Source organism: Paenibacillus thalictri (assembly GCF_004307995.1).
Classification (GTDB): Bacteria; Bacillota; Bacilli; order Paenibacillales; family NBRC-103111; genus Paenibacillus_AF; species Paenibacillus_AF thalictri.
Genome location: NZ_SIRE01000002.1, coordinates 173015 through 403700, shown reverse-complemented (window position 1 = coordinate 403700; position 230686 = coordinate 173015). Strand labels below are relative to the sequence as shown.

197 protein-coding genes and 1 pseudogene (2 of these 198 cut by a window edge) are annotated in these 230686 nt (G+C 52.3%); 159 read left to right on the top strand and 39 right to left on the bottom strand.

From position 1 onward, the window contains the following. On the bottom strand, positions 1–918 hold the 5' portion of the coding sequence (locus EYB31_RS02020) for an aminotransferase class I/II-fold pyridoxal phosphate-dependent enzyme (RefSeq protein ID WP_131011578.1). The gene continues 387 nt to the left of window position 1, outside the view; 918 of the gene's 1305 nt are visible here — the first part of the coding sequence; its start codon is at positions 916–918; the stop codon falls past the left edge of the window. 251 nt (positions 919–1169) lie between these two features. Between EYB31_RS02020 and kduI the strand changes: the two genes are divergently transcribed. Beyond that, positions 1170–2003, top strand: coding sequence for a 5-dehydro-4-deoxy-D-glucuronate isomerase (gene kduI, locus EYB31_RS02015; RefSeq protein WP_170318201.1), 834 nt, complete (start codon positions 1170–1172; stop codon positions 2001–2003). Positions 2004–2107: 104 nt separating this feature from the next. Here the strand turns inward: kduI and EYB31_RS02010 are convergent, their stop codons facing one another. Then, entirely contained in the window at positions 2108–2737 is a 630-nt protein-coding gene (locus EYB31_RS02010) for a pyridoxamine 5'-phosphate oxidase family protein (protein WP_131011577.1), read from the bottom strand. A 103-nt stretch (positions 2738–2840) separates the two neighbouring features. On the opposite strand from EYB31_RS02010, the gene pdxR reads away from it, so the two are divergent. Continuing rightward, positions 2841–4337, top strand: a complete 1497-nt coding sequence (gene pdxR, locus EYB31_RS02005) for a MocR-like pyridoxine biosynthesis transcription factor PdxR (RefSeq protein WP_131011576.1) — start codon at positions 2841–2843, stop codon at positions 4335–4337. A 125-nt stretch (positions 4338–4462) separates the two neighbouring features. Then, entirely contained in the window at positions 4463–5878 is a 1416-nt protein-coding gene (locus EYB31_RS02000) for an NAD-dependent malic enzyme (RefSeq protein WP_131011575.1), read from the top strand. Between the two features lie 182 nt (positions 5879–6060). Here the strand turns inward: EYB31_RS02000 and asd are convergent, their stop codons facing one another. Then, complete coding sequence (gene asd, locus EYB31_RS01995; protein WP_131011574.1) at positions 6061–6849, bottom strand: archaetidylserine decarboxylase; 789 nt, start codon at positions 6847–6849, stop codon at positions 6061–6063. Positions 6850–7078: 229 nt separating this feature from the next. Between asd and EYB31_RS01990 the strand changes: the two genes are divergently transcribed. From EYB31_RS01990 to tenA, 5 genes are all read left to right on the top strand, one after another. Beyond that, the gene (locus EYB31_RS01990; protein WP_131011573.1) at positions 7079–8035 is read left to right on the top strand and encodes an acetylxylan esterase; all 957 of its coding nucleotides are present in this window, start codon (positions 7079–7081) and stop codon (positions 8033–8035) included. 771 nt (positions 8036–8806) lie between these two features. Next, on the top strand, positions 8807–9388 hold the full coding sequence (locus tag EYB31_RS01985) for an ECF transporter S component (RefSeq protein WP_131011572.1): 582 nt from the start codon (positions 8807–8809) through the stop codon (positions 9386–9388). Between the two features lie 2 nt (positions 9389–9390). Continuing rightward, positions 9391–11022, top strand: a complete 1632-nt coding sequence (locus EYB31_RS01980) for an ABC transporter ATP-binding protein (RefSeq protein WP_420819407.1) — start codon at positions 9391–9393, stop codon at positions 11020–11022. Then, on the top strand, positions 11003–11776 hold the full coding sequence (locus EYB31_RS01975) for an energy-coupling factor transporter transmembrane component T family protein (protein ID WP_131011570.1): 774 nt from the start codon (positions 11003–11005) through the stop codon (positions 11774–11776). The genes EYB31_RS01980 and EYB31_RS01975 overlap by 20 nt, the downstream gene beginning before the upstream one ends. A gap of 35 nt (positions 11777–11811) precedes the next feature. Then, positions 11812–12474, top strand: coding sequence for a thiaminase II (gene tenA, locus EYB31_RS01970; protein ID WP_131011569.1), 663 nt, complete (start codon positions 11812–11814; stop codon positions 12472–12474). Positions 12475–12829: 355 nt separating this feature from the next. Here the strand turns inward: tenA and modB are convergent, their stop codons facing one another. Next, on the bottom strand, positions 12830–13498 hold the full coding sequence (modB, locus tag EYB31_RS01965) for a molybdate ABC transporter permease subunit (RefSeq protein WP_131011568.1): 669 nt from the start codon (positions 13496–13498) through the stop codon (positions 12830–12832). Further along, positions 13495–14334 (bottom strand): molybdate ABC transporter substrate-binding protein, encoded by an 840-nt coding sequence (gene modA, locus EYB31_RS01960; RefSeq protein WP_131011567.1) that lies wholly within the window; start codon positions 14332–14334, stop codon positions 13495–13497. Before modA ends, modB begins: the two co-directional genes overlap by 4 nt. Before the next feature lie 235 nt (positions 14335–14569). On the opposite strand from modA, the gene EYB31_RS01955 reads away from it, so the two are divergent. The 4 genes from EYB31_RS01955 to EYB31_RS01940 all read left to right on the top strand — a co-directional run bounded on the left by EYB31_RS01955 (position 14570) and on the right by EYB31_RS01940 (position 18369). Then, positions 14570–15706, top strand: coding sequence for a substrate-binding domain-containing protein (locus EYB31_RS01955; protein ID WP_131011566.1), 1137 nt, complete (start codon positions 14570–14572; stop codon positions 15704–15706). A 300-nt stretch (positions 15707–16006) separates the two neighbouring features. Further along, positions 16007–16132, top strand: a complete 126-nt coding sequence (locus tag EYB31_RS01950; RefSeq protein ID WP_131011565.1) for a cytochrome c oxidase subunit 2A — start codon at positions 16007–16009, stop codon at positions 16130–16132. 93 nt (positions 16133–16225) lie between these two features. Beyond that, entirely contained in the window at positions 16226–16696 is a 471-nt protein-coding gene (locus EYB31_RS01945; protein ID WP_131011669.1) for a cytochrome c oxidase subunit II, read from the top strand. A gap of 23 nt (positions 16697–16719) precedes the next feature. Then, the gene (locus tag EYB31_RS01940; RefSeq protein ID WP_131011564.1) at positions 16720–18369 is read left to right on the top strand and encodes a b(o/a)3-type cytochrome-c oxidase subunit 1; all 1650 of its coding nucleotides are present in this window, start codon (positions 16720–16722) and stop codon (positions 18367–18369) included. Between the two features lie 146 nt (positions 18370–18515). Here the strand turns inward: EYB31_RS01940 and EYB31_RS01935 are convergent, their stop codons facing one another. The 6 genes from EYB31_RS01935 to EYB31_RS01910 form a co-directional block, all read right to left on the bottom strand. Beyond that, positions 18516–19742, bottom strand: a complete 1227-nt coding sequence (locus tag EYB31_RS01935; protein WP_131011563.1) for an epoxide hydrolase family protein — start codon at positions 19740–19742, stop codon at positions 18516–18518. 99 nt (positions 19743–19841) lie between these two features. After that, a complete protein-coding gene (locus EYB31_RS01930; RefSeq protein WP_131011562.1) occupies positions 19842–20288 on the bottom strand; it encodes a MarR family winged helix-turn-helix transcriptional regulator in 447 nt (148 codons plus the stop codon). A 360-nt stretch (positions 20289–20648) separates the two neighbouring features. Continuing rightward, on the bottom strand, positions 20649–21671 hold the full coding sequence (locus EYB31_RS01925) for an ABC transporter substrate-binding protein (RefSeq protein ID WP_131011561.1): 1023 nt from the start codon (positions 21669–21671) through the stop codon (positions 20649–20651). Between the two features lie 149 nt (positions 21672–21820). Further along, complete coding sequence (locus EYB31_RS01920) at positions 21821–22891, bottom strand: ABC transporter ATP-binding protein (RefSeq protein ID WP_131011560.1); 1071 nt, start codon at positions 22889–22891, stop codon at positions 21821–21823. 134 nt (positions 22892–23025) lie between these two features. Continuing rightward, complete coding sequence (locus EYB31_RS01915; RefSeq protein WP_206105420.1) at positions 23026–24705, bottom strand: ABC transporter permease; 1680 nt, start codon at positions 24703–24705, stop codon at positions 23026–23028. Between the two features lie 226 nt (positions 24706–24931). Next, positions 24932–26050: an ABC transporter substrate-binding protein gene (locus EYB31_RS01910; protein ID WP_131011559.1), complete on the bottom strand. Its 1119-nt coding sequence runs from the start codon at positions 26048–26050 to the stop codon at positions 24932–24934. Between the two features lie 237 nt (positions 26051–26287). Here EYB31_RS01910 and EYB31_RS01905 point away from each other — a divergent pair, with 237 nt between their 5' ends. Then, entirely contained in the window at positions 26288–30394 is a 4107-nt protein-coding gene (locus tag EYB31_RS01905; RefSeq protein ID WP_131011558.1) for a beta strand repeat-containing protein, read from the top strand. 121 nt (positions 30395–30515) lie between these two features. On the opposite strand, the gene EYB31_RS01900 is transcribed toward EYB31_RS01905, so the two are convergent. Genes EYB31_RS01900 through EYB31_RS01885 form a run of 4 tightly spaced genes read right to left on the bottom strand, consistent with a single transcriptional unit; the run spans position 30516 to position 34455 of the window. Further along, complete coding sequence (locus tag EYB31_RS01900) at positions 30516–31787, bottom strand: PTS ascorbate transporter subunit IIC (RefSeq protein WP_131011557.1); 1272 nt, start codon at positions 31785–31787, stop codon at positions 30516–30518. A 12-nt stretch (positions 31788–31799) separates the two neighbouring features. Then, positions 31800–32102 carry a PTS sugar transporter subunit IIB gene (locus EYB31_RS01895; RefSeq protein ID WP_131011556.1) on the bottom strand — a complete coding sequence of 101 codons (303 nt, stop codon included), beginning with the start codon at positions 32100–32102 and terminating at the stop codon, positions 31800–31802. After that, a complete protein-coding gene (locus tag EYB31_RS01890) occupies positions 32103–34181 on the bottom strand; it encodes a BglG family transcription antiterminator (RefSeq protein ID WP_131011555.1) in 2079 nt (692 codons plus the stop codon). Positions 34182–34197: 16 nt separating this feature from the next. Beyond that, positions 34198–34455: an HPr family phosphocarrier protein gene (locus EYB31_RS01885; RefSeq protein WP_131011554.1), complete on the bottom strand. Its 258-nt coding sequence runs from the start codon at positions 34453–34455 to the stop codon at positions 34198–34200. A gap of 434 nt (positions 34456–34889) precedes the next feature. Between EYB31_RS01885 and serC the strand changes: the two genes are divergently transcribed. The 10 genes from serC (at position 34890) to EYB31_RS01835 (ending at position 44752) form a co-directional block, all read left to right on the top strand. Then, entirely contained in the window at positions 34890–35981 is a 1092-nt protein-coding gene (gene serC / locus EYB31_RS01880; protein ID WP_131011553.1) for a 3-phosphoserine/phosphohydroxythreonine transaminase, read from the top strand. 240 nt (positions 35982–36221) lie between these two features. Beyond that, positions 36222–36995: an HAD-IIA family hydrolase gene (locus EYB31_RS01875; protein WP_131011552.1), complete on the top strand. Its 774-nt coding sequence runs from the start codon at positions 36222–36224 to the stop codon at positions 36993–36995. A gap of 43 nt (positions 36996–37038) precedes the next feature. Next, positions 37039–37596, top strand: a complete 558-nt coding sequence (locus tag EYB31_RS01870) for a glycerol-3-phosphate responsive antiterminator (RefSeq protein ID WP_131011551.1) — start codon at positions 37039–37041, stop codon at positions 37594–37596. Positions 37597–37763: 167 nt separating this feature from the next. Continuing rightward, a complete protein-coding gene (locus EYB31_RS01865) occupies positions 37764–38516 on the top strand; it encodes an MgtC/SapB family protein (protein ID WP_131011550.1) in 753 nt (250 codons plus the stop codon). Between the two features lie 291 nt (positions 38517–38807). Beyond that, the gene (locus EYB31_RS01860) at positions 38808–40112 is read left to right on the top strand and encodes an ABC transporter substrate-binding protein (protein WP_131011549.1); all 1305 of its coding nucleotides are present in this window, start codon (positions 38808–38810) and stop codon (positions 40110–40112) included. Positions 40113–40232: 120 nt separating this feature from the next. Next, a complete protein-coding gene (locus EYB31_RS01855) occupies positions 40233–41174 on the top strand; it encodes a carbohydrate ABC transporter permease (protein ID WP_131011548.1) in 942 nt (313 codons plus the stop codon). 12 nt (positions 41175–41186) lie between these two features. After that, positions 41187–42017, top strand: coding sequence for a carbohydrate ABC transporter permease (locus EYB31_RS01850; protein ID WP_131011547.1), 831 nt, complete (start codon positions 41187–41189; stop codon positions 42015–42017). Positions 42018–42048: 31 nt separating this feature from the next. Continuing rightward, entirely contained in the window at positions 42049–42813 is a 765-nt protein-coding gene (locus EYB31_RS01845; RefSeq protein ID WP_131011546.1) for a glycerophosphodiester phosphodiesterase, read from the top strand. Continuing rightward, on the top strand, positions 42810–43946 hold the full coding sequence (locus EYB31_RS01840) for a hypothetical protein (RefSeq protein WP_131011545.1): 1137 nt from the start codon (positions 42810–42812) through the stop codon (positions 43944–43946). Before EYB31_RS01845 ends, EYB31_RS01840 begins: the two co-directional genes overlap by 4 nt. 98 nt (positions 43947–44044) lie before the next feature. Beyond that, complete coding sequence (locus EYB31_RS01835; protein ID WP_131011544.1) at positions 44045–44752, top strand: glycerophosphodiester phosphodiesterase; 708 nt, start codon at positions 44045–44047, stop codon at positions 44750–44752. 109 nt (positions 44753–44861) lie between these two features. Here EYB31_RS01835 and EYB31_RS01830 read toward each other — a convergent pair whose 3' ends face one another. Both EYB31_RS01830 and EYB31_RS01825 read right to left on the bottom strand, forming a co-directional pair. Next, complete coding sequence (locus tag EYB31_RS01830; protein ID WP_131011543.1) at positions 44862–45605, bottom strand: EcsC family protein; 744 nt, start codon at positions 45603–45605, stop codon at positions 44862–44864. Between the two features lie 168 nt (positions 45606–45773). Continuing rightward, positions 45774–46877: a YheC/YheD family endospore coat-associated protein gene (locus tag EYB31_RS01825; RefSeq protein ID WP_165452149.1), complete on the bottom strand. Its 1104-nt coding sequence runs from the start codon at positions 46875–46877 to the stop codon at positions 45774–45776. Between the two features lie 407 nt (positions 46878–47284). Between EYB31_RS01825 and EYB31_RS01820 the strand changes: the two genes are divergently transcribed. From EYB31_RS01820 to EYB31_RS01760, 13 genes are all read left to right on the top strand, one after another. After that, a complete protein-coding gene (locus EYB31_RS01820) occupies positions 47285–48448 on the top strand; it encodes a glycosyltransferase family 4 protein (protein WP_240762000.1) in 1164 nt (387 codons plus the stop codon). Between the two features lie 117 nt (positions 48449–48565). Then, positions 48566–54925: a WIAG-tail domain gene (locus EYB31_RS01815; protein WP_165452148.1), complete on the top strand. Its 6360-nt coding sequence runs from the start codon at positions 48566–48568 to the stop codon at positions 54923–54925. A gap of 316 nt (positions 54926–55241) precedes the next feature. Then, positions 55242–56267: a GHMP family kinase ATP-binding protein gene (locus EYB31_RS01810; protein WP_131011540.1), complete on the top strand. Its 1026-nt coding sequence runs from the start codon at positions 55242–55244 to the stop codon at positions 56265–56267. Next, a complete protein-coding gene (locus EYB31_RS01805; RefSeq protein WP_131011539.1) occupies positions 56255–56968 on the top strand; it encodes a nucleotidyltransferase family protein in 714 nt (237 codons plus the stop codon). Before EYB31_RS01810 ends, EYB31_RS01805 begins: the two co-directional genes overlap by 13 nt. Continuing rightward, entirely contained in the window at positions 56965–57546 is a 582-nt protein-coding gene (locus EYB31_RS01800; RefSeq protein WP_131011538.1) for a D-glycero-alpha-D-manno-heptose-1,7-bisphosphate 7-phosphatase, read from the top strand. The genes EYB31_RS01805 and EYB31_RS01800 overlap by 4 nt, the downstream gene beginning before the upstream one ends. Positions 57547–57695: 149 nt before the next feature. Then, positions 57696–58421 (top strand): sugar phosphate nucleotidyltransferase, encoded by a 726-nt coding sequence (locus EYB31_RS01795; protein ID WP_131011666.1) that lies wholly within the window; start codon positions 57696–57698, stop codon positions 58419–58421. Then, positions 58418–59437: a dTDP-glucose 4,6-dehydratase gene (rfbB, locus tag EYB31_RS01790; protein WP_131011537.1), complete on the top strand. Its 1020-nt coding sequence runs from the start codon at positions 58418–58420 to the stop codon at positions 59435–59437. Before EYB31_RS01795 ends, rfbB begins: the two co-directional genes overlap by 4 nt. After that, positions 59434–60282 carry a dTDP-4-dehydrorhamnose reductase gene (gene rfbD, locus EYB31_RS01785; protein WP_131011536.1) on the top strand — a complete coding sequence of 283 codons (849 nt, stop codon included), beginning with the start codon at positions 59434–59436 and terminating at the stop codon, positions 60280–60282. Before rfbB ends, rfbD begins: the two co-directional genes overlap by 4 nt. Positions 60283–60300: 18 nt before the next feature. Then, on the top strand, positions 60301–60756 hold the full coding sequence (locus tag EYB31_RS01780; RefSeq protein ID WP_131011535.1) for a dTDP-4-dehydrorhamnose 3,5-epimerase family protein: 456 nt from the start codon (positions 60301–60303) through the stop codon (positions 60754–60756). Positions 60757–60774: 18 nt separating this feature from the next. After that, positions 60775–61797, top strand: a complete 1023-nt coding sequence (locus tag EYB31_RS01775) for a mannose-1-phosphate guanylyltransferase (protein ID WP_131011534.1) — start codon at positions 60775–60777, stop codon at positions 61795–61797. A 362-nt stretch (positions 61798–62159) separates the two neighbouring features. Continuing rightward, on the top strand, positions 62160–63110 hold the full coding sequence (locus tag EYB31_RS01770; RefSeq protein WP_131011533.1) for a GDP-mannose 4,6-dehydratase: 951 nt from the start codon (positions 62160–62162) through the stop codon (positions 63108–63110). Positions 63111–63141: 31 nt separating this feature from the next. Beyond that, the gene (locus EYB31_RS01765; protein ID WP_131011532.1) at positions 63142–64551 is read left to right on the top strand and encodes a glycosyltransferase family 4 protein; all 1410 of its coding nucleotides are present in this window, start codon (positions 63142–63144) and stop codon (positions 64549–64551) included. 294 nt (positions 64552–64845) lie between these two features. Further along, positions 64846–65238 carry a hypothetical protein gene (locus tag EYB31_RS01760; protein WP_131011531.1) on the top strand — a complete coding sequence of 131 codons (393 nt, stop codon included), beginning with the start codon at positions 64846–64848 and terminating at the stop codon, positions 65236–65238. A 159-nt stretch (positions 65239–65397) separates the two neighbouring features. Here the strand turns inward: EYB31_RS01760 and EYB31_RS01755 are convergent, their stop codons facing one another. Continuing rightward, complete coding sequence (locus EYB31_RS01755) at positions 65398–66768, bottom strand: glycosyltransferase family 4 protein (RefSeq protein WP_131011530.1); 1371 nt, start codon at positions 66766–66768, stop codon at positions 65398–65400. A 283-nt stretch (positions 66769–67051) separates the two neighbouring features. Here EYB31_RS01755 and EYB31_RS01750 point away from each other — a divergent pair, with 283 nt between their 5' ends. The 12 genes from EYB31_RS01750 to EYB31_RS01695 all read left to right on the top strand — a co-directional run bounded on the left by EYB31_RS01750 (position 67052) and on the right by EYB31_RS01695 (position 76674). Then, a complete protein-coding gene (locus tag EYB31_RS01750) occupies positions 67052–67822 on the top strand; it encodes a glycosyltransferase family 2 protein (RefSeq protein ID WP_240761998.1) in 771 nt (256 codons plus the stop codon). A 7-nt stretch (positions 67823–67829) separates the two neighbouring features. Next, positions 67830–68996, top strand: coding sequence for a glycosyltransferase family 2 protein (locus tag EYB31_RS01745; protein WP_131011528.1), 1167 nt, complete (start codon positions 67830–67832; stop codon positions 68994–68996). A 23-nt stretch (positions 68997–69019) separates the two neighbouring features. After that, positions 69020–69754: a glycosyltransferase family 2 protein gene (locus EYB31_RS01740; RefSeq protein WP_131011527.1), complete on the top strand. Its 735-nt coding sequence runs from the start codon at positions 69020–69022 to the stop codon at positions 69752–69754. A gap of 33 nt (positions 69755–69787) precedes the next feature. Further along, on the top strand, positions 69788–70966 hold the full coding sequence (locus EYB31_RS01735; protein WP_240761997.1) for a glycosyltransferase family protein: 1179 nt from the start codon (positions 69788–69790) through the stop codon (positions 70964–70966). Between the two features lie 45 nt (positions 70967–71011). After that, entirely contained in the window at positions 71012–72151 is a 1140-nt protein-coding gene (locus tag EYB31_RS01730) for a CgeB family protein (protein WP_131011526.1), read from the top strand. A gap of 50 nt (positions 72152–72201) precedes the next feature. Beyond that, positions 72202–73233 (top strand): GT-D fold domain-containing protein, encoded by a 1032-nt coding sequence (locus EYB31_RS01725; protein ID WP_206105419.1) that lies wholly within the window; start codon positions 72202–72204, stop codon positions 73231–73233. A gap of 45 nt (positions 73234–73278) precedes the next feature. Further along, positions 73279–74679 carry a glycosyltransferase family 2 protein gene (locus EYB31_RS01720; protein WP_240761996.1) on the top strand — a complete coding sequence of 467 codons (1401 nt, stop codon included), beginning with the start codon at positions 73279–73281 and terminating at the stop codon, positions 74677–74679. 131 nt (positions 74680–74810) lie between these two features. Further along, positions 74811–75101, top strand: coding sequence for a hypothetical protein (locus tag EYB31_RS01715; protein WP_131011525.1), 291 nt, complete (start codon positions 74811–74813; stop codon positions 75099–75101). A 31-nt stretch (positions 75102–75132) separates the two neighbouring features. After that, positions 75133–75483, top strand: coding sequence for an alpha-helical endospore appendage domain-containing protein (locus EYB31_RS01710; protein ID WP_131011524.1), 351 nt, complete (start codon positions 75133–75135; stop codon positions 75481–75483). Beyond that, on the top strand, positions 75480–75812 hold the full coding sequence (locus EYB31_RS01705; RefSeq protein ID WP_206105418.1) for a hypothetical protein: 333 nt from the start codon (positions 75480–75482) through the stop codon (positions 75810–75812). The genes EYB31_RS01710 and EYB31_RS01705 overlap by 4 nt, the downstream gene beginning before the upstream one ends. Beyond that, the gene (locus EYB31_RS01700) at positions 75812–76057 is read left to right on the top strand and encodes a hypothetical protein (protein WP_131011523.1); all 246 of its coding nucleotides are present in this window, start codon (positions 75812–75814) and stop codon (positions 76055–76057) included. The genes EYB31_RS01705 and EYB31_RS01700 overlap by 1 nt, the downstream gene beginning before the upstream one ends. Before the next feature lie 164 nt (positions 76058–76221). After that, positions 76222–76674, top strand: coding sequence for a ferritin-like domain-containing protein (locus EYB31_RS01695; protein ID WP_131011522.1), 453 nt, complete (start codon positions 76222–76224; stop codon positions 76672–76674). Between the two features lie 376 nt (positions 76675–77050). On the opposite strand, the gene EYB31_RS01690 is transcribed toward EYB31_RS01695, so the two are convergent. Beyond that, positions 77051–78091 carry a ketoacyl-ACP synthase III gene (locus EYB31_RS01690; RefSeq protein WP_131011521.1) on the bottom strand — a complete coding sequence of 347 codons (1041 nt, stop codon included), beginning with the start codon at positions 78089–78091 and terminating at the stop codon, positions 77051–77053. Between the two features lie 173 nt (positions 78092–78264). Between EYB31_RS01690 and EYB31_RS01685 the strand changes: the two genes are divergently transcribed. The 8 genes from EYB31_RS01685 to EYB31_RS01650 all read left to right on the top strand — a co-directional run bounded on the left by EYB31_RS01685 (position 78265) and on the right by EYB31_RS01650 (position 86707). After that, on the top strand, positions 78265–79119 hold the full coding sequence (locus EYB31_RS01685) for a sensor histidine kinase (RefSeq protein ID WP_131011520.1): 855 nt from the start codon (positions 78265–78267) through the stop codon (positions 79117–79119). Continuing rightward, on the top strand, positions 79109–79774 hold the full coding sequence (locus EYB31_RS01680; RefSeq protein WP_131011519.1) for a response regulator: 666 nt from the start codon (positions 79109–79111) through the stop codon (positions 79772–79774). Before EYB31_RS01685 ends, EYB31_RS01680 begins: the two co-directional genes overlap by 11 nt. 82 nt (positions 79775–79856) lie before the next feature. Beyond that, entirely contained in the window at positions 79857–80510 is a 654-nt protein-coding gene (locus EYB31_RS01675) for a YcnI family copper-binding membrane protein (RefSeq protein ID WP_131011518.1), read from the top strand. 233 nt (positions 80511–80743) lie between these two features. After that, positions 80744–81751, top strand: coding sequence for a peptidoglycan-binding protein (locus tag EYB31_RS40780; RefSeq protein ID WP_131011517.1), 1008 nt, complete (start codon positions 80744–80746; stop codon positions 81749–81751). Between the two features lie 297 nt (positions 81752–82048). Beyond that, complete coding sequence (locus EYB31_RS01665) at positions 82049–83077, top strand: TlpA family protein disulfide reductase (protein WP_165452147.1); 1029 nt, start codon at positions 82049–82051, stop codon at positions 83075–83077. Positions 83078–83707: 630 nt separating this feature from the next. Beyond that, a complete protein-coding gene (locus EYB31_RS01660; protein WP_131011515.1) occupies positions 83708–85423 on the top strand; it encodes a DUF262 domain-containing protein in 1716 nt (571 codons plus the stop codon). A 568-nt stretch (positions 85424–85991) separates the two neighbouring features. Further along, a complete protein-coding gene (locus EYB31_RS01655) occupies positions 85992–86216 on the top strand; it encodes a helix-turn-helix domain-containing protein (RefSeq protein ID WP_010493958.1) in 225 nt (74 codons plus the stop codon). Between the two features lie 230 nt (positions 86217–86446). Then, positions 86447–86707 carry a hypothetical protein gene (locus EYB31_RS01650; RefSeq protein WP_131011514.1) on the top strand — a complete coding sequence of 87 codons (261 nt, stop codon included), beginning with the start codon at positions 86447–86449 and terminating at the stop codon, positions 86705–86707. 19 nt (positions 86708–86726) lie between these two features. Here the strand turns inward: EYB31_RS01650 and EYB31_RS01645 are convergent, their stop codons facing one another. Together EYB31_RS01645 and EYB31_RS01640 are read right to left on the bottom strand one after the other, a co-directional pair. Continuing rightward, positions 86727–87119, bottom strand: a complete 393-nt coding sequence (locus tag EYB31_RS01645; RefSeq protein WP_131011513.1) for a pepsin/retropepsin-like aspartic protease family protein — start codon at positions 87117–87119, stop codon at positions 86727–86729. Then, entirely contained in the window at positions 87119–87376 is a 258-nt protein-coding gene (locus EYB31_RS01640) for a hypothetical protein (protein WP_131011512.1), read from the bottom strand. Before EYB31_RS01640 ends, EYB31_RS01645 begins: the two co-directional genes overlap by 1 nt. A gap of 312 nt (positions 87377–87688) precedes the next feature. Between EYB31_RS01640 and EYB31_RS01635 the strand changes: the two genes are divergently transcribed. From EYB31_RS01635 to EYB31_RS01595, 9 genes are all read left to right on the top strand, one after another. Next, positions 87689–88609, top strand: coding sequence for an L-lactate dehydrogenase (locus EYB31_RS01635; protein ID WP_131011511.1), 921 nt, complete (start codon positions 87689–87691; stop codon positions 88607–88609). Between the two features lie 231 nt (positions 88610–88840). After that, entirely contained in the window at positions 88841–91165 is a 2325-nt protein-coding gene (locus EYB31_RS01630) for a helix-turn-helix domain-containing protein (protein ID WP_131011510.1), read from the top strand. A gap of 146 nt (positions 91166–91311) precedes the next feature. Continuing rightward, positions 91312–92961: an extracellular solute-binding protein gene (locus EYB31_RS01625; RefSeq protein WP_131011509.1), complete on the top strand. Its 1650-nt coding sequence runs from the start codon at positions 91312–91314 to the stop codon at positions 92959–92961. Positions 92962–93026: 65 nt separating this feature from the next. Continuing rightward, a complete protein-coding gene (locus EYB31_RS01620; RefSeq protein WP_131011508.1) occupies positions 93027–93938 on the top strand; it encodes an ABC transporter permease in 912 nt (303 codons plus the stop codon). A gap of 14 nt (positions 93939–93952) precedes the next feature. Then, positions 93953–94834, top strand: a complete 882-nt coding sequence (locus EYB31_RS01615) for a carbohydrate ABC transporter permease (protein ID WP_131011507.1) — start codon at positions 93953–93955, stop codon at positions 94832–94834. Positions 94835–95052: 218 nt separating this feature from the next. After that, positions 95053–95553, top strand: a complete 501-nt coding sequence (locus EYB31_RS01610) for a TRAP transporter small permease (RefSeq protein WP_131011506.1) — start codon at positions 95053–95055, stop codon at positions 95551–95553. Then, positions 95553–96845 carry a TRAP transporter large permease gene (locus EYB31_RS01605; RefSeq protein WP_338119890.1) on the top strand — a complete coding sequence of 431 codons (1293 nt, stop codon included), beginning with the start codon at positions 95553–95555 and terminating at the stop codon, positions 96843–96845. Before EYB31_RS01610 ends, EYB31_RS01605 begins: the two co-directional genes overlap by 1 nt. Before the next feature lie 113 nt (positions 96846–96958). Next, positions 96959–98035, top strand: a complete 1077-nt coding sequence (locus EYB31_RS01600; RefSeq protein ID WP_206105417.1) for a TRAP transporter substrate-binding protein — start codon at positions 96959–96961, stop codon at positions 98033–98035. 721 nt (positions 98036–98756) lie between these two features. Next, positions 98757–99512, top strand: a complete 756-nt coding sequence (locus tag EYB31_RS01595) for a response regulator transcription factor (RefSeq protein ID WP_131011505.1) — start codon at positions 98757–98759, stop codon at positions 99510–99512. A 42-nt stretch (positions 99513–99554) separates the two neighbouring features. Here EYB31_RS01595 and EYB31_RS01590 read toward each other — a convergent pair whose 3' ends face one another. Together EYB31_RS01590 and EYB31_RS01585 are read right to left on the bottom strand one after the other, a co-directional pair. Continuing rightward, complete coding sequence (locus EYB31_RS01590) at positions 99555–99734, bottom strand: hypothetical protein (protein WP_131011504.1); 180 nt, start codon at positions 99732–99734, stop codon at positions 99555–99557. Positions 99735–99751: 17 nt separating this feature from the next. Then, the gene (locus EYB31_RS01585) at positions 99752–100045 is read right to left on the bottom strand and encodes a hypothetical protein (protein ID WP_131011503.1); all 294 of its coding nucleotides are present in this window, start codon (positions 100043–100045) and stop codon (positions 99752–99754) included. Between the two features lie 208 nt (positions 100046–100253). Between EYB31_RS01585 and EYB31_RS01580 the strand changes: the two genes are divergently transcribed. From EYB31_RS01580 to hisJ, 6 genes are all read left to right on the top strand, one after another. Further along, a complete protein-coding gene (locus EYB31_RS01580) occupies positions 100254–101309 on the top strand; it encodes an SIS domain-containing protein (protein WP_131011502.1) in 1056 nt (351 codons plus the stop codon). Positions 101310–101327: 18 nt separating this feature from the next. Next, complete coding sequence (locus tag EYB31_RS01575) at positions 101328–102122, top strand: DeoR/GlpR family DNA-binding transcription regulator (protein WP_131011501.1); 795 nt, start codon at positions 101328–101330, stop codon at positions 102120–102122. 90 nt (positions 102123–102212) lie between these two features. Next, positions 102213–103163, top strand: coding sequence for an ROK family protein (locus EYB31_RS01570; RefSeq protein ID WP_131011500.1), 951 nt, complete (start codon positions 102213–102215; stop codon positions 103161–103163). Between the two features lie 112 nt (positions 103164–103275). Further along, positions 103276–104145: a class II fructose-bisphosphate aldolase gene (locus EYB31_RS01565; RefSeq protein ID WP_170318200.1), complete on the top strand. Its 870-nt coding sequence runs from the start codon at positions 103276–103278 to the stop codon at positions 104143–104145. 14 nt (positions 104146–104159) lie between these two features. Continuing rightward, positions 104160–105104, top strand: a complete 945-nt coding sequence (pfkB, locus tag EYB31_RS01560) for a 1-phosphofructokinase (protein WP_240761995.1) — start codon at positions 104160–104162, stop codon at positions 105102–105104. A gap of 149 nt (positions 105105–105253) precedes the next feature. Further along, complete coding sequence (hisJ, locus tag EYB31_RS01555) at positions 105254–106087, top strand: histidinol-phosphatase HisJ (protein WP_131011498.1); 834 nt, start codon at positions 105254–105256, stop codon at positions 106085–106087. Positions 106088–106147: 60 nt separating this feature from the next. On the opposite strand, the gene EYB31_RS01550 is transcribed toward hisJ, so the two are convergent. Continuing rightward, positions 106148–106582: a MarR family winged helix-turn-helix transcriptional regulator gene (locus tag EYB31_RS01550; RefSeq protein WP_131011497.1), complete on the bottom strand. Its 435-nt coding sequence runs from the start codon at positions 106580–106582 to the stop codon at positions 106148–106150. 196 nt (positions 106583–106778) lie between these two features. Between EYB31_RS01550 and EYB31_RS01545 the strand changes: the two genes are divergently transcribed. Genes EYB31_RS01545 through EYB31_RS01525 form a run of 5 tightly spaced genes read left to right on the top strand, consistent with a single transcriptional unit; the run spans position 106779 to position 112670 of the window. Beyond that, positions 106779–107213 (top strand): MarR family winged helix-turn-helix transcriptional regulator, encoded by a 435-nt coding sequence (locus tag EYB31_RS01545; RefSeq protein WP_131011496.1) that lies wholly within the window; start codon positions 106779–106781, stop codon positions 107211–107213. A 36-nt stretch (positions 107214–107249) separates the two neighbouring features. After that, positions 107250–107903, top strand: coding sequence for a biotin/lipoyl-containing protein (locus EYB31_RS01540; RefSeq protein WP_131011495.1), 654 nt, complete (start codon positions 107250–107252; stop codon positions 107901–107903). A 52-nt stretch (positions 107904–107955) separates the two neighbouring features. Beyond that, positions 107956–109563, top strand: a complete 1608-nt coding sequence (locus EYB31_RS01535; protein ID WP_131011494.1) for a DHA2 family efflux MFS transporter permease subunit — start codon at positions 107956–107958, stop codon at positions 109561–109563. A gap of 60 nt (positions 109564–109623) precedes the next feature. Next, positions 109624–110862, top strand: a complete 1239-nt coding sequence (locus tag EYB31_RS01530; protein ID WP_165452146.1) for an efflux RND transporter periplasmic adaptor subunit — start codon at positions 109624–109626, stop codon at positions 110860–110862. Between the two features lie 53 nt (positions 110863–110915). Then, entirely contained in the window at positions 110916–112670 is a 1755-nt protein-coding gene (locus tag EYB31_RS01525; protein ID WP_131011492.1) for a hypothetical protein, read from the top strand. A 188-nt stretch (positions 112671–112858) separates the two neighbouring features. Here EYB31_RS01525 and EYB31_RS01520 read toward each other — a convergent pair whose 3' ends face one another. Then, entirely contained in the window at positions 112859–113827 is a 969-nt protein-coding gene (locus tag EYB31_RS01520) for a carbohydrate deacetylase (protein ID WP_131011491.1), read from the bottom strand. A 179-nt stretch (positions 113828–114006) separates the two neighbouring features. On the opposite strand from EYB31_RS01520, the gene EYB31_RS01515 reads away from it, so the two are divergent. The 5 genes from EYB31_RS01515 (at position 114007) to arfA (ending at position 121219) form a co-directional block, all read left to right on the top strand. Next, positions 114007–114492: a NanQ anomerase/TabA/YiaL family protein gene (locus tag EYB31_RS01515; protein WP_165452145.1), complete on the top strand. Its 486-nt coding sequence runs from the start codon at positions 114007–114009 to the stop codon at positions 114490–114492. A gap of 198 nt (positions 114493–114690) precedes the next feature. Further along, positions 114691–116430: an ABC transporter ATP-binding protein gene (locus tag EYB31_RS01510; protein WP_131011489.1), complete on the top strand. Its 1740-nt coding sequence runs from the start codon at positions 114691–114693 to the stop codon at positions 116428–116430. Between the two features lie 59 nt (positions 116431–116489). Continuing rightward, positions 116490–118319 carry an ABC transporter ATP-binding protein gene (locus EYB31_RS01505; protein ID WP_240762010.1) on the top strand — a complete coding sequence of 610 codons (1830 nt, stop codon included), beginning with the start codon at positions 116490–116492 and terminating at the stop codon, positions 118317–118319. A 186-nt stretch (positions 118320–118505) separates the two neighbouring features. Next, positions 118506–119555: a LacI family DNA-binding transcriptional regulator gene (locus tag EYB31_RS01500; protein WP_131011487.1), complete on the top strand. Its 1050-nt coding sequence runs from the start codon at positions 118506–118508 to the stop codon at positions 119553–119555. A 152-nt stretch (positions 119556–119707) separates the two neighbouring features. Then, positions 119708–121219 carry an arabinosylfuranosidase ArfA gene (gene arfA / locus EYB31_RS01495; RefSeq protein WP_131011486.1) on the top strand — a complete coding sequence of 504 codons (1512 nt, stop codon included), beginning with the start codon at positions 119708–119710 and terminating at the stop codon, positions 121217–121219. 489 nt (positions 121220–121708) lie between these two features. Here arfA and EYB31_RS40030 read toward each other — a convergent pair whose 3' ends face one another. Beyond that, entirely contained in the window at positions 121709–121870 is a 162-nt protein-coding gene (locus EYB31_RS40030) for a hypothetical protein (RefSeq protein ID WP_165452144.1), read from the bottom strand. A 428-nt stretch (positions 121871–122298) separates the two neighbouring features. Here EYB31_RS40030 and EYB31_RS01490 point away from each other — a divergent pair, with 428 nt between their 5' ends. The 3 genes from EYB31_RS01490 (at position 122299) to rocF (ending at position 125648) form a co-directional block, all read left to right on the top strand. Beyond that, a complete protein-coding gene (locus tag EYB31_RS01490; RefSeq protein WP_131011485.1) occupies positions 122299–123510 on the top strand; it encodes an ornithine--oxo-acid transaminase in 1212 nt (403 codons plus the stop codon). 280 nt (positions 123511–123790) lie between these two features. Further along, positions 123791–124720, top strand: coding sequence for a proline dehydrogenase family protein (locus EYB31_RS01485; RefSeq protein WP_131011484.1), 930 nt, complete (start codon positions 123791–123793; stop codon positions 124718–124720). Positions 124721–124745: 25 nt separating this feature from the next. Continuing rightward, the gene (gene rocF, locus EYB31_RS01480; protein WP_131011660.1) at positions 124746–125648 is read left to right on the top strand and encodes an arginase; all 903 of its coding nucleotides are present in this window, start codon (positions 124746–124748) and stop codon (positions 125646–125648) included. A gap of 11 nt (positions 125649–125659) precedes the next feature. Here the strand turns inward: rocF and EYB31_RS01475 are convergent, their stop codons facing one another. Then, complete coding sequence (locus EYB31_RS01475) at positions 125660–126505, bottom strand: AraC family transcriptional regulator (protein WP_131011483.1); 846 nt, start codon at positions 126503–126505, stop codon at positions 125660–125662. A 199-nt stretch (positions 126506–126704) separates the two neighbouring features. Between EYB31_RS01475 and EYB31_RS01470 the strand changes: the two genes are divergently transcribed. Continuing rightward, positions 126705–127475, top strand: coding sequence for a sugar phosphate isomerase/epimerase family protein (locus EYB31_RS01470; protein ID WP_240762009.1), 771 nt, complete (start codon positions 126705–126707; stop codon positions 127473–127475). A 451-nt stretch (positions 127476–127926) separates the two neighbouring features. On the opposite strand, the gene EYB31_RS01465 is transcribed toward EYB31_RS01470, so the two are convergent. Together EYB31_RS01465 and EYB31_RS01460 are read right to left on the bottom strand one after the other, a co-directional pair. Further along, complete coding sequence (locus EYB31_RS01465) at positions 127927–128895, bottom strand: formylglycine-generating enzyme family protein (protein WP_131011481.1); 969 nt, start codon at positions 128893–128895, stop codon at positions 127927–127929. Between the two features lie 40 nt (positions 128896–128935). Next, positions 128936–130138: an ROK family protein gene (locus EYB31_RS01460; RefSeq protein WP_131011480.1), complete on the bottom strand. Its 1203-nt coding sequence runs from the start codon at positions 130136–130138 to the stop codon at positions 128936–128938. Between the two features lie 181 nt (positions 130139–130319). Here EYB31_RS01460 and EYB31_RS01455 point away from each other — a divergent pair, with 181 nt between their 5' ends. The 3 genes from EYB31_RS01455 to EYB31_RS01445 all read left to right on the top strand — a co-directional run bounded on the left by EYB31_RS01455 (position 130320) and on the right by EYB31_RS01445 (position 132871). After that, positions 130320–131054 carry a class I SAM-dependent methyltransferase gene (locus tag EYB31_RS01455; RefSeq protein WP_170318199.1) on the top strand — a complete coding sequence of 245 codons (735 nt, stop codon included), beginning with the start codon at positions 130320–130322 and terminating at the stop codon, positions 131052–131054. Positions 131055–131061: 7 nt separating this feature from the next. Continuing rightward, a complete protein-coding gene (locus EYB31_RS01450; protein WP_131011478.1) occupies positions 131062–132045 on the top strand; it encodes an MBL fold metallo-hydrolase in 984 nt (327 codons plus the stop codon). Positions 132046–132139: 94 nt separating this feature from the next. Then, entirely contained in the window at positions 132140–132871 is a 732-nt protein-coding gene (locus tag EYB31_RS01445; RefSeq protein ID WP_131011477.1) for an HAD family hydrolase, read from the top strand. A 116-nt stretch (positions 132872–132987) separates the two neighbouring features. On the opposite strand, the gene EYB31_RS01440 is transcribed toward EYB31_RS01445, so the two are convergent. Continuing rightward, complete coding sequence (locus tag EYB31_RS01440) at positions 132988–133866, bottom strand: sensor domain-containing diguanylate cyclase (protein ID WP_165452142.1); 879 nt, start codon at positions 133864–133866, stop codon at positions 132988–132990. A gap of 437 nt (positions 133867–134303) precedes the next feature. Between EYB31_RS01440 and EYB31_RS01435 the strand changes: the two genes are divergently transcribed. From EYB31_RS01435 to EYB31_RS01425, 3 genes are all read left to right on the top strand, one after another. Beyond that, positions 134304–135353 (top strand): GerMN domain-containing protein, encoded by a 1050-nt coding sequence (locus tag EYB31_RS01435; RefSeq protein ID WP_131011475.1) that lies wholly within the window; start codon positions 134304–134306, stop codon positions 135351–135353. A 215-nt stretch (positions 135354–135568) separates the two neighbouring features. Further along, positions 135569–136327 (top strand): ribonuclease PH, encoded by a 759-nt coding sequence (gene rph, locus EYB31_RS01430; protein ID WP_131011474.1) that lies wholly within the window; start codon positions 135569–135571, stop codon positions 136325–136327. Further along, positions 136314–136940: an XTP/dITP diphosphatase gene (locus EYB31_RS01425; RefSeq protein ID WP_131011473.1), complete on the top strand. Its 627-nt coding sequence runs from the start codon at positions 136314–136316 to the stop codon at positions 136938–136940. Before rph ends, EYB31_RS01425 begins: the two co-directional genes overlap by 14 nt. A 620-nt stretch (positions 136941–137560) precedes the next feature. Here EYB31_RS01425 and asnB read toward each other — a convergent pair. Beyond that, complete coding sequence (asnB, locus tag EYB31_RS01420; protein ID WP_131011472.1) at positions 137561–139405, bottom strand: asparagine synthase (glutamine-hydrolyzing); 1845 nt, start codon at positions 139403–139405, stop codon at positions 137561–137563. A gap of 221 nt (positions 139406–139626) precedes the next feature. On the opposite strand from asnB, the gene EYB31_RS01415 reads away from it, so the two are divergent. From EYB31_RS01415 to EYB31_RS01315, 21 genes are all read left to right on the top strand, one after another. After that, a complete protein-coding gene (locus EYB31_RS01415; RefSeq protein WP_131011471.1) occupies positions 139627–139926 on the top strand; it encodes a DUF5658 family protein in 300 nt (99 codons plus the stop codon). A 24-nt stretch (positions 139927–139950) separates the two neighbouring features. Beyond that, positions 139951–140301, top strand: coding sequence for a hypothetical protein (locus tag EYB31_RS01410; protein WP_131011470.1), 351 nt, complete (start codon positions 139951–139953; stop codon positions 140299–140301). 116 nt (positions 140302–140417) lie between these two features. Continuing rightward, positions 140418–141326, top strand: a complete 909-nt coding sequence (locus EYB31_RS01405) for a hypothetical protein (RefSeq protein WP_131011469.1) — start codon at positions 140418–140420, stop codon at positions 141324–141326. A 169-nt stretch (positions 141327–141495) separates the two neighbouring features. After that, positions 141496–142800 (top strand): trigger factor, encoded by a 1305-nt coding sequence (tig, locus tag EYB31_RS01400; RefSeq protein ID WP_131011468.1) that lies wholly within the window; start codon positions 141496–141498, stop codon positions 142798–142800. A 235-nt stretch (positions 142801–143035) separates the two neighbouring features. Then, entirely contained in the window at positions 143036–143626 is a 591-nt protein-coding gene (clpP, locus tag EYB31_RS01395) for an ATP-dependent Clp endopeptidase proteolytic subunit ClpP (RefSeq protein WP_131011467.1), read from the top strand. Positions 143627–143640: 14 nt separating this feature from the next. Continuing rightward, positions 143641–144903 carry an ATP-dependent protease ATP-binding subunit ClpX gene (gene clpX / locus EYB31_RS01390; protein ID WP_131011466.1) on the top strand — a complete coding sequence of 421 codons (1263 nt, stop codon included), beginning with the start codon at positions 143641–143643 and terminating at the stop codon, positions 144901–144903. Positions 144904–145013: 110 nt separating this feature from the next. Continuing rightward, complete coding sequence (gene ispG, locus EYB31_RS01385; RefSeq protein ID WP_131011465.1) at positions 145014–146111, top strand: flavodoxin-dependent (E)-4-hydroxy-3-methylbut-2-enyl-diphosphate synthase; 1098 nt, start codon at positions 145014–145016, stop codon at positions 146109–146111. Between the two features lie 166 nt (positions 146112–146277). After that, positions 146278–146607 carry a bh protein gene (locus tag EYB31_RS01380; RefSeq protein ID WP_131011464.1) on the top strand — a complete coding sequence of 110 codons (330 nt, stop codon included), beginning with the start codon at positions 146278–146280 and terminating at the stop codon, positions 146605–146607. Between the two features lie 241 nt (positions 146608–146848). Next, positions 146849–148159, top strand: coding sequence for an NAD(P)H-dependent oxidoreductase (locus tag EYB31_RS01375; RefSeq protein WP_131011463.1), 1311 nt, complete (start codon positions 146849–146851; stop codon positions 148157–148159). Positions 148160–148181: 22 nt separating this feature from the next. Continuing rightward, positions 148182–148922 carry an MgtC/SapB family protein gene (locus tag EYB31_RS01370; protein ID WP_131011462.1) on the top strand — a complete coding sequence of 247 codons (741 nt, stop codon included), beginning with the start codon at positions 148182–148184 and terminating at the stop codon, positions 148920–148922. A 110-nt stretch (positions 148923–149032) separates the two neighbouring features. Further along, positions 149033–150121, top strand: a complete 1089-nt coding sequence (locus EYB31_RS01365) for an ABC transporter substrate-binding protein (RefSeq protein ID WP_165452141.1) — start codon at positions 149033–149035, stop codon at positions 150119–150121. 28 nt (positions 150122–150149) lie between these two features. Next, positions 150150–151877 (top strand): ABC transporter permease, encoded by a 1728-nt coding sequence (locus EYB31_RS01360; RefSeq protein WP_131011460.1) that lies wholly within the window; start codon positions 150150–150152, stop codon positions 151875–151877. A gap of 33 nt (positions 151878–151910) precedes the next feature. Next, positions 151911–152969 (top strand): ABC transporter ATP-binding protein, encoded by a 1059-nt coding sequence (locus EYB31_RS01355; protein ID WP_131011459.1) that lies wholly within the window; start codon positions 151911–151913, stop codon positions 152967–152969. 38 nt (positions 152970–153007) lie between these two features. Continuing rightward, the gene (locus tag EYB31_RS01350; protein WP_131011458.1) at positions 153008–153742 is read left to right on the top strand and encodes an MBL fold metallo-hydrolase; all 735 of its coding nucleotides are present in this window, start codon (positions 153008–153010) and stop codon (positions 153740–153742) included. Positions 153743–153768: 26 nt separating this feature from the next. Further along, the gene (locus tag EYB31_RS01345) at positions 153769–154626 is read left to right on the top strand and encodes a Cof-type HAD-IIB family hydrolase (protein WP_131011457.1); all 858 of its coding nucleotides are present in this window, start codon (positions 153769–153771) and stop codon (positions 154624–154626) included. 167 nt (positions 154627–154793) lie between these two features. Beyond that, positions 154794–155780 carry a thiamine pyrophosphate-dependent dehydrogenase E1 component subunit alpha gene (locus EYB31_RS01340; protein WP_131011456.1) on the top strand — a complete coding sequence of 329 codons (987 nt, stop codon included), beginning with the start codon at positions 154794–154796 and terminating at the stop codon, positions 155778–155780. Between the two features lie 84 nt (positions 155781–155864). Beyond that, entirely contained in the window at positions 155865–156848 is a 984-nt protein-coding gene (locus EYB31_RS01335) for an alpha-ketoacid dehydrogenase subunit beta (protein ID WP_131011455.1), read from the top strand. A 16-nt stretch (positions 156849–156864) separates the two neighbouring features. After that, positions 156865–158220, top strand: coding sequence for a 2-oxo acid dehydrogenase subunit E2 (locus EYB31_RS01330; protein ID WP_131011454.1), 1356 nt, complete (start codon positions 156865–156867; stop codon positions 158218–158220). Positions 158221–158233: 13 nt separating this feature from the next. Next, positions 158234–159610 (top strand): dihydrolipoyl dehydrogenase, encoded by a 1377-nt coding sequence (lpdA, locus tag EYB31_RS01325; RefSeq protein WP_131011453.1) that lies wholly within the window; start codon positions 158234–158236, stop codon positions 159608–159610. Positions 159611–159784: 174 nt separating this feature from the next. Next, positions 159785–160762: a sugar-binding transcriptional regulator gene (locus EYB31_RS01320; RefSeq protein WP_131011452.1), complete on the top strand. Its 978-nt coding sequence runs from the start codon at positions 159785–159787 to the stop codon at positions 160760–160762. 152 nt (positions 160763–160914) lie between these two features. Then, positions 160915–161787: a divergent polysaccharide deacetylase family protein gene (locus EYB31_RS01315; RefSeq protein WP_338119889.1), complete on the top strand. Its 873-nt coding sequence runs from the start codon at positions 160915–160917 to the stop codon at positions 161785–161787. 19 nt (positions 161788–161806) lie between these two features. Here the strand turns inward: EYB31_RS01315 and EYB31_RS01310 are convergent, their stop codons facing one another. After that, positions 161807–162310, bottom strand: a complete 504-nt coding sequence (locus EYB31_RS01310; protein WP_131011451.1) for a DinB family protein — start codon at positions 162308–162310, stop codon at positions 161807–161809. 101 nt (positions 162311–162411) lie between these two features. Beyond that, positions 162412–163086 (bottom strand): N-acetylmuramoyl-L-alanine amidase family protein, encoded by a 675-nt coding sequence (locus EYB31_RS01305; protein ID WP_240761994.1) that lies wholly within the window; start codon positions 163084–163086, stop codon positions 162412–162414. Positions 163087–163275: 189 nt separating this feature from the next. Between EYB31_RS01305 and lonB the strand changes: the two genes are divergently transcribed. The 19 genes from lonB to hemG all read left to right on the top strand — a co-directional run bounded on the left by lonB (position 163276) and on the right by hemG (position 189474). Then, positions 163276–165000 carry an ATP-dependent protease LonB gene (lonB, locus tag EYB31_RS01300; protein WP_131011450.1) on the top strand — a complete coding sequence of 575 codons (1725 nt, stop codon included), beginning with the start codon at positions 163276–163278 and terminating at the stop codon, positions 164998–165000. A 92-nt stretch (positions 165001–165092) separates the two neighbouring features. Further along, entirely contained in the window at positions 165093–167423 is a 2331-nt protein-coding gene (gene lon, locus EYB31_RS01295) for an endopeptidase La (protein ID WP_131011449.1), read from the top strand. A 26-nt stretch (positions 167424–167449) separates the two neighbouring features. Then, positions 167450–168106, top strand: a complete 657-nt coding sequence (yihA, locus tag EYB31_RS01290; RefSeq protein WP_131011448.1) for a ribosome biogenesis GTP-binding protein YihA/YsxC — start codon at positions 167450–167452, stop codon at positions 168104–168106. 249 nt (positions 168107–168355) lie between these two features. Continuing rightward, on the top strand, positions 168356–168937 hold the full coding sequence (locus EYB31_RS01285; protein ID WP_338119888.1) for a non-ribosomal peptide synthetase module: 582 nt from the start codon (positions 168356–168358) through the stop codon (positions 168935–168937). Between the two features lie 328 nt (positions 168938–169265). Then, positions 169266–171059 carry a dynamin family protein gene (locus tag EYB31_RS01280; RefSeq protein WP_131011447.1) on the top strand — a complete coding sequence of 598 codons (1794 nt, stop codon included), beginning with the start codon at positions 169266–169268 and terminating at the stop codon, positions 171057–171059. Then, positions 171056–172801 carry a dynamin family protein gene (locus EYB31_RS01275; protein WP_131011446.1) on the top strand — a complete coding sequence of 582 codons (1746 nt, stop codon included), beginning with the start codon at positions 171056–171058 and terminating at the stop codon, positions 172799–172801. The genes EYB31_RS01280 and EYB31_RS01275 overlap by 4 nt, the downstream gene beginning before the upstream one ends. A gap of 16 nt (positions 172802–172817) precedes the next feature. Continuing rightward, positions 172818–173372 (top strand): hypothetical protein, encoded by a 555-nt coding sequence (locus EYB31_RS01270; protein WP_131011445.1) that lies wholly within the window; start codon positions 172818–172820, stop codon positions 173370–173372. A 23-nt stretch (positions 173373–173395) separates the two neighbouring features. Further along, on the top strand, positions 173396–177100 hold the full coding sequence (locus tag EYB31_RS01265) for a dynamin family protein (RefSeq protein WP_131011444.1): 3705 nt from the start codon (positions 173396–173398) through the stop codon (positions 177098–177100). A 287-nt stretch (positions 177101–177387) separates the two neighbouring features. Continuing rightward, positions 177388–177789: an adenosylmethionine decarboxylase gene (speD, locus tag EYB31_RS01260; RefSeq protein ID WP_131011443.1), complete on the top strand. Its 402-nt coding sequence runs from the start codon at positions 177388–177390 to the stop codon at positions 177787–177789. 113 nt (positions 177790–177902) lie between these two features. Further along, positions 177903–178445 carry an S-adenosylmethionine decarboxylase gene (locus EYB31_RS01255; RefSeq protein WP_240761993.1) on the top strand — a complete coding sequence of 181 codons (543 nt, stop codon included), beginning with the start codon at positions 177903–177905 and terminating at the stop codon, positions 178443–178445. 265 nt (positions 178446–178710) lie between these two features. After that, complete coding sequence (hemA, locus tag EYB31_RS01250; RefSeq protein WP_131011442.1) at positions 178711–180105, top strand: glutamyl-tRNA reductase; 1395 nt, start codon at positions 178711–178713, stop codon at positions 180103–180105. Between the two features lie 18 nt (positions 180106–180123). Beyond that, entirely contained in the window at positions 180124–180945 is an 822-nt protein-coding gene (locus tag EYB31_RS01245) for a cytochrome C assembly family protein (protein WP_131011441.1), read from the top strand. Positions 180946–180953: 8 nt separating this feature from the next. Further along, positions 180954–181655: a precorrin-2 dehydrogenase/sirohydrochlorin ferrochelatase family protein gene (locus EYB31_RS01240; RefSeq protein WP_131011440.1), complete on the top strand. Its 702-nt coding sequence runs from the start codon at positions 180954–180956 to the stop codon at positions 181653–181655. Positions 181656–181674: 19 nt separating this feature from the next. Further along, positions 181675–182607 (top strand): hydroxymethylbilane synthase, encoded by a 933-nt coding sequence (hemC, locus tag EYB31_RS01235; RefSeq protein WP_131011655.1) that lies wholly within the window; start codon positions 181675–181677, stop codon positions 182605–182607. A 5-nt stretch (positions 182608–182612) separates the two neighbouring features. Beyond that, complete coding sequence (gene cobA / locus EYB31_RS01230; protein ID WP_131011654.1) at positions 182613–184145, top strand: uroporphyrinogen-III C-methyltransferase; 1533 nt, start codon at positions 182613–182615, stop codon at positions 184143–184145. A gap of 10 nt (positions 184146–184155) precedes the next feature. Beyond that, on the top strand, positions 184156–185148 hold the full coding sequence (gene hemB, locus EYB31_RS01225) for a porphobilinogen synthase (RefSeq protein ID WP_131011439.1): 993 nt from the start codon (positions 184156–184158) through the stop codon (positions 185146–185148). An 853-nt stretch (positions 185149–186001) separates the two neighbouring features. After that, positions 186002–187078 (top strand): uroporphyrinogen decarboxylase, encoded by a 1077-nt coding sequence (gene hemE / locus EYB31_RS01220; RefSeq protein ID WP_131011438.1) that lies wholly within the window; start codon positions 186002–186004, stop codon positions 187076–187078. Between the two features lies 1 nt (position 187079). Beyond that, positions 187080–188015 carry a ferrochelatase gene (gene hemH / locus EYB31_RS01215; RefSeq protein ID WP_131011437.1) on the top strand — a complete coding sequence of 312 codons (936 nt, stop codon included), beginning with the start codon at positions 187080–187082 and terminating at the stop codon, positions 188013–188015. A gap of 7 nt (positions 188016–188022) precedes the next feature. Beyond that, entirely contained in the window at positions 188023–189474 is a 1452-nt protein-coding gene (hemG, locus tag EYB31_RS01210; protein ID WP_131011436.1) for a protoporphyrinogen oxidase, read from the top strand. 18 nt (positions 189475–189492) lie between these two features. Here hemG and EYB31_RS01205 read toward each other — a convergent pair whose 3' ends face one another. Further along, positions 189493–190158 (bottom strand): Crp/Fnr family transcriptional regulator, encoded by a 666-nt coding sequence (locus EYB31_RS01205; protein ID WP_131011435.1) that lies wholly within the window; start codon positions 190156–190158, stop codon positions 189493–189495. Positions 190159–190284: 126 nt separating this feature from the next. Here EYB31_RS01205 and hemL point away from each other — a divergent pair, with 126 nt between their 5' ends. Next, a complete protein-coding gene (hemL, locus tag EYB31_RS01200; RefSeq protein WP_131011434.1) occupies positions 190285–191583 on the top strand; it encodes a glutamate-1-semialdehyde 2,1-aminomutase in 1299 nt (432 codons plus the stop codon). Positions 191584–191688: 105 nt separating this feature from the next. On the opposite strand, the gene EYB31_RS01195 is transcribed toward hemL, so the two are convergent. Then, on the bottom strand, positions 191689–193506 hold the full coding sequence (locus EYB31_RS01195) for a phosphodiester glycosidase family protein (RefSeq protein WP_240761992.1): 1818 nt from the start codon (positions 193504–193506) through the stop codon (positions 191689–191691). A 270-nt stretch (positions 193507–193776) separates the two neighbouring features. Here EYB31_RS01195 and EYB31_RS40025 point away from each other — a divergent pair, with 270 nt between their 5' ends. The 3 genes from EYB31_RS40025 to EYB31_RS01185 all read left to right on the top strand — a co-directional run bounded on the left by EYB31_RS40025 (position 193777) and on the right by EYB31_RS01185 (position 195975). Beyond that, positions 193777–193938: a hypothetical protein gene (locus EYB31_RS40025; protein ID WP_165452140.1), complete on the top strand. Its 162-nt coding sequence runs from the start codon at positions 193777–193779 to the stop codon at positions 193936–193938. Beyond that, entirely contained in the window at positions 193935–194774 is an 840-nt protein-coding gene (locus EYB31_RS01190; RefSeq protein WP_131011433.1) for an RluA family pseudouridine synthase, read from the top strand. Before EYB31_RS40025 ends, EYB31_RS01190 begins: the two co-directional genes overlap by 4 nt. A 106-nt stretch (positions 194775–194880) precedes the next feature. Continuing rightward, positions 194881–195975: a LysM peptidoglycan-binding domain-containing protein gene (locus EYB31_RS01185; protein ID WP_131011432.1), complete on the top strand. Its 1095-nt coding sequence runs from the start codon at positions 194881–194883 to the stop codon at positions 195973–195975. Positions 195976–196055: 80 nt separating this feature from the next. On the opposite strand, the gene EYB31_RS40020 is transcribed toward EYB31_RS01185, so the two are convergent. After that, the gene (locus EYB31_RS40020; protein ID WP_165452139.1) at positions 196056–196220 is read right to left on the bottom strand and encodes a hypothetical protein; all 165 of its coding nucleotides are present in this window, start codon (positions 196218–196220) and stop codon (positions 196056–196058) included. A gap of 21 nt (positions 196221–196241) precedes the next feature. Here EYB31_RS40020 and EYB31_RS40015 point away from each other — a divergent pair, with 21 nt between their 5' ends. The 5 genes from EYB31_RS40015 (at position 196242) to EYB31_RS01165 (ending at position 203684) form a co-directional block, all read left to right on the top strand. Continuing rightward, entirely contained in the window at positions 196242–196400 is a 159-nt protein-coding gene (locus EYB31_RS40015) for a hypothetical protein (protein WP_165452138.1), read from the top strand. A gap of 449 nt (positions 196401–196849) precedes the next feature. Then, positions 196850–199522 (top strand): valine--tRNA ligase, encoded by a 2673-nt coding sequence (locus EYB31_RS01180; RefSeq protein WP_131011431.1) that lies wholly within the window; start codon positions 196850–196852, stop codon positions 199520–199522. A 318-nt stretch (positions 199523–199840) separates the two neighbouring features. Beyond that, the gene (locus EYB31_RS01175) at positions 199841–201223 is read left to right on the top strand and encodes a bifunctional folylpolyglutamate synthase/dihydrofolate synthase (RefSeq protein WP_240761991.1); all 1383 of its coding nucleotides are present in this window, start codon (positions 199841–199843) and stop codon (positions 201221–201223) included. 7 nt (positions 201224–201230) lie between these two features. After that, the gene (gene murC, locus EYB31_RS01170) at positions 201231–202613 is read left to right on the top strand and encodes a UDP-N-acetylmuramate--L-alanine ligase (protein ID WP_131011430.1); all 1383 of its coding nucleotides are present in this window, start codon (positions 201231–201233) and stop codon (positions 202611–202613) included. 231 nt (positions 202614–202844) lie between these two features. Further along, entirely contained in the window at positions 202845–203684 is an 840-nt protein-coding gene (locus EYB31_RS01165; protein WP_131011429.1) for an SDR family oxidoreductase, read from the top strand. Positions 203685–203865: 181 nt separating this feature from the next. Here the strand turns inward: EYB31_RS01165 and EYB31_RS01160 are convergent, their stop codons facing one another. Both EYB31_RS01160 and EYB31_RS01155 read right to left on the bottom strand, forming a co-directional pair. Then, a complete protein-coding gene (locus EYB31_RS01160) occupies positions 203866–205104 on the bottom strand; it encodes a hypothetical protein (protein WP_131011428.1) in 1239 nt (412 codons plus the stop codon). A 322-nt stretch (positions 205105–205426) separates the two neighbouring features. Beyond that, the gene (locus EYB31_RS01155) at positions 205427–206824 is read right to left on the bottom strand and encodes a glycine--tRNA ligase (RefSeq protein WP_131011427.1); all 1398 of its coding nucleotides are present in this window, start codon (positions 206822–206824) and stop codon (positions 205427–205429) included. 443 nt (positions 206825–207267) lie between these two features. Here EYB31_RS01155 and EYB31_RS01150 point away from each other — a divergent pair, with 443 nt between their 5' ends. Beyond that, positions 207268–208542, top strand: a complete 1275-nt coding sequence (locus EYB31_RS01150; protein WP_131011426.1) for an SPOR domain-containing protein — start codon at positions 207268–207270, stop codon at positions 208540–208542. A gap of 127 nt (positions 208543–208669) precedes the next feature. Beyond that, positions 208670–210538 carry a heparinase II/III domain-containing protein gene (locus EYB31_RS01145; RefSeq protein WP_131011425.1) on the top strand — a complete coding sequence of 623 codons (1869 nt, stop codon included), beginning with the start codon at positions 208670–208672 and terminating at the stop codon, positions 210536–210538. 87 nt (positions 210539–210625) lie between these two features. Here the strand turns inward: EYB31_RS01145 and EYB31_RS01140 are convergent, their stop codons facing one another. Next, positions 210626–211900 carry an N-acetylmuramoyl-L-alanine amidase gene (locus EYB31_RS01140; protein WP_240761990.1) on the bottom strand — a complete coding sequence of 425 codons (1275 nt, stop codon included), beginning with the start codon at positions 211898–211900 and terminating at the stop codon, positions 210626–210628. A gap of 153 nt (positions 211901–212053) precedes the next feature. On the opposite strand from EYB31_RS01140, the gene EYB31_RS01135 reads away from it, so the two are divergent. The 17 genes and pseudogenes from EYB31_RS01135 to EYB31_RS01060 all read left to right on the top strand — a co-directional run. Further along, positions 212054–212296, top strand: coding sequence for a DUF4321 domain-containing protein (locus tag EYB31_RS01135; RefSeq protein WP_131011424.1), 243 nt, complete (start codon positions 212054–212056; stop codon positions 212294–212296). Positions 212297–212334: 38 nt separating this feature from the next. After that, positions 212335–213120: a Maf family protein gene (locus EYB31_RS01130; RefSeq protein ID WP_131011423.1), complete on the top strand. Its 786-nt coding sequence runs from the start codon at positions 212335–212337 to the stop codon at positions 213118–213120. A gap of 25 nt (positions 213121–213145) precedes the next feature. After that, a complete protein-coding gene (locus EYB31_RS01125) occupies positions 213146–216238 on the top strand; it encodes an ATP-binding protein (RefSeq protein WP_131011422.1) in 3093 nt (1030 codons plus the stop codon). Then, a complete protein-coding gene (locus EYB31_RS01120) occupies positions 216235–217341 on the top strand; it encodes a response regulator (protein WP_131011421.1) in 1107 nt (368 codons plus the stop codon). The genes EYB31_RS01125 and EYB31_RS01120 overlap by 4 nt, the downstream gene beginning before the upstream one ends. Before the next feature lie 152 nt (positions 217342–217493). Further along, positions 217494–218822: pseudogene (locus EYB31_RS41475) on the top strand (LamG-like jellyroll fold domain-containing protein); the annotation flags it as partial. A gap of 81 nt (positions 218823–218903) precedes the next feature. Continuing rightward, positions 218904–220430: an S-layer homology domain-containing protein gene (locus EYB31_RS41470; RefSeq protein ID WP_420819413.1), complete on the top strand. Its 1527-nt coding sequence runs from the start codon at positions 218904–218906 to the stop codon at positions 220428–220430. 439 nt (positions 220431–220869) lie between these two features. Next, positions 220870–222219 carry an Nramp family divalent metal transporter gene (locus EYB31_RS01110; RefSeq protein WP_131011419.1) on the top strand — a complete coding sequence of 450 codons (1350 nt, stop codon included), beginning with the start codon at positions 220870–220872 and terminating at the stop codon, positions 222217–222219. Between the two features lie 217 nt (positions 222220–222436). Continuing rightward, positions 222437–223126, top strand: a complete 690-nt coding sequence (radC, locus tag EYB31_RS01105; protein WP_131011418.1) for a RadC family protein — start codon at positions 222437–222439, stop codon at positions 223124–223126. Positions 223127–223232: 106 nt separating this feature from the next. Then, positions 223233–224267, top strand: coding sequence for a rod shape-determining protein (locus EYB31_RS01100; RefSeq protein ID WP_131011417.1), 1035 nt, complete (start codon positions 223233–223235; stop codon positions 224265–224267). Between the two features lie 39 nt (positions 224268–224306). Then, the gene (gene mreC / locus EYB31_RS01095; RefSeq protein ID WP_131011416.1) at positions 224307–225158 is read left to right on the top strand and encodes a rod shape-determining protein MreC; all 852 of its coding nucleotides are present in this window, start codon (positions 224307–224309) and stop codon (positions 225156–225158) included. Positions 225159–225167: 9 nt separating this feature from the next. Further along, complete coding sequence (gene mreD / locus EYB31_RS01090; protein ID WP_240761989.1) at positions 225168–225692, top strand: rod shape-determining protein MreD; 525 nt, start codon at positions 225168–225170, stop codon at positions 225690–225692. Positions 225693–225764: 72 nt separating this feature from the next. Beyond that, positions 225765–226439, top strand: a complete 675-nt coding sequence (locus EYB31_RS01085; RefSeq protein WP_131011415.1) for a septum site-determining protein MinC — start codon at positions 225765–225767, stop codon at positions 226437–226439. Between the two features lie 5 nt (positions 226440–226444). Next, on the top strand, positions 226445–227239 hold the full coding sequence (gene minD / locus EYB31_RS01080) for a septum site-determining protein MinD (RefSeq protein WP_131011414.1): 795 nt from the start codon (positions 226445–226447) through the stop codon (positions 227237–227239). A gap of 8 nt (positions 227240–227247) precedes the next feature. Continuing rightward, positions 227248–228393: an FtsW/RodA/SpoVE family cell cycle protein gene (locus EYB31_RS01075; RefSeq protein WP_131011413.1), complete on the top strand. Its 1146-nt coding sequence runs from the start codon at positions 227248–227250 to the stop codon at positions 228391–228393. A 114-nt stretch (positions 228394–228507) separates the two neighbouring features. Next, positions 228508–229437, top strand: a complete 930-nt coding sequence (locus EYB31_RS01070) for a M23 family metallopeptidase (RefSeq protein ID WP_131011412.1) — start codon at positions 228508–228510, stop codon at positions 229435–229437. Further along, positions 229427–230317 (top strand): M50 family metallopeptidase, encoded by an 891-nt coding sequence (locus EYB31_RS01065; RefSeq protein ID WP_240761987.1) that lies wholly within the window; start codon positions 229427–229429, stop codon positions 230315–230317. Before EYB31_RS01070 ends, EYB31_RS01065 begins: the two co-directional genes overlap by 11 nt. A 24-nt stretch (positions 230318–230341) precedes the next feature. After that, a protein-coding gene (locus tag EYB31_RS01060; RefSeq protein ID WP_131011411.1) for an Rne/Rng family ribonuclease crosses the window boundary here: on the top strand, positions 230342–230686 show its start. Its footprint extends 891 nt past the window's final position; only the first 345 of its 1236 coding nucleotides appear in the window; the start codon lies at positions 230342–230344; the stop codon falls past the right edge of the window.

Genomic DNA, 230686 nt, shown 5'->3' with positions numbered 1-230686 from the left:
GCGGATAATGCCCGTCGTTTTTTGCTCCAGTGCGGCTAATGTTGCGTCGGGTTGACCGACATAAGTGATAAAGCCGACGCGGAAGCCCCAAACGTACTCTTCTTTTGTTGCGCCGTCAACCTTCACGGAAAGCACCCGGGGATGCAGGTCCGCAAGCTGGCCGGCCAGCGATTCTTGTAAGGAATTTTCGAAAAACAGACCGAAATAAGCATCGTCCGTGACGGCGACAATATTGATGCCGGCTTCGGCGCCGGCTTGGATAGCGGCCACGATGCTGCGGCCCTCTTCGGCAAGCGGCGTATAACCGGTCGGGTTGTTCGGGAAGTTAAGGACAACAATCGCTTTGCCTTTGTCTTTTTGCGCCAAGATGGCTTCTTGCAGACCGGCGGCGTTGAATTTGCGCTGTTCGTTGTACAGCGGGTAATTGACGATTTCCGCACCGCGGCGGATGCCAAAAGTCAGCTCGTAATTTTCCCAGTTTTTGTCAGGGATAATGACCGCGTCCCCGGGATCTGCGAACAGATCGGCTACGATGCTCAGACCGTGGGTCAGCGCATTGGTTGCAATCGGATTGCCGACTTGCTTTCCTTGAAGCGACGGGTTTTCTTCCAGCATTTTGGCGCGCCATGCGGTGCGCAGCTCCGGTTTGCCTGCCGGTGGGGCATATTCGTAAATATCCTTCGGATTGTATGCCGATAAAGTGTCTTGAATTACTTTCAAATGCATCGGTGCGCCGTTTTCCAGCGCGGTGCCGATGGTGGCGTTGAACTTCTTCGCTTTCGCTTTGGCTTCCGCTGATTGGCTCAAAATGCCCTCCTTCGGAAAATAAATCAATTTTCCAAGATCGGATAACATTTCGTGGAGATGAGGGTTTTCTTTACGAATCGTCTCATTCAGCTGTTGCGCAAGTGGATGCATGCAAGTCATTCCTTCCCAATTTGGGTTACTGAAAACATTTTGCAGATATTATACACCAATTGCGCAGGCGAAGCCACATCTATTCCGCTCATTTCCGGAACGGCATGTTCGAGGTTTGCGGCGGGCAGCGGCTTTTCTTACATCACGCTTTATGGTACGATAGATAAGGAAATTATCGCACACGTTAACATGGCAAATTGAAACGTTTAATGTGCGGTATACAATTTATTTTAGGGAGGCTTTTCATTTACATGGAAATTCGCTACGCTACGAACCCAAGAGAAACGAAAACCTACGATACGGAACGTTTAAGAGAAGAATTTTTAATTGAAAAATTGTTTGTTGAAGGCAAACTGACCCTTGTATACAGCCACGTTGACCGTTATATTACAGGCGCAGCCGTTCCTACATCCGAGCCGATTAAATTGCAAGCGGACAAGCATGACATGGGAGCGGACTATTTCCTCGCACGCCGCGAAATCGGCATCATCAATATCGGCGGCAAAGGAACCGTAACCGTTGACGGAACTGCATACGATTTGGAAACCAGAGACTGCCTGTATGTCGGTCTGGGCAATCAAGAAGTTATTTTCACAAGTGCTGATGCGGCCAAACCGGCGCGTTTTTACTTGAACTCCACACCGGCTCACAAAAACTATCCGACGGAAAAAGTGGCGATCAGCGGAGCTGAAGCTCAGCATCTCGGATCGATCGAAACGTCCAACGAACGTACGATCTACAGATTCATTCACGAAAATGGCGTAAAAAGCTGTCAGCTCGTCATGGGCATGACGCTGCTTAAGCCGGGCAACATGTGGAACACGATGCCTTGCCATACGCACAACCGCCGTTCCGAAGTATACCTTTACTTCGATATGGCCGATGATGCCGTTGTCTTCCACATGATGGGCGAGCCAACCGAAACCCGCCACCTTGTGGTGCGCAACGAGCAAGCGGTGATCTCCCCAAGCTGGTCCATCCATAGCGGCGTGGGCTCGCAAAACTACACGTTCATTTGGGGTATGGCTGGCGAAAACCAAGTATTTGCCGACATGGACATGGTAGCTATGCAGGACTTGAAATAAAACATAGGCAGTATGCAGAAACACCCGGCGCAATCGCCGGGTGTTTCTTTATGTTAGGGGCAGCGGCATGCTGCACCAACCGGCGCGGCCTTGTCCCTTGATGATTAATCCCCAAGCGGCTTACGATGATGCGGACAATATTGGCGCATCAGTTCGGCTGTTTCCGCGTCCAGGCCGGTATTACGTTCTACCAGGCTGTCAATCACCTTTTCGCGTCTGGCTTCGGCCATATTTTGCCCAAATTTGTATTTGGCCGTTAGCTCGGCGACTTCGATACGGACTACGGACACGCCGTTCAGATTTTTCAAATATTCCTTATCGTTGGGATCGATCGGCTCATAACCGCCCTCCGGCTGCAGCTTTCGCATGAAAGCGCCAAGCGCGTCCGCTTTTTCCCGAGGGTCTTCAAGGGGAACGGCATAACCGCGAACAAGCACCGATTTGAAAAAGGCGGTAGCCGGACAGGCCAGCTTGGGATCTGTGAAATATGATGGGATAATGGCGTATTCTTTGGCAACCGAGAAGGTTACCTTAGGGCGCTGTTTAAGGAAATCCATCTTCTGTCCAAACTTGCTGCCGTGAAAATAAATCGCCCCCTCGTGATAGACAAAGTTGAGCGGCGTGACCAGCGGCCAACCGTCGTCCCCGGTCGTACCAAGAAAGCCGAAGCTCATCTCCTGTAAAAATTGTGAAGTTTCCTCTTCATTCAAAACCTCAAATTCTTTTCTTCTCATTCGTCTGACGCTCCCCTCAAGATACCATTTGCATTGGATATAGAATAATGCTAATAATGGTCTTTAAAAAGATCCAATTTAGAGATAAATGAATGGACCAATAATGAGTGGTCCAATCAAACTATGGAGGTGGACTGTTTTGTTCCATGTGCCGCTTCAGTCGTATATGCGTCAATATCCGGGAAAGCTCGATGCGCTTTACCATGCTTTAAAAGATATGATCGTCAAAGGGGACATTGCTTATGGATCCCGGCTGCCGTCCAGCAGGGAGCTGGCCCGCCAATATGAGCTGTCTCGGGGTACGGTGAATCAGGCGTACGATATGCTGGCCGCCGACGGTTACGTTTCGGCGGGCGTCGGCAGAGGCACCTTTGCCGCTTATGCGCAAAGACATTCACAGCCGGATGGAACAACCGCGCAGCCGATTACGTTTTCCGCATGGGGAAGGCGGGTGCAGGAGTCGGAGCTTCGGCGCGCTGTAGTCGGTACGCCGACCTTATACGATTTTCATCTGGGCTCGGCCGATGTGGAAGGTTTTCCAACCGAAGCATGGAATCGCTGTTTATTTGCCGAGGCCAAAGCTGCGAGCCTGGATCCCCGTCACGTGTTTGAACCATCGCAAGGCGATGCCGGACTCCGCAGAAGCATCGCGCAATATTTGCGGCGAGCGCGGGGAATATCCGCTCAGCCAGAGCAAATTGTCATCGTCAACGGCTCGATGCAAGCGATTGCCCTGCTTGCTCAGCTGCTTGTCGGAACAGGGGACGGCGTTATTGTGGAAGAGCCCGGATACGGCGGCATCGGCAAGGCAGTTCGCTCGGCGGGAGGCAGCACCATTGCGGCTGAGCTGGATGCCGAAGGCATCATCCCCGGCAATTGGCGGTCGAAGCTGCTGTTTGTTACGCCGAGCCGCCAGTTCCCAACCGGCGTGGTACTCAGCCTCCAGCGACGTCTGGAGCTGCTGGAGTGGGCGCGGGAAAACGGCGCGATCATCATCGAAGACGATTACGACAGCGAATTCCGCCACCGCGGCAGGCCGGTGGAACCGCTCAAAGCGCTGGACCGCGAAGGCAGGGTGGTGTATGTCGGCAGCTTCTCCAAAACGCTGCCCGGCTTTATCCGGGTCGGCTACGCTGTGCTTCCCGAGGACCTGGTCGTCCCGATGTGCAAAGCCAAGGAGCTGTTCGAACCGCAGCCGACCGGTCTGCTGGAGCAAAAGGCGCTTGCCGCATTTATGCAGAGCGGTCACTATGAACGCCATATGCGCAGGATGAAGCGGCTGTACGGCCGCAAGTTCATCTACTTGCGGGAGCTGCTGCACAGCGGATTGTCGGATTGCTTCGAATGGACGGAAGGCGATGCCGGGCTGCACATTTTCGGATGGTGGAAAGGGGATAAGCACACGTATGCGGCGTGTAAAACGGCGTGCGGCCGGCTTGGCGTCAGATGGTCGGAGGCGGTGGCCGGGGGCGGAGATGGTGTTGAATCCGCAGGCGGAAACGTCCGGTACGGGGCATACTTTAATTTTTCTAAGCTGAGTTTGGAGCAAATGGAGCAGGGTGTGGAACTTATGCGGCAGGCTAAAGAAGATCTCGTCTAAACTTCAGCTTGCAGTTGCGTATTCATGGAAAGGCTTCGCGTGGCCCTTATCCGCTGATTATGATCTCACAATGGCTTATGATAAGATGAAAGCAAATTGGCAGAAGAGGAGTGACGATTACTCAAGTGGCAGGATCAATTGGCGGCAGCACCAGCATCATTTTGAGGCTTGAAATGGAGAAACAGGCGGTGTCCTTCGGTAAAATCGCTACGGCGATCAACGAAGCAGGCGGCGACGTCATCGCCATCGACGTAAGCCAGTCCGGCAAAACGACCACAGTCCGGGACATCACCGTCCATATGAACGACCAGAGCCGCACCGACGCGCTTGTTGAGAAAATAGGGGCGCTGCCCGGGGTTAAAGTCATCAACGTATCCGACCAGACGTTCCTGATGCATCTCGGCGGTAAAATCGAAACGACTCCCAAGATGCCGATCAAAAACCGCGACGATTTGTCCCGGGTTTATACTCCAGGAGTTGCCCGCGTATGTATGGCCATTCACGAGGATCCGTCCAAAGCGTTCTCGCTGACGATCAAACGCAACACGGTAGCCGTCGTGTCGGACGGTTCGGCGGTGCTTGGGCTCGGCAACATCGGTCCGGAAGCGGCAATGCCGGTGATGGAAGGCAAAGCGATGCTGTTTAAGCAGATGGCGGGTGTGGATGCGTTTCCCATCTGCTTGGATACCCAAGATACCGAAGAGATTATCCGCACGGTAAAGGCGCTTGCCCCTACCTTCGGCGGCATCAACCTGGAGGATATTTCTTCGCCGCGGTGTTTTGAGATCGAAGAGCGGCTGATCGAAGAATTGGACATTCCCGTATTCCACGACGATCAGCATGGAACGGCGGTTGTAATTTTGGCTGGGTTGCTCAATGCTTTGAAAATCGTAAAAAAACAGCTTGAGAACATCAAAGTGGTCGTTTGCGGCATCGGCGCAGCGGGCATTGCTTGCACGAAAATATTGCAGGCCGCAAATGTGACGAATATCGTCGGAGTGGATCGTGAAGGGGCTATCGTTCCCGGGAAAGACTACGCCAATCCGGCTTGGGCTTGGTACGCCGAACATACGAACCCGAATCGCGAAAGCGGAGCATTGTCCAATGTCATTATCGGCGCAGATGTATTTATCGGGTTATCGGGGCCGGGCGTCTTGAAGGTGCCCGATGTGCGCAGCATGGCTCGCGATCCGATTGTTTTCGCGATGGCGAATCCGACGCCGGAGATCGCTCCGGAGGACGCGGAGCCGTATGTGCGTGTAATGGCGACAGGACGCTCCGATTATCCGAACCAGATCAATAACGTGCTTTGTTTTCCGGGTATTTTCCGGGGTGTGCTTGATTGCCGCGCATCCAAAATTACCGAAGAGATGAAGTTGGCCGCCGCTAAGGCGATTGCTTCGGTTGTGAGCGACGAAGAATTAAATGAATCTTATATCATGCCTAGCGTGTTTAATCAAAATGTGGTGGAAAAAGTGAAAGAAGCCGTCATCGATGCCGCATATGCGTCGGGAGTCGCCCGCCGCCATGTCCGCGGATAATATTTGACGCGCAGCATATCCGAATAGAAACAGCCCCCGCTTTGCATCTCCCGGATGACTCCGGTCAGGTGCTAGGACGGGGGCTGTTTTTTTTAGGCTGTAACAGGGGATACGGATGGGCGCCAAGCCGGCAGATGCGCAGGCTAATCGTCTCGCGGCGGAGATTCGGCTTCAGCCGCACATTAGCTTTTGCCGTGAAATTGCCCTATGGCTTCGCCCATCTTGACTTTGCTGCCAAGCTGCAAGTCTTGGCGAGGGCTGAATGTTCCATTCTCGAACAGCAGGACGACGGTTGAGCCGAATTCGAAGTAGGCCAGTTCATCGCCTCGCTCCAAATGGCGGGGCAGCGGCGTAACGTATTGAATGCTGCTGACGTTCATCGCGCCCACTTTGACAACGGCGACTTCACCGGTTTCGTGCTGCATGTAAGTAATGAGCCGTTCATTCCGGCTGAGCACCCGGCGCATCTGGCGCAGGCCAAATTCATTGACAGGGTACACCTTGCCCGGTACGTGCTCTTTCTCCACAATATCCCCGGTTACGGGCGAGTGAATGCGGTGATAGTCGGTTGGGCTTAAATAAAGCACCATATAAAATCCGTTTAAATAACAAACGGTCCGCGGCGAACGGTTAAGCAACTCCTCGATCGTGTAGTCCTGGCCTTTGACATTCAGCATCAGACCCGACGAAATGTCTCCGATTCCGGTAATCAGCGCATCGACGGGACTGACTGCCGCTGAGACAGCCGTGTCGATGGGACGCAGTCCCGTTTTCAGCCGGCGTGTAAAAAAGTCGTTCAGTGAACCGTACTCCTGTATATGTTTCTCGGCATCCTCCACACGGATACCGTAAGTTTTGGCAAAACGGGGGATAAGGGTTCTGCTGACTTTCGATTTGGCGAAGGCGCCTGTTGTCCTGGAAATAAATTTGCGTGAGGACAACTCGGTCAGCAGCCTAAACAAAGGCTTCATATAATATGTCACCGGTTCCTTTCTCTATTGTTCCGTAGCAATAAACGCACAAAGCTATCTTTACACATAAACCTTTACAAATCAATACGAAAAATAATGCCGCTCAGCGGATTACATGGTTTCGATGCAAGCCCGCTTCAGGATATCAAAAAAACGGATACGCAAATCAGAATTTTTGGTACAATGTGGGAAGCTGTTTTTAATTTAATCGAAAAGGAATGTGATCCATATGCCTATGGTGGACTGGCCATTGCCGAAGCTGCGCGAATACCGTCCCGACAGTACGGCCGAAGCTGATTTTGATGTTTTTTGGCAAAAACAAAAGGAATTATCTGCTCAAACGCCATTAAATCCGCAGCTGAAGGAGCTCGATTATCCGGTTAAAGTCGCAACCGTTTACGAGGTAACTTATGACGGCGCCGACGGTACCCCTGTTCATGGCTGGTATGTTGTGCCTAAACATGCAGCAGCTCCGATGCCTGCAATGGTTCGGTATCATGGCTATTCCGGAAGCCGCGGCTTTGTATACGAGCTGCTGCATTATGCGGCGATGGGCATCGCCGTGCTTTCGATCGACACGAGAGGACAGGGGAACCTTACTCCCGACTTGGCTGTGTATCCGCAAGGCAGCGCTGCCGGCTGGCTGACTTTAGGCATTACCGATCCTGACCGGTACTATTATAAGCAAGTTTATTTGGATTGTATCCGTGCGATTGATTTCATCTGCGGGAGACCGGAGGTCGATGCAGCACGGATTGCGGTCTACGGCGCTAGCCAAGGCGGCGCGCTAACGCTGGCGGTAGCCGGACTTGATTCACGTCCTAAGCTTGCCATGCCCGTTTACCCGTTTTTGTGCGACTTCAGACGGTCGGTGGAGATTCACAGCACGGGCCCGTATCCGGAAATCAAAAACTGGTTCCGCCGTTTTGATCCGGAGCATCTGCAGGAGGAGCAGGTATACCGCACGCTTAGTTATTTTGACGGCATGAATCACGCATCGAGAATTAAAGCGCGCACATTGATGGCAATCACGCTGCAGGATACGACTTGCCCGCCTTCGACCTGCTTTGCCGCTTACAATCATGTAAGCGCGGAGAAGGAGCTGAAGCTTTATCATGACTATGGGCATGAGCCGCTTCACTTTCATGAAGAAGCGATGATGCGTTTCGTGGAAACGTATTTGTAAACCGGCGAAAAATAATTTTTTTAAAAAATTTGCGAAGCTGTGCATATAAATGTTTCATCCCGTCCATAATATTATCGTCGGTGAACAAGAGAGGTGTGGTTCCGTTGAACTTTTCAACAGAGCAAACCGTGGAGATGACGGACTCGATATAGAAGCGGAGGGATGTGCCAAAGATACGTTAGTGTGGTAACCCACAGCTTAAGGTATTTCAGGTTGACCGAGGCTTTTCGTAAAGAGTAAACGAAAGATCCAACAACTAATTCACCGACGGAAGGGCTCCCGCAAGGGAGCTCTTTTTAACTTGATCCAATACTGCAACCCATAAAGCGAAAAGGCAGCCACCGGGCAGCGATATAAAAAGGGTTGCGGAAATGGCAAAACCGATGTATTGTAGGAGTAACCAAAAGTTTTGGCGGGGGCTTGATGAAGTCAGGCTGAGATAGCGACCGTTTGTTGCTGACCGATAATCTGATCCGGGTAATGCCGGCGTAGAGAGAATAAACGTGCGATGTAAGAGCCGCGATTATTCCGCAGGCTCTTTTTTTAACGTTTCGTGTAGAAAAACTTTTCGCAAGGGGCCGCACCTGTGACATAAGCAGCGCAGCCCACGCGGCTTTGGAAGTTTCTCTGCTCTTTTCTTGCCGCACACGGTGACAGCATATCGGATTGCAACAAGCCGCTTCCCTGAGAAGAGGCTTGTTTTTTTGTTGAAAGGGCTTCGGTTCGAAGCTGCTCTCAAAAGTAAGTAAACGTAAAGGGGTTGTAGTGACCATGTCCAAAAAGCTGAAATTGGTCGATATTTTAGTAACGGTAGTGATTGCCGTCTTGTTTGCCATCATCTACCGCGCGTGGGGGCCGGTATCGGATCTGGTCAAGCTGGCGGGCTTGCAGGCTGACCAGCTGGTGTACGGCATGTGGTTTATCGCATCAACCGTAGCGTTCCTGCTGATCCGCAAACCGGGTGTCGCTTTGCTGGCGGAAGCCGCGGCGGCTTCGGGCGAGCTTATCATGGGCTCGCAATACGGTGTGGAGTCGCTCACTTACGGTATTTTGCAAGGACTTGGCGCCGAACTTGTGTTCGCGTTGTTCCTGTACCGCCGGGCGACGCTGCCCGTCACTTGCTTGGCAGCCGTTGCGGCTGCAGCCGGCTCGATTGTGATGGATGTTGCCAAAGGTTACATGCTGGAGCTGCAGTCTTGGAATTTGACGTTATATGTTGTGTTCCGTTTTGCCGGCTCCATTTTCTTCACGGGCATATGCGCCTATTATCTCGTTAAAGCGCTGGAGAAAACCGGGGTGGCCAGCTTATTGCGCCCGGCTTCCAAAGAAGATTACAGCGCGCTGGACAGATGATCATGGAAGACGCAATTTATGTGGAGCAGCTGAGGCTGAAGTTCCCCGGGGCGGATGAGCTGCTGTTTCGGGACTTCTCCATCCGTGTCGGAAAAGGGCAAAAGGTGCTGCTGCTCGGTCCGAGCGGCTGCGGCAAATCAACGCTGCTGCAAGTGCTTGCCGGCTTGATTCCGGGCTCTATCGACATCCCGCTGAAATATGCGGGGATTCGGGTTCCCGATTCGTGGGGATACGTATTTCAGGATCCGGACACGCAATTTTGTATGCCTTTTGTTGATGAGGAAATGGCGTTTGTGCTGGAAAATATGTGCGTTTCAAGAGAGCAGATGCCGGGTATGATGACATCGCTGCTGCGGCAGGTGGGGCTTGGTTTTGCCGATATGCATACGCCGATCGCTTCGCTGTCGCAAGGCATGAAGCAGCGTTTGGCCATCGCATCGGTGCTTGCGCTTCGGCCGGAAGCGTTGTTCCTTGACGAGCCGACTTCCTTGCTGGATCCGGACGGCACCAGCCAGGTGTGGGATGCGATCAAACGTGTCGGGCAGGACAAAACGGTGCTGATCGTGGAGCACAAAATCGGCGAAGTGCTTGATTTTGTCGATCGTGTCATTTTGTTTAACGACAACGGCGAAATGATCGCTGACGGCGATCCCAGCGGGGTGTTCCGCGCCAACAAGGAGCAGCTGCAGGAGTACGGCATTTGGTATCCCGGCGTGTGGGACGATTACGTGCACAGCGAGCGGTTTCGCCGAATGGGCGGCGGAGCGGGGAGCGGCTTGGCCGAAGGCTTGCAGGGCCGCTCGCTCGCAAGCGGGCTGCGCGCCGTGGAAGGCCCGGCGGTGCAAGAGCCGGGCGGCTGGGCGACCGGCGAGTCCGGAGCAGCGGCGCATGCCGGGCAGCCGGCCGCAGCCCGGCCGCTGATGCAGCTTGCCGCGTTCCGCGGCTTCCATGGCAAGCAGCAGAAGCTGGAAGCCGCAAGCGCCTCCGTTTCCAGCGGCGAATGGATCGCCGTGATTGGGGAAAACGGCGCCGGCAAAAGCACGCTGCTGCAAGCGCTGATGCAGCTGATCCCGACAAGCGGCGGGTATATGCTGGCGGGCCGGCCGGTCCGCGGCTTCCGGGACGTTTCCGGTGCACTGGGGTATGTGTTTCAAAACCCCGAATTTCAATTTGTGACAAATTCCGTATTCGAGGAAGTCGCTTTTACGCTGCGGCTGACGGAAAGCTCGGAAGCGGCGGTGCGTGAGCAAGCGGAGGAACGGCTCCGGCAGTTCGGGCTGGCGGCTTATGCCGCGGCGCACCCGTTCCAGCTGTCGCTGGGCCAGAAGCGGCGTCTCAGCGTTGCGGCCGCGATCGGCAGCGGCCAACAGGCGCTGCTGCTGGATGAGCCGACCTTTGGCCAGGATGCGCAAAATACGTTTGCCATTCTCGAGAAGCTGGAATCGCTGCGCCGCCAAGGCACAGCCATCGTGATGGTGACTCACGATATGGATATCGTGAACTATTTTGCCACAACCGTTTGGCGTGTGGAGGCGGGTAAGCTTTCGGTCGAAGCGTCTTCGCCTGCCGGTGGCGGTTCCGCCGCTTGGCATGGGGAAAGGAGGGAGTCGCCGGATGCTGCCGTCATACCGTAAAACGTGGATGCATCGTGTCAATCCGAGCTTGAAGCTGCTGCTGTCGCTGGCGCTTTTCTTGTTTGTGCTGCTGGTTGACGATATCAACGCGCTGCTCTTTTTTACGGCTGCTTGCTTGCTGCTGCTCGTTTTTTTCAGCGGTTATCCGCTGCTGAAGCTGCTGCTGGTCGCTTCACCGTTTATACTGCTGTTTGTGTCGTCTTCGGTTTCGATGATGTTTTTCGGCAAAGGCGAGACGGTATGGCTGGAGTGGGGGCTTGTACGGATTTCCCAGGAAAGCTTTGTGCGGGGGCTTGCTGTTGGTTTTAAATCCGTTGATTTTTCGGCGGTGGGGCTGCTTTTTGCGCTGACGACCCGGCCTGTCGATTTGTTCTATTCTCTGATGCAGCAGCTGAAGCTGCCGCCGAAATACGCATACAGCTTTATGGCTGCGGCGAATCTGATTCCGATGACCGTTAGCGAATACCGCACGCTGCGACAGGCGCTGAAAGTGCGTGGCGTCCGCTACCGGCGCGGCGCGGCGGGCATTTATGACAGGCTGCGGCGGTATGCCGTGCCGCTGCTTGCGCAAAGCATCCGCCGCGCGCAGCGCATTGCGGTAGCGATGGAAGCGAAACGTTTCTCCTCCGCCAAGGAGCGGACTTATTATTACGAGCTTGGCTTTTCCGCCAGCGACGTGTTTTATGCGTTGTGTTGGCTGGCCGCAGCCGCTGCGGCTGTCTATGCAGGCGGCGCTGTGCCGGTTATTTCATAAAACTTTTTATCATTCAGGGACGAGGAGGCTATCTTATGTTATTTTCCCAATTGTTGCGTCAAGAAGCGGATGCCATGTGGCAGGCCAGCTTTGATCATCCGTTTGTCCGCGGTATCGCCGACGGCTCGCTGCCGCTTGACCGGTTCCGTTATTACGTGCTGAACGACTCCTATTACTTGGGCGAATTCGCCAAGGTGCAGGCGATTGGCGCCGCAAAGTCCCACAACCTGCACACCAGCAACCGGATGGCAGCTCATGTGCAAGGAACTTATAATTCGGAGCTGGCACTGCACGAGACGTTTGTGAAGCGGCTTGGCATCACCGAAGAGGAACGGGCTGCGTTTAAGCCGGCCCCGGCTTCTTATGCGTACACGTCGCACCTGCACCGCGCGGCATACAACGGTCACCTGGGCGATATCGTGGCGGCGCTGCTGCCATGCTACTGGCTGTACTTTGAAATCGGCGAACAGCTTAAAGGGACGGTCGTCTCCGAGCCGATCTACCAGGATTGGATCGACGCTTACGGCGCCGAAGGTTTCGGCGAGCTGGTGCAGGAGCAGATCGACCGCCTGGATGAAATTGCCGATATGGTGACGGAAGCGGACCGGGAACGGATGAAGCAGCAGTTCCTGATCAGCAGCCGCTACGAATGGATGTTCTGGCAGATGGCTTATACGCTGGAGCAATGGCCGGTATAAAGGGCGGGAATAAGAAAAGCGGGTTGGATGGCCGATCGCGGAAAGCGAATCGTGCCCTCAGCCCGCTTTATTTTGTGCCCGGCCATTAGGCCCGGGAGAAGACCAATCCCGGCCAGAGGGAAACAATAAAAGTGTCGGCCGGAGAAACTTGTGCTCCGGGCTGGTTAAAAACGTAGTAGCATTTATTTAGACATTGGTTTATAATGATTTATGAAAACGCTATCATGAAGCACGCTGCTCTCCGGCAAAAAAGCGGACTCCGCCAAATTTGACGAAGTCCAAGTGAAAGCGAATACCGCGATCCGTTAATACGGATCGGTATACGAAATCCCCGTCCGGGGCAAGCGGACGGGGATTATTTTTGCCTTCCCGCGGCAAACAGCAGCACGAAGGCGATACCGACGATCGCGGTCGTCCAATACCAGGCCGCGGCGGTTTTGCCCGATTCAACGGCGATATAGATGGCCGTCGGCACGGTTTGCGTTTTGCCGGGAATATTCCCGGCAATCATCAGCGTAGCGCCGAATTCGCCGAGGCTGCGGGCAAAACCGAGAATGGCGGCGGAGACGACAAACCGCCAAGTCAGCGGCAGCGTGACGTAGAAGAACACCTGGCGCTCGCGGGCACCCATGGAGCGCGCCGAATCTTCCAGGTCGCCGTCGACGGCGGCGAAGCCGGTCTTTAGCGTCTGGTAGGCTAGCGGGAACGCGACAACGATGGAAGCGACCGCAGCCGCCCACCAGGAAAATACGATCGGCTCGCCGAACAACCGCTCGATGGCCGTGCCAATCGGGCTGTTCCGGCCGAGCGATACGAGCAGCACGAAGCCGACGACGCTGGGAGGGAGCACCAGCGGCAGCAGAAATACCGTTTCCAGCAGCGCTTTGCCGGGAAACCGCCGCTTGGCCATCAGCCAGGCGGCAAGCGCTCCGGCCACAAGCACAATCGGACTGGCTGTCAGCGCCACCCGCAGAGACAGTTCTATAGGCTGCCAAAATGCCTCCCAATCGATCGGCTCGCTCATTTCTGAGCCTCGGCCGCAGGCTTAAAGCCGTATTTGACGAACAAATCCGCCGCTTCTTTGCTTTGCAAATATTGATACAGCTCCTGTGCTTCCGCGCGGTGTTTTGTCGATTTGACAATACCGGCAGGGTACACGATCGGAGAATGCGTCTTTGGGTCGACGGCAAAGGCAATGTTTACTTTATCGGCGCCGTATGTATCCGAACGGTAAACGAATCCGGCTTCGGCATTGCCGGTCTCAACGTAAGTCAGCACCTGTCTGACGTCTTTGGCGGCCAGCAGCTTCGGCTGCAGCGCCGTCCACAACGCCGCTTTCGTCAAAGCCTCCTTGGCGTAACTTCCCGCGGGTACGGTTTCCGGTTCGCCGACCGCTATTTTTTTCACATCGCCTTGGTTTAAGTCGGTCAAGCTGCGGACAGCCGCAGGTTTCTCCTTATTGATGACGACGACAAGCTCGTTGCCGAGCAAATTGGAGGAATCGGCTTTGTCGACCAGCCCTTTGTCGACCAGCGTGCTCATCTGCTTCTGGCCTGCGGAGATAAACAGATCGGCGGGCGCGCCTTGTTCGATTTGCTGCTGCAGCGTGCCGGAAGCTCCGAAATTATATTGCAGCTTGACGTTGGGATGTTTCTGCTCATAGGACGTCTGCAGCTCTTTGAGCGCATCGGTCAAGCTAGCCGCGGCGGAGACGGTCAGCTCCGTTTGCTTGGCGGGCGCGGCGGCAGGCGGCGCTTTGGCAGGCGGTGCTGCGGCCAAAGGCGCAGCTTGCTCTTGCTTCGCAGAGCAGCCGGCTATTACAATGAAAGCAGCGGTTGCGGCAATCCAGCGTTTCTTCATATCGAAAATTTCGCCTCCTAAAAATACCTAATATAATGGACTTATGAAAGATGCCGGCGTGCTCCCTTTTTTGGCCTGATAGGGGTTGTCTCGATGCTTGGGTCAGCTTATATCATAGTATGATGGAAGTGATTCTATCATATAAATAGTTATAAATAAATATATCTAGTTATAAATAGTGAGATAATTATAGAGAATATGAAAAATCGAAGTTACCGGAAAGCAGGTTTATACAATGACCGAATCCCGATCATATACCACGGAAGAAATTGCCGGCTTGCTGAAAATATCCAAGCTAACGGTGTACGGCTTAATCAAAACCGGCAAATTGCCCGCTTATCGCGTCGGCAGGCAAATGCGGGTGGATGCCGACGATCTGGAAGCGTACAAGGCCGCGTCCAAAGGCCGCTTAGACAGCACCGGAAGCGCTCGGGCCGGACAGATCCGCCAGGAGGAACCGGCAGGGCGGAGTGCAGAGACAGAACGGGACGACGCGGGGCGATCGTTTGATACCGCCGATTCAAGCGGAGCGGCTGGACAAAACGGAGCGGTAGGCCAGAGCGATTTGAGGAAATCAAGCGGCGAGGCGGAACAGAGAAGTTTGGCAGGCCGCAGCGGTCAGGCCACATATAATCGGGTTACAAAACAAGGCGGCTCGGGAGCCGTCCGTTCCGTCATTATTACCGGGCAAGATATCGGCTTGGATTTGCTGGCCAAACATCTGGAGAAAACGTCGGCGCAGTACCGTCCGCTCCGTCTGCATGTGGGCAGCTTGAATGGCTTGATTGCCTTGTACCGCGGGGAGGCCGACATTGTCAGCACACATTTGCTGGACGGTGACAGCGGTGAATACAACGTTCCGTACATCCGGCGTGTGCTTGTCGGTTTTCCGCTCATCGTCATTCGCATGTTATCCCGCACGGCAGGTCTGTATGTGCAGCCGGGCAACCCGAAGGGAATACACGGCTGGCAGGATCTTGACCGCAGCGGCATCAAAATCGCGAATCGCGAGAAAGGCGCGGGGGCCCGCGTATTGCTTGAAGAGCAGCTGCGCCTGCGGGGACTTGCAGCATCCGCGTTGGAAGGATACGAAGATGAAGAAACGACGCACCTTGGCGTAGCGGGCAAGGTAGCTTCGGGAATGGCGGACGCGGGAGTTGGCGTCGAGAAAGCGGCTCATATTGTCGGTGTCGACTTTATTCCGCTGATTCAGGAAAAATACGATTTGGTAGTGCTCAAAACCCCGGCCAATCGCGAATTGATCGAGCTTGTGCAGGGGGCGCTTGGCGATAAGCCGTTTTTGGACGAGCTGCGCGCGGTGCGCGGTTACGATTTGACGGAAGCCGGGCGGATTGTGTGGGAAAGCCGGTAAGAAATGGCTGGCTGCCCCGCCGGGAATTCCGCTGCCTGGATACGAACTCCGGCACAACCCCTGCTTCAGACGTGTCAAAAGCCGCATAAAATCACACCAATGAACCCGGCCATTCGGCCGGGTTTTGCTGTGCGCTTGTCCGTGCGCCGCGCAGTGCCACACCGCGACAAACATTGTTCACACTTGGTGTAACTTATTGTGATGCTCATCATAGTTCGACATATCCCTCAGTCCGTACAATATAGGCATAACCTGTGGAAAACAAGTGAGGATGTCCCAGAGAGAGGAGGGTTTTCGATTATGAAAAATGAGCATGGCCAGAAGGAAACGGCATTAAACGGAACCTTGGTATCCGTCATGCTGCTTGGCGCGTTTATTGTCCTGACCTGGCTTGGTGTCTATTTCCTTTATTTGCACAGGGGTTGACGCAGCAGGGAGAAAGCAGCAACACGATGACAAATGACAGCGATGAAGATGGCATCGAAACCATACTATGAACGGGAAAGCAGGTACATCCATATGCACATTCACCGGTATGAAAAAATTTGGCTGATTTTCGGGATAGCGATGCTCGTCGTATTTCTAGCCGTGCTGGGCATCGGCACTTTTGCCCGGGGAGCCGAGCCGCCGGGAGGACACCGTCACGCGGTCGATCCGGAAACGGTCGACCAATCGGCGCCGTTTAACGACCCCGGCCTTAAGAAAATCGGCGATAACGAATATGAAGCTACCATGTTGGCTTTCGCTTTTGGGTATTCGCCGGAGAAGATGGAGATTCCGGTTGGCGCAACGGTACATTTTAACATTACAAGCAAGGATGTCGTACACGGCTTCCAAATTCCCGGAACCAACGTCAATATGATGGTTGTGCCCGGCGAGATCAATCATCTGACCTACAAATTTACCAAAGCCGGAGAGTTTCTGGTATTGTGCAACGAGTATTGCGGCGTGGCGCATGAGATGATGCAAACGCGCATCATCGTGAAATAGCGGGAGAGAAGGGGAATCAAGTGATGGAGACGGATGCAAAAGGCTTTGACCGCCGCGATTCGGCGCTCATTTTGGCACATATCTTGTTTGCGTTTTTTGCGCTTTTTCTGGGAGGGGTAGCCGGGCTGCTGCAGGGGCTTGTGCGCGGAGGACAAATTACGCTTCCCGCCGGCATCGGTTATTACCAGCTGTTGACCGCCCACGGGGTGCTGATGGCGCTGGTGTTTACGACATACTTTATTATCGGCTTCCTTTATTCCGGCGTGGCCAAATCGCTTGGCGGACAGCTGCTGCCCGTGGCCCGATCGCTCGGCTGGATCGGTTATGCGCTGATGACGGTTGGCGTTGCCGTCGGTACGGTGATGATTTTGCTGAACAAAGCTACGGTGCTGTACACGTTCTACGCGCCGATGATGGCTTCGCCTTGGTATTATATTGCGCTGGCGCTGGTCGTCGTAGGAAGCTGGATGAGCGGAATCGGCATGTTCATTCAACTGCGCTACTGGAAAAAAACAAATGGCGCCAAATTATCCCCGTTGTTCGCTTTCATGTCCGTCGCCACCATGCTGCTGTGGCTGATCGCCACGTTGGGCGTTGCCGTGGAAGTGCTGTTCCAACTGATTCCGTGGTCGTTTGGCTGGGTGGAGACGATTAATGTTGAGCTGAGCCGCACCTTGTTCTGGTATTTCGGCCATCCGCTCGTATACTTCTGGCTGCTGCCTGCCTATATCTGCTGGTACATTGTCATTCCTAAGATCATCGGTGCCAAAGTGTTCAGCGATGCGCTTGCCCGCTTGTCGTTTATTATGTTCCTGCTGTTCTCGATACCGGTAGGCTTTCACCATCAACTGACCGAACCCGGCATTTCCCCGACATGGAAGTACATCCAAGTGGTGCTGACGTTTATGGTGGTCATTCCGTCCCTGATGACGGCGTTCTCGCTGTTTGCCACATTTGAAACGCACGGCCGCTCGCTTGGAGCCAAAGGTTTGTTCGGCTGGCTGAAAAAGCTGCCTTGGAAGGATGTCCGCTTTTTCGCACCGTTTATGGGCATGCTGATTTTTATACCGGCCGGCGCAGGCGGTATCGTCAACGCTTCGAATCAGATGAACGTGGTCATTCATAACACGTTGTGGGTCACAGGCCACTTTCATTTAACGGTGGCGACCAGCGTAGCGCTGACCTTCTTTGGCATCACGTATTGGCTTATTCCCGCCATTACCGGACGTGTGCTTACGCCGCTGATGCATAAAATGGGTATCGCGCAAACAATCACGTGGCTTGTCGGCATGTTTTTTATGTCGGGTTCGATGCATACGGTTGGTTTGCTCGGATCGCCGCGCCGCACGGCTTATACGACCTATCAGGATCATCCTGATGCGATTTTGTGGATGCCGTATCATGTCGTGATGGCGATCGGCGGCACGATTTTGTTCATCGGCGTTATTATGATGATTGTCAATATCGTCATGCTGCTCCGTGCGCCAAAAGGTTACACCGAATACCCGCTTGGTGAAGTAAGCCAATATGCGGAGACGACACCGGCGATTTTCGAACGCTGGGGAGTATGGATTAGCGTAGTGGTGGTGCTGATTCTAATTGCTTATACCGTTCCGGTTACCGACATGATTAGCGGCTCGGGTGTCGGTTCAAAAGGTTTCGTCACCTGGTAAGCAAGCGGATCATTCCATGATAAAAGAGGCGTCTGTCCGAACGGAGACAGACGTCTTTTGCTGTGTTGGGCGGATGCCGTCAAACATAGAGCCTCCGCAAGGAGGCTCGGTGAACGCCATGTGTTTAATGCTGAACGGTTAACTCGTTATCTCCGTCCCCGGAAGGTGCGGCGCAAATCGTCCACCCACTTGTCCGGAATTTCCCACGGGATGAAATGTCCGCCTTCATCATGGGCTGCGATGTTCACATGGTTGTACCATGGGGCGCGGTCGCTCTCGAGGAAATGCTGCACACGGTTGCCGGTTGTGATCCCCGGGGGATTTTCATAACCGACAAAGGTGATGCCGGTTGGCGCCTCAATGACAGGCGAGCGATGATGAGCGGGAGTCCACGGATAGCGATTGGCATTGGCATAAATGCGCATTGACGTTTCGATTGCGTTGTTTACCCAATAGATGGTTGCGTGTGTAAGCAGGTCGTCTTTGGAAAAGACATTTTCGATGTTGCCTTTATTGTCGCTCCATTTGACCCATCGCTCCAAAATCCATGCCAGCATTCCCGCCGGTGAGTCGCTTAATCCATACGCAAGTGTGCCGGGATCCAGAACGTGCACGGCCAGATGCGAAGCAAAACGCCGGTCCACCTCCAAAATCTGCAAACGGATGTTAGCGGGAATGTTGTCGGGAAGAGGCCGGCCGCCGGCAAAGTCCCAGGCGCGTTCTCCGCTAAAAAAGCTTAGTTTTAGGGCGGATCCGATATGAATGGCGTAAAGCTCGCCGCTGTATTTATGTCCGAGCTGGCCGGTCACAAGAGCGCCGACATCGCATCCCGCCGCCGCGTATTTCGCATAACCGAGCACATCGGTCATAAGTGTATGCCAGAGATCGGCGATTTTCCAAAAGTTCATGTCCGGGTTGTTTGGCAGCGGCGTGGAAAAGCCGAAGCCCGGAAGCGAAGGCACGATGACGTCGAAGGCTTCAGCCGGATCGCCGCCGAATGCTCCAGGGTCCGCCAGCGGATCGATAACCTTGGACCAGTGCCAGAATGTCCAAGGCCAGCCATGGGAAAGGATTAAAGGCACCGGATTGGGCCCAACGCCCGGTTTACGCATAAAATGCACAGGAACTCCGTCAACCTCGACTTGGTAGTGTTCGTAAGCGTTGATCGCTTTTTCGGATTTCCGCCAATCAAACTCGTTAGCCCAATAATCGACAAGCCCCTCAAGATAGCTCCGATTCACACCGTAAAACCAATCGTCGTTGCCGGCATCAAGAGGCCATCTAGTAGACCGAAGACGATGCCGAAGATCGGCAAGCAGCTCCTCCGATACAAAAATCGGACTTGGTTGAAGCGCAAAATCGGATGGTTTCATCCATGTTCCCTCCATTCACGAATGATAAGATTTCCTTCGTATTCGGTTTATTTGCGCAGCGCTTGTATTTGCGCAAAATGACCGAACCATGACCGAATCTTACGCATCGCCTCCCAATTCGGCCAACCGTCTTAATGCGGGGATTGCAGACACGATTGCCTGTTTTTCCTTCGGAGTCAGACCTTTAATAAATGTTGTGATATGCGCAATACGTTCCAAACGGCGGGAATCAATTATATTTGCTCCCCGCGGGGTAATATGTACTTGAACGACTCGGCCGTCATTCGGATCCGAGCGGCGCTCGACAAGTCCATCCTTTTCCAGCCGGGTGACCAATTGCGTGATTGCCGACTGCGTTACCTGTTCGTTGGCTGTCAGTTCAGTAAGCCGCATCGGGCTTTTGCGAGACAAGGTGTGCAGTACGGAAAGCGTGGTAAAGCTTAATTTCTCAATGGAAGGCAGCCGGATGAAAATCCTCGTTAAATCTTCAAATACCATAGCGAAATCGGCGACGTTGAGTTCAATCAAATCTTTGTTAGGTTCCATGGTGAAAAGTATATCACTAATTTATATAAGTTACTAATATAAATTAGAATGATCGGGCTGGCGGTTGCATTTAAGCGGAGGAGGAAGTTGCAGCTTTCGTATATAATAGCTCCTTTTGAGCGACTTTAAACACCCAAAGGGGATAACCACGGAGAAGCCGGATGCCCGACCGTACACGGGGAGATGCAAAATTCCCCACACGTGCGAATCACAGGCGCGCGTTGCGCTGCGCGGCGGTCGGTCGAACCCCAAAGAGGCCTATGCATCCAGCATAGACCTGCTCTATAGATTCGTTTTGACTGGTATTCGCACCGCTAATTCTAGGGAATTTTCCCGGGGGCACTGCTGAGACGAGCGGTTTTATTTTTCGCTTTGCACTTCGTTCACCCAGCGGTTGATGAGACGCTGCCGGTTTTGGCCGGACCAGTCGTGCCGGTAAGGGATGACGTTTAAATTTTTCAGCGGAAACGCCTCTTCCGGGGATATCGCTTCGCGATTGGTCAGCAGCTGATAATTTCCCACCTGCTTGCCGAGCTCCTGCGCGTGTCTTGTCAGCGCCCAATCAACGAAGGTTTGCGCCTCCGGCAAGTTAGGACCGTTATGAATCACGGCGACAGCGCCGATTTCGTAGCCGGTTCCTTCGCTTGGGAAGTTGATCATAATGTTGCGGAAGCCCTCTTTGTAAAATTTGACCGCGTCGTGCGAAAACATGATCGATGTGCCGATTTCGCCCATGCCAACGCTTCTTCCGGGAATGCTTCCCGCGGTTGTGTAGGAGCGGATTTGTTTGTGAAGTTTTTTTAAATAGTCAAAAGCTTTCTCCTCCCCCCACAGCTGCACCAGCGTGGCGAGTACTGTATAAGCCGTGCCCGATGAACGGGGATCGGCCATCGACAGCATGCCTTTATATTTCGGATTCAGCAAATCCTCCCACGATTGCGGCGGGGTGAGGCCGACCTCTTGAAGCCAAGCTTTGTTGGACACAAGCGCGATGGAACCGACATAAATGCCGGTCCAATAACCGTCCGGATCTTTGTATATATTGTCGATCATCGAGGCATTTCTGGAAATGTACGGATGCAGCAAACCTTCCGACTGCGCTTGCACAAACGTGTCGGCCGGGCCTCCGAACCAGACGCTGGCTTTCGGCATGTCTTTTTCCGCACGGATTCTGGCGAGTATTTCGCCGCTGGACATGCGCACGTAAGATACCTTGATGCCCGTTTCTTTCTGAAATGCTTCGATCGCTTTGATCGCATGGTCCTCGTACAATCCGGCATACACCGTTAATGTGCCTTTGCGGTCCGCTCCGCAAGCCGTTGCCAGCAGCAGCACAAGCACCAGCATGATTGCGGCAAACCACGCAGATCGGCTGCGTTTCATCGTGCGGATCGCCCCCTTTAAGTGTGATAACGAAGCATGATGCTAAAATGACCGGATTATAGGCGGCAAAAACGTTCGGAAAATCCGAACGTTAGTTGGCAGGCCGACACTTGCTGCGGTGCTTTTGCAGCATATCATATATGACTTTTTCAGATCACATGTATGGCGTCTTTCGGAAACTGCAGCGAAACAAACTCCCCGGCTTGAAACACCTTTTGGCCTTTGGGATGGCTGATGCTGATCTGCAGAACGTGATCTTCATATTCTACTTCATATTCCTGTGTTTGTCCCATAAACACACTTTTGGTGACAAGGGCCGGTTTGGCGCCGCCTCGTTCAAGTACAACCGACTCGGGGCGGACCACGATGGACACTTGATCGCCGATGCGGTACGTATTGGCGGTTTCCGCCTGGATGCTGCCGATTTTGGTTTGCATGATGACGGTTGTACCGCTGATGTCAGTAACCCGGCCTTCAATAAAATTGGCGGTGCCGATAAAATCGGCGACAAACTTGGTGCTTGGCGTATGGTAAATTTCCTGCGGCGTGCCGATCTGCTCGATTTTTCCTTTGTTCATGACGATGATCCGGTCGCTCATACTCATCGCTTCGCTTTGGTCATGGGTAACGTAAACCGCCGTAATGCCGATCTGCTGCTGAATGCGGCGGATTTCGTCGCGCATCGTCAGGCGCAGCTTCGCATCCAAATTGGACAACGGCTCGTCGAACAGCAGCACGCCCGGTTCCATCACCAGCGCGCGGGCCAAGGCGACGCGCTGCTGCTGCCCGCCGGACAGCTGCGATGGCATCCGGTCCTTGTAGTCGGTCAAATTCATGATGGACAACACGGAGCTCACTTTTTCTGCGATCACCGGTTTGGCGAGCTTTTGAATTTTCAGTCCGTAGGCGATGTTGTCCGTCACGCTCAAGTGCGGGAAAAGGGCATACGACTGGAATACCATCGTGCAGTCCCGTTTGTTGGGCGGGATGTGGTTGACTTTCTCGTCGCCGAACCATATGTCTCCGGATGTGATGTCTTCAAAGCCGGCGATCATACGCAGCGTTGTCGTTTTGCCGCAGCCGGAAGGACCCAGCAGCGTGACGAATTCGCCTGCGGCGATATTCAGATCAACGCCCGATACGGCTAAGTTTTTTTCATTTTTTTGCTCATTGTCGTAAGCTTTGGATACCGCGCGCAGCGTAACCGATTTTGCACTCATGGGGGACCTCCTAAGAGTTTTCCGGAGGAAAACTCGCGTCGTAAGGATAAGCTAAGAGTTTTCCGTAAGGAAAACTCGCGTCGTAAGGATAAGCTAAGAGTTTTCCGAAGGAAAACTCGCATCGTAACACTCTATTATGAAAGGGACGTGTATTCCTTGGAACCGCCGAAAATCTTGACCAGGAAATTAAGCAGCAGCAGCGCCACGCTCATAATCACGATCAGAATCGTGCAATAAGCGCTGGCTGCGCCGATTTTGCCGATCTCGACTTGGGCGAGGATTGAAGCGGTCAGCAGGTTGTGCTTGGCGGATATGAGGAAAATGACCGCACTCATCGCCGTCATGCTTTTCACAAAGCTGTAGACAAGCCCGCTGAAAAACGCCGGTTTAATGAGCGGCAGCACAACGCTGAAAAATGTTTTCGTCTGGCTTGCGCCCAGATTGGTCGCCGCTTCCTCAATCGAAGGGTCGATTTGCTGCAGGGAGGCGATCCCCGAGCGAATGCCTACCGGGATGGCCCGGATAATAAACGCGGCCAATATAATGATCGCCGTTCCGGTCAGCGCCAGCGGCGCCGTATTAAAGCTCAGCACGTACGCGATGCCCAGCACGGTGCCGGGGATGGCGATCGAAATCATGCTGATGGCCTCCAGCGCTTTTTTGCCGAAAAATTGCTTGCGGACGATCAGGAAAGCGATAATCATGCCAAGCAGTCCGGCCAGCGGCGTGGCGATCAGCGCCAGTTCGGTCGTATCCTTCAGCGGTTTCTGGCCAAGCGAGAACACGTAGATGTAATGATCCAGCGTAAAGCTGTTGTTAATGCCCCACAGCTTGATAAACGAACCGATCGGCACCAGGATGTAAAAGGCGATAACTACGATGGAAAGAATAAAGCAGACGGCGAACGTCGCGTATTTGAACCAGCCGCTGTCGATCATCCGGCGTCCGTTAACCGGCTTGCCGGTGACGGTGACATAGCTTTTTTTGCCGACCCAAAATTTTTGCAGCGCGTACACGATAAACGTGATGGACAACAGCAGCATCGCCAGCGCCGAACCGGCCTGCATGTCGTAGCTGCCGACGGCTTGCATGTACACTTCGCGCGCCACCGTCGTATAGTTGCCGCCAATGGTCATCGGATTGCCGAAGTCGGCAAGTGATTGCACGAACACGAGCAAAAAAGCGTTGGCAATGCCGGGAACGGTGAGCGGCAAGGTGACATTCAGAAACGTCTTCAGTTTGCCTGCCCCCATATTGAGGCTGGCTTCTTCCAGCGCCGGGCTGATCGAACGAAGCAAACCGGCGAGAACGAGAAAAGCGATCGGGAAAAAGGTGAGCGTCTGCACAAGCACAAGCCCGTTTAAACCGTAAATGTTGGCGTTGGTCATGCCAAGCAGATGTTTGGACACGAAACCTTGCTTGCCGAACAGCAAAATTGCCGAAAGCGCGATCACAAACGGAGGAGAGATGATCGGTAAAATGGCGATGCTGTTAAACAGCTTTTTCAGCGGCACATTAACATAAGCAAACGTGTAAGCAAATACATAAGCGATTACGGTTGACAAGGAAGAGACGATAAACGCGAGCAGCAGCGAGTTTTTTAGCGGAGTAAACAACTGCTGGCCGGATAAAATCCGGATATAAGCTTCGATGGAAAATTGCGCTTCGCGGTTCAGAAAACTTGCTTTTAATATTTGCAGCATCGGGTAGACGACAAATAGCACCAGGAAAATCGTCACCAGCGCAATGCACAGCAGCAGCACCGGGTCGCGGGCGAGCTTTTTCATTTCGCTTGCTGTTTTGGAGAAGTTCACTTGAGTTGGAACTCCTTTCTATGGCGGATAGGCGGGAGCGCGCCTTGCCCTCGTTTGAGGTTGTCCGGCGGGCGGGACAAAGCCAGGCCTTCTTTCGAACATCTCGCACAGCTCTCAGCGAGAGAGAGGTTGGCGTGTGATGGCTGTCATCCTCAAGCAGACTCCTGCATCTCCTGCGTGGCATCCCCCGTCGCAACGCAAGGCGCGTCTCCCAACAAAAAACAAATTATTTTTTGACTTCCTTATTCCATTTGTCGAGCAGACGCTGGCGTTCCTTGCCGGCTTCGACGATGTCGTATTTGATCGTATTGATTTCCGCCAGCTTGATCGCTTTGGCCGGATTTTTGGCTTCCGGGTTGGTCAAGCTTTGGAAGCTGCCGACCGTTTGGCCGAGCTCCTGTGCGCTAACTCCAAGCGCCCAGTCGACGAATTTCTGCGCTTGCGCTTTGTTTTTGGCGTTTTTCACGATGCCTACCGCGCCGGTTTCGTAACCTGTGCCGTCCTTCGGAATCGTCATCTCGATTGTGTTGAAGCCTTCTTCCTGGTATTTGATGATGTCGTGAGCGAACAAAATGCCGATGCCGGCTTCGCCCATGCCGACCATCCGGCCCGGAGCCGCGCCGCTTGTGGTGTACTGCTGCACCTGCGGATGAAGTTTCTTCAAGTAATCGAAACCTTTGTCTTCGCTGCCCAGCACCTTCAGCACGCTGTAAATCATCGTATAAGCCGTGCCGGAGGAACCCGGGTTTGCCATGACGATTTGCCCTTTAAACGCCGGGTTCAGCAAATCCTCCCATTTTTCCGGAGCTTTCACATTGTTTTTCTTCAGAAAATCCTTATTGGAGGCAAAACCGATCGCGCCGGCGTAAATGCCCGACCAGTAGCCGTCCGGGTCCTTGTATTTGGCGTCGATTTTCGCCGCTACCGGCGATTTGTAGGCTTCGAGCAGATTTTCCTGCATGCCGGCCACAAACGTATCCGCCGGCCCGCCGTACCAGACGTCGGCTTTCGGGTTGTCTTTCTCCGCACGGACCTTAGCCAAAATCTCGCCGGCCGACATGCGCACCATTTCCGTTTCAATCCCGGTATCTTTGGTGAACTGCTTCATGGCGGCAATCGCGTGGTCCTCCTGGAAGCCGACGTAGACGCTGACCTTGCCCGTTACTTTCTCCGCAGGTTTGTCCGCGGGTTTGTCAGCCGGTTTATCGGCCGGTTTGGCCGCCGGAGCCGGTGTGGAGCTGGCTGCCGGCGTACTGCCGGAGCCGGAATTTGTGGAGCTGCCGCATGCGGCAAGCACGGAGGATGCAAGCATCGTGACAAGTGCAATACTGAACCATTTTTTCATGTTTAACTTTAACCCCTTCCTTGAAATGGACGATATTTGAGTGGTGCGATTGCTTTATCATCATAATGGATGCGCTTACAATATGGATAGTCCAACTAATTGCCGTTTGTCGCGGCAAAAAAATAGAGCCTCCGTAAGGAGGCCGGGCAAATCACCTATTTTAGAATTTGTGAAACTAGTTCCAAGCTATTTGAATATACTGCCGTCAAAAAGTTATTAAGGGAAGGAGCACTATTTTTGGATGTTATTGTGGATATATCTAACCCTTCATCTGACCCGGTTAATGGCGTTAACGTTACCGGCAATGTAGTCACATTAAGCAATCCGCTTGTTATTTATCGAGTAATCGGGACGACTAACACGTATAAATTGGTTCTTGCAGGCGCTGTAAACGTTATATTGGATCAAGTCTCCATTACAACTTCAACCGCCAATGCACCGATTTCAGTAAGCAGCAGTGATGTACTCATGCGGCTTGTCGGTGACAGCAGATTGGAAAGTACAGGAGGCAGCGCCACTTTGGGTAAGGCAGGATTAGAAATACTGCAGGGCGCCAGCCTTACCCTTGAAGAAGACACCGATACGCCAGGCGGTACTTTGACGGCAATTGGCGGATTCGGTTCTTCGGGGATTGGCAGCAGTATAAATTCAAAAGGCGGTAATTTAACCATTACAAGCGGCGTAATCACGGCAATCGGGTATACGACAACCGTAGCCGCCCGTTTCAGCGGCGCCGGCATAGGAGCAGGCGCGTCTACCTTGGCTGCGGGTTCTTCTTTCGGGACGATTGTCATCGATGGAGGCATTGTCAATGCCACCGGAGGAAACGTTGCCAGCAATGGCGGCGCGGGGATTGGTTCGGGTCATGCCAGTGTGGGGTCCTCCGTTGTGACCGGCATTGTCATTAATGGTGGAAAAGTTACGGCCAAAGGCGGCGATTTCACCACAAATTTTAGCGGCGCAGGCATCGGTTCTGCTTGTGCGGGCGCAAATGCCGTCTCCAGAGTAGAGAGCATTACGATTGGCGGAGCGGACACCGAAGTGACAGCAACCGGCGGTTCTGCAAGCGGCGCAACTGGCAGCAGCAGCGGCTCCGGTATCGGATCGTCCTGGCCTACGGCGGCAAACGGCGAGTCCAGCGTTGGCGATATCACCATTGATGCCGGGGTTATTATAGCTACCGGCGGAACTGTCGTGAACTTTACAGGAAGCGGCATAGGCGCTGCAGGAACAAGGTTTGCAGCGATTTCTTCCGTCGGCAATATACTCATTAGCTCAGGTACGATTACGGCAATCGGGGGCAACAGCATCACTTCCGTGGATTCTAACGGCGGCTCCGGTATCGGCTCGGGTTTTGCCAACGGCGGAGGTACATCGTCAGCCGGCTCTATTACTATTTTGGGCGGAGACATTACGGCTGCGGCTTCACCTTTGCGACAAGGAGGCGCAGGCATTGGCGCGGGTTCGGCTCAAGGCGCAGACTCCACATCCATGGTGCAGGACATCACCATTTCCAATGCCAACGTCATTGCGACAGGCAGTGCCAATGGCGCGGGGATTGGGACGGGCGGGGTCGTTAGGCTTGCAACCTCGAATGTGCTCGTCAAAACCGGTGTGATCTCCATTACCAATGGAACCACTGTAGCTGTAGGTTTAGCCAATTCGCCAGGCATCGGTCCGGGTACGGCCGCCGCTAACAGCACTTGCACGGTCGCAAGTATCTTGATTTCAGGCGGAACGGTAGAGGCGAGAGGTTCGACCAATACATTCAACACGCCGGGAGGCGCCGGGATTGGTACAGGGTATGGAGTCGGCGGAACCTCCAGTGTCGGCAACATTGAAATTACCGATGGCGCTGTGATTACGGAAGCATCCAGCGGGTTTAGCGGTGCGGGCATTGGCACGGGCGGGGCGACAAATCAGGGAGAGGCAAGAGGGATAGCAATTGTAGATAAAATTATTATCCAACAATCGCATATTATTCTAGCATCGAGCGGCGGTGATCCGGTCAACGATTCGGGTGTCGGCATTGGCGCGGCTTATGCATTGCGAGGGGCGATATCCAGAGTAAATGCATTGGAAATCACAGATTCCACGCTGGATCGTGTTTTCGGAAGCTTAAACAGCGCTGCAATTGGTTCGGGAAGAGCGGATTTTGACCAGAGCCAATCATCAGTTGGTTCTATCACGATTTCCAACTCCACTTTTGGCGATGTTGTTGGAGGCAACTTCGGAGCTGGTATTGGTACGGGGAATGGCATGGAAGGCAATGTGGCTTCTATGATAGGCACATTTCAAGGGGCAGACCTCGTGAACGATTGGAAAAATTGGTCGCTAGGAGATATTACGATAACCAACTCTACTTTTAATTCGATAGCCGCCTTCCCCTTTTTGGATACGCAAGCGAGCATAATAGGGGGTACAGGGATCGGTTCCGGTGCGACAGCCGCCAGAAGTGTCGTCTCTACGACCAACGGTATTTCCAAGATAGGAAATATTTTGTTGGACGGTGTTATGGTTTCCAGCATTACGGGGGGAAGGGGGGCTCCCGGCATCGGTGCGGGATATTCAACCAACGGAGGCGAAAGTCACGTTAATTCCATCGTTTTGCGAAATTCAACCATCGAAGCCGTCAAGGGAGGCATGTTTAAGAACGGCGATGTATTTGAGTTTGATAAAGGGCCGGGTATAGGAACAGGGTATGCCAATGATTTTCGCATAGCTGAGTCTCCTGTACAATATGATTTCGGCGGCACATCAACTATAGATTCGATTCGTATTGAGAACACCCAAATTGGCGGAGCATTTGGAGGAAATGAAGCTCCGGGGATCGGCGCGAGTTTTACCGAAAACAAAGATCCGGCTAATGCCGGTTTGATCGAAAATAAATCTCATATTCAGTCCATTCATATTGTAAGCAACAGCGTGGTGACAGCTTATGCCGGGATTGATGCCAACGGCATTGGCATATCGGAAGTTGCTTATTCCAGAAGAACACCAGCGGACGCTGCAGATCGCTCGATAAAAGGGTCTTCCAATGTGGATACACTGGAAATCGATAACACAACCCATGTGGTTGCTTATGCCATCAATTTTACCGGGATCTGGACCGGTTTACCTAATTCCGTCTTTTTTGATGCCTCTCCTCCGATTAGCGGCACCTTTGTGGACAATACCTTCAACCAGCGTGATCAGCTATGGACCGGATTAATCAATGATGATGTGACCATGACGGAAAACCAATGGCTTGCATCAGGAGGAATCGTAAATACCGGGAATGCCCCGGCCAACATCATAAACGCAACCTTTTATAAGGGCAGGGTAACAGACGGAATAAACGGGATTAACCGGATTGACACATCAGAGGAACTTGTCGTTACTTCTCAAGGTGCAACTGACGGTGTGGACGTTTCCATCCCGCCATTATATAAATACGTTGCTTTTACAGGCGAAGATTCGAGTTACTTCTTAATACTCAACGGAGGAACTTATCAGAATAAGAAATTGGTTGACCGGCATACTACCTTGAATTTTAGCTCTGAACCGACTGCATTGGCAAATATCATTAGCGAAACGGTGTTAAGGCTTAAGGTGCTGCAATTTCAGCTTTTTGTGACTTATTTTGCAAATACCCAATCCGTAAACAGAGCCGCGTTAACTTCAGGTTCGGTACCCGTAGATCATAATGTCTATATAAATGACAATTATGTCATGGTGCAGAATAACCCGAACAACATGGTGTTGCAAGATTTTAATTTCTTTGGATGGTCGCTCAACGACAATGGAACGGGGACAGGGGAAAAATACCAATATGTCGCCGATCCTCCAAGCGAACGAAAAACTGTCATAACGGGCAACGATGGATTGGGCATTCAATCCGATCAGAACTTATACGCCATTTGGAACAAGAAAGAGCCGCCGATACCACCTCAGCCGCCAACGCCGCCACAGCCGCCGTCACCGCCGCAGCCGCCTCCCATCGTAATCATAGATGTAAACCCGCCGATAATTCCGCCTGGGGGAGAAACGGTAGTGACCATCACCGTGCAAAATATCGCTAACATTCCAATCGAGAAAAACTTGCTCATTCATTTACCGAGAGGTTTTAAACATCTGCCGCAATCGCTTATTGTTCGAAACAGACCGTTGCTGATGAGAATTTTAAATGGCGCCGATATCAATCTGGGAATCAATATGCCCGGGGAGATCGACATCGTTCGCTTTCGGCTGGTTGCGCCCCTGATCAGTTTCTTGGAACAACATATGATTCGATCGATTCTTCACACCAAACTCGGTAATGTAACGACAACGGCCCATATTACCATAGAGGAACATGAGGAATAGCGCAAGCAATGAAAGCACCCTGATTTCAGGACCGTTCCATTAAGGAGTCTGTCCAATGGACTTTATTTTGCAGCCGGGACCGCCTCCCGGCTTATTTTTGCCGCTCATCAATCAGTGATTTTCAGCCATGAAACGCCAGCTTCAGCAGCCAATGGACAATAACGCCGATCACGGAAAAATCGCTGTCCGCAAACGTCGCCCGGATAAAACCAAGGCCCGATAGCAGCGGGATGAGAAAGATCGGCAGCAGCGTGACCAGAAAGCCGTGGCACAACGAAGCGACGATCAGCCCCCGCCGCCTGCCCAGCTTGTAAGCGATCACGCCGGCGGCGCCGCCGGAGAAGAAATGCGGGATGACGCCGGGAATGATCACGGTATATTGATACGAGTAGAGCAGCGCCATCGCCAGCAGTCCTCCGGCAAAGCTGAGCAGGAAACCGGCCACCGCGGACAGCGGCGAATACGTGAACAAGACGGGGCAGTCGATCGCCGGTATGGCGTTTGGCACCACCTTTTCGGCAATGCCGTGGAAAGCGGGGATGATCTCCGAAAGCATCATCCGTACGCCTGCCAAGATGATAAACACGCCTGCGGCAAACCAGATGGCCTGCATTGCCGATACGACCAAATAATGCCGTCCGGAGAACATTTCGCCAAAACCTTTGGCGGAGACGAAAAATCCGGACACCAGAAACAAAATAAACGTAAACACGCTGATTACGATCATATGGTCCTGAAAAAACATCTGCACTTTCTTCAGCTTGTCCGACGTTTCCCGTTCTTCCTTGGAGCGGACCAGCCGCGCGATCCAGCCGGCAATCAGGTAACCGGCGCTGTTGAAATGGCCGACGGCAAAATCGTTGCTTCCGATCACTTTGCGCACATGCGGCTGAATGACGGCCGGACCAAAGGACATGCTCAGCGCCAAAAAAATACCGCCGAACAAATACGTCTGCCAGGCCGCCAGAGGCATGGCGACAAGCAGCCCGGCCAGCATGGAGGCCATAAACAACATGTGATGGCCGGTCAGAAAAATATATTTGAACCGCGTAAACCGGGCAATGCCCAAATGCAGCACCATGCCGATCAGCATGATGACGGCAATTTCTTGGCCGTAATTGATTTGCGCCAAAGCGACAATTGTTTCATTGTGCGGAATGATGCCGATGATTTGAAACCCGCTTTGGATGATCGTCGATAAATTGGACAGCGAGGTGCCTGCCGCCGACGCCCCGATCTGCAGCAGAACGTATCCCAGCATTGTCTTGATCGTCCCGTTCATCATTCGCTGGAACGGCGCCCGCTGCAGCAGCAGCCCGAAAAACGCGATAAAACCGAGCAGCAGAGCGGGTTCGCCGAGCAAGCCTTTATTGATGAGCTGCGTAAAATTCATAATTGGTTTCCCTCAATCCGAAGTACCCGAAATTTGTTTCAAGTACGCTTTGCTTTGCATAAATTGCTGTTTCAGATGATTTCTGTCGGTAATGCTGTCCAGCGGAATTTTCTCGACATCAAGTTCGGAGCCAAACGATTCGACAATCTGCTTGGCCCCGATAATGACATCCGCATCGTGATAATACATCGAGGAAGCGTCGATGTGCATCATGTCGGCTTGGATGCCCAGTTCTTTCAGCAGCGCCTGCATATTAAGCCGGATCATTAAGCTTGTACCGAGTCCGCTGGTACATACGACGACGATTTTTAACATTTACGCTTCCTCCTTTGCGGCAATCCGGTTCCAAATGTCTTCGGCGCTGGACGCAGTCTGTACAGCTTCCATAAACGCGGCGTCGTTGATTGCATCCAGCAGCGTGGACATGGCCGGCAGATGCTGCTTTTTGTCCGCGGCGGCCAGCGTAATGATCAGCCAGACCGGCTGCCGGGCGGGTCCAAAGGCAATCGGACGCCGGAACGCAACAAGGCTGAAGCCTGTTTTCCACACGCCATCCTGAGGAGCCGCATGGGGAAAAGCAATTCCGTCGTGAATGATGAAATGATGCTTTTGACCGCGAATCATGTCCACCAGCTTTTCCTCATATTGCAGCCCGGTCAGACCGCGGTCGCGCAGCAGCCGATTGCCAATCCGGACCGCCGTTTCCCAATCCGTATCCTCTTGCTGGAGCAGGATGGACTGCGGCGGGAGCAGGCCGGACAGCTTGTTCTCCTCCGTAGCGGCGGCGGATCCCTGGAACAACGCCAATAGCTGCTGCACCAGCATATTGCGGTTATGAATAGTGGCGCTGCGCTCAATAATTTTCATAATTTCGCTAACCGTTTGAACCGTTTCGGCTTCGAGCTGCCGGTCGGCGGGAGCGACCCCGAAATAAGCGGAGAGCCGATCCTGGTCGTTTTTCGGCAGCAGAGGAGATACTTTAAACCAGGGAACAGGCAGCGGAAACGCAATGTCGATGGTCGAGAGCACGGCGTCGGCATCGGAGGAAGTAATCGCTTTCAGTTCTTTATACGAAAATTTACCGGCGATGTTGACATGCGGAAACAACGTTTCCATCCGTTTTTGCAAAATCGCCGAGGTGCCGAGGCCAGAGCTGCATACAAGCGCCACTTTCTTTTTGCTGATCTTCAACGTCTGGCTCAAGCCGCTGCAAATATGCAGCACGATATAACCGATTTCCGCCCGGTCGAAGCGGATGCCAAGAGGCTCCGTCAACTCTTCGGCAACTTGTGTCATGATGTCGACAAGCGAGCCGTACTCCTCTTCCAGCTGTTCCAGCAGCGGATTTTGCGTCTGCAGCCCAAATTTGGCCCGGTATACCGCAGGTTTCAGATGGATGGCAAGCCCTTGAATCACCTGCTCGGTCAGCTGAAGAGGATGACCAAGCTTCATCTCGGCGCGGATTACGATCTGTTTGGCGAGCTCTTCGTATTCCGAATGCTGCCCGGAGCCGGCGTGGGCTTTTTGCGCGCCGAGGATATGCTGAGTAATGTAGCCGATCTCCTGCTGCGGCACCTCTACATGGAAATAAGCGCTCAGCCCCGGAACGATATGCTGGACAACGGCGCCGTATTCCTCGGTTGCCGCCAATTCTTCCAGCAGTTCGTTGTCCATGCAAATCGCATGGCGGTGCTTCAGCCGCTCCATCGCCATCAGCAGGTGAAGAATCAGCGCGGAATATCCCGCATCGGAAAATTCGAACCCGAGCTTGTGCTCCAATTTCCGCGCTAAATCAAACAAATAATGGGCATCTTCCGTTTTGAACCACGTGTTCCAATACGCCATGGGTCCGTTTCGCGAGTCGTCCAGCATGAATTGAAGAAATTTCTCGTCGGATATGTCTTCCCGCAGCAGTTCCAGGTACGCGATTCGTTTGGCGGTTTCCGCTCCCGTTACCTGCAATTTTCCGCGGTCCCGTTCCAGCTTCAGGCCGCGATCTGCAAACCAGATTCTCATGTCGGACAAATCCTGCAGCAGTGTGTTCTTGCTAATGCCAAATTGCTCGCCAAGCTCGTTTGCCAGCAATTCCGGCGCTTCGAGCAGCTGCTTCAGCAGCAAGCGGATGCGGCTTTTGGCATCCACGAATTCGGGCCGTTTGGCAAGCAAGCCGGCCAGCTTCGCCGACTGCTCGCGATCCGCATCAAGGCTCACGCCGAGCCGGCGGTCACGCTGCAAAGCGATGCCATGTTTCCGCAGCCAATCTTCGATCAGCAGCAGGTCGCCGCGCGCCGTTCTTACCGAAATCTGGTGCAGCTGGGCAAACGTTTCGGCGGTCACGTGCCGGAAATTTTCCATAAGCTCGGCGAGCATTTTCTGTTGACGGCTTGTCAGCATCGCAGCCGAACCTCCCTTACGATAAGCTTTCGGCAAACTGCAGGAAGGCGCTTACGACTTGCTCCTCGTCGGGGCCGGACGCCGTTATGTCAACGATGTCCCCTTCCTTAACGCCAAGTGTCAAGAGATGAATGGCGCTTTTGCCGTTGGCGGTTTTTCCGTTTAAAGCGATTTGGATATCGCTTTCAAATTGTAGCGCCTTGCTTACCCACTCGGCTGCCGGTCTGGCATGAAGGCCAAGCGGGTGGCGAATGATTGCTTTGCCGTTCCGCATTGTGACTTATCCACCTTATTATATCGGTCATATGGGTTTCGCCGGGATCCGATCTGTCTGACAGGCTCCTTGCTTTCGTTCATTATAGCAAAACCGCCGAAGTTTGACAGCGCGATATTTCGCCTGTTGCTTTTTGGCGCCGCAAGGGTGTATGATAAGGAACAATCAAACATCCCATTATGCCGATGAAGAGCATCCAACTCCGAGGCGTTTTCGTTAAAGAAGCTGCCGTTACAGCGCCGCTTCTCAAGTTCACCGGCCCCGCCCGTTACCGCGGAACCAAGAGGATCGGCATATACCGCCTGGTATATCCGGTCAAGTTGGGTGGCACCGCGAGCTTAAGCGCTCCTCGTCCCAATCGGATGAGGGCGCTTTTTGTGTTTTTTACGGCATACACATCACAAAGGCGAAGGGACGGATGAAACATGGAGCGGATGAACGGCAATCGAGTGTACAATTTTAACCCGGGACCGGCGGCGCTGCCGCTGGAAGTATTGGAACAAGCGAAAGAACAATTTGTCGCTTACGGCGGCGAAGGCATGTCGCTGATGGAGATGTCCCATCGGAGCGGTACGGTGGAACAACTGATGGAGGAAACGCAGATGCTGCTGCTGGAGGCTTTGGCGTTGCCGGCCGGTTATCATGTGCTTTTTATGGGTGGAGGCGCGAGTTCACAGTTTGCGCTTATACCGATGAATTTCATAGGCGCCGGCAGGCCGGGCAGCTACGTGCTGACCGGGAGTTTCGCGGAGAAAGCGTACGAAGAAGCCGCGCTTGTCGGCGAAACGGCGGTTGCCGCCAGCTCCAAAGCGCAGAAATGGGCGGCACTGCCCGAGCAAGGCGATTTAAGCATCGCTGCGAACTCAGCTTATGTGCATATCACGGTCAACAATACCATTGAAGGCTCGCAGTACCGGGAGCTGCCCGATACCGGCGATGTGCCGCTGATCGGCGATATGACCAGCGATATATTAAGCTGCCGCAGAGATCTCAGCCGATTCGCGATGGTGTACGCCGGAGCGCAAAAAAATCTCGGTCCGGCCGGCGTGACCGCGGTCGTGATCCGCGACGATTTTGCCAAGGAAGCGAGGAGCGACATACCGGTCATCTTCCGATACGGTACTTATGTCAAAAACCGCTCGCTGTACAATACCCCGCCGGTTCATTCGATCTATATGGTGAACCTTGTGCTGCAGTGGGTTCGGGAGCAAGGCGGCGTGGCCGCGCTGGAGCAGCGCAACAGAACGAAAGCCAAGCTGCTTTACGATACGATTGACGCCAGCGGGGGCTTCTACAAGGGCATGGTGGAGAACAAGCACCGCTCGATCATGAACATCACGTGGCGGATGCAGGATGAAGCGCTGGAGAAGCGGTTCGTGCAGGAGTCGGAGCGGGAAGGCTTCGCCGGGCTGGCCGGCCACCGCAGCGTTGGGGGGATGCGGGCTTCGGCGTATAACGCTGTGCCGCTTGCGGCGTGTGAGGCGCTTGCCGCGTTTATGAAGCATTTTCAGCAGCGGCACGGGTAAACAATGATGGATTTGCTGTTGTGTACGGCGCAATGATGTTCGGCGCAATTATTTTCGGTTGACAAAAAGCGGGTTCGGCTCTATAGTAAGAAACATCATTCATACGAAACATACGGTTAGGCGCGAGTCATGGAGAAAACCTTATCCGTAAGTCATATCTTACCTTAACGGGTGAGGTATGCTTACAAGGATAAGGTTTTTTGTTTTATTTCGATTATTGCTGAAAGAGAGGCATACAAAATGAAGGGTTTTATTTTTGATTTGGATGGTACTGTTTATTTGGGGGACAGAATGATGGAAGGGGCGGCCGAGACCATCGGGGCGCTGAGAGCTCGCGGAGACCGCGTCGTTTTTTTATCCAACAAACCGATTGCCACCCGGCAGTCCTACGTCGATAAGCTGAATAAAATGGGGATTCCGACAACGCTAAACGACGTGCTTAATTCGTCGCAGATCGTTGCGCAATATTTGCAAAAACATATGAAACCCGGCGAACGCGCTTTTGTAATCGGTGAGCAGCCGATTTTCGACGAGCTTACCGATCATGGCATTACGATGACGGAAGACAGCGAGCAAGCGGAGTATATCGTCTTGTCCTGGGACCGGCAGTTTACATACGACAAGCTGAATCTGTTGTACCAAGCAGCTATACGCGGTGCGATTATTGTCGCCTCCAATCCGGATGCAACATGCCCGCTCGATGGCGGACAAATTCCCGATACCGGCACGTTTATCGCAGCGTTGCAAGCGGCTACCAACAAGCCGATCGACCTGGTGATCGGCAAGCCTTCGCTGATTGCGGCCGAAGCGGCGGTCGCTCATCTAGGTCTCAGCTTCGAGGACTGCTACATGGTCGGAGACCGGCTGGAGACGGATATCAAGATGGGCAATGACGCGGGCATGAAGTCCGTGCTTGTGTTAACCGGCGTCGGCACCCGCGAGATGGCAGCTGCAACGGATTCCCCGCCGCATTTTATCCTGCCAAGCATTAAAGAAATCGTGTCTTTACCTTAACATATGGTATAATGTTCTCACTTTAACGAAAGGCGGTACAAATATGTATCCGATCGTCGATATTGTGGAACATCAAACTATCGCGTCCATTCATAAGGTGGAGGATGTGGACCGCGCGATCGAAAGCCCGGTTAATGTCATCTTTTTAATGGTTGGTTCCATATTCAATATAAAAGAATTGGTGGACCGGGTAAAAGCGGCAAACAAGCACGTATTTCTGCATATGGAATTTATTGAGGGCATCGCACCCGATCGCAGCGGAGTCGCTTATGTAGCACAAAATATAAAACCGACCGGCATCATTTCCACCAAAAGCAATCTGATCCGCGGCGCAAAAGAGAACGGCCTGATGGCCATTCAGCGGATATTCCTGATCGACCGCAGCGCCGTAGTGCGCGGGGTCAAGACGGTGGAGCAAAGCGAGCCGGACGCCATCGAGGTCATGCCGGGCATTATGCCGCGCATCATCCGCGAGATGACCGACATGACATCGCTTCCGATTATTGCGGGCGGGCTTGTCGGCAATCAGCAGGAAATCGAAGAGGCGCTGAAAGCCGGGGCGCTCGCCGTATCCGCCGGTACGTCCGAGCTTTGGGCGTAGGAAAAATTGCATATAACGAAGTAACAAGCTGATCCAAGCGGTATAGTGACGTTGAGATAAACCTCTTTGGAAAAGATGCGGGATTTTTGTGCGCACTTTTCTTGAGAGGTTTTTTTCATTCTGGCGAACGTTTGACCGGCGCAACTGAAGGGAAGGGAGGTGGTTTCATGCACAATGTTTGGCAAATTTCGCATCTGGATTTGACGCTCCGCATTCTGCTGTCGGCTCTGTTGGGAGGGCTTGTCGGCTTTGAGCGGGAGTGGAGCAACCACGCGGCGGGGCTGCGTACGCATATACTGGTATGCATCGGCTCGACGGCGATTATGCTGCTGTCCATCTACGGTTTTTCGCAATTTGTAAACGAAACGAATGTGCGGACGGACCCGGCGCGGTTGGCCGCGCAAGTGATCAGCGGCATCGGCTTCCTGGGCGCGGGTACGATTATGCGAACTGGCACCACCGTATCGGGACTGACGACGGCTGCTTCCGTCTGGGTGGTGGCGGCCATTGGGCTTTGCGTGGGGGCGGGATTCTTCTACTGCGCCAGCTTGGCGACGTTTATGGTGCTGGTCAGCTTGTTTGTGCTCAACAAATGGGAGAAACATATGATGCGTCACCGCAGAAATCAAGAAATCATAATTAAAATTTGCGATAAACCGGGCGTGCTCGGCAGCATTGCTTCACGGCTCGGAGAGCAGGGCATTCAAATTGTCAATGTAAAAATGAAGCAGGAGGGCACCATGGAGATCGCCGGCGTTGAAGAGCCGGTCATGGAGCTTCTTTTCAGCTTGAAGGTTTTTCAGAAAGAAGCGCTGATTAAGGCAATGGAGAGGATTTCTTCGTCGGGGGAGATTCTTTCGATGGAGTCGAAAATCGGCAAATTGGCCGATCCGCAGCTGCAAAGCTCGCATTCCGTCTGAGCATTTTTGAAAAAACAAATAAATCGATTGTTTACATTGTATTTACAAGAAATTAATGGTATATTTATAATTTATGTATTGACACTTACACCGCGCTATGGCATACTTTAAGTCGGAAAAGAAAACGTTTACCTCATGTTCTATATTGATTGGGTGCGGAGACTATTGAGACAACCCAAGAAGCATATGGACCGTTCAGGCGGTTCCTTTGTTTCTTGCGGTTTTTTCAAGTCTCCTTTTGTTTTTTTATTCCTGAATAACAGAAAACGCATACGAAAGGGGATTTTATCAATGCAGGTAAAAAAATGGTTAACGGTGCTGGCAGTTTCGTCCATCACGATGTCTATGGCAGTTGGATGTTCAAGCAAAGGGGAAGATATTCCCGACGCTAAAGCGGCGGCTGAAGATAATTCCCCGGTGACGATTCAATACTGGCATTCCCATGCGGAAACGCAAATGCCGGCCGTGAATTATATGATCGCCGAATTCCAGAAGAAATATCCGAACATTACCGTTGAACCGGTTTTCCAGGGAGCGTACACGGATCTGCACAAAAAGCTGCAGGCGGCTGTAGCGGCCAAAGAAGTGCCTGCTGTAACCAACGTTGAAGTATCGGCGCTTCCGAACTTCGCGGACGGCGGCGTATTCGCCGACATGACCCCATATATCAAGCGGGATAAAGTCGATCTGACCGACTTCTCCAAAGGGATGCTGCAAGCATACGCATACAACGATAAGCAATACGGCTTTCCGCTGATCGTCAGCACCAGCGTGTTTGTTTACAACAAAACGATGTTGGACGGGCTTGGCGTTAAGCCTCCGCAAACTTGGGCGGAAATCGAAGATTTCAACAAGAAGGTTACCGTGAAGGAAAACGGTAAAACGACACGTTACGCTTTCTCCGTTCCCGGCTGGGATACTTGGTATTACGATCCGTGGATTTCCAACGGCGGCGGCGCGATTCTAAGCCCCGATCACAAGACATCGCTGCTGGATCAACCGGACAGCTTGAAATGGATTCAAAACTTCGACAAATGGATGAAAGACGGATCGATGCATATGGGTTACGGCAAAGGCGCATCCGATACGATGCGGCAAATGTTCCTCGACGGCAAAGTCGCCATGGTGCAGCACACTTCCGCCGTGTTGAAAACGTATTTGGAAAACGCAAAGTTTGAGGTTGGCGTTTCCTTCATTCCCGGCGATAAAGAACGCAAATCGCACATCGGCGGCGCAGGCATCGTGATGATGGACGGCGCGCCGGCCAAGCAGAAGGAAGCGGCTTGGAAATTCGTGAAGTTTATGACCGGGGCCGAAAACAACATCAAATGGGCGGAAGGCACAGGTTACCTGCCGACTCACAAGTCTGTAATCAACACCGAAGAAGGCAAGAAATATTTCGAGAAGCTGCCGCAATACAAAGCCGTATTCGATAACTTCGACAACGTTGTAGGCCGTCCTCAGCATCCGGCATATCCGGAATTCAGCAAGAAGTACATGGAAGTTGTCGGCAAAATGATTTTGGAGAACGCCGATCCGGTTCCGCTGATGAAAGACGCTGTGAAAGACATCAACGCCATCTTGAAGGATCAATAAGCCCTTTCCCATAATTACCAGAAGCAATGTATAAAAATTCATGAATAACCATCGTAATGCGGGCGGGATACCTCGCCTGCATTACATTCATTCATTATCGTATTCGAGAGGGGAGTCGCGATGAAAGCGACGGACGGCCGCGCTGCGGGCTCGACAGCAGTCAGCAACACAAACAAGCTTTCCCGTAAAAGAAGGATCGAAGGTTTCAAAGATTTTGCGTTTGCGATACCTGCATTGGTTGCTTTAATTGCCTTTATTTATTATCCGCTAGTCAATTCGTTCTACTTGAGCTTCACCAACTGGAATATGACCAAGCCGACCAAGAAATTTATCGGGTTCGACAACTATACGTATTTGCTGACCAGCGATACGTTTTATAAAGTGCTTAAAGTTACATTCACGTACACCATACTGGACGTCATCATTACGTTAGGGCTGGGCCTGCTCCTGGCGCTGCTGTTTAATGTGGCATCGCGTTCGTTCGGTTTTATGCGGGCCGTTATTTTTATGCCGCATTACATTTCCATGGTCATCGTTTCGATGATTTTCTTATGGATTTTCAACGGCCAATACGGCTTGCTGAACGAACTTTTGAAAATTTTCGGCATGGAGCCGATTCACTGGCTGACGAATACGAAGACGGCGCTGTGGGTGCTGGTTGTCGTCGCTTCATGGAAAGGCATCGGTTTTGCGATGATTATATTTATCGGCGGTTTGCGCAGCATTCCGCTGGACTATTATGAAGCCTCCGGTTTGGACGGGGCGAGCAAATGGACGCAGTTTTTCAAAATTACGCTGCCGCTTTTGTCGCCGACAACGCTGTTTTTGGTCGTTACCCATTTTATATCGTCCATGCAGGTGTTCCAATCCGTCGATATTATGACCAACGGCGGTCCGCTGGAATCGACCAAAGCGATGGTGTATTGGATTTACGAAATGGCGTTCGACGAGTTTAAAACAGGCCGGGCGTCCGCGCTGGTCGTTATTTTCTTCATCATTATCGTGCTGCTGACGTCGGTGCAAATGTACATCTCCAAGAAGAAAGTTCACTATGAAGGGTAGGCTGATAAAAAGATGAAAAATCCCGTATGGTCGACTACCCGCCTTGTGTTTGCGATATTGATTACATTAGTGATGTTTTTCCCGATTTATTGGATGGTTATTACCGCCTTCAAATCGACGGCTGAGCTCAAATCGGCGATCCCGACGTTTTGGCCGGAGCATTTCAGATGGGAGAACTTTGCCACCGCTTTTAAGACCATTCCGTTTTACCGTTTTACGGTCAACACCGTCGTTCAAACGGTAGGCATCGTATTCCTGCAGATTAACATCGGCATTATGGCCGCTTATGCTTTTGCCAAAGGCAGTTTTAAGGGCCGTGAGCAGTTGTTTATGCTGGTGCTTGCCGCGCTGATCGTGCCGGAGCAGGTTGTGTTTGTGCCGGTTTACGTCATGATGTCCAAGCTCGGCTGGATCAACACGTATTATGCGCTGATTATCCCGCACGCCGCTTCGGCTTATGGCATATTCCTGCTGCGCCAGACGTTCCGTTCCATTAACAACGACGTCATCGAGGCCGCTCGTGTGGACGGGGCCAACCGCTTCCAAGTGTTGTACCGGATTCTTACGCCGATGGCTTTGCCGACGGTCGCCACCTTAACTGTCATCAGCTTTATCAGCAGCTGGAACTCTTATTTCTGGCCGCTCGTTATGACCAACTCGAACCAGATGCGCGTGTTGACCGTCGGGATCGCGATGATGCGGGATTCCGTGGCCGGCGACGAGTCGCTGACGTTCCACCTGCTGATGGCCGCAAGTATCCTTGTGATTCTGCCGATCGTCATCGTATTTATTTTCGCGCAAAAATACATTATCGCAGCTATGGCCAACTCCACCTTTAAGTAAGGGGCACAAGACCGGGAAAGGATGATTGACTATGTCGACTGAAAAACAACTGCTTGTCATTGCACACCGCGGAGCGAAAGGCGAAGCTCCCGAAAATACGCTTGCCGCATTCCGGCTTGGACTGGAGCAAGGCTGCGACGCCATTGAGCTGGACATTCATTTGTCCAAGGACGGGGAGCTGATCGTTATCCACGATGCGACCTTGGACCGGACGACCGATATGAAAGGGGCCGTCAACGATCTGACCGTTGCCGAGCTGAAACAAGCGGATGCGGGCAGCTGGTTTGATGAGAAATTCGCCGGCGAGCGCTTGCCGCTGCTGGAGGAAGTGTTTGATCTGACGCCGCCGGACGTGATGATTAACGTAGAGATCAAGGGCTCCTACGGCCGCAAGCTGGAGCATGCTTTATGCGCGTTGATGAAAAGAAAAAACCGCGTGCATAACGTTGTAGTTTCTTCCTTCGACCACAAAAGCTTGATGTTCCTCAAACTGCTATTGCCGGAAGCGAAAATCGGACTGCTTTATGACATGAATGCGGCCAAACATTCGGCATTAGCCGATACGCTCGGATTGCCGGTTTACTCGCTGCACCCGAATATGAAGCGGATCGACACTGAAGATGTACGCGAAGCCATAGAGCGCGGATTGCGCGTTTATCCTTATACGATCAACGATGAAGCGCAGATGCAGGAAGCGATCGATTACGGCGTTTCCGGCATCATTACCGATTATCCCGGCCGCTTGAACGGGCTGTTGGATCGCCAGCCGCGTGCTGCGGCAGGAGCGGCCCGATGAAGAACCCCCTGCGATATATCGCGCTGCTGGCCGGGTTCGGATTGGTTTTGTCGGGCTGCGTCTCTTCGCCGCAAGCGGCCAAACCGGCCGCTCCAAGCCAGCCCGCCGCTCCCGCGGCGGAAGCGAAAGACAAGCCGGCCGCGGCTGCGCCGGGTCAGCCGGCAAACGCGTTGGGCATTACGCAGGAAGAGGCGGGAATCAAACTTCGGGTGGATATTCCCGAAATCAAGCCGTTTTTGCAAAAAGCGAAAAACGGCCCGATTGTACCCGGTTTGCTGCAGGGCGGCGTTCCGCAGGGGATCGCGTATTTGCCTGAGCAGAAGTGGATATTGATTTCCTATTACCGCGAAGGCGGCAAATCCAGCTTTATGTCGGTGCTGGACGCCGGTACCGGCAAGCTGGTCAAATCGATGACATTTAATAAAACGGCGGACCAGCCGTATACCGGCCATGCCGGGGGCATTACCGCCAGCAAAAAGCATGTGTGGCTTTCTTCCGATAAAGAGGTGAACATGCTGAACATCGACGACATCGTGAAGGCGGCCGACGGCTCCAGCCTCGTATTCGCCGGATCGGTGAAAAGCAGCACGCGAGCATCTTTCACCTCCTACGGCGACGGCGTATTATGGATCGGCGAATTTGCCCAAGGAGCCAGTTATCCGACGGATAAAGCGCATTATATGACAGGTCCCGACGGCAAAGAACATAAAGCGTGGGCGGAAGGCTTCAAGCTGGATGGAAACACCGATCTGCCGGCGGCTCAGAATGGCGCTGCTCCCGTACCCAACTACATATTATCGCTGCCGGACCGGATTCAAGGGATGTACGTCTCCAAAGACAACATCTGGCTCAGCGAGTCGTACGGCCGCAACAACACAAGCACGCTGCACCACATGAAGCTAAGTTTGGCGGACAAACCGCATGCCAACGTGACGATCGGTTCTGCCGCGGTGCCGGTCTGGTTTTTGGACGGCAAAAATGTAAAAGACACAACGGAGATGCCTCCGATGTCGGAAGGATTGTTTGAGCTGAACGGCAATCTTCACATTCTTTTTGAGTCCGGGGCTTCGACATATCGCTCTTCGTCCAGTTATGCGTTGGACCGGATTCAGATTTTGCCGTGGAGTGAATAATCGGGCGTCTTGGTACAAGTAGTCAGACGCCCGCGGATACGGTATGATAATAGGGAATACGCATTTTGGAGATCAAGGGAAATAGGAGGACGATGACCATGACTATACCTGGACTCGCACATCGCGGTTACCCGAAAAGATATCCCGAAAACACGATGGTTTCGTTTCAGGCGGCGCTTGACCTGTCATTTAGCCATTTGGAGCTGGATGTGCAATTGACGCAAGATGGCGTTCCCGTTGTCATTCATGACACGACCGTCAACCGTACAACCAACGGCAAAGGCAAAGTGATCGATTATACGTTCGAAGAGCTGAGAAAGCTGGATGCCGGAGGAGGGCAGCAAATTCCGACGCTGGAAGAAGTGCTGACTTTGGCCAAAGGCAAGGCGCTGGTCGACATCGAGCTGAAGCAAAGCGGGGATTTGTATCCGGGCTTGGAGCAAAAAGTACTCGATACGATCGCTTCCTGCGGCATGCAAAACGAGGTGTTTGTGACTTCGTTTGATCATTATTCGATCATCAAAATGAGAGAGCTGTCCGCGGAGGTCGACTTGGGGCTTGTTATTTACGGAGCGACCCCTTCGTTATTCCCGCTGGCGGAGCAAATCCGCGCCCGGTATGTATCGGTCAAATCGATCTATTTAAACGATGAATTCGTGCAGCGCTGCGGCGAACAAGGAATTCAGATCATCGCTTGGACGATTGACGATGAGGAAGGCATGAAGGAGCTGCGCTCCCGTTATCCGCACATTTGGATTTGCACCAATGAGCTGGAGAAATGGAAGCAATGCGTAGAGCAAGCCTAACCGTTATTGAGGTCAAAGCGGCAGGATATGTGAAGCGACCTCAAAAGTAAAACTGATTTCATTGGTAACTAACAAGGCATGAGTCCGGTATTGTACTGGACCATGCCTTTTAAGTTTCCGCCAGCAGGCGCAGCCGGAAGCAGTTTTTGCCGGTTTCCCCGAGCTCTTCCAGCAGTCCGTAATTGGCCCAGGCGCCAACGACGGCCCCGATGCCCGGTACCAGCTGCAGCATTTTGCGAAAATCGATCGTATCGCGGTACTCCTGCTGCAGCTGGCGCCAGTCCACATGTTCGGCGTAAGATTGCAGGGGCGGAAGCGCCCGGGCGGTGATATGCCAGCTGCGGACGGTTTGAAGCAGCGCCGCTTTCTTGTCTTGGCCGGAGAAAGCCAACTGAAACACATAAAGTAAAAACAGCCGCTCGCGGTAGTCCTTTGTGGAAAAACCGTATACGTGCGCCAGCTCGAACAGAAATTTCATCTTAATCCCGATCAGCAGCGGGAAGTCGGCAAGCCCCAGCAGAATACCCCCGGCGCCGGTGCCCGCACCTTCGGCGGCCGCCAGTTTTTTGTACACGGAGATCAATTCCTCGGCGCGCCTGTCGCGATCGGATAACCTAAGCCCAAGCAGCGGTTCTCCTTTGGGAATGTAATCGAGGCTGAACAAGGCGGTTTGGACGATGCCTTTCACCGATGCGGTGATCGCCTGATGCACCTTGGGAGGGATGACGCGATTGATTTTACCCTGGACGAACCGGGACGACTTCTCCATCAGCCCTGCCGGCTGCAGCAGCTTGTGTTCCCATATGTACAGTTCGGACTTCACTTTATCCTCGTAATGACGAAACGGACTCATGTCATGATCCTTTCGGCTTCTTTTCGTTACAACAATCCCACTCGTTTATTTTATCCGTTTTACGTTGGAAAAGGAAACCGGCCTGCCGCTTTCTTTGAGGCGGAGGCACTTGCTTGTGGCACTCTCCGTTTCCCGGGGGAGAATGCCACGTATGTTCACTTTAGAGCGTTACATCGGCGGAGTGCCGTCCGGGTGGTCCAGCAAATATTTGGCGTAGGCCATCGGATTGAAATAAGTCGATTTCCATTCGTCCATCATTCCCGCTTCGCGGAAGCCGTAACGCTGATCTTTGCCGTTGCATTCGATAAATAAGGGGAAACCTGATGCGGTAATTCCGATATCCATGCCAAGGTCGGCCAGGTGCGGCAGCCGCGCGCTCATCTGTTTTGCCGCCCGCAGCGAGAAATTGCACACATCGGCAAGCACTTTATCCGGGTTAAGCTGAGGATATTCCTCTTGTATAATGTGCTCGAGACGGTGTACCGTGCCGCCTTGTGCGACGTTAGTAATAAACGTCGCTTTGCCCGCAACTTTGGCGATGATGCCTGTAACCTGCCAATCTCCGGCGGCTCCCCGCTGCACGGATACCCGCATATCAAACGGCCGGCCGCGGTAGGTAGCGAGCGGCAGGCATTGCTGCACGATATAACTCATGCCCGCAAGCCGTTTGTGCAGCAGGCGAGGCAGCGCGCTGCGGAAGCGAAGTTGTTTAAAATGTTTGTTGTTTACGCTGAGGGTGCGGGGATAAATGAGCACCCAGCCGCCAGGCTCGCGCTTCAGCTTCATGACACCGCGTCCTACGCTGCTCCGGTCCGGCTTCACGATGATCTCGTCGTACATCCGCATCATCTCCGTAATATGGGCCGGCGTAGCGGGGAAAGTTCCCGGCAGATGCGGGCGCAGCGTATCGTCCAGCATGAGCAGCTCATGTACCTTCAGCTTGCCGTACCGGTTCCAACGGTTAAAAATACGCAGCCCGTTTTCTTCCCAAGCGGCGAGCTGTACATTCTCCTTCTCCGTTGGGTAAATGGCCCGGTTATGAATGACGGTAGGGGTGGGAATGATTTTTTCGACATACCGGTTGTTTTCATTCACGTAAGCTTTGACCGTGCCGTCTTCTTTGCAGTCCTGCATGCGAAAAAAACAGGGGGTCACGCCATACCGCTTGCCGGCTTCGATGTAATAATGGATGGCTTCATATTTCGTAGTTCCCGATGGAATCCAGCTGTACATTTTATCGTTGACCATAATGCCCACGTAAGGAGCTGTCATCGTCTTGTATCCGCCCCTTTCTAGAAGCTTATTAGGTGAATTTCTGTACAGCATATGACACAAGCAGGGCGGGGGTATGGACAGGTGTGGTGGGCAAGTGCGTGTTTAAAAACAACGGAGACCGCCGGTCCTCAAAAAGTTTCAACACATACCGCCCATCCATCCCTGTTTTGGCTTGAATATAATGAATCAACCTACAAGTGAGAGTTCAAAAAGTCGGCTTTTCAGGACCGAGAAGGTTGTGAGAACCTGAAGAAGGAGGAGGAGCGGAGTGTAGGCAAAACCTACATGAGCACCGGACTTTGAAGGTAAACGCAAGATTCGATGTCGATTCGCTTCCTGACTTGCTTCGTGATCAAAAGCCGACTTTTTGAACAACTTCTACAAGGAATAAGGGGGAAATCAAATTGTTGAATCAACCTGTCGTGACGATTGTGACTCCCGGTGATTTGGCCATTTTGTCGGGCAGGAGCGGTTCTGTGGAACTCGTCGTCGAAAATGTGGCCCGGCGGGTAAGCGGCGTAGTCAAGCCGATCGTCTTCGGCAAGAAGACGGCTTCGCTTTCCGCGGTCGAGACTCGGGACGGTGTGACGTACCGGCGTTACCCGCGTGTGAGCATGGCACGATATATGCGCAACGTGAGCCGTCATATCAGCAAGGTGCGGCCGCAGCTCATTCAAGTGGAAAACCGGCCAAACTTCGTCCGTTATATGCGCAAAAAACATCCGAAAGCTGAAATTTGGCTGTCTTTGCATTCGCTTACTTATGTCTCTCCGCCTTTTATCGGCATAACCGCCCTGAGACGCTGTCTGAAAGCAGCCGACCGGATTATCGTCAACAGCGAGTATATGCGGGATCGAATAGCGGAGAAAGTGCCCGCGGTGGAGAACCGGATTCGCGTGAATTGGCTTGGCGTCGACAGGGAACGGTTTATTTCCCGGTGGGAAGACGAAGGCCGGAGGCTGCGGGAAAACATGCTGGAAAAAACCGGGCTGCAAGGAAGGCCGATCCTGCTCTACGTCGGAAGGTGGACCAAGCAAAAAGGCGTCCATAAGCTGCTTGAAGCGATGCCGGCTATTGTCAAGGAGGTGCCGGACGCGATGCTGATTATTATCGGGGGTTCGTGTTATCACAACAACAAGATGACGCCTTACGTGAAAAAATTGCGCCGTCTTGCCCGGCAGGTTCCGCATAACGTGCGGTTTGTTTCTTATGTGCCGCACAAGGAAATTCCCGAATGGTACCGTCTGGCCGACGTGCATCTCGTCCCTTCGCTTAAACGGGAAGCATTTGGACTGGTGAATCTGGAGGCGATGGCGAGCGGCGTGCCGGTCATCGGAACTCGTGTCGGGGGGATCGGCGAAATTGTGCAGCATGGGGTGACGGGATATTTGCTCGATCCGCAACAGATTGGGAAGCAGCTGCCGTATTACGCGGTATCGCTGTTGAAAAATAAAGAGCTGGCGCAATGTTTGGGCGAGCACAGCCTGAGGCGTGTCGCGCAGCAATTTACATGGCAGCATACGGCGGATCGGTGGCTTGCTCTATTGCAGGAGCAAGGCCGCGGATAAGTTCGCGCGCGGCGCAAGATTTTCACCGTGGTTCATACAAAATTTCCTCTCCGATGTGACTTCAATATGGGTATTCGCATATGTTACAAAAGACTAGTCGCATGGAAGGAGAACATTATGAAAAAAGTGAGGAGCAGGGAATCAGGCCGGGATCGATCCAAGCCTGTTCCCTTATATAGGCAAGCGAACTCCAATATCAACGAGCTGAAATGGTTGGACGATGTCAACAACCGGCCTGCGCCACTGCAAACCGCACAGCCGCAGAGCATTATACCTCAACCTCAACCCCAACCTCAGCCCGAAGCCGCTGCATCGCCAAAACCGGAGGTTTATCCGTCGGGCGCGTCGATCAGCCGGGTATCGGTTGTGCCGGGAAATGGAGATTTCCCCCGCAATGGTAAAGAAGCGGCTGCGGTTCCTCCCGAACCCGCGGACATCAGAACACATGAGCTGAAGCCGAAGGAACCGTTCCCCGTTAAACAAGCCAGACCGGACTTCAAAGAGCCGTTTCCCGTCGCAGCACCGAAACCGAAGGACGTTGAATTAGGTCCGGCGCCGCCCCTCATGCTGTTGACGGACAGAAAACTCCCTTCGCGGCGGACTCCTGTCATATATACCGACGATATTCGAGATGAAGCGGTTACTTCGGAAAAATTGGCCAATCGCTCCATTGACCAGTCCAAATTAAAGCCAGGCAGTGTCAGCGCCATTACGATCGCCGATTTTTCCATTGATCACACCAAGCTGGCCGATCAATCGGTTACCGGACAGAAGATCGTTCCAAATGCGATTTCGGAGGAGCATATTGTCGACCAATCGATATCCGGCAGGAAAATCCGGGATTATTCCATTGACGGCGATAAACTGCAGGATAACAGCGTCACTTCGGCGAAATTGGCCGATAAAACGATCGATTCCATCAAAATAGCCGACGGTTCTATATTCCAGCGGCATCTGGCCGATCAAGCGATCTCCGGGGAGAAACTGGTCGAACGTTCGATTCGTTCCGAGCATATTAGCATCGGTTCCATCACCTCCGACAGCCTGGCGAACGATTCCGTGGACAATGCAAAGCTGGCGGACGGAGCGGTAACGGCCAGCAAGCTGAAGGACGGCATTATTACCGCCGATAAGCTCTCTGACGGCTCCGTCACGCAAGCGAAGTTAGCCTCGCATGCGGTAACCGGCGACAAGCTGGCGCCCGGGACGATCGTGTCGGCGCATCTTGCCCCCCGCTCCGTGCAGGCCGTTCATCTGGCGCGCGGAACGGTGCTCGGCGAAACGATCGGCCAAGGACAGATCGGAGCCGAACATATCAGCCCGCAATCCATCGGCGACAAGCATATAGCCAATAAAGCCGTTACTTCGGAGAAGCTGGCGGACGGCGCCGTACAGTCGCACCACCTTCAAGAGCAGATCGTCAGCGGCCAGCATGTGCAGCCCGCAGCGATCACAACAAAACATCTCGCCGCGGAAGCCGTAACGGGAGACCAGCTTGGCAAAGGGGCGGTTATTGAGGAGCATATCGGCAAATTTGCAGTAACGACGCCGAAGTTGGCCGAACAGGCCGTAACTTCCGGGAAGTTGGCCAAAGGCAGCCTGGTCGCCGATCATTTTACCCCGGGGTCCGTCACTTCATCGAGCCTTGCGCCTCTTTCCATTATCGGGCGGCACATCAGTCAATCGTCCATAAGCAGCGAACATATTCAAGACCGTTCGATCACCGCAAACAAAATTGCCAAATTCGCCGTCACATCGGATAAACTGGCTACGGCAGCCGTCCTCAAGCACCATATCGGCGAAAATGCAGTGGGTACGGCACAGTTGGCCGATAAGCTTATTGTCGCAGAGAAGCTTGCCGAGCAATCGGTCTCCACCGGCAAGCTTGCGCAAGAAGCGGTAACTTCGGAGAAGCTGGCTAAAGATTCGGTGACGCAGGAGCATATTGCCGAAGGCGCCGTACGCGGGGTGCATGTGGCTGTGGAATCGCTGACTTCGCGGCACTTGGCGGATCGGGCGGTAACCGGCAGCAAGCTTGCGCTGCGCGCAGTCGAAAGCTTTCACCTTGCGGCAGAGGCGGTAACCGGAGAGCAGTTGGCTCCCGGAGCGGTTACACTCAGCCACCTTCAAGCGGAATCCGTGAGAAGCATCGTAGAAGCAAGCATCCAGCTAGGCGCCCTGAAGAAGTCGGAAGTCGAAAGTGATCACATTGCCGACGGGGCGGTAGGTTCAAGCAAGCTTGCGCCAAACAGCGTCACCGCCAAGCATTTGGCGGCAAACAGTGTAGGCAGCGCGCAGTTGACTCCCGTCAGTGTGGAGACAAGGCATTTGCAAGGCGGCAGCGTTACATCCGATAAGCTGGCTGCGGGAGCGGTAGACAGCTTGCAGCTCGCACCGGGCGCCGTTGGCGTCGAACATCTTCGCGCAGGAGCGGTTGCTTCCGTCATGCTGCAGGCAGGCAGCGTGACGGACGAGAAGCTGGCCGACGGCAGCGTCACCGAACGCCATCTTTCACCGCTATCCGTTGCGGGCGCACACATTCAGGCCGAATCGATCGACGGGATGCACATTCAACCGGAAACGTTGTCCGGACTCCATCTTATCCCCGGAACGATCGCCGAAGGGCATCTGGATCCGGCGCTGATTGAAAAGCTGGCCTACAAAATCGAGCATAAAAACTTGCGCCAGCATCAGGTTTCCGCTGACCAGCTTGCGGATTCGGCGGTTAGCGAGTTCAAGCTGGCCGATGGGAGCGTCACAAGCGGCAAAATTTCCGCCGGCGCGGTAACCGCCGAGAAATTGGCGGAAGCCGCCGTAAGCGCCAAGGCGCTTGCCGACGGCAACGTGACCGAAGCGAAGCTTGCCGATCGCAGCGTAAGCGCGGCGAAGCTGCAGCCGGGAACTGTAGCGGCGGAGCATGTGCGGGCCCGGTCCATCGGGCTGGAGCATTTGGTAGACGGCAGCGTGAGCGGCTCCAAGCTGGCGGTTGGTGCGGTGACCCCGGATAAAATGGCCAGTTTTTCCGTCACGGAAGGGGCGCTTGCCGACGGATGCGTTACGGAAGCGAAACTCGCCGATCACAGCATCAGCGGCGAAAAGCTGCAGCCAGGCGCGATTGCCGCATTGCATGTGCAGGACGGGAGCATTGGCTCAGGGCAGTTGGCCAACGCTTCCATCACTTCCGAGAAGCTGGCGGAGGGCAGTGTCACCGGCGAGAAGCTGGCCGTAGAATCGATCAAAAGCATCAATTTGGTTGCCGGCGCGGTTACTGCGGATAAAATATCGGAAGCGAGCATCGGCACCTCCAAATTGGCTTTGGCCGCGGTGACTCCGGAGAAACTGGCTTCAGGCGCCGTGCTGACCGATAAGCTGGCGGACGAAGCGGTGACCGGCCGTAAGCTGAAGCCGGGAACGGTAAGCTCGGCGCACGTGCAGAATGCGGCGATCAGCGGCGAGAAGTTGGCAACCGGCTCGGTCACGGCTGAAAAGCTGTCCGAAGCGGCAGTTACAGCGCGGTCGATTGGGAAACATGCCGTAGAGGAGGGTCATCTCGCCGCCGGTTCCGTGACCGTCACCAAGCTGGCCGCAGGAGCGGTTAGCGCCGAAAAGCTGTCCGAAGCGGCAGTTACAGCGCGGTCGATTGGGAAGAATGCGGTAGGAGAGGATCATCTCGCTGCCGGTTCCGTGACCGGCGCGAAGTTAGCCGCAGGAGCGGTTAGCGCCGAAAAGCTGGCTAAAGCAGCAGTTACAGCGCAGTCGATTGGAAAACATGCCGTAGGAGAGGATCACCTTGCTGCCGGTTCTGTGACCGTCACCAAGCTGGCCGCAGGAGCGGTCAGCGCCGAAAAGCTGTCCGAAGCGGCAGTTACAGCGCGGTCGATTGGGAAGAATGCCGTAGGAGAGGATCACCTCGCTGCCGGTTCTGTGACCGGCGCCAAGCTGGCGCGTGGAGCTGTCGGAGCGGAGGCGCTGGCCGAAGGCAGCGTTGCGGCGGGGAAACTGGCGGACGAAGCGGTGACCGGCCGCAAGCTGAAGCCGGGAGCGGTCGGCTCGGCGCATGTGCAGAATGCCGCTATCGTAAGCGAGAAGTTGGCCGCCGGCGCGGTTGGCGCCGAAAAGCTGTCCGAGGGCGCCGTCACGGCGCGGGCGGTAGCGAAGAATGCCGTAGGAGAGGAACATCTCGCGGCGGGTTCCGTGACCGGCGCCAAGCTGGCGCGCGGAGCAGTGACGGCGGAAGCGCTGTCCGAAGGCAGCGTTGCCACGGGGAAGCTGGCGGACGAAGCGGTGACCGGCCGCAAGCTGAAGCCGGGAGCGGTCGAAGCGGCGCATGTGCAGAATGCGGCGATCGTCGGCGAGAAGTTGGCCGCCGGAGCGGTTGGCGCTGAAAAGCTGGCCGAGGGCGCCGTCACGGCGCGGGCGATAGCGAAAAATGCCGTGGGAGAAGATCACCTCGCCCCCGGGTCCGTGAGTGGCGGTAAGCTGGCGCGTGGAGCTGTCGGAGCGGAAGCGCTGGCGGAAGGCAGCGTTGCGACGGGGAAGCTGGCGGACGAAGCGGTGACCGGCCGCAAGCTGAAGCCGGGAGCGGTGGAAGCGGCGCACATCCAGAATGCGGCGATCGTCGGCGAGAAGTTGGCCGCCGGAGCGGTTGGCGCTGAAAAGCTGGCCGAAGGCGCCGTCACGGCGCGGGTTATCGCGCCGGGAGCGGTCGGCGGAGCGCATTTGGCGCCTGAAGGGATCACCGGCGAGAAGCTGGCGCGGGAAGCGGTGAAAAGCGCAGCGCTAGCCGCAGGAAGCGTGACCGCGGAGAAATTGGCGGATGGAGCGGTTGGCTCATCGAAGCTCGCGCAAGGCGGCGTATCCGCCGAAAAGCTGGCCGCAAATGCCGTAACCGGCGAGAAGCTGGCGGAATCGGCGGTATCCGAACGAGCGCTTGCAAGCGGCAGCGTATCGGAAGATAAGCTCGCCGACGGCAGCGTAAACGCTGCGAAGCTGCAGCCGGGCGCCGTATCGCCGAAGCATCTGCAAACCGCGGCCGTCACCGAGGAGAAGCTGGCGGACGAAGCGGTGACCGGCCGCAAGCTGAAGCCGGGAACGGTGGAAGCGGGCCACATTCAGGACGCGTCGATCGTCAGCGAGAAGCTGGCTGCCGGAGTCGTAAGCGGCGAAAAGCTGGCCGAAGGCGCCGTCACGGCGCGAGCGCTTGCCGCGAATGCCGTTGAGGACGTTCACTTGGCCTCCGGGTCTGTGACCGCCGCCAAACTCGCGTCTGGAGCGGTGACCGCGGAATCGCTGGCGGAAGGCAGCGTGGCGACGGAGAAGCTGGCGGACGAAGCGGTGACAGGGAGCAAGCTGAAGCCGGGCGCCGTAAGTTCGGCGCACGTTCAAGACGCGGCGATCGTCGGCGAGAAGTTGGCCGCCGGCGCCGTCACCGCCGAGAAACTCGCCGAGGCTTCGGTTACGGCGCAATCTATCGCGGCGGGAGCGGTCGGCGGAGCTCATCTGGCGCCAGAAGCGATAACCGCTGAGAAGCTGGCCGCCGGCGCGGTCGTCGGCAATAAGCTGGCGGATGCGGCCGTCACCGGACGCGCCATTGCGGAAGGCAGCGTTGCCGGCGTGCACTTGACACCACGTTCGGTTACCGCCGATAAGCTTGCGCTTGGCGTCATTACCTCCGAAGTGTTTGCAAACGGCTCGGTCAGTTCGGATAAACTGGGAGAAGGCGCGGTCATTTCCTCCAAGCTGGCGGACGGCAGCGTCACCGGAGATAAACTTGCTGCGGGCGCCGTACACGGCGAGAAGCTGGCCGACTCCGCAGTGAGCGAAAGAACACTGGCCAGCGGCAGCGTAACGGAAGCGAAGCTGGCGGACGGCAGCATCAGCAGCCGTGCCCTACAGCCGGGCGCCGTGTCGGCGGCCCATGTGCAGCCGGCTTCGATTGGAGCGCCGCAGCTCGCGGACGGAGCCGTCGACACCTCGAAGCTGGCGGGCGGCGCCGTGTCGGCCGATAAGCTGGCGTCTGCCGCAGTCACTGCCGATAAGCTGGCGGAAGGCAGCGTCGGCAGCCGCAGCTTGCAGCCGGGCGCGGTGACGGCAGAGCACGTGGCCGACGGCGCCATCGGCAGCGGCAAACTTGCCGCAGGTGCGGTGCAGCCGCATCATATCGCGGAACGGGCCATCGACGCGGGCAAACTGGCGTTCCGCCCGGTGCAAACGGCAAAAGATCAGACGTACCAGCAATTCGGGTTGTTCCCTTATCTGTTCAGGATGGAGGATGAAAGCCTGGATCTGACGATATCGCTCGAACCGTTTGCCGACGCGCATTATGTGTTTGTCGCTTCGACGAACCATCCGGCCTGTTACGCCGCCATCAAATCGAAAACACCCGACGTTGTGACGGTGACTATCGTCCGCACCAAGTTTTCTCCTGAACTGCAGGGCATTCTGAACTGGATTGCCATAGGCAGGAGCGCGAATTAATCGCACCATAGCTCTTCCTTCTCAAGCATCTTCCGGCTGGCAGCAGCCGCGGAGATGCTTTTTTTTGCATGCCCGCACACCTGTTTTTGTGTTTGCTTAATGTGCCCGGCGGCAATACGGACAAGAGCCAATTTTGCCTTCTGGAAGACACCCGTCCATGTAGGTATGTCTACAAGGTGCATATCATGACATCATGCGGGAGGTGCGGACAGCCGTTACTCCGGCATATGTCAAGAAAGGGCGCTTTGGGGGCGGGCGCTGCGTGCGGTCCGGGCCGAAACGGCCGGGCTGTATCTTTTCGGGAGGGAAGATGAGGATGATCATTCGTTCAAGAGCGCCTCTGCGCATAGGCATCGCTGGCGGGGGGACGGACGTGTCTCCTTTTTGCGATGAATACGGCGGTTATGTGCTTAATGCAACGATCAACAAATACGCTTATTGCACGATCGAAGAAAGATGCGACGGCAAAATTGTGTTTAGCGCACCGGATCGCAACGAACGCGTGGAGTATGATTCGGAGCCGTCCCTGCCGTTTGACGGCCAGCTTGATTTGCATAAGGCGGTGTACAACCGCATCGTCGGACAATTTCAGGATGGACAGCCGCTGTCGTTCCATATGACAACTTATTGCGACGCCCCGGCCGGTTCGGGACTCGGCTCTTCGTCCACGCTTGTGGTCTCGATGGTTAAGGCGTATACCGAATGGCTCAATCTGCCGTTAGGCGAATATGACAATGCGCACCTGGCTTATGAAATTGAAAGAATGGACGCAGGTTTGGAGGGCGGCCGCCAGGACCAATATGCGGCGGCGTTCGGCGGATTTAATTTTATGGAGTTTTACAAACAGGATAAAGTGATCGTCAATCCGCTTCGCATTAAAAACTGGATAATTAACGAGCTGGAGCAGTCGATGATTTTGTTTTATACCGGGGTTTCCCGCTCATCGGGCCAGATTATTCAGGAGCAGGCGGCTAACGCCAAGCAGAAAAACAAGCAATCGCTTGACGCGATGCACGAGCTTAAAGCGGACGCTTTGGTCATTAAGGAATGTATTCTCAAAGGAGATATCCGGTTGTTCGCGGAGTTTCTCGACAAATCGTGGAACGCCAAAAAAAAGATGGCCGCATCGGTGTCCAACAGCCACATCGACAGCATCTACAACGCAGCGAAGGCGGCTGGCGCCTATGCCGGCAAAGTGTCGGGAGCAGGCGGCGGAGGTTTTATGATTTTTATTGTCAACCCGGTCCGCAGGCTTGAAGTGCTTCGCGCGCTCGCGGGATTTAACGGCCAGGTTATGGATGTTCATTTCACTAAATGGGGTACACAGGGATGGAGAGTGTAAACGCCGGGCGGGTGGAGGCCGTTGTGCTTGCAGGCGGTCTCGGCACGAGATTGAGGCCGGTCGTATCCGATCTGCCGAAGCCTATGGCACCGGTGGGCGGGAGGCCGTTCCTTGCCTATGTTATGGACCATTTAATCAGCCAGGGCATCGGGCGTATCGTGCTGGCTACCGGCTATAAGCACGACGTCATTGAAGGGCGCTTCGGGAGCAGCTACCGGGGCATCCCGCTTCATTATTCGGTGGAAGCGGAGCCGCTGGGGACGGGAGGGGCGATCAAGCAAGCGCTTGAGCATGTGCGAAGCGAGCTTGCGCTGATATGCAACGGCGACACATTGCACCGGTTTCATTTGGCCGGTATGCTCGCGTTTCATACCCGTACCGCAGCGGATATGACGTTATGCCTGAAGCCGATGGAGCGGTTCGACCGTTATGGAAGCGTGGAGTTGGCGGGTCATCGCATCGCCCGTTTTTTGGAAAAATCGGCCCGGTCCGCCGGTCTTGTCAACTGCGGGGTGTATATGGCTAACAGCGGTTTGATTCGTGAAATAGGGTTGCCGGATCAATTTTCATTTGAACGCGAGTTTTTGGAAGCGCGGGTGGGAGAACTGAACCTGTGCGGTTTTGTTTCGGAAGCTTATTTTGTCGATATGGGGATTCCGGAGGATTATGCAAGGGCGCAGCGGGAGCTTGCGCTCCCATGATAAACGCGACCGCAGCCGGCAGCAAAGCCGTGTTTCTGGACCGTGACGGCATTATCAATGTGGAGAAGCATTATTGTTACCGCATCAACGATTTTGAGTTTACGGACGGGATCTTCGAGGCGCTGCGTTACATGCAGAGCTTGCGTTACAAATTGGTGGTCGTGACCAATCAGGCGGGGATCGGCAGAGGGTATTATACTGAAGCCGATTTTATGCGGGTGACCCGCTTTATGCTGGATCGGCTGGGGCGCGAGGGCATTCGCATGGACCGGGTGTACTACTCGCCGTTTCACCCTGTGCACGGAATCGGGTATTACCGCAAAAATTCGCCCTGCCGCAAGCCGAATCCGGGTATGATCGTTCAGGCGGCGCAGGAGCTTCATATCGATTTGTCCGCCTCCATGATGGTGGGCGATAAGGAAACGGATATCGAAGCGGGTATCCGTGCGGGGATTCCGGTTAATGTGCTGGTCACAAACGAGGCCGCGGCGGCTGCGCAAAGCAAAGCTTCGGTTATTGTGCCGCAGGTCAAAGATTTGCTTGCCGTGTTTAAGGCTATGACGGCGTCCGGAGCGTAACGCTGCGGTTAGAACGGGAAGACAGCGGTCTATATTTTGCGCGTCATGTGTTGCTGCCCGTGTGCGTAGGTCTCCCGGAGCATATGATGAAATGATACTGGCGTCACCCTGAAAGCAGACAGAACATTGTAATGGAGAGGGGAAACGTGATGAAAGGTGTGATTTTGGCGGGAGGAACGGGATCTCGGTTAAGACCGGTAACCAATGTGATCAATAAGCACCTCCTGCCCATTGGAACATATCCCATGATCCACTATGCGATCGCCAAGCTGGCGGATGCCGGCATCGAGGATATCGTGCTTGTGACAGCGGGCAGTTCCGCGGGATTGTTTATTCAATATATCGGCAGCGGAGCGGATTGGGGCGTGCGGGTGAGCTACAAAATTCAGGAGAAACCGGGAGGTATTGCGCAGGCGCTGGCTCTGGTCGAGGATAACATTCGTCCGGGCGAGAAGATGGTCGTGCTGCTGGGCGACAATTTGTTCGAGGATACGTTGCGTCCGGCCGTCCAGCAGTTTGCGCAAAGCGAGCCGCAAAGCGCCCGCGTGTTTCTGAAAAAGGTGCATGATCCAAAAAGGTACGGCGTGCCCGAACTGCGCGGCGGACGTATTGCTTCGATTGAGGAGAAGCCGCTGGAACCCAAATCGGATTATTGCGTAACAGGCGTCTATATGTACGACAGCGGCGTGTTTGACATGATCCGCCAAATAGCTCCTTCCGCCCGCGGGGAATTGGAGATCACCGATGTCAACAACGTTTATGCGCAGCTCGGCAAGCTGCAGTATACGATTTTTGACGGATGGTGGACCGATGCGGGTACGCCCAAGTCGATGTTCGAGGCGAATGCGCGGATCATGGCGGACGATGCCTTATGAGAAGATTGCTGGTCACCGGCGGAATGGGTTTTATCGGAAGCAATTTTATCCGTTATTGGCTGCGTCGTTATCCGGACGATCAGGTCGTCAATTTTGATTTGCTGACCTATGCCGGTAATCCGGATAACGGAGCCGATTTCGGCGAGAGCGCTCATTACGTGTTCGTGCGGGGGGATATTGCCGATTGTGCCGCCGTAGAACAGGCATTATCGCAGTATGGGATCGATACGGTCGTGCATTTTGCCGCCGAATCCCATGTGGACCGCAGTATCGACGATCCGTTACGTTTTGTCCGCACCAACGTGCTTGGCACGCAAAGCTTGCTGGAAGCGGCCAGGCGCCGCGGGATCGGCAAATTCATTCATGTATCCACCGACGAAGTATACGGTACGCTCGGCCGGGAAGGTTTGTTTAGCGAAACGACGCCTCTAGCGCCAAATAGTCCGTATTCCGCAAGCAAAGCCGGGTCCGACCTGCTCGTTCGGGCTTATTGCGAAACGTACCGGTTCCCGGCGGTCATCACCCGCTGCTCGAACAATTACGGGCCTTATCAATTTCCGGAGAAGCTGCTGCCCAAGACGATTACCCATGCGCTGCGCAATGAACCGATTCCCGTCTACGGCGACGGTCTGAACGTACGCGACTGGTTGCACGTGGAGGATCACTGCTCGGCCATTGAGCTTGCAGTGCTGCACGGCGTCTGCGGAGAAGTGTACAACATCGGCGGCAACAATGAAATGACCAATTTGGATATCGTGAAACGGATTTTGCAGGAACTCGGCAAACCGCAGTCGCTGATTCATTTTGTCGCCGATCGTCTTGGGCATGACCGCCGCTATGCGATTGATTCCACGAAAATCCGCCGGGAGCTCGGTTGGGCGCCTGCTTATTCGGTGGAAGACGGGCTGGCGCGCACCGTCCGCTGGTACGCTGCGCATACGATTTGGTGGGAGCGCATCTTAAGCGGCGCCTACCGGGCCGGCGCAGCCGCTGACGAAGGGGGGGCGGCGCTGTGAAGATCGCAATTACCGGTGCGGGCGGCCAGTTGGGCCGCGATTTGATCCGTGTGCTGGGTCCGGTCCACGAGCTGCTGCCGTATACCCGGCAGCAGCTGGATGTGAGGGACGAGGAAGCAGTCGTGCGGCTTATCGTGGAAACGCAGCCTGACGTTGTCATCCATGCCGCAGCTTATACTCAGGTGGACCAGGCGGAAGGGCATCCGGAGGACGCATATATGATTAACTCGTACGGCACCCGCAATGTAGCTCTTGCAGCGCAAAAGGCGGGAGCCAAAATGGTCTATATCAGCACGGACTACGTGTTTGACGGCACCAAAGAAGGGTTATACTCGGAATCAGACCGGACGAATCCGCTAAGTATCTACGGCAAATCCAAGCTGCATGGGGAAAAGTTCGTGGAGATCGCTTGCGAGCGGTTTTATATCGTACGTACCTCCTGGCTGTACGGCAAGCATGGCAACAATTTTGTGAAAAAGGTGCTTGAGCTTGCGGGAAAGCAGCCCTCGCTTACGATGGTGAGCGATCAATACGGTTCGCCGACCTATACGTACGACTTGGCTCTTTTTGTTGCGGAATTAATCTGCACCGATCTGTTCGGCGTGTATCACGCTTCGAACCGGGGCAGCTGCAGCCGCTACGAATTCGCCCAGGAAATATTACGGGCGGCGGAAATCAACGGCGTTACGCTTAAACCGGTTAGCGCCGCGGCATTTTCACTGCCGGCCGCCAGACCGGATAACTCGGCTTTTGACGATACGGCCATCCGCAACAGCGGCTTAACCCGCATTCGGGACTGGAAATCGGCGCTGCACGATTTTATTTGTAACGACCTGGAAAGATGAAGCCGAGGAGGATACAATATGATAAACGGAGTTACCAAGAAACCGCTCATTAAACACTGCGACGACCGCGGTTATTTTATGGAAATATTGCGTGAAGACGACCTCATCTACGGCCATTTCGGCCAGGCGTCCATTTCAATGAGTTACCCCGGCGTAATCAAAGCGTTTCATTACCATGAGCAACAGGACGATATTTGGTTTTTTCCGAGCGGCAACGCGCAGGTCGTGCTTCACGACTTACGGGCGGAGTCGCCTACCTACAAGCAGACTGATACTTTTTATATGGGGGAGCAGAACCCGTATTTGCTGTTTATACCGCGTGGAGTGGCGCACGGTTATCGTGTGTTAGGCCACGTTCCGGCTGTTATCGTTTATTTTACGAATATGGCGTACGATCCGGCTCGGCCCGACGAATACCGGATTGCGTATGACGACCCGGATATCGGCTTTCAATGGCAAACCAAATTTCGTTAAGATCCGGGAGGGGATGTCATGAAGGTAGTGATTATGGCCGGGGGGAAGGGGAGCCGGTTTTGGCCAAGAAGCAGCGATGAAAAGCCCAAGCAGTTTCTTTCGCTAACGTCGGAGGAAACGATGCTGCAGTCCACTTACCGGCGTTTTGCCGGTCAGGTGGACCGTGACGGGATTTATATCGCTACGGTGCAGAAATATGTGCCGCTTGTCCAGGAGCAGCTTCCCGAGCTCGACCCGCTCAGGCTGATTGTCGAACCTGAGCAGAAGGATACCGGTCCATCTATTGCTTTAACCGCATTGCGTTTTTTACAGGAAGGAATGGACGAACCCTTCGTCACCGTGCCTTCCGATCATTTCGTCGGCGACGACGAGGCGTTGATTAAGGCGCTTCGCGCCGCAGTTGAGCTGGCGCGGGACGACCATGCGATCGTGACGCTTGGCGTCGTACCGACCAGAGCGGAGACGGGTTACGGTTACTTGAAGACGGAACAACATCAAGACGGTGTGCACAAGGTGAAAGCTTTCATCGAGAAACCCGACGCCGCCAGAGCGGAACAACTCGCGGGTATGCCTCATGTGTACTGGAACTGCGGTATTTTCGTGTGGAAGCCTTCGACGGTGGCCCATTATATGAAGCTGCACGCGCCGGAAATGTGGAAACTTCTGGAGGACCATGTGAACGATCCGGAAAGTGTGTATCCGGGGCTGCAGAAAATATCGGTCGATTACGCGATACTGGAGAAAGCCGATCAGATTTATTGCATTCCGGCGCAATTCGAATGGGACGACGTAGGCTCATGGACTGCCCTGGAGAGATTGTTCCACTCCGACAAGGAAGGCAACATTGCGCACGGCCCGATTCATATCGACCGGTCCAACGGCAATATCGTCTATTCCGAAACCCAGAATGTCATTATGATCGGAGTCCGGGATTTAATCGTGGTGTCTACATCCAAAGGCGTGCTTGTATGCGCGAAGTCGGAGGAGCAGACGCTCAAGAAAATGCTGGAGGCACTGAACGGAAGCGAATTTCCGTCATAAAGGGTTGGGCTATCCGCAAGGAAATCCGGCTGCTCCGGCGATGCAAATCGTTTCCATACTCCTTCCTGGAAATTTACAAAAAGTAACTTACAATACAATAATAAGCGCCTAGCGGTGATTGCTCCGCTAGGTTTTTTTCTTGTGCGATGGAGTAGGGATTCCCCGTATACCGGACGGTTTTTCTTTTGCCCGGCAAGGCAGGGCGAACGCCAATTTTAGCTTGCACGGGTTAGGTGTCCATATGTCCTGATGACGGCAAGCATACTATTTTAGCAGGGCACAGTCTACAGGCTCAGCAGCACGGTATGACGATTAATTCTCTTCTTCTCTGCAAAAAGTTTTTAAGGAGGAATGCGCTCATAATGAAAGCACTGATCACAGGTATTTCCGGGTTTGTCGGCAGCCATATGGCTGAATTTTTATTGCAAAAGGGAGTAGAGGTATACGGGACGATCCGCCACCGGAGCAGGATGAATCATATCCAGCACCTTCTTGACGATATCCATTTGGTGGAATGCGAGCTGAGAGACCCGTTTTCGGTTGAAACGCTGATCGAAGACGCCAAGCCGGATCTTATTTTTCACCTTGCCGCCCAAAGCTTTGTTCCGACGTCCTGGAATTCTCCTATTGATACGATCCACAACAACGTGGCAGGCGAGGTCAATATTTTTGAGGCGATTCGCCGTTTAGGCATCGACTGTAAAATTCAGCTGGCCTGCTCAAGCGAAGAGTATGGGCATGTGAATCCCGACGAAGTACCGATCAAGGAGACCAATCCGATTCGCCCGTTAAGCCCGTACGCGATTTCCAAAGTGGCTCAAGAATATTTGGGCTATCAATATTTTAAAAGCTACGGTTTGAAAACGGTCATGACCCGCACATTTAACCACACCGGACCCCGCCGGGGCGAGAATTTCGTTACATCCAACTTTGCCAAACAAATCGCCGATATCGAAAAAGGCAAAAAAGACCCTGTGATTCATGTCGGCAACTTGCAGGCGAAGCGGGATTTCACGGATGTACGCGATGTGGTCCGAGCTTATTGGCTGGCTCTGGAAAAAGGAGTCGTCGGCGAAACCTACAACATCGCTTCGGGCACGTGCTACACGATCGAAGAGGTGCTTCACAAGCTGCTGTCGTACAGCAAGGTGCAAATTACGGTGGAAGAGGATCCGGCGCGTCTGCGGCCCTCCGACGTGGAGATTCTGCTTGGGGATTACAGCAAGTTTCATCAGCAAACCGGCTGGAAGCCGGAAATTCCATTTGAACAAACGATGGAAGACTTGCTTCAATATTGGCGCTCGCAGCCATAAATTAAAATCCGTATAGGGAAAGGATGACATCATGTCTAAATCAACCGGACGCGGCACAAGAAAGAAAAAAAGCCGCAAGAGCAAAAAATCGTCGGTAAAGCTGAGACTGAAGAAAAAGTCTAGACGCAAAGGCAGTGCGCGGAAAAAATCAAGATTGAAAAAATCAAGCAAATTCCGCAAAAAATCCAGATCCGCCAGAAGAAAGACAAAACGCGGCAAACGGCTGAAAAGAAAGCTCAGAAGAAACCGGAAGGCGAAATGGAAACACAAGAGCCGTCGCGCTCGCAGACGCAAAGCCCCTCCGGCCCCGCCGCCTCCCCCGCTGGAGCCTGAGTTGCCCAAAGGGATTAACCTGATCGGGTTCTCCCGTGCGGAAATCGGTCTTGGCGAATCGGCCCGGCTTGCGGCAAGAGCGATAGAGCGATCGGGAATGCCGTTTGGCATTATCAATTATACGACCACGGTTTCGAATAACGATTTGTCCTGGGCACATAAAGAAATGCCCGACCCGATCTACCGGACGAATCTGATCCATCTGAATCCCGATGCGTTGGAAGGACTGCGGGCCCGCCTAGGAGAGGGTGCGTTTCATCGCCGGTATAACATCGGCTATTGGCATTGGGAACTGCCCGATATGAGGGAAGAAGACGTTGGGGGCTTCCAATGGGTGCAGGAAGTATGGGTGCCGACTCATTTTGTCCAGCAAAGCTTCGCCAAACGTTCTCCGGTTCCGGTGATCCGGATTCCGCATGGCATTGAAGTCGATGTCGATTACAGCTTGAACCGGGATAGCTTCGGGTTGCCTCATGACCGATTCCTGTTTTTGGCCATGTACGACGTCATGAGCGATCCCCGCAGGAAAAACCCGAATGCCGTGATCGAGGCGTTTAAAACGGCGTTTAACAAGGACGATCAGAAGGTCGGTCTCGTGCTGAAGGTAAGCCATGTCGACGAGCAGCCGGAACATCTGGAGACGCTCCGTCAAATGATCGACGGATATTCTAACATTCACATTGTCGATCGGGTGTTGTCCAGACCCGAAGTGAATGCTTTGCTTCATTGCTCGGATTGCTACGTATCGCTGCACCGGTCGGAGGGCTTTGGACTCGGACTTGCGGAAGCAATGTATTTGGGCAAACCGGTCATAGGGACCAACTGGTCCGGCAATACGGATTTTATGAATGAAGATAATTCGTGTCCCGTCCATTACCGTTTGGTGCAGGTCGGCGAAAGCGGAGGTTCTTATTTCAATCAAGAGCATCAATTGTGGGCCGAAGCCGATATCGGTCATGCCGCTTCCTATATGCGCACGTTAGTTAATGAACCGGAGTGGAGGCATAAAATTGCCTTAAACGGGCAAATCACGATCCGTACCGACTATTCGCCTCAGGCGGTCGGCGAAAAAATCAAGCAGCGGCTTGCCACCCTCGGATTGTGGTAAAGACAAGTTGATATTTCAGAACAAAGCTGCAAGCGCCTGGCGCTTGCAGCTTTGTTTGGCGCCGGACGCATCCGCACGGAAGCTGCGCCTTCAAACGGGATTCCGTATACAGCGAAAATGGATGTCTATCTTGGTCAAGCAGCCCTGTCCAATCGAATTCGCCGGAATATGATAATCGTAGATAGTGCACGAATGCGAGGCACAGGCCAAACTTCGGCAGTCTCAGGGCCGCTTTCCGTTATGCGCGCACTATCCAGATGTATGCCCATTTTATTGAAAGAGGAGGAGATTCATTTGGCAGTATTTGTTTATTCCACAGCTTCCGTATTGAAGCCGGCCAATACTACGACAAATGTGCAGCTTAGCATTAATAACAGAAACCCTGACCCGCAAACGTACCGGTTTATTGTTTGGGATACGACAACCGGAGTAAAAACGGTGATTTTTGATTCCGGGGTCGGCAGCGTCAATTCCAACAATACCGTCGTATTTCTCAACGGTTTTGCTCCAGGCGAGCAAACCATGCTGAATGCCGCAACAAGCTTTGAAGTTGAAATCCGCTTGTCGAATCAGCACATGGCGCCATACGTAGAGCTTCATTATAACCCTATTCTTGGCCCTGCAATCACTTTGCCGGTGTTCGCCGACGAAATGTTCCGCGACAAGGATTTGAACTCTAACCCTTAATTGTAAAAAGCTGTAGCTCCTTTTCTGCCGGTCGCTTATCCGATTCCGGACTGACAAGGAAATGAAAGCGGGCTGTTCCAGGGTCGGTTTAATGACCTTGGGAACAGCCCGTTTTTGCGTATGTTTCTTTATTTTATTCGAGGGTCCCGGCCTCCGGCCTTACAGCAGCCCCAATTCGGTCAGCCTATGCCTGATCTTCGCTCCCGATACTTCGGGGGAGAATTGGCTGCGGATCGTTGCTTGACCACGTGCCGCAATGATGCTGCGCCAGCCTTCGTCAACGACAAGCCGCTGCATATGTCTGGCAGCCTGCTCAACATCGGGACTGGCCCAAGTCTGATTTGGCTTGTAAGGACCGGAGCCTTCGCCGATCACGACCAGCTCATACCCGACAGGACAGCAGTTTTCATGATTCATATAATCGGTATTTCCCGACCACAATGTGCCGACAACCGGTTTGCCAAGATACATAGATTCCACCATGACCGAACCGAAACCTTCCGAGCGGTGCAGCGAGACGTAAGCGTCGCAGGCGTCAATCAGCGCGTAAGTTTCGTTGCGCGGAAGCGTGGCATCGAGCAGATAAATGTTGGGATAACCGGCCAATTCATTTCTCAGCTGCTCGACTTCGGCCGGATTTGTTTTGCTGTTGTTCACTTTAACGACCAGCCCGACGTCCGTTCTGCCCGGGTCGAAGGCTGTTTTAAACGCTTGAATGGAGCCGTACGGATTTTTCCTAAGCGCGGTGCTGTGAATGTCATACATCGACAAAAACAGGAATTTGTCGCCGGGCAGGCCGTAACGCGAGCGGATCTCGCCGCTGTCGAACGCCGTATCGATTCGAATGCCGTAGGGCATGGTGAGCACGGGCAACGGCGATTTTTTGGCGATTGCATCTCTGACGAATTCGGTCGGCGCCCAAATTTCCTGGAGCCATTCAAATCCATCGGCCCATTCATCGGGCAGTTCGGTTAATTCCCATGCCCAATAACCGATGTTATAACGATGCTCGAATAACGAAGGCCCATAATGAGCGCGGATATACCTCATCTGATCGCCGTTGATATGGAACAGATTGACGCGATGCGGACTGCCGTCCTGTTCCTTGTGAGCCCATGATAAATCGCCCATGCGGGACGAATTGCCGTATTCGAAGTTGTTGATGCCAAAAGGAACTCCGGCGCTCTCCAGCGATCTTGCCAAGAAGCGGCAGCCTTCGCCCAGCCCCATTTCCGCGCGGTTGTAGCCAACCAGATTCACGCCGCTGTGCAGCTCCGGTCCGGCCGGCTCGGGTGCCGGGGCGGAGTGGAGCCGATGGCGTTTTACCCGCCGCTTGCGGACCTTTGTTTTTTTCCTTTTTTTCAATCCCCGCCTTTTTAAGCGAAGTTTGGATTTTCTATGCGTCATGCGTCTTTTCAGCCTGCGTCTTATTTTGCGCACCGGCTTGCGTCCCGACTTCCTTCTTGCGATCCGTTTCTTTTTGAGGAACGCGGATTTTCTTTTTCCGAGTCTAAGCTTCCGCTTTTTCATGGGATGCCTCCTTATATGCTCTCTTTGTTTATGGCCTGCGGATTGATGGGCTGCCCTTAACTTGCTGGACACTAACATTAATACATTATGCAGATAGGGCAAATCACTTATGGATGACTGTCACTATAAGGGAGCAAAATGGGCCCAAGCAGGGGGATAAAGGACCGGACGGGCTGATCGCCTTTTTTTCCGGGCCAGCACGAACGCCCTGTCTCACCCGGCAAACCTACATACAATGAAACAGATGAAGGGTACAACACCTATGGAACAGGAGTTGAGGCGATTGGCAAAAGCGAGCCAAGGGCCGGTGGCTCAGAACAGCAGCCAGCCCGCAGTTTCCGTCATCATTCCCGTTATTAACGAACGAAGAACATTATCCGGGGTCATCCGTCAAGCATTCCGCATACACGAGAAGACGGAAGTGATCGTTGTAGCCAATGGCTCAAGCGACGAAACGATGCAGCTGGCCGCCCGGCTTGGCGCCAAGGTGTTGCGTTTTTCCGAAACGCTGGGGCACGACGTAGGCCGTGCGGTAGGGGCGAGGGAGGCCAAAGGGGATATCCTGCTGTTTCTTGATGCGGACATGGTCATTCCGGTTCGCGAGCTGAGGCATTATGTTCATGCCGTGCAGCATGGCGTCGATATAGCGCTTAATCAATACTCCGGTCAAACCTCAAAAAAGCAAGTGCATCGTGTTGTGGAGGCCAAACATACACTTAACGCCATCTTGGGCCGGCCGGATTTAAAAGGCTGTTCGTTGACGGCGATACCGCATGCGATTCGCCGGGAAACGGCAGGTGCTATCGGTTTCGAGCAGCTGGCCGTTCCGCCGAAGGCGCAGGCCATTGCCGTCGCAAAAGGTTTTAAGGTTGAAGCCGTGCATTTTGTGAATGTCGCCAGACTGAATCCGCTGCGCAAAACGGTCCGTAAGGGCGATCCGATCGGTGATCTCATTTTGGGCGATCATTTGGAAGCCATCCGGTGGCTTATTGCGGAACGCGGCAGCAGGGCAGGAAAATCGGATATGGGGAGAAGAAGGGACCTAGTGAGGTGAAGCCGGCATGTTGAAACGCAGAGCAGCGGTTGCCAGGCGCAGAACTGCGGCGCCCAAACGCGGACCCGCCGGAAAGAAACTGAGGGTCGGCGTTGTGAAACGCAGGTCGGCAGCCGTGAAGTTTGGAACTAAGGCAAGAAAAAGGAGAAAAACCGGAGGATCGGCGCGCAGCAGACGCAAGCCGGCGATCCGGTTCAAAGTGAAACCGGGAAGCTGGCTGAATTGGGGGATCGACGCAGGCAAGAAAGATGCCGGAGATCATCCGATCGGCGGAGAAGCTTCGCATCAAATCGCCTTAAACCGGATTTGGCAGGAAACCTCCAAAGCTAAACATTTGTCCTCCTGGCCGAATTACTGGTCTGCGGCCAAAGGATACGTGCAAGGATACAGCCAGGTATCCGGGATACATGCGGAAAATTGGGTGCTGATGCCAACCGGGAAAACGGTGTCGGCGGTGTTGACCGTCATGAACGAAGAAGATTCCGTATTGTCGGTCGTTCAAGAATTAAGACGGCTGCCGCTGAAGGAACTGATTGTTGTCGTTAACGGTTCGGAGGATCAGACGTTCCAGAAAGTGCGCAGCGGCTCCGACGCTCTTGTCGTGTATTACCAGCACCGGCTGGGGCATGACGTGGGCAGGGCGATCGGCTCCAAATTGGCCGATTCGGACATTATCTTGTTTGTGGACGGCGATTTTACGATTCCGGCTGAGCAGTTGCTGCCGTTCATCGCCTCCGTGGACCGCGGGACGGATATGGCGCTTAACAATATTACGCCATACCTCGGTTCGTATGCTTCCTTGGATGCGGTCAGTATCGTCAAGCGGTTTCTCAACCTCGTTATGGGCCGGCCGGATCTTGCCTCCAACTCGCTGACGGCAGTGCCGCACGCGGTATCGCGCAAAGCGCTGGAAACGATCGGAATCGAAAGTCTGATGGTCCCGCCGAAAGCGCAAATCAAGGCGCTGCTTGCGGGATTGAGTATCTCGGCTCCGTGGAGCGTCGACGTCATTTCCATGAACAAGATGAAAAGGTTCAATTCAGGAGAGCGAAGCCCGGTGGCGGACCTGATTGTCGGCGATCATATCGAGGCGTTTGGCGCGGCATTCGAGAAAAAAGGGGATCGGCTGAGCTTCCCCGACAAGCTGCGCAAAAGACATTACGCTGCGGAATAAACCGCTCGGAGGGGGGAAGTTAAGTGCAGACGACAAGCATCATTATTCCGAACCGCAACGGCCTTGGCTACCTTCGGGAATGCGTGTTGTCGATCAAGCAGCATACGGATGCGGAGACGCCGTATGAAATCATTGTGGTGGATAACGGCTCCGACGACGGCTCGCTGCAGTATTGCCGGCAGGAGCACATCAAATTTATATCGCTGCCGTCCAACCGCGGATTCCCGGCCGCCTGCAATCTCGGCATGCGCATTGCTTCCGGAGATGCGCTCATGCTGCTTAACAACGACGTGCTCGTAACGAGAAACTGGCTGAAAAACTTGCTCCGCTGCTTGTACAGCGGCAATGAAGTCGGCATCGTTGGTCCCGTAACCAATTTTGCCAGCGGCAAGCAAATGGTGGAAATACCGTATAAGACATCGGAGCAGGCGGCCGGTTTCAGCAATACGGCCGATCCCGGCAAATGGTTGAACGTTCCGCGGCTTATCGGCTTCTGCTTCCTATTCAAGCGGGAACTGCTGCACCGGATCGGACTGCTCGACGAGCAATTCTCGCCGGGACATTTCGAAGACGACGATTATTGTTACCGCGCCAGGTCTCAGGGTTACCGGCTTCTTATCGCGGCCGATACGTTCATATACCATCACGGCAGCGCCAGCTTTGGCAAAGAAGGGGACGATCGGGTAAAGCAGCTGATCCGGCGCAATTACGACAAGTTTGTCGCCAAGTGGGGCGTCGATCCGCACAGCTTTATATAACCGCTTGTTTGCGGGTGGAAGGGAGGAAGCGCTTTGAGAAAAAAACGCCGTACGGTGAAGCTGCGGGTAAAGACCGGAAAGCTCCGCAGAAAGGTGAGAAGGGCGCCCGGTAAAGCGGCCGCCCGACCGCCGCTGCCAAACGGTTATGACGAAGGCGTACGCGACGGGTTGGAGGCGGGCAGGCAATATGGATTCCGGCTCGGTTCCAGCATGGGCGTGGCGGGCAGAATTGCTCCGGAACAGGGAATGCTGCGGGACATCAAAGTATTCTACGTCAAGGAAGGGTTCACGTCTTTGGACGACGGGATCATTGAGGCGCTGCAGGGCCTGGTGAGGGAAGTTGTACCGCTTCATGAATCGCAGGATGCGGCGCAGCTTGCCGCCGAGCAGCGTCCCGACTTGGTGATCGTGCTGAACGGGACACGGTTCCCGCTGTCGCAAGTTGACGCATTGCGCAATCTCGGCATCCCGACCGCATTATGGCTGGTGGATGATCCTTACCATACCGATATCAGCAGCGTCAGCGCTCCGCATTATTCATTTGTCTTTACGCACGAAATCAATTGTTTGTCGTTCTACCGCGCCTTAGGCTGCGGCCGAGTTCATTATTTGCCGCTTGCAGCGGGGCGAAGCACTTATTTTCCGAAAAAGGCGGATATAACCCAGCATACGGATATTTGCTTTATCGGCAACGGATTTGTGAACCGGATCGCCTTTTTTGACCGGATCGCCCCGTTCCTGGCGGACAAAAAAGTGCTGATCGCAGGCTGGTGGTGGGACCGGCTGACGAACTATGCGCTGCTTAAGGACAAAATCAAGCTTAACGCGGACTGGATGCCTCCGGGTGAAACGTCAAGCTGCTACAATGGGGCCAAAATTGTCGTGAATTTGCACCGCAGCGACGATGATCCGTCCAACTTTAACAGCAGAGGCATCGCCGGCCATTCCATTAATCCGCGCACATACGAAATCTGCGCGACCGGCGCGTTTCAACTGACGGATACGCGCGGGGACTTGGCCGATCTGTATGTCCCGGAGAAGGAAATCGCGACTTACGCGAGCCCCGAGGAATTTATTGAGAAAGCGGCTTATTACTTGGAGCATGCTGACGAAAGAGTAGCCATAGGGCTGCGGGGACTGCGGCGGACGCTGGAGGAGCATACGTACCGGAGAAGGCTGGCACAGCTCATTCAAACCGTATTTTCCGGTTAATCTCCGGATGGGTTCCTAAGGCAATTCGGAAGGAGGACTGCAAGAATGGCTCGTGTAAAGCGAAAAAGCAAAAATAAGCGGCTGCCTAGGGGGAGCTATCAGAAGGGCTGGAACGAAGGTTTTGCAGCCGGCCGGCCGTACGGTTACCATCTGGGAGCTTGCGAATCTGCTGTAAAAAGCTGCGCCGGAGCCGGAGCAGGCGCACAAAGACCGGTTCGCGTGTTATTTGTTGTCTCAGGTCAAGGAGATCCTTACGCTACCATCGAACGGGGGCTGCTGGAAGCGCTGCGGCCGCTTGTCGCCGAACTGCTTGTCGTCAGTCCGTTCGACGATGTGGCGGGTGCCGCAATAACGGCTAGACCCGATTTGGTGCTCGTATTTAACGGGTTGAATTATGTTTCGCCGGAGACGATACAGTCGATTCGCAACAACGGCGTCCGTACGGCAGTCTGGTTTACCGACGATCCTTATTACGCCGATTTATCCGTGAATATCGCGCTCCAATACGATCTTGTGTTCACACAGGAGCTCAGCTGCGTGGAATTATACCGCACGGCCGGCTGCACGGACGTTCATTATATCCCGCTAGCTGCCAGTCCCCGCATTTATCGGCCGCAGCGTGTTGCTGCCGTTTCCCATACCGACGTTTGTTTCCTAGGGACGGCATACCGCAGCAGAATCGGACTGTTCGACCAGATGGCCGCTTATTTAGCGGGAAAAAAGACACTGATCGTCGGACGATGGTGGGAGCGGCTTGGCTCCTATGAGCTGCTTAAACCCGCCATTCGGGGCGAAGCCGCCTGGCTGTCGACGGACGACACCGTGAGCTGCTATAACGGAGCGCATATTGTGATTAACCACCATCGCACTTTCGACGACGACGAAGTGAATGCAAACACGCGGAGGGTGCCGGCTTTTTCCCCCAATCCGCGAACGTTTGAAATCGCGGCATGCGGCACGCTGCAAATGGTGGATGCCCGGGAAGATATCGCGCGATTCTATACGCCGGGCCAGGAAATTGTGACTTATTCAAGCGTGGAAGACTTGACCGGCAAATTGGAATATTACCTCTCCCATCCGATCGAACGTAATCGCATTGCGTTAGGCGGGCTGGTCAGGACCTTAAAGGAGCATACGTATCCGGTACGGCTGCAGACGCTGCTGAAAGCGGCGTTCGGAGGCTGACAACTAAATAAAAAAGCGTTTTTTCTATAATGGAAGCAGGCGGTGGACAGATGAAACGGGTCGCGAAACGCAAGTTGAAACGGGTCGGTAAAAAAGGCGCGCTGCGTAAAAGAAAAGGCAAAAAAACCGTTGTCCGTAAATTAAAGGGCAGAAGAAAGAAGAAAAAGCTGGTGAAGCAGGAAGTTCCCGAGCAGGCGAGCCAGGATCCGCTTGCCGGTCATGAGGAGCAATTTAAGAAGGGATACCAGGAAGGTTTTCACGCCGGTCATGAGGAAGGCCATAAAAAAGGAGTTTACGACGGCGGCGACGCGATTGTCGATACGTTGCTGCCCTTTGATGCGATCCTTCCGGAAATTTCGGTTCATCAAATTATCGAAGCCGGCCTGAACCAGCTGAAGGATCATTATTTCATGCTGCAAAGCACCGGTCAGATTGCCGCAAGAATTCAAGATGCGCTGGATCATAAAACGCCGTTTTCGCTGATTCGGCTTGGCGACGGCGAAGTGCTGACGCTGGCGCAAGGCGTTGTACTGGGGGTTGAACAGGTTCGCCGGGAAGGGCATTTTCTGGAATACGCAGGCGTGCATGTGCCGGACTTTACGGCGAGAGACCAAGTGGCCGAAGCTGTGCGGCAGGCCCATGTCGTCGGTATTCCGAAGTTGCGCAGCGCAAACTATCAGCCCCTCGCTTTCCAATCGTTCCGCGCTCATGGGATTGATTATCGCGGGCTCAGCCTGACTCATTCGCTCATTAACTATTACTTGTTTAAAGACGGCCACCTCGGCAAACTGCTGCGAGGCCGCAGCGTGCTGGTCGTCGGCAATGTAGGTCCGGCGCTTGCGGCCGTATTGTCGGAGAACGGCATCCGTATATCGGGCGTCATTTCTCCGGTTCATGGCGTAGGGGATGTGCAGCGGGTGATGGGCGAGGTGCGCCAGCACCAGTTTGACATCGCACTTGTTGCCTGCGGTATCGCCGCCGTTTTGATTTCACAAAAAATCGCTGCGGAAATGGGCAAGGTGGCCATTGATTTCGGTCACTTGGCGGATGAAATCGCCAGCCGGCGCGAGCCCTTCAGATAACAAACAAATAAAGCATTTGCCGGAACCGGAAAGGAGACGCGTAATATGAAGATGAAACGGGCCGTCAAAGGAAAGGCGCGAGCCGGCCGTGCGCAAGCCGGAGTTTTCCGGAGGAGGAAGAACTTCAAACGGCTCCGCAGAATGAAATCCAGCCCTTATGATAGGGGTTACCGCAATGGTTTTCGGGCAGGCCGGGAGGGAGGTCTGCCGTATGGCTTCGAAACCGGCGTCATCGCCTTTCGTCAGCCTTTTGAAGGTACAAGTATCGTTATACCGACCTATAATCAATGCGAGCTGCTGCGGCAGTGCATCGAAAGCATCAAGCAGTATACGCCGGAACGCCATGAAATTATCGTCATCGACAACGCTTCGACGGACGGGACTGCCGATTATTTAAAATCGATGACAGGCCAGCTTCGTTACCGGATCAACAAGACCAATGCCGGGTTCTCCGGCGGTGTGAACCAAGGGCTTAAAATGGCCTGCGGAACGACGTTAATGGTGCTGAATAACGATACGGTGGTGACCAAAGGCTGGCTCGGCAATTTGCAGAAATGCCTGCAAAGCGATGAACGGTTCGGTCTTGTCGGTCCGGTGACCAACTACATTAGCGGAGAGCAGCTGGTCGCCACTTCTTATCCGAATATCGCGGAAATGCACCGTTTTGCCGAAACGTTTAATCAATCCGATCCTCAAAAATGGCAAAAAACAGCGAGGATTACCGGATTTTGCCTGCTGTTCCGGAGAGAGCTGTTCGAGCGGGTAGGCTTTTTTGATGAAGGGTTTGAGATCGGCAACTGCGAGGACGACGATTTCTGCCTCCGCGTCAAATTGCTGGGCGCCCAGCTTGTCATTGCCCGGGATACGTTTATCCATCATGTGGGCAGCGTGAGCATGAAGGCGCTCGATTCGAACATGGGGGCGGTCTACGAGAAAAATCAACAGTTTTACGGCCGTAAGTGGGGCTCCGTACCGGAGATCAATGCCGAGGCGGATGCGCAGACCGCACCCCGCCGCATGGTGCAGTATTATCCTAACGGCGTGACGGTAAAAGGCAACAACGGGGCATTGTACTGGCTGAGGGACGGCATCCGCCACCCGGTCACGGCAGCAGAACAGGTGAAATTGCCTGTCACTCGCCTGTCCCACGTCGATTTAAGAGGCTGCCCGGTCGGAGGAGCGGTTCATGCCGATGAACTGAACCGCTCGGCGGGAGATGCGCCGGATTATTACGGCTACCGCGACGGGACGCTTCTGCAAGCGGAGGAAGGCCGGACATTTCTTCTGGAGCAAGGCAAAGTGCGGCGAGTCATCTCCGGGCAGGCGCTTGCGTCCTGGGGCTATGAACGGCGGCCGGTCGTTCAGGTGGACGGTCACCTGCTGGGCGCCTTGCCGGCCGGATTGCCTATTCTTGCACCGGTCGTTCTGCAAGCCGATAATTTATAAGATTCCGATCGCGTAGAGTCCGGCTAACGGACTCGCGCTGCACAGAAATTGGGCGATCGCCTATGTCGCTTAATATGAGCCCGCGGCATAAAGTAAAGAAGATCGACTGCAGCAATCAGGAGGGGCGCCGGATGCAGAACCAAATTACGGACATGATTGTGCATATGGCCAAATCCCAGGAGGAACTGGCCAATATCATTGAAGCCAAAAGGCACATTGCCATTCATTTATCAGCGTTAAGCCATCATATTCCTCATGAGAATCCGGGATTCGGAGATATCAGCGATCTGATGGAACAATCGCTGCTGGTCACCAAAAGCATTACTTCTTATTTAAACAGCTTGGCTGATCTGGAGGATGCGTTGACGGAAAATTTGACCAGCGTCATTAAAGAATTGGAAGAGGACCCGGGAGAAGAGTAAGTTTTGGTGCGATCGGGAAAGGGGTATGAACTTGAGCCGAACTCAGTCTTATTACAGAATGCTTGATGCTGCAGCCAAAATTCAATTTAATATAGCGCTGATCCTTGAGGCCAAGGCGGTAGAGGCGGAAAAATCGCGCCACTGGGTATGCAATCACCTGTCTCCGATGGCTTATGAGGGCCATACCGAACAGGTTAAAGAAACGATGGATGTTCACGATCAACTGATTGAAGTGATCGACGGTTTGACCAAAATGGAAAACGCGCTTGCCAAAAACCTGCAAACCATTTTGAACCGGAAGGATGAGTCCGATTCGGGCGATTTGGGAGGAGGCGGAGGATTAGGCGATTTATTCGGCGGATTGGGCGGCGGCTTAAAATGAACGTGTTGGAAAAAGAGCGGCATATTAAACTTCATATGCTTATCTCGCTGGCGCGCAGCCAGCGGGCTTTAAGCCAGATGCTGGAGTCTGTGGCCCAAATCAGCGCCGATTCCGAGAAAACGGCTAAGAAGCTGGCTGAAAATATCGAGGTTATCGGCAAACACCAGCGCGTGCTCGCGGAAAAAATAACCGGCGTGAAGTTTGCTAGAATGAAACGGGGCAAACCGGGCAAGATCTGGCTTAATTCATCCTTTCTTCAGCCGATCGCTGCGAAAGAAACGTCCCCTGATGGATATGACGGCAATGAGGGCGAAAGGAGTGAACGCTGATGGCTCTAAAAGTGAAAAAGAAGGTGAAGCGAGGCCGCAAGAAGGCGTCCGGCTCAAGTAAAATCCGGCGCAAAAAAGTGATCCGCTCCTCGCGTCCGCTTCGCAAAAGAAAAAATCGGCTGGGCGGGCCCGCTCATAAAGAGCAATACGATCGGGGATATAATATCGGGTACGATCGAGGATTTCAGTCGGGATATGCCGAAGGTTTGGAAAGAGGCCATGAGAAGGCATATAGCGAATTGTAGCGGGAAACCATGACCCTTTTTCCATTTCCCAGGAAATAGTCGATTTGTGTCGGTAAAAAAACGTCCAGGATACCGCTGTGGGCGTTAATTTGTTGTGACGTAGGCGAGCCGTGCGGAATAAGAATATAATATACTCTTGTTTCGCATGGAATGGAGGCAACCTCATGGATACAACTTCCTTCAGCGCTTCTCACCCTACGTCCGGCGTTACGTTTCAGCATCGGGATTTTTGCTTGTTTGTGCGGTACTTGCAATGGAGTCTGGAGCACTCTGCGGAAATGGCTCAAACCTATTTAAGGCTGCTTGAAATGGCGCCGACCGATGACGAGGCCGAGCGGATCGAAACGATGCTGCGTGAAGAAAATAAGCATTTCGGCCTGTTTGAATCGATGTATAAAGAGCTTCGCGGCCACACGCCGAAGGTGCGCCCCGAGCCGGTTTTTTTCGAAACATACCGCGATGGACTGCAAGCCGCGGTTCATCGCGAACGAACGGCGATCAAGCAATTTCGCGATACTTACTTGCTGACTCCGAGCCCCAGAATCAGAGACGTCTTTTTTTTAACCTTGTACGATAAATGGGATCATATTGTCAGTTTGCTGCTGATGGACCGTTAGCACCGGTACAATGGATGAGTGTGCTTGCAGGGTTCAGCCGGAGGGTAGTTAAAGATGGATCAGGGTAAGCAGATTACCTCTCCGGCACATATCCATACACACGATTGTGTCGCAGGAAAAGTGGATCGCTGCGCTGTTATACAGCTGAACATTTGGAAGCAAGCGAATCATGCGCCTGAGGCTTGCCGCCGCTCTCGAGTTATGCCGAACACGGGCAAGCCAAGCGCATCATGCTTCGGAGGCTTGCCGGTCTCGAGTTCTGCCGAACACGAGAAAGCAAGCGCACCATGCGCCGGAGCGGAGCATTGTCGCAAACCCTGAGTGGCGGCGACTGGGCAACGCAAGCTTCCGGGTTGGGTTATGTCCGCTGCTAAGCTCAGCAGCTCCAGCGCCACAGCAATCCGGCATGGACAAGCCCGCCGCCGAATCCGTACATTAGCAGGTTATCCCCGTCTTGCAGTTTACCGGCTTTGGCCGCGGCATCCAATGCCAGCGGGATGGTGGCGGCGGAAGTGTTGCCAAATCGCTCGATAGTATGCAGCGTTTTATCAAGGGACAAGCCGGTTTTCTCGCAAACCGAGTCGATAATGCGTAAATTCGCGCTGTGCGGAATGAACCAATCCACCTGCCCGGCTGTCATGCCCGCCTTGTTCAGCAAAGCCGATACGCCAACCGGCACGGTCGTAACGGCGAATCGGTACACTTCCCGGCCGTTTTGAACGATGCGGCCATCTGCTTTCAGAGGTTGGCTGTCGCCGTTTTTGTCTTTCAGCTTATCGGTAAGGATGGTGCGGTACAGATGTTCCGCTCCCGAACCGTCAGCTCCGCCATGGTAAGCGATAAAGCCGGGCCGGTCAGCGCTTCGCTCAAGCAGTGCGGCTCCCGCGCCGTCGCCGAACAGGATGCAGGTGGTGCGGTCGGTATAATCCGTCGTTTTCGACAGCGCGTCGGCGCCGATGACCAGTACCTTGTTGTGCAGCCCGGCGCAGATCAGGCCGTTTGCTACATGCAAAGCATACGCGAACCCGGCGCAGGTCGCGTTCAGATCCATGGCGCCGGCTTGCTTCAGGCCAAAATGTCCCTGCACCAGGCAAGCGGCGCTGGGAAAAGCCAGCTCGGGCGTATGTGTGGCAACGATGATCAAATCGGTGTCCTCAAGTTCCGCTTGGGGGCATGTATCCAGCAAATTGCGCACCGCGGCGATGCACAGATCGCTTGTAAATTGATCGGGCGCGCATATGCGCCGTTCCCGGATGCCGGTCCGCTGCACAATCCAGTCATCGCTGGTGTCGACCATTTTTTCCAGATCGGCATTGGTCAGCACTTGCTCCGGCACGTAACTTCCCGTTGCGGTAATACGCGCTCCGGCAGGGCCGGGCGAAACGGCGTCTTGGTTGCGGGCGTTCAAACTTCCCATAAACAGCACCACCCAGTCATTTTAAAATGTAGTATCAAGTATTAGTACCAGATACTAAATATAGTTTACCGAATAGGGCGAAAGCTGTCAATATCCAAACCTCCGTGTATAATGGGATCAAAGACCGTACTGCTGCGGACGATCGAACAATAGAAAAAAAGTGGGGGACCGTTATGTCGCTGCGCACACTGAAGCTGCTTACGATTTTTGTGCCTGTGCTGATGATCGGAGGATTTGAATATATTCGTCATGATTTCTTGCTGGACATGCTGTCGATGGAAGCAGGCAATTTCTATATCACGGCGCTGACCTTGGTGCTCTCCCTGTTGTTTGCTACATGGATGTTCCGCAAAATCGAGCGCATCAATGTGCGGCTTGCGGAGGAACAATCGCAGCGCGCCGTTTATGAAGAAAGGGAGCGGCTCGCGCAAGAGCTTCACGATCATATCGCGCAAATGCTGTTTTTCCTGAATGTGCAGCTGCAGCAGGGGAAAATTAACGAAGCCCGCTCGGCGGCCAGTGAAATCGACAGTCATCTGCGCCAGGCGATTTTTAATTTGCGCACGCCTCCCGGGGACGGCAGCGCCTTCGCCTCCCGGCTCAGCGCTTGGGTTCAAGGCTGGAGCGCCATGACCGGGATCGAAGCGGATTTGATCATGGACGTGCCGGACGGTTATTTTACCGTTTCGCAGGAAGTGCAGTTGTTTGGCATCGTGCAGGAAGCATGCACGAATATACGCAAGCATTCGCAGGCGGAACGTGCAGAGATAACGCTTCGGCTCAAGGAGGTTTCTTCCCGTCCCGTCACCGGAGCTTCCCACAACGTTAATAATGGCTCCGGCTGGCGCTTGTCGGTAAAAGATGACGGTATCGGCATGGCGGAACGCTCGCCGCATTCTACCGGCTACGGACTGACGCTGTTGGAGAAGCGGGCCAAGGAGCTTGGAGCGGCATTTAAGGTAAGTTCCGCTCCGGGGCAAGGTACGGAAATCGATATTATCGGAGGAGGGGCTTCTCATGAAATATAGACTGCTTATCGCGGACGATCACCCGATGGCCAGAAGTGCGGTACGAAGCCTGGTGGAGGGAGATGCGGCCTTCCAAATCGTAGGAGAGGCGGCTAACGGCGAGGAAGCGGTTCAATTGTGCGAAGCGCTTTTGCCCGATGTCGTGCTGATGGACATCAACATGCCTGTTCTAGGCGGACTTGAAGCGACAAGGAAAATCAAAATCAAATATCCGCATATTCGGGTTGTCATGTTGACGGTCTCCGACGATGTGGCGGATTTATTCGCGGCGATTCAATACGGGGCGCAAGGTTATTTGCTGAAAAATATGAATCCCGCGGACTGGACGCTTTATCTCCATGCGCTGATTGACGATAACGCGGATCTGTCGCGGCAGATGGCGGACAAGCTGTTTCAGCGTTTCCGTTCGGGTCCGCGCGCGGAGGAACCCCAACCGTCGGCGCTCTCCGCCCGGGAGCAGGAAATCGCCGCGCGCATCGCTTCCGGAGACAGCAACCGGCAGATCGCCGAACAGCTGTTTATTACCGAAAATACGGTCAAAAACCATATAAAAAATATTTTAGCCAAACTGGAGCTCGACAACCGCGTGCAGCTGACGGCGTATGCGATCCGGCACGGACTGACACAGTACAGTCACAATGAGAAGCGGAAATAGCCCGCTCGGGCCATGTTTAAATCGGAACCCGTCGGTTACATTGTTTAAAGAACAATAAATCGCCGAGGGGTTGGATGTAGATATGAAAAAAACCGCCATCATGCTTTCTTTATGTTTTACTTTAGTATTGCTTGCAAGCGGCATCGCCAGTGCGCACGTAACGGTTCTGCCGAATCAATCGGTGCAAGGTACTTATGAGAAATTCGCGGTGCGGGTACCGACGGAGAAAGATATCCCTACCGTGAAGGTGGAAATCAAGTTTCCCGTTGATGATGTTTCCATCTCCCGTTTTGAGCCGAAGCCGGGCTGGAAATACGACATTGCCAAAGATGCCGCAGGCAAAATTACCGGCGTAACCTGGACGGCTACCGGTGACGGGCTTTCGGCCACGGAGTTTGGCGAGTTTTATATGCAAGGCAAGGTTGGGGATAAAGCGACCAAGCTGGTTTGGAAAGCATATCAAACGTACAAGGACGGCAGCGTGGTCGAGTGGGTTGGCGCCGAAGGCTCGGATAAGCCGGCTTCCGTAACGGCGGTGGCGCCGAAACCGGCCGGAGCCGCTGCGGACAGCCACGGCAACACGGCAGCCGCAGGCCATAGCGGCAATGCTGCTGCTTCGTCGCAAGGCTCAACAGCCGGAGGCTCTCAAGCGCCGCTGTATCTGTCTGCCGCCGCGCTTGTCGTAGCGGTGCTTGCACTGATCGCCGCGCTGCTGCGCAGAAAGCCGAGCCGCTAAAGGCTCTCAATCGCTGCTGTAAATCCGGACGATTTTCACTCCGGATCAAACAAATGAGACAGCCCGCAGGGAGTACTGCGGCTAACACAAGCTCGCTGAATATTTTCAGCGGGCTTTGTATTTTTTTCCAGGCAGGTGGGGGAAAGTAAATAATGGCTGATGATATGCGGCGGCTCTGCCGAAGCTATATCCGAATGATAGTCTACTTAAGACGGAAGAAGGATGAGCAACATATGATTCATGCGCAAAAACGCTGGTTTCTTGTTATTTTCGTCTGCTTGACGCTGCTTTTTACGAATATTCCGGCAGCGCAAGCATTTGGTCCGGGCGCTAGCGGTCCCGACGTGTTCGTTGTACAAGGCATGCTGAAATCGCTGGGTTACTTCTCGGGCAATATTACCGGCTATTACGGAACCGGAACACAAACAGGCGTCAAATTATTTCAGAAAGCGTATGGACTTCCCGTTACCGGGGCTGTAGACAATAAGACGCTGGAATCGATTTTGTGGGCATACGGCAAATTGAAAATTCCGAAGGAGTCTGCCCCGGAACCGGCACCAAAGCCGGAGACGACGCCAGAACCGACACCAACACCAACACCGACACCAACACCGACACCGGTACCAGGGCCGGGTACGATGCCGGAGGCGACACCAACACCGGAACCGGAGACGGCGCCGGAACCGACACCGGCACCAAAGCCGGAAACGACGCCAGAACCGGAACCTGCACCGGTCCCAACACCGGAGACGACGCCGGAACCGACACCGACACCGGTCCCAACACCGGAGACAACGCCAGAACCGACACCGACACCACAGCCGGCTCCAAACCCGGCCCCGACACCTTCTGTGACGATCAGCGCAGAGGAACGGCAAATGGTCGATTTGATCAATCAGGCGCGTCAGAAAGCCGGTTTGGCGCCGCTAACGGTCGATCCGGGGCTGGTGAACACTGCCAGGCTGAAAAGCAAAGATATGATCGATAACAGCTACTTCGATCATCAGTCGCCGACGTACGGCTCGCCATCCGACATGATGAAGCAATTCGGCGTAACTAATCAGACAGTCGGCGAAAATATCGCCTGCAATAAGTCTGCGGCAGCGGCTCATCAGGCGCTGATGAGTTCGGAAAACCATCGGGCTTATATTTTGAAAGCCGAGTTTACCCATATCGGCATCGGCATCGTGGACGGCGGCTCCTGCGGTAAAATGTTCACACAGCAGTTTATCGGTAAGTGATTTTAAGGCCGGCGGCGGACTGCTGCGGATGCATAGGCCCCGTCTTACCGCGATGCCGGCTTCTTCGCGTGGCGCGATGAACGATGCAGCGGCGCCGACAAACGAAACTTAAATTACAACGGCAGCGGCCAACTGTAACGGATCCCCCCGGGAACCAGCTCATTATTCTGCATGATGCAGGATAAGCTGGGGGCCGGGGGGATTTTTCATCTGAGCGTATCGCCTTGACACTTGTGGAATCTCATTCATACTAAAATGATAAGAGATACAATTTGGTGTTGTCGGAATGGGGGATGGATGATGGATCCGATACAGCTGGGACCTTTTTTTATCAAAGCGGAGCTGCTGCCGTGGATTGCGGCGCTAATCATCGCTTATGCTGCTTTAAAATATATGGTGAGACGGGAATCGGAGCCGGCGCAGCGCATACCGGAGCTGTTCGTAAATGGGGTTCTGCTTGCGTTTTTTACTTGGAAGTTCAGTTATATCGTTACGGAGCCGGCCGCGGCAGTGCGCAATCCGATGGCGTTGCTTTATTTTAACGGCGGCGAGGCCGGTATTTGGATTGCGGGAGCGGCGATAACATGGCTTATATGGCGCTTTGCAAGAAAGCACAAAGTGGCCGGGCTAGTCTGGCTGGACGCCATCTGCGCGGTTTGTTTGGCCGGGGCGGCAGGTTATTACACAGCCATGTGCCTGCTGGAGCGGTTCAGCGAAATCTTTCACCTGTTATCGGCGCTGCTGTCATGGGGGCTGCTGCTGCTTTATGCGGTTTCGAGAAATCGAACGGCCGGCATGGCCCGCGCGCAAAAAGGACTGCTCAGCGTCATTTTGCTGTTTGCCGCATTCACCTGGGAGGAGCAACTGCTGCATAAGGCGCAGCCGCTTGCGGCAATGACGGAAGGAGTGAAGCCGGGTCAGCTTGCTCCTGACATTTCACTTCAGACGACGGAGGGGAAGACCGTTAAGTTGTCCGATTATAGGGGCAAGAAGGTGCTGCTTAATTTTTGGGCCAGCTGGTGTCCCCCTTGTCGTGCCGAGATGCCGGATCTGGAGCAGTTTTACCGCGAGTCTGCCGGTCTTGATGTTGTGGTGCTGGCCGTAAATATGACAAACACGGAAGCGCGGCGGAGCGATGTGGATGCTTTTGCTGCGAATCAAGGGCTTACTTTTCCGATATTGTTGGACACCGACGGAACGGCCGGCGGCGCGTACCGAGTGATGGCGTACCCGACGTCGTATTGGATCGATGCCTCCGGGCTGGTTCGCGACCGGACTCAAGGGCCGATGAGCAAGGCGGCGATGAAAGCTTGGCTGCGGGAGTAGCCGGGGAATCCGCCTAAAAATTCCCCTTCCTCAAATTGGGTGTTTTTCCGCATGATCATAGTGGTGGATTCTCAGCAGATGAGTAGCTACTAAGCTTGTTCTGTCATGTTGGAAACTATTCAAAATGGCGGGTTAAAGTTAGTTTGTTTATAGTTAATAATTGGGTTTAAAACTATATAACCCCAGTGTCTTCGAGAGGGTGTTGAGCAAGCTGTTCCTCTCGAAAAGTGATTTTTGCAGCGTAACTATGAACGACCCGTACTTGAACGTAGTGTGTTCAGAAAAAACATGGTGCCAGAAAAATAGGTATGCCTATATATTCACACATTTTGGCGGCATTCGTACATCAGAGCTTGGAGGGGCATAATTCTTGCCTCCGGCAGCGCATCGTTGTAGCCCTTCACCCGATCTACATCGTACGGATGAAGCATCGAAATTGAAACAATTCCAGTACAGCACCCTCCCCCCTCATAGATTTTTTATCGAGAAGAAGGATATTGGAACTACTCTGTTGAAAATTTTACTGTTCTGGTGCAACTGGAGGCCTAGGACTATAGTTTATGGGATTGAAAACCAATGTAATTGTTTGGGTAATGGTAATTTCTTTGAGAGCGGAGGAATCATAGAAAGATGGCATTTGAGAAACCGATAACAATAAAGGAAGCCGTTGAAAATATGGCGGCTCGTCAATTCCTGCTTCCTTCTATTCAAAGGGAATTTGTTTGGAAGCCAGAGCAAATGGAAAAGTTATTTGACTCGTTAATGAAAGAATATCCCGTTGGTTCTTTTCTCTTCTGGTCTGTTCAAGGGGATAATGTTCATAACTATCAATTTTACGAATTTATTAGAGATTTTCATGAAAAAGATAACAAACGGAATCCAAAAGCAACTACATCAGGAATGCACTCCTTGACTGCAATACTGGACGGCCAGCAGCGACTGACTTCTCTGTATATTGGACTCAAAGGCTCGTATACGGAGAAGCTCCCTTATAAGAGAGTTAATGATCCTAATGCCTACGACAAGAAGAAGCTTTATTTGAATTTAAAAATGCCATCGGATCGAATCGATTTCAGATTTTTGTCTGATAAAGAAGTTGTTTCCTACCCTAAAGGAGAGTACTTCTGGTATCGAGTTGGAGATATCTTGAATTGCAATGGAATGCCAGATATTTTCAAGTTCATCACCGTAAATAACATCACTGAAAATTTTGCGTCGGAATGTTTAATGATGTTGTTCCAACAAGTTATCATGTCCCCAGTCATTCATTTCTTTATGGAAAAAGGAAATGAATTGGATAAAGTGTTGAATATCTTCATTCGGGTTAACAGCGGCGGAACACAATTGACGTATTCCGATCTGTTGCTTTCTATCGCAACTGCCCAATGGGAGAATGAGGATGCTCGGGATAGGATCACCGAACTCGTTGACGAAATTAACGATTACGGAGATGGTTTTAACTTCGACAAGGATACTGTTTTAAAATCATGCCTTGTCTTATGCGATTTTACTGACATCTCGTTTAAAGTAGATAACTTCAATGCTGCTAATATGAAGAAAATTGAAGACGAATGGGATACCATTTCCCAATCAATACGAGTTGCTGTGAAGTTGCTTGCTTCATTCGGTTATAATGCAAAAACTTTAACTGCCAATTCAGTCATTATTCCTGTTGCTTATTACATTTATAGAATCGGAAATCCGATCAATTTTGATGTCGCTTCCAAGCATCAAGATGACCGTAATCAGATTAAGAAGTTTGTCATAGTGTCGCTCCTGAAAAGAATTTTTGGTGGTCAACCTGACAATGTGCTGCGTCCTATGCGTGAAATCATTAAAGGAATGACTGATAAGTTCAGTTTTGATGCTATTAAGTCAAACTTGAAGATTACAAATAAATCGTTAAGGATTGATGATGAGGATATTAACGCGTTGCTGTATACGAAATACGGAAGCAACTATGCTTTCTCGCTTCTTGCACTACTGTATCCGACCTTGGACTATCGGAATATTTTTCACCAGGATCACATCATCCCTCGAAGTTTGTTAAAATCCCAAACGAAGCTGAGGAAATTAGGTCTTACCAATGACCAGATTAACTTCTGTCTGGAGAATGTTGACTACATTGGGAACTTGCAACTTCTCGAAGGTGTTCCAAACATCGAAAAGTCGGATATGCCTACTCAGCAATGGTTAGATCAAACATATCCCACGGCACAAGAACAGGCAGATTTTAGACATAAGCACTATATACCATCTGTTGAATTGTCAGCTAGTAAGTTTGAAGAGTTTATGAAACAAAGAGAAGTTCTCATTGCCAATAAGTTGGAACAGATCTTGATATAATTTCTCTGGCGTAATCTTTTATTATCTACGTCTCCTTCAAAATGAATTGGAGCTGCTGCGTAGCACATTCATTGACATATGCTCAATCGAAGTACCAAGCGATGAGTTGTTTATTTTATAGACAAGTTGACAAGCGAACGAATTAAAGAGAGGATGCAGATTACGAAAATGTTGTTAAAGTAACTGCCTTTTCTTCGGCGCATTCGGAAATCTATTTGATAAGGAAATGCCTAAGAGCAGGTCTATCCCAAGGAGCCGGTCGTTTCGGAAAAATTCGAAGCGATGGTTAGCTTGTCTGTGATGAACAGCGGCCGGCGGCGCGTACCGAGTTATGGCGTACCCAACGTCGTATTGGATCGATGCCTCCGGGCTGGTTCGCGACCGGACTCAAGGGCCGATGAGCAAGGCGGCGATGAAAGCTTGGCTGCGGGAGTAGCCGGGGAATCCGCCTATTTTTTTGCAACGGCGCTGTCTTTCGCACCAATGGAGCTACTTTCTCATACTATATTTTTGACTGTATCCCTACACCTTGTAACATACAAAACCCGGGCAAGGAGGGGTGACTCCATTGAAGGGCAGCGATCATAAAAGTAAATTTCTATTAACAAACCGTGAACGCGAGGTCTTTGAACTGTTGGTCCAAGACAAAACGACCAAGGATATTGCACAGCAGTTGTTCATCAGCGAAAAGACTGTGCGTAACCATATTTCCAATGTGATGCAGAAGTTGAACGTGAAGGGCCGTTCGCAAGCGGTTGTAGAGCTGATAAAGCTCGGGGAGCTTCAAATCTGACACAACAGTACAAACGTGTCGCAGAAAATTAGCCTTCTTTTCACGCTTTCCTGACGGGAAGCGGGAGGAGAGGGCTATTGGTTTTTTTGGGGGAACATGCGTCAAGGAAATTGCCCTCATTATGCATACTGAACGCCATCCGTTAATGGTAAAATGAACCATAGAATACTTAAGCATACCGTGTTCAATTCAATGCTTATTATCCGTTCAGAATAATGGAGGGATGGCTGATGAAATGGCAACAGGTTAGAGAGTTGTTCCCTGACCAGTATATTTTGCTATCGGTGCGTGGTTATATCGAGCAAGAGGATAAGAAAATCGTAACGGAAGTGGAGCCGATTCGAGTCATTAACGCGAAGGACGCAAACAAGGCGTTTTTTAAAGTTGAGCCGGGTAATATTGTTTACCATACCGGAAACTTGGAATGCGTTATCCATTTGCGGAAAGATCCGTGGATGAAAGTGAGGTGCGGTCATGAAGCTTCAAGATGAGGTTCGCACGGCTGCCGCTTTATGGTGTAGCATACCTTATCTGCATCGTTTCGAAATCTATCTTCAGTCCGGTTCTTAGCATATAATCAATCCCAATAATGCCATCAAATCCATAAGGATCCTGTATTGAACCGAGCTGTAAACAAAACGAAGGTAAGCTTATGGAATCAATCCTGATATTGTTAACTAATTGCTCGTAACAAGCCTCGCTGGTTTCACCTATTCCATACATTCGCTTCACGGTTCCGTTAATGAAGTCGGGATACAACCCTGCAACTGCCAGGACATCTGTATCAAAAATTGTAGCGGCACAACCTGTATCAAACAGCACATTGGTTAATTCAACGGTATAATTATTGTATTCGATGGATAAAGAAACAATTGGCAACCCATGAATGATTCGAATCTGCATTAGTGTTGTCTCATCCCGGAAAAGAACTCTTCAACCACTTCAACGATCTCACGGCTAGTATGGAAGATATAAAGCTCCCGCGCTGGGTCTTCTTTGTGATACTGTTTGTACCCTTCCCAAGCTTCCTTGGAGTCCTTATATTCGTTCACCACGGACATTTCTTCAATGGTTCGAATCCGGTTTTGGGAGGTGGCTTTAAGAGCCTCAACCAACACAAGCCGATTCGGATAAATTTTGGTGATTTCGTTCCATTTCATGGTTAATCCCCCTTTGTGGCTTGGATAAAATAAGTATAACACAAGCTCCGAGGGACAGGATGTATTCCAAACCACATCATAAATCTGACACAACAGTACAAACGTGTCGCAGAAAATTAGCCTTCTTTTCACGCTTTCCTGCCGGGAAGCGGGAGGAGAGGGCTATTTGGTTTGTTCGCCCGAGATAACTTTTCGAGTGATTTCCCTCACTTTCGCAAGATGCTTTAATGCTTTACAATTAGAATTGCCGAATGAAGCCAAAAACAGAGATTTCCGTTTTTTTCCGGATAGAAGATGATGGGGGAAACAAATATGAGCAAAACAAGAATTGTCATTATCGGAGCAGGGGCAGTTGGCTCGACAACCGCTTATACGCTGCTGCTTAGAAACCGGGTGGACGAGCTGGTGCTGATTGACTCTAACCAGCACAAGGCCGCAGGGGATGCGCTGGACATGAACCACGGCATGCCGTTTCTTGGCGGAGCTAAGCTGTGGGCGGGCACATACGAGGATTGCCGCGATGCCGATATTATCATCATTACGGCCGGAGCCGCGCAGAAGGAAGGGGAAACCCGTACCGATCTGCTGAAACGGAACGTTTCCATTTTGGACAGCATCATTACAGAGGTGTTGAAGCACAACAGCACCGGTATTTTGCTGATTGCCTCCAACCCAGTCGATATTATGAGTTATTTCTCCTTGAAAAAGTCAGGCTGGCCGGTGAACCGCGTCATCGGGTCGGGCACGCTGCTGGACAGCGCCAGATTCCGCTATTTGATCGGCAGCGAGCTGAATATCGACCCGCGCAGCGTTCATGCTCATATTATCGGGGAGCACGGGGATTCCGAGCTGCCGGTGTGGAGCCTCGCCAACGTAGCCGGCACGGAGCTTGCGCTTAGCGAAGAAATTAAGGCGGATATTTACGCCAATACCCGCGACGCGGCTTACCAGATCATCAACGCCAAAGGCGCCACTTATTATGCCATCGCGCTGGCGCTGGACAGAATATGTACGGCGATTCTTCACGACGAAGGGGCCGTTCTGAACGTATCGACCTTGCTTGAGAATTACCACGGCATCTCCGACGTATATCTCGGCGTGCCTTGCATTGTTGACCGCCAAGGCGTAAGAGAAGTGCTGCAGCTGAAGCTGTCGGCTGACGAGCAGGAACTGCTGCAGCGTTCGGCGGACAAGCTGAAAGGCTTGATCGGTTCGATAACACTTGGGAATTAAAGCCCTACGGGTTCATCGTCCCACTTTACAAAAAATTTAGCCTTCTCTTTACGCTTTCCTGCCGGGAAGCGAACGGGAGGGCTATTTGCTTTAAGCCGAGTGTGTTATAGTAGAAGTAGAAAATACGTTTTTTCTTAGTATACATCACGAATGAAAGCGTTTACTAAATGTTGTGGTTCTGCTCCAAGATGTGCGCTTGTTCGTGTAGAAACAGTCAGGGGTTGAGAACTTATGCAAGTGATAAAAAATAAATTATTTCAAAAAATTCTGATGTATTTTCTCTCGCTGTTAATCCCGATTATTATCATTGGTCTCACTTCGTATCTGAACGAAGACCAGATCGTCAAAAACGACGTGTCGCAAAAGCTGGCCGCCAATTTGAAGTTTTCCTCCCGCACGGTTGACATATATTTGGAAATGGCGCAATCCACAAACAACAATTTATTTTTAAGTGATATCGTACAGCAGCATCTGAAACCTTACTCGCAGCTGACCGATGCGGAAAAAGTCAATCTGCCGCTGATCGTTAGAGCGATTGTGCAGAACCGCAACACCATCAGCTCGTTTATCGATCATATATTTTTGTATATCGATACCGATCGGGTATACTCCAGCGAAGGGTTGTTTAACTTCAATACGTTTTTTGATCAATTTTACTCCTTAAATGATTACAACAAAGACTATTGGAAACAACGCCTCGGCAGCAGCAGCTTTTTCGAATTGCTGCGCCCCACCAAGGTAGAGCAGTTTTATGGCTCGCACGGTCAAATGGTCATTCCCAGCGTTTCAACTCAATATGTGAACGGCAAACTCGCCACGATGGTGACCAGTTTGTCTGTACCTGCCATTTCTTCATCTTTGAACAACAACTCGCTGTATCCTTCGACTTCTTATTTCATTATGGACAGCAAACGAAAAGTGATCTTAAACAGCGGCAAATGGGATGAGGAATCACTTGGGCATGTCAGCGGACTGTTTCCCGGAGCTCAGAACATTCAATTGGCGAAGCTGAACAATACCGAAGTACTGATCGTGCATGCGCCGTCCGGTTCTTTCGGATGGGACTATTATTCGGTAACCCCGGTGTCGGCATTCAGCGGGGAATCATCCGGCATTTTGAACGTCGTATTCTGGATTTGTCTCAGCCTTGTCATCATCGGCATTTTGTTTTCGTTTTTATTCAGCGTCAATCTGTACAATCCGATCAAAAACATTAAAGATGTTCTAATCCGCGAAGAGAAGGAAATCGAGGTGCACAACGAGCTGCGCAGCGGCGATGAATTCAAGATGATCCGCAGCAGGATCCACCAATTGGTCGAGCAAAACCGGAACGCTGCGCTGACGCTAAATCAGTACTCGAGCGAGCTGCTCGATCAGTTTTTCACTAATCTGATTAAAGCGCATCCGTGGGTACAGCAGGAAATACCAACCCGGATATTGGGCAAACTTGGCTTTGACGGCAGTTATTACTCCTGCTGCTGCTTTATGTTTGACTATAAAAATCGCTTTTTTCACGAACTGTCGGAAGGTGACCGCCTCCTGATTCAGGAGAAGATGAAAAATGTGCTGTGGGGTCTCATGCAGCGGCATGTGTCCTGTTATGTGCTGGAGCTGGACCCGAATCTGTATGTGTGCATCATGAACCTGAAGCAAGAAGAGGAGCGGCAGCAGCTGAATCAGGCGCTCGACAACATCAAGAGCACCTTTGAGTACGATATGATCTACTGCGAGCTGAAAATTGGACTTGGCAAAATCTATTCGAAAATCGGCGATATCGCCAAATCGTACAGCGACGCGATCACGGCTATTGTGCAAGGCACGGGGCATTCCGATGTGACGATTGCCGACGCTGCAGATTTTGTTATTGAACAAACGTATTTTTATTCCTTTCTGGATGAGAATAAAATCGCCAACGGCTTTAAAACCGGCAACATGGAGACGCTTCGTACCGAAGTGGAGGGTTTGGTCCAGTTTAATATGAACAGGGGCGTTTCCTACGTGTATTTGGGTGCTCTGCTGGCCGAACTGATGAATACGGGCATCCGTTACATTCATGAGCGGCAAATCCCGCTGCATACGCTGCTGACGGAAGACCAATACGCCATTCTGGCGAGCCGGAACATGTCACCGGGCGAGTTCCGCGAACGGATCGAGCGGTTGCTGAAGTTTTACGAACGCATCGTCGCCGAAACAACGGTCAAATCGGAACCGAAAGCCGGTGCGGTCATCACGCTGATCACAGGTTATATCGAAAATCATTATGCCGAAAACATTTACCTGGAACATATCGCCGACGAAATCGGCTTGTCGCCGAAATATGTTTCACGTCTGTTCAAAGAAACGACCGGAACAAGCATCACGGATTATATCAGTCTGGTGCGGATGGCCAAAGCCAAGGAACTGCTTGCGGAGACCGATCTGAAAATCAGCGAAGTGTCCGAGCGGATCGGCATTTTAAGCCGCACCACCTTCTTGCGGATATTCAAAAAATACGAGGGAATTTCGCCGATGGACTACCGGACTTCCATAGCGCGCAAGCAAAATGAAGCAAAGTAGACTTTTTAGCGCATGGTGGAAATTTGAATCATCGCGCCGCATATGGAAATTCGGAACATGAAGCGCTGCAATGGATATGTTATGTGATTCGAGATGATGTTAGTGTTGATTGTGCAGGACAACAAACATTTTTAGGGAGGTTCAATATGCATAAGAAAGCTAACTTAAAAACGAGGGTCATTATGACAGGCTGTGCCGTATTGCTGCCTGCGAGCTTGCTCGCTGCATGCGGAGGCGGAACGCCTGCGGCCAAACCGGCCGACACCAAACCAAATTCAACGGCAGCGCCTGCTGCGTCCGGAGGAGCGGCAGCACCGGCAGCACCGGCTGCGCCCCTCGAGCTTACATGGATGAGATACGAGCATCCTTCGCAGGCGATTATTAATGATTCGTTGGCGCTTAAGGAATTTCAAAAGAGAAAAAACGTCAAGCTGACTATGCAAAACGTCCCGCAAAGCAACTATGACGACAAAAAGAAAACGCTGATCGCCACAAATACAACACCGGATGTCATGCTTGTTAAGCAAGACGATATCCAGAACTATGCGGATACGGGTATTTTCCTTGATCTGACACCTTATTTGGACAAGATGCCGAATTTGAAGAAGGTCATCGAACAGCAGCCGGACATCAGCAAAAACAAAATTGACGGCAAATTGTACGGCTTCCCTCTGGCTGCAAGTTACGCCGGCTCCGGCGGTCAGCTGGCTATGCTGCGTGTCGATACAGTGGAAAAGGTAGGCGCCAAGGTGCCTTCGACGTATGACGAACTGTATGAAGTATTCAAAAAGATCAAGGCGGCTAATCCCGAATCTTATCCGTTTACGGCTCGTGCAGCCAATGGCTTGACCGGTACGGAAAACTTGCTGAATCCAATTACTTTTGCTTTTGGCAGCGGTTACACCACGTTTAACGGATCCAAAGTGTATTATGAGCCAAAGGAAAAGAAATATAAATTCGGCCCGAATTCCCCCGAGTTTAAAGATGCCGTCGCTTGGCTGAACAAGTTGTACAAAGAGAAGCTGCTTGATCCCGATTATGCTACGGCAACATCGCAAATTTGGCAGGAGAAACTGAGCGCGAACAAAGCGTTCTATTTCCAAGACAACAATGGTTTCGCCAACCAGTTTAATATCGCATTGCAAAAATCCGATCCTAAAGCGAAGTTTGACCTGATTCCGACATTGTCGGCGCCTAACGGCACAAAACGCAACCTGATTTATGCCAAAGGTCATCTTTCCGAATCGTATGTGTTGAATGCGAAAGTAAAAAATCCGGAGAAAGTCATTGAATTTATGGATTGGCTGTATTCGGACGAAGGTTCGAATTTGACCAGCTTTGGTCTGCAAGGCGAGCATTACACGCTGACCAACGGAGAATACAAGATGGCGGATGCGCTTTATAACAAATATAAAGACGACAAAACGCCGAACTATTCGTTGTCTTCCGCATTTGGCTTAGGTTACCTCGGCTTTGCGGTGCTGGAAGATACGCGTCTTGGCAATACGTTTGCTACCCAACAATCGCTTGAGTGGGAGAAAAAATCGAATGAGATGGAAAAAGCCGGCGAAAGCGTACGCTTCGTAAGCGACCCTCCGTTCACCAAAGAAGAGCGTGAGAAGCTGAAGCAGCTCAGATCGCAGCTGGATTCGTACCTCACTCGGAACATGGACAAATTTATTATGACAGACGGCGCGCTTGCCAAAGATTGGGACGGCTTCGTAGCTGAACTGAAAAAACAAGGCTCCGACCAGCTTGAAAAAATTTATAACGACGCATTGGCTCGTGTAAAATAATCAGCGGAAAAAGGGGAACAGGCAAAGTCCCGTTCCCCTTCTTCTAAAGAAGGGAAGGTCTTGGTATGGTATCGGCTTCAGGAGCCAGGAAAAAATTCACTAGAAGTATTCCTTTGTATTTGATTTTTGCTCTGCCTTTTATTTATTTTGTTATTTTTCATTACGCTCCGATGGTCGGCAATTTGATGGCTTTTCAAGATTATTCGATCGTAAGAGGTTTTTTTGACAGCCCTTGGGTAGGCTTCAAATATTTCAATCAGTTTTTGTTCGATTCTTATTTTTGGCAAGTTGTCCGCAACACGCTGCTGATTAACTTATATTCGCTGATTTTCTTTTTTCCGTCTTCGATTATTTTTGCCTTATTGCTTAACGAGCTTCGGGTTCAGTTTTTCAAGCGCTTTTTGCAGACAGTTACGTACGTCCCGCATTTCTTATCCACGGTTGTAGTAGCCGGGATGCTGGTCAACTTTTTATCCACCGACGGTTTAATCAATGGCCTGATCAAATGGTTAGGCGGTACGCCAAAAACATTTATGTCCTTGCCCGAATGGTTCCGAACTATTTTTGTCGGCTCGGAAATATGGCAAAACATGGGTTGGAACTCGATTATTTTCTTAGCTGCGCTCACCTCCATCGATCCCCAGCTGTACGAAGCCGCTACGGTTGACGGCGCGAATCGCTGGAACAAAATGCTGCATATTACATTGCCCGGCATATCTACCGTGGTCACGATTATGTTGCTCCTGACGCTCGGAAAAATGATGACGGTCGGCTTTGAGAAAGTTATATTGCTTTACAGCGGTCCGACCTACGATACCGCTGACGTCATCCAGACGTACATTTATCGCCGTGGCTTGATCGACAGCGACTTCAGCTTTGCTTCTGCAGTCGGTATCTTCCAGTCGATCATCGCGTTTATCATGGTCATCTCGGCAAATATGATATCCAAGAAAATCAACGGAACAAGGTTGTTCTAGAAGGAGACCCCATCATGTACAAAAGACGCATTCTCGATGGCGGGCGCATATTCGATATATGCAATGTGCTGTTCATGCTGCTTCTGGTCATCGTTACGATTTACCCGCTTTACTACATGGGGATCGTGTCGATCAGCGCCGGCGATGCCGTTAACCGAGGGGAAGTCTACTTCCTTCCGAAAGGTCTGAATCTGCAAGCTTACGATGTGATTATGAAAGATCCGGCTATTTTGCGTTCATATGCCAATACCTTGTTTTATACATCCGCCGGTGTCGTGATTAACCTGATTATGACCGCACTTTGCGCGTATCCATTATCCCGAGGGCATCTGTACGGTCGGGGATTGATTTCATTATTCGTCATCTTTACGATGTTCTTCGATAGCGGTCTGATTCCGCGTTATATGGTCGTTCATTCGCTGCACATGGTAAATACCGTTTGGGCGATATTGATTCCGACGGCGATTAACGTGTTTAACATGATCTTAATGCGGACGTTTTTTGAAAATATCCCGGACTCTCTGCATGAATCGGCAACAGTGGACGGGGCGGGCGAATTCCGTATCCTCGTGCGGGTGGTGCTGCCGCTTTCGCTGCCGGTTATGGCCACCATGTTCCTTTTCTATGCGGTAGCCCATTGGAACAGCTTTTTCCCGGCGCTGATTTACTTAAACGAGAAAAATCTGTATCCGATGCAAATTATACTCCGAAATATCGTTATTGCCGGAGATATGGCCTCGCAAACGACAAGCGCGGGAGCGGAGGAGCTCGCCGTCATGAGCTTGAATATTAAATATGCGACGGTATATGTCGCCATTCTTCCGGTGCTTGTGCTGTATCCGTTCGTGCAGAAATATTTTGTTCAAGGTGCAATGGTCGGTTCTGTAAAAGGCTGAGGCAGAGCGTGTCTGTTATGCACATAATAAGCGTCGTCAACAGTCTATAGCCTTCTTTCCACTTTCCCCCGGGAATGTGAAAAGAAGGCTGTTTGCTTTTTCCTAAAAAAATTACAAATAAATCTAAAACCCCGGGCGTTATCAAACGCAATGAAAGCCTTTACAATGAGTTACGAGCCGAAAACACTGCATGTTACCACACAAAAGGGGGACAACGATTGAAAACGTTAAAACGGATCGCTTTGCTGATCGACAGCTTTTTCGAAAATTTTGCGCTTGTGGCGTTGGCGTCGATGACCATTATCGTCACGATACAAGTCATTACCCGAAAGCTGTTCAATCACGTATTTTTTTGGTCGGAGGAAATCACTTTGCTGCTGATGGTCTGGTTTTCATTTATGGGCATCGCCATCGGCTTCCGGGAGAAATTGCACATGGCGATGGACAGTGTGACCAAGTTTTTCCCGAAGATCGTCAACCGAGTGCTGGACAAAGTCATCAATATCTGCATTTTTTTGTTCGGACTGTATCTGGTCGTCAACGGATGGGATTTCACCGTGCTGATGAACGAATCGACACTTCCGGCCACCCAAATGCCCAACAGCGTATTGTATGCCGTCATGCCGCTTACCGGCGTGATGATCTGCGTATATTCCTTCCTGCAGTTCATCGGCATTGACACCATCAGGCATCACGGCATAGAGGAGGTGTCCGAGTAATGAATACGATGGCTATATTGATTCTTGTCGCCAGCTTTATCGCTCTTATTGTTCTGAGGTTTCCGATTTCGATTACACTTGCCGGGTCGACGCTGCTTACGCTGATGTATCTGGACGTTCCTTGGGTTGTCGTAGGACAGCGGATGATTCAAGGAATCAACTCTTTCCCGCTGCTCACGATTCCGTTTTTTATTTTGGCCGGTCAAATTATGAGCGCCGGGGGCATGGCCGTACGGCTGGTCAATTTTGCGCAGCTGTTTGTCGGGGCCGTCCGCGGCGGTCTGGCGATGGTTAACTGTGTGGCGTGTATGTTTTTTGGCAACATATCCGGTTCGGCGGTAGCGGACGTTTCGTCCATCGGTTCCGTTTTGATTCCGGCGATGAAGAAAAAAGGGTATTCCGCAGATTATGCGGTAGCCGTAACCACTTCGGCGGCGATTCAAGGCGTTGTCGTACCGCCCAGCCACAACCTGGTGTTGTTCTCGATCGCAGCCGGCGGCGTGTCCATCTCCAGCTTGTTTCTAGGCGGTATCGTACCGGGACTTTGCTTGTTGTTCACCTTGATGGCGATTTCGTATTTCATTGCGGTTAAGCGCAACTACCCGAAGGGGGATCCGGTCAAATGGGCCGACGTTCCGAAAATCGTGCGCGACGGCTTCTTGTCGCTTTTGACGGGCGTAATCATCCTTGGCGGGATATTAAGCGGCTGGTTTACGGCGACGGAATCGGGCGCAATGGCTTGCGCGTATGCGTTTATCCTTACCTTCTTTGTATACCGCGATGTGCCGCTCAGCGGCATGTACATGATCCTCAAACGGACGTTCCGCACGGTGGCGATGGTGTTGTTTTTGATCGCGGCTTCCGACGCGTTTGGTTGGATTCTGGCTTACTTGAAAATTCCGGCTTTGGTTACCGAGATGTTCTTGGGCATCTCCAGCAATCCGTACATCATTTTGCTGCTGATTAACGTTCTGCTGCTGATTCTCGGCTTCCCGATGGATATGGCTCCGATGATCCTCATCATGACGCCGATTTTGCTTCCTGTTGTTGTAGCGCTTGGCGTCGATCCGGTCCACTTCGGCATTATCATGATTTTGAACTGCGGTATTGGGCTCATAACGCCTCCCGTCGGGACGGTCCTATTCGTCGGATGCGCGATAGGGCGGGTTTCGGTCGATCAGGCGACCAAGGCGTCATGGCCGTTTTTCTTCGCGATGTGCGGTGTACTGCTTATATTGACGTACGTTCCGGAAATTACGCTGTGGCTGCCACATATGATTAACGGCAAATAGCGGGCTAAAAAAATTACAAATAATCATAAAATGGCTCATGTATGATCTGAATGCGCTTTCAACTATACTAAATTTCGAGTAACAATCATGATTGATAAGGGGAGAAGACCACGATGAAAAAATTAATGACCGGAGCGGTTGCGACAGTAGTTCTTGCAAGTATGATGTTGGCGGGATGCGGAAGCGCAGGAAACAGCAAACCGAGCAGCGGTGGCGCAAGCAGTGCCGGCGGTGCGGGCAGCCAGCCGGCGGCCGGAACAGCGGCCAAACCGGAAGATAAGAAGCCGAGTCTGACGTTCCGTCTTGCCGATACGCATCCTCCGGATTATCCGACGGTCATGGGCGACAAGAAGTTTGCCGAATTGGTCAGCCAAAAAACAAACGGCCGCATCAAAATCGACGTGTATCCATCTTCCCAATTGGGTGAAGAGAAGGCCGTCGTTGAACAAGTACAGCTTGGCGCCATCGAATTTACCCGCGTCAGCAGCGGCGCTGTTGCAGACTTCAACAAACCGATGGGCGTATTCAGCTTACCGTACATCTTCGACAGCGAAGAACATGAGTGGAAATTCCTGAACAGTGCGGACGGCAACAAGCTGCTTGACGGAATGTCCGGTTCCAAACTGATCGGCCTCGCCTATTACGATTCCGGGGCACGTCATTTCTACAGCCGCAAGCCGGTTAAATCCGTTGCCGATATCAAAGGCCAAAAAATCCGCGTCATTCAAAATAAAATCAACATCGACCTAGTCGAATCGCTGGGCGCAAGCGCTACGCCAATGCCGTACGGCGACGTGTTCAGCGCACTGCAAACCGGCGTTATCGATGCGGCCGAGAACAACTGGCCAAGTTTCGATACGTCCAACCACTACAGCGTTGCCAAAAATATGATTTTGGACGGCCACCAGCGTGTGCCTGAGCTGTTGATGATGAGCAAGGCCGCTTTCGATAAATTGTCTGACGAAGACAAGAAAATCGTCAAGCAAGCGGCGCTTGATTCCGTTCAATACCAACGCGACGAATGGAAGAAATTCGAGAAGAAATCCGAAGAGAAAATCCGCGCTGCCGGCGTTACGATTACGGAAGTCAAAGATGTGAAGCCTTGGCAGGACGCCGTTAAACCGGCCATCGACAAGTACCGTGCGGAATTCAAGGATGTGCTTGAGGCTATCGACAAAGCAAGAAAATAATCAATCGCATATAGGTAATCTAAAGAGGAGGGGCTTTTAGTTGAGGCCGCTGAAAAAGCAGCTTAAGTGAGCGAAATCATGCTGGAGAAGTGCCGGCGATCACTTTTGTCCCCGAATTTCACCTGCGGCAAGCAGGTCAATTCAAGAAATTCGCGGACAATGGGTGATCGTAAGCATGATACGCTCACGGAGCTTTCACTTTTTCAGTGGCCTCGCTTTTGGTGAAGCCCTCTTTTTTAACAGTTCATTTCAATTGCCTCACATCTATGAGAATAAGCTGGTGGTCATTAAAGATTCGGGCGAGGTGTCCGACTCTTTTCATCGAATTCATACTAGCAGAACGATGCGGAACACTCTGAAGACCTATCACATACGAATCGTCACGGCCCAACGCTAACGGACAGCGGCGCGCTTATTTGGCAAAAAAGTGAAGGTTATCATTTTTAACGGACAGAGCCGCGCTTATTCGCTCAAAAAGTCAGGGAAACCACAGGTGATAGGCAAAATAAGGACTCTGGTGTCCATTGCATTTGGCAAACCTCTGATATTGTTTAAATTGCGGCGCTCATGTCCGATAGAGGGGGCAGACTGGAAAAAACTCAGCCTACTGTTTATGATGAAAGTAATGCGATGCGTAAAAGCCGCGTTTTCGCTAGCAACGCGCTACTCGCCGGATCAGCTTACCGCTTGCCGCACCATGAGCATAAGAAGGAGGGGAACGATGCATTCGGTTTTGTTAATAGAAGATGAACGATGGGTGCGCACCGCGATCAAACGGACGGTCGAACGAACCGGCTTGCCGTTTCAGGTCGCAGGGGAATGCGCGAACGGACTGGAAGCGCTGGACTGGCTGAGCGGGAACAAGGTTGATCTTATTATGGCAGACATCCGGATGCCCGTGATGGACGGACTTACGTTTGTGGATCGGCTTCGCGAACGCGGAGGCCAGGAAGCGGTGGTCATGATCAGCGGTCACGACGATTTTGCCTATGTTCAGCACGCGCTGCGGGCAGGCGTCTTCGATTACCTACTGAAGCCGGTCGAGGCGGAGGACATGACAAAATGTCTTGAAAAATGGATGAAAATGAAGGCGGCTTCAGAAACGGCGCCAACCGCCAGCAGAGTCAAAGACGTTCACGAAATGTCTCCGGTCGAGCAGGTGATCCGCCTCATCCGCGAACGTTTGCCGGGTGATATTACATTGACGGAAGCCGCCGCTGCGGTTCATTTGAATCCAAGTTACTTAAGCCAGCTGTTCAAGCAGCGGATGCATCAGACCTTTGTCGAATATGTGCTGCAGATGCGGATGGACGAAGCGGAACAGCTATTGACCCATACGTCGCTGCGCATATCGGAAATCGCGGGCCGGCTCGGCTATGCGGATATCTCTTATTTCAGCAATACATTCAAACGGTTGAAAGGCAGCTCGCCGTCGGAGTTCCGCAAGTCGATCGGCGCAGCTGATTTGATTAGATAAAAATAACCCCCTCACAGTGTGAAGGGGTTTTTCCTTGTTGGATTAAGTCCGGAATTTTTTGACCACGTATTCGACAATCTCGGAAACGATAATGACGACGGCCAGACAGCCCACCGCATAAGGAACGACAAGCGGCACGACACGCAGATCATGGATGTGGATAAGCTTGAGAAACAGCGGGTAAAACAGCAGCATAACGACCCAAATCCCCGTTTTGACCATACGTACGTACCCGGAGATTAAGTAAGCCGAATGATGCTGATGACTTTATCATCCTGAGCGACTTTAAGAATATGTTTGGACTTGTCGTAGCTGACCATCCCCGAACCGATCTCCATTACCGGGTCAGCCCCCAGACCGTAGAACAAATCGTCAGCCATCGTGCGGATGCACTCGCGTTGTTCCTCTGCATTCATCTCCTGCCAATCCTGCTCCGGCATTTCGAAGAAACTGTAAATATCTTCTATCTGTACGACGGCTTCGGTCATTTCATCAATAATGTCGGCGTACTCTCTTCCGAATTTCACACCCATCTTATAAACACCTCTCCATAATCGCTCAATGAATTGTACATGATATAGGGTAACTATAGCATAATTATTGCCGGCTTGTTAGATAACAGATGAGCAGGATGCAATAAAAATCATATTTTTGAAATAAAAAATCAAAATTATGATTGAAACTTTAAAAATATTGCGGTAAACTAAATACATATTACGGACTGGAGAGGTGTTTTGGACTATGACGACATTCGGACAGTTTACTTATCCGGAAATTTCAGCCCAAGCGGAAGCGCTGCAGGCTGCTTGGACACAACTTGACAATCAGCAGGATTGGATCGATCGTTACTTAGCAAATCCGCAATTTGATGAAGTTATTTTTATCGGTTCGGGCTCATCTTATTACCAGGCTCTTACGATGGCCGCTACATTCCGCAAATGGACGGGACGCAGCGCCACGGCGCATCCTTCAAGCGAAATTTATTTGTTCCGTGAACAAGCCGTACCTGCCGGCAAAAAAGTGCTGGTCATCGGCGTTTCCCGATCCGGCGAGTCGACCGAAGTAATTCTGGCGCTGGAATCGGTTCACTCCCTGCCGAATTGGACAATCGCCGGCATTTCTTGCTACGAAGACAGCACGATGGCGAAGCTGGCCGAATGTTTGATTTCTCCGTTAGGCAAAGAAACAAGCACCGTCATGACCAAATCGCTCAGCAGCATGACCTTTATGATGCAGGCGGCAATCGCACTGGCGGCTCACAATGGCGAACTGTCCGGCGAATTGGAGCGGGTGATGAACTTGGACGGCGGCGTTGTCAAAGCAGCCGATGCGTTTATCAAACCTATCGTGGACCAAGGTTCCTTTAATAAATATATTTACCTCGGAATGGGTGCTTATGTCGGACTTGGCCTTGAAGCCAGCCTGAAAATAAAGGAAATGTCTTATGTTTGGACGGAAAGCCACGGCACGCTGGAATTCCGCCATGGCCCGAAATCCGTAGTTGACCCGGGTACGCTGGTATGTTTACTTGTATCCGAGCAAGCGCGCGCATATGAGCTTAAAGTGGCGCAGGAGATGCAGGAATACGGCGCGTTTGTGCTGCTGATCACGGCCAAGGCGGGGGAAGATACGGCGTTTGCCAACGCGGTGTTTGAGATCGGAGCGGAAGACGTATCCGACGAAGCGAGAAGCGTGCTTTATTTGCCGGCGCTGCAATATCTCGGTTTTTATACGGCGCTGCATAAAAATGTCGATCCGGATTCGCCGAAAAATTTGACCCAAGTCGTGAAAATTTAAAGCAGGAGGCTGAAGGTTATGGGCGCAGATGAATTGTCCAAGGGCGATAAGCGGCGCGAAGCCATCATGCAGGAAATCAAGCGCCAAGGGAAGATTACGGTCCAGGAAATCATCGATACGTTCCATTGCTCGGAAGCGACTGCCCGGCGGGATCTGGATTTGCTTGTGAAAAAAGGCGGCTTGTTCCGCAGTCTTGGCGGGGTGCGGCTTGATACGGTAAGCATCGAGCTGCCCTTCAATGAGAAGCGGGAATTGCTGCTGCTGGAAAAAGAAGCGATCGCCGAGAAGGCGGCTTCGATGGTCGAACCCGGCGATATCGTCGGGCTGACCGGCGGAACAACGACGTTTCTGATCGCGCGGCACTTGAAGCGCCACCGGCATATTACGGTGGTGACGAATGCGGTTAACATCGCGATGGAGCTCGCCGACAGCGGCGTACAAATCGTGCTGACCGGCGGCGTGATGCGTTCCAACAGCTTTGAGCTGTGCGGACCGCTCGCAGAGAAAATCGTGGATTCGCTGAACATCGGCAAGATGTTTATGGGTGTCGACGGAATTACCGCCGAGCACGGGCTGACGACGTTTTCGGAGCAAGAAGCGGACATCGCGCGGCTGATGATCAAACGTTCGATTCAAACGATCGCTGTGTTCGACCGCACGAAGGTGGGACGTACCTCGCTGTTCAGCGCCGCCCCGCTTTCCACCGTCAGCGCTTGCATCACGGACGCGCCGGTAGGCGGATCCGTAGCGGATATGCTGGGCAGATTGGGCGTCCCTGTGCATGTGGCGGGTGCAGACCAAACAAGGGGATAACGTCCCGGTGCTGAGAAGCCGGCTTTTTGAACACGTGCTTTAACGGAAAAGACGGCTGCTGACTGCCGATCTTACAGATGGGGTGAGGACATGATCGGATATGTAGGAATCGATATCGGCGGCACCAATGTGGTATGCGGCATCGTAAGCGAGAACGGCGATGTGCTGGGCATGGCCAAGCTGGCGACGGAAGCGCAAGGCGGCTTTCAGCACGTAACGTCGCGGGTGGCGGAAGCGGTGCGCCAGCTGATGGCCACAGTGCCGGAAGTGAGCTGCGCGGCTGTGGGAGTCGGCGTGCCGGGTTTTGTCGATCACGAGCGGGGAATCGCCGTTAAGGCGGTTAATCTCGGCTGGGACAATATACCGCTGGCGGATGAGCTGAGCCGTCATTTGGGGTTGCCCGTCTATATCAACAATGACGTGCGAATGTACATCTATGGCGAAGCGGTAGCGGGGGCCGGCAAAAACCACCGTTACGTGCTTGGCATCACGCTTGGAACAGGCATCGCCGCGGCATCCGTATTTAATGGCGAGCTGCATTACGGCAGCGGCTTCCGGGCCGGCGAGCTGGGGCATTTCGGGATGCCGGGCATCCCTTACAAATGCGTTTGCGGGCTGACCGGCTGCCTGGAGACGATCGCTTGCGCCAACGGCATCGCGCGGCAGGCCAGAGAAGCGTTGGCCGAAGGCGAGCCAAGCGTGCTGGGCGAGTGGTTCTCGGCCGACACGTCAGGGCTCACGGCGGCGGATGTCACGCGCGCTTACGATGCGGGCGACCCACTTGCCCAGCGCATCATGAGCCACACGGGTACGATGCTCGCACGCGGGCTCGCGCCGGCAATTTCCTTGACGAGCCCGGATGTGCTTGTCATCGGCGGCGGAGCGGCGAAAGCCGGGGACCGGCTGTTCGGACCGATGCGCGAGGAGCTTGAGCGGACCGTGCACCCGATGTATATGGAAGGACTGACGATTTCGGTGGCGCACCGGCTCGAGGATGCCGGTGTCGTCGGCAGCGCGTTGTACGCCCGCTCGCGGGTGTAGCGCTCACTGCCCCTTGATGTAAACGAAACTGCGGAACGTTTGACGAATTTTGCCTGACATACAACAACAGCTATCTACCCATTTCATTTATTCAGCATGAGGAGGAACTATTATGCCACTCGTTTCGTCAACGCCGCTGCTGGCGGCGGCAAGAGCTCATAAGTACGGAGTAGGCGCTTTTAACGTGCACACGCTGGAAATGCTGCAAGCGGTCGTGGAAGCGGCCGAGGAAACGCAATCGCCGTTAATTTTGCAAACCACTGTCGGTACGGTTAAGCATTTGGGACCCGAATATATCGTTGCTGCCGCGAATGTCGCGGCCAATCTGGCCAGCGTGCCGATTGCGCTGCATCTGGATCATTGCACCGATTTCGATTTGATCGTGCGCTGTATCCGCGCCGGATACACGTCGGTGATGATCGACGCTTCGATGCATCCGTTCGCCGAGAATGTCCGTCTGACGCAGAAGGTCGTCGAAGTGGCGCGGGCTGCGGGAGTGAACATTGAAGCCGAGCTGGGCAAAGTTGGCGGCGTGGAAGACGATATCGTCGTGGCCGAGCATGACGCGCTGATGGCCGATCCCGACGAGTGCGCGCGGTTTGTCGAGCTGACGGGCGTGCCGACACTCGCTCCAGCGATCGGTACTGCACACGGTATGTACAAAGGCGAGCCGAACATCGATTTCGACCGTATCGGTTTGATCGCATCGAAGGTTGACGTGCCGCTTGTGCTGCACGGCGGATCCGGTATTCCCGAAGAGCAGGTGAAACGCTGCGTATCGCTGGGTATGGCCAAGATGAACATCGCAACCGAAATTCGCATCGTTTTCTCGGATGCCATCAAGAGCATTTTTGCGCAAAATCCGGATGAAAACGATCCGCGTAAATATATGGTTCCCGCGAAGAAAGCGGTCAAAGAAGCAGCGATTGCCAAGATGACGATGCTCGGCAGCATCGGCAAAGCCAAAGACGCAGGCAAATAAGGGGCGGGCTTAAGATGAGCATAATCACAACCGTGACGATGAACGCGGCGATCGATAAAACTTATTATGTTCCCCGCTTTCCGCTTGGGAAAGTGACAAGAGTTTCCGGCATGATTGCCGACGCCGGAGGCAAAGGGATCAATGTCGCACGTGTTGCTTCGCTACTGGGAGCGCAAGTGACCGCATCCGGATTTGCCGGCGGCAGCAACGGCCGTTTTATCGAAAGCGAGCTGGCGAAATTGGGAATCGCTCACGATTTTGTGCACGTTGAAGGCGAATCCAGGCTTTGTCTTAACATTATGGACGAAGAAGCGGGGACGTCGACCGAGCTGCTGGAGCCTGGTCCGACGGTGCCGCAGGAGCAATATGAGCAATTAAAGATGACCGTGAAGCAGCTCGCCGGGCGCTCCCGCGTCCTTTGCTTCAGCGGCAGCATGCCGGCCGGCGTGCCTGTGGAGTCGTACGCGGAGCTTGTCGCGATCGCGCGGCAGGCGGGCGCTACGGTGCTGCTGGACGCCAGCGGCGAAGCGCTGGTCCGCGGCATCACCGCCGCGCCGTTTATGATCAAGCCCAACGAAGACGAAGCGGCGGTACTGCTTGGCGGCCCGCTTGACGCCGGCGGCAGCGAATGCAGGCAGCAGCTTGCCCGGCTTGCGGCGGCAGGCATCGCCTGCGTGATCGTTTCGCTGGGCGCGGACGGCGCGGTGGCCTTGTGGGACAACCGCCTGTACCGCATCCGTGTGCCACGCATTAGCGCGGTCAACACCGTCGGCAGCGGCGATGCCTTCACGGCCGGATTTGCCGTTGCCCTTGCCGAAGGCCGGGCACCGGAAGAGTGTCTGCGGCTGGCCGCCGCAGCCGGCTCTGCCAACGCGCTGCAAAGACGCGCCGGCTGGATCGACGTCAGCGATGTCCGGAGCTTGGCGGAGCAAATTGCGGTCGAACCGATGAGCGTGTAACCTGAGAGTCATTAACGGGGCCATATGTGGATGCACAGTGCCGGCAAATCATTTTTATCAGGTGCCATGTTACGCCTTGAAGTGGTAAAATAATGGGGATCGAAGGCGCCTCATGATTTTACTGAAACAAACTGAAAGGTTGTGGCCGCATGACTGTATATAAGTGGGACGGGCATACGCATACTAAATTTTGTTACCATGGCAGCAGCGACGACCAGGAGTTGTATCTGGACCGTGCAGCCGAATTGGGATTCGAACGTTATACGATCAGCGAACACCCGCCGCTGCCCGAAGGGTGGGTAGACAGTGCCCAACTGATGAAGGAACTGGCGATGCCGGAGAGCGAGCTGCCTGCGTATATGGCCTATGCGCAAGCGATGAAGCGGAAATACGAAGGCAAGCTGGAAGTAACGGTCGGTCTGGAGCTGGATTATTTGCACGGAGCGCTGCCGTTTACCGAACGGATCGTCGACCGTTGGCATAACGAGCTGGAGGATGTCGTTTATTCAGTGCATTATTTGCCTTCGGCAGGGGGAAGAAGCTGCATCGATTTTACAGCGGACGACTTCAGGGAAAACTTGCTGTCCTATTACGGTACGATGGAAAAAGTGGTGGAGGAGTATTACAACCACGTAGAGCTCGCTATCGAGTGGGCGGCCAAGCTGCCGATGCGCAAGCGAATCGGTCATATTAACTTGATCGAGAAGTTCCGTCTTGTTTTGCCGGAGGTGGATGAAGCGCAAATCGAGCGGCGTTTGAAGGCGATCGTTCCGAAGCTCGTCAGCGCCGGGGTAGGCATCGATGTGAACACGGCGGGGCTCAGGGTACCGACATGCGGCAAACCTTATGTGCCGGAATGGTTTTTGCAGGAATGTTTACGCAGCGGAGTGTCGTGTATATACGGATCGGATTCCCACCGGCCGGATCATGTGGGTACGGGATGGGAATGGTACGAAGCTCAGCTCAAACTGTCGCAATCGTAACTTATAGTTTAACATCCGCCGAAGAGAGCGCCGCTCCTTCGGCTTATTTATGTTCGCGGACTATTCCCGCTTATCTTCGTTGTTCAAAATGCTCCTGAATATGCGGATCAGATGCTGCGAATCCTCATGAGATACGCTGCTGAAGAAACCTTCGATCACTTGCTTGCGGTGCTCGCGTATTCGGGTGAGCATCTCCCGCCCCTGGGGCGTGATCTCCAAATAAACGACCCTGCGGTCTTCCTCCGAACGTTTTCTTTCCGTATACCCCGCGGAAATCAGCTTATCGGCAAGCGCCGTAATGGCCCCGGCGGTGAAGCAAAGCGCGTCGGCGACCTGCGATACCTTCAGCGGCCCTTCCCTTTCAAGTTTCTCCAAAATAAAACCTTGCGAGGCGGAGAAGCCATTTTCCTCAAAAGAATTCCAGCCGGTCTTAATCCGCTGAAACACCTGCCTGCATACCTCCTCCAGTTCAAATATGTCGCGACTGTCTGGCATAGACGTCTCCTTTACTTTAGAACAGATTTATCTTTATTCTATCACAAACTTTTTTGAAAAAAATGTGTTGACGTCTTATTTTTCCATATGATAATTTAGTTAGGAAATGTTTTAAGGTAAAAACATTTTTTATTAAAAAATTTTAAAGGAAAAGCTTCTATCTGTTAAAGGAGTAAGGGGAAGGAGTAGAGAGACTGTGGATTGGGAGAAGAGATTGCACGAGTTTGAACAATTGATTCAATTGGGCATCAGGCAATCCCGGGGAGTCCCGCCGCCGATCGTCAAAAACTTGTCGAAGCAGCAGTTGCTGCTGATGTTTACGCTGAATTGCACGGGCCGCAAAACCGTCAGCGAGCTGGCGGAGGAACTTCAGCTGTCTGCCAGCGCGACAACGATCGCGATCAACCGGCTGGTCCGGGATAAATACATTGAGCGTACCCGGGATGAGACGGATCGCAGGCTCGTATGGGTGCAATTGTCGGACTCGGCGCGGGAAATCGTGGAGAAGATCCGCAAGCAGAGAAATGACATGCTGGTGAGATTGTTTAACAACGTGACTGTGGAGGAAGTGGATCAATTTCTTGCCATCGCGCGAAAAATGCTGCAAGGGCCTGAGCATAAGCAGCCATAAGGATTTGGACGTAAAAAGAGAGGAGCAACGGCAATTATGAAGAAAAAAATCATTCTGCTCACCATACTCGCGATTGTTCTGCTGGGTGGAGGAGCAGGCGGCACTTATTATTATGCGATGGCAAGCAGATATATAAGCACGGAAGACGCTCGCATTCAGGGCGATTTGCGGGCGATTTACGCGCCGGGAGCCGGCAAGCTGCTTGAGTGGAACTACAAGGAAGGCGATTCGTTCAAGAAGGGCGACGTGCTTGGCATTGTGGAGACTACGCCGGCCCGGGGCAACACGCCCGCCATTACGATGGACATCACGGCTCCGGAAGACGGCACCATCATCCAAACCAATCTGATTAAAGACCAGATGGTATCGCCAAGCAGTGCGCTGGCCATGAGCACGAATCTCAGCCAGCTGTATATTACGGCCAATTTGCAGGAAACGGAAATCAACGACGCCAGAATCGGCAATAACGTCACGATCAAAGTCGATGCTTTCCCCGGCGTGGTGCTTACCGGCCACGTGGAACGGCTTGGACTTGGCACCAACTCTTCTTTTTCGCTGATGCCGTCGTCAAGTTCTGGCGGTAACTTCACCAAGGTTATTCAGCGCATACCGGTTCGCATCGCGATCGACGACAACCAAGGCAAACGGCTGGTGCCGGGACTGAACGTCGTGATCAAAATCGAAAAATAATTTCATGGCTACATAAAAGCGGTTGTTCGGTTATAGAAGGGAGGAGCCTGACGTGTCTGCAAAAGATGAGGCTTCCGGCGGAGCGCCGCAGATCGGCAATCCGGGGGGAAACCCGGCGGCCCAGAAAGGACTCGGCCTTGCGATGTTTGCGATTATTATCGCCGTGTTTATGGCGATTCTCGATACGAGTATCGTCAATGTCGCGATTCCGAAGATGATGGCGGTGTACGGCGTCAGCCAGAACGAAATCGAATGGGTAGTCACTGCTTATTCGCTCGTCAGCGGCGCGCTGATTCCCGTTACCGGTTATTTGGGCGACCGGTTCGGTTATAAAAAAATGTTTTTGATCGCCAATGTTTTGTTTACGATCGGTTCGGCGTTATGCGGCATTGCCTGGAGCAACGACAGCATGATTTTGTTCCGGATTTTCCAAGCGGTTGGCGGCGGCGCGCTGATGCCGATCAGCATGGCGATGATCTTCCGCATGTTTCCGCCGGAACGCCGGGGTATGGCGATGGGGTTGTTTGGGGTGGCGATTATGTTTGCGCCGGCAACCGGCCCGACGCTTAGCGGTTATATCGTGGAGTATTTGGATTGGCGGCTGATTTTTACGATCAACGTGCCGATCGGCATCTTCGACTTCTTCCTGGCGCTTGCGGTATTAAAGGAGTTTAAAGCGCCGACATTCAAAAAGTTTGATTTCTGGGGATTCATCACCTCCAGCACAGGGCTTGCTTCATTGCTTTACGGCGTGGGCAAGGTGGCGGAGAAAGGCTGGACCGACTCCGAGGTGCTGATATTTGTCGGCATCGGCTCGTTATGCCTGGTATTATTTGTCGTCATTGAACTTCTGATCGACAATCCGATGCTGGATTTGTCGCTGCTGAAAAATTTTACGTTTACGTTGTCTTTGGTGCTTTCCAGCATCGCGACGATCATCATGATGGGCGTATTGTTTCTGCTTCCGGTATTTTTGCAAAACTTGTCCGGCCTCTCCGCTGTGCAGACCGGTCTCATCCTGCTGCCGCAGTCGCTGATGGTCGGAGTGATGATGCCGATTGCCGGAGCGTTGTTCGATAAAATCGGTGCCCGCATAATCGGCTTTCTGGGAATGCTCATTACCGGCTGGTCGCTGTTTTTAACGGCGCAGCTGGATGTAAACACGTCTTATTCGACGATTATCATCTGGCTGGTGATCCGCGCAATCGGCATGGGGCTGATGATGATGCCGATTCAGACGGCGGGCATGAATACCGTGCCGATGATGAAGATGGGGCAAGGCACTGCGCTCTCCAATACGGTGCGGCAAATCAGCGCCTCCTTTGGGATCGCTTGGCTCTCGCTGCTTTTTGCGCAGCGCAAGGACTTCCATGCGGCATCGTTATCCGAAGAAATGAACATGTTTCACGCTCCGGTGGCCGACGGTTTTGCCAAGCTGGTAAATCAATATGTCGCGATGGGGCAAAGCGCCGTTCAAGCCCAAGCGAATGCAATCGGTTATTTAAGCGGGCAAGTTCAGCTCAATTCGGTCATTCAAGGGCTTGATGACGTATTTATCGTTACAGGGGTTTTATCCGTGGCCAGCGCTTTTCTGGCGTTGTTCCTGAAAGGCAAGTCCAAGGGAGCGGGCGGCGAAAAAGTACACGTCATGGGTGAATAAGCGGGGCCCCGCATGGGGGATTGAATTTTTTGAGGAAGTATGGAAAGGGGCAGAGTTCTCATGTTAAGCAATAGCGAATTGCACACTCGGTGGAAGCGTGTTTCCGCCACAGGCATAGCCATTCTTCTGATCGGGGCGCTGGCGGCGGGCTGTTCGGTATCGAATGCCGGCGAATCCGCCCGTTCGGTCAAAACCGCGCAGGCCGTCAAAATGAAAATGGACGATAAATCGGAAATCGATGCGGATGTCGTATCTTCGTCGCAGGTGAACATCGTAGCCAAAGTCGGCGGGGACGTATCGGAGCTGCTCAAAAAACGCGGCGACGTCGTTCAGCAAGGCGAGGTCATTATGCGAATCGACAATTCGGACGCCCAGCGGAGCAAGGAAAAAACGGAGCTCACGAAGCAAAATTTGCAGGCGCAAATCGATAAAACAAGCCAGGACGTATCGACAAACCGCAGCGTGTTGAAAAATACGGTTGAAAAGCTGACGCTGACGATCGCCGATCTGGAGAAAAGCTACAACAACAGCCGCAACGATTACGACTCCGGTCTTGTGCCGAAATCGCAGATGGAGAAACTGGAAACGCAGCTGAAGACCGCCCGTCTTGATTTGGATACGGCGCAAAAGCAGCTTGCCAACATCGATGCGACCGACCCGCTCGCTTCATTGCGGATTCAGCTGGATACGGCTGACGTTTCGCTGCGGGACATCGACAAAACGATTGGCGATTTTGAAGTAAAAGCGCCGATCAGCGGGATTTTGACCGATTTTAACCCGGAAGCGGGAATTACCATACCTGCCGGTTATGTCGCAGGGGTCATTCAGCAGCAAAATCCGATTAAGGTTCATGCCGATTTGACCGAAAATGCGATGAAACTGGTTCGCGGCAAAAAGGAACTTCCGCTTACCGTACAAGGCTCCGACATGAAATTGACCGGAACGGTCATTTACGCTGCCGACGTGATGAGCCCGCAAAGCAAATCGTACGTGCTGGAGCTGAGCGTCCCTAATGCCGACATGAAGCTGAAGTCGGGGATGAGAGTAAAACTCCAAGTTGGCGGCGATACGCAGCAGGATGTCGTTACGGTGCCAACTGCAGGTATTGTGAAGGACGGCAACGACAACTACGTGTTTGTCGTGGGTAGCGATCAAACGGCCGAAAAACGCAAGGTGACCTTAGGCCGTACCGTCGAACCGAACCGCGAAGTATTAAGCGGGGTAAAGGAAGGCGAACAAGTTATCGTTTCCGGAGGCCAGGAGCTGAAGGACAAGGATAAGGTCACTGTCAGAAAATAAGCTTATGCTTTCGATCCCAGTTTTACTTCGCAAAACTCTTAGGAGGACCTATCATGAAAAAATACATGAAAAAAACGTTGTCTGCGGCGGTCATTGCCTCGCTGCTGCTGTCGTTCCCGTATTCGGCCGCCTGGGCCGACGATGCGGGCACGGCGGTTGTCGTCGATAACCGATATCCCGTTGTTTTATCCGATGCGCTTCAAGTTAAGGTGACCGGCATGCTGAGCGAGCATACGCTGGACGGCACCCGGCTTGCCGCAACGGTCAAAATGTACAATGTAACCGGAGACACGGTGCGGGTGCCCGATTACGAAGTGCGCGCGCTTGCAGCAAACGGCGCGAAATATACATTGCGCGGCAGCGCGGACAATGTGGTTAACGTGCCGCCGATGTCCAGCATCGAGCTGATTTATTACGCGCAGATCGACATCGGAGGCGAAGTGGCGCCTGCGGATCTGCTGTGGATCGACGTCAATAAAGACGTCTATCCGAAGGTGGAGACAACGATGCTGGATCTGCCCGTCGCCAACCTGGTATGGCACGGCGACAGCTCTTGGGTGAGCGATGCGTCCGCCATTAAGGCGTGGGGAGAAACATTTACGATCCCGTCGCTGGATTCTCCGTTAACGTATACGCCGGTAAGTCTCACTACCGACTACAAATCGCAAAATCCGGTGAAGGTGATGAAGCTGCTGGCCGAAAATCCGGGAGGCAAAAGCGAGAAAATACCTAATTTCTCGATCAACGGCCGTTCCGCCAGCCAGGTGTTCAAGGGAACAAGAGCGGACCAAACCGTCACCGCGCTGGATCCCGGCGAGAAGAAGTACATTTATTACGCTATTCCGACCGATCTTGATACCGAGCTGCAAAGCTTCACGATATCGACGCCGCACAGCTTCAAAATACCGAATCGTACCGATGCTGCGGCGCAGATCAGCTATTCGATCGGCAGACTGAGCGTATCTATGCCGACGACCAGCCAACTGCAGGCTCAGGAAGCCACTCCGCCGACCTCGTATACGGTAGAAACGGTTGTGCCAATCGATCCGCTGAACACGGCGATTAACCCGAATATCTCGGTATCGGTCGTCGATCTGCAGCTGTACGAAAACAAAGGTATGGGCTATCAAACCGGCCTTGTCAAGCTGCGTTTCAAAAACCGTTCCGACAAGCCGCTTCCGGTTCCGCAATTTGCCGCCGAACTGGTCGGAGGAGGGTTCACTTACGCCGGCACGAGATTAAACGCGGCTGCGACCATGGTTGCGCCGGATACGGACTATGCGTTGGCGTATTCGTTTGTGCTGCCGCTTGATGGCGTGAAAGATGCCTACACGTTAAGACTCGTGGACGACAAAACGGCTGCTCCGTACCGTTCGACGTTTGGCCAAGTCGGTCTGGCCGTCAATAAACCACGGCTCGATAACGCCAAACTGCTGATGTACCCGTTCGAAGTTTCCATCAAGGATTGGTCGCTCAGCAATAACGTCAACTTGAACCAAACGACCAGACAATACGAATACATGTACAGATTAAAAATTACATTTGATTTAAAAAGCGTAGACCCGGTATTCGTGGACAGCAACTACAACAAGCTGTTGATTGAGCTGGAAAACAAAGTCGGGCGCAAAGTCGCTTCGACGACCGTCAGCTTAAACGGCGACAATCGGATGATTAACGGCGAGCAGCTGATTAATTTCTACGATACGGGATCGGATCAGCTGGAGTATCCGCTTGTGCTGAAACTGTATGAGACGATCGACACGCCAAGCGGGCCGGCCCGCCGTCTGATGGCGAGCATGCAGCAATAGGCCACGCTGCCGTCCGGCGTGTATCTAGCGGTGAGCATGCAGCAAGGCTAATCCTCTGCTGGAGCGCCATCTGGTGGCGTGCAGCAACAAGAGCCTGCGCCGGAGCGCCATGGGTATGCCCCGGCATCAAGCTGCGCCTCGGGCACGCCCCGGCAATGCTCCGGCCGCGCCTTGGCCGTCTCCCGGCATCAAGCCGCGCTGCGCTTGCTCTTATGGCGGCTGCGCGCCCGGCCGCCGGATTTAACCGAATTGCTTCGAGCTGCCCTTTTGGAAAAGGCGGCTCTTTTTTTTCGGCGTTTTCCTCTGATCCGGAGCCTGGAGGCCGCCTTTTTTTTGCGCGGACGAACGGCAGGGACCTCCTCCGGCAGCTCCGGCGGAGCGGGGGGAACGACCGCAAAATTCATCTCGCCGGTGAGCTGACCGTAATGGAGCGGGATAATGTCCAGCTCGCGCATCGTTTGGGCGATTGCCGGATTTTTAAACACGTCCAGCTCCGCTTCCCTGATTTCGATCCATTTGGATATGGACAGCAGAGTGCTGTCGACATATCCGGGGTGACACATGATCTCCGTTGTTCCTTCGGGGAGTGTATGCAAATATTGCAGCAGCTTATACAAACCGTCCGGCCGAGGGTACGAATCCAGCAGCACAAAATCGGTCGTGAGCGGTGCCGGAGCCGCTGCGGCGTGTTCAGCCTGCACCCTGCGCAGGGGAATGCTTTCCCTTACCGCAAGCCGGGCCATTTTTCTAAATACGGCGGGAAACGACTGATGCAGCAGATGATGGGAATCCAGATGTGTCGGGCGGAATCCGGTGGCGATGAACTTATTCCACTGCGCTTCGAGCTCCAGCTCAATTTCGCGTTCGTCGCGTATTCCATCCTGGACGATATTGTTCCGAAACCGCCCGTCCGGCAAAACAAGCGATGGAACCAGATACGGAGGGGAAATAGGCGTTCCGTAGGTCAAATTAAAGTGCAGACCGACTCCCGGGCAAGGAACGGAACGCATAAGCTGCACGGCGTCTTGAAACCCCGGCATGTTGACCATCAGTGTTGTGCTTGTGATCCCACCGGCGCGGTAAGCCTCGATAATTCCGCGATTGATGCCGGGAGCAAGGCCGAAATCGTCCGCATTGATGATTGCGTATTTTGGCATTTTGATGACCCTCCGTTAAGTGTCGATTGCTATAAATTATGGATAAGTCCCGGCACATTCTTATGTGATTACCTATTTACGATGGAAAACATGGCCGCGTTATCAAAAATTTGTCTTTATGTTGATCTGAAACCGACTATAATGAAATGGGGACAAGTCCAAACTTTACTCGCGGGAGAGTGGTCGTAGTGATTTTTACCGACATTGAAAGTTATCGTCAAGAAAAAAGCCTGTATCCAAAGCCGGTTGCCCAAGCGCTTGACTGGCTTGCGCAGCAAGATCTTGCAGCCCTGAAGCCGGGGACATACGAAGTAAACGGCAAAGAGCTGTTTGCCATGGTGCAAGAGGCTGTTACGGCTCCCAAAGCCGAGAGAAAACCGGAGCATCACTTCAAGTACGTTGACCTGCAGTATTTGCTGGAAGGGGAAGAAGTGATGTATGTGGGCCGCCCTCCGCGCGACGGACGCGCGCCGCTGGAGGAAAACCGGGAGAAGGATATCGTTTTCTATGACGAGGCTGCCGACGAGCTGCCGATTTATTTGAAGCCGCATCAATTCGTGCTGCTGTACCCGACCGACCTGCACCGTCCGAATTGCACGGAATCGGAAATCCGCACCAACCGTAAAGTCGTTTTTAAAATCGCTTTGTCCACGCTGGAGCTGTAAGCGGCAAATTGAATAAACGCTTGGAACAACAGCTTCGTAACGGCTTATTGCCGCTGCGGAGCTGTTTTGCGTGAATACGTTTTTGGCGGGCCGATCTTAATTTAGTGACAAATGGAAAAAAGCGTAGTAATTTATATAGTGAGGCTAAATACTTTTGGGTAAGGGTACGTATTATGCGTACGTTCAGGAGGGGATTTTTTGCATTTTTTACAAAAGTATTTAAAAAAGTACGGAAAGCCGTTTTCGTTAGCCGTATTGTTTTTAACCTGCGAGGCGGTATGCGATTTGCTTCTTCCGACGTTAATGTCGAAGATCATCGATGTGGGCGTGGCGGAGCAGCGCATGGACTATGTGCTGAAAATGGGCGGGGTGATGATTGGCATCACGGCGGCGGCCGCCGTGATTTCGCTGAGCCGCAACGTGATCGCCAGCACCGTGTCGCAGCGGTTCGGCACGGAACTGCGGAGCGACTTGTTCCGCAAGATCCAGACGTTTTCGTTTGACAATGTGGATCAATTCGACCGCGCCTCGCTGGTGACCCGGCTGACAAACGATGTGACGCAGGTGCAGAATTTCTCCAACGGGCTGATGCGGATATTCGTCAAAGCGCCGTTGTTATGCATCGGCGGGCTGATTATGGCAACCCGGCTGAATCCGCAGCTTTCCGTTGTGCTGGCGGTTGTTGTTCCGGTCGTCGGCGTGCTGATCGTTCTTAACATGAAAGTAGGGTTCCCACGTTTTCTGAACGTACAGAAGGCGCTGGATAAGCTGAACAGCATCATGCGGGAGTATTTGTCCGGCGTGCGGGTCGTCAAGGCGTTTAACCGCTTTGACTTCGAGGTGGAGAAGTTTGACAGGACGAACCGCGAATATCAGTCCCGCTCGGTTCAAGCGATGCGGGCGATGGCTTTTTTTAATCCGGGCATTATTTTGACCGTGAATCTGGGCATTGTTGCCGTCGTTTGGTACGGCGGGCATCGCGTCATGCAAGGGCACATGCAGGTCGGCCATATTATCGCGTTTATCAACTATATGACGCAAATTTTGTTCTCGCTGATGATGATTTCCATGGTGTTCAACATGTTTATTCGCGCCAGAGCTTCCGCCGGGCGGATCGGCGAGGTGCTGATGCAGGAAAGCGGCGGTCAGCCGCATGAGTCGGGGAGCCGGCAAGATGCCGAACCTGGGCCGGCTAATGGCAGCATCGCGTTCGAGAACGTCAGTTTTTCCTATGAAGGTACGGTGGGAGAACCCGTGCTCAAAAATGTGACGTTCTCCTGCCTGCCCGGGGAAACCGTGGGCATTATCGGTTCGACCGGATCCGGCAAAAGCACGCTGGTATCGTTAATTCCGCGTTTCTACAACATTTCCTCGGGCCGCCTGCTTGTAGGCGGTGTGGATGTAAGCGGCGTCGATCCGAAGCGGCTGCGCAGCCGTATCGCAATCGTGCCGCAGAAAACCGTGCTTTTTACCGGTACGGTCACTGACAACGTCAGATGGGGGAAAGAAGACGCTACGCCGGAGGAGATTGAAACCGCGGCCAAAATCGCCGAAGCCCACGAATACATTTCGTCGTTTCCCGAGAAATACGATACCCGGCTTGGTCAAGGCGGGGTTAACTTCTCAGGAGGGCAGAAGCAGCGGCTGTCCATTGCCAGGGCGATTGTCCGCAAGCCGGACATTTTGATTTTGGACGACTGCACAAGCGCGGTGGATGTTGCGACGGAGGCGCGGATCAAAGAGTCGTTAAAAACGTACGCCAAAGATTTGACCTGCCTTATTATTGCCCAGCGGATTACATCGGTGATGGATGCCGATAAAATTGTCGTGCTGGATCGCGGAGAAGTGGTGGGCATCGGCCCGCACGACAGCCTGGTCGAAAACTGCCGGGTATACAAGGAAATATTTCAATCCCAGATCGGCAAGGAGATGCGATAACGATGCCGCAGCCTAACGAAACATCCCGAGATTCCCAAGCAAATCAGCAGCAGGTTCCGATGGTCGTGCAAGGGCGGCCCGGAGGCGGCGGTTTTGGCCCGCCCGGAGGACGCGGTGCACCTATCGTAAAACCGAAAAATTTAAAAGGCACTTTAAAAAGATTGTGGCAGTTTATCGGGAAAGAACGGAAGTGGCTGTCGGTCATTTTCCTGATTCTTATGGTAGACGCCGCGGTCACGTTATGCGGCCCTTATTTAATCGGGCATTCTGTGGATGCCATGAACCATCCGGATGTTACGGCCAGCTTCGACATCATTTATGTGTTCATCGCCGGTTTGATTGCCGTATACATCGGCGACAGCTTGCTGACCTTCCTGCAGGGATGGATGATGGCGGGCGTCTCGCAGCGCATCGTGCTGAGCTTGCGCCACGCTTTGTTTCAGAAGCTGCAGAAGCTTCCGTTAACGTATTTCGATACGCGGCGTCACGGAGAATTAATGAGTCGGTTGTCCAACGATATCGACAATGTGAGCAATACCATCTCGCAGTCCGCGTCCCAGTTAATGTCGGGGGCGATTGCGATTGTCGGATCGCTGACGATGATGATTTATTTAAGCCCGCTGCTCACTTTGGCCAGTTTAATTACCGTGCCTTTGGTCTATATTTGCGGCAGGTTGGTTACGAAAAAAACGTCCGTGCTGTTTAAGGCGCAGCAAACGGAGTTAGGCAAGCTGAACGGTCATATCGAAGAAACGATATCCGGCATTTTTGTCGTGAAGGCGTTTAATCACGAAGATAAGGCGATTGCCGAGTTTAACGAGGTCAACGGAAAGCTGTACGAGGTCGGACTCAAAGCGCAGATTATTTCCGGTTTTCTGATGCCGCTGCTTGGCGTTGTCAACAATATCGGATTTGCGGCGGTAGCGATCGTCGGGGGCGTGCTGGCGGTCAAAAGTGTCGTAACCGTCGGCGTGATTGCCAGCTTCCTGACGTATTCCCGGCAGTTTGTGCGGCCGCTGAACGATTTGGCAAATATATATAATGTATTGCAGTCGGGTGTGGCCGGCGCGGAGCGGGTATTTGAAGTGCTGGATGAGCGGGATGAAGCGGCCGACCCGCCGGAAGCAGTTGAACTAACCAATCCGCAAGGGCTTGTCGAGTTCGATCAGGTCAGCTTTGGTTATAGGCCGGACGTTCCAATTCTGAAAAACATCAGCTTTACGGCTCAGGCCGGCACAAGCCATGCGCTTGTCGGCCCGACGGGAGCGGGTAAAACGACGATTGTGAATTTGCTCACCCGATTTTACGATACGACAAGCGGCAGTATCCGGATTGACGGGCGGAACATTGAAGAATATACGCGGGACAGCTTGCGGCGGTGTTTTGGCATCGTGCTGCAAGACACGTATTTGTTCTCGGGGACGATTAAGGAAAACATCAAGTACGGCAAACCTGACGCAACGGATGAAGAGATCGAGGCCGCGGCGATGATGGCCAATGCCGACGGTTTTATTAACCGGCTGCCTCAGCGGTACGATACCGTATTGTCGGAGAACGGGGGCAATTTAAGCCAGGGACAACGCCAACTGCTGGCGATCGCAAGGGTTATTTTGGCTAAACCTTCGATCCTTATTTTGGATGAAGCGACCAGTAGCATCGACACGCGCACGGAGCTGCATATTCAGGAAGCGTTGCTGAACGTGATGAAAGGCCGGACGACGTTTATCATCGCGCATAGGCTGAACACGATCCGCGATGCGGATACGATCATGGTGATCGACCGCGGGGAAATTATCGAGCGGGGCGCTCACGACTGGCTTATTGAGGAGCAGGGGATGTATTACCGGATGTTTTATAATCAATTCAAAAACTTGGAAGGGGCTCTGTAGGGAGAAGACAGATCGTACGGTTCCAGAAAAAAATGAGCCCGAAGCTGAAGCCAGGAATGAGCGTGTGGGTCCCGCGCCCGCTCATTCCCAGCCTAGCTCCAAATCAGCTCAAGCGCCAAATAATTCATTTTTACACTTTCCAATGAAAACGGTTGACCGCACGACAAGGCGGGTGGTAATATTTCCTTGAGCACTTTCGTGTGCGCACACGATAACGATTTTTCGGCAATTGCAGCAGGAGGAATTATGGGCATTACGATTAAAGAGATTGCAGAGCTTTGCGGCGTGTCGCAGGGAACTGTCGATCGGGCGTTAAACCATCGGCCCGGTATCAGCGAGAAGACGAAGAAGAAAATTTTGGCCGTTGCGTCCGAACGTAACTACAGACCCGATCCGGTGGCAAGGAGTTTAGCCCGGGGCAGGACGATGACGATTGGGGTGGTGCTGTTCGATTTGTACAACAGGTCGTTCTCCCAACTGATGAATGCGATAGAGATGTCGTCGCGCGAAGCGGGATATTACGTGCATCTGATGCTGACCAATAAAGATCCGGACAACGAAAAGAAGTGCATCGAACATTTGATTCACCGCAAGGTGGACGGCATCATCTTGTTTCCGATTAACGAAGGACCCGAATTCGATCAGTACTTGCGCATGCTGAACATTCCGATTGTGACGATCTGCAACAAAGTGTCCGACCACTGGAGATATGTGGGCATTGACGACCGTCAGGCGATGAAGGATGCGATGGATTACGTTTGCCGCAAAGGGTATGAGCGTTTTATTTATGTCTGCCCGCCGCTGGCGTATAAGGGAAGGACGAACATTTTCACCCAAGAGGAGCGGTTTGCCGGCTGTTTGCAAGGCTTGCGGGACAACGGGATTACGGAGCAGCCGATAGTAATCGATACCCCAGCTTACGTTGAAGCGCTAAGCGGTATCGATTTTCGCAGCGCTCCCAAGACCGCGGTTGTCTGTTCCTGCGATATTTACGCTTTAGAGGTGATGAACCATCTGAAGGAAAGGGGACTGCGGATTCCCGAAGACGTCGGCGTAATCGGCTTTGACAATATCGACGTGCTGAAATATGTGGCGCCCCGGCTGACAACGGTGGAATATGCCGTTGAACAGTTCGGCGAGCGGGCCGTGCGCGATATCGTAGGGCAGATTGAAACGGGCGGCTCCGAGCATATCCCGCTGCTTCCTTACCGGATCATTGCCGGAAGTTCGATCTGAGCGGTGAGTAATGAAACCGTTCAGATTGCCTGTTTTTGCGGTGTCCGTTTATCTTAAGCGGGTGACCTCGCCGGGCGTTTTTTTAATCGATTTCGTGTGCGCACACGGTAAATGAATGAACGATAAAATTAGGGAAAAGAGGCTAATTATCGGTGACCAAACAAGCTAAGCTCATTGTTGACAAGGAATATATTATTTCTGAGATTGATTCGCGCATTTATGGGAATTTTGTCGAACACCTGGGCCGCTGCGTTTATGAAGGCGTTTACGAACCGGATCACCCGTCTGCCGACGAGCACGGCTACAGAAGCGACGTCATCGAGCTGGTTAAGCAGCTGAACGTGCCGATTATCCGTTATCCCGGAGGCAACTTCGTATCCGGCTACAATTGGGAGGACGGCATCGGGCCTATAGAGCAAAGACCAAGAAGGCTGGAGCTCGCCTGGAGAACGATTGAAACCAACGAAATCGGCACCAACGAATTTGTCACTTGGGCCAAAAAAGTAGGCGCCGAAGTCAATATGGCCGTCAATTTGGGCACACGCGGCGTTGATGCGGCGCGGAATATGGTCGAATATTGCAATCATCCGTCGGGGTCATATTGGAGCGATTTACGGATTTCCCACGGCTACAAAGATCCGCATGGCATTAAAACATGGTGTCTCGGCAACGAAATGGACGGTCCGTGGCAAATCGGCCACAAAACGGCGGAGGAATACGGCAGAGCGGCATGTGAAGCGGCGAAGGCGATGAAATGGGTCGATCCGTCGATCGAACTGGTCGCTTGCGGCAGCTCCAGCAGCAGAATGCGCACATTTGCGGAGTGGGAAGCTACCGTTCTCGATCATACGTACGATCATGTGGACTATATTTCGCTGCATACTTATTTCGGCAACGCCGAAGACGACACAACAAACTATTTGGCCAAATCGCTGGAAATGGACCATTTTATCAAATCCGTGGCCGCCATCTGCGACTATATCCAAGCGAAGAAACGCAGCAAAAAGAAGCTGATGTTGTCCTTTGACGAGTGGAACGTGTGGTACCACTCCCGGCAGAACGATCAGAAGCTTGCGCCTTGGACCGTCGCCCCGCCGCAGCTGGAGGACGTGTACAACTTCGAAGACGCGCTGCTTGTCGGGCTGATGCTGATTACACTGATGAAAAACGCCGACCGGGTGAAAATTGCTTGCATGGCCCAGCTTATTAACGTGATCGCGCCGATTATGACCTCCAAGGGCGGCGGTGCTTGGAAGCAGACGATTTTTTATCCGTATATGCACGCTTCGGTATTCGGCAGAGGCACTGCGCTGCAGACGCTGGTCAAATCGCCGAAATATGACAGCAAGGACTTTACCGATGTGCCGCTCCTGGATTCAGTGGCCGTTTACAGCGAAGAGCGGGAAGAACTGACGATTTTTGCCGTCAACCGGGATATGCAGGAGGCGCTGCTGCTGGAAGGCGATCTCCGCCAATTCGAAGGCTACCGCCTCGTGGAGCACATTGTGCTTGCGCATGACGACTTGAAGGCGGTGAACACCGAACTTGCCCCTGACAACGTCAAGCCAAGCAGCGACGGCAATGCCGAGCTGGAGGACGGCAAACTCACGGCTCGTCTCGGCAAGCTGAGCTGGAACGTGATCCGTTTAGCCAAGCGGCAGTAAGATCAAGTTGAGGCAAAGCCACATTAACTCCAGTCGGCGCTTCGGGCAGGCTGTGGAAGTATTGCACAAACAGAATTAGGCAACAGCCGGTTTCATCTTGAAGGTCGCGTATATCGCGGCCTTTTTTTTAGATAAAATGTATATCTTTCGGGGATTTGCGCCAGCAGCAAAGAAATGGGCTGCTTTGGTAAAGAGAAAAGTCTCCTTGCGCGATGGAGAGAGCACCTTTTAGATGAAAGAGCGACACCCATCCCTCTCCAAGGATATTCCTGATTATGAATACCGGATGGCAGAGAGGGCGAGTCAATTGGCGGACTGGCAAATAGCTGAACAAAGGGATGGGTACGGGGCGGAAAAGCGATAGCGGCCGCTTTTAACATCGTGTCCCGCCCGCTCTTATCTGTTCATAGGGACACGATGTTAATTGGCGGTTGGGGTCCCGTACCCATCCCCATCCCACGCGCAAGTGTAACTCATCGCACCAAACCGTCAGGGTGATTTTCGAGGCCACTGAAAAAGTGAACGCTGCATGAGCAAATCATGCTTACGATCGCCAATTGTTCCCGAATTTCTTGAATGTACCTGCTTGCGGCAGGTGAAATTCGGGAACAAAAGCGAACGCTGGCGCTTCTCCAGCATGATTTCGCTCACTTAAGCTGCTTTTTCAGTGGCCTCGTGATTTTCCCTGGCGGTTTTTCTTTTGAATAAGTTAGGGAAAGCGCAGAAAGCCGCGAAACGATTTAAAGTTTATCCCCTTCTATAGGCGCACCCCGCCATAGGCTGCTGCATACGATGTGGGGAGAACCTATACAGTCAGGCCAAGCCTAATAGAGGTAGTTCAAAAAGCCGTCTTTTGATCACGAAGCAAGACAGGAAGCGGATCGGCGTCGAATCTTGCGTTCACCTGCGAAGTCCGGTGCTCATGTAGGTTTTGCCTACATTCCGCTCCTCCTTCTACAGGTTCTCGCAACCTTCCTGGTTGCATGGGCGAGCAGTTCGCCGTCAGGCGAACGACCAGCCTCGGTGCTGAAAAGCCGACTTTTTGAACTCTCACTTATAGGGAAAAGGGAGGACGACAAATGGACCGAACGCGGGAACTGATCGAGAAGATGGAGCGGTACGGAGCGGGCAATTACAAACCTCTTCCATTAGTGATTGAACAAGCGGAAGGCGTATGGGTGGAGGATCAGAACGGCCAACGTTATATGGATATGCTGAGTGCTTATTCCGCTGTCAGTCACGGACATAAGCACCCTAAAATAATTGATGCTGTAAAACGGCAATTGAATAAGGTGACCTTAACTTCCAGGGCGTTTCATAATGAAGAGCTGATTAAATTTACCGAGAAATTGGCCCAATTAACCGGGAAGCAAAAAATATTGCCGATGAACACCGGAGCGGAAGCTGTGGAAACGGCGGTGAAAGCGGCCAGGCGGTGGGCGTACGATGTGAAGCGAGTGCCGGACGGGCAAGCCGAAATGATCGTGTGCCAGAACAACTTCCACGGCAGAACCTTGACCGTTACTTCATTTTCCACGGTACCGGAGTACCGCCGCGCGTTTGGCCCTTTTACCCCCGGCTTCAAGGTGATTCCTTACGGGGATGCGGAAGCATTAAAACAGGCCATTACTCCGCATACCGCAGCTTTTCTAATGGAGCCCGTTCAAGGTGAAGCGGGCATCGTAGTGCCGCCGGCCGGTTTTCTGAAAGAAGCGGCGCAAATATGTAAAGAAAATCAAGTGCTGCTTGTTGCCGACGAGATTCAAACCGGCCTTGGCCGTACGGGTTACCGATTTGCTTGCGATGCCGAAGCGGTTGTGCCGGATGTGTACATTATCGGCAAAGCGCTTGGCGGCGGAGTGCTGCCGATCTCGGCGATCGCCGCAGACAGCGCGATTATGGACGTATTCGAGCCGGGTTCGCACGGATCCACCTTCGGCGGCAATCCGCTTGCTTGTGCCGTTGCAGTCGCTTCGCTGGAAGTGCTGGAAGAGGAGAAGCTGGCGCAGCGCTCCAAGGAGCTGGGAGCTTATTTGCTTGAACAACTGTCGCATATTCGCAACCCGCATATCCGCGACCTGCGGGGCAGAGGGTTGTTTATCGGGATCGAGCTTGACGTGCCGGCACGGCCGTATTGCGAGCGGCTTATGCAGGAAGGACTGCTGTGCAAGGACACTCATGATGTCGTGATTCGGCTGGCTCCGCCTCTTGTCATTACGAGGAATGAGATCGATTGGGCGTTAGCTGTGCTTACCCGTGTGCTTCATCAGGAAGACGGCGGTCAGCCGTAAAAATTCCGGGCCCTTCCGTTGAAGAGCCACTGAAAAAGTAGCTTAAGTGAGCGAAATCATGCTGTAGAAGCACCAACGTTCGCTTTTGTCCCCGAATTTCACTTGCCGCAAGCAGGTACCATTCAAGAAATTCGGGGAAAATTGGCGATCGGAAGCATGATTCGCTCATGCAGCGTTCACTTTTTCAGTGGCCACCCCGTTGAACGGGGGCGGCTCCTCCTCGATGGGCTTCGTTAAAAATGTTTCCAATACCGTCCTAACCGCAGAAGGAGGGAGCAGAATGAAATGGGACGTTCTGTTGAAAAAAACGATATTTGCTGTAGCGGACAATGCGGCGATGCAGCGTTTTTTTGACAAATACGGCATGCAAATTGGCGTGCAGCGATTTGTGGCGGCCGAATCGCTGGAGAAGACGGTTGCTGCCGTCAAGTCGCTTAATGCGCAGGGGCTGGAGGTGACGCTGGACTATCTGGGAGAAAGCGTGACCGACCGCGAGGCCGCTTTGGAGGCGGTGGATATGATTCTACAAACGTACGACGCGATCCGCGATCACGGGTTGAACGCTAATGTGTCGGTCAAACTGACCCAACTTGGCTTGCGCATCGATCAAACCTTCTGTGCGGCCAATATGGACCGCATCGCTTCTTGCGCCAGAAATAAAGGCAATTTTGTCAGAATCGATATGGAAGATTCAACGGCCACTTCACAGACGCTGGCGATTTATAAATCTCTGCTTAACCGTTTTGGCTCCCGGCATGTCGGCATCGTCATTCAATCCTGTCTGAAGCGTTCCATGGCGGATATGAGAGAACTTGGGCGTTTTGGAGCCAACGTAAGAGTCGTTAAGGGGGCTTATCAAGAACCGCCCGACGTGGCCTACAAGGATAAGAAAGATGTGGACGCCAACTACATCAAATTGGTGAAGCATCATTTGGCCGGCGGTTGTTATGCAGCTATCGCCACTCACGATCAGGCGATCATCGGGCGGCTCAAAACCTATATTACGGAACGCAGCATCGCGGAGGATCAATTTGAATTTCAAATGCTGTACGGCATCGCTTCCCAGCTGCAGAAGCAGCTTGTTCAGGAAGGCTTCCGGGTGCGGGTATATACGCCGTTTGGCAGCCGCTGGTATCCGTATTTCACGCGCAGGATTGCTGAACGGCCGGCTAATTTGTGGTTTGTGCTGAAAAATCTGCTGAGGCGATGAGGGGAGAGCGATTATGAATCCTGATATGAACGCGAATATTTCGATTCTTGGGGTGCCGATGGATCTCGGGGCGGACCGGCGGGGTGTCGATATGGGGCCAAGCGCAATCCGCTGCGCCGGACTTGAGGAACGTCTCCGATCGCTGGGGTATCAAGTCCGCGATCTGGGAGATATCGCTGTACGCCGGACCCATTTAAAAAGCGGCGGAAGCGAAGCCAATTTGAAGTACTTGAGCGAAATCGTCAGGGTGAATACGCGGCTGTGTTCCATGGTTGCCGGTGAAGCCGCCAAAGGCAGATTTCCGCTTGTTATCGGCGGCGACCACAGCATCGCTATCGGTACGCTTGCCGGTGTCAGCAGCGCTGCCCGCCGGACGGGCGTGATCTGGTACGATGCGCACGGCGATGTGAATACGGCGGAAACTTCGCCTTCCGGCAATATTCACGGCATGTCGCTTGCGGCTTCGCTGGGCTTCGGACATCCTGCGCTAACGCAGCTCGGCGGTCACGCTCCCAAAATCAGGCGCGGCGATGCCGTATTGATCGGCGTGCGGTCGCTGGACCCCGGAGAACGCATCTTCCTGAAGGAGCAGGGCGTTACGGTTTATACGATGCATGACATCGACCGTATCGGGATCGCCGAGGCGATGGAACAAGCGATTGCCATCGTTTCCCGCGGAACGGATCGCGTTCATCTAAGCCTGGATCTAGACGGGCTGGATCCCAGCGAAGCGCCGGGTGTCGGCACCCCGGTTCCCGGCGGCGTCAGCCTGAGAGAAAGTTTGCTGGCGATGGAAATATTGTCCGACGCGGGGATTCTGACAAGCGCGGAATTTGTCGAAGTGAACCCAACGCTTGATGTAGTGAACCGTACGGCCAAAGCGGCCGTAGAGTTGATCGCGTCACTGCTTGGGGAACGGATTATATAAGCTGCGCTTCATCAGGGCTCCGGCTGGAGCGTTTTCGGCTGTTGACGGGCAGCGCGATAAGCGGACGGAGCGCTGCCGTTCATTTTTTTGAAAGCTTTGCTGAATTGGAACTCATCGTTAAAACCGCAAGCTTCGGCGATTTTTTTTACCGGAATATCCGAATACGATAAATAACGAATCGCGTGGTCGTTGCGGATTTGGTCCAAATACGCTTTAGGACTCATGTGCAAGTGCCGGATAAACATTTTTCGCAGATAAGAGCAGGATACGGAATGTTTGCGGGCCAAATCTTCTATATGCAGGCGTTGATGAAACTGCTCCTCCAATTCCTGTTTTACCTTTAAATAGGAGCGAAATGTCGAGTCCTGCTCGTCTTCGAAAGGGGCCGCTTGATGGGCGCATTCCAGTATAGCGAGCAGGTGGCCTTTGGACAACAGTTCGCCGCCGCTGCGGGAAGGAATCCAGTCGCGGTGCAGCGCCTCGAACAGCAGGTCCATCCGAATCGCCCGGTCGCGGTCCATCTGCTGCAGCAGCGGTAGCTCCAGCGAGTCAAGCGGCTGCAGTCCCCATCCGGCATCGCCGTAACGGTAATCGGCGCAATCGAAATAAATCATCGTCATCACCAGCGGATCGTTATCGCTTGATTTCATGCTGAGTTCCAAGCCAGGGGCGAGATAAACGAGGTTCCCCTTGCGCACATGGAACGTCTCGCCGGTCCGGAAAACGCCCTCCCCTTCATGAATCCAATAAAACGAATGGCGCGATTTGTTTTGCCGGATATCCTCCCAGCCTTTAAACGTCAATTTGTTCAGCACCCAAAAAATATGAACCACAATGTCGTTCCAATTGCTTTTCATGTCGGACGCTCCGCATCTTTGCTTTAATTGTTTAACGCTTTTATTGTACAGGAAAAGGCGGGTGCCCCGCTATTGGCGATACCCGGAATATTCACGAGGATAGGAGCGTTTTTGACATGTTCTTAAGTTGGTGGTGACATGCTATCGTAAGCGCTTTACTGGTAAAATGAGGGCGTTATATCACAAACCGAAGGTGGGGATGCGCATGGTGCAGTTCGGCTGGTGTACAGGCATTAAAGACGCGGGGCTTTTGAATACGCTGGGATTTGATTTTATCGAGCTGGCGCTCGCTCCTCTGCAATTGGAGCAGCCGGAGGAACATAAACGGCTGATGGAACCGATATTGGAATCTCCGATTCCGGTAAAAGCGTTTAATATCTTTTTTCCCGGGAATTTAAAAATCGTCGGTCCGGAGGCCGATCCGCAGCGCATACGCCGCTATATTGCCGCAGCCGCGGAAACGCTTGTTCAGGCCAAAGCGAGCATTATGGTGCTTGGCAGCGGGGGAGCGAGGAGTGTGCCGGAAGGCTGGGAGCGGGAACGGGCCGAACAGCAGCTGCTGCAGGTGCTGTCATGGTGCGCCCAGGAGTTCAAAGATACCGGCGTTACCTTGGCGATCGAACCGCTGAACCGCAAAGAATCGAACATTATTAATAGCGTGGCCGAAGGCGTGTATTACGCCAAGCAGATCAACGACCCCGTTGTCCGTGTGCTTGCCGACTTTTACCATATGGACGAAGAGAAGGAACCGTTGACCGAGCTGCGGGAGCATAAGGACTGGCTTGCGCATATTCATTTGGCCGATACGGGAAGACGTAATCCGGGTTCCGGGCAATACGACTATGAAACGTTTTCCTCCCTGTTAAAAGAGATCGGCTACAACGGGATGATTTCGGCAGAGTGCAAAATAGAGGAGCCGGAGCGAGAAATGGCGGAGAGCTTGCAATTTGTGAAAAACATGTGGAAATAAGAGGTACGCAACCGTACCTCTTTTTTTTCTGCCACATATCCGCGGCACAAGCGGTATCGCCGCCGCGGAGAATACTGTAGAAAATACTCAAGCTTGATCGATGAGCATTTGAATCAATAAAATCGGAAGGGCGCCAAGCGATAAAAATGCGTACAGCAATCCTTTACATACTTCCTTGACATGTGTCATAGACGTTTGCCTCCTTCGAGTTTTTCACCAGCCACAATTGGCGACGTGAGCGCGAGCTGATGAGCGAAGCTGCACGAACCGGCTAGCTGTCCGCATCACAACGTTCTAAAAGAGACGGGTCAACTTGTGTCTGAATTGTGAAGTAGCTTCATTATAAGGCAGGCGATGTCTGGAAACATTAAAGAAAGCTGAAAATAACTTAAAATATTTAGTGAACCTAAACTAAAGGCTTGCGTATCATTTATCTCCGGAATGATGCGCCTTATTCGGCGTCCGCCACACAGCGAAAGCCCATATTGCCCGTCGAACTGTCCGGTGTATTTGCAGTCCGGGCAGCTACGCGGTAACGGTTGCAATACGATTTATGGCATAAATAAGAGCCGCCGCGCATCGAGCGGGATTGACCGGCGGACGGGCCTTTCGGGTTGATGGCGGTCGAACGCAAATGATAGTCCCGGCTGAACCAGTCGGAGCACCACTCCCACACATTGCCGGACACGTTGTACAGACCGTAGCCGTTGGGCTCAAACGAGCGGACGGGCGCCGTTCCCGCATAACCGTCGCTTTGGTTGTTTTTGTCAGGAAACTTGCCTTGCCAAATATTGCACATATGTTTGCCGTCAGGTTTCAGAATATCCCCCCACGGATAACGCTTTTGCTCCAATCCGCCTCTAGCGGCATATTCCCACTCCGCTTCGGTCGGAAGCCGTTTGCCCGCCCACTGGCAATAAGCCATGGCGTCGTTCCACGAGACATGGGTAACGGGATGATCCATCCGGTCCTCAATATGTGAATCCGGTCCTTCAGGATGGTTCCAGTCGGCTCCTTCCACATTCCACCACCACGGCGTTTGTTGTACTTTGAACTTGACCTGCTCGGCGGTTTCCGGCGAAACAAACAAGTGAAACACAAACGACCAGCCGAATTTCTGCGCATCCGTTTTGTATCCGGTTGCATCGATAAATCGTTTGAACTCTTCGTTGGTCACCGTGCACGGGTCGATATAAAACGAGTCGATTGTAACGGGACGAACGGGCCCTTCGCCGTCTTGAGGGAAACCTTCCTGATCGTCTGTACCCATTAGAAACTGTCCGCCGGGGATATAAATCATACCCTCGGTCGATTTTTTTCCGGCTGCAGCCGGTATGATGATTTCTGCGGGGGCGTTATCCGTTACACCTGCCGCTGAACGGCTCGCCGAGCAGCAGGATGGTTTAGCCGATTGATCCATATGAATTCCTCGCTTTCTTCCAGTTCGTATTAACTGACGGTTATTCGGTCAACTGATTCAGCACCATGACCGCAGCGCCGGTTACCAATGCTTCTTCGCCAAGAATGCCTTGGCTGAATTCCACTTGATAGGTCGGATAATAATAAGTGTTGCGCAGAGCAACCTCGGTGGAAACCTGGAAAAACAAAGGATGGCTGCTGATGAGCGTGCCGCCTAATATGACTTTTTCCGGGTGCAGAATGTTCAGCAGGTTGGACAGTCCGATTCCAAAGTACGTCGCGGCCTGGGTCATGATTTCAACCGTCAATGGGTCGTTGTCCGCAAGCGCTTGGACAATATGGCCGAATCTGATTTTTTCCGCATGGGGCTCCAAATCAAGCAGGGAGCTTCGCCTACCTTGCTTCAGCTTCGCTTGGGCTTCCAATTCTATCGCCTGAATGGAGGCGTAAGCTTCCAGACTCCCATAGTTGCTGGTGCTGGAGAGCCGTTTGCCGTCGGATTGAATCACCATTTGGCCGATGGACCCCTCCATATCGACGGCCCCATACACGAGTTTTCCCCCTGTCATCATAGATGAACGCAGGCCGACGGCGGCGTGAATATACAACAGATGTTTGGTTTCGAGATGATGTTCTGCCCAATATTCCCCCAAAATAGCGGCGTTAGCGCCGTTGTCCAGCAAAATCGGAAAATCGAACCGTTGTTCGAAATATTTCGTTACCTCTACTTGATTCCAGCCTTGCGCAGGGAAATAAAGCGGCTCGAGAATCGTTCCTTGCACCCGGTCGAGCGGACCGACAGCCCCGATTCCCAATCCGAGCATGTCCTTCTCGGAGATGCCTCGGCGCACCATCATGCTGCGGATCGCTAACGTGATCTCGCCAAACAGCTGCTCGGGCGTCATCGTCTCGGTCATCTGCCACTTTTTGGATTCCAGCTTGTTCATATGCAAATCGCACAATACAAGCTTCGACGTAATTCGCGATATTTCCAATCCGAGCACATACGCATAAGCCGGATTGGTCTGGTACAGGATCGGACGGCGCCCGCCTGTAGATTCGCCGAGCCCCGCCTCTACGATTAGATTTTGCGAAGTCAGCTCTTCCAATGTCCGGGTCAGCGTGCTGCCGGTCATCTTGCTTTGCTCCAGCAAATCAATTTTGGAAACGATGCCCTGCTTGCGAATAAGATCGTACACTTCTTTATTTTTGCGGGTGGCGATGCGGTCTTGCAGACGATTCATGAACAGCCCTCACTACCGTGAATTTGCTCCATTATACCACTTGTAGCGGCTTGTAAACCAGATGAATAAATTCGCATCCCTTCCGCGCGGCATGCCCCCGCTCTGCAAATTATGGTACAATAGCAAGAACGGATATAGTGATACATATTTAAAACGACAGCATGGCTAGGAGATGAAGTTCGTGTCAGACTGGTTTACAAAAAGTTTCGGAAACGATTACCTGATCGTTTACAAGCATCGTGATTATGAAGGGGCATACCGCGAGGTGAAGCGGATGATCGATTGGCTGCAGCTGCCGCAAGGTGCCAAAGTGCTTGACTTGTGCTGCGGAATGGGCCGCCATTCGCTTGCGCTGGATGAGTGCGGTTACAATGTGACCGGGGTCGATTTGTCCGACGTGCTGCTGCACGAAGCCCGCCGAAAAGATGAAACTTCGCGTGTACGCTGGGTGAAAGGCGATATGAGGAATGTCCCGATCGAAGAATCGTTTGACGCCGTTGTAAATTTATTTACGTCATTTGGTTATTTCAACGAAGATGAAGAAAATGCCAAAGTGTTTCGGGAGATGGACCGGCTTCTGAAGCCGGGAGGCAAATTTATTATCGACTTTTTGAATCCGGACGTCGTAGCCGCTGCTCTGGTGCCCGAATCGCAGCGCAATGAAGGAAGATTAACGATTCGCGAGTCGCGCCGCATAGAAGAGGATTATGTCCGCAAGCGGATCACCATCTCGGAGCCCGGGCAGACGGAACGGTATTACGAAGAGCAGGTGAAGTTGTACCGGCCGGAGCAGTTCCGGCATTTCATGGCCGAGACGAACCTGACCATCGGTCAGCTGTACGGGGGATACGATGCCTCCGCATATCATCCTGCATCGTCTCCAAGGTCTATTTACGTAGGATACAAGAAGGGATAAAGCCGCCATGGTTCAGTCATTCGTCATTCAGCATACGCCGGAAATAACGCAAATCAAAGTGCCTCTTCCGTTTCCTCTCAGATGGGTAAACAGCTACGCCATTCGCGGAAGCGGCGGATGGACCGTGATCGATCCGGGGCTTCGTACGGCGGAAGCCGAATCGCTTTGGGATACCGTCCTGCAGTCGCTTGGAGCCCATTTCGAGGATATCGAGCAGGTTGTGCTGACCCATCATCACCCTGATCATTACGGGCTTGCCGGATATTTTCAAGAGCGCTCGGGTGCGCCGGTCTATTTATCGTCCGCAGGATACGATCAAACGCTTCGGCTCTGGGGAGCCGGTCAACCGATGACAAGCGAGCTGCTTGGGTTATTCGAACGGCACGGCTTGGATTCGGAGAAGCTGCAGCCGATGCGCGAGCATATGGACGGCTTTATTCCATCGGTATCTCCCGCTCCGCGGGTCACCTTCATGAAACCGGGCGAGCAGGTGCGTCTCGGCGACCGGAGTTATGCCGCCATTCATACGCCGGGGCATGCGATGGGGCATCTGGTCTTCTACGACGAGTCGGAGCAGATCATGTTTTGCGGCGATCATGTGCTTCCGCAAATTACCCCCAACGTCAGCTATTTGCCCGGCGGAATCGACGAGAACCCGCTTGACTCGTTCCTTCGCAGTTTGGAGGAAATCGGCCGTTATGCCGTAAGAAAAGCGTATCCCGGCCATCGCGAGCCGTTTGAGCGGTTTTCCGAGCGCACTGCGGACATTATCCGCCATCATCATCAGCGGCTGGAGCAGATGGCGGCCATGCTGGATGTTCCGAAAACGGCATATGAAGTATGCCGCGGCACATTTGGAGACAAGCTGTCGTTCCATCAGTTGCGGTTCGCCCTTTCGGAAACGCTCGCTCATCTCATTTACTTAAACAAGCAAGGCGTAATTGAACAGACCGCCGATCAGACGGGCGTTATCCGTTACTTGAAGGCGTAAAAACACGGCTGCGGAATAATTCTCCATGGTAGAGCAAACGCTAGGATAAAAGCCTATTACCGGCGATTTACTCTACCCGATCTGGAGAATAACGATGAATAAGCAATTTATTATTTTTAACCTTGACGATACGCTCGCGCATTGCAATAAATATTTTGATGAAGTGATCAAGAAATTCGGCGATCTCGCGAGCAGCTGGTTTCCGGCGGATGTGGCGGATAAACAACAAATTTTGGAGAAGCAGCTAGAAATCGACTTGGCGAGCGTAAAGCAGCACGGCATAACTTCCGAGCATTTCCCGCAATCGTTTATCGATACGTATGTATTCTTCAGCGGCAAGATGGGCGAGGGGCCGGATCCTGGCAAAATGAAGATGCTTCAAGAGCTGGGGGAGAGCGTATACGATGCCGAGGTGGAGCCGTTTCCTTACATGTATGAAACGCTTGACACGTTAAAGGACGAAGGGCACGAGTTGTTTCTGCATACGGGCGGGGACCCGCGGATTCAGAACAAAAAAATCAGCCAGCTGGAGCTGGCTGCTTATTTCGATAACCGTGTATTTATATCGACGTTTAAAGATACGCATGCGCTGGATCATATTTTAAAACAATACCCGTTTGAGAAAAGGCGCACCTGGATGGTCGGCAACTCGATTAGAACCGATATTATTCCCGGATTGGAGAACGGCATTAACGTGATTTACATTCCCGCCGAGCATGAATGGGAGTATAATGTCACCGATATTACCGCCGAACCTCAAGGGGCTCATCTGACGCTGCATTCGCTGAACGATGTGCCCGAGGCGATCCAGCAGCATTCCCAGTAACGTACATTAAAGCAGCTATAGCGGATAAAAACGATAAACGGCTCTGCCGCAGCGATGCGAACAGAGCCGTTTTTTAGCCGTTCCGTTGTTCCATAGTTGAAAAGACGTAGGGTGGCCTAATGGTACAACTGAAAACAGTTTTTGCCGCATTTCTTGGACATGTACATCGCCGAGTCGGCCATTTGCATCAGCGTTTCGCCATTTTGGCTGTCGTCCGGGTAGATAGCCGCCCCAATGCTGCAGCCAATCGTGATCTCATACGATTGAATATAAATGAGCTGGCTCAGCGAATCGATCATGCGGCGGGCTATTTTCTCAATGTCCGAGTTAGCTTCAAATTGCTGCAGCAGCACGATGAATTCGTCTCCGCCGAGCCTGCACACCGTATCGGGATCCCGCAAACTGTTAATAAGCCGCGATGCGGTAATTTTCAGCAGTTGATCGCCGATATTGTGGCCGTACGTATCGTTGATGCTTTTGAAGTCGTCCAGATCGAGGTACAGCAGCGCGATTCTACGCTCATACCGTTTGGCCGAAAGCAGCGCTTGATGGTAACGATCCTGAAACAAGCGGCGGTTGGGCAAACCGGTCAGGGGATCGTAATAAGCCATACGCGCCAGCTCGCCTTCGATCCGCCTTTGCTCGGAAATATTGCGAATCGTCATCACCGAATAGAAAGCATCTCCGTTCAAGCGCACCGGATTAATCACGCTTTCCACCCACAGTATGCCGCCGTCCTGCTGATTGTAGCGGTATTGGAGCGTAATCGGCCGGTTTCCTTCGCAGGCACTCTCCCAGCTCTTGCGCAACAGCAAAACGTCTCCTTCAAATACCCCGTAATTGTACGGCTTATTTTCCAGCGACGCCGGACTTTCCCCGATAAAGGCTTCAGAGGAAGGCGAGGCAAACAGAATCCGCCCTTCTTCATCCACTAAAAGCAGCAAATCCGTCGTGTGATCGATTAGCATACGCTGTAGATTCGATTGAAAACTCACATCCACACACCCCACCACACCTCAAGTACGGCCAGAAAAAAAACTACTCGAAATAGAGTAGTTTCGCTACCAGCTCGCTGACACTTATTTCGGTACTTCATACGCTAATGAAATGTCTTATGCCGAATGTATGATGAAAGAGTTTGTGATTACAGCTTCCTATTTGCTTCTTAATTTACAACACGGTGCCTAACGTTCTTATTATAAATGATTTCAACGGTACAACACAATGTGTTTCATGGACAAATTGTAGTCATATTTCCCCGGGGGGCTCGTATACATGAAGTAAAACAATAAGCACATCTTGCGAAGCCGGCTTGGGTTCCACCAAACAAGGAAGATGCTGACAGGGTCCGTTTTGGCCGGCGCATTCACTTGAGCAGACGGCTTACGAAGCCAGCTTCGGCTGGCCAAAAATGTTACGAGGAGGAACAAACATGAGAAAACCATTCAAATGGGTGCGATGGGCTGCGGTAACGGGAATGGTTGTGCTGGTGGCGTCAGGATGTTCTTGGCCGGGCAGTAAAAGCGGGAAGCCGTCGATCGATCCTCCGCCGACCGGTGCGGACACCGCTGCCGGCGTACAAGCTGTCCCTGCCAGTACAAGTCCCTTCAGCATGATGCAGGTGACGATTTACGCCAAAGACGACAAGGGGTTTGTCGCACCGGTGACCATTGATTTGCCCAAGACGGAATCCGTCGCCAAGAAAGCGCTGGAGTACATGGTCGACGGAGGACCGGGCGGCAAGTCGCTCCCGGCAGGCTTCACCGAATTGATCCCGCAAGGAACGGAAATCAAGGCGATTAATATCATGAAGGATAAAAAGCTGGCGATCGTCGATTTTTCCAAACGGTTCACCGACTACAATCTGCAGGATGAACGGAAAATATTAGAAGCGATCACCTGGACGATGACCGGGTTTCCTTCCGTAGAGAAGGTTCAGCTATGGGTGGAAGGCAAGGCGCTGAAAGAAATGCCGGTGAACGGTACGCCGCTTGACGAGCCGCTCGGCCGCACTATGGGCATTAACATAGAGAAACCGGAAAGCGTGGAGTACGGGCAATCGACTCCGGTCACACTGTACTTCCTCAGCCAGGGCAAAAACAACTACCAGTATTACGTTCCCGTTACCCGGCTTGTCAAACGGACGGACAATATCGCTCAAGCGGTCGTCGACCAGCTGATAGCCGGCCCAGACGCCAAGAAAGGTCTTGCCGCCGTATTTGCCTCCGGGGCGGAGGTGCTTCAATTAAAGCAGGCTGACGACCTGATTACCGTGAACTTCTCCGATAAGCTGCTTGGCCCCGACAAGAAAGCTCCTGCGGAAGGGCTGAAGGCTGTGGTGCTGTCGCTGACGGAAAACGCCGGGTTGCAGACGAAAGTGCAGGTTATGGTCAATGGGGATATGAAGGTGAGCACGACCGACAATCAGAGCTACGCTAAGCCGGTGAGCCGTCCCAGCAATTTGAATCAGATCAAAATGTAACGAGCGGCGGGAGCTTTTTGCTCCCGCTGTTTTTTTCGTATACAATATAAGCAGCGCTTATATCCGTGAAGTCATCACGGAAAAACTGCAAATTCCGCAAATTTGCAGAATAAAACTTAACCAAGCAGAAGCTTACGAAGCCAGCTTTACTTCGTAAAGCTCAGCAAATGCTTACGAAGCCAGCTTTACTTCGTAAAGCTTTTAGGAGGAACGGCATGAAAAGAAGCGACGGCAGACAAACAAATGAGCCGCGGCCAATTAAGATTACGACCCATTACAACAAGCACGCGGAGGGCTCTGTGCTGATCGAGGTGGGCGATACCAAAGTGATTTGCACCGCTACGGTTGAAGACAGAGTGCCTCCTTTTATGAAGGGACAAGGCAAGGGCTGGGTGACTGCAGAATATTCCATGCTTCCCCGGGCGACGCAAGTGCGCAACCAGCGGGAAGCGGCCAAAGGCAAGCTGGGAGGAAGAACGATGGAAATTCAGCGTTTGATCGGCAGAGCGCTGCGCTCCGTTGTGGATCTGGAGGTGCTGGGCGAACGTTCGATTACGCTGGACTGCGATGTCATTCAGGCTGACGGGGGAACAAGAACGACATCGATTACCGGCGCGTTTGTTGCTATGGCGATGGCTCTGGACAAAGTTGCGAGAGAACGGAAGCTGGCCAAATTTCCGATCACCGACTTTCTTGGCGCGATCAGCGTTGGCGTCGTTCAAGGCACTCCTTGCCTCGATCTCAATTATGAAGAGGACTCGCAGGCCAAAGTCGATATGAATGTGGTGATGACCGGGAACGGCAAATTTGTGGAAGTGCAGGGCACCGGGGAAGATTCTCCGTTCTCCCGCCAGGAGCTGGACGAACTGCTTCGCCTTGCGGAAGAAGGCATTCTTGGCCTGATTGAAGTTCAACGAGAGGCGTTGGGCCCTATTGCCGGCCTCATCGGGAACTTGGCTCATGCTGACAAATAAAGAGCTGGTGATTGCTACAAGAAACCAAGGCAAAGTGAAGGAATTTGCCGCGCTTTTTCAACAAAAGGGTTATGCGGTGAAAAGTTTGGCCGATTTTAACGACATGCCGGACATTGTGGAAGATGGCGATACCTTTGCGGCCAATGCGCTGATTAAAGCCACCGTGATTGCAAAGGTATTGAAGCTACCCGTCTTAGCAGACGACTCCGGCTTATGCGTAGACCGGCTGGGCGGCGATCCGGGCGTATATTCCGCCAGATATGCAGGGCCGGGTGCAAGCGATTCGGACAATAACCGCAAGCTGCTGGACGAGCTGGCGGCACTGCCCGCTCTGGAAGGGGAGGACGCCTTCGCATCGGGTGCACTGAGTGCAGCCCGCTTCGTATGCGCGTTGGTGCTCGTCGACGAGCATGGCCATACCGTCGCTTCCGCAGAGGAGGCGTGTCCGGGTGAAATCCTTCCGGCTCCGCAGGGGGCTGGCGGCTTTGGTTACGATCCTTTGTTTTATATTCCGGAGCTTGGCAAAACCATGGCCGAACTGAGCGTCGATGAAAAAAACGAATACAGCCACCGGGGCAAAGCGATCCGGTCGCTGTGGACGCAGCTTCCTTAATCAAACGGACCGACTTAGGGCGGCTTGTGCGGCAGGAATTGGAGCGGTTTGGTGCGGAGGTGCCCAGGTGCGCTCCCGATGTTGTCAGGTTAAGAAGTCGATTTTGGAGAAGCTCCTCTCTAACGGACACCAGCGCTGCAATCTACACAAAATCTGAGGTTTGCTCCATGTAACGGACGCCATCGCTCTTATTCGTCTTGCCATCGCGGTTTCCCCGACATTTTTGGGCAAATAAAGGCGCACCTGTCCTTTAAAAAGGAAAACCTCGAATTTTTGGCCAAATAAAGGCGCACCAGTCCGTTAGAGTTGGAGCATGGCGTTCGCGCACCAGTCCGTTAGCACTGGAGCATGGCGTTCGCGCACCAGTCCGTTAGAGTTGGAGCGTGGCGTTCGCGCACCTGTCCGTTAGAGTTGGAGCATGGCGTTCGCGCACCAGTCCGTTAGCACTGGAGCATGGCGTTCGCGCACCTGTCCATCAGCATTAGAGCATGGCGTTCGCGCACCAGTCCGTTAGCACTGGAGCAGACATGACGTTCGCATGCATAAAACCAACCATAGCAAAGCCCGGATTCCGCAGCTTGGCAGCTTCCGCGGAATTCGGGCCGGTTTCTTTTATCCGATTAGCGAATGGCAACCTTGTAAGTCCGCAGCCATGTATCGACTTGGTACAAATAAGCGAACATTTGCGGGCCTGTCATCAACTGGCCGAACCACGGCAAGTTGAACTGATTGTTATCTTCGCTTGCGAGCTCGCGGATTTTATCGACTTTGATGAACTGCAGGAGCGGCGACGACGAATCGTCCAAGATGTCCAGCACTTGCTTTTTTACCGCTGCCGTATATTCGGGATTGTGGGTTTTCGGATATGGGCTTTTTTTGCGGGTCAAGACGTCTTCCGGCAGCAAGCCTTTTAAGGCGCGCCGCAAAATGCCCTTCTCCCTGTCGCCCGCCGTCTTCATCTCCCACGGGATGTTCCATACATATTCGACCAAACGATGGTCGCAGAAGGGGACGCGCACTTCCAGACCAACCGCCATGCTCATCCGGTCCTTGCGGTCCAGCAGCGTTGGCATGAAACGGGTGATGTTTAGGTAGGACATTTCCCGCATCCGGTTTTGCTGCGCGTTTTCGCCGGCCAGTCGGGGGACTTCGTTCAGCGCTTGCTGGTACCGGTCCTGTACATATTGCTCCGGCTTCACCCAGTCCGCAAGCTCCGGGGACAGCAGACTAACCCGGTCCTTTAGGAAAAGCGACCAGGGGAACGTACCTGCGTTCAGCGCATCCTCCCGGTGAAACCACGGATAACCGCCGAACACTTCGTCGGCCGCTTCGCCCGAGATCGCCACAGTCGCTTTCTTCTTAATTTCGCGGCAAAACAAATAAAGCGATCCGTCGACGTCGGCCATGCCGGGCAAATCCCGCGCAAGCGTGGCAGGCTTCAAGGAATCGACAAGCTCGGGAGTATCAAAAAAGCTATAGTGGTGCACCGTGCCGAGATGCTCGGTCATACGTTTGATCCACGGAGCGTCGGAGTTGGGCTGAAAGGCGTTTTCCTTAAAATGCTTGTCGTTGTCGACATAATCGACGGAATGGGTATGAAGCGGGCCTTGCCCGGTTTCTTGATAATAACTTGCGGCGATAGCGGTCAGCGCGCTGGAATCCAGCCCGCCCGATAAGAGGGTGCAGATCGGCACGTCGGAGATCAGCTGCCGTCTTACCGTATCGATCAATAACTCGCGAACCTTTTGGGCGGTCGTTTCAAGGTCGTCCGTATGTTCCTTGCTTTCCAGCTTCCAATAAGCGCGGATGTTAAAGCCGTTGCGGTCCATCAAAGCGCAGTGGCCGGGCTTCAGCTCGTTTAAGTTGCGGTAGACGCCATGTCCGGGCGTTCTCGCAGGGCCTACGGCGAAAATCTCGGCAAGTCCCTCGCCGCTGATTTGCGGCTGAACGTCGGGATGGGCGAGGATCGATTTGGGCTCCGACCCGAAAATAAGCCGGCCTTCCGAATACGTATAAAAAAGCGGCTTGACTCCCAGGCGGTCCCGGACGAGGAACAGCGATTGCTCCTCCGAGTTCCAGATGCCAAATGCGAAGATGCCGTTTAACCGCTCGACGCAGGCACGGCCCCATTCCATATATGCCGTGAGCAGCACCTCGGTGTCGCAGGTCGTGGTGAATACGCGCCCGCGCAGCTCCAGTTCCTTGCGCAGCTCCAGTGCGTTGTATATTTCGCCGTTGTATACAATAGTAAATGTGGTGTCTCCTTGCTTGCGGATCATCGGCTGCGCGCCGTTCGCCGGATCCATCACGCTCAGGCGCCGATGGCCCAAAGCGCAGTGCTGCGTTATCCAGGTGCCGGAAGCATCGGGTCCGCGCTGGGCTAAGGTGCATGTCATATTTTCCAAGACGGACGGAAAACGTGTTAAATCTTTGTGCCAATCAATCCATCCGGTTATCCCGCACATAATCTTCATCCTTTCTTGAAGGGGTAAGAGCAGCACGCACCCGCAAAACCTTGATACGATGATTAAGGTTATGCGTGCAAAGATGATAAAATGTCTGTCCCGCTTAAGGAAGGGATAGACAAAACCTGGTTTTCCCTATAAACTACGGTTACGGTGTATAGAAATCGGCGAATTATACCATTCTAACTTTTAAGACGGTAATTTAAAGAGGGAATGGCTTCATGCGCGATCTACGTTACGCCATGGTGTTCCTGTTTGCGGCGAATGCGGCGGATACCGTGCTAACCGATGCGGGCTTGCGGCTGCAACTGGTCACCGAACTGAACCCGCTGATGAATATGCTGTATCACAGCGGCATCCACTGGTTTTATCTGGTCAAGCTATCGCTGTCTGTTGCGGTGCTTTGGGTTGTCCCCAAAGTGGCGCAGTCACGCGTAGTCAAGCCGTTTTACCAACTGGCCTGCCTCGTCTACGCAGGAGCGCTGGCTCTGCATTTACTTTGGCTGGCAGAGCAAATATAAACTCGTCATAAGGTGGTCGATAACATGCCTAAATTTATCTTATTCTCCAAACAACAAAACGACTATAAACTGGCCAAGGATCGCTTTGATAAAAGCAATAAGGATTTCGAGAAAAAGCTTGCTACCGTAAAGCTGCTTGGGACGCCGACGCAGGAGAAGGTCGAAGAGCTGCTTGAGCAAACCGGTCTGCATACGGCTCTGAACGAACTCAGCGCGGCGGAAAACGCTCTGATTGAGTGGTCGCATGAAATGATTAAGGATCAATCGGATTATGTCAACAATAAAGAAGTGATCGATACGATGTATGCGAATATTCATCGTGATCCGCAAACAAGAGCGAAGCTGATTCAAGCGGCTATGAAAATTACCAAATAGTTTGGGTGTCAAAAGCAGGGACCTCCTAGAATATACGGGGGTCCCTTTGATTTCCATGGCAGATTCGGGTACACTTGCTTCAAAGCTTTGCTGCCTTTAAGAGGAGGAGGTGGAACATGGGCGAAACGCAGAACGACAAGATCATTTTGTTTCCGAAAACGATCGAATATTACCAAGTGGAAATTACGCGGCTGCTGGAGGCCGAGAAATATCGCGAAGCGATGCGGGTGCTCCGGTTTTTGCTGCAATGTCAAAGCGGCAGTTCAGAGACGTCGCAGGAATGGCTCGCTTTGCTGAATTGGCTGGAAATGGTGCATCCGGAAGGGGCATACGATCAGGAAGAGCAAGATGAGCCGGAGCTTAGCGAGTCGGATCTGCTACATTTGTCGGTGCAGCAAAAAACGGAGACGGACGGCTTGTACGCGGAAAAACTGCTGCTTTCGCTGGAACGGTCGGATTCCCCGGATAAGCAGGTCATGGCGCTGGAACAGCTCGTTTATCTGAATCATCCGCGGATTGACGATGTCATCATCCGCTGGCTGACAACGGAGGAGATGCACCCGGCCATTCAATTTAAAGGGCTACAGGTGTTGAAAAGGCGAGGTGTCAGCGGCCCGATCGAGCTGGAGAAATGGAACGAAACCGTCGTGCTCGAAATTGCCGAGACACCCGCGAATATTGACGAATTTCCGTCGCAAACGCTCGAAATTGTGCAGCGGATCCAGAAAATAAGCGAAGTGACTCAACCCACTTTGGTTTATTTTGCCGAAGAAACGTGGCATGAGTTTTTAGCTTTTGCGTATGGGACATCCATCTATCGGCAATTATTGAAACATGAGCCCGAGATGGCGGATATTTGGGCTGCGGCGCTTCATCTAACGCTGCAGGAGGCGATGACGGCGAGCGGCAGCAAAGAGGAGATTCTCGAGCTTTACGGGATAACAAGCGACATGGCTTTTTATTGGGAGCAGACCTACCGGGTAATGAAGCAGTATATGCGATTGATTGGACCTGCGGGCATGTAATTGCGTTAAGAATACGGGACCACGTACCGTCAGGTTGACTACTAGCTTGAAAACGAAATCTTTTATGTTATAATGGAATGGTTATATTGGCATCTGGACAACCTTAATAATAATCCGGCTGCCTGAACGTGAAAAAGTTACGGACAATTTTTGGAGGGGAAAGCATAAAATGAAAGCAAGCTGGGAAAAGATAGAGAAGAACGTTGGCGTTCTTGATATTGAGGTAGAAGCGGAACAAGTGGCCACTGCCCTGGACAAAGCCTTTAAGAAAGTATCCGCAAAGGTGAACGTACCGGGTTTCCGCAAAGGCAAAGTGCCTCGGGCAATTTTTGAAGCAAGATTTGGTGTGGAAAGTTTGTATCAAGAAGCGCTTGACATCATCGTTCCTGAGTCTTATATCGAAGCTGTGAACGAAGCAGGGATCTTCCCGGTTGATCGTCCGGAAGTGGACGTAGAGCAATTCGCTAAAGGCCAGACGCTGAAATTCAAAGCTAAAGTAACCGTTAAGCCGGAAGTTGAGCTTGGTGAATATAAAGGCATTGAAGTTGCTGAAGAGGAAGCCAAAGTAACGGCCGAAGAAATCGACGAGGAACTTTCCCGTCTGCAGCAGCGTCATGCCGAATTGATTCCTGTGGAAGGCGACGAAGCTGCGCAAAACGGCGACGTGGTATCCATCGATTTCGAAGGTTTCGTCGACGGCGAAGCGTTTGAAGGCGGTACTGCCGAGAAGTATTCCCTGGAACTGGGTTCCGGTTCGTTTATTCCAGGCTTTGAAGAGCAAGTTGTCGGTTTGAAAAAAGGCGAGCAAAAAGACGTTAACGTCACTTTCCCGGAAGAGTACCATGCCGAGAATTTGAAAGGCAAAGCTGCTGTGTTCAAAGTTACTTTGCATGACATCAAACGTAAAAATCTGCCTGCCCTGGACGACGAGTTTGCGATGGACGTCAGTGAATTCGAAACGCTGGAAGAATTCAAGAAAGATCTTGAAAGCAAACTTCAGGAACGTAAAAATTCCGAAGCGCAAGGCAAGCTGCAAAGCGCTGTATTGGAGAAAGTATCCGCGGCTGCAACCATTGAAATTCCTCCGGTCATGATCGAAGATGAAGCCGATCAAATGCTGAAGGAATATGAGAACCGCTTGCGTATGCAAGGCCTCAGCCTTGACATGTACTATCAATTCACGGGTCAAACAGCTGACGTTTTGAAAGCGGGCTGGCGTGAAGACGCTGAGAAACGCGTTCGCAACAACCTGGTTCTTGAAGCGGTGGCAAAAGCCGAGAATATCGAAGTTTCTGACGAAGAGCTTAAGTCGGAGCTTGAAGCTATGGCGCCGGCATACAACCGTTCCGCTGAAGAATTGGAGCGCATTCTTGCAGCTAACGGCAACCTGGAAAGCCTCAGAGTTGATCTGGTTACAAGAAAAGCAACTCAATTCCTTGTTGACAACAGCAAGAAAGTTGCAACCGTAGCTTAACACATCTTAAAAAAACATCTACAGGCACGTGGCATGTTCGGCGTGCCTTTGTTTTACCCTTTAATAAGGGCTCGGTGTCCATATCCGTGCGTTGACCGCGGAATTCCTGTAAATGCTATGATTTACAGGTCGTACATACATACGCTTGACCGAAATGACAATAGAGGTTAAACATGCTACAATAAAAATGATGCCGTAAAGGTATCTCAATTTTATCGCAAAGGGGTTGGAAACAATGAGTCTGATACCAATGGTAGTCGAGCAGGAAGGCCGAGGAGAGCGATCTTACGACATCTATTCGCGGCTCTTGAAGGATCGAATCATCTTTATCGGGAGTGCCATCGATGACGATGTTGCCAACCTGGTTATTGCGCAGCTTCTCTTCTTATCCGCACAGGATTCGGAGAAAGATATACATCTGTACATCAACTCGCCGGGCGGCTCGGTTACAGCCGGCATGGGGATTTTTGACACGATGCAGTTTATTAAGCCGGATGTATCGACGATTTGCGTCGGTATGGCTGCGAGCATGGGGTCCTTATTGCTCACTGCAGGAGCGAAGGGGAAACGTTTTGCCCTTCCTAACAGCGAAGTTATGATTCATCAACCGCTGGGTGGTGTCAGAGGCCAAGCCACCGACATCAAAATCCATGCGGACTGGATTGTTAAGACCAAAAATAAGCTGAATCAAATCTATGTCGAACGTACCGGCCAACCGCTGGAAAAAATCGAACGGGATACCGACCGCGATAACTTTATGAGCGCGGAAGAGGCCAAGGAGTACGGCCTGATTGACGCGGTGATTACCCGCAACGAGTTGACTTAAGAAGGAGTGATCCCATGTTTAAGTTTAACGATGAAAAAGGCCAATTGAAATGTTCCTTCTGCGGCAAATCGCAGGATCAGGTTCGCAAGCTCGTTGCCGGACCAGGCGTATACATTTGTGATGAGTGCATCGAGCTGTGCACGGAAATTGTCGAGGAGGAGCTTGGACATGAGGAAGAGCTCGATCTGAAGGACGTTCCGAAACCTAAGGAAATCCGCAATATTTTGGATCAATACGTCATCGGCCAAGAGCATGCTAAGAAATCTTTGGCAGTAGCGGTGTATAACCATTACAAGCGGATCAACTCGCAGAACAAGCTGGAGGATGTTGAGCTTCAGAAGAGCAACATCGTGCTTGTCGGTCCTACGGGCAGCGGTAAAACGCTGCTTGCGCAGACGCTTGCCAAAATTTTGAACGTGCCGTTTGCGATCGCCGATGCGACTTCGCTGACGGAAGCCGGTTATGTCGGCGAAGATGTGGAAAATATTCTGCTTAAGCTGATTCAAGCGGCAGATTATGATGTGGAAAAAGCGGAACGCGGCATTATTTACATTGACGAAATCGATAAGGTGGCACGCAAGTCGGAGAACCCGTCGATTACCCGCGACGTTTCCGGCGAAGGCGTGCAGCAAGCGCTGCTTAAAATTTTGGAAGGCACAGTGGCTTCCGTTCCTCCGCAAGGCGGACGCAAGCACCCGCATCAGGAATTCATCCAAATCGATACAACGAATATCCTGTTCATTTGCGGTGGCGCATTTGATGGATTGGAGCAAATTATTAAACGCCGGATCGGTAAAAAGGTCATTGGTTTCGGTACGGACGGCATCAAAACCGATCTGAAACCGGGCGAATATTTGTCGTTGGTATTGCCGGAGGACCTGCTCAAATTCGGGCTTATCCCTGAATTTGTCGGCCGTTTGCCGGTTATTTCGACCTTGGAGCCGCTCGACGAAGCCGCATTGGTCCGCATTCTCACCGAACCGAAGAACGCCCTTGTCAAGCAGTATCAGAAGATGCTCGACATGGATAGCGTTGCGCTTGAGTTCTCGCCGGATGCGCTTGATGCGATCGCTAAAGAAGCGATCAAACGGAATACGGGCGCGCGTGGCTTGAGAGCGATCATCGAAAGCATCATGCTTGAGGTGATGTTTGAAGCGCCGTCGCGTACGGATGTCAATAGCTGCGTCATTACGCAGGAAGTTGTTGCGGACAAAATCGCTCCGACATTGACGCATAAGGAAGGACAGACGTCGAAGAAAAAAGAGGAAAGTGCGTAATTTTTCCTCGCTAAATATATATCACTGAACATAACAACCTCCGCTTCTTACGTCGGCATGCCGCATGGGGAGCGGAGGATGTTTGGTGTCATGGGAGAGAGAGCAATTATATGTTCCATCGGTCGGAAACGATACCTGTCAAAGTAGGAAACTTAACCATCGGCGGCAGCAACGATGTCATTATTCAGAGCATGTGTACGACCAAAACTGCCGATGTAAAAGCGACTGTAGAGGAGATTCACCGTCTGGAGGATGCGGGTTGCCAAATCGTCCGGGTTACCGTCAACAACAAGGAAGCAGCGGCGGCGATCAAAGACATCAAGAAGCAAATATCCATTCCCCTTGTGGCCGATATCCATTTTGACTACCGTCTTGCTTTGGCGGCTATCGAAAATGGGATAGATAAAGTGCGCATAAATCCCGGCAACATCGGCCGGCGCGAAAAGGTCGAGGCTGTTGTCAAAGCGTGCAAGGAACGAGATATCCCGATTCGTATCGGTGTGAATGCAGGTTCGCTCGAAAGCCATTTGCTGGAGAAATACGGCTATCCGACGCCGGAAGCAATGGTGGAAAGCGCATTGTATCATATTCGGATTTTGGAAGAGCTGGATTTCCACAATATCATTGTGTCGCTTAAAGCGTCGGACGTGCCTATGGCGATTTCCGCCTATAAGCAAGCCGCGGAAACATTCCGTTATCCGCTCCATCTCGGGATTACCGAGGCGGGGACTGCTTTCTCGGGCGCCGTAAAAAGCGCGGCGGGTCTGGGCACGCTGCTGTCCATGGGTCTGGGTTCGACGATTCGTATCAGCCTCAGCGCCGATCCTGTCGAGGAAATTAAAGTGGCTCGTGAGTTGTTGAAATCGTTTGGTCTGATTACGAATGCGGCTACTTTGATTTCTTGTCCGACTTGCGGCCGTCTGGATATTGATTTGTTCTCCGTTGCCAATGAAATCGAAGAATATATCTCCAAACTCAAGGTGCCGATCAAGGTATCTGTGCTTGGCTGCGCGGTCAACGGTCCGGGCGAAGCCCGGGAAGCGGACATCGGTATCGCAGGAGCAAGAGGCGAAGGAATGCTGTTCCGCTATGGAGAAATGATCCGCAAAGTACCCGAAGCGGAGCTTGTCGGTGAACTCAAGAAAGAAATCGACCATATCGTAAAGGTCTACGAAGAAACCGGCAAAATTCCCGGCAGGAAGCACTAAAACCGAATGCATATAAGCCAAAACAAGCTCCATTGTTTTGGCTTATTTTTATCATGGCAAAAAGCTACCCGCAATTGAAATCCGTTGGTATAATGGGATAGTAGATACGTGTTAGGTTTTTTTCCATTTTTTCATGTATTATATACTGAGGAGTGGAGGAGTACAAGTGGAAGAGAAAAAAATGGAGGCTGAGCTTTACTGTCTGCCCTGCCGCGGTGAAACCGTGCACACGATTGTTTATATCAATAACAAGCTGTCGAAAATCGAATGCCAGGCGTGCCACCACTTGCATGTCATCTCGATTAATGTCAAAGAAGAGCTGTATCACGAAATATTGGAGCGGATTATTTCCAAGCCGACACGTATGTCCAAAGAGTATAAAGCGGACCTCACTTTGTTCTTGAAATCGCTGCCAATACGGATGTTAAGCAAGCCCTTCCGTGTGTATAAAGAAGCCAGGACCATGAAACGATACATCGACGAGCATAAGATGTAAGCCGTTGTCGCAACCAGCCCCGTTTTCCTAGCAGCCAGGTTCAGTCAGAAGGTTTATTTGTCGTTGTCTGATAAGAGCTATTTTGCTGCTATATTAAGGCTGCCATCGGTGTACACCGGCGACAGCCTTTTTTTTGTGTTGACATGTTGGGAACTCCAAATTACAATTGTAACTGTAAGGAACGTTTGTAAAAGATACAAACAGGACCACTGAGAGCTACAACGTACAAGGAGAGATGAGCATGCTGGGACTAAATCGAAAATTGGCCGAATTGCATAGAAATGGCGGATATATCCGTGTGGGATTAATCGGGGCCGGGCAAATGGGCAGGGGAATGATCTCGCAGATCGAAGCGATGTTGGGGATGAGAGTGGTCATTACCGCCGATTTGTTTACCGACAATATCAAGAAAGCGTATACAAAAGCGGGCGTTGATCCTTCGCAAATTAAAGAAACAAACGACCGCGATATCGCGGAGAAAGCGATAGCTGCAGGTTATGTCGTAGCGACTAGCGACGCCGAAATGGTCCCGCATTTGGATCAGGTAGACGTGATCGTCGATGCAACGGGCATTACGAATATTGGCGCCAAAATCGCCTGGAATGCCATTGTTAACAAAAAACATATCGTTATGCTGAATGTGGAAACGGACGTAACGGTCGGTCCACTGCTTAAGAAAATGGCCGAAGCTGCGGGTGTTGTGTATACCGGTTCCGCCGGCGACGAACCTGGAGCGATCATGGAGTTATACGATTTCGCGGACGCGATCGGTTTTGAAATCGTAGCGCTCGGCAAAGGTAAAAACAACCCGCTTAACGTGCATGCGAATCCGGATACGGCGGCCGAAGAAGCTAAGCAAAAAGGCGCCAGCCCGAAAATGCTTGCCTCCTTCCAGGACGGAACCAAAACGATGGTGGAGATGACGGCGGTAGCGAATGCGACAGGATTTGTGCCGGATGTGCAAGGCATGCACGGTATCAAAGCGACGGTACAGGAGCTGCCGGGGCTGCTTAAGCTGAAGCAGGACGGCGGTATTTTGAACCGCAAGCGGGTTGTAGAATATGTCAACGGCGTTGCACCCGGAGTATTCGCGATCATTAGCTCGGACAAAAAAGAAGTTCATGAGGAACTGAAATATTTGAAGATGGGCGATGGACCTAATTACGTGTTATTCCGTCCTTTCCATCTGACCAGTCTCGAAACCCCGCTTTCCATTGCAAAGGCTTACTTCCACAAGGAAGCAACCATTGCGCCTTATGCCGGATTGGTAGCCGAGACGGTATCCGTCGCCAAGAAAACGCTGAAACCGGGTGATGTGCTTGACGGTATCGGCTGCTTTACCGCTTATGGCCGCATTATGACGGCAGAGGATCAACGCAAGACCGGCGCGCTTCCGCTTGGCTTGATCGGACCTAATATTCGTTTGAAACGCGAAGTGGCGCAGGATCAATTAATCACGTTTGACGATATTGAAATCGTGGAAAGCAACATGATTTTACGGCTGCGCGAAATGATGATGGAACAGCTGCTTGCTTCCGGGGCATCCCGATAAGCTCGGGAACAGTGTCATGGACATGAGCTCGGTTTGGACTATTGACTTCTGGCATATCACATTGAGATTGTTTTTGGCGGTCATCCTTGGCGGACTTATCGGGTTGGAACGCGAGCTGCACAATCATAGCGCCGGATTTCGCACACATACGCTTGTATGCATCGGTTCCGCCTTAATCATGCTTTTGTCCGTCCACGGCTTCTCTGATTTTGTCAATGAGCTTAACGTGCGGGTCGATCCTTCCCGGCTCGCAGCGCAGGTAATCAGCGGCATCGGCTTTCTCGGCGCCGGCACCATCATCCGCAACGGCACTTCCATCTCCGGCCTGACGACGGCCGCATCGCTTTGGGTTACCGCAGGCATTGGCCTTGCGGTAGGGGCCGGATTTTACAAAGGCGCATTAGTCGGAGCTTTCTTTGTTCTGATCTGCCTGTTTTTATTAAATAAAGCGGAGCAATGGTTCGGAATGAAACAGAGCAAAACAATCAAGCTGATCCTGGACGCAGGGGACGGACAGACGGGTAAAGCCGTTTCCGATATGGAATCGACAGGTATTAGAGTGAGGAAAGTGCGTATTGCCGAAGAAGAAGTGGACGGCGAGAAATGCAAGGTTGTCATATGCTGGATCAGCGAAATCGACGACACGATGCTGGAGCATTACTTCCGCTACATGCAGCAGGTTGGCAGCGTTCGAAAGATTGAATCCAACATCAACGGCAAGAAAGTGAGCCTGATAACTTCTAAACTTGGCTTAGGGGGGTGATGTGAGCTTCATTTTGCAGCTGCAGCATGTTATGTTAGTAACGTTCTTTCCCACCAGGTGAAGTCAGCGAACGAAAGAAGATGCCAAATATCAGAAAAAGGGTGAATGTAATGAAAAAAACAGCAGTAGTTATGTTAGCGCTCGCTATGACCATGGTTGCCAGCGCATGCGGCTCCAGCACTCCGGCACCGGCGGCAAATTCCCAGAGCGGCGGCCAAGGCGCACAGAGCAATGCCGGCGCGCAGTCCGGAGCTAAACCTGAAGAGAAAAAAGAAGTGGCTGGAACGATTAACCTGTACACTTCAGAAGCTCAGGACTTGGTTAACGACATGATCGCCGACTTCAAGAAGAAAAATCCGAAAGTCGATGTAAAAATCTTCAGATCGGGAACCGGCGATGTCATCTCCAAGATGGAAGCCGAGAAAACAGCGGGAAAAATCCAAGCCGATGTGATCTGGTTTGCGGACGTCGATTATTTCTCCACGCTGGCCAAAAACAATCTGCTTCTGAAATACGATTCTCCCGAAGCGAAAAATTTGGATAAACGTTACGCCTATGAAGATGGAAAATACTACGAGGTTCGTCAAATCTTTAACGTAATCGGTTACAATACCGCGAAAATAAAGAAAGCGCCAACATCCTGGAAAGATCTTGCCGGTGCCGACTTTAAAGGCAAGGTTGCAATCGCCAACCCGAACTACTCGGGAGCCGCATTCCAGACGCTTGCGACTTTCGTGAACGATAAAGGCCTGGGCTGGGATTATTTCAATACCTTGAAAAACAATGGGGTAAAATTCGAACAGTCCAACGGCAATCTGGCGAGCAAGCTGTCTTCCGGAGAATATTACGGCGTATCCGTTGTTGACTTTATGGTGCGCAACGCGAAAAATTCCGGCTCTCCTGTAGATATCGCATGGCCAAGCGAAGGCGCCGTGCTTATTCCGACTCCGGTTGGCATCATCAACGATTCGGCCAACAAAGAGCCTGCCCAGAAGCTGGTTGACTACTTGTTGTCTCAGGACGGACAGAAGTTCTTCGTTAAACAGGGTTATATTCCGGTTAAGACCGATGTAGGCAGCCCGGAAGGTTCGCCTAAATTGGATACGATCAAAGTGTTCCCGCTGGACATGGATTTCATAAGCAAAAATAGAGACAGCATCAAGAAGAAGTTCCTGGAAACGTTCGCTGATGCAAAATAGTACTACTCGACAGGAAGGATTTGGTTGAATGATTGGCAAGCCGACTGAGTTAAGCAACTCTAACCGTCCGGCCCGCAAGCTAGATCTGTCGATCGGCCCCCACCTAGTATGGTGGGGAACGTTCGCTCTTCTCGGCTTCACCGTGTTTTATCCGTGTTTGGTATTGCTGATCAACAGCTTCAAAGCGGATAGCGGATTTACATTATCCAACTACGTGCTGTTGTTTCAGACTCCGGCAATATATACAAGCATGTTTAACAGCTTGAAAGTCGTCATCCCTGCAACGTGCTTTGCAACGATTCTCGGAGTGCTGCTGGCATGGATCGTTGCCAGAACGAAAATTCCGGGCAAAAGAGTATGGCAGACGCTGATTGCTACACCGTATCTGATTCCTCCGTTTGTCGGCGCCATATCGTGGACTTATTTGCTTGGCCCGGTCGGCTTGATCAACAATCTGTACATGGACTGGTTTCATATGACGGAGCCCCTGATTGACATTTACAGCATGGGCGGCATGATTTTTGTGATGTCGATCTATGGATACACAATTCCTTATATCGTTGTATTGCCGGCGATCCAGAAAATCGACGCGTCTGTGGAAGAAGCGGGGAGAATATCGGGAGCAAGCACGCTGCGCACGATGAAGGACATTACGCTTCCGCTGATTACGCCGGCCATTCTAGGCGGTATGCTGCTGCTGTTCATGAATTTGCTGGCGGATTTCGGGATTCCTTCCGTACTCGGAGCGCCCAAACATATTACCTTGATGACTTCGCAGATTTACCAGACGATCATGAATGTCGATCAGCCGAACCATTTGCAAATCGCCTCGGCCAATTCGCTGCTGCTCGCTGTGATCGGTTTGATCGGTCTGCAATTGTATCAGAAAATCATTAAATCAAGCAAATATATGGTGGTCAGCGGTAAACATCCGTCCAGCGAAAAGATGAGCCTTGGCAAATGGACTGTACCGGTATATCTGTTCATGCTGTTGGTCGTTATTGTGACCACGGTTGCGCCGATTTGCGCAGCGATCTACACTTCTTTGATCAAAGCAATCGGAGCAGGTACGGGTTGGGATAATTTGACCTTCCGCAATTATGCGACCTTGTTTAAGATCGAGTCGATCAAACGGGCGCTGATCAACAGTATTTCCTTGTCGGCGATCGCCGGTTTTGCCATAGCGGTGTTCGGATTGATTCTCTCTTATATGGTCATCCGTATCAGAATGAAAGGTTCGAGAATCGTGGAAGCGCTGGTTGCGATTCCTTATGCGGTTCCCGGTACGATTGTAGGTTTGGCCATGATCTTGGCGTTTGTTAATCCGCTGCCGATTGTTGGCTGGCAGTTGTATAATACATTTTGGATTTTGCTCGTCGCTTACCTGGCGCGTTTTATGAATTTAGGGTTACAGACGATAACCGGGGCGATGACGCAAATACATCCTTCGCTGGAGGAAGCGAGCCGTATTTCCGGCGCTTCGCAAATGCGCGCGTTCTGGGATATTATGTTACCGCTGCTGAGGCCAAGTTTTTATGCGGCATTTTTCCTGGTCATGATGCCGGCTTTGGGAGAAATTACGCTGTCTTCCCTGTTGTGGTCGGTGAATAACGAAACGATCGGCGTCATCGTATTTGCAGCGCAGGAGGAAGGCAAAATCGCTTTAACTGCGGCGCTCGCGGTCATACTCATCCTTTTTGTGGTATCGCTCAATATGATCTTAAAGCTCGTCACCAAAGGGAAAATCGGAATGTAATCAAAAACTAGAAGACGCTTTTGGGAGGCTGCTATGGGCACACTGGTGTTGAAAAACGTATCCAAAAAATATAAGGACAGCACGGCGGTGAACAACGTCAATGTGACGATCAACCGCAACGAATTCGTGACGATCGTCGGACCGTCCGGCTGCGGCAAAACAACAACGCTGCGCATGATCGCCGGTTTCATCGAGCCGACCGACGGCATTATCCGGCTGGATGAAGATGAGCTTGTCAACACGGCTTCTTCCAAATTTCTGCCTCCGGAAAAACGCGGCATCGGCATGGTGTTCCAATCGTACGCGGTGTGGCCGCATATGAATGTGTTCGACAACGTGGCTTATCCGTTAAAGCTCAGAAAGCTGAGCAAATCGGTCATTGCCGAGAAAACCAAAGAAATTTTGCGCATCGTTCATCTGGCGCAATACGAAACGCGTTTTCCGCACGAATTGTCCGGTGGTCAGCAACAGCGCGTCGCACTTGCCAGAGCGCTTGTGATGGAGCCTCGCCTGCTGCTGCTTGACGAACCGCTGTCGAATCTCGATGCTGCGTTAAGAGAACAGATGCGGGTGGAAATCAAAGAAATTCAACGCAAGATGGGCATTACGATTGTTAATGTCACCCACGACCAGATCGAAGCGATGACGATGTCCGATAAAGTGATCGTCATGAATGCCGGCAACGTCATTCAGGTGGGCAGTCCTCAAGAGATTTACAATAAACCGGCCGACTCGTTTGTCGCCAAGTTTATCGGTTCGGCCAATGTGCTGCCGTGTACGAGAGTGGGAAATGCGGCGGATGGGAAGATGAAAGTGAGCATATTTGGCTCGACGGTGGACATCGCGGCTGTGGAATCGTCCCGGGAGACGGGTTTTATTTCCGTCAGACCTCATCATATTACGCTGGACCGCACGTCTTCGCTGAAGGGGAAAATTGTCAACAAGCTGTATCAGGGAGACCGGATCGAATATCAGCTGACGCTGCATAACGAGAAAATTTCCGTTGTGACCGACGCTTCGGAAGAACACAATTACGAGTTGGAAGACGAGCTCGGCGTTACGATTCGCCAAGGGGTATGGCTGCATCAATAAGCTCGGGCCAACAATATTCATGTATGGGGTGATGAAGTATGCAAGTGACCATTTTAGGCTATTGGGGAGGATATCCTTCCGCGGGCGGCGCTACGGCCGGTTACCTCATCACGACGGATGAAGGCACCATTTTGCTCGATTGCGGCAGCGGCGTCATGAGCCGGCTTCCTTTTTATACAAATGTGGAGAGCATCTCCGGCGTTATTTTATCGCATCTGCATTACGACCATATGGCGGATATCGGCATTCTGCAGTATGCGGCGGTAGGCGCGCTGCGGACCGGCCGAATGAAAGAGCGGCTGCAAATCTACGCTCCGGATCAGCCCGAAGATATGCTGAAGAAGCTGCATGGCGTGCATTCCGACATTCATGTGATCGAAGCATCGCGCAAGGTCACGATTGCCGGAGCGGAAATCGAGTTTATTCCGGTGCTGCACACCATTCCTTGTTATGCGGTGAAAATCAGCTACAAAGGAAAAGTGTTTGCTTATTCTGCGGATACGTCTTATTGCGAGTCGCTGATTGATTTTGCCAAGGAAGCGGATATGTTCTTGTGCGAAGCGACGATTTGTGAAGGAAGCCATCATACGACAGGCGAAGGCCATATGAATGCGGGACAGGCGGGAACGATTGCCAAGAAAGCGAATGTCAAAAAGCTTGTGCTGACACATTTGCCTCATGACGGCAATTTTGAGTTTATGAAGCAGACGGCCAGCGAGGCGTTTGGCAGACCGGTGTATATTCCGAATATAACAAGCAATTTTACGCTGTAACACTAAATAGATGGAGTGCGATAGAGATGTACAAACTGTTGGCTTTGGATATGGATGGAACGTTGCTCGACAACAATAAAACGATTACGGGACCGGTTTTGGAAGCGATCCGGCAGCTGGTGTTTAACGATGTTCATGTCACCATCGCCACGGGAAGATTCCCCGCTTCGGTTTGGCTGCATGCCAAATATTTAGGTTTGAACTTTCCGCTCGTTGCACTGAACGGGGCTGTCATTTTGGATCCGATTACGGGAAGCGAGCTGCATGGAACGCCGATTGAGGCGCAGATCGCCCGGAAAATTGCGGAATATATTGAAACGACAGACTCTTATGTGCACTTCTACGGGTATAACATTTTGTTTGTTAAAGAACTAAACGATATGAATAAAAGATGGCCTTATGCCAATGTAGTTATAGATCCCAATAAAGAGCTGACCGAAGACAATTACCGCGGTCAGGTGCATCATATTCAAGTGAATCCTGTCGGCCAGCTGTCGTCATTTTTGGCCGGCACGGACAACCGGGTGTATAAGTCTACGGTCATTAACGAAAACCCGGAAGTTGTCGACGCGTTGTACGCCGAATTCAGCACCTGGAAGGAGCTGGAGATTACCCGTACGGGCAAGCGCCGTTTTGACATTAACGCCTCCGGCGTAAACAAGAAAACCGCTCTGCAGAAAGTGTGCGCGGACGCGGGGATTGCCGTGCAGGATGTCGTCACGATGGGCGATTACGACAACGATTTGGAAATGCTGAAGTGGGCCGGACTGGGCATCGCCATGGGGAACGGCAACGAGAGGGCGAAAGCGGCTGCCCGCGCCGTTACCGCAAGCAACAATGAGCATGGCGTCGCCGAGGCGATCAGAAAGTATTTTTTTTCGTAACCATGAACCGTCCCCTTTCATTTGCATGAATGATAAGTTCCTGAGATGAAAGGGGATTTTTTTGTCTTGACGAACATCTTGGGAATGATTATGATATTTACAAATGTAACTAGTTAGAACAAATGTAAAGATTCTCTGAAGTGCGATCCAGAACGGAGGAAGCGATAATGATTAAAAGTTTGCAACTGCCCCCTATGATTACCGAACAGAAACTGGTTGAGTTATACCGTCAAATGTGGGTGATCCGGTATTTTGACGAGAAGGTGGATGAATTTTTCGCCAAAGGTTTGATTCATGGAACGACTCACCTGTGCGTCGGCCAAGAAGCGACGGCTGCCGGCGCATGCGCGGTGCTGGAAGACCGCGATAAGATTACGAGCACACACCGCGGTCATGGCCACTGCATCGCCAAGGGAGCCGAAGCCAAGGGCATGATGGCCGAGCTGTTCGGCCGTGAAACGGGCTACTGCAAAGGCAAGGGCGGCTCGATGCACATCGCCGACGTCGACAAGGGCAACCTCGGCGCAAACGGCATCGTGGGCGGAGGCATTCCGATTGCGGTTGGCGCGGCGCTTACCTCGAAGATGAAAAATCTCGGTTATGTCGTAGTTTGCTTCTTCGGCGACGGGGCCTCCAACGAAGGCAGCTTCCACGAATCGATCAATCTGGCGTCGGTATGGGGGCTTCCGGTTGTGTTTTTCTGCGAAAACAACCAATACGGCATGTCGGGTTCGGTCAAAGAAATGACCAACATCGAAAATCTCGCCGAGCGGGCAGCCGCTTACGGCATTCCGGGCAAAGTGGTTGACGGCAATGATTTGATCGAGGTGCTGAACGTCACCAGCGAAGCGGTGGAAAGAGCGCGCCAAGGCCACGGGCCAACACTGATCGAAGCGAAGACGTACCGCTACAAAGGCCACTCCAAAAGCGACGGCAAAAAATACCGAACCCGCGAGGAAGAGCAGGAGTGGAGAACGACCAGAGACGCGCTTGACCGGCTGAAAGGTTACTTGATTGAAAATGGCCTGTCGGACGAAGCCGCGCTGGAAGAACTGAGAATTTCGGCGCAGCGGGAAATCGAAGATGCGGTTAAGTTTGCCGAAGAAAGCCCGATGCCTTCCATCGATACCATTTACGAAGACGTTTTTGCTTAAATATGCGGACTTCATTCCGCAAAGTTCAAAGTTTATGCTTACGAAGTGAACTTTGCAGAGCAAAGTTCTTAGGAGGACTGAATCATGAGAGAGATTACTTATTTGGAAGCGGTACGCGAAGCGATGACACAGAAGATGCTGGAAAACGATGATGTGTTTATTCTTGGCGAAGACATCGGCGTATACGGAGGCGCATTTGGCGTAACCCGGGGGATGATCGAGCAGTTTGGTCCGGAACGGGTGCGCAACACGCCGATCTCCGAATCCGCGATCGCCGGCGCAGCGGTAGGCGCCGCACTGACCGGCATGCGTCCGATTCTGGAGCTGCAATTTTCCGATTTTATTACGATCGCCACCGACCAGATCGTTAACCAGGCGGCGAAGATTCGATATATGTACGGCGGCAAAGGCAAGGTGCCGATGGTGCTGCGGACGCCGGCCGGTTCGGGAACGGGCGCAGCGGCGCAGCATTCGCAAAGCTTGGAAGCGTGGATGGCGCACATCCCGGGACTGAAAGTGGTGCAGCCTTCTACGGCGTACGATGTGAAGGGATTGCTGATGGCGGCGATCGAAGATGATAATCCGGTCATTTTTTATGAGCACAAACTGCTTTACCGGACCAAAGGCAACGTGCCTGAAGCGCCTTACACGATCCCGCTGGGCAAAGCGGACATCAAGCTGGAAGGCACCGACGTGACGGTCGTCGCTACCTCGATCATGGTGCACAAGGCGCTGGAAGCGGCGGTCGAGCTGCAGAAGGAAGGCATCAGCGTCGAAGTGGTCGATCCGAGAACGCTTGTTCCGCTTGATGAAGAAACGATTATCGGCTCCGTCAAAAAAACCGGCCGGCTGGTCGTCGTACACGAAGCCGTCAAACGCGGCGGATTCGGCGGAGAGATTGCCAGCATGATCGCGGAAAGCGAAGCTTTTGATTACCTTGATGCTCCGATTCAGCGCCTGGGCGGCATATCCGTGCCTATCCCTTATAACCCGCAGCTTGAAAAAAGCGCAGTGCCTCAAGTGGAAGACATTATCCGCGCTGTCAAGAAAACCTTGAATAAAGCATAAAAGGGAGGGGTAAGCCGTGGCAACGGAAGTATTTATGCCCAAACTGGGGATGACGATGGAAAAAGGAACGATCATCCGCTGGTTTAAAGAGGTCGGGGAGCCGATCAGTGCCGGCGAACCGCTGCTGGAAGTGCTGACCGATAAGATCAATATCGATGTGGAAGCTTATGTCTCCGGCATTTTGCTCAAAAGGTATTACGAAGCCGACACTGATGTGCCGGTCAACGAAGTGATCGGTTACATCGGCCAAGCGGGAGAGATGACTCCGGATAATCCGCCGGCAGCGGGCGCATCTGGAGAAGCGGAACCGCAAGCGGCGGCTGCGGGACAGACGCCGGCGGCAGCGGCAGCGACGGACGAGCAGACTGCGGCGCCGGGCAAGGTGAGGGCGACGCCTGCGGCCAAAAAAGCGGCCCGCGAACACGATGTGCAATTGCATCTTGTTGCAGGAACGGGAGAAAATGGCAGAATTCATCGCGCTAATGTGCTTGATTACGTCATCCGTACAAGCGAGTCTGCGGTGAAAGCAACGCCGCTTGCGGCGAAGATCGCCGCCTCCGAGCAGATCGATTTGCGCCAGGTGCAGGGCAGCGGCGTGAACGGCAAAATCACCCGCGACGATGTGCTGCATGGCAAAGCGGCCGGATCACCGGCCGGTATAAGCCAAGCCGCTTCCGACAAGCCGGTGGAGAAGCAAAAAATCGAAGGCTTGCGCAAAATCATCGGCGAACGTATGGTACACAGCGCGTTTACCGCTCCGCATGTCACGCTGCACAGCGAAATCGATATGTCGCTTTCCGTGCAGCTTAGACAAAGCCTGCTGGGGAAAATCGAAAAACAAACCGGCTTCCGGGTTTCCTATACGGAAATTATTGTAAAAGCCGTGGCCCATGCCTTGCTCAAACATCCGCTGGTCAACGCCACGATCGAAGGCGACTACATCCGCTATAATGCCGATGCCAACGTTGGTTTGGCCGTAGCCAGCGCCAAAGGTTTAATCGTTCCAGTCATCAAGCAGGCTGACGGCAAAGGGCTCGCACAGCTGACGACGGAATGCAAGACGCTTGCCGGTTATGCCCGCGATAACAAGCTGAAACCGGAGCATATTACCGGCGGCACGTTTACGATCAGCAACCTGGGGATGTACGCTGTCGATACGTTCACGCCGATTATCAATCAGCCGGAATCGGCGATCCTTGGTGTGGGACGCATTCAGGACAAGCCGGTCGGCGTGAATGGGGCGATCGTGCTTCGTCCGATGATGTCTGTCAGCTTGTCATTTGACCATAGGATTATTGATGGAGCTCCTGCGGCAGCTTTTTTAACGGACTTGAAGGCGCTGCTTGAAAATCCGTACGAACTATTGATATAAGAGGTGAATCCATTTGGAAACATATGACGTTGCCGTTGTCGGGGGAGGCCCGGGCGGATACGTAGCCGCCGTCAGAGCGGCCCAGCTCGGGTTGACCGTGGCGCTTGTCGAAGGAGACCATTTGGGCGGCACCTGCTTGAATAGAGGTTGTATTCCTTCCAAAACGCTGCTGCGGTTTGCGGAAGTGATCGAGCTGATCCGAAAAGCGCGCGGCTGGGGAATTGAAGCCGGAGAACCGGTGCTTTCCATCGATAAAATGATGGGCCAAAAAGACAAGGTCATCGGCAAGCTGCGTGGCGGCATCGGCATGCTGCTGAAAACGAACAAAATCAAGCATTACGAAGGTTTTGGCACGGTTCATCCGGATCGCTCCATCACCGTGCGTTCGGGAGAATCCGAGACGAATTTGAGCGCGCGCCATGTTATTCTGGCTACCGGTTCAAAGCCCTTTTTACCGCCGATTCCGGGCATCGATAAAACGGATGTGCATACGAGCGATTCGATTTTTTCGCTGTCGCATATTCCCAAATCGGTGGTTATTGTCGGCGGCGGCGTGATTGGCGTTGAATTTGCCGGCATATTCGCCGGACTGAATGCCAAAGTTACCATCGTCGAGATGGCGCCGCGTATCGTGGCCACCGAAGACGAAGATGCTTCGAAGGTGCTGGCCAAATCGCTGAAGGACAAGGGCGTCAGCATCTTAACCGATGCCAAGGTCGAAGGCATCGGCCAGGCGGACGGAATCAAACGTGTTACCGTCGCTACGAAAGCAGGCACGCAAGAGCTGGAATGCGACGAGGTGCTGGTTGCGGTCGGCAGAACGCCGAATACGCGGGGACTGGAAGCGCTTGGTCTCGAGATGAATAAAAGTTTTGTTGCCGTCAATGAATATATGGAAACAAGCATCCCCGGCATTTACGCGGTCGGCGATTTGATCGGGGGCTGGCAGCTGGCTCACGTAGCCAGCGGCGAAGGGCTTTGCGCTGCGGCAAACATTGCCGGACACAAGCAAAAGATGAACTACCGCGTAGTGCCGCGCTGCATCTATACATCACCGGAAATCGCAAGTGTCGGCATTAGCGTCGAAACCGCCAAGCAACTGGGCTATCAGGTGAAAGTCGAGAAGTTTCATCACCTTGGCAACGGCAAAGCGATTGCGATGGATGAAACCGAAGGATTCGTCAAGCTGATTTCCGAAGAGAAGTTCGGCGAAATTCTTGGAGTCGTCATGGTGGGGCCGCATGTTACGGAAATGATCTCCGAAGCGGCTGCTTACATGCACCTTGAAGGCACCGTAGAGGAGCTGGCGAACATGATTCACCCGCACCCGGCGGTCTCGGAATCGTTGTTTGAAGCCGCCAATGCTTGGCTGGGATATAAGGCGCATTAACGGAAAATTTACATTTAACCATTCTTCTTCAAGGTTTGTAAGGGCTGCCACGACAACATATCTTATGTTACAATAAACGTAATCAAACGCCGCTTCCGCGAGGCCATTACATACGCCCGCGGGAGGGGGGCCGCTTTACAGGATAAATAAGATGCATGTAAAAAGGTGGTTCTTATGCTTAGTTTAGAAGAAAAAAAACTGATCATTAAAATATGCAAATTGTATTATTTTGAAGCGTGGACACAAGAGAAAATCGCCACCAAAATCGGCGTATCCCGGCCCGTCATTTCCAAACTGCTGCAAAAAGCAAGGGATGAAGGCGTCGTTGAGATTATTATTCATGACGATACGATTAATACAAGCGATTTAGAGCAGGAGATTGAAAGGGCTTTCCAGTTGGACGAAGTGGTTGTCGTGCCGACACGGGATATGACCGACGAGTTGATGTACAGTCAGGTCGCGCGGGCGGCCGCCGCATATGTGCTGAAAAATCTTAAAAACGTCAAGCGTATCGGCGTATCGTGGGGAACGACGCTTTTCCATCTGGTCAAGGAGTTTCCCTATGAGGACCGGGAAGATATTAAAGTGATTCCGCTTGTCGGAGGCATGGGGACCAACCGGATCGAAATCCACTCCAATCAGATCGCTTATGAATTGTCCAAAAAGCTGAACGGCAAATGCGAATCGCTGTACGCCCCTGCCATCGTGGAAACGGAGGATTTGAAGGAGCGGATGCTGGAGCTTTCCAATATCGCCTCCGTGTTGGAGGAAGGCTACCAGAGCGATCTGGCTATCGTGGGGATCGGCACGCCGTTTGCCTCATCGACGATGGAGAAAATCGGCTATATCGATCAGGATGTCATTAACGAACTCCGAGCCGGCGAAGCGGTCGGCGATATCAACTCGCGTTTTATCGATAAGGACGGTAAGCTGGCCGAACACCCGATCAACAATAAAGTGATCGGTATGGAGCTGGAGAGGCTCAAAAGCATCAAAAATGTCGTTGGCATCGCTGCCGGCTCGCACAAAACCGAAAGTGTTCTCGCGACCTTGAAGGGCGGATATTTGAAGGTGCTGATTACCGACGAACAAACCGCCAGCGAGCTGGTCAACCGGATTAACGAATCGGCGGCCAATGAAGTTACGGTGTAATGCCGCTTAATGAATAACATGACGGAATGAATCTAAACCGCGCTTTGCCGGCTTATCGGCAGGGGCGGTTTTTTTGTATTTTACGGAAATCCGCATAATTCAAGATAAGGAAACAAATAACATAGATATGCTAACGTAACGGGGGGATGGAAATGAAACATCGACTTACGACACGAAAGGCTGCCGGGATGCTGGCCGGAATGCTTGTATTGGCATTGGCGCTGCTCCCGGTGCATGCCGCGGCAACGGCTAGTGCGATAGCCGGAGGCGAGCCGCGCGAGCAAGTGCAGAACCATACGCCCCAGCCGCAGCAGGACGGCTTGCAGCAGCCGGGCCAGCCTGCGCCGCAAGCGGCCAAAAAGCAAATTGCCATCGTCATCGACGATTTTGGCAACGACATGCTTGGCACGCAGGAGATGATGGATCTGCCGATCCCGTTTACAGCGGCGGTGATGCCGTTTTTGCCAACTACGAAACGGGATGCGGAATGGGCGCATCGCACCGGCCGGGAAGTCATTCTGCATCTGCCGATGGAGCCGATGAAAGGGAAAAAAAGCTGGCTTGGCCCGAAAGCGATAACGGCAGACTTAAGCGACGAGGAGATACGCAAACGCGTCATGGAAGCGCTCGACGATGTGCCGCATGTGATTGGCATTAACAATCATATGGGCTCGAAGATTACGGCCAATGAGCGCATCATGCGTATCGTGCTGGGCATCTGTAAGGAACGCGGGTTATTTTTCCTGGATAGCCGCACGACGCCGAAGACGGTCATACCGAAAATTTCGGCAGAGCTTGGAGTCAAAACGGCCGGCAACGACCTGTTTTTCGACGACCAGTATACGCGAAGCCACATTTCCAAGCAGACCAGGCTGCTGGCCAAGCTGATTGAGAAAAACGACGCCACGATTGCGATCGGACATGTCGGGCCGCCGGGCCGCCATACATCCGCTGCGCTTAAAGAGGCGGCGCCCCAACTGTCGCAAACCGCGGATTTCGTATTTGTATCCAAGCTGGTTCGTTAAGAACCGGCTTGTTTGCCGTTTATTTAGAGTACCAATACAAAGCGTATTCGGTCATGACGGAGGGATATCCCATTTGCCGCAGCATCGCCGTTATATTGCCGCGGTGATATGTGGCATGATTGACTGTTTGCAGGATAATTTCGGAATAACTTGTATCTCTTATCCCGGCATACGGATTATCCACCACAATCGTCTGATCCAGATGCTTCAACTGCCCGAGCAACGCCTTGTAGCTCTCCGCCAGTTCGGAGAACTTTACTTCCAGCTCCTCGAGTTCCAGCGCTTCTATTTGCTCCTTTAACCCATGCGCATGCTCCATCGCGTCGGACATGTTTTCGCCGCTGAGAATACGATACCAGCATAAATCGGTTATATAAATGTGCGGCATCACCTTTGATACGGAAGGAAAAACGCTAGTAAGCTCCTGAGTATAGACTTCGCGGGGAATCTCCTTTAAGCGCTTCAGTATCGTGCGGTTGGCCCAAACGTGAAAATGGTACATGTCCATTACGATTTCAGTCATAATGTAACCTCCAAGTTCTTATGTGCTTTTTCCATACTATAACAACACTCCCCTGACAGATGCTGTCAGGGGAGTTGGAGGCCAAATAAATTTTTCCTTTTTTAGGGAGTAGTCGCTGCCAAATATTCCAACACGCTGGCCGCGATATTTTCGGCGATCAAGCGTTGTCCTTTGCGGCTGGTCATCCGCTGCCTGTCTTTGTCATTGGTAATAAAGCCGACTTCTATAATAACGGACGGTATTTTACTGTGATTCAGCAGATAAAACGGCTTTCCGTATACCGGAGCTTCTTCCGCTCCGTATGCCGCATTCAGGCGTTTTTGCAGCAACTGGGCGAGCAGAATGCTCTGGCGGTTTTTCTGGTGCAAAACGATGGCGCCGTTTTTGGAACTCCGGGCGGCCCAATTCACATGGAGGCTGATTAATACCTTGGGTTTTACCTCATTGGCCAGATGGGTACGCTGCGCCAAATCTTTCCGGTGCCGGTTGCGGGTGCGAAGCCAATGATTTTCCTCGCTTAAGGCGTAGTCGTCGACGCGGTTCAAGATGACGATATATCCTTTTTTCGATAAAATGCCGTATATTTGCTTGGCAATGGCTAAATTGATCGTTTTTTCCTCGATAGTGCCGTAAAGCGTTCCGCTGTCAATGCCTCCGTGTCCTACATCAATGATGACGTCCGTAGATCCGAGAATGGGGTGAGCCTCGCCTATGGAAGGCGCCGGCACCGACATCATGATGACAGCTACAAGCAAGCAGATCAACGCCTTCTTCAAAAAAGCCCCTCCTTCCACGCAAAAGAAACACAAACGAGTAAATCTTACTTATATCGTTCTCCTTGTTTGTAAAGTCATACATGCAATTAAAAAGTAATGAATGTAAGGCGATTAACTCCTACAGGTAAAGGCTATACTACCATGTATTAGAAAAACTAGAGAACACGTTAACGAAAAGAGGTAAATGCCATGAATTTAAGCTTGATTTTAATGGTGATTCAACTGTTTTTTGCAGTGGTAATCGGCATGTATTTCTGGAACCTGCTGCGCAACCAGCAAACGAACCGGACGGCGATCGATAAAGAATCGCGCAAAGAGATGGAAAAGCTGCGCAAGCTGCGTTCCGTCTCGTTGTCTAAGCCCTTGGCTGAAAAAACGCGGCCATCATCCATGGACGATATTGTCGGGCAAAAGGAAGGTCTGAAGGCGCTGAAGGCGGCTTTATGCGGTCCGAACCCGCAGCACGTCATTATTTACGGTCCTCCCGGCGTAGGCAAAACGGCGGCAGCCCGTGTTGTTCTGGAAGAAGCGAAGAAAAATCCCGAATCTCCGTTCCGGCACGATGCCAAATTTACGGAAGTGGATGCGACAACGGCGCGTTTTGACGAAAGGGGTATTGCCGATCCGCTGATCGGCTCCGTTCACGACCCGATCTACCAGGGCGCGGGAGCGATGGGCGTCGCCGGCATTCCGCAGCCGAAAGCCGGCGCGGTGACGAAAGCACACGGGGGAATTTTATTTATCGATGAGATCGGTGAATTGCATCCTTATCAAATGAATAAATTATTAAAGGTGTTAGAGGACCGCAAAGTGTATTTGGAAAGTGCGTATTACAATTCCGAAGACACAAACGTGCCCAGCTACATACATGACATATTCCAAAACGGCCTGCCGGCCGATTTCCGGCTTGTCGGCGCTACCACAAGGCTGGCGCAGGAAATCCCTCCTGCGATTCGTTCGCGTTGTATGGAGATCTTCTTCCGGCCGCTGCTGCAGGATGAAATCGGCTTGATCGCCGCAGGGGCGCTGAAAAAAATCGGTTTCCCGGAAAGCGCGGAGTCGATTGATGTGGTTAAGCGGTATGCCACCAACGGCCGCGAAGCGGTCAATATTGTGCAGTTGGCAGCAGGCCTAGCCATGACGGACAAGCGTCAATACGTAACGCCCGCCGATATGGAATGGGTTGTCAACAGCTCGCAAATTCCGCCGCGGCCGGAGAAGAAGGTTGCTTCACAACCGGAGATCGGATTGGTCAACGGTTTGGCGGTATATGGCCCCAATCAAGGAACACTTATCGATATTGAAGTGACGGCAATCCCGGTGCTTCATCCGAAAACGGGCAATTTCAACATTACAGGTGTTGTAGACGAAGAAGAGATGGGCGGAGGCAGCCGGACGCTGCGGCGCAAAAGCATGGCCCGCGGATCGGTGGAGAACGTGCTGACGGTGCTTAAACGATTGGGGCTGGAACCGCAAAATTTCGACCTGCACATCAATTTTCCGGGAGGCACGCCCATTGACGGCCCATCTGCAGGCATTTCGATGGCGACGGCCATCGCTTCGGCGATGCTGCGGATTCCGGTGGATAACAAAATGGCGATGACCGGCGAGGTCAGCATTCATGGCAAGGTCAAGCCGATCGGAGGTGTCGTGGCTAAGGTGGAAGCGGCGTTTCAAGCGGGAGCGACCAAAGTCATCATTCCGAAGGAGAATTGGCAGGAGATTTTTGCCGGACTCCAAGGTTTGGAAGTCATTCCGGTCGATTCCATCGAAGAAGTGTTGTACCATGCGCTGGGCATGGAGCTTCACCTTACGTCGGATCAATCGACGGTGCTGCCGGATGGCGGTGCAAGCGCCTCGGTGACCGTGCTGCATGCGGATCCGGCCGACAAATCGCTGCCTTTGCAAGGATAAGCGCCTATCTTCGGGTGTTCAATTGGTGTTTTGCGGCATAGTTTGGTAAAATGTTAAACAACTGCAACGGGAAGTCAATGGAGGTGCTGACGATGGGACCGAACAAACAAAAGCTGAGGCGGCTGCCCTTACTGCCTTTAAGGGGGCTGCTTGTTTACCCCAGCATGGTGCTCCACCTGGACGTTGGCCGCGAAAAATCGGTTAAGGCTCTAGAGAAGGCCATGGTTGAGGACAGCATGATCCTGCTGTGCTCTCAATCGGAGATGAACATAGAAGATCCGACAACTGAGGATATTTACCGGGTCGGCACGATTGCCAAAGTACGGCAAATGCTGAAGTTGCCTAACGGGACCATCCGCGTTCTTGTCGAAGGCGTCATGCGGGCCGAAGTTGCCGAATTTTTGGAAAACGACGTTTATTATGAGGTAAATGTAAAGGAACTGCCTGAACAGGAAACGTCGGATCCGGAAATCGACGCATTGATGCGCACGGTGCTGAGTCAGTTCGAGCATTATATCAACTTGTCCAAAAAAGTAACCCCGGAGACGCTGGCCGCCGTTTCGGACATCGATGAGCCCGGGCGGCTGGCTGACGTGATTTGCAGCCATCTGTCGCTCAAGATCAAAGATAAGCAGGAAATCCTCGAAACCATCGACGTGAAAGAACGTCTGGAGAAGCTGCTTGGCATCTTGAACAATGAACGCGAAGTGCTAGAGCTTGAACGCAAAATCAGTCAGCGCGTCAAAAAGCAGATGGAAAAAACGCAGAAGGAATATTATTTGCGTGAGCAGATGAAGGCGATCCAAAAGGAGCTGGGCGACAAGGAAGGCCGCGCCGGCGAAGTGGAGGAGCTGCGCAATCAGCTGGCGGAAGCGGCTGTTCCGGACAAAGTGCGTGAGAAAATCGAGAAGGAAATCGACCGTCTCGAGAAGATGCCGTCCACTTCGGCGGAAGGCGGCGTCATTCGCAATTATATCGATTGGCTGCTGGGCTTGCCTTGGGCGAATCAGACCGAAGACGATTTGGACATTAACAAAGCGCAGGAAATATTAAATGAAGATCATTTTGGCCTGGAGAAGCCGAAGGAGCGCGTATTGGAGTATTTGGCCGTGCAGAAGCTGGTCAAGAAACTCAAAGGGCCTATCTTGTGCCTCGTCGGTCCTCCAGGGGTCGGGAAAACCTCGATCGCCAGGTCAATCGCCCGTTCGCTAGGCCGTCAATTCGTTCGTGTGTCGCTTGGCGGCGTGCGGGACGAAGCGGAAATTCGCGGCCACCGCAGAACTTATGTCGGCGCGATGCCGGGCCGTATCATCCAAGGCATGAAAAATGCCGGCTCCAATAATCCGGTATTCCTGCTTGATGAAATTGACAAAATGGCGATGGACTTCCGCGGCGATCCCGCAGCCGCTCTGCTCGAAGTACTTGACCCGGAGCAGAACAGCACTTTTAGCGATCATTATATCGAAGTTCCGTTCGATTTATCCAATGTTATGTTTATCACGACGGCCAATGCCGTTCACAATATCCCGCGGCCGCTGCTTGACCGGATGGAAGTGTTGTCCATTCAAGGTTATACGGAAATCGAGAAACACCAGATCGCACGTAAATATTTGCTGCCTAAGCAAAAACGCGATCATGGGCTGGAAGATGAGCAGCTGCAAGTGGAAGATCAGGCTTTAATGAAAGTCATTCGCGAATATACACGCGAAGCCGGTGTCCGCAATTTGGAGCAGCAGGTGGCGGCATTGTGCAGAAAATCTGCCAAAGAAATCGTGGCCGGCAGCGGAACGGTTCATATTCATCAGGGCAATCTGAAGGATTACTTGGGACCGGCGAAATTCCGCTACGGGATGGCCGAGGAAAGAGACCAGATCGGTGCGGTTACCGGGCTTGCCTGGACGGAGGTTGGCGGCGATACGCTTGTGATCGAGGTGACGGTGATGCCGGGCGGCGGCAAGCTGACCTTAACGGGCAAACTAGGCGACGTGATGAAGGAATCCGCGCAAGCTGCCTTCAGTTATACCCGGTCGCGTGCCGATCAACTGCACATTCAACCGGATTTTCACGAAAAATTCGATATCCATATCCACATACCCGAAGGCGCCATTCCGAAGGACGGTCCTTCGGCAGGCATTACGATGGCGACGGCGTTGATATCCGCGCTCACCAATATCCCCGTCTCCAAGCAGGTGGCTATGACCGGAGAAATTACGCTAAGGGGCCGTGTGCTGCCGATCGGCGGGCTGAAAGAAAAGACGCTTGCCGCTCATCGCGCGGGGATTCGCGTCGTGCTGCTGCCTAAGGATAACGAGAAGGATATCGAGGAAATTCCGGAGAGCGTACGCGGCGATCTGACCTTTATTCCAGTGTCGCATATGGACGAAGTTCTGCAGCATGCGCTTGTGAAGCCGGTCCACATATAGTTCAAAAAAGAAAGTTGGAGTCGAACATGAAGGTCAATCAAGCTGAATTTATTATCAGCGCGGTTGGTCCCGCTCAGTATCCTACGGACGCCTTGCCGGAGATTGCTCTGGCAGGGCGTTCCAATGTCGGGAAGTCATCGTTAATTAACCGGATGATTAGCCGCAGAAATTTGGCGCGGACCAGCTCAAAGCCGGGGAAAACCCAGCAGCTGAACTACTACAAAATCAACAGCGATCTATTTTTTGTCGATTTGCCCGGTTACGGGTATGCCCAGGTTTCCAAAAGCGAAAGGGAGAAATGGGGCAAATTCATTGAGCAATATTTGTTGAAACGCGAGTATTTGAAACTCGTAATTCATATCATCGATTTGCGTCATCCGCCTTCAAAGGATGATCAAAGCATGCATGAATGGCTCAAACATAATAATGTGCCCGTGTGTGTTGTGACCACCAAAGCAGACAAAATATCCCGTGGCCAATGGCAAAAACATATGAAAATCATCCGCGAAGCATTTGGGATGAGCAAAGATGAAAAGATCATTTTGTTTTCGTCGGAAACGGGCCAAGGCAAGGACGAGTTATGGAGCTTGATCGAGCAGCAAATTGGATATACTGATTTGGGAGCCGCGGCAACGGCCGCTGACGACGCCCCCGTCGATTCCGTTAAAGTCTCTGAACCCTAGAGGCTTTTTTTGCCGTATATCAAAGGGATTTGCAGGCCAAAAAGAGGGATTTCGAGTTTTTTATGGATTCATTTAGCATACTGGTGCCGAAATCGCGGTTTTTTCAGTTTTTCTCCAGATTTCAATGATAAGACGGCAGGAATATTAAATAATTATGTAGTATAATGAATAAAGAATAGTAAAAAGTTGCTTGAGGTAATAAAAAGCAGCTTAGGTTTGAAAAAAATGAATCGAGGGATTTTTATGGCAATGAGGTTAGCGACTGAATACGTCAAAACCCGCATGCAATTAACGGAACCGCAGCTGGCTGAATTCATTCAGATTTTCGAGAATCATGAGGCATCAATGCAAGTAAAGGTATTGGAGAACGGGAACCAGGAAGTTGTTTTATATGACGACGGGCAGCAGGAAATCGTGCTTTCGTTTGAACTTAAAAATGACCTCTATATTTTACAAGGTTCCTGCCGGATCACAAATCTTCATTTGGTGAATCTGATGAGGAAAGCGGTATCAAAATTTAAGGGCAGCGCGATCGTGCATAGGATTTATACTACGTATACAATCATCTATCATTACGAACGCGGCTCTGTCGTAAAAATCATCGAAATGTCCGATCAAGGACAAAAACTGATCTACGAATACAAAGACACTGTAGGTCAACTGCAGGATTTATTTGCAAATAATGCAGTTGAGAATGAAATCCAATCGCTTCATGACCAAATCAACGGCCTTCTCGATTTAAGAAATAAGGTTCATGATTCCAGTGTCCACAGCCATATCGACGATCGGCTGCAAAAGCTGAGCCGCAGGTTGTTCGTACTGGAAGCGTAAATAACCCGTACACATAAGAATGCAGAAAGGCTCTTCGCTTCGGCGAGGAGCCTTTCTTTGATAATTAGTTCCATAAAACTGTAGTTGCAGCTTTTTAGAAAGGGGTTATTGCTTTTTTATGGAGGATTTTGTTACTTTTTGTAGAACACTAACAAGATAATTTTATAATTGGTAAAATTATCTGCGACTTTTTATCTATACAACTCAGGGGAATAAGTCGCGATTAGGCGTAAAGGGAAATGATCGACTAAATTTAATAGTAGTTTTGGAGGTGTTTCATCTGCTCTTTCATGACCAGAAGACCAACATTAGTCATATATTCCAGCGTTTGAATGAGCTATTGTTGCCGTTAGGGTTTGCCGATCGTATTAAAGCATCGTTGGAACGGCTGGATCGGGAGACGATGAATCTGCTAGTCGTAGGCGAATTTAGCCGTGGCAAGTCCACTTTTATTAATGCGTTGTTGGGAGCGCCGATTTTGCCGTCCAAAGTGAATCCGACAACGGCCACAATCAATATTATTGTGCCGGGAACGGAGCGCAAACTTGTGATTGAATATCATGACGGCACACAGGTCGAGCATCCGCTGCCTGCCGAGCAAGTGAATAAATTTCTCGACGGCATTGTGACTGTTTCCAACGAGAACGCCAATAAAATCAAGCAAATTCGCATATTCGTCCCCGGCCCGATGCAAGCTTGGAACTGCGTGATCGTGGATACGCCCGGGGTTAACGATTTGGACGACCTGCGGGAAGAGGTAACTTACAACTATTTGCGAAATGCCGATGCCTGCATTATTTTGTTAGACTCCCAGCAACCATTGTCCGAGAGTGAGCGTCGCTTTATAACCGAGAAAGTGTTGCTTAATGACATCAATCGACTGATTTTTGTCATGAATCGAATAGATGAGGTGGATTCGCAGCCGGACGGTCCAAACGTTGCGCGCTTGCAAGGTTATGTAAAGCGGTTGCTGAGTGAGAAAGTGCCTTCTATCCAGGAGCCCGTCATTTACGCTGTATCGGCAAAGGAGACATTGCGGTCAAAATATAAGCAAGAATCCAGCGTATGGAGAAGTTCTTTTGAACGGTTTGAAGGCGAGTTGCACCAGGTTTTATCGCAGTTTGCCGGCAAGGAGCGGCTAGAAGAGCATGTCGATCGAGCGATTGGCATAGCTTACAACGGGCTTCAAACGATAGCGGAGCGGATTAGCTTATTGTCCTCTTCGGAAGAGGAGCTGGAAGCGCAGCGGAAAAGGTTGGAAGCTGAAGGGCGACATCTGCACGTTCAACTGCAAGCATTATCTGTGACGATGGAGCAAGAATCGTTGGAGCTCTCCCGCCGTATTCAGAATCAAGTGGAACGTGGTTTTTCCGATTTGCGGGATACACTGATTCGCCAAACGGAACGGTCTACCCACGAGTCGGATGTCCAATTGCTGAAGTCGGAGCTCTCTACAGGTATTCGTCAAGCTTTGGATAACGTATTGGCGATGATTACCGAGCATAAGCAATCTTTGTCAAACAAGCTGCAAAAGCAATTTTCAGCGTTTTTTTCTTCAGAGGACGTTATGGCATTAACGGTTCGCAACGCGTCCCAAGCGGAGCGGTACGAGACCAATGCATCTTTTTCGCGCTTTGATGTCTCCCGTCGATCGTATCAAATGGAAGAGGAGTCTTCCACGTTTTGGAAAGCTGCCGCGGCGGGTGGGGCCCTTACTTATGTAGCGGCGGCGCTAATGGGACCAATTGGCATTGTTGCAGGGATCATAGGTTCATTTTTCTTGGGTGGAAAAATAGATGAGGTGCAGCAGCAAAAACAGCTTGAGCAAGCGCTGACCGAGATGAAAAGAAGCATACGCACTCAAATTGATGCGATTATTCAGGAAAGTAAGCAAAACGCTTTGCAGATGGCAAAGCAAGAAATGTCTCCGATGGAGGCTTATTATAAAGAGCATGTCAACGGAAGATTGGAAAGCGTTTCATCAGCGCTGCGAATTCAGAAGGATGGATTGCTTCATCAATCGGAAAGTTTGCAGGAGCAAATTCAAGGTTTGGAGCGTTGCACAAACGAACTGTGTGTGCTAGTTGAGCAGCTATATTCAATCAGAGGGGCATTATCATGATTCCATACGTTCTTGAAGAACTTCAATTAATAAGCCGGCAAATACAACAACAAACCGCTGCCGTTTTGATCGGCGCTGTATCGGATTCCCTGAAGCGCAATACGTTTCATATCGTCATTCTCGGGGAGTTTAAACGGGGGAAAACGACATTTGTCAACTCGCTGATTGGCGACGATTTACTTTTTACCGATGTATTGCCGGCCACCGCTTTTATTCATGTGTTGGAGTATCACGAGCAAGAGCGGATCGAGATTTGGTATACGGACGGAAGGCAGGAACAGTTGGCTCTCTGCAAGGAACATTTGGCCGCGCTGTCGGCAAATCATAACTTGAACCCGGAAAGCATCCAATTCGTGAAAATATGTATGAATCATCCTCTGCTTCGGGATGGTGTAGTGCTTATAGATACCCCGGGGGTTAACGATCTTGTCCTGAGCCGCGCGGAGATTACCGCAAGTATTTTGCCGCATTGCGATGCGGCGTTGTTTCTGCTTGATGCAGCCGCTCCCCTGACACGATCGGAAGCGGAGTTTCTTCAAGCCAAGGTGTACTACCATAAGCTGGATCAAATCCTATTTGTTTTGTCCAAGAGCGATCGACTTGAGGAAGATGAGCTGCAGGAAGCGATTGAAGGCGCCGAGCAACGAATCAACAGTGTCACCGGCAAACATCTTTCCGTACATCCGTATTCATCCAGATCGGTATTGCGGCAAATCTCAAGCGGCAATACCGAGAATCATCCGCAATGGCAAACCATGTGGGAGCATATTAACCGCTTGCGGGAAGATTCGCGGTTGCTGCGGGACGAACGCAACGGGCAGAGGCTTTTGCTGGCCACCGACCTTCTCCTCAAGCATATTGAATGGCAGCAATCCCTTCATGAAGCAAATGACGAGCAGTTAAAGCAACTGGCAGTTCAGCTTGATGTGCTTATGCAGGAGATGTCTTTACGATTCGGACGCATGTTGGCCAGCATTGAAAAGATTGGCCGCCAGGCGCTTCAAGAAATGACTGCAATTTCTTATACCAAATTCAAGGAAGCGACAATGAACGACTTGCGTTACGATATTCGCTCCCGACAAGCGAATATGGAAAAAATGCTGGAGCGGGATATTCCACTTTACCTCGAACAGCAGTTGAGGAAATTTTCGGAAGCGAAGGCGTCCGAAATTCAAGTTTTTATCCAAAAGCTGCAAACCCATATCAGTGAAGAATACCAGAAGCATTTTCGCTTGCCTCTGGTGCAAGCGATCACACAATCGGGTATCCCGATGCCATCTTGGGTCGCTTCCGTTTCTTCAGATTCGCACAACCAAGTTCAGCAGGTCATCAAGCAGGTGGCCCCGTTTACAGTTGGCGCGACGATTGGAACGCTTATTTTTCCCGGGATTGGAACGATTATCGGCGGGGCGGCGGGAATGACCTACAACGTGATTTTCAAAAACAAGCAGCAAGAAAAGCTGCGGGACGAATTGCTGCAGCAATTAGAACATACCGTTGGGGCGATTGTCGATTCTCATCACCAGGAAACACGCAAGGCCATCGACGATTGGTTCGACAATATGCTGGTAGCGTTAAAAGAATATCACGATGGGCAAAATGGCGTCCTGGAGCAGATGGTCCGAAGCAAGCAGATGGGCCCTGATCTGCAAAAGGTTGAATCAGAGCTTCCCGTATTACTGCAGTTGCGTGACCGTCTATTGACGATCCGCACTCAAATAAGCCAGACCATTACGAATTGAGGAGGTACGATCCGACATGTCCGATTTTTTGCATGACTTTCTGCACCACAGCATGGCAAGCTCCCAACATCACGCTGACGATACCATTCGAAGTGAACCTAACCCGATGGGCGGCCGCGATTATTATAACGGACTTTATCAGAAGGTAGGACATACCGAACCGAATGCCACCGGGGGAAGCGATTATTTCAACTCAATGAACCAAAAGACGGGACATAGCGAATCAAACGTTTTTGGCGGCAAAGATTATTTTAACAACGAATATCAAAAGCTCGGCCATACGGAGCAAAATGCATTTGGAGGAACAGATCATTTCAATGCGCAATACAACAAAAGCGGGCACTCCGAGTCCAATGTTCTGGGGGGACATGACTATTTTAACGAATCGTATCAAAAAGTCGGCCACAGCCAAAGCGACGGAATGGGCGGGCAGACGTATTTCAGCACGCCCATGATGGAGACGGGTCGGCTTAACGCGATGCATCAGGCCTGGATGGATCAGGTGACGAATCCGGTTCACGGCGACCCGTTGAAGCAGGTTCAGCACCTCCAATTCCCGACCTTTATTTAACCTGTAAAGAGAGGCTTAGCATCATGTCAATAACGTCAGTACAAAAAGTAGATCCGCTTGTTGCGGAGCTCATGCAGTTGCATCCAGTCGAAGGGGAGACTGTGCTTTTTTGCGCGGAAGCGAAATTTTCCTGCGAGTCATTTTGGGGGGACAAAGAGCTAACAGGTCTTTGTTTTGCCACGAACTACCGATTTAGCTTGGTTGCCAAGGAGCAGGAGCTTTTATATACAACCAATCCTTATCGGAATATTCGAAGTGTTTTCCCCGAGGATGAATTTACATTTCAATACAGGTTATGCGATGACGAGAACTGGTTCGATTTGTCCAAAGATTCCATTTGTATCGTCACTTTTGCCGACGACAATCTGCTGGACTCGGCGTTCGAACATGTTGCTCAACCGCGATATGAGCTTCATTCTGAGCAGGTAGAGGGTAAGTTCCCCGGCATCTTTGAACAAATGTACCGCGGCGATTATACGGGGGCGCTTGAGCAACTGCAGAGGCTCAAGCGAGCCGATCCGCTTTCCGGGATGGTTGATTTATGGATTGCCAAAGCGCTGGAAGTATCCGGGAGATCGGCAGAGGCAGTGTCCCATGTTGCCAAAGGGGCATGGAAAGCGATATTTTTTCATCCGCAAACGTTTTTTGCCGAATACTTATGGTATCCATGGCATAGCGGTACGTTGCGTTTGCTCCCGGCGCTTGCGGATGTGGATGAGGACCGTTGGGAAGTGCAGCGCTATTTGCTTCACGCGATCCATGCGAAAACGCAAGACCAGCTGGAGCGGTTTGTCAAAAACAGTTGCCTTGCCTTTAAGAGCTATATACAACAAAAAGAAGCTTTTGAGCCATGCTGGTTTCACTTTGCCTCTCATTGTCTTGAATATGTGTATCCATCGACAAAGTCATACATCCAAGAAGTGCTTTTACTTATCGTGGAACGTTATGAAAACCTCTTTGAAGAGGGAGATGCGGCGAGACATTTAATGCGTGGTTTCTTTTTGGACATATTCAAGGAATCTTACGATTATATTTCGTGGCTGCAAACGTTGCAAACTATGGATGAAGAGGCTCAGTTGAAGTACAAAATATCGCTTGCCCAAGAGAATTTTGCCGAGCTTTTATCATGCCAAAGCGTAAAGCCGGAACTGCAATACCCGGAAAGCTACGAATTGGATGAATTTCTTGGCTATAGCAAATTTAAAAACGAATACGACTCGCAACTGCTCAGCATTCGTGATACCGCATTTAAAACGATCGGCGCTGCGCGAACGTCCGGAATCACAAGTCCCGCAGTCAAGCAAGGCCTCTATCAACTGACCCGTTCGGAATTCGCGAAAAAGCTGGAAATTCTCAGTGAGGAAACGCTTGGATTTATCGTTACTTTATTGATTGTGGAAGAGCATATGGCCTACGGTCGCAAAGAACAAGCGATGATGGTTATTCAGCGGTGGAAGCGTAAAAACGTTCATTTTTTCGGCCTGATGACCGAACCTTATTATCAGCATGCCGTTGTTATTGTGCAAGCTTATGAAGCGTGGACGCTTGGCGATCTGCTGCAATTATCCGACGCGCTTGACAAACTGCCGAACCGTGCTCCGTTTTGTTGGATGCACGAATTGCTGCAAAAGCAAATCTTAACGCTCGAAACGTCACGTTCCGCTTACAATAACGAAGAGGAAGTGCTCGAGGGCATGCTGCAAGCGTCCCAGCTTACGGACGTATTTGCGCAATCGGCGTTGCTCGATCTTTCCATGAGAAATAAAGCGAAGGAGTTTCACCTGCTGCTGCAAGAGCAAATTCAAGAGGCGAACAGCCTGCAGCGCGAGCGCGAAAATGCCGGAACGTTAGCCGACATGGCCGGTGAACGTGTGAAGTTTTCCGACAAATCCTGGTTCAGCAAGGTGAAAGCGTGGTTTACCGGGCGAAAAGAGCAGGAGCATCATCATGAGTCGGACGTCGTTCAACCGCTCAAGAAAATCAAAATTGCAATTGCAGGCGAATCTAGCGCAGGCAAAACTACGCTGCTTAACGCGATGTTTCGAACAAATCTGTTTTTTGTCACTCAAGAGGAAGCGACGGGTGTACCAACAGAGATTAGATACGGCAAGCAGATGCGGGTGGAAGTGTGGGATAAGGCGGGGCACATCCGCAATACACTGGACACAGAGCCTTCCTGGTTTGAAGCGGACGGGACCACGTTGCTGGAGCAGCATTTGAACGTCATCAGCACTTTTCTCATGCAGCATACAAAAGTAGGATCACCCGCCCTCGAATGGGTCGAGCGGGTTGTGGTATATGCTCCGCTGGAGAAGCTGCCGCCTCAAGTTATTCTGGTCGACACGCCGGGGTTTAACTCTGACAGTCGAAGGACAGTCATTACGGAGGCGGAGATGAAGGTGTGCCATATGTGCATGTACATCATGGATGCCCGCAACGCGCTGAAAGGCAAAGAGATAGGCACGTTGGAGCTTATTCGGGAGGAAGCGGGAAAAACCTTTATCTTGCTGAACAAAATGGATCTTGTCATCGGCGATGATGAGCTTGATTGCGACGGAGGGGATGCTGCGGATGAAACGGTGGCGCGCGTCCGCCGGGATCTCGCGGCGTATTTCCGGCTTCCGGATGTCGTCGTGTATCCGATCAGTTCCATGCCTAAGCAGCAGCTTAGCGCGGAAGCGCACCGATATGCGGACCACTTGCATGAGGTGATTGAGGCTATTTTCAAGGAATCGGAGCACCAGCAGTTGGATTTGGCTATCGACGCTTCCGCCAAAATTGCGATTGAAGTGCATCAAGGGATTAATCAAACTTTTATCCAAGCGGCGGAACAACATGAGCAAGAAATTCGGCGAATGGAGAAAGCGATCCCGCAGGACTTTACGATTTATGCGGATCAGGTGCAAGGGTTAATCCGTCAAAATGTAGCCATGCACCGCTCCGAGTTCGTAGACACGATGATTAAGGAATTAAATGATGCGTTTCAAGGCGCCGCGGATTCCATGATGTCTTGGCTGCAAAGTGTTACCTCGGCGGGTACATTAAAAAACGAAGTGCAGGGACAAGCTACCCAACTGCTCCAAAATGCGTTAACACGTATTGACAACGCTCGTCAACGCGAGCTGGAACGAATGGGAAAGCGAACATCTGAAGAGGCAGCGGCTTTTTTGCAAGAGATATACAGTAACTTGCCGTTCCCGACCACTTTTGATACGAAGGCGTTCCTGAGAGCCATGTCTACGGAACAGATGACTTCTTCCGCGGGATTGCAAACCGAGCTGAACAATATCAATTACGGAAACGGGCTTAACGGAGGATCGGTGGCTGGAGCCATTGTAGGTACTTTTCTTTTGGGCCCGATCGGCACGATCATCGGCGGGTTCCTTGGGCAACTACTGGGTGGGAAATCACTTGGTGACGTCAAGCAAGAGGTGTACAACACGTACATAAATACGATTCATCAAACATGGGATCAAGTAGCGGATATTTGCGATCAGGATTTAAGCGAAGAACGTACAGCCTCTTTTATGAACAATCTGAGTAAAGCTGTGCAGCAGCAGCTTGAACAATGCAAAATCATCGTACGGCGGGAAATTGAAACCAAGGAAAATTCGTTGGACGAACAAGTGTCCGAGCTTATCCGTATGCAGCTTTCGGGCCATCAGTTGCGGCGCGTGATGGAGCGTTTGCGTCAATGGCGTATGGTGCGGCGGGCCAGATTGGGATAAAAGGGGGTAATGAGTGATGGAATAACACTGGCACAACGGCCAAGCTTTGCTCATATGTTGAGCATTGTGTGATGGCGGTCAAGGTAAATCATCCCTGACCCCGAAAAAGTATTGCTTTTCTGATCAATAGATGTTATTTTTATTCTCGTTGAAAAATCATATAGGAACCAGGATTCACTCAGGACAACGAGAGTTGCGAGAGGTTGTTCCCTCGGGAAGTGAATGACGTAGGTCCTAGCGGATGAAATTTTCCACAAATTTTATTCCTGGGAAGGGGGAGCCGAAAGATGGAATATTCAACTTTCGGAAGACACGTAGCAGTTGATACTTGGGGAGTCGATTTTGATCTCCTGAACAACGCTGAATGGTTAAAAGCGCAAATGGTAGAAGCTGCAGAAGCTTGCGGAGCAACTGTAATGTCGGTGCAATCGAAGCAATTCGAGCCACAAGGAGCAACTGTACTTGTATTATTGTCGGAAAGCCATCTCTCCATTCATACGTATCCTGAGAAAGGGTTCGCGGCGCTAGACTGTTATACTTGCGGTGAGACGGTAGATCCGCAGCTGGCGATCGACTATATGGTTTCCGTTCTGAAACCGGATGTAGTTCATGCGAAAAAATTGGTGCGAGGTATGGGCGAATTGAAGGTGGAAACACCGGAAATGAAGCCGGTACAGCTTGCAAAATAATTGAATAGATGTTTATTGAGTAACCGCGGTCTTTTCAGGCCGTGGTTATTTGTTGTCCTTTCGTCCCATACAATGAGGATGAGAAAGGTTATGTGTGGCGGGAGGGACGGACATTGGCTAAACGAAAAGGGATCCGGCTGGGCGTTTACATATTGATTGGCTTGTTTGCCGTGTGGACGGTGGTGCAGGTAGCCGGGGCTTTTCACGGTACGTCGGAGAAAGGGGACCCCGGCAAGCTGCTGTACCAAGTTTCGTTATTTCAGATGGAATTGCTCGGAAGTTACTTACACGATACGGATAAAACGGCTGCGGCTGCCGGGAGCTTAAATGAGCTGAAGCAGGTGCTGTATTCGGCAAGTTTTACCCACGAGCATCTTGTGATGGCGTATGGAGAGGATCAATTGACGCCGCTGCAGTCTCTCGGGCAGCTTCAGCAGTATTTAATCCGGCTGCAGATCGGCGGACAACGTCCGCTGAAGCCTGACGAATCGCAGACGCTGCTGGAGGTAAACAAACAATACAACGAGCTGTTTGACGCTTACGGGAAGCTTTTTTCGTCGGGAGGTTCGGTGATCGGTTCGCAAAACGACAGGCTGGTGAAGGCGGACAAGGCGATCTCGGAGCTGCTGAAGAAGAAGCTTTTTACCACCCCTTAACGAAAGGTATATAAGTGGCAGCATCTGAAGAAACTAGAACATAATGCCTGTTCCATAGTAAAGCGGGCCGGGAGGCCTTTAGGTACCGGGCGATCAGCGGCTTTGGCAGGCAGCGTTTTGCGGGTACGAAGATGCCCTTGTTAAGGGGGCAGAGGTTCACATTTTCTACAATTATTTTGTCGAGATAACTTGTCATAATGTGCTATAATTAATTCGCTATAAATGAAATAGTTACTGCAGTAGATCAAGAAGGCAGGTGAACCGCATGCACATCGTTGTTGTTGGACTCAATTACCGTACGGCGCCCGTGGCCGTCAGAGAGAAATTCGCTTTTGCAGCAGGAGAAATGCCTGACGCGCTGAAAGAATTAAGGGAAACTAACAGCATACTGGAATGCGTCATCGTCGGAACCTGCAATCGGACGGAACTATATTGCGTGGTTGACCGTGAGCATGTTTGCGGGCACTACATACGCGGTTTTATGGAGAAATGGTTCGGGCTGCCGCGTGAGCAGTTCAATAAACATCTATATGTATACGAAAACGAAATGGCCGTGCAGCATTTGCTGCGCGTGACCAGCGGTCTTGACTCCATGGTGATCGGAGAAACGCAAATTCTTGGCCAAGTCAGGGATGCATTTCTTCAGGCTCAGGAGGAGAAAGCAACCGGCAGCATGTTTAACAAGCTGTTCAAGCAGGCGGTTACTATGGCGAAGCGGGCTCATTCGGAAACGTCCGTTGGGGAAAATCCGGTGTCCGTCAGTTACGCCGCAGTGGAGCTCGGCAAACGTGTCTTCGGAAGTTATGAAGGAAAGACGGTGCTGATTGTCGGCGCCGGCAAGATGAGCGAGCTGACCGGCAAACATTTGTACGGCAACGGCGCGGCGAAGGTAATCGTTGCGAACCGGACGCTGCAAAAAGCCGAGGAGTTGGCCGAGAAGTTTAACGGGATCGCCGGATCGATGGAACGATTGCCGGCATTTCTGGAAGAAGCCGATATCGTCATCAGTTCGACGGGTGCGGCCGGTTATGTATTAACGAAGGAGCAACTCGCTCCGATTTTGAAGAAAAGAAAGTCTAGACCGCTGTTTATGATCGACATTGCGGTGCCGCGCGATCTGGATCCGCAATTAGGCGAGTTGTCCAACGTATTTTTATACGATATCGACGATCTGCAGGCGATTGTAAACAACAATTTGCTCGAACGCCGCAAGGAAGCGGAGAAGATAGATGGCATGATTCAAGAGGAAATGCAGTCCTTCGAGCTCTGGAAAAAAACGCTGGGTGTCAGCCCGGTTATTCAGGCGCTGCAGGAAAAGGCCAATCAGGTTCACGAGCAGACGATGGAAAGCTTGCTGAACAAGCTGCCTGAGCTGGACGAACGCGAAGTGAAGATCATTCGCAAACTGACCAAAAGCATTGTCAACCAGATGCTGCGCGATCCAATCACACGTATTAAGGAAATGGCGGTAGAACGCCATGGAGATGACGCGGTGGAGATGTTTACGAAAATATTTGCGCTGGAAGAGAAACTGGCGGAGCGGGAGACGGAGCAGCTCAGGCTGGAGCAAGCAGCCATGTTTTCTGCAGCTGACGAGCGCGAGGACGAGACGCTTTCGGGCGTGTCCGTGCGGGTCGCCGAAGTTTTGGCCAGACCTTAAGCGTCTGGGAGAGGTGTCATGATTACAAAAAGCTGGCTGTACGACGCCATTATTTATATATATGCCCTGAGCCTGCTGTTTTACTTTGCCGATTTCGCCTCGCCGAACCGGGAAGCGAAACGGATTGGAACAGGGTTGCTTTCTTTTGTTTGGGGTTTGCAGACAGTTTATTTGGTATATAATTTGATGTCGCATAAATCGCTCTTCGCCTTCTCGGTGTTTGAGACGTTATTTATGCTGTCATGGGTATTGGTGACGGCCAGTTTAATCATCAACCGGATCTTCCGTATCGAATTATTCGTTTTTCTAGTCAATTTAATCGGATTTTCCGTGCTGGCGCTTAATTTTTTCAGCAACCCGGGAGTGTCACCCACGCTCGGATCATGGAAAATCAACGACGAGTTATTATTTATCCATATCAGCTTGGCGATTTGCAGTTATGCCGCTTTTGCCGTCGCCGCCGTTTTTTCGGGGATGCATCTTTATTTGCACCGCAGACTGAAGGGGAAAAAGTGGACAAGTTCGGTGAAGCGGCTGCCCAGCCTGGAGAAAACGGACCGTTACGCTTACGTATCGGTCATTGTCGGGGCGCCGCTGCTTATGCTGGGTCTTGCCTTGGGCGTAGTGTGGATCGTGCTGGAGGGGGATTACAGGCTGCTGTTTGACCCGAAGGTCATCAACTCTTGGGTGGTGCTGGCGGCGTACCTGTTTTATTTGTTTCAACGTCTAGCGCTGCAGACGCCGGGGAATAAATTGGCTAAGTGGAATTTAGCTGCGTTTGTGATTGTACTCATTAATTTTGCCGTGTCGAATGTGTCGCAATTTCATCGTTGGGGCTGAAGTAACGGATGTCCAAAGCCTATTATCCGCTGCTTGCGGATTTAACTCATAAAAGATGTCTGGTTATCGGCGGCGGGCAAGTGGCCGAGCGGAAAACAGCATCGCTGCTGGAAGCGGGCGCATTACCTGTTGTCGTCAGCCCGACGTTTACTCCGCAATTGGAACGATGGCATCGCGAGCGGCGCGTAGATCTCATTGCATCGCCTTACGGCGAGCGGCATCAAGCGCTGATGGGCGGTGCTGCGCTGGTGTTTGCGGCAACCGATCAAGAGGCGGTTAATCTGCGGGTGGCGGCGGATGCGGAAGCGGCCGGCAAGCTGGTAAACGTCGCCGGACGCGAAAGCGAAGGCGGATTTATTGTGCCTGCGACGGTCCGGCGGGGGAAATTGGTGATTGCCGTATCCACATCGGGAGCCAGCCCCGGTTTATCGGCCCATATTCGAGGCGAGCTGGACGAGCAGTTCGGAGATGAATATGAAAGTTACATCGAGTTCCTGGAAACGCTCAGAAAACAAATCCGGCAGACTGTACCTGAGACCGGCCGGCGCCGGCTTTTGATGAAAGAAGCGCTTGGCTGGGAGCTTTTGCCGTTGATTCGAGCCGGCAAGCTGGAAAAGGTGCGGCATACAATATTTTCCATGATTGGTTCGGAGCCGACACCGGACAAGTTTGCTGAAGTGGCGGCTTGGCTGGAACAACAATCAGATTAACGAACAAGGGGGTGCCGACTTGCGCAAGCTTGTTGTGGGTACTAGACAAAGCGCTTTGGCGTTAACGCAGACAGGGCAGGTAGTGGAGCTGCTGCAAATGATATGCCGCGATTTCGGCATTGAATGCGAATTCGAATTAAAGAAAATCGTCACCAAAGGTGACCGTATTTTGGATGTGACGTTGTCGAAGGTCGGCGGCAAAGGTTTGTTCGTGAAGGAAATCGAGCAGGCCATGCTGGACGGCGAAATCGATCTGGCGGTTCACAGCATGAAGGATATGCCGGCCGTGCTGCCGGATGGGCTTGTTATCGGCGCAGTGCCGTTACGCGAGGATCCGCGGGATTGTTTGATCACCAAGGATGGTCGGGGATTGGACGAGCTTCCGGAGGGTGCGCTCGTCGGGACAAGCAGCTTGCGCCGCAGCTGCCAAATTCAGCATTACCGGCCCGATCTGCGGATCGAAGCCGTGCGCGGAAACATCGATTCCCGGTTGCGCAAGCTGGAGACGGAAGGCTTCGACGCGATTATGCTGGCTACAGCCGGTTTGCGCCGGATGGGCTGGGAGGATCGCATCACAGCTTTTTTGCCGCCTGAAATATGTTTGCCGGCGGTCGGTCAAGGCGCATTGTCCATCGAATGCCGTGCGGACGACAAATTCGTCATGGATTTGCTGGCGCGTTTCAATCACCGGTCAACCGAACTTGCAGTTGCGGCTGAACGTGGTTTTCTGGGCCGCTTGAACGGAGGCTGCCAGGTACCGATCGGGGCTTATGCCGAACTGCTGGAAGACGGTCAAACCATCCGTTTAACGGGAATGGTCGGTTCACCGGACGGCGAGAAGATGCTGAAAGAAACGATGACAGGCATCGAGCCGGAACAACTAGGCATTGCTTTGGCCAATAAACTGATTGACAGAGGGGCAGCCGATCTGCTGAACGAAGTGAGGGGTTGAAGCCGTTGAAAAAAGGTGTCGTTTATTTGGTCGGAGCCGGACCCGGCGATCCCAAATTAATTACATTGCGTGGTTTGGAGGCAATCCAGCGCTGCGATGTTATTGTTTACGATCGTCTTGCCAGTCCCAGACTGCTCAAGCATCTGAAGCCCGGAGCGGAAAAAATATTTGTCGGCAAGCTGCCTGACAAACATATGCTGAAACAAAACGAAATCAACCAGCTGCTGGTCGATCTTGCGCTGCAAGGCAAAACGGTAACCCGTCTGAAGGGCGGGGACCCCAGCGTTTTCGGCCGGGTCGGGGAAGAAGCGGAGCTGCTTGCTGAGAACGGGGTGCCTTTTGAAATTGTTCCGGGCATTACGTCTGCGATTTCCGTACCGGCGTATGCCGGCATTCCGGTGACGCACCGCGATTTTACATCGTCGTTTTCCATTGTGACGGGCCATGAATATAAGAACAAAACGTACACTGCGGTCAATTATGAAAATTTGGCGGGAGCCTCCGGAACAATTATTTTCCTGATGGGTGTCGCCAACCTCGAGACGATTACGACCGAGCTGATGAAATGGGGCAAGCCGCCCGATACGCCGGTGGCGCTGATCCGTTGGGGAACGTGGATGGAGCAGGAAACCATCACGGGGACGTTGGCCGATATTTTGGAGAAGGTGCGTGCGGCGAACTTTCAATCTCCTGCCGTTACGATTGTCGGGGAGGTTGTCCGGCTGAGAGAAAAGTTAGCCTGGGTCGAGAAAAAGCCGCTTTTTGGCAAAAGGGTGCTTGTCACCCGGGCCCGCAGCCAAGCCAGCGAGCTCAGCGCGATGGTCGAAGAGCTGGGCGGGGAGCCGGTGGAATTTCCGGTGATCCGGCTGCAGCCGCCTAGCTCCGAGGCTGAACAGCAAAAACGCGACGATGCTTTGCGCCGGCTCGCCGAATACGATTGGGTGCTGTTTACAAGTGTAAATGGTGTTAGCTTTTTCTTCGACCGGTTGAAGGAGCTGCGGATCGATATCCGTACGATGAATAAAGCGCGGATTGCCGCAGTTGGTCCAAAGACCGCCGAAGCGCTTGAGGAACGGGGGCTGCTGTGCGAGCAGCTGCCTTCCAAATTCCAGGCCGAAGGGCTGCTGGAGTCGATCAAGCCGGAGCTGAAGCCGGGGCAGAAGGCGCTGCTGCCTACAGCCGACATCGCGCGTGATGTGCTGCCGAACGAACTGGCCGAGCTTGGCCTTGCTGTCGATGAAATCGACATTTACGAAAACGTCGTATCTACCGATGGCGGCGAAGAAGTCATTGAGCTGTTGAAGCAGAAGGCGCTTCATATCATTTCGTTCACCAGCTCGTCTACCGTAACCAATTTGCTTAAAGCTTTAGAGCAGCTTGGCGTAGAAAGCCCGCTCGAATTGATGGCCGGATGCGAAGTCGCCTGCATCGGGCCGTTGACCGCCGAAACGGCGCGAAATGCCGGTCTAAACGTCAAATACGTCGCTGACGAAGCGACGGTCCGGTCGCTGGTCGACCGGCTAATCCAACAGAAATAAGGTGATTGCAATGAGTTTTCCCCATGTCCGTAACCGCAGACTGCGGAGCTCGCAGGCGCTGCGCAATTTAGTAAGGGAAACAAGCGTTTCCGTCAACGATCTTATATATCCGATTTTTGTCACTCACGGCACGAATATTAAAGAAGAGATCCCGTCCATGCCGGGCGTGTATCATTATTCTTTGGATTTGCTGGAAAGCGAGCTGGCCGAAGTGGCAGCGCTGGGCATTCAAGCGATTTTGTTATTCGGCGTGCCGGAAACAAAAGATGCCAAAGGCTCCTCGGCTTACGATCCAAACGGCATCGTACAGAAGGCTTCCCGCAAAATCAAGGAGCTGCAGCCGAATCTGTTAATCGTCGCCGATACGTGTCTCTGCCAATTTACCGATCACGGCCACTGCGGCGTCGTGCATTACGACGAACATAAAGGTTGCGCCGACGTGGTGAACGACGCTTCGCTGGAGCTGCTTGTCAAAACAGCCGTTTCGCAGGCCGAAGCAGGCGCGGACATCATCGCCCCGTCCAACATGATGGACGGATTTGTATACGCCATTCGTCAAGGACTTGACGAAGCCGGCTTCGAAAACGTGCCGATCATGAGTTATTCGGTCAAATTCGCATCGTCGTTTTACGGTCCGTTCCGCGATGCCGCTCATTCGACACCGCAGTTCGGCGACCGCAAGACGTATCAGATGGACCCGGCCAATATTCGCGAAGCGATTCGCGAGGCGGAATCCGATGTCGTCGAAGGCGCCGATATGCTGATGGTCAAACCGGCGCTCGCTTACCTTGACGTGATCCGCGCGGTCAAAGAAAATTTTGACCTGCCGCTTGTCGCTTACAACGTCAGCGCCGAATACTCGATGGTGAAAGCCGCAGCCGAAAGAGGCTGGATCGATGAAAAAACGGTTGTGCTCGAAACCATGATCGGCTTCAAACGCGCCGGCGCAGATTTGATCATCACTTATTTCGCAAAAGACATCGCCCGCTGGCTGAAAGATTAAGGTAGTTCGGTTCGGTTTGGTTTTAGCAAAGCCCACCGTCAAAATATAAAAGCTCTGAACCCGTTAGGGGTTTTCAGAGCTTTTTCATATGTCGGCCGAAGAGAAGCAGCAAGCGCAGTTGCGCCAAGGCCAAGCGCTAGCGATGGCCAGGCGCAACAATGCGCGAACCCGAGGCACACCGCCGCGCCGTGCATCCACGAGCCGCAGTAAGCGCAGTTGCGCTAAGGCCAAGCGTGAGCGATGGCCAGGCGCAACAATGCGCGAACCCGAGGCACACCGCCGCGCCGTGCATCCACGCGCCGCAGTAAGCGCAGTTGCGCTAAGGCCAAGCGTGAGCGATGGCCAGGCGCAACAATGCGCGAACCCGAGGCACACCGCCGCGCCCCACATCCACGCGCCGTAGTAAGCGCAGTTGCGCTAAGGCCAAGCGTGAGCAATGGCCAGGCGCAACAATGCGCGAGTCCGAGGCACGCCGCCGCGCCCCACATCCACGCGCCGCAGTAAGCGCAGTTGCGCCAAGGCCAAGCGCCAGATGGCCAGGCGCAACAATGCGCGAACCCGAGGCACGTCGCCGCGCCGCGCATCCACGCGAGTAAGCGCAGTTGCGCCAAGGCCAAGCGCTAGCGATGGCCAGGCGCAACGAATGCGCGAGCTCGAGGCACATAGTCGCGCCGTGCATGCGGGGTCCCGGGGTGCCTGAACGCCCGGGAGTCCCCCTTGGGGGATTGAGGGGGGCATGATGTGCCACAGATTTGTCGGATTGTCCGTGGCTAACCCGGTTGTTGCGTGCATGAAAGTAGGGCATAATGGGGAGTATGGAATGGCAGGAATTAACGGAAATGAGGCGTGTTGCGTGAGTATGAACGATACATTTTTACGAGCTTGCAAAAAGCAGCAGGTAGATACGCTGCCGGTATGGTACATGCGGCAAGCAGGGAGATACGACCCGGACTATCGCAAAATCAAAGAGAAATACTCGCTTCTCGAAATTTGTCAGCAGCCGGAGCTTGCGGCCGAAGTGACGATGATGCCGGTCAACAAACTCGGCGTCGATGCGGCGATTTTATATTCGGATATTATGAACCCGGTTGCATCGCTTGGCATCAAATTCGATATTGTGAAAAATATCGGCCCGGTCATCGATGAGCCGATTCGTACGGCGCAAGATGTCGCAAGCCTTAAACCGATTGATGTAGAACAAGATTTAAGCCACGTGATCAAAACGATTGAAATATTGGCGGCAGAGCTGAAGGTTCCGCTGATTACATTTGCCGGCGCGCCTTTTACGATCGCCAGCTACCTGATCGAAGGAAAACCTTCCAAAAGCTACATCCGCACCAAAACGATGATGTACAGCGAGCCGGAGGTATGGTTTGCGCTGATGGACAAGCTGGGCGATATGGTCATCACCTATTTGAAGTCGCATATTGCTGCCGGAGCCAAAGCGGTTCAGCTGTTTGACAGCTGGGTGGGCGCGCTGGCGCCGCATGATTTTGAGAAATATGTGCTGCCGACCATCACCCGGATTTTCAAAGGTTTGTCTCATTTGCCGCAGCCGAAAATTTATTTCCCCGGCGTCAGCTCGGGCGAACTTCTTCCATCGTTGCGCCATCTGGAGGCGGACGTGATCGGACTGGACTGGCGGGTGTCGATCGGCGAAGGCCGCCGTCGTGTAGGCGAGCGTTTTGCGGTGCAGGGGAACCTGGACCCTTACATTTTGACCGCCCCAATGAACGTCATTCAGGAACATGCCAAAGCGATCATCGACCAGGGGATTGAGCAGCCGGGCTACATTTTTAATCTCGGACACGGCCTGTTCCCGGAAGCGTCGCTGGATAAGCTGAAAGAGCTCACAGATTATATACACGAATATTCTCGGACTGCGCTGGCTGAGAGAACCGGCGGCGCTGTACAAAAGAGCGGGGTGTAACATGGAAAAGAAAACAATTGGCGTGCTTGTCATGTCATACGGTACACCGGAGAGCCTGGACCAGGTCGAGGCTTATTATACACATATCAGGAGAGGGCATCCGCCGACACCGGAGCAGCTGGACACGCTGCAAAGCCGATACGAAGCGATCGTCGGAGGATTTTTCCCGCTGCGCGAAAATACGAACAAACAGGTTGCCGCGCTGGAAGAGCAGTTGAACTCCGCTTACCCGGACCTTCAGTTCAAGTGCTACCAAGGTTTGAAGCACGCTTCTCCGTTTATCGAAGACGGCGTGGAGCAGATGGCCAAAGACGGCATTACGCAAGCTGTAGGGGTTGTACTTGCCCCGCATTATTCGGTCATGAGCGTAGGCGGCTACATCAAACGGGCCCAGGAAAAAGCCGATGAGCACGGCCTGAAGATCAGCTTTGTGAAAAGTTATCACTTGCATCCGCAGCTGATTGAGGCGCTGGTCCGCCGGGTTAATACTGCTTTGGAGCGGTTCGCCGGCATTTCCCGCGAACAAGTTCGCGTGATTTTCACAGCACATAGCTTGCCTGAGAAAATTTTGGAGATGAAAGATCCTTATCCCGAGCAGCTCTTGGAAACGTCCAAGGCGATCGCCGAGCGGACAGGCGTAACGTCGTGGCAGTTCGGCTGGCAAAGCGCAGGGCAGACGGCAACGCCTTGGCTGGGCCCCGATATTTTGGATGTGCTGGCAACGGTGAAGAAGGAAGAAAACGTGGAGAACGTGCTGATTTGTCCGATCGGTTTTGTGTCCGACCATTTGGAAGTATTGTACGATATCGATATTGAATGCCAATCTGTGGCCAAAGAACTGGGCATCCGCTTGGAGCGGACAGAATCGTTAAATACGGACCCGCTTTACATGGAAACATTGGCTGAGGTCGTTTACTCACAGCTGGAAGGGAAATGAGGAGCTTATGGAAACATCGGCGGCGCAAAGCAAATCGTTAGTCGTCATCGGTGGAGGGATTACCGGCTTAAGCACCGCTTTTTACGCCAAAAAAATGGCGCAGGAACAAGGAATGCCGCTGGACATCACGGTAGTGGAGAAAAGCGGCAAATTCGGCGGTAAAATCAACACCTTGGAGCGGGAAGGTTTCGTGTTCGAAAAAGGGCCGGATTCCTTCCTGGCGCGCAAGCTGGCGATCATCGACCTGATTCGCGACCTGGGCTTGGAGGATGAGCTGACTCATACGAATCCCGAAGCGAAAAAGACATACATTCTGCTTGGCGGCAAGCTGCATCCGATGCCCCCGGGTCTGGTTCTCGGCATTCCGACGGCGATGGGGCCGTTTATGAAGACGGGACTGCTGTCTTTTGCAGGGAAAATGAGGGCGGCGCTTGATCTTGTGCTGCCGCGGCGCACTGATCCCAGCGATGAGTCGCTGGGCCACTTCTTGGAACGGCGGCTTGGCCGCGATGTGCTTGAACACATCGCAGAACCGCTGCTCGCCGGCATTTATGCGGGCAACACGTTTGATTTGAGCGTGAAAGCGACATTCCCGCAATTCCGTTCTTTGGAGCAAAAACACCGCAGCCTGATTCTCGGCATGATGCAAAGCAAAAAGTCGGGTTCCGAAGAAAGCAAAACGCTGCCGGAGGTTGCCCGGAACAGCGTCTTCTTGTCGTTTAAAAAAGGGCTGCAGACATTGGTCGCCGGTCTGCTTAAGGAGCTGCAGGACATCCGGCTTATCGGCGAATGCGGAGTGTCCTCCGTGCGGAGGGAAGGGAACGGCTACAGGGTGCTTTACGCTAACGGCGAAAGCCAGCTTGCGGATTCCGTTGTCATTGCGCTGCCGTCTTATGCCATCGCTGAAGTGCTGGCGCACGTGCCTGGCATAGAGATGCTGAGGGACATGGAAAATGTTTCGGTCGTTAACGTGGTGCTCGCCTATAACGAAAAAGATTTGAATACATCGTTTGACGGCAGCGGTTTTGTCATCCCTCGCAAAGAGGGAAGGTTCATAACGGCTTGTACGTGGACATCGGTCAAATGGCTGCACACCGCGCCGAAAGGGAAGGTGCTGCTTCGCTGTTATGTCGGACGCTCCGGCGACGACAGATGGCTGCATTTAAGCGAAGAGGAGCTTGTCCGGGCGGTGCGTAAAGACGTGGCTAAAATTATGGGCATTACGGCGGAGCCGATATTGCATGAAATTACGCCGCTGCATAAATCGATGCCGCAGTATCCGGTCGGGCATCTTGAGCGCGTCAAACGGTGGAGAGCGCAGCTCGCAGAGGCGATGCCGGGCGTGTTTACGACAGGAGCGGCTTTTCATGGCGTCGGATTGCCGGATTGTGTCCGCCAAGGCAAAGAGGCCGCAGCGGATGTGCTGGCAGAGCTGAAACGGAACACGCAGAACGGTTAAGGGGATTGAACCGAGCCGTCAACCGCCGCGCAGCTTGGCTAGATCAAGCCTCATTTCCTGTCCGACGAAGGCGAGAATCTGCTTTTCATTCAAATCTCTCATCACTTGCATGAGGATCGGTTTCTGCACGCCGGCCATTTGCGACAACTCGTCGTAATTTAAGGTCATGCGGATCGAGATGACGTTGCCTTGGCGAGTGCCGTTTTTGTTGGCGAGTTTGATCAGGTTTTTAATCACACGTGTTCTGGCGTCAAGGAAAGTAAGGTCGTATACATGCTGGTTAGTGTCCCGCAGACGCTGGCATAACTCTTGCATGATACAGAGGCTGATATCAAAGTGGTTTTTCAGCAAGTCGAGGAAATTTTTGGCGGTTAATGTAAGCAGTGTGCTGTCTTCTAATGTTTGTGCCGAAGCGGAGCGGGGTTTTCCGTCGATCAGGGACAGCTCCCCGAAACTGTCGCCGGCTTTGGCCAGCGTCAATATTTTTTCTTCACCGGCGCTGGACGAAGTGTATATCTTGACAGATCCTGTAAACACGATGTAAAAAGCATCGCCAAGCTCTTTTTCGTGAAACAAAACCGTGCCGACTTTAAACGTTCGTTTCATGCAAATGCTCGCGATTGCGTTAAGCTGATGCTCATTTAACTGGGAGAACAACTGAACTTTTGACAAATATTCAATCATGGCCTCTCCTCTTTCCCCGGTAACAAACCTTAAGTTCCGAATTATTATATATCTAGAATTCTGTCATTACAAGTGTAATTTTGGTAATATTTTTGTGAAGATGATCTTGTTGGAAGGATGGTATTTATGAGTCAGAGCAGAAGATCGGATGCGAAATCGGCGGCTGCCTTTGCGGAAGCCAAAAAGGTCATTCCCGGAGGGGTCAACAGCCCGGTGCGGGCGTTTAAATCGGTGGGATTGACGCCACTGTATATGGAAAGAGGCGAAGGTGCGCTTGTTTACGATATCGACGGAAACGAATATGTCGATTATATCGGCTCGTGGGGGCCGCTGATCGTGGGCCATGCGCATCCGGAGGTGCTGGAGGCGCTGCGCAAAACGATGGAAAAAGGCACAAGTTTCGGAGCGCCGACCGAACTGGAGACGCTGATGGCCAAACTCGTCATCGAACGGATGCCTTCCGTTGAAGTGGTGCGTATGGTCAACTCCGGTACGGAAGCGACGATGAGCGCTCTTCGTCTGGCAAGAGGTTATACGAGAAGAAGCAAAATCGTTAAATTCGAAGGGTGTTATCATGGACATGCCGATTCGCTGCTGATCAAAGCCGGCTCGGGCGTAGCGACTCTCGGATTGCCTGACAGTCCGGGTGTGCCGGAAAACGTCGCCGTGAACACGATTACGGTGCCGTACAACGATCTGGATTCCGTCAAGCTGGCGTTTGAGCGTTTCGGAGAAGAAATCGCCGCGGTTATCGTTGAGCCCATTGCCGGCAATATGGGCGTCGTTCCGCCTCAGCCCGGTTTTCTTCAAGGCTTGCGTGATGTGACGGAACAATACGGCACCGTGCTTATTTTCGATGAGGTGATGACCGGTTTCCGTGTCGGTTTGAACAGCGCTCAAGGACTTTACGGAGTCAAGCCCGATCTGACTTGCATGGGCAAAGTGATCGGCGGCGGACTGCCGGTAGGCGCTTACGGCGGAAAACGCGAGATCATGGAGCTTATTGCGCCAAGCGGACCGATTTATCAAGCAGGTACTTTGTCGGGTAATCCGCTGGCGATGGCCGCGGGATATACCACTCTGCAGCTGCTGGGACAACCCGGTGTCTATGAAGAACTGGAGCGGCTCTCCGCCCGTCTGGAAGCGGGTTTCCGCGCGAACAGCGAGGAACTGGGGATTGCTTGCACGATTAACCGTGTAGGTTCGATGTTGTGTCCTTTCTTTACAGACAGCCAAGTGGTAAACTACGAGACGGCAAAACTTGCCGACAGCGAGAAATTTTCCCGTTATTTTGGCGGATTGCTTGACGCCGGAGTATCGATTGCGCCGTCCCAATATGAAGGTATGTTTATTTCAACGGTGCACACGGACGCGATTATTGACCGGACCATTGAAGCTCATCGCAGCGTTTTAAAGGGACTTTAATGGAATAATCCACCAAAGTCATTAAGTGGTTCCACGGCAAATATAGAAAAAGCTTCCTTCACCTACGAGGTGAGGGAAGCTTTTTTAAGTTCTTGCTAAGGTATGTTACGGCGTCGTTTTTGCCGGTGTTTCGGTTTGTGAGGAACCGCCGCTTTGCTGATTGTTGGCGGTGGTCTGAGCAGGCGTTTGTGCGCCTGCAGCGCCGTTTTCCGCTGAGGTTGCGCCCGTTGCCGGTTTCGACGGTGCCGGTGGTGTTGTCGTTGTGCCGGCTCCTGGGCCGGAGCCATCCGTTTTAGGTCCGATCGGCGTTACACCGCTTGGCAACGGCGTAGTGCCCGTCGCCGGCGGAGTGGTTGATCCGCCGGAGCCTGCCGCTCCAGTCCCTGCTGCCGGTTGCCCGGTTGACGGATTGCCGGTTGTTCCCCCCGCGCCTGTGTTGCCGCCGCCGTTTTGGTTTGGTTGTGTCTGGCCTCCGGCAGCGCCTGAACCGTTAGGAGCGGTTGTTCCTCCGGTCGCAGGTTTCCCGGTCTGAGGTACCGAAGTATTGCCGGTTTGCCCGGTTCCTGCCGGCGTTCCCGTACCTGTAACCGGTTTGCCGCTCGCATCGGTTTCACCGGGTTTGGTTTCCGTTGTTCCTCCCGGTTTGGCCGGCGTCTTGGAGCCGTCGTTTGTTTTGGTACCTGTTTCGTTGGTCTTAGTATCGTTATCCGTATTTTTCTCCGTATTAACCGGAGTTGTCGTTTCTTGCTTTGGAGGCGTCGCCGGCGTCGGATTTTTCGCCTGATTAGCCTTAATTTGCGCTTGTTCCCGTAAAAAGTCGGGATGGTCGTAAGCGCCGCCCGGATCGATTTTGTCGACGCCGTCCCATACGCGGTTGGCTTGAATATCTTCCGGATGGTCATAGATCAAAAATGCGGAAGGCAAGCGGCGCTCGCCGTACCGGCTTGACGGTTTGGTCACAAGTTTGCCGTCCACGACGAGTTCGGAGGATGCGCCTCCGTCGAGGAAACCGGCGTTGATGCAGCCTTCTTCCAGCAGCAAATCCTGAACTTCCTTTAAGGTAGCGCCAACGCTGGATGCTTGTCTGCCGTCAATGACGATAAATATGACCGTACCGTCGGCTTTTTGGCCAACCGCCGTACGCGGACCGCGTCCCCAACCGCCGTCACCGCTGGTAATCAGCGCTTTGCCGTTTGCGATAACGCGCGGATAAAACATCGCGGCTTCCGATACGCCCATTTTTCTCAATTCGAATATATCGTATTTCCCGATAACGAGCGTTCCTTCTTTGGTGAACCCGACAGTATGCTGCGGCACGCTGCCGTCCTGGTCGGTATAGATAATGTCGCTGCCGGCAATAATAAAGCCGATTGGGGCAAAACCGTTGCCCAAACCGTCCGGATCGACAAATCCGCCTGCATTTACACCGGCGACCGCGCCGGTTCTTTGCACCATGGAAGTAATTCTTTCCCCTTCGCCGGCTTTGGCGGGAGTCATGATTTTTATAGTAGACGGGTCGTATACATACATCTTTTTGCCCTTCCAGAACGTACCCGAAATGTCCTCAACTTTAATCAGGTCATCAATGGAACGGTTGAGCCTTGTTTGGGCCTTGGTGCTGCTGTGGTGAATCAGTCCGATGTCCTGCTTTTCTTCAGCGGCCAGATCGTACGATTCCTGCAGCTTGCGGACCATATAGTCGCGCTGCTCGGCTCCGACAAAAATCCAAGCCCAGTCTCTGTGCTGTGTTGTAATGACGGTTTCCGCCAAAAATTCGCGGATGCTGCTGCCCTGAGGCGTCAAGAACAAAAAGCTGGATGTCGTAAAAGTGAGTATCGCGACGATCCAAAGCAGTTTTTTGAACCAGCTCCAATGTCGGATCTGGTTTTTCGTCGCATGCCAAAAATGTGTATCCGTGCTCAAGCGGATTCCTCTCCCATTAATCAAGTATGTGAAGCCAGATTGTGTTTACATGAAACGACATATTATTTTATTCTATCATATTGAATATCGATTTAGTAGTGTGGTAGACTGCCCAGTGACGCTACTTTATGGTATTTGGAGCGCTTTCGGAGCCAATTTTTTGCGCCAAACTTTGGAAATGCTTACGAAGTGAACTTTGCTGAGCAAAGTTCTTAGTTGAATGCTTACGAAGTGAACTTTGCTGAGCAAAGTTCTTAGGGGGCCATAATCATGGATGTAAGCAGGTACAGTTATTTCGGTATTACGCTGGAGGTCTATGGGGTAGCTGCGTTTTTTTTGGCGGTTCTCGCTGTGATTGTTGTCCTGGCTTATAGGGATGCAGCGATATATCGCCGCAATATACGGGAAGATGCGGAGAAGAGGTTGCCATGACAGGCTGGAAACGCAAGGGAGAATGGCTGGAGCATCCCGCCGGCACACAGCTGGATGTTCCTCCAAAGCTGCTACATAAATTAAGGCAACATGGAGGTATGATGGAGAAGCCGGGCAAAGTATTGCTGCGGTTGTTTCCCGAAGAGCCACTTCATTGTATGCCGCATTATATGCAGCTAGAAGTGTTGTTTGAGGACGATTTTTGTCTGATCGCATATAAACCGGCGGGGATGAAGGTGCATCCGACGCTGCCGGGAGAAACGGACACGCTTGATAATGCCGTGGCGTTTCACTATGAATCGACAGGGCAGGTCTGCAAGGTGAGGCATATTCACCGGCTTGACGAAGATACGACAGGGCCGGTGCTGTACGCTAAGAACGAATGGGCGCAGCTGCTGCTTGACCGCGATATGCGGGAAAAATCGATCTCTCGCGCTTATGCGGCGATCGTGCACGGACGGCTGAGAAAAAAGAAAGATACGATTGACGCGCCGATCGGCAAAGACCGGCATCACGCTTCGCGGCGGCGGGTATCTCCAACCGGGGAGCCTGCGGTGACGCATTATGAAGTAGCCGAACAATACCAAGACGCCGCTATCGTCAGATTGCGGTTATCGACCGGCAGAACACATCAAATCCGGGTGCATATGAGTTATTTGGGACACCCGCTGCTGGGAGACGAGCTTTACGGCGGGAAGCCCCTTGGCATACAGCGCCAGGCGTTGCACGGCGAATCGCTGTCATTCTCGCATCCGTTTACTCAAGAGTTGATAATTGTGGAAGCGCCTTGGCCCGACGATATGGCGCAGCTAGCGAGCAATTTGCAAAAATTATAGTCATGCCTACCCTTCCGGAGCCATATACATAGACAGAGAGTCAAACAATCAGGCAGGATTTCATTCCATTGCGATTGCACAGGATGATTCCGGGAGGGGAGGACTTATGGTTAGCGAACATCATCATGGCCTGCGCTTCGACATTTACGAACGAGTGCATTTACCTGAAGGCATATTAGGTATAAAAGAGTTGGACGAGGTGGAGCTTGTTCCCCACATTCAAGTGATGCAGCAAGGCGAAGAAGCCGTGCTCAGAGGGAACTTGCTGCTCAACGGATCGTATGTCGATGAGCAAAATACGGCGAACCGCACGTTGGAACACTTGATTCCCGTGGAAATTACGCTGCCTCTAAACCGGGTGGGCAATGTCGGGGAAATTACGGTAGATATTGAAAATTTCGACGTGGATCTGCTATCTACCCGCAGTTTAAACGTGACGGGCGTGCTTTCTTTAAACGGCATCGATGCCCGGGAAGCGCAGCCGGACATTTGGCAGCAGTCGGAAGAAGAAGTTATTTTTATTCATGAAGCCGAGGAGCGTCTGACCGCCGCCGCTCCGCAGCAGCCGGCACAGCAGCAGATTCGGGCGGAAGAGCCGACGTACAGCGGTTTTTTCCCGGGGATGGTTCCAGGACAGCAAGAGGCGGCGGAGGAACCCAAAGAACCGGAAGCCGAGGCGGCTGAAGAAGAAGCGAATATGGAATACGAGCTTGATCCTGAAGAACAGGAAGACTCGTTGTTTCATGTATCTGCGGCAGTTGTGGAAGTAGTCCCGAACGGCGCGAACAACGCTTCGCCGGACCAGCAAGCCGTTTACTCCGAAGAAAAGAAAGAGATGAAAATCGCTTTCGGCAGCAAAGGCGGCCAAGAAGCGGAGGAACAAAAAGTTTACGGTTTAAAATCGCTGATTCACGCACCGGGCTCGTCCCCGTCGGATACGAACAGGAAGCAGGCGGTTCCCGAGCAGGCAGCAAGCGAAGCTCCATCTGCGGATGCTTTGGAATGGAAGAAGGTGCTGCTCAGTTCTGTTTCCGACCAGCAGCAGTTCCGGAAGCTGAGGATGTACATCGTCCAGAAGGACGAAACGCTCGAATCCATCGCCAAACGTTATGAATTGAATCCGCGGGAAATCGCGATTTTTAACCGGTTGACGGAACACCAGGTAAACGTCGGGCAAGTTGTCCGTATTCCCGTTAAATAAATGCAGACAAAATAAGCCGGTACTTGGCGACAAGCTGCCGGCTTTTTTTGCGTTCCCGATGAGGGCAAGGAAGGAGAAGATCAATAGACGCCAAGCAGAAAACCAAGATACAGCAGAAAAAGCGCAAATAAAATAAATACGTCGAGTCCCGTCGGCAGCAGCAGGGTTCGCACAAACTGAACGCATATGAGCGGAAACAACACGCTTTTGACCGTGTACCTGATGCTGTACCACCATTTGTTCATCGCACTCACTCCTAAAAGTTTTTGCGCCAGCAAAAACTGGCATCGGAAGCATGGGCTAAAAAGTTTTTGCGCCAGCAAAAACTGGCGTCGGAAGCATGGGCTAAAAAGTTTTTGCGCCAGCAAAAACTGGCTCCGGAAGCAGCGGTCTCCATAAAAAAATCTGCCATTACCAGTTTATGAAGGGTACTATGATGGATATGATGTAGATATAGCTGTTTTGGGCGACTAAATATTGACTCGCCCCATAATGTCGTTTAATATATTAAATTAATGGAATGATATGTTGAAAAACGTGGAAAGAGAGTAGTAAGCAGCCAACCCTTCAGAGAGCGGAGCTCAAGTGAGCTGGAAGGTTCCGCAGGATGTAACTGCCGAAGTCGCTCTGGAGTTGCTGACGCCCGGCGATCACTCGCTTGGACGAAAGCCGGTTACTGCCGTTATCAGGTTGAGTGTCGTGCTCAGGATACATCCTGTGTGCGAAATGAAGGTGGTACCACGGAAGCACATCCTTTCGTCCTTTGCGGCGCAAGGATTTTTTTTGTTTCTGGGGCGGGAGAACGCTGCGCGCCTGCGGTATATATACCGGCTTATAAGGTAAATATTTAGACGCTGAAAGCGAGGGTTTATTGATGGAAGAAGTGAAGGACGCAAAGCAGTCTTCGGCGATGCCGACGACATACGATCCCAAGGAAGCCGAGAAGAAATGGTATGAGTATTGGTTGAAAGGCCAATATTTCAAGGCGGGCCAGCGCTTGGACGCGCCGAAATATACGATTGTCATTCCGCCGCCGAACGTTACGGGCATGCTGCATATCGGGCATGCGCTTGATTTTACGCTGCAGGATATCATGATTCGCTTCAAGCGGATGCAAGGGTTTGACGCGCTTTGGCTGCCGGGCTCCGACCATGCGGGCATCGCCACGCAAACGAAGGTCGAGCAGAAGCTGCGGGAAGAAAGCGGCACAACACGTTATGACCTGGGCCGCGAGAAGTTTTTGGAGAAAGTATGGCAATGGAAAGAGGACTATAACAACACTATCCGCGAGCAGTGGGCCAAGATGGGCTTCTCGCTGGATTATTCCCGCGAACGCTTTACGCTTGACGAAGGGCTGTCGCGCGCGGTGCGCGAAGTATTTGTCAGACTTTATGAAAAAGGCCTCATTTACCGCGGCAAATACATCATCAACTGGGACCCTGCGGCCCGCACCGCGTTGTCCGATATCGAAGTGGAATATAAGGAAGTGCAGGGGAATCTGTATCATCTGCGTTATCCGCTTAAGGACGGCAGCGGCTCGATTATTGTCGCTACGACGCGTCCGGAGACGATGCTCGGCGATACCGCCGTTGCGGTTCATCCGGAGGATGAGCGTTATAAGCACATGATCGGCAAAATGCTCGTGCTGCCGATTATCGGCCGGGAAATTCCCGTCATCGCCGACGAGTACGTCGAGAAGGATTTCGGCAGCGGCGCTGTGAAGATTACGCCTGCGCATGACCCGAATGACTTCGAGGTCGGCAAACGCCACGATTTGCCGCAGGTGCTGGTCATGGACGAATCCGGGACGATGAACGCCAATGCCGGGCAATATCAAGGGCAGGACCGTTTTGCCTGCCGCAAGCAAATCGTTGCCGACATGAAGGAGCTTGGCGTACTGGTCAAAATCGAAGAGCACGTGCACCAGGTAGGTCACAGCGAGCGCAGCGGAGCCGTCGTAGAGCCGTATTTGTCGACGCAATGGTTCGTTAAGATGAAACCGCTCGCCGACCGGGCGATTGAAGCGCAGAAAGCCGGAAACGGCGTTAATTTTGTACCCGACCGGTTTGAGAAAATCTATTTGAATTGGATCGAAAATGTACGCGACTGGTGTATTTCCCGCCAGCTGTGGTGGGGGCACCGGATTCCGGCATGGCATTGCGAGGATTGCGGTGAAGTGATCGTTTCCCGCGATGACGCGCATACCTGCCCGCATTGCTCCGGAAGCAAGCTGCGGCAGGACGAAGACGTGCTCGACACCTGGTTCTCCTCGGCGCTTTGGCCGTTCTCTACACTCGGCTGGCCTGAGCAGACGGAAGACCTGAAGAGATATTATCCGACGGATCTGCTTGTTACAGGATATGACATCATCTACTTCTGGGTGGCGCGGATGATTTTCAGCGGACTTGAGTTCACCGACCAGATTCCGTTCAAAGATGTGCTGATGCACGGGCTTGTGCGCGATTCGGAAGGCCGCAAGATGTCCAAATCGCTTGGCAACGGTGTGGATCCGCTTGAAGTGATTGAGAAATACGGCGCCGATGCGATGCGCTTTATGATTTCAACAAGCAGCACGCCGGGTCAAGATTTGCGCTTCCGCTGGGAAAGAGTTGAGCAGGCGCGCAATTTCGCCAATAAAATTTGGAATGCGTCGCGTTTTGCATTAATGAACCTGGAAGGATTTACGGCTCAGGAAATCAATGTAACCGGCGAGCTGGGAACAGCGGAACGGTGGATCCTGCACCGTTTGAACGAAACCTCGCGGGAAGTAACCCGTTTGATTGACAGCTACGAGTTCGGTGAAACCGGCCGGCTCTTGTATAACTTTATTTGGGACGATTTGTGCGACTGGTACATTGAGTTCAGCAAGCTGAGCTTGTACGGCGCGGACGAGACGGCGAAGAAACAAGCGCAATCGGTGCTGGCTTATGTGCTCGATCGGACACAGCGGCTCATTCATCCGTTTATGCCGTTTATTTCGGAAGAAATTTGGCAGCATTTGCCGCATGAAGGAGAGACGATTACGCTGGCTGCGTGGCCGCAAGCCGACGTTTCTTTCGAAGCGCCTGAGGCCGTGCGTGAAATGGAACTGCTGATGGACATCATTCGCAGCGTGCGCAACATCCGGGCCGAAGTCAACGTGCCGATGAGCAAAAAAATCGAGCTGCTGATCAAGCCGGCCGGAGAAGAAGCCCTGGCGATTCTGCAGCGCAACGAGACGTATATTCAGCGGTTCTGCAACACGTCGCTGCTTTCGATCGACCCGTCGATCACGGCGCCTGACAAGGCGATGACCGGCATCGTGACCGGAGCCGAGTTGTATTTGCCGCTCGCCGGACTTATCGATATCGGCCAGGAGCTGGCGCGTCTGAACAAAGAGCTGGCGACGTTAATGGGCGAAGTCGAGCGGATTGAAAAGAAGCTGGCCAACGCCGGTTTTGTCGCCAAAGCGCCTGCCAAAGTCATTGACGAAGAGAAAGCAAAGCTGGCCGATTACGCGGATAAGCGGGATAAAGTGTTGGCGCGTCTCGCGGAACTGAAAGTTTAAGCAAAAAAAGGGAGTGAGCAAGGGAAAGCCGGTTGCGAATAGGAGTCTGTCCGACGGATTGATTTTCGTGAATATTTATTCATGCTGGGTATGGAGGGTAAGGGAATGGTATGGAAAGTTTACGTCCGCCTTGAAAGCCGTGTTTTACCGCAAGGTAAATTCAAGAAAAACACGGCTTTCACGAGCGGTGGAATGCCATCCCTTTCCCGTAATAGCCGCACTTATGAATAAATATTCACGGATTTGTCTTCGTTGGACAGACTCCTAAGAAGCGTCCGGCATGTCGCTTGCTCACGGCTATTGAAGGGGAGATAACAAGTGAGTGAGTTAACGACGGATTCGGCTTCTTTCCGTACGGCGGAGGAAGCGGTGGATTGGATCGTGCATTTGGTGCCCTTTGGCATACGCCCGGGGCTTAAGCGGATGGAGCGGCTGATGGAGCTTCTTGGCCATCCGGAACGCAGATTGAAATTTATACACGTGGCGGGTACGAACGGCAAAGGTTCGACCTGCACGTATTTAAGCGAGATCATTCACAAGTGCGGATACGACGTAGGGCTGTTTACATCGCCTTATATCGAGAGGTACTCCAACAGAATCAAATATAACGGCAAGGACATTCCGGATAACGATTTGCTGGACATGGTCAATCTGCTGAAACCTGTGGTAGATGAAGTGGCGGCGTCCGACTACGGGCAGCCGACGATGTTTGAGGTGTCGACGGCGCTGGCGATCGTATATTTTGCCAAGAGATCGTTCCCCGACTACGTGGTTTGGGAGACGGGCCTCGGCGGACGTCTGGACTCCACCAACATTGTGGCCCCGGTCGCAACGGTGATTACTAATGTCGGCCACGATCACATGGAAATACTCGGCGATACGCTGGCCAAAGTGGCTGAGGAGAAAGCCGGCATCATCAAAAACGGCGTGCCGGTCATTACGGCGGTGGAGCAGCCGGAAGCGTTCGAAGTGATCCAGCGGATCGCGAAGGAGCGGAAAAGCACATTGTATAAACTGGACCGCGAGTTTTCGTTTAACTTGCTGTCGTCCCGGGAGAATGAACAAAAATTCGATTTCACCGGCCCATTCCGTACCGTTCCGGGGGTGACCATTTCGTTAAACGGCTACCACCAGAACAAAAACGCCGCGGTTGCGCTGATGACCATTGAAGTGCTGCGTCAATACTACGCGCTGATCGTGGAAGACGAAGATTTGCTGGAGGGTTTCCGCGCGGCCGCATGGCCGGGAAGATTGGAAATCGTATCGGAACAACCGCGGATTTTAATCGACGGTGCGCATAATCCGGAAGGGGCCGAGACACTCGCCCAAGCTTTACGGGACGTTTATCCCTACCGGAAGCTGCATTTTATGATGGGAATGCTGTCAACAAAGAATCATACAGGCTACCTCCGGCATATACTACCAATGGTGAACACCCTTATCTTGACCGAGCCAGACTGGCACAAAAAAGAAAGTGCGGCCCGTTTAGCCGATCTCGCGAGAACCTTACTTGAAGAGCTTGGACCCGAAAGAGCACGCGAGGTGGAAGTAATCGTCGAACCGGAATGGAAAAAGGCGCTTGAGCTGCTTCGGACCAGAACGGAAAAAGAAGATTTGGCTGTTGTATCCGGCACGTTATATTTGATTGGCGATGTTCGTTCTTGGATTCTAAATCAATCCGATTCTGAAAAAGGCTGGTGAGCGCAGCGTGAATACATCGGAGCATGTGCATTTTATCGGCATCGGCGGCTACGGAATGAGCGCGATTGCAAAGGTGCTTTTGGAAATGGGGTATCAAGTATCGGGTTCGGACCTAGCTCAGCAGGAGCTGACGGAAAAGCTTAAGGCCAAAGGCGCGCAGGTGTATATCGGTCATGAAGCCCAGAATGTCACCGGGGCCGACCTGGTCGTTTATTCAACCGCATTGTCCAAGGACAATGTGGAAATGCTCGCTGCGGAAGAGCTTAGCATTCCGATTCTTCATCGTTCGCAAATGCTTGCTAGGCTGCTAAATTCGAAAAAAGGAGTCGCTGTGGCGGGAGCGCACGGCAAGACTACAACATCGTCGATGATCGCGTTGGTGCTGGAGCAATGCGCCAAGGATCCTACTTATATTATCGGCGGCGAGATTATGAATGTCGGCAGCAATGCCAAGGCGGGAAAGGGAGATTACGTTGTGGCGGAGGCCGATGAAAGCGACGGATCGTTCCTGCAGTACAGCCCGCTGCTGGCGCTTGTCAACAATATCGAAGCCGACCATTTGGAATACTATGACGGCAGCTTTGAAAATTTGAAAAAAGCTTATGCGCAGTTTTTAAGCCAAGTGAAAGAGGACGGCAAAGCGATCGTATGCAACGACGACGCGCACTTAAGGGAAATGATTCCCCATGTGAAAAGCGAAGTCGTCACTTACGGGATCGACACCGATGCGGATTATATCGCACGTTCCATCGAGCTGGGCGACCGCAAGGTCAAGTTTGAAGTGCTGCATGACGGGGCGCTTCTGGGTACGGTGAAGTTGTCCGTGCCGGGAAGGCATAACGTATATAACGCGTTGGCTACAATCATCACGTGTCTGGAAGCGGGCCTTACGTTCGAGCAGATCGCCGGGGCCATCCAAGATTTCCGCGGCGCCAAACGGCGTTTCCAGGTGCTGGACGAAGTCGACGACATTCTTGTCATCGACGATTATGCCCACCATCCGACGGAAATTGAAGCGACCATCAGCGCCGCCAAAGCGACCGGCAAACGGATCATTGCCGTTTTTCAGCCGCAGCGTTATACCCGCACGTACTTTTTGTTCGAGCAGTTCAGCCGCGCGTTCCCGGAGGCGGACGAGGTGATCATTACCGATATTTATTCGCCGGTTGGCGAACAGCAGATCGAAGGCATTACTTCGGCCAAACTGGTCGAGTTGATCAAGCAGAACAGCAACCGCAACGTGAAATATATCCCCAGCAAGGAAGAGGTTCAGGCGTTTCTGCTGGACCGCGTCGCAAGCGGCGACCTTGTGCTGACGATGGGCGCGGGCGATATTTGGAAAGCCGCCGACGGCCTTGCGCGTTCGCTGCGCAGCAGGCACGGGGCGTAGTCTGCTGAAGTGCGGCCGCTGCAAGTTATTGTGAGGCTGCCGGCAGCGTTCATAGAAGAGGCATAAACACTCCTGGCAAGGAGCGTTTATGCCTCTTGTGCGTAATGCCGCGGCAGGTGACCGCTTATGCATCAGCGCAAGAAGTGGCCGTCCGAAATATGATATTATTTGTAATACGGATACGCGGGAGATACGGCGGTCTGATCTTTGGATTAGGAGTGGAGTGAGCATATGAGTAAAGTTATAGCCATTACAGGAGCGTCGTCCGGCATCGGACTGGCTACCGCCCTTAAGTTTGCGGCCGGCGGATGGATTGTATACGCGGGCACCCGGCATCTCGAGCGCGACCGGGAGCTGCATGCGGACCGCGATAATCTTCATTTTGTGGAGATGGAAGTGACCTCCCGGGAATCGCTGAACCGGGCGTTTGAACAAATCGAACGGGAGCAGGGCTGCTTGGATGTTTTGTTCTGCAATGCGGGATTCGGCTTTCTGCGCGCCTTGGGGCAAGCGGAGGAGGAAGACATCCGGCATGTATTCGAGACGAATGTGTACGGCGTCATGCACACCGTACGTTCGGCGCTGCCGCTCCTGCGCAAGGCACAGCCCGGCCATATCGTCGTGACGTCCAGCGTCGGAGGTCTGGTCGGCCAGCCGTTTAACGAAATTTATTGCGCCAGCAAATTTGCTGTCGAAGGTTTGCTGGAAAGTATGGCCACTTACTACAAGCCGTTGTTTAACATCGACATTACGCTGCTGGAGCCGGGAGCCATTGCGACGAACTTCAATTCGACGGTATTAGGCCACGTTCAAAGCACCGGCGGCATCCTTGACGACGAATACAAACCGATTATTCAAGCATATTTGGACAACTTCAGCAAAAGGAACTCCATTCCGCAAACTTCGGAATCTGTCGCCGATATCATGATGGAGCTGGTGCAGATGGAACAGAAACCGCTGCGCCTTCGCACATCGGAGGCCGCTGAACAGTTTGTTGCCCACAAAGTGGCGGGCGATCCTACCGGAATAGATGGAATTCTACGTACACGCAAGCTTCATCTGGGATTATAAAATGAAATAACCCCCCCTCATCGGAGGTGGCTACTGAAAAAGCTAACGCTGCATGAGCAAATTATGCTTACGATCGCCCATTGTTCCCGAATTTCTTGAATTGATCTGCTTGCGGCAGGTGAAATTCGGGGACAAAAGCGAACGTTGGCGCTACTCCAGCATGATTTCGCTCACTTTGCCGTTACAGCTTTTTCCGGTCGCCGAAATAAAATAAAAATACGGAATAGTCCAGTTCGCTGGTCGCTTGCGTATGCGCGTATTTCTGATCGCCCCACTGCAGGGCGGAGGAATACGAGAGTTTTTTGTCCCCGCTGTATAAGGTCATCCGGTATAAATAAGTGTTCGCGACAGGACGTGAGTTGTCTGTTTGCTGCAGCCGGATTTGCTTCAGCTTGCCGACAATTTCTTCGATAGCATCATGGTCCTGAAGTGTGAGCGGCTCTGCAAACGAATAATCGATCTCGATTTTGTCGATGGCGGATAAATCGTCTTGAACGAGCTCTGTATACGCCACGGCTGAATCGTTTGCGGATAACGGTTCCTGCACTGCCATCTCGATGCCGGTGGTTTGCCCCGGATAAGTGAGCAGCGTCGCTCCACCGCCCCAAACTTCCGCGTATTGCCCGATATGCAGGGCATCAAAGCCAATCGTTTCGTCTCCGTCTTTGAAAAACATCGTTGCATCGCCCTTAAACGAAACCCAATTCGCATTAGGCGTTTTGTGGCTGGAATCATCATGATCGATAATAAGAACCCGTTGCTGCTTTTTGTCGACGGCGGTAATCGTTCCCTTCAAGTCCGCTTGTTCGCCGAGCACGAAATATTCGATCACAAGCGGGAAGGAGCCGCCGGCTTGCTCGTAGAAGTCGCTGCGCAGCGCGGCGATTTCCTCCAGACTCGGCTGCTCGCGGTGCCGGTTTAAAAGTCTGACCTTGACGTGGAAGACGTCACGGAAATAGGCGGACATAAGCGCGACCCCGTGTTTTTCGTAAACGTCTTCGTGTTTAGGCAGCGATTCGCTGAACTGCTTGATTCGAGTGTTATATCGATAGTTCGGAACAAACCACAAAAAACCTTGGTCGGTTTCGATTTTGTACCATGTCCGCTGATGTAAACCTGTCTCCTCCCACACGCCGATTACCGTTACATCTCCAGCTTGCAGGCTGATACCTTCGTATTTGTACGGGAACGGCATGGCGTATGCGGTTTCGTCTCCCTCCAGCGTATGCGTGAATTCGGCAGCCATTTCATCGATGGCCGGCATCTCCAGGTTTGCTTCGCGCCATGTTTTGCCGATATCGGAGGGAAATAAATCGGCAGCTTCGTTTACCGGTTCGGCCAGTGCTTTCATTTGCCCGGGCGAGGCGAGCAGGATCAGCGCAAGGATGACACCGGTGCATATCCGTTTTCGCTTGTTCAATTTACCATCCCTTTCCATAAATATGTAGACGCTGCAAAATCCAGAAAGTTGCCGGCAGGTTTGAGCCGCGCATCACTTCCATAGCAAAAAATCCCCTCCGAATTTTTTTGAGGCCACTGAAAAAGTGAACGCTGTATGAACGAATCATTCTTACGATCGCCAATTGTCCCCGAATTTCTTGAATTGTACCTGCTTTTGGCAGGTGAAATTCGGGGACAAAAGCGAACGCTGGCGCTTCTCCAGAATGATTTCGCTCACTACGCTACTTTTTCAGTGGCCTCATTTGTTTCGGAAGGGATTTTTGAGCTTTACATATCCGATTTTACCACTCGAGTTTCGATTCGATAAACGATTTCAGCTCGGCGATCGGCAGACGCTGCTGCTCCATCGTATCGCGGTCGCGTACGGTCACGCAGCCGTCGTTTTCCGATTCGAAGTCGTATGTGATGCAGAACGGCGTGCCGATTTCGTCGTGGCGGCGGTAGCGTTTGCCGATGGAACCGGCATCGTCGTAGTCGACCATGAAATGCTTCGACAGTTCGGCGAACACGGCTTGCGCCGGCTCAGCCAGCTTCTTGGACAGCGGGAATATAGCCGCTTTGATCGGCGCCAGCGCCGGGTGGAAGTGCAGCACGCTGCGGCTGTCGTCGCCTTCAAGCTGCTGCTCCTCGTATGCGTCGATCAGGAACGCAAGCGTTACGCGGTCCGCGCCAAGTGACGGCTCAATGCAATACGGGACGTATTTTTCGCCCGTTTCCTGGTCGTGGTACTGGAAGTTTTCGCCGCTGTGCTCCATATGCTGCTTAAGGTCGTAGTCGGTGCGGTCGGCAATGCCCCACAGCTCGCCCCAGCCAAACGGGAAGCGGTATTCGATATCCGTTGTCGCATTCGAGTAGTGGGAAAGCTCGTCGTCGGAATGGTCGCGCAGGCGGATGCTTGCTTCTTTAATGCCCAACGACAGCAGCCAGTCGCGGCAGAAACCACGCCAGTATTCGAACCACTGCATATCCTCGCCCGGCTTGCAGAAAAATTCAAGCTCCATTTGCTCGAATTCGCGCGTACGGAACGTGAAGTTGCCCGGCGTAATTTCGTTGCGGAAGCTTTTGCCGATTTGGCCGATGCCAAACGGCAGCTTTTTGCGCATCGTGCGCTGCACGTTTTTGAAATTGACGAAGATGCCTTGCGCCGTCTCCGGACGGAGATATACCGTACTGGTGGACGACTCGGTGACGCCTTGGAACGTTTTGAACATCAGGTTGAACTGGCGGATGTCGGTATAATCGAATGCGCCGCAGTCCGGGCAAACGATGTTGTGCTCGCGGATCAGGTCCATCATCTGCTCGAAGGACAGGCCGTCGACGATCATCTCGATGCCTTTATCTTGAAGCGCGTTTTCGATCAGCTTGTCGGCGCGGTGGCGCGCTTTACATTGCTTGCAGTCGATCATCGGGTCGTTGAAGTTGCCGACGTGGCCGGAAGCGACCCATGCTTGCGGGTTCATCAAAATCGCCGCATCAAGACCTACGTTGTAAGGGGATTGCTGAATAAACTTTTTCCACCAGGCGCGTTTGATGTTGTTTTTCAGTTCCACGCCAAGCGGACCGTAATCCCATGTGTTGGCCAGTCCGCCGTAGATTTCCGATCCCGGGAAAATAAAACCGCGGTGCTTGGCGACAGCTACGATCTGTTCCATGCTTACTTGATTGTTTGTTGTGCTCATTCTCATACGCCCCTAACTATTTTTTCGTTAACATAAAAAGCCCCCGCCCCATAGGCAGCTTTAAGCTGCCCAGGGACGAGAGCGTGCTCCCGCGGTTCCACCCTGGTTGACGACGGTTTGAGGTTGTGAAGCAGCCGCTCCGCAACGCAAACGCACCTATTCGTCCGCCTTCATTATGACAGCTCCCGATGGCCGTTTCCTTGTCGCTTGAGTATCGGGCTTGCACTGTCCCCGAATCGCTGCAACCAGTGGCGTCAAGTACTTATCAATCGTTCTGCGCTGTCCATATTTGCATATGACATTATAGTACATAAACTGACGGGCTGATGTCAAGCGAAGCGCGCGGATTGGGCATAAAAAGGGGCAGTCCGATAAAAGTGTTCATATTTTCCGGACTCGGCTCATAAGCGTAATAGTACAAGAATGGACAAGGAGAGAGATGGATGAAAAAGGGACGCATCACTTATCGTTTTCAAAACGGTCAAAGGGTAGAAGCGCCGCAAGAGGTCGACAGAAACGTCATTCCGCTCTATCAGGAGGAATTTGAAGTTCGCGATGCCGTCAAGGAGGGGACAGGCGGGGAAAGCTTGTTTTCCGGCACATTGACGCCGCAGTCGGAGTGGAAAAGCCCCTACGAGGAAGAAACGGAACGGATTGAACGGATGATCCGAAATTCGCAGCCGATGCAAACCCATCACCCGGAAACGGGGTACTTCGAGACAACCGGCAAATACGACGAGCCCCTTCGTGATCACCGTTGGTATGTGCCGGAGGAACCGGTGAGGGTCAAAAAACCGCCGTTTGGCTCGTGGTTCAAAATCACCGTCTCCGTCGCAGGTGCGGTCGTCACCGGGATCGCCTTCGGATTTTTCGTGCTGTCGATGTTTTCCGGCCACGACGACGCGGCAAGCAAAGCCAAGCAGGCGGCCGGAACTGCGCCTGCGGGGCAGGTTGCGGCACCTTCGACGGCCGGCAAGCAGACCGCCGGCGCCGGCACGGATAAAGCGGCTTCGGCGGCCTCCACCGGCGTCACCGGTACAGGTGCGGCTAGCGCTGCAGGTTCGGCGAGCGCAGCAATGGCGACGGCGTCGGTGAACATTTCCGGCAAAACGTATTCGTTTCTTCAAGCCGGCGTGTTCAGCACGCAGCAAAGCGCGGATACGGCGCAAGCCGATCTGAAGAAAAACGGTTTTGCCGGGGCTACCGAAAGCGGCGATAAGTTTACGGTATATGCGGCGATGGCGCCTACCCGCGATGATGCGCTGGCAATCAGCCAGCAGTTGAAGCAGAAAAACACCGATGTGTTTATTAAAACCGTCGAACTTCCGGCATTAACGAAGGTGAAATGGAACGGCAAGCAAACCGATGCCCTGCAAGCCTGCCTGGAGCAGGGGCAAAAGCTGGTGCAGCTGATTAGCGGCTTGACCGTACCGCATCTTGGCGAATCGAAGCCGACGGCGCTGGACGAAACCAAACTGCAAGCGATAAAATCGGCGCATCAATCCTGGATCGGCATGCATACGGCGATGAGCGACAGCTTATCGGATGAAGCCAAAGCAACACATCAAAAAATGATTAAAGCGCTGGACACAGCGATCGTTTCTTTGGACGAATACAAGAAAAAACCGGCCACTTCGTATTTGTGGCAAGCTCAAAGCACGCTGATGCAATACACGATCTCCGATAAAGAGCTGCGTAATTCACTTTCCGCGCAATAATATTCCAAGCCTTTTTGAAGCGGACGATTCCGCCAAAAAAAGGTTTTTTTATGCCGGTGTACAACTTTCGGGCGATTTTTGGTAGACTGATCATTGACTCTTAAACAAGACACCGGGAGTGAGATCTATGGATTTGTGGAAAGTGAGCGAAGCGCTGCGTCAAGGCAGCCGCGAGCAAGCAGGAGAAAAGCTGTTCTCCGAAGGAAAGTCGAGATGGCGGGACATTCGCGCCAACGCTTTTTATAAGCCTTATCTGGAAGAGGTCGAAGCCGAGGCTTCGCGGCTGCTCAATGAACCGATTGAGACGCTCCCTTATTCGCTATATAAAAATTTCGACGAAACGGGTTCCCGTCTGCCGTATGAACGGGAGTATTTCAAGCGGCGGCTGCGCCTCAACACGTTCACCGTGATGGCGTTGACAAACGATGACCCCCGTTACATCGAAGCGCTGGAGGATATTATTTGGGCGATCTGCGACGAATATACGTGGAGCTTGCCTGCCCACCTTCAAGGCAACTCGCTGCGCCCGATCGAAAAGCTGCGGCACGAGCGGGCCGACTTTGGCACCATTGCCGAGTCCCCGCGCGAACACCGCGAGATGGTCGATTTATTCGCCGCCGAAACCGGATTTGCGCTTGCCGAAACGGTGCATCTGCTGGGGGACAAGCTGTCCGAGCTGATAGCCTACCGGGCGCGCATAGAAATCCGCCAGCGGGTGCTGGAGCCTTATGCGTCGCTAGGTTCGATGTTCTGGTGGGAGACCTGCACGAACAACTGGGCTGCGGTATGCGCGGGTTCCGTTGGCGCCGCGGCTATGTATCTGATTTCCGACGATGCGACGCTGGCCCCAATGATTGCGCGTTTGCTGGAGACGATGCAATGTTATCTTCGGGGGTTCGAAGCGGACGGAGCGTGCACGGAAGGTATCGGTTATTGGGTGTACGGGTTCGGGTACTTCACGTTTTTTGCGTCCCTGCTTGAACAGCGCACAGCGGGCGCGATCAATTTGTTTGACGATCCGAAGGTAAGAAGCATCGCTTTGTTCCAGCAAAAATGTTATTTAACCGCGAACTATACGGTCAGCTTCTCCGACGCTTCGCTGCAAAATATGTTTCCGCTTGGCCTGACTCATTTTTTGAAGGGCAAATACAGCGAGGTGGCGGTTCCGGACTTAAGTTACCGGGCCTCCTTTACTTACGATCATTGCTACCGTTTTCCGCAGGCGATCCGCAGTTTTGTGTGGAGCGACCCGCAATATGCCAGCATGCCGCAGCAGGATGCAAGCTATTACTTGGAGGACGCCGAATGGATGATTTCACGGACGTCGGCTCCTTATGGAGCGGTCAGCTTTGCGGCTAAGGGCGGACATAACGACGAACCGCATAACCACAACGATATCGGTACATTCCTTTTGCATGTAGAAGGGGAAACGCTGCTGACCGACACCGGAGCGGGCGAATATACGAAACAATACTTCGGTCCCGGCAGATACGAAATTTTGTGCAATCGCTCTTTGGGGCATTCCGTGCCTGTCATCGAAGGCGGAGAGCAGCAGGCGGGCAGGCAATATGCAGCGGCCGTACGGGAATCCAGAATAAGTACATCGGAGGATGTATTTTCGCTGGACATCGCAAAGGCGTACGCAAATGACAACCTGCAATCGCTGATCCGCACGTTCCGGTTCGCCAAAACGGAGGGCGGGAAGCTGACGCTGACCGACGAGTTTCAGTTTGCCGCGAAGCCTGCCGGGCTTGCCGAGAGATTCGTCTCGTTCTGCCGGCCGGAGCAGACAGGAGCGGACAGCATCCGAATTGCCGGCGAGCGGTTTGCCGTAACGATTCAATACGATCCCGCGAAATTCCGTTATGAGGCGCAGCGGACCGATTTTATGGATCATCACGGACACCGGAAAGATTTGTATCTGCTTGATTTTACAGCAGTTTCGCCTACCGAAAAGGAAACATACAGCTTTGTCATGACCTGCTCGCCGCTTTAATCATACGCAAAAAAGCCGGGATCTTCGCTCTCAAGGCGAGATAATCCCGGCTTTTTTCTCGACAAGCGCCTCCGCCGATTTGGAAGCTTATAAGGCGCCGGCGGCTCGATTTAATAATGCGGCCGCTTCCCCGCGGGTAATCGATTTGTCCGGCATAAACGAGCCGTTTGTGACGCCATCGACGATGCCCGCCTGCCGCAAAGTGTAGATAGCTTTGGCCGCCCAGTGGCGCGGCCCGACGTCGGCAAACGGCGTGGCGCCGTCCCATGCCGCTTTCGGCTCCATCAGCCTTGCGAGCAGTACGGCGGCTTCCGAACGGGTGACAGGCTGATCCGGACGGATCGTCCCGTCGGCGTACCCGTCGATGATGCCTGCCGCGGCCGCCTGCTGCAGCAAGGCGAAAGCCCAATGCCCGTTTTTCAAATCGCTATAGCTCGGCATTTGCTTATCTTTCGCGGCAGGTTTGTCCGTGCAGCCTCCGTTGTAAACGGCCGCCGTTACCGATTGACCGCAGGCATTCGGATTCGGCGCAAGTTTCTGCGGATACAAACGGCTGAGCATGGTTACCCATTCGGCCCGGGTGAGCGCCCGATTCGGCTCGAACCGGTTGCCTGCGCCTTCGACGATGCCTTTTTCCTGCAGCTGAAGCACAGCCTCCCTGGACCAGTGGCCGATCGTATCCGGCAGCACATTGGGCGCTTTATCGCGGACAATCGGGTGGTAAGCTTCGATGCCCGCTCCGATCGCTGCGGCGAATTTGCTTCTCGTTGTTTCGTCGGCCAGCATGGCAGCATCCGAGCTGTTCGATAAAAATGCCGTCTCCACTAAAATACTGGGCACTTGCCCCATACGGATAACGTACGCGGCGCTTGGAAGCAGTCCTTTGTCAACGACATCAACTGTGCCGACTATAGACTTAAGCACAGCTTGAGCGAGCTTTTTGCTTTCGGGGCTCATCTTTTCCATCGCTTCGCTTGCCGGATAATTGGATTGCGGAAGTTCGTTATCGTAGTACAGAACCATGGCTCCTTGCGTATTCCGGTTGGAATAGGAATTCGCATGTATGGAGACAAAGAGGTCGGGGTTCTGTTCGTTCGTCATTTCCACTCGATCACCCAGCGAGATATACATATCGGTATTGCGTGTCATAAAGACGTCATAACCTTTGCCAATCAATATGTCGCGCAGCTTTTGGGCGATGTCGAGGTTGACTGCTTTTTCTTCGAGTCCGTTCACGCCGATGGCTCCGGGATCTTTGCCGCCGTGTCCGGCATCAACAACGATTTTGGCAGCCATCGCTTGAAAAGGGAAGATAAGCAGGCAAAAAATCATCAGAGTAAGTATGGCTGTATGTTTGGTCAAGTTGTGTTCCTCCCTGACCCCATTGTACATTGGCGGCAAAGAGGTTGTAATCAGGTAACATACGGAAGTATGTGGAAAAATCCGGATTGTCAGCTTTCATCGGCAGGCAGTATAATGTGTTTGGCGGAATTTTCTACTGAAAGGCATGGAGATATGAAAAAAAATAACCTTACGCTTATCATTATGCTGCTCCTGGGATTGGTTGCCGGCGCACTTGTAGGGCAGCTGTTATCTTCCGTTCCCGGGGCCTCGTTTTTGACGAAATCGGTAGGGCTTTCATGGCAGCCGAAGGCGGATTTGCTCGTGATTAAATATGATTTGGAGCTGGAGGTTAAACTGAATATAATTAGCATTGCCGGTTTAGCAGCCGCTTTTTGGATATACCGCAAGCTTTAAATAGCGAAGCCGCGCACACCCTAGGAGGTATCGACATTATGGCGTCATCCACTAATTCATCATTCCAATTGATTCTTGCTTCCTCTTCGCCGCGCCGCCAGGAACTGATCCGATCACTCGGACTCCCTTACAAAATTATTGTCAGCGACGTCGATGAGTCCACCAGACCGGGACTGTCTCCTGCGCAGGTGGTAGAAGAATTGTCATTACGAAAGGCTCTCGCCGTATACGATGGCTTATCCGCGGATGAGACGCCGGGTATTGTTATCGGCTCGGATACGATCGTTGTGCTGAATGAAGGGATTCTAGGGAAACCGCGTAATGCCGACGATGCGTTTATGATGCTCAAGGGACTTCAAGGCCGCACCCATCGGGTATTTACCGGTCTTGCCTGTATACGAACGAAAAGTGGAATGGAATTTGCAGAACAGCCGCTTGGCAATAGCGCAGGTAATCCGACCGTAGATGATCCGAGGCCCGGCAAGTCCGGCGACGAAAAAACCGGGGGATACGAACCTGCTTTGCTTTTTGGAGACATCGGCCAATATCGGATCGTCTCCGAGTATGCGGCCGGTCAGCCGGAAACGCTTGTTGGCCACACGGTCAGCAAAGTGACCTTTAGACCGATGAGCGATGACGAGATATGGGCTTATGTGAAGACCGGCGATCCGCTCGACAAAGCCGGCTCGTACGGGATACAAGGGCTCGGATCCGTATTTGTAGAGAAAATCGAAGGCGATTTCTACAGCATTATGGGACTGCCGCTGAACTTGCTTTATTGGATGCTGCAGCAATTTGGGGTACATATTCTTGAGAATACATAATGCTCACAATGGGGGGAGTTCCCCCATGCTTAAAACAGTTTCCTTTGATGCAGCGGGAAGGAAACTGTTAATCATTGCCGCATTGGTTGCCACATTGGCAGCCATTTATTTTGTTGTTTTTGAATCAAAGCATAAAATGATGTCCATTCAAAACGGGGTTCTCGACTTGTCGTCCCGGAATGTCCAGGATGGCTTAAGGACGCTGGACGGAGAATGGGAGTTTTATTGGAACCGGTTTCTTTATGAAGCGGACTTTCAGCACGGCGGCATTGTCCAGCCGGATGTCATTGCGCACGTACCTGAGGATTGGAACGCATATCGTGTTAACGAAAGCAGCTTGGGAGAATCCGGGTTTGCAACGTACAAGCTCTCGGTCAAAGCAGGCATTCCGGGCCAGCGGTTGTCCTTGAAGCTGATGCCATTGTCCACAGCGTATAAGGTTTATATTAACGATAGATTGCTGGTGTCGGCAGGCACGCTGGCGACGGAACCGGGCCGATTTTCAGCTGGGATGAAGCCGCTGACCGCCGATTTTGTAACCCCGGCCGAACAATTTGATATTATTGTGCACGTCTCCAACTTTGGTTATGCCAAGGGGGGAATGAATCATTCGATATTTCTGGGTACTCCGGAGCAAATAACGGAGCTGAACACGGAACTGAGCTATAAAGATGCGTTTATTTTGGGAAGTCTTGCGATTGCGGCTTTTTATTCATTAAGCATGTTTTTTATGAATCGCGAGCAGAAAATCAGCCTTTATTTTGCATGCGTATGCCTTGTTTTCATCGGCCGGATCATCATGACGGGCAGCTATTTTATTTATGTGTGTTTCCCCGGCGTAAGCCTCAACATCTTAACTTATATGAATTATGTTACTTCGCATGGGGGAGTGCTCGTTTTTGCGCTAATGATTCGGGAATTGTTTCCCGAGCAATTCTCAACTCGGATCCGCCGTTATTTTATCATTATGACCGCCGTTATTTTAACGGTCATCTCCCTTACACCCGCACATGTTTACTCCCGGCTTTTTATTTTTTCCGATATGCTTTGCCTGATTGTACTGGGATACGCTTATTATGCGACGGCCAAAGCCGTTATCAGAGGGCAGCCTTTTTCGATACTTGCTTTTATTGCAAACGATTTGTGCCTGCTTCTAGTGATGGTTGATTTCTATTACGCGGCCGTAAGCGACTCCAGCAGGTCCGGCGAATTTTCCACACTCGGATTTTTCGCCTTTATTTTCTTATATGCTTTTATTCTTGCGCGCAGGTTTTCGATGTCCTTCAAGGAGGTACAGGTTCTTTCCCGCAGGCTGATTGAGTTCGACAAGTTGAAGGATGAATTTCTGGCCAACACGTCGCATGAACTAAAGACACCTCTGCATGGCATCATCAGCATCGCCGAATCATTGTTGGATGGGGTTGAAGGTGAGCTGAGCCAAGGGCAGACGAAAAATGTGAACCTGATTGCATCCAGCGGCAGAAAGCTGACTCACTTGATTCATGACATCTTGGACATGTCCAAGCTAAAGCATGGGGATATCGCATTAAACAAGCAATCGATTCACATTGAGCCGCTCGCCGAATCGGTACTTTATGTTTTCAAACACATGTATCCGAACAAACCGATCCAATGGAGTCTCGAGATTCCTTCCGATCTTCCTGCCGTTCATGCGGATGAAAACAGGCTTGTGCAAATTTTTTACAATTTGATCAGCAATGCCGTGAAATTTACGGACCATGGCGAAGTAAAGGTGACTGCCGAGGAAAAGGAAGGTTTGATTGAAATCCGCGTAATGGATACGGGAAAAGGCATCTTGCCTGACAAGTTGGGGGTTATTTTCCAGGCATTCGAGCAGGCGGACTCATCGATTACAAGGGAATATGGCGGAGTAGGTTTGGGTCTCTCCATTACGAAACACTTGGTTGAGCTGCACGGCGGTCAGATCGAAGTTGTTTCCGCCCCGGGACAAGGCTCCTGCTTTACGGTGACGCTGCCTGCGGGCGAAAGGAACGCTGTAGAAACGGCTGAGCTTCCGTCATACGGGATGCAGCTGGCTGATCGTCAGCAGCATATAGAAGCGGACGGCAAAACGTTCAGCGTCATTCAGTCCGGCGAACATATCCTGGTCGTTGACGATGACTACGCCAATCTGCAAGCGGCCTTGAATTTGTTGAAATTGGACGGATATACCGTCACAGCGGTTGCCGGCGGCAGGCAGGCCTTAGAGGAGCTGCGGCGAAATCCGGGGATTCGGCTTGTTATTTTGGATGTGATGATGCCTGCGCTGTCGGGTTATGAGGTATGCCGGATTATCCGCGAAACGAAGTCATTTTTCGAACTGCCGGTGCTGATGGTGACGGCCAAACATCAGCCGGAGGATCTTGTGATTGGTTTTCAAGCCGGAGCTAATGATTTTCTCATCAAGCCGTTTGAACCTATGGAGTTTAGAGCGCGAGTGAAAACGCTGATTGAATTGAGAAAATCGGTGCAAAAAACGCTGCAATCCGAGGTTGCTTTTCTTCAGGCGCAAATTAAACCGCATTTTTTATTTAACACGCTGAATACGATTTCTTATTTTTGCACAAGGGACGGGGCCAAGGCCGCGCAGCTCTTGGATCATTTCTCCGACTATTTGCGAAGCAGCTTTGATTTTAAAAACCTGGAAACCCAGATTTCATTGGCAAGGGAACTGGAATTTATAAATACTTACATCGAGATCGAAAAGATGAGATTTGGCGGGCGGCTGCAGACGATATTTGATGTGGACGAGGAGGTTGCTGCCGTTAAAATTCCTCCGCTGATTCTTCAGCCGTTAGTGGAAAATGCAATTCATCATGGGACGATGAAAAAAGCAGCGGGAGGGCTTGTTCAAATTAGCGTGAAACGAACGGGGCAGGAAATTGAATTTAGCGTAGCGGATACCGGGATCGGGATCGCCGCCGACAAGCTGGGCGGACTGCTTTCGGACAAGGGCGAACAAGGCAGGGTGGGGCTGCGGAACATTCATCTGCGGCTGCAAAATTTGTACGGAATAGGGATCGGCATATCGAGTAAGGAAGGACACGGAACGGAAGTCCGCTTCCGTATACCTGCAAGTGAAGGGGGCGGGTCATGATTCGCGCAATCGTGGTTGATGACGAAACGGCTGCGGTGGGCAAACTATCCGATCTATTGGAGGATAGCGGGTCCGTGGGCTTGGTTGAAGGGTTCACGAATCCGCGGGACGCTTTGGATAGGATGATGGAGTCTGCATTTGACCTCGCTTTTCTGGATATCGAGATGCCGGAAATAAACGGCATGATGATGGCTGAACGGATTCTGGGCATCTCCCGTCAAACAAAGATTGTTTTTGTGACAGCCTACAATGAGTATGCAATCGAAGCGTTTGAAGTAAATGCTCTGGATTATTTGCTCAAACCGGTGACCAAGGAACGATTAAGAAAAACATTGGACAGAATATCGCCCGTAGACAACGAAGATTCGGCAAACCATAAGGCGCCGCTAAAGGTGAGCTGCTTCGGCAAATTAAGAGTAGAGCAGGCGGATGGCGCTGCTGTCAAATGGAGAACAAACAAATCGGAGGAATTATTCGCCTATTTGTTGGATCAAAACGGAAAATGGACCGGTAGGGAAAACATCCTTGAAGACATTTGGAGCAAGTACAAGGGGCAACGGGCGTTAGCCAACTTCAGCACCTGCTTGTACAACATGAGAAAAACGCTGGCGGATCTGGGGTGGCCTGAGCTGGTCATTTGTGAAAATAATATGTTCAAATTAGAGATGAGGCACATTGGCTCCGATGTTCAGCAATTGGAGAAATGCGCCTCCTTTCCGGATCCCGTCAGCGAAGATCAGGTGTATGAAATGGAATCGCTCATCGAACAGTGCAGTGCCGGATATTTGGAGTCAAATTATTACGACTGGGCTGAAGCCAAAAGAGCGCGGTTAGAAGAAATGTATTTGCAGCAAACGATACGCCTGGCCAGCTATTATACGGAGACCGGCAGAGAAGGAAAAGCGGTCGAAGCGCTGAAAGCGGGACTGAGGAGAGACTTTTTTCACCCCGGTTTAGTTACATCTTTGATTCAACTGTACATTCGGACAAATGACCGCATATCGGCCCGGAAGCTTTATGACGACTATAAACGAAGACTGGCCAGAGAATATAACATGAAGCCGGAAAACGACTTGGAGCAATACGTTCGTGATCTGAAATAAACGCCGTTTTCCCTTGTCGAAAAAAGTCTGGAACCCGCATGAAGAAAGGGGTTGCGGGCTTTTTTTGCATCGTTTTTTCATGAGTTGTTGATGACCTGCCGCTATAATCTACGTGACTGATTACGAGAATTTAGGGAAAAGGAGAAAGCGGGATGGCAGACCAAGCAGCGAGTAGGATCAAGGGGGCAACGGAAAGGAAGCGTTTCAGAAAAATCGGCATGTCCGGGAAATTTTTAGGAATCGTCATATCGCTAATTATCGGCTTGTTTATGGCACAGCTTTGTTTTGTGGCAGGGAGTGTGCATGCAGATCCCGTCAATCACGCTTTGGCGGAGTATTCGTTTGAGAATAATGTCAATGACAGCAGCGGAAAAGGGAACCACGGGACCCTTCACGGCACGGTTACTTATCAGGACGGCTACGCCGGGAAAGGGGTTGTTTTTGACGGCGCCACGGGATACATTGAACTGCCGCGGCATTTGCTCGCGAATCATACTGATTTTACAATTTCCTTGATGTTTAAAACGACTTCGAGCGGAGCGATCCTCGGATATCAGAATCAGCCGGCATTAACTACAGTTGCAAGTATAAGCAATTGGATCCCGATCCTTTATGTCGGTACGGACGGGAAAATGTATGCCAACTTCTGGAATGGGACAAGCGCACAGAAGATCTCAACCGCCGGTGCCGTAAACGATGGAGCGTGGCATAAAGCCGCATTGTCAGTAGGCGCTAATTCCATACGGCTTTATATCGACGGTCGGTTAATCGGAGAAAAACGGTCTGAGGTCGATCATCTCAACATGGAGTACAATCAGTTGGGCGTCGCCGATAATAGCGGGTACCCCAGCTCTAACAACAACTGGTTTTATTACAACGGCATGTTGGATGAATTTCGTGTCGTTGAAGGTTCATACACGATTGCAGCTATACCCAATCAGACGGCATTGCCGCTGACGGCAGGATACGCCTCGGGGGATCAGGAATTAAAGTCAATCAGCGTCGCTAATACCGGCACAGGCAATCTGACGAATGTGGCCGCATCGATCACCGGAACGGATTTTGAGCTCACCCAGCCGCTGACAACAACGATAAACAGAGGCGATCCGGCTGCCAGTTTTACGGTCAAAGCCAAAGACGGGCTTGCGCCCGGCACTTATACGGCAACCGTCACCGTATCGGCCGACGACATGACGGATGTGACGTTTACCGTCACACAAACGGTAATATTGCTTGTCCCGCCGGATGTACCGCAGAATCTTGCCGCCGCCGGCGGAAACCGTCAAGTGACATTAAACTGGAGCTCCGTAACGGAAGCCACCTATTACCAAATTTATATGGGGACCACTCAAGGTCAATATGGCAATACGTCTGTCGCAACCGTGACGTATACTACTTATGATGTTTCCGGCCTGACCAACGGGACGATGTATTATTTTACAGTAAAAGCAGGCAACTCGATGGGCTTAAGCGCAGAATCAGCTCCGGCAAGCGCAGTCCCCGCCACCGTACCGGCAACGCCAACAGATGTTGCGGCAGTCGCCGGAAATGGGCAAGCGACGATTTCCTTTACGGCCCCGGCCGACAGTGGCGGAAGCGCCATTACGGGGTATGTGGTATCGGCTTCGGCAGACAACATTACAGTCAGCGGAACAGTAAGTCCGATAACGGTCACAGGGTTGACCAACGGAAAAAGCTATACCTTTACGGTGAGAGCCGTTAATGCGATAGGTGACGGCTTGTCCTCAGCCGACTCGGCTGCTGTGGTTCCGTTTTTTTACTCCAGCTCCAGCAGCGGAGGTTCGGCGCCTTCTGCAGCATCGGAACCGGCAAACACAGGTGTGAATGTACTCGTCAACGGCAAAGCGGAGAATGCGGGGACGGCAACGATATCCAATCGTAATAACCAAACGGTTAAAACGATCGTTATCGACCAGAAAAAGCTGGATGACAAGCTCGCGGCGGAAGGGCCGCATACGGTAGTTACCATATCGTCGCTGGAAATGAAGTCAGACGTGTTTATTGGCGAAATAAACGGACAGATGGTTAAAAACATGGAAAACAAGCAGGCGGTTTTGCAAATCAAAACGGATCAAGCGACGTATTCGCTGCCCGCCCAGCAATTCGATATCGACTCCATTTCGGATCAGGTCGGTAAGTCGGTCGCCTTGCAAGATATTAAAGTGCAAATCGAAATTGCCGTCCCGGCAGCCGATGCCTTGAAAGCGGTGGGGGATGCGGCAGAGAAAGGAACCTTTACGCTGGTTGCTCCACCGGTTAATTTTACGGTAAGAGCTATATACGGCGGGGTAACGATTGAAGTATCGAAGTTTAATGCTTATGTGGAACGCGCGATTGCGATTCCGGACGGCGCAGATCCGGGAAGCGTGACGACAGGTGTTGTTGTTGAACCGGACGGTAAGGTACGCCATGTGCCGACAAAAGTGCTGACCATCGACGGCAAGCATTTCGCGGTGATAAACAGTCTGACGAACAGCACTTATTCGCTTATCAAGCATCCGCTTGCATTTAGCGATACAGCCAACCATTGGGCTAAAGAAGCCATCAACGATATGGGCTCGCGGATGGTTATCGACGGTACGGGAGGGACGATGTTTACTCCCGACAAAGAGATCAGCCGCGCTGAGTTTGCAGCCATTATCGTTCGCGGATTAGGGCTCAAATTGGAGCAAGGCACTTCCCCTTTCTCGGATGTAAAAGCATCGGATTGGTTCAGCGACGTGATTAACACAGCTTATGCGTATCATTTGATCGGCGGCTTTGAAGACGGAACCTTCCGGCCAAATGAGAAAATCACCCGTGAAGAGGCCATGGCGATCATTGCCGGCGCGATGAAATGGACCAAACTGAAAGATAAGCTTTCCGTTCCATCAACGGGCGACATCATTCGTCCATTTAGCGATGCGGCACAAGCGTCAAGTTGGGCGCAAAGCAGCATTGCCGCCAGCATCGGCTCGGGTATCGTGTCGGGAAGAAGCGGCACGCAGCTGGCGCCGAAGGATTACATGACAAGAGCGGAGACAGCCGTCATGATCCAGCGCTTGCTTAAGCAGGCTGAATTGATTTAATTTATGAAGGGCAGTTTCATCATACTTGCGATAAAAGCGGAGTGCGTCTCGTAACGGGAGGCTCCGCTTTTTAGCGTAAAAGATGTCATATTCGAACGCTGAAACGGAGATACTAAATCTACTTCCTGAAGGTGCCGCTTTAATCCAAATAAGTGCTCAAGCTGGGTAATCCGCCCTCCTTCCGAGCGATTGCGGACTTGTAAACGCAAGCTGGGCAGCTTTGGAAGGCATGACATTTTATCCGCAATTTTTTGCCCTTGACAAACAAATTTTACGCAGTACAATTTAGTCATGCAACAAATCAAATTTACAGGCATATACTTTAAACATAATTTGGCAATGCCATTTTTTTTCAGCAAAAAGTTGCCTTTGGTCAAAAGTGTTAGCTTGACTCATAAATGGTGGCCCACGGAAAATGAAATAGATGAGGTGAATGATAATGAGTGAGGATGTTCAAACAGCACCTGCCGCCAACAAAGGGTGGAAGATCAATGTAACTCAGCCGAGCCTGCCGGAGGCGTACCGTTCCATGAAGGTACCGAAAAAAGGCTCATGGTTCAGAAAATTTCTGGCGTTTGTCGGACCCGGTTATCTGGTTGCCGTAGGATATATGGACCCGGGAAACTGGGCGACGGATATTGCCGGCGGTTCGATGTTCGGTTATACGCTCTTATCGGTGATTTTAATATCCAATCTGATGGCTATGCTGCTTCAGGCGCTTTCCGGCAAACTGGGAATCGTCACAGGGAAAGATCTTGCGCAGGCGTGCCGGGATCATTTCAGCAAACCGGTAGCGATCGGGCTTTGGATTTTATGCGAATTGGCCATTGCGGCCTGCGATTTGGCCGAAGTGATCGGTTCGGCTATCGCGCTTAAGCTGCTTTTCGGAATACCGCTGATCTACGGCGTCATTATTACCGCATTTGACGTGCTGCTGATCTTGCTGCTGCAGAACAAAGGTTTCCGGTATATCGAATCGCTTGTCATTGTGCTTATTATGACCATTGGCGGCTGTTTTATAGCCGAGATGATTTTATCCAAACCGGATGTGCTCGGAATTGCCAAAGGTTTTGTACCGAGCACGGAAATCGTGACGAATCCGTATATGCTGTATATTGCGATCGGCATTTTAGGGGCGACGGTAATGCCTCATAACTTGTACCTGCATTCGTCGATCGTTCAGACCCGGCAATTCGACCAGACTGCCTTGGGAAAACGCCAAGCGATCCGATTTGCCACATGGGATTCGTCCATTGCTCTTTTCTTCGCATTGTTTATCAATGCCGCGATCCTGATCTTATCCGCCGCTACGTTTCATCGGGCCGGCATGACCGAAGTCGCTGAAATCAGCGACGCCTATCAAATGCTTACACCGCTGCTCGGCACTGCGGCCGGCAGCATTTTATTCGGGGTAGCGCTGCTCGCATCGGGACAGAACTCGACTTTGACGGGAACGCTGGCGGGCCAGATCGTGATGGAGGGTTTCTTGAATATCCGCATGCCCGGCTGGATCAGAAGGCTAGTCACAAGGCTGATTGCGATCATCCCGGCGGTTATTGTCACCGCCGTAGCCGGAGAAAGCGGAACGACGCAACTGTTGATATTAAGTCAGGTTATATTATCGCTCCAGCTGTCGTTTGCGGTAATTCCGCTTGTTATGTTTACGAGCGACAAGAAAAAAATGGGCGAATTCGCCAACAAGTCCTGGTTGAAAATATTGGCTTGGGTCGTAGCGGTCATTATTGCCGGATTAAATATTTACTTGTTGTATCAAACGTTTTTCCAATAAAATTACACGTGCAAAATGCGCATTCTCCAAAGCGGTGAGGCAGGGGTCAAAGGACCCGGCCCGCCGTCTTTTTTGTTTACCGATAAAGCGTCTGTCTGCGATGGACTTCGATGGAAGTTTTTCTTTTATTTTCAAGCGGCGAATAATGGAATACAGGGATGTTAAATGGTATAATATGTTGATTGAAAACAAGCCGATTGTCGAAAGAGGGGAATGGATGGAATCGCGTCGAATGACATTGCGCGATGTCCCTCATGAGGAACGACCGAGAGAACGTATGCAGCAGTATGGGGCACAAGCGTTAAGCAATGCTGAATTATTGGCTATTTTACTGCGCACCGGTACTTATTCCGAATCGGCCGTCCATTTGGCGGAGCGTGTGCTGCATGAATGCGGAGGCCTGCGTTACCTCGTGCAGATGAGCGAGGACCAGTTGACCGCGATCAAAGGGATCGGACAAGCGAAAGCGATACAGATTCAAGCGGGTATCGAGCTTGGCCGCCGGCTGGCACGAAGTACCATGGACGACAAAGTTACGGTCCGCCATCCGCAGGACGTAGCAAACTTATTGATGGAAGATATGCGTTATTTGCAGAAGGAGCATTTTGTTTGCCTCTTTTTGAATACTAAGAATCATGTCATCGGTCAGGAAACATTGTCGATCGGCTCGCTGAACGCATCGATCGTTCATCCCCGGGAAGTATTTCGCGCTGCTATTGGACGAAGCAGCGCTTCTATCGTCTGCGCCCATAATCATCCAAGCGGAGACCCGAGTCCAAGCCCGGAAGATATCGAAATTACGCAGCGCCTGATGGAATCCGGCGAAATCATCGGCATCGAGGTTTTGGATCACATCATTATCGGCGATGGGGAGTTCGTCAGTTTGAAGCAGCAAGGTTTGATGTAGTACAATGAGAGTCAGGCATTTTTTCACCCGACTGTCGCATAAGTGAGCTATGTGTCGAATAATCTTAAGAAACTTGCCTTAAGCTTGGAAGGGAGAATACATACTTATGTTCGGTGGTTTTACTAAAGATCTAGGAATCGACCTCGGCACAGCTAACACACTCGTTTATGTTAAAGGAAGGGGTATCGTCGTCAGAGAACCGTCTGTCGTGGCCCTCCGTACCGATACAAAAACTATCGAAGCCGTAGGGAATGACGCCAAAAATATGATTGGGCGCACACCTGGGAACATCCGCGCGGTACGTCCGATGAAAGACGGGGTTATTGCCGATTTTGACACGACTTCGACCATGATTAAATATTTTATTCGTCAGGCGCAAAATAAAGGCTGGTTGTTCCAACGCCATCCGAATGTGATGGTTTGCGTGCCTTCGGGCATTACGGCGGTGGAAAAACGCGCGGTGGAAGATGCCACCAAGCAAGCCGGCGCACGAGACGCTTATACAATCGAGGAACCGTTTGCCGCGGCGATCGGCGCCGATCTGCCCGTTTGGGAACCTACCGGCAGCATGGTGGTCGACATTGGCGGAGGCACAACCGAGGTAGCTGTCATCTCGCTTGGCGGCATTGTAACAAGCCGTTCCATTCGTATTGCCGGGGATGAAATGGATGAAGCGATCATCCAGTACATCAAACGCACATATAATCTGATGATCGGGGAAAGAACGGCCGAAGCGATCAAGATGGAAGTCGGCTCGGCGCTTGTCCCTGGCGACAGGGAAACGATGGAAATTCGCGGACGGGATCTCGTATCGGGACTGCCCAAAACGATGACTATCACCGCCCAAGAAATATGCGATGCATTGTCCGATACGGTAAACAGCATCGTTGAAGCCGTCAAGGTGACGCTGGAGAAATGCCCGCCGGAGCTTGCGGCCGACATTATGGACCGCGGCATCGTGCTGACCGGGGGAGGCGGCTTGCTGCGCAATTTGGACAAGCTGTTGTCCCGGGAGACCGGCATGCCTGTGCTTGTTGCGGAGAACGCCCTCGATTGCGTTGCAATCGGTACGGGAAAAGCGCTGGAGAACATTCATCTGTTTAAAACAAGAAGCGGTCCTACAAGCAGATACCGGAGATAATTATTCAGCTAATGTGGAAGGTGCTACCAAGTGAAGTTTATGGGGAACAAGCGGCTGCTTATTCTGCTCCTTGGCTTAATTCTCTTCATCGCCTTGATGGGTCTTACGCTGAATCAAAGAGAGCGGCTTAGCTGGCCTGAGAAATTTTTGAAGGATACGATCTCTTGGACGCAAGGCATATTTTACAAGCCCGCTGGTTATATAGCGGGTTTCTTTCAGGATTTGCGCCAGCTGCGCACGATTTTTGAGGAAAATAAAGTGCTTAAGATGACCTTGATTCAATACGCCAGAGATACGACCAAACTGAACGATTTGGAATTGCAGAACAAGCGGCTGAAAGAGGCGCTTGGTTTTACCGAACAGCAGAAGATGGCCAACAATTATAAATTCCGGATTGCCGAGGTTGTGGCGGCAAGTCCCGATCGGCTGAACAATACGATTACGATCAACTTGGGAGAGAAGGACGGGATTCGGGCCAATATGGCGGTGATGTCGATTGAAGGTCTAGTCGGCCGTGTCATGCAGACCTCGTCGTTTTATTCAACGGTCCAGTTGCTCTCCAGCATGGACGATACCGTAAGCGACAACAAGGCTATATCGGTGACGGTGAAAGGGAAAGAAAACGAAGCATTTGGCATGATGGAAACCTTCGAGAAAAATACGGGTTTACTTACGGTGAGCAAAATTGAGCAGAAGGAACACTTCGAGGTGGGGGACGTTGTCATTACTTCGGGATTAGGCCAAGTATTCCCTACCGGAATCGAGATCGGCAAGGTCGTTTCCAAGGATGTGGGAGATTTCGGCATTACCTACAAGGCATCGATCCAGCCTTTCGCTTCGTTCACTCATTTGCGTGAAGTATTTGTCATCGAAGTTCCCGAAACGAGGTGATCCATAGCCTTGCGTAATGTTTTATGGCTTTCGATGCTGCTCATTTTTGTACTGGAAGGCTCGGTTTTGCAGTGGCTCATCCCGTCGGTGTGGCAGACGAAGGTGCATGTCGCCCCGCATTTTATACTGATTGTCGTGCTTTACATCGGACTTTATCAGAATCGGCATACGGCGCTCGTCTACGGGCTGGCTTTCGGCTTGCTCCAAGATATGATCTATTATTCCCCGATGCTGGGACCGCTATCCTTCAGCATGGGGTTGTCCGGTTACGTAGCGGGACTGCTTCATCGCCGGACCCATAACAGCATCGTATTCACCATGATCTCCATAGGTGTCGGCCAACTGCTTTACGATATGCTCGTCTACGGACTTTACAAGTTGTTCAGAGTCACTCATCTTGATTTTCAGTGGGTATTTTTTCATCAAATGCTGCCGAGCATGCTGATCAATCTCCTGTTTGCGCTGGCTATCTACGTTCCGATCCGCAAATATTTCGAATTCACCGCTAACAAAGCGGAGAATGAGGCGGATTAATTTCTGCTTGGTTCAAGAAGGAAATCGGGCGGCAAAGGCCGAATTGTATAGGGATAGGAGGTTATGCGGGTTATGACGGCAGTTAGGCATCACGTAACGATCAAAGGGGTAAAGGACGGCCTTGTCTTTTTGCTCGATGATGCGTGCGAATTATCGGAAGTGCTCGGCGAGCTTCAGCACAAGCTGGAGAAGACACACGAGAAAATATTGACCGGGCCCATCATACATGTTCACGTCAAGCTGGGCAAGCGTGCCGCATCGGATGAAGATAAGGAGCAAATTCGCGGTATCATCGGACAAAAAGGCAATCTGCTTATCCAATCGATCGAATCCGACCCTCCGGAAATACCTTTGGCCGCCCCTGGCGAAAATCTCAGCTTGCTTGGCGGCATCGTCCGCTCCGGGCAGACGATTAATCATAACGGAGATTTGCTCTACATGGGGGATATCAATCCCGGCGGTACCATTGTGTGCACGGGAAGCGTGTATATTATGGGCTCTTTGCGCGGAATGGTGCATGCCGGCGTGGATGGAGACGAGCAGGCTGTCATTGCCGCATCGCACCTTCAGCCAACCCAGCTCCGCATCGCAACCATTATTAGCCGTCCTCCCGACGAATGGGGGACTAGCGATACATTTATGGAATTTGCTTATATTAAGGACGGCCAGATGAAAATCGATAAAGTTCATCAATTTCATCGCATGTTCCCTGCGCAATTACAGGATAGAAACATCTCAAGGAGTTGAACGATTTGGGTGAAGCAATCGTCGTAACATCAGGAAAGGGCGGCGTCGGCAAAACGACTACGTCGGCCAACTTAGGCACCGCACTCGCGCTCCAGGGCAAAAAAGTATGCATGGTGGACACCGATATCGGGCTGCGTAATCTAGACGTTGTCATGGGGCTTGAAAACCGGATCATTTATGACCTGGTCGACGTCGCCGACGGTCGTTGCCGGCTTCCGCAAGCTCTTATAAAAGATAAGCGTTTTGACGAATTATACCTGCTTCCGGCAGCGCAAACAAAGGATAAGGATGCCGTATCACCGGAAAGCATCCGCCAGATTGTGCTTGATCTGAAGCAGGATTTTGATTTTGTGGTCATCGATTGTCCGGCCGGTATTGAACAAGGATTCAAAAACGCGGTAGCCGGGGCGGATAAAGCGATTGTCGTCACCACGCCGGAGCATGCGGCAGTCCGCGACGCGGACCGGATTATCGGGCTGCTGGAGAAATCGAACCTTCGCTCCCCCAAGCTGATTATCAACCGGATTCGCCCGAGTATGGTCAAACGTGGCGAGATGCTCGACATCGACGAGATTTGCTCGGTGCTTGCCATCGATTTGGTGGGTATCGTGCCGGATGACGAGCAGGTGATCAAAGCCGCCAACAGCGGCGAGCCTACCGTTATGAACCCCGCGTCCAGGGCGGCCATCGCTTACCGTAATATCGCGCGCCGGATTTTGGGCGATACGGTGCCGCTTATGTCGCTTGAAGATAGTCCCGGCCTGATGAAACGTTTGAAAAAGTTCATGGGAATGGGATGATTTAGAGCGTGCTGCGCAAATTTAAACATGTTGACGCGCCCATCATCGCGATTTTGCTTGTGCTTATGGTCATCAGTACGATGCTTGTGTACAGCGCTACGCTGGACGATCCCAAGATCAGCTTTGATTTGAAAAAGACGCTGGCGATATACGGCATCGGCATTGTGGCCTTGCTTGGCGTGACATTTGTGGATTACCGGCTGCTCATGAAAATTGCCCCCTATTTATACATTACGGGCATCGTTTTGCTGGTCGCCGTATACATGTTCGGCATTGAGAAGAATAAAGCGAGAAGCTGGTTTAAGCTGTTCGGCGGGTTGGAGTTTCAGCCAGCGGAGCTGGTCAAGCTGCTGCTAATCATTGCATTGGCCGCCTTTTTGGCCAGGCTTAAAGGCGATGCGTTGAAGTTCACAACGGGCGTCATTCCGATCGGCACGATCACGCTGGTCCCGTTTATTTTGGTGCTCATTCAGCCGGACCTGGGGAACGCGATTATTTATCTTGTAATTCTCATTGGCATGCTGTGGATCGGCAATGTGAAATATACGCATTTTTTAATCGGCATTATTGTGGCTGTGGGCAGCTTGGCCCTGTTATTATATATGTTTGCCCATTTTCACGACCCTATTAAGGACTATTTGGAATCGCATCACAAGGGACATTGGGTCGCGAGGATGGATACCTTTCTTAATCCGGAAGAGGCAAGCCGGGACGACAAATTCCAGGTCGACAACTCGATGAAAGCGATCGGTTCGGGCTCGTTGTTCGGAGAGTCCTATCTGAAGGGCACATCCGTGCACAGAGGGTACATTCCGTATGCGTATTCCGATTCGATTTTTGTGGTCATCGGCGAGGAATTTGGGTTTATGGGCGCTTCCGTGCTGCTGCTGCTTTACTTTGTGCTGATCTACCGGATGATTCTGATTGCGCTGCAATGCTCCGATCACGGCGGTTCGTATGTGATTATCGGCATTGTTTCGATGTTTGTCTTTCAGATTTTCGAGAATATCGGCATGCTGATCGGCATTATGCCGCTCACCGGGATTACGCTTCCGTTCATCAGCTACGGAGGAACCTCGCTGATGATTAATATGATGTCGTTGGGACTTGTCATGAGCATCAAAGTACATCAGGACAAAGAACCGTCGTTTTGAGAAAAAAGATCCTTTAGAAAAAAGCACCCTGCCGGGGTGCTTTTTTTTCGTACAAGCTCATAGGATGAGAGTAATACCAAGCTAATCTTTGCCGGGCAGGGAGGGGCATATTGGATGGATATGAAGGACAATATACGCCAGCGCAGGCTGGATCGTCTAAAAGAATTAAGAGATTCGAGCCGCAGGCCCGAACTCCAAGAAACGGAGAGAAACTACGAACCTTTCATGGAGCCCAAGTTATACCAGCAGCCGGTTAATTACGCAGGCCGGTATGAAGAGGGGCCTCTGGATGATCCCGAATTCGTATGGAACAAAAAGATGGAGCGGGAGCATGGCGCTACGGTGCGTTATCCCAGGTACAATCAGGCTCCGCCCCCGCGTTATGAAACGCCGAGCACAGGCCAAATCCGGCTTAAAGTCATTTTGTCGGCATTTGGTTTTGCACTGATTTGGGGAATGTTTCAGTGGAATCAGCCGCTGGCCGTGAAAGGCGCCGATTATGTGAGAACGGCGTTGACCGAGTCCTACGATTTCAAACAGCTTGCCGCATGGTACAATACCAAATTCAGCGGTACAACTACGCTGCTGCCCGCCCTGCGTTCCTTCAGCAACGAAGAGGCGCAGAAGGTCAGCACCAACATGACCACCCACTATTTCGCCCCTGTACAAGGCAAAATCATTACGCCCTTTGAACCTTCCAGGCTGGGAATTGTCCTGCAGACGAAAGCGGACAGCCCTGTCTTTGCGCTGGATACCGGGCGGGTCATCTCTTCGGGCAAAAAGGACGATGCCGAAGCAGGCCCGGCTGATATTAGCGGCTACACGGTTGTGATTCAGCATGCGAGCGGGCTGCAGTCCACTTACAGCGGACTGGAGCAGCCGCGGGTCGCGGTAAATGACTGGATCAAGGGCGGCGAGACGGTAGGCACCGCGGCCCGGACCCGAAGCGCCGGCAGCGGCGCAGACGGGGCGACGCTGTTTTTTGCCGTGTCCAAAAACAGTGTGTGGATCAATCCGGCGGAAGTGGTTTCCTTTGATCAATAGAGGATTCCTATTTTGGGGCGGAATCCGGCTGCGGTTTCATCCGCTGTTTTCGGTTATGCTGCTGTTGTCCGTCGTCACCGGTTACTTGACGGAAATGCTGATATTATTTGGCATCGTGCTGATTCATGAGCTGGGACATGCTGCCGCCGCCAAAAGTTTGGGCTGGCGGATTCGGGAAATCCAACTGCTGCCTTTCGGCGGCGTAGCGGAAACGGAGGAACTGGGCACCGTACCGGCTTGGGAAGAGATGGTGGTGGCTATAGCCGGACCGCTGCAGAATGCCGTGATGATCGTAATCGCGCTGCTGATAGAGTGGACAGGGCTGTGGCCTTCCGTGTGGTGGAGTTACTTTATCGAAGCGAACCTCATTATCGCCTGCTTTAATCTGCTTCCGGTGCTGCCGCTGGACGGCGGGAAAATCGTGCAGTGCCTGATGAGTTACTGGATGCCTTACCACCGCGCCATTCTTTATTGCACCTGGTTGAGCTTTACCGTGAGCGCTTTGACGACGATTGCCGCGCTGCTGCATATCGGAACGCAAGGCATCAAGCTTAATCTGCTTGTGATCGGTTTGTTTCTGCTTTATTCCAATTGGTACGCTTACCGCGGGATCCCGTATCATTTTGTGCGATTTTTAATGAGCCGCGAGCTTCGTTCCGGCAGCTTGCTGCTGCGCGGCGCGCTGGCCCAGCCGATCGTGGTCAACGGCCGGCGCCGGGTGGCCGACATACTGCGGCTTTTTGTACGGGACAAGTATCACCTGATTTACGTCATTGACGAGTCCGGACGCATTCATGCCGTGCTGCCGGAACAACGCCTGCTGCACACTTATTTTATCGACAAAAAACCGGGATGTGCAGTTTCCGAGCTTTTCATGTAAAATGACATCGAGAGGTGTTTGGGCATGAAGCAAATCGCTGTTCACTGCGAGGAAGGATTTACCCGGGTTGCGCTGCTTGAAGACGGCAAACTCGAGGAATATTACGAAGAAGGACAAAAACACCACCATGTTGCCGGCAGTATCTATATGGGCAAGGTGGCCAATGTTCTTCCGGGTATGCAGGCCGCTTTCGTCGACATCGGTTTGCAAAAAAACGCTTTTTTGTATATTGATGATTTGCTGCCGGCCCATTTGGAAAAGCAGCCAAAAACAAAACCTCCGATTACCGACCTGGTCAAAGAAGGCGACATCATCACCGTACAGGTCGTCAAGGAACCCGTCGGAACCAAAGGGGCGCGCATCACGACG

Excerpts from the sequence above, each read along its gene's own strand:
- EYB31_RS01125 (WP_131011422.1), top strand. The coding sequence starts at position 213,146 with ATGCTTAAAACAGTTTCCTTTGATGCAGCGGGAAGGAAACTGTTAATC.
- asnB (WP_131011472.1), bottom strand. The coding sequence starts at position 139,405 with ATGTGCGGGATAACCGGATGGATTGATTGGCACAAAGATTTAACACGT.
- EYB31_RS01940 (WP_131011564.1), top strand. The coding sequence starts at position 16,720 with ATGGAGACGGATGCAAAAGGCTTTGACCGCCGCGATTCGGCGCTCATT.
- EYB31_RS01810 (WP_131011540.1), top strand. The coding sequence starts at position 55,242 with ATGATCATTCGTTCAAGAGCGCCTCTGCGCATAGGCATCGCTGGCGGG.
- radC (WP_131011418.1), top strand. The coding sequence starts at position 222,437 with ATGGAATCGCGTCGAATGACATTGCGCGATGTCCCTCATGAGGAACGA.
- hemH (WP_131011437.1), top strand. The coding sequence starts at position 187,080 with ATGGAAAAGAAAACAATTGGCGTGCTTGTCATGTCATACGGTACACCG.
- EYB31_RS01815 (WP_165452148.1), top strand. The coding sequence starts at position 48,566 with ATGAAAAAAGTGAGGAGCAGGGAATCAGGCCGGGATCGATCCAAGCCT.
- EYB31_RS01355 (WP_131011459.1), top strand. The coding sequence starts at position 151,911 with ATGGGCACACTGGTGTTGAAAAACGTATCCAAAAAATATAAGGACAGC.
- EYB31_RS01130 (WP_131011423.1), top strand. The coding sequence starts at position 212,335 with ATGGCGTCATCCACTAATTCATCATTCCAATTGATTCTTGCTTCCTCT.
- EYB31_RS01925 (WP_131011561.1), bottom strand. The coding sequence starts at position 21,671 with ATGAAACGCAGCCGATCTGCGTGGTTTGCCGCAATCATGCTGGTGCTT.
- EYB31_RS01145 (WP_131011425.1), top strand. The coding sequence starts at position 208,670 with ATGGATTTGTGGAAAGTGAGCGAAGCGCTGCGTCAAGGCAGCCGCGAG.
- EYB31_RS01460 (WP_131011480.1), bottom strand. The coding sequence starts at position 130,138 with ATGAATCGTCTGCAAGACCGCATCGCCACCCGCAAAAATAAAGAAGTG.
- hisJ (WP_131011498.1), top strand. The coding sequence starts at position 105,254 with ATGACTGTATATAAGTGGGACGGGCATACGCATACTAAATTTTGTTAC.
- EYB31_RS01335 (WP_131011455.1), top strand. The coding sequence starts at position 155,865 with ATGAGAGAGATTACTTATTTGGAAGCGGTACGCGAAGCGATGACACAG.
- EYB31_RS01360 (WP_131011460.1), top strand. The coding sequence starts at position 150,150 with ATGATTGGCAAGCCGACTGAGTTAAGCAACTCTAACCGTCCGGCCCGC.
- EYB31_RS01985 (WP_131011572.1), top strand. The coding sequence starts at position 8,807 with ATGTCCAAAAAGCTGAAATTGGTCGATATTTTAGTAACGGTAGTGATT.
- EYB31_RS01795 (WP_131011666.1), top strand. The coding sequence starts at position 57,696 with ATGAAAGGTGTGATTTTGGCGGGAGGAACGGGATCTCGGTTAAGACCG.
- EYB31_RS01830 (WP_131011543.1), bottom strand. The coding sequence starts at position 45,605 with ATGAGTCCGTTTCGTCATTACGAGGATAAAGTGAAGTCCGAACTGTAC.
- EYB31_RS01620 (WP_131011508.1), top strand. The coding sequence starts at position 93,027 with ATGGTATCGGCTTCAGGAGCCAGGAAAAAATTCACTAGAAGTATTCCT.
- rph (WP_131011474.1), top strand. The coding sequence starts at position 135,569 with ATGAAAAGAAGCGACGGCAGACAAACAAATGAGCCGCGGCCAATTAAG.
- EYB31_RS01695 (WP_131011522.1), top strand. The coding sequence starts at position 76,222 with ATGGATACAACTTCCTTCAGCGCTTCTCACCCTACGTCCGGCGTTACG.
- EYB31_RS01890 (WP_131011555.1), bottom strand. The coding sequence starts at position 34,181 with ATGCTGACAAGCCGTCAACAGAAAATGCTCGCCGAGCTTATGGAAAAT.
- EYB31_RS01885 (WP_131011554.1), bottom strand. The coding sequence starts at position 34,455 with ATGCGGAACGGCAAAGCAATCATTCGCCACCCGCTTGGCCTTCATGCC.
- EYB31_RS02010 (WP_131011577.1), bottom strand. The coding sequence starts at position 2,737 with ATGAGAAGAAAAGAATTTGAGGTTTTGAATGAAGAGGAAACTTCACAA.
- EYB31_RS01375 (WP_131011463.1), top strand. The coding sequence starts at position 146,849 with ATGCTGGGACTAAATCGAAAATTGGCCGAATTGCATAGAAATGGCGGA.
- lon (WP_131011449.1), top strand. The coding sequence starts at position 165,093 with ATGGGACCGAACAAACAAAAGCTGAGGCGGCTGCCCTTACTGCCTTTA.
- EYB31_RS01120 (WP_131011421.1), top strand. The coding sequence starts at position 216,235 with ATGATTCGCGCAATCGTGGTTGATGACGAAACGGCTGCGGTGGGCAAA.
- EYB31_RS01475 (WP_131011483.1), bottom strand. The coding sequence starts at position 126,505 with ATGAAAAGCAATTGGAACGACATTGTGGTTCATATTTTTTGGGTGCTG.
- mreC (WP_131011416.1), top strand. The coding sequence starts at position 224,307 with ATGGGGAACAAGCGGCTGCTTATTCTGCTCCTTGGCTTAATTCTCTTC.
- EYB31_RS01265 (WP_131011444.1), top strand. The coding sequence starts at position 173,396 with ATGTCAATAACGTCAGTACAAAAAGTAGATCCGCTTGTTGCGGAGCTC.
- serC (WP_131011553.1), top strand. The coding sequence starts at position 34,890 with ATGAACGGCAATCGAGTGTACAATTTTAACCCGGGACCGGCGGCGCTG.
- EYB31_RS01650 (WP_131011514.1), top strand. The coding sequence starts at position 86,447 with ATGAAATGGCAACAGGTTAGAGAGTTGTTCCCTGACCAGTATATTTTG.
- EYB31_RS01135 (WP_131011424.1), top strand. The coding sequence starts at position 212,054 with ATGAAAAAAAATAACCTTACGCTTATCATTATGCTGCTCCTGGGATTG.
- EYB31_RS01155 (WP_131011427.1), bottom strand. The coding sequence starts at position 206,824 with ATGAGCACAACAAACAATCAAGTAAGCATGGAACAGATCGTAGCTGTC.
- EYB31_RS01900 (WP_131011557.1), bottom strand. The coding sequence starts at position 31,787 with ATGAATTTTACGCAGCTCATCAATAAAGGCTTGCTCGGCGAACCCGCT.
- tig (WP_131011468.1), top strand. The coding sequence starts at position 141,496 with ATGAAAGCAAGCTGGGAAAAGATAGAGAAGAACGTTGGCGTTCTTGAT.
- EYB31_RS01370 (WP_131011462.1), top strand. The coding sequence starts at position 148,182 with ATGAGCTCGGTTTGGACTATTGACTTCTGGCATATCACATTGAGATTG.
- EYB31_RS01405 (WP_131011469.1), top strand. The coding sequence starts at position 140,418 with ATGGGCGAAACGCAGAACGACAAGATCATTTTGTTTCCGAAAACGATC.
- EYB31_RS01865 (WP_131011550.1), top strand. The coding sequence starts at position 37,764 with ATGCACAATGTTTGGCAAATTTCGCATCTGGATTTGACGCTCCGCATT.
- EYB31_RS01675 (WP_131011518.1), top strand. The coding sequence starts at position 79,857 with ATGAAAAAAACCGCCATCATGCTTTCTTTATGTTTTACTTTAGTATTG.
- EYB31_RS01445 (WP_131011477.1), top strand. The coding sequence starts at position 132,140 with ATGAATAAGCAATTTATTATTTTTAACCTTGACGATACGCTCGCGCAT.
- EYB31_RS01630 (WP_131011510.1), top strand. The coding sequence starts at position 88,841 with ATGCAAGTGATAAAAAATAAATTATTTCAAAAAATTCTGATGTATTTT.
- EYB31_RS01530 (WP_165452146.1), top strand. The coding sequence starts at position 109,624 with ATGTTAAGCAATAGCGAATTGCACACTCGGTGGAAGCGTGTTTCCGCC.
- EYB31_RS01955 (WP_131011566.1), top strand. The coding sequence starts at position 14,570 with ATGACCGAATCCCGATCATATACCACGGAAGAAATTGCCGGCTTGCTG.
- EYB31_RS01730 (WP_131011526.1), top strand. The coding sequence starts at position 71,012 with ATGGCTCGTGTAAAGCGAAAAAGCAAAAATAAGCGGCTGCCTAGGGGG.
- EYB31_RS01935 (WP_131011563.1), bottom strand. The coding sequence starts at position 19,742 with ATGAAACCATCCGATTTTGCGCTTCAACCAAGTCCGATTTTTGTATCG.
- rfbB (WP_131011537.1), top strand. The coding sequence starts at position 58,418 with ATGAGAAGATTGCTGGTCACCGGCGGAATGGGTTTTATCGGAAGCAAT.
- EYB31_RS01875 (WP_131011552.1), top strand. The coding sequence starts at position 36,222 with ATGAAGGGTTTTATTTTTGATTTGGATGGTACTGTTTATTTGGGGGAC.
- pdxR (WP_131011576.1), top strand. The coding sequence starts at position 2,841 with ATGAGTGGTCCAATCAAACTATGGAGGTGGACTGTTTTGTTCCATGTG.
- EYB31_RS01470 (WP_240762009.1), top strand. The coding sequence starts at position 126,705 with ATGCGCATGGTGCAGTTCGGCTGGTGTACAGGCATTAAAGACGCGGGG.
- EYB31_RS01660 (WP_131011515.1), top strand. The coding sequence starts at position 83,708 with ATGGCATTTGAGAAACCGATAACAATAAAGGAAGCCGTTGAAAATATG.
- EYB31_RS01490 (WP_131011485.1), top strand. The coding sequence starts at position 122,299 with ATGGACCGAACGCGGGAACTGATCGAGAAGATGGAGCGGTACGGAGCG.
- hemA (WP_131011442.1), top strand. The coding sequence starts at position 178,711 with ATGCACATCGTTGTTGTTGGACTCAATTACCGTACGGCGCCCGTGGCC.
- EYB31_RS01550 (WP_131011497.1), bottom strand. The coding sequence starts at position 106,582 with ATGCCAGACAGTCGCGACATATTTGAACTGGAGGAGGTATGCAGGCAG.
- EYB31_RS01855 (WP_131011548.1), top strand. The coding sequence starts at position 40,233 with ATGAAAGCGACGGACGGCCGCGCTGCGGGCTCGACAGCAGTCAGCAAC.
- EYB31_RS01465 (WP_131011481.1), bottom strand. The coding sequence starts at position 128,895 with ATGGATCAATCGGCTAAACCATCCTGCTGCTCGGCGAGCCGTTCAGCG.
- EYB31_RS01920 (WP_131011560.1), bottom strand. The coding sequence starts at position 22,891 with ATGAGTGCAAAATCGGTTACGCTGCGCGCGGTATCCAAAGCTTACGAC.
- ispG (WP_131011465.1), top strand. The coding sequence starts at position 145,014 with ATGTTCCATCGGTCGGAAACGATACCTGTCAAAGTAGGAAACTTAACC.
- EYB31_RS01835 (WP_131011544.1), top strand. The coding sequence starts at position 44,045 with ATGACTATACCTGGACTCGCACATCGCGGTTACCCGAAAAGATATCCC.
- EYB31_RS01320 (WP_131011452.1), top strand. The coding sequence starts at position 159,785 with ATGCTTAGTTTAGAAGAAAAAAAACTGATCATTAAAATATGCAAATTG.
- EYB31_RS01570 (WP_131011500.1), top strand. The coding sequence starts at position 102,213 with ATGATCGGATATGTAGGAATCGATATCGGCGGCACCAATGTGGTATGC.
- EYB31_RS01690 (WP_131011521.1), bottom strand. The coding sequence starts at position 78,091 with ATGGGAAGTTTGAACGCCCGCAACCAAGACGCCGTTTCGCCCGGCCCT.
- clpX (WP_131011466.1), top strand. The coding sequence starts at position 143,641 with ATGTTTAAGTTTAACGATGAAAAAGGCCAATTGAAATGTTCCTTCTGC.
- EYB31_RS01800 (WP_131011538.1), top strand. The coding sequence starts at position 56,965 with ATGATAAACGCGACCGCAGCCGGCAGCAAAGCCGTGTTTCTGGACCGT.
- rocF (WP_131011660.1), top strand. The coding sequence starts at position 124,746 with ATGAACGCGAATATTTCGATTCTTGGGGTGCCGATGGATCTCGGGGCG.
- EYB31_RS01310 (WP_131011451.1), bottom strand. The coding sequence starts at position 162,310 with ATGACTGAAATCGTAATGGACATGTACCATTTTCACGTTTGGGCCAAC.
- EYB31_RS01340 (WP_131011456.1), top strand. The coding sequence starts at position 154,794 with ATGATTAAAAGTTTGCAACTGCCCCCTATGATTACCGAACAGAAACTG.
- EYB31_RS01665 (WP_165452147.1), top strand. The coding sequence starts at position 82,049 with ATGATGGATCCGATACAGCTGGGACCTTTTTTTATCAAAGCGGAGCTG.
- EYB31_RS01165 (WP_131011429.1), top strand. The coding sequence starts at position 202,845 with ATGAGTAAAGTTATAGCCATTACAGGAGCGTCGTCCGGCATCGGACTG.
- EYB31_RS01190 (WP_131011433.1), top strand. The coding sequence starts at position 193,935 with ATGACAGGCTGGAAACGCAAGGGAGAATGGCTGGAGCATCCCGCCGGC.
- EYB31_RS01350 (WP_131011458.1), top strand. The coding sequence starts at position 153,008 with ATGCAAGTGACCATTTTAGGCTATTGGGGAGGATATCCTTCCGCGGGC.
- EYB31_RS01680 (WP_131011519.1), top strand. The coding sequence starts at position 79,109 with ATGAAATATAGACTGCTTATCGCGGACGATCACCCGATGGCCAGAAGT.
- EYB31_RS01945 (WP_131011669.1), top strand. The coding sequence starts at position 16,226 with ATGCACATTCACCGGTATGAAAAAATTTGGCTGATTTTCGGGATAGCG.
- EYB31_RS01895 (WP_131011556.1), bottom strand. The coding sequence starts at position 32,102 with ATGTTAAAAATCGTCGTCGTATGTACCAGCGGACTCGGTACAAGCTTA.
- EYB31_RS01435 (WP_131011475.1), top strand. The coding sequence starts at position 134,304 with ATGAGAAAACCATTCAAATGGGTGCGATGGGCTGCGGTAACGGGAATG.
- EYB31_RS01715 (WP_131011525.1), top strand. The coding sequence starts at position 74,811 with ATGCAGAACCAAATTACGGACATGATTGTGCATATGGCCAAATCCCAG.
- EYB31_RS01770 (WP_131011533.1), top strand. The coding sequence starts at position 62,160 with ATGAAAGCACTGATCACAGGTATTTCCGGGTTTGTCGGCAGCCATATG.
- EYB31_RS01485 (WP_131011484.1), top strand. The coding sequence starts at position 123,791 with ATGAAATGGGACGTTCTGTTGAAAAAAACGATATTTGCTGTAGCGGAC.
- EYB31_RS40025 (WP_165452140.1), top strand. The coding sequence starts at position 193,777 with ATGGATGTAAGCAGGTACAGTTATTTCGGTATTACGCTGGAGGTCTAT.
- EYB31_RS01520 (WP_131011491.1), bottom strand. The coding sequence starts at position 113,827 with ATGCCAAAATACGCAATCATCAATGCGGACGATTTCGGCCTTGCTCCC.
- EYB31_RS01850 (WP_131011547.1), top strand. The coding sequence starts at position 41,187 with ATGAAAAATCCCGTATGGTCGACTACCCGCCTTGTGTTTGCGATATTG.
- EYB31_RS01975 (WP_131011570.1), top strand. The coding sequence starts at position 11,003 with ATGCTGCCGTCATACCGTAAAACGTGGATGCATCGTGTCAATCCGAGC.
- EYB31_RS01585 (WP_131011503.1), bottom strand. The coding sequence starts at position 100,045 with ATGGGTGTGAAATTCGGAAGAGAGTACGCCGACATTATTGATGAAATG.
- EYB31_RS01825 (WP_165452149.1), bottom strand. The coding sequence starts at position 46,877 with ATGACAGCTCCTTACGTGGGCATTATGGTCAACGATAAAATGTACAGC.
- EYB31_RS01180 (WP_131011431.1), top strand. The coding sequence starts at position 196,850 with ATGGAAGAAGTGAAGGACGCAAAGCAGTCTTCGGCGATGCCGACGACA.
- EYB31_RS01615 (WP_131011507.1), top strand. The coding sequence starts at position 93,953 with ATGTACAAAAGACGCATTCTCGATGGCGGGCGCATATTCGATATATGC.
- modB (WP_131011568.1), bottom strand. The coding sequence starts at position 13,498 with ATGAGCGAGCCGATCGATTGGGAGGCATTTTGGCAGCCTATAGAACTG.
- EYB31_RS40780 (WP_131011517.1), top strand. The coding sequence starts at position 80,744 with ATGATTCATGCGCAAAAACGCTGGTTTCTTGTTATTTTCGTCTGCTTG.
- EYB31_RS01150 (WP_131011426.1), top strand. The coding sequence starts at position 207,268 with ATGAAAAAGGGACGCATCACTTATCGTTTTCAAAACGGTCAAAGGGTA.
- EYB31_RS01070 (WP_131011412.1), top strand. The coding sequence starts at position 228,508 with ATGGATATGAAGGACAATATACGCCAGCGCAGGCTGGATCGTCTAAAA.
- EYB31_RS01240 (WP_131011440.1), top strand. The coding sequence starts at position 180,954 with ATGTCCAAAGCCTATTATCCGCTGCTTGCGGATTTAACTCATAAAAGA.
- hemL (WP_131011434.1), top strand. The coding sequence starts at position 190,285 with ATGAGTCAGAGCAGAAGATCGGATGCGAAATCGGCGGCTGCCTTTGCG.
- clpP (WP_131011467.1), top strand. The coding sequence starts at position 143,036 with ATGAGTCTGATACCAATGGTAGTCGAGCAGGAAGGCCGAGGAGAGCGA.
- EYB31_RS01415 (WP_131011471.1), top strand. The coding sequence starts at position 139,627 with ATGCGCGATCTACGTTACGCCATGGTGTTCCTGTTTGCGGCGAATGCG.
- EYB31_RS01860 (WP_131011549.1), top strand. The coding sequence starts at position 38,808 with ATGCAGGTAAAAAAATGGTTAACGGTGCTGGCAGTTTCGTCCATCACG.
- EYB31_RS01275 (WP_131011446.1), top strand. The coding sequence starts at position 171,056 with ATGATTCCATACGTTCTTGAAGAACTTCAATTAATAAGCCGGCAAATA.
- EYB31_RS01725 (WP_206105419.1), top strand. The coding sequence starts at position 72,202 with ATGAAACGGGTCGCGAAACGCAAGTTGAAACGGGTCGGTAAAAAAGGC.
- EYB31_RS01870 (WP_131011551.1), top strand. The coding sequence starts at position 37,039 with ATGTATCCGATCGTCGATATTGTGGAACATCAAACTATCGCGTCCATT.
- EYB31_RS01365 (WP_165452141.1), top strand. The coding sequence starts at position 149,033 with ATGAAAAAAACAGCAGTAGTTATGTTAGCGCTCGCTATGACCATGGTT.
- EYB31_RS01645 (WP_131011513.1), bottom strand. The coding sequence starts at position 87,119 with ATGCAGATTCGAATCATTCATGGGTTGCCAATTGTTTCTTTATCCATC.
- EYB31_RS01685 (WP_131011520.1), top strand. The coding sequence starts at position 78,265 with ATGTCGCTGCGCACACTGAAGCTGCTTACGATTTTTGTGCCTGTGCTG.
- EYB31_RS01705 (WP_206105418.1), top strand. The coding sequence starts at position 75,480 with ATGAACGTGTTGGAAAAAGAGCGGCATATTAAACTTCATATGCTTATC.
- kduI (WP_170318201.1), top strand. The coding sequence starts at position 1,170 with ATGGAAATTCGCTACGCTACGAACCCAAGAGAAACGAAAACCTACGAT.
- EYB31_RS01720 (WP_240761996.1), top strand. The coding sequence starts at position 73,279 with ATGAAGATGAAACGGGCCGTCAAAGGAAAGGCGCGAGCCGGCCGTGCG.
- EYB31_RS40020 (WP_165452139.1), bottom strand. The coding sequence starts at position 196,220 with ATGAACAAATGGTGGTACAGCATCAGGTACACGGTCAAAAGCGTGTTG.
- EYB31_RS01270 (WP_131011445.1), top strand. The coding sequence starts at position 172,818 with ATGTCCGATTTTTTGCATGACTTTCTGCACCACAGCATGGCAAGCTCC.
- EYB31_RS01950 (WP_131011565.1), top strand. The coding sequence starts at position 16,007 with ATGAAAAATGAGCATGGCCAGAAGGAAACGGCATTAAACGGAACCTTG.
- EYB31_RS01110 (WP_131011419.1), top strand. The coding sequence starts at position 220,870 with ATGAGTGAGGATGTTCAAACAGCACCTGCCGCCAACAAAGGGTGGAAG.
- EYB31_RS01700 (WP_131011523.1), top strand. The coding sequence starts at position 75,812 with ATGGCTCTAAAAGTGAAAAAGAAGGTGAAGCGAGGCCGCAAGAAGGCG.
- EYB31_RS01990 (WP_131011573.1), top strand. The coding sequence starts at position 7,079 with ATGCCTATGGTGGACTGGCCATTGCCGAAGCTGCGCGAATACCGTCCC.
- modA (WP_131011567.1), bottom strand. The coding sequence starts at position 14,334 with ATGAAGAAACGCTGGATTGCCGCAACCGCTGCTTTCATTGTAATAGCC.
- EYB31_RS01245 (WP_131011441.1), top strand. The coding sequence starts at position 180,124 with ATGATTACAAAAAGCTGGCTGTACGACGCCATTATTTATATATATGCC.
- EYB31_RS01745 (WP_131011528.1), top strand. The coding sequence starts at position 67,830 with ATGTTGAAACGCAGAGCAGCGGTTGCCAGGCGCAGAACTGCGGCGCCC.
- EYB31_RS01930 (WP_131011562.1), bottom strand. The coding sequence starts at position 20,288 with ATGGAACCTAACAAAGATTTGATTGAACTCAACGTCGCCGATTTCGCT.
- EYB31_RS01525 (WP_131011492.1), top strand. The coding sequence starts at position 110,916 with ATGAAAAAATACATGAAAAAAACGTTGTCTGCGGCGGTCATTGCCTCG.
- yihA (WP_131011448.1), top strand. The coding sequence starts at position 167,450 with ATGAAGGTCAATCAAGCTGAATTTATTATCAGCGCGGTTGGTCCCGCT.
- EYB31_RS01840 (WP_131011545.1), top strand. The coding sequence starts at position 42,810 with ATGAAGAACCCCCTGCGATATATCGCGCTGCTGGCCGGGTTCGGATTG.
- EYB31_RS01425 (WP_131011473.1), top strand. The coding sequence starts at position 136,314 with ATGCTGACAAATAAAGAGCTGGTGATTGCTACAAGAAACCAAGGCAAA.
- EYB31_RS01410 (WP_131011470.1), top strand. The coding sequence starts at position 139,951 with ATGCCTAAATTTATCTTATTCTCCAAACAACAAAACGACTATAAACTG.
- speD (WP_131011443.1), top strand. The coding sequence starts at position 177,388 with ATGGAATATTCAACTTTCGGAAGACACGTAGCAGTTGATACTTGGGGA.
- EYB31_RS01595 (WP_131011505.1), top strand. The coding sequence starts at position 98,757 with ATGCATTCGGTTTTGTTAATAGAAGATGAACGATGGGTGCGCACCGCG.
- EYB31_RS01780 (WP_131011535.1), top strand. The coding sequence starts at position 60,301 with ATGATAAACGGAGTTACCAAGAAACCGCTCATTAAACACTGCGACGAC.
- EYB31_RS01625 (WP_131011509.1), top strand. The coding sequence starts at position 91,312 with ATGCATAAGAAAGCTAACTTAAAAACGAGGGTCATTATGACAGGCTGT.
- EYB31_RS01590 (WP_131011504.1), bottom strand. The coding sequence starts at position 99,734 with ATGGTCAAAACGGGGATTTGGGTCGTTATGCTGCTGTTTTACCCGCTG.
- EYB31_RS01980 (WP_420819407.1), top strand. The coding sequence starts at position 9,391 with ATGGAAGACGCAATTTATGTGGAGCAGCTGAGGCTGAAGTTCCCCGGG.
- EYB31_RS01640 (WP_131011512.1), bottom strand. The coding sequence starts at position 87,376 with ATGAAATGGAACGAAATCACCAAAATTTATCCGAATCGGCTTGTGTTG.
- hemB (WP_131011439.1), top strand. The coding sequence starts at position 184,156 with ATGAGTTTTCCCCATGTCCGTAACCGCAGACTGCGGAGCTCGCAGGCG.
- hemG (WP_131011436.1), top strand. The coding sequence starts at position 188,023 with ATGGAAACATCGGCGGCGCAAAGCAAATCGTTAGTCGTCATCGGTGGA.
- EYB31_RS01450 (WP_131011478.1), top strand. The coding sequence starts at position 131,062 with ATGGTTCAGTCATTCGTCATTCAGCATACGCCGGAAATAACGCAAATC.
- EYB31_RS01205 (WP_131011435.1), bottom strand. The coding sequence starts at position 190,158 with ATGATTGAATATTTGTCAAAAGTTCAGTTGTTCTCCCAGTTAAATGAG.
- lonB (WP_131011450.1), top strand. The coding sequence starts at position 163,276 with ATGAATTTAAGCTTGATTTTAATGGTGATTCAACTGTTTTTTGCAGTG.
- EYB31_RS01775 (WP_131011534.1), top strand. The coding sequence starts at position 60,775 with ATGAAGGTAGTGATTATGGCCGGGGGGAAGGGGAGCCGGTTTTGGCCA.
- EYB31_RS01345 (WP_131011457.1), top strand. The coding sequence starts at position 153,769 with ATGTACAAACTGTTGGCTTTGGATATGGATGGAACGTTGCTCGACAAC.
- pfkB (WP_240761995.1), top strand. The coding sequence starts at position 104,160 with ATGAGCATAATCACAACCGTGACGATGAACGCGGCGATCGATAAAACT.
- EYB31_RS01845 (WP_131011546.1), top strand. The coding sequence starts at position 42,049 with ATGTCGACTGAAAAACAACTGCTTGTCATTGCACACCGCGGAGCGAAA.
- EYB31_RS01765 (WP_131011532.1), top strand. The coding sequence starts at position 63,142 with ATGTCTAAATCAACCGGACGCGGCACAAGAAAGAAAAAAAGCCGCAAG.
- EYB31_RS01755 (WP_131011530.1), bottom strand. The coding sequence starts at position 66,768 with ATGAAAAAGCGGAAGCTTAGACTCGGAAAAAGAAAATCCGCGTTCCTC.
- EYB31_RS01635 (WP_131011511.1), top strand. The coding sequence starts at position 87,689 with ATGAGCAAAACAAGAATTGTCATTATCGGAGCAGGGGCAGTTGGCTCG.
- EYB31_RS01575 (WP_131011501.1), top strand. The coding sequence starts at position 101,328 with ATGGGCGCAGATGAATTGTCCAAGGGCGATAAGCGGCGCGAAGCCATC.
- EYB31_RS01565 (WP_170318200.1), top strand. The coding sequence starts at position 103,276 with ATGCCACTCGTTTCGTCAACGCCGCTGCTGGCGGCGGCAAGAGCTCAT.
- EYB31_RS01185 (WP_131011432.1), top strand. The coding sequence starts at position 194,881 with ATGGTTAGCGAACATCATCATGGCCTGCGCTTCGACATTTACGAACGA.
- EYB31_RS01285 (WP_338119888.1), top strand. The coding sequence starts at position 168,356 with ATGAGGTTAGCGACTGAATACGTCAAAACCCGCATGCAATTAACGGAA.
- EYB31_RS01085 (WP_131011415.1), top strand. The coding sequence starts at position 225,765 with ATGACGGCAGTTAGGCATCACGTAACGATCAAAGGGGTAAAGGACGGC.
- asd (WP_131011574.1), bottom strand. The coding sequence starts at position 6,849 with ATGAAGCCTTTGTTTAGGCTGCTGACCGAGTTGTCCTCACGCAAATTT.
- EYB31_RS01505 (WP_240762010.1), top strand. The coding sequence starts at position 116,490 with ATGGTCGTGCAAGGGCGGCCCGGAGGCGGCGGTTTTGGCCCGCCCGGA.
- EYB31_RS01540 (WP_131011495.1), top strand. The coding sequence starts at position 107,250 with ATGAAGAAAAAAATCATTCTGCTCACCATACTCGCGATTGTTCTGCTG.
- EYB31_RS01910 (WP_131011559.1), bottom strand. The coding sequence starts at position 26,050 with ATGAAAAAATGGTTCAGTATTGCACTTGTCACGATGCTTGCATCCTCC.
- EYB31_RS01605 (WP_338119890.1), top strand. The coding sequence starts at position 95,553 with ATGAATACGATGGCTATATTGATTCTTGTCGCCAGCTTTATCGCTCTT.
- EYB31_RS01315 (WP_338119889.1), top strand. The coding sequence starts at position 160,915 with ATGAAACATCGACTTACGACACGAAAGGCTGCCGGGATGCTGGCCGGA.
- EYB31_RS01100 (WP_131011417.1), top strand. The coding sequence starts at position 223,233 with ATGTTCGGTGGTTTTACTAAAGATCTAGGAATCGACCTCGGCACAGCT.
- EYB31_RS01600 (WP_206105417.1), top strand. The coding sequence starts at position 96,959 with ATGAAAAAATTAATGACCGGAGCGGTTGCGACAGTAGTTCTTGCAAGT.
- EYB31_RS01580 (WP_131011502.1), top strand. The coding sequence starts at position 100,254 with ATGACGACATTCGGACAGTTTACTTATCCGGAAATTTCAGCCCAAGCG.
- tenA (WP_131011569.1), top strand. The coding sequence starts at position 11,812 with ATGTTATTTTCCCAATTGTTGCGTCAAGAAGCGGATGCCATGTGGCAG.
- EYB31_RS01805 (WP_131011539.1), top strand. The coding sequence starts at position 56,255 with ATGGAGAGTGTAAACGCCGGGCGGGTGGAGGCCGTTGTGCTTGCAGGC.